General features: G+C 66.6%; 190 protein-coding genes, 9 tRNA genes, 2 pseudogenes and 1 riboswitch (1 of these 202 cut by a window edge). Of the genes and pseudogenes, 106 read left to right on the forward strand and 95 right to left on the reverse strand.

Annotation, left to right across the window (positions count from 1 at the left end):
* The 6 genes from ABE571_RS07210 to ABE571_RS07235 all read right to left on the reverse strand — a co-directional run.
* Positions 1–178 carry the start of a hypothetical protein gene (locus ABE571_RS07210; protein WP_346493465.1) on the reverse strand. The gene continues 185 nt to the left of window position 1, outside the view, so 178 of the gene's 363 nt are visible here — the first part of the coding sequence; it begins with the start codon at positions 176–178; its stop codon lies off the left edge, out of view.
* A gap of 54 nt (positions 179–232) precedes the next feature.
* On the reverse strand, positions 233–358 hold the full coding sequence (locus ABE571_RS07215; RefSeq protein WP_256774474.1) for a hypothetical protein: 126 nt from the start codon (positions 356–358) through the stop codon (positions 233–235).
* Positions 355–1,485 (reverse strand): PepSY-associated TM helix domain-containing protein, encoded by a 1,131-nt coding sequence (locus tag ABE571_RS07220; RefSeq protein WP_346493466.1) that lies wholly within the window; start codon positions 1,483–1,485, stop codon positions 355–357. The genes ABE571_RS07215 and ABE571_RS07220 overlap by 4 nt, the downstream gene beginning before the upstream one ends.
* Positions 1,486–1,493: 8 nt before the next feature.
* On the reverse strand, positions 1,494–3,641 hold the full coding sequence (locus tag ABE571_RS07225) for a TonB-dependent siderophore receptor (protein ID WP_346493467.1): 2,148 nt from the start codon (positions 3,639–3,641) through the stop codon (positions 1,494–1,496).
* 95 nt (positions 3,642–3,736) lie between these two features.
* Complete coding sequence (locus tag ABE571_RS07230; protein WP_313212506.1) at positions 3,737–4,663, reverse strand: DUF6624 domain-containing protein; 927 nt, start codon at positions 4,661–4,663, stop codon at positions 3,737–3,739.
* Positions 4,664–4,743: 80 nt separating this feature from the next.
* Positions 4,744–5,292 (reverse strand): DUF805 domain-containing protein, encoded by a 549-nt coding sequence (locus ABE571_RS07235; protein WP_346465934.1) that lies wholly within the window; start codon positions 5,290–5,292, stop codon positions 4,744–4,746.
* Positions 5,293–5,458: 166 nt separating this feature from the next.
* Here ABE571_RS07235 and ABE571_RS07240 point away from each other — a divergent pair, with 166 nt between their 5' ends.
* On the forward strand, positions 5,459–6,370 hold the full coding sequence (locus ABE571_RS07240; RefSeq protein WP_346493468.1) for an NAD(P)/FAD-dependent oxidoreductase: 912 nt from the start codon (positions 5,459–5,461) through the stop codon (positions 6,368–6,370).
* A gap of 60 nt (positions 6,371–6,430) precedes the next feature.
* Positions 6,431–7,117 (forward strand): class I SAM-dependent methyltransferase, encoded by a 687-nt coding sequence (locus ABE571_RS07245; protein WP_346482484.1) that lies wholly within the window; start codon positions 6,431–6,433, stop codon positions 7,115–7,117.
* Positions 7,118–7,168: 51 nt separating this feature from the next.
* On the opposite strand, the gene ABE571_RS07250 is transcribed toward ABE571_RS07245, so the two are convergent.
* The 3 genes from ABE571_RS07250 to ABE571_RS07260 all read right to left on the reverse strand — a co-directional run bounded on the left by ABE571_RS07250 (position 7,169) and on the right by ABE571_RS07260 (position 9,265).
* Entirely contained in the window at positions 7,169–7,339 is a 171-nt protein-coding gene (locus ABE571_RS07250) for a CsbD family protein (RefSeq protein WP_019184192.1), read from the reverse strand.
* 147 nt (positions 7,340–7,486) lie between these two features.
* Positions 7,487–8,230 carry an SOS response-associated peptidase family protein gene (locus tag ABE571_RS07255; RefSeq protein WP_346493469.1) on the reverse strand — a complete coding sequence of 248 codons (744 nt, stop codon included), beginning with the start codon at positions 8,228–8,230 and terminating at the stop codon, positions 7,487–7,489.
* Positions 8,231–8,305: 75 nt separating this feature from the next.
* Positions 8,306–9,265, reverse strand: coding sequence for a cation diffusion facilitator family transporter (locus ABE571_RS07260; RefSeq protein WP_346493470.1), 960 nt, complete (start codon positions 9,263–9,265; stop codon positions 8,306–8,308).
* Between the two features lie 283 nt (positions 9,266–9,548).
* Here ABE571_RS07260 and ABE571_RS07265 point away from each other — a divergent pair, with 283 nt between their 5' ends.
* On the forward strand, positions 9,549–12,428 hold the full coding sequence (locus ABE571_RS07265; protein WP_346493471.1) for a PAS domain-containing protein: 2,880 nt from the start codon (positions 9,549–9,551) through the stop codon (positions 12,426–12,428).
* Between the two features lie 15 nt (positions 12,429–12,443).
* On the opposite strand, the gene ABE571_RS07270 is transcribed toward ABE571_RS07265, so the two are convergent.
* The 11 genes from ABE571_RS07270 to ABE571_RS07320 all read right to left on the reverse strand — a co-directional run bounded on the left by ABE571_RS07270 (position 12,444) and on the right by ABE571_RS07320 (position 25,303).
* Positions 12,444–12,824, reverse strand: a complete 381-nt coding sequence (locus tag ABE571_RS07270; protein ID WP_313212663.1) for a response regulator — start codon at positions 12,822–12,824, stop codon at positions 12,444–12,446.
* 144 nt (positions 12,825–12,968) lie between these two features.
* Positions 12,969–15,392 carry a PAS domain-containing protein gene (locus tag ABE571_RS07275; RefSeq protein WP_346493472.1) on the reverse strand — a complete coding sequence of 808 codons (2,424 nt, stop codon included), beginning with the start codon at positions 15,390–15,392 and terminating at the stop codon, positions 12,969–12,971.
* Positions 15,385–15,858, reverse strand: coding sequence for a response regulator (locus tag ABE571_RS07280; RefSeq protein WP_313212661.1), 474 nt, complete (start codon positions 15,856–15,858; stop codon positions 15,385–15,387). Before ABE571_RS07280 ends, ABE571_RS07275 begins: the two co-directional genes overlap by 8 nt.
* On the reverse strand, positions 15,855–18,092 hold the full coding sequence (locus ABE571_RS07285) for an ATP-binding protein (protein WP_346462633.1): 2,238 nt from the start codon (positions 18,090–18,092) through the stop codon (positions 15,855–15,857). The genes ABE571_RS07280 and ABE571_RS07285 overlap by 4 nt, the downstream gene beginning before the upstream one ends.
* Before the next feature lie 176 nt (positions 18,093–18,268).
* Positions 18,269–20,833, reverse strand: a complete 2,565-nt coding sequence (locus ABE571_RS07290; protein WP_346480807.1) for a TonB-dependent receptor — start codon at positions 20,831–20,833, stop codon at positions 18,269–18,271.
* Between the two features lie 144 nt (positions 20,834–20,977).
* A complete protein-coding gene (locus ABE571_RS07295) occupies positions 20,978–21,514 on the reverse strand; it encodes a TlpA disulfide reductase family protein (protein ID WP_313212658.1) in 537 nt (178 codons plus the stop codon).
* Positions 21,511–22,512 carry a cytochrome c peroxidase gene (locus ABE571_RS07300; RefSeq protein ID WP_346462630.1) on the reverse strand — a complete coding sequence of 334 codons (1,002 nt, stop codon included), beginning with the start codon at positions 22,510–22,512 and terminating at the stop codon, positions 21,511–21,513. The genes ABE571_RS07295 and ABE571_RS07300 overlap by 4 nt, the downstream gene beginning before the upstream one ends.
* A 13-nt stretch (positions 22,513–22,525) precedes the next feature.
* The gene (locus tag ABE571_RS07305; protein WP_346462629.1) at positions 22,526–22,975 is read right to left on the reverse strand and encodes a protein-disulfide reductase DsbD domain-containing protein; all 450 of its coding nucleotides are present in this window, start codon (positions 22,973–22,975) and stop codon (positions 22,526–22,528) included.
* Positions 22,972–23,553, reverse strand: coding sequence for a YceI family protein (locus ABE571_RS07310; protein WP_346462628.1), 582 nt, complete (start codon positions 23,551–23,553; stop codon positions 22,972–22,974). The genes ABE571_RS07305 and ABE571_RS07310 overlap by 4 nt, the downstream gene beginning before the upstream one ends.
* Positions 23,554–23,669: 116 nt before the next feature.
* Complete coding sequence (locus tag ABE571_RS07315; RefSeq protein WP_313212654.1) at positions 23,670–25,019, reverse strand: TlpA disulfide reductase family protein; 1,350 nt, start codon at positions 25,017–25,019, stop codon at positions 23,670–23,672.
* Positions 25,016–25,303, reverse strand: a complete 288-nt coding sequence (locus tag ABE571_RS07320) for a hypothetical protein (RefSeq protein WP_313212653.1) — start codon at positions 25,301–25,303, stop codon at positions 25,016–25,018. The genes ABE571_RS07315 and ABE571_RS07320 overlap by 4 nt, the downstream gene beginning before the upstream one ends.
* A gap of 182 nt (positions 25,304–25,485) precedes the next feature.
* Here ABE571_RS07320 and ABE571_RS07325 point away from each other — a divergent pair, with 182 nt between their 5' ends.
* The 9 genes from ABE571_RS07325 to ABE571_RS07365 all read left to right on the forward strand — a co-directional run bounded on the left by ABE571_RS07325 (position 25,486) and on the right by ABE571_RS07365 (position 33,780).
* Positions 25,486–26,001, forward strand: a complete 516-nt coding sequence (locus tag ABE571_RS07325; protein ID WP_346493473.1) for a hypothetical protein — start codon at positions 25,486–25,488, stop codon at positions 25,999–26,001.
* 116 nt (positions 26,002–26,117) lie between these two features.
* On the forward strand, positions 26,118–27,155 hold the full coding sequence (locus ABE571_RS07330) for a hypothetical protein (protein WP_346480811.1): 1,038 nt from the start codon (positions 26,118–26,120) through the stop codon (positions 27,153–27,155).
* Between the two features lie 355 nt (positions 27,156–27,510).
* On the forward strand, positions 27,511–28,371 hold the full coding sequence (locus ABE571_RS07335; protein WP_313212650.1) for an STAS domain-containing protein: 861 nt from the start codon (positions 27,511–27,513) through the stop codon (positions 28,369–28,371).
* 1 nt (position 28,372) lies between these two features.
* Positions 28,373–28,744: an STAS domain-containing protein gene (locus tag ABE571_RS07340; RefSeq protein WP_019184175.1), complete on the forward strand. Its 372-nt coding sequence runs from the start codon at positions 28,373–28,375 to the stop codon at positions 28,742–28,744.
* Complete coding sequence (locus ABE571_RS07345; RefSeq protein WP_121037420.1) at positions 28,741–29,142, forward strand: anti-sigma regulatory factor; 402 nt, start codon at positions 28,741–28,743, stop codon at positions 29,140–29,142. The genes ABE571_RS07340 and ABE571_RS07345 overlap by 4 nt, the downstream gene beginning before the upstream one ends.
* On the forward strand, positions 29,133–30,149 hold the full coding sequence (locus ABE571_RS07350; protein ID WP_346465943.1) for an ATP-binding protein: 1,017 nt from the start codon (positions 29,133–29,135) through the stop codon (positions 30,147–30,149). The genes ABE571_RS07345 and ABE571_RS07350 overlap by 10 nt, the downstream gene beginning before the upstream one ends.
* The gene (locus tag ABE571_RS07355; protein WP_313218699.1) at positions 30,146–31,006 is read left to right on the forward strand and encodes an ATP-binding protein; all 861 of its coding nucleotides are present in this window, start codon (positions 30,146–30,148) and stop codon (positions 31,004–31,006) included. The genes ABE571_RS07350 and ABE571_RS07355 overlap by 4 nt, the downstream gene beginning before the upstream one ends.
* The gene (locus tag ABE571_RS07360; protein ID WP_346480812.1) at positions 30,993–32,936 is read left to right on the forward strand and encodes a response regulator; all 1,944 of its coding nucleotides are present in this window, start codon (positions 30,993–30,995) and stop codon (positions 32,934–32,936) included. Before ABE571_RS07355 ends, ABE571_RS07360 begins: the two co-directional genes overlap by 14 nt.
* A gap of 55 nt (positions 32,937–32,991) precedes the next feature.
* On the forward strand, positions 32,992–33,780 hold the full coding sequence (locus ABE571_RS07365; protein ID WP_346493474.1) for a CHAD domain-containing protein: 789 nt from the start codon (positions 32,992–32,994) through the stop codon (positions 33,778–33,780).
* An 18-nt stretch (positions 33,781–33,798) separates the two neighbouring features.
* Here ABE571_RS07365 and ABE571_RS07370 read toward each other — a convergent pair whose 3' ends face one another.
* The 3 genes from ABE571_RS07370 to ABE571_RS07380 all read right to left on the reverse strand — a co-directional run bounded on the left by ABE571_RS07370 (position 33,799) and on the right by ABE571_RS07380 (position 38,286).
* Entirely contained in the window at positions 33,799–36,543 is a 2,745-nt protein-coding gene (locus ABE571_RS07370) for a UvrD-helicase domain-containing protein (protein ID WP_346493475.1), read from the reverse strand.
* A gap of 146 nt (positions 36,544–36,689) precedes the next feature.
* Positions 36,690–37,904: an MFS transporter gene (locus ABE571_RS07375; protein WP_313211126.1), complete on the reverse strand. Its 1,215-nt coding sequence runs from the start codon at positions 37,902–37,904 to the stop codon at positions 36,690–36,692.
* Between the two features lie 163 nt (positions 37,905–38,067).
* A complete protein-coding gene (locus ABE571_RS07380; protein ID WP_313211127.1) occupies positions 38,068–38,286 on the reverse strand; it encodes a hypothetical protein in 219 nt (72 codons plus the stop codon).
* A 160-nt stretch (positions 38,287–38,446) separates the two neighbouring features.
* Between ABE571_RS07380 and ABE571_RS07385 the strand changes: the two genes are divergently transcribed.
* Positions 38,447–39,442: a GAF domain-containing protein gene (locus ABE571_RS07385; RefSeq protein ID WP_346493476.1), complete on the forward strand. Its 996-nt coding sequence runs from the start codon at positions 38,447–38,449 to the stop codon at positions 39,440–39,442.
* 38 nt (positions 39,443–39,480) lie between these two features.
* Here ABE571_RS07385 and ABE571_RS07390 read toward each other — a convergent pair whose 3' ends face one another.
* The 4 genes from ABE571_RS07390 to ABE571_RS07405 form a co-directional block, all read right to left on the reverse strand.
* A complete protein-coding gene (locus tag ABE571_RS07390; RefSeq protein WP_313211129.1) occupies positions 39,481–39,720 on the reverse strand; it encodes a DUF1653 domain-containing protein in 240 nt (79 codons plus the stop codon).
* A gap of 64 nt (positions 39,721–39,784) precedes the next feature.
* Positions 39,785–41,539: an EAL domain-containing protein gene (locus ABE571_RS07395; protein WP_313211130.1), complete on the reverse strand. Its 1,755-nt coding sequence runs from the start codon at positions 41,537–41,539 to the stop codon at positions 39,785–39,787.
* A 140-nt stretch (positions 41,540–41,679) separates the two neighbouring features.
* Positions 41,680–42,048: a response regulator gene (locus ABE571_RS07400; RefSeq protein WP_121037386.1), complete on the reverse strand. Its 369-nt coding sequence runs from the start codon at positions 42,046–42,048 to the stop codon at positions 41,680–41,682.
* A complete protein-coding gene (locus ABE571_RS07405; protein WP_346493477.1) occupies positions 42,041–43,198 on the reverse strand; it encodes an ATP-binding protein in 1,158 nt (385 codons plus the stop codon). The genes ABE571_RS07400 and ABE571_RS07405 overlap by 8 nt, the downstream gene beginning before the upstream one ends.
* Positions 43,199–43,352: 154 nt before the next feature.
* On the opposite strand from ABE571_RS07405, the gene ABE571_RS07410 reads away from it, so the two are divergent.
* From ABE571_RS07410 to ABE571_RS07425, 4 genes are read left to right on the forward strand one after another with little or no spacing between them, the layout of a single operon-like run.
* Complete coding sequence (locus ABE571_RS07410; protein ID WP_313211132.1) at positions 43,353–46,463, forward strand: response regulator; 3,111 nt, start codon at positions 43,353–43,355, stop codon at positions 46,461–46,463.
* Positions 46,436–47,284, forward strand: a complete 849-nt coding sequence (locus tag ABE571_RS07415; protein WP_346462618.1) for a CheR family methyltransferase — start codon at positions 46,436–46,438, stop codon at positions 47,282–47,284. Before ABE571_RS07410 ends, ABE571_RS07415 begins: the two co-directional genes overlap by 28 nt.
* The gene (locus tag ABE571_RS07420; protein WP_282257514.1) at positions 47,284–47,868 is read left to right on the forward strand and encodes a chemotaxis protein CheB; all 585 of its coding nucleotides are present in this window, start codon (positions 47,284–47,286) and stop codon (positions 47,866–47,868) included. The genes ABE571_RS07415 and ABE571_RS07420 overlap by 1 nt, the downstream gene beginning before the upstream one ends.
* The gene (locus ABE571_RS07425) at positions 47,865–48,983 is read left to right on the forward strand and encodes a hybrid sensor histidine kinase/response regulator (RefSeq protein WP_313211133.1); all 1,119 of its coding nucleotides are present in this window, start codon (positions 47,865–47,867) and stop codon (positions 48,981–48,983) included. The genes ABE571_RS07420 and ABE571_RS07425 overlap by 4 nt, the downstream gene beginning before the upstream one ends.
* Before the next feature lie 45 nt (positions 48,984–49,028).
* Here ABE571_RS07425 and ABE571_RS07430 read toward each other — a convergent pair whose 3' ends face one another.
* The 3 genes from ABE571_RS07430 to ABE571_RS07440 form a co-directional block, all read right to left on the reverse strand.
* Positions 49,029–49,211 (reverse strand): hypothetical protein, encoded by a 183-nt coding sequence (locus tag ABE571_RS07430; RefSeq protein WP_313218681.1) that lies wholly within the window; start codon positions 49,209–49,211, stop codon positions 49,029–49,031.
* A 61-nt stretch (positions 49,212–49,272) separates the two neighbouring features.
* Positions 49,273–49,452, reverse strand: coding sequence for a hypothetical protein (locus ABE571_RS07435; protein ID WP_313211135.1), 180 nt, complete (start codon positions 49,450–49,452; stop codon positions 49,273–49,275).
* Positions 49,453–49,627: 175 nt separating this feature from the next.
* Complete coding sequence (locus tag ABE571_RS07440; protein ID WP_346462617.1) at positions 49,628–50,242, reverse strand: TlpA disulfide reductase family protein; 615 nt, start codon at positions 50,240–50,242, stop codon at positions 49,628–49,630.
* Between the two features lie 241 nt (positions 50,243–50,483).
* On the opposite strand from ABE571_RS07440, the gene mntR reads away from it, so the two are divergent.
* From mntR to ABE571_RS07465, 5 genes are all read left to right on the forward strand, one after another.
* On the forward strand, positions 50,484–50,942 hold the full coding sequence (gene mntR / locus ABE571_RS07445; RefSeq protein ID WP_313211137.1) for a manganese-binding transcriptional regulator MntR: 459 nt from the start codon (positions 50,484–50,486) through the stop codon (positions 50,940–50,942).
* Positions 50,935–51,459 carry a tRNA adenosine(34) deaminase TadA gene (gene tadA / locus ABE571_RS07450; RefSeq protein WP_313218679.1) on the forward strand — a complete coding sequence of 175 codons (525 nt, stop codon included), beginning with the start codon at positions 50,935–50,937 and terminating at the stop codon, positions 51,457–51,459. The genes mntR and tadA overlap by 8 nt, the downstream gene beginning before the upstream one ends.
* A gap of 100 nt (positions 51,460–51,559) precedes the next feature.
* Positions 51,560–52,129, forward strand: a complete 570-nt coding sequence (orn, locus tag ABE571_RS07455) for an oligoribonuclease (protein WP_313211139.1) — start codon at positions 51,560–51,562, stop codon at positions 52,127–52,129.
* 114 nt (positions 52,130–52,243) lie between these two features.
* Positions 52,244–53,104 carry an EcsC family protein gene (locus ABE571_RS07460; protein WP_345784559.1) on the forward strand — a complete coding sequence of 287 codons (861 nt, stop codon included), beginning with the start codon at positions 52,244–52,246 and terminating at the stop codon, positions 53,102–53,104.
* Between the two features lie 118 nt (positions 53,105–53,222).
* A complete protein-coding gene (locus ABE571_RS07465; protein WP_313211141.1) occupies positions 53,223–54,335 on the forward strand; it encodes an alkene reductase in 1,113 nt (370 codons plus the stop codon).
* A gap of 570 nt (positions 54,336–54,905) precedes the next feature.
* On the opposite strand, the gene ABE571_RS07470 is transcribed toward ABE571_RS07465, so the two are convergent.
* Both ABE571_RS07470 and ppsA read right to left on the reverse strand, forming a co-directional pair.
* Entirely contained in the window at positions 54,906–55,649 is a 744-nt protein-coding gene (locus ABE571_RS07470) for a transposase (protein WP_346493478.1), read from the reverse strand.
* Positions 55,650–55,665: 16 nt separating this feature from the next.
* Positions 55,666–58,044, reverse strand: coding sequence for a phosphoenolpyruvate synthase (ppsA, locus tag ABE571_RS07475; RefSeq protein WP_346493479.1), 2,379 nt, complete (start codon positions 58,042–58,044; stop codon positions 55,666–55,668).
* Positions 58,045–58,187: 143 nt separating this feature from the next.
* Between ppsA and ABE571_RS07480 the strand changes: the two genes are divergently transcribed.
* From ABE571_RS07480 to ABE571_RS07490, 3 genes are all read left to right on the forward strand, one after another.
* Complete coding sequence (locus tag ABE571_RS07480; RefSeq protein ID WP_019184148.1) at positions 58,188–59,009, forward strand: pyruvate, water dikinase regulatory protein; 822 nt, start codon at positions 58,188–58,190, stop codon at positions 59,007–59,009.
* 83 nt (positions 59,010–59,092) lie between these two features.
* Positions 59,093–59,602 carry a DUF1249 domain-containing protein gene (locus ABE571_RS07485; RefSeq protein ID WP_313211143.1) on the forward strand — a complete coding sequence of 170 codons (510 nt, stop codon included), beginning with the start codon at positions 59,093–59,095 and terminating at the stop codon, positions 59,600–59,602.
* 57 nt (positions 59,603–59,659) lie between these two features.
* Complete coding sequence (locus ABE571_RS07490) at positions 59,660–60,148, forward strand: 8-oxo-dGTP diphosphatase (RefSeq protein WP_313211144.1); 489 nt, start codon at positions 59,660–59,662, stop codon at positions 60,146–60,148.
* An 18-nt stretch (positions 60,149–60,166) separates the two neighbouring features.
* On the opposite strand, the gene ABE571_RS07495 is transcribed toward ABE571_RS07490, so the two are convergent.
* Positions 60,167–60,817, reverse strand: a complete 651-nt coding sequence (locus tag ABE571_RS07495) for a methyltransferase domain-containing protein (RefSeq protein ID WP_346493480.1) — start codon at positions 60,815–60,817, stop codon at positions 60,167–60,169.
* Positions 60,818–61,192: 375 nt separating this feature from the next.
* Here ABE571_RS07495 and ABE571_RS07500 point away from each other — a divergent pair, with 375 nt between their 5' ends.
* The 10 genes from ABE571_RS07500 to ABE571_RS07545 all read left to right on the forward strand — a co-directional run bounded on the left by ABE571_RS07500 (position 61,193) and on the right by ABE571_RS07545 (position 72,690).
* On the forward strand, positions 61,193–61,807 hold the full coding sequence (locus ABE571_RS07500; protein ID WP_070474651.1) for a CDP-alcohol phosphatidyltransferase family protein: 615 nt from the start codon (positions 61,193–61,195) through the stop codon (positions 61,805–61,807).
* Positions 61,808–61,859: 52 nt separating this feature from the next.
* Positions 61,860–62,996 carry a class III poly(R)-hydroxyalkanoic acid synthase subunit PhaE gene (phaE, locus tag ABE571_RS07505; RefSeq protein WP_346493481.1) on the forward strand — a complete coding sequence of 379 codons (1,137 nt, stop codon included), beginning with the start codon at positions 61,860–61,862 and terminating at the stop codon, positions 62,994–62,996.
* Entirely contained in the window at positions 62,993–64,063 is a 1,071-nt protein-coding gene (phaC, locus tag ABE571_RS07510; protein ID WP_313211147.1) for a class III poly(R)-hydroxyalkanoic acid synthase subunit PhaC, read from the forward strand. Before phaE ends, phaC begins: the two co-directional genes overlap by 4 nt.
* Positions 64,060–64,431 carry a YfeK family protein gene (locus ABE571_RS07515; protein WP_346493482.1) on the forward strand — a complete coding sequence of 124 codons (372 nt, stop codon included), beginning with the start codon at positions 64,060–64,062 and terminating at the stop codon, positions 64,429–64,431. Before phaC ends, ABE571_RS07515 begins: the two co-directional genes overlap by 4 nt.
* 47 nt (positions 64,432–64,478) lie before the next feature.
* Positions 64,479–64,682 (forward strand): PspC domain-containing protein, encoded by a 204-nt coding sequence (locus tag ABE571_RS07520; protein WP_123729552.1) that lies wholly within the window; start codon positions 64,479–64,481, stop codon positions 64,680–64,682.
* Positions 64,679–65,137 carry a hypothetical protein gene (locus tag ABE571_RS07525; protein ID WP_313218668.1) on the forward strand — a complete coding sequence of 153 codons (459 nt, stop codon included), beginning with the start codon at positions 64,679–64,681 and terminating at the stop codon, positions 65,135–65,137. The genes ABE571_RS07520 and ABE571_RS07525 overlap by 4 nt, the downstream gene beginning before the upstream one ends.
* Before the next feature lie 159 nt (positions 65,138–65,296).
* Positions 65,297–65,512, forward strand: coding sequence for a hypothetical protein (locus tag ABE571_RS07530; RefSeq protein ID WP_313211150.1), 216 nt, complete (start codon positions 65,297–65,299; stop codon positions 65,510–65,512).
* Between the two features lie 207 nt (positions 65,513–65,719).
* Positions 65,720–68,095: a Tex family protein gene (locus ABE571_RS07535; RefSeq protein ID WP_313211151.1), complete on the forward strand. Its 2,376-nt coding sequence runs from the start codon at positions 65,720–65,722 to the stop codon at positions 68,093–68,095.
* 251 nt (positions 68,096–68,346) lie between these two features.
* Positions 68,347–70,545, forward strand: a complete 2,199-nt coding sequence (locus ABE571_RS07540) for a PAS domain S-box protein (protein ID WP_346493483.1) — start codon at positions 68,347–68,349, stop codon at positions 70,543–70,545.
* A gap of 282 nt (positions 70,546–70,827) precedes the next feature.
* On the forward strand, positions 70,828–72,690 hold the full coding sequence (locus ABE571_RS07545) for a methyl-accepting chemotaxis protein (RefSeq protein ID WP_346493484.1): 1,863 nt from the start codon (positions 70,828–70,830) through the stop codon (positions 72,688–72,690).
* Between the two features lie 53 nt (positions 72,691–72,743).
* Here the strand turns inward: ABE571_RS07545 and ABE571_RS07550 are convergent.
* A tRNA-Leu gene (locus ABE571_RS07550) sits at positions 72,744–72,830 on the reverse strand.
* Between the two features lie 124 nt (positions 72,831–72,954).
* On the opposite strand from ABE571_RS07550, the gene ABE571_RS07555 reads away from it, so the two are divergent.
* On the forward strand, positions 72,955–73,335 hold the full coding sequence (locus ABE571_RS07555; RefSeq protein ID WP_346493485.1) for a response regulator: 381 nt from the start codon (positions 72,955–72,957) through the stop codon (positions 73,333–73,335).
* A 7-nt stretch (positions 73,336–73,342) separates the two neighbouring features.
* On the opposite strand, the gene ABE571_RS07560 is transcribed toward ABE571_RS07555, so the two are convergent.
* Positions 73,343–74,299, reverse strand: a complete 957-nt coding sequence (locus ABE571_RS07560; RefSeq protein WP_313218660.1) for an SOS response-associated peptidase family protein — start codon at positions 74,297–74,299, stop codon at positions 73,343–73,345.
* A gap of 105 nt (positions 74,300–74,404) precedes the next feature.
* Between ABE571_RS07560 and ABE571_RS07565 the strand changes: the two genes are divergently transcribed.
* The gene (locus ABE571_RS07565; protein ID WP_102789523.1) at positions 74,405–74,821 is read left to right on the forward strand and encodes a GNAT family N-acetyltransferase; all 417 of its coding nucleotides are present in this window, start codon (positions 74,405–74,407) and stop codon (positions 74,819–74,821) included.
* 50 nt (positions 74,822–74,871) lie between these two features.
* On the opposite strand, the gene ABE571_RS07570 is transcribed toward ABE571_RS07565, so the two are convergent.
* The 10 genes from ABE571_RS07570 to ABE571_RS07615 all read right to left on the reverse strand — a co-directional run bounded on the left by ABE571_RS07570 (position 74,872) and on the right by ABE571_RS07615 (position 78,992).
* A tRNA-Glu gene (locus ABE571_RS07570) sits at positions 74,872–74,947 on the reverse strand.
* Between the two features lie 49 nt (positions 74,948–74,996).
* Positions 74,997–75,072, reverse strand: a tRNA-Ala gene (locus ABE571_RS07575).
* A 104-nt stretch (positions 75,073–75,176) separates the two neighbouring features.
* Positions 75,177–75,252, reverse strand: a tRNA-Glu gene (locus ABE571_RS07580).
* A 49-nt stretch (positions 75,253–75,301) separates the two neighbouring features.
* A tRNA-Ala gene (locus tag ABE571_RS07585) sits at positions 75,302–75,377 on the reverse strand.
* A 134-nt stretch (positions 75,378–75,511) separates the two neighbouring features.
* A tRNA-Glu gene (locus tag ABE571_RS07590) sits at positions 75,512–75,587 on the reverse strand.
* A 50-nt stretch (positions 75,588–75,637) separates the two neighbouring features.
* Positions 75,638–75,713, reverse strand: a tRNA-Ala gene (locus ABE571_RS07595).
* A 224-nt stretch (positions 75,714–75,937) separates the two neighbouring features.
* Positions 75,938–76,013: transfer RNA gene (locus ABE571_RS07600), tRNA-Glu, on the reverse strand.
* A 53-nt stretch (positions 76,014–76,066) separates the two neighbouring features.
* Positions 76,067–76,142: transfer RNA gene (locus ABE571_RS07605), tRNA-Ala, on the reverse strand.
* Between the two features lie 82 nt (positions 76,143–76,224).
* A complete protein-coding gene (locus tag ABE571_RS07610; protein WP_346493537.1) occupies positions 76,225–78,510 on the reverse strand; it encodes a heavy metal translocating P-type ATPase in 2,286 nt (761 codons plus the stop codon).
* Between the two features lie 83 nt (positions 78,511–78,593).
* On the reverse strand, positions 78,594–78,992 hold the full coding sequence (locus ABE571_RS07615; protein WP_313218658.1) for a heavy metal-responsive transcriptional regulator: 399 nt from the start codon (positions 78,990–78,992) through the stop codon (positions 78,594–78,596).
* A 210-nt stretch (positions 78,993–79,202) separates the two neighbouring features.
* Between ABE571_RS07615 and ABE571_RS07620 the strand changes: the two genes are divergently transcribed.
* The 10 genes from ABE571_RS07620 to map all read left to right on the forward strand — a co-directional run bounded on the left by ABE571_RS07620 (position 79,203) and on the right by map (position 90,194).
* Complete coding sequence (locus tag ABE571_RS07620) at positions 79,203–80,267, forward strand: helix-turn-helix domain-containing protein (protein ID WP_313218656.1); 1,065 nt, start codon at positions 79,203–79,205, stop codon at positions 80,265–80,267.
* A 114-nt stretch (positions 80,268–80,381) separates the two neighbouring features.
* Positions 80,382–81,182, forward strand: coding sequence for a TlpA disulfide reductase family protein (locus ABE571_RS07625; protein WP_313211158.1), 801 nt, complete (start codon positions 80,382–80,384; stop codon positions 81,180–81,182).
* Positions 81,183–81,221: 39 nt separating this feature from the next.
* The gene (gene dsbG, locus ABE571_RS07630) at positions 81,222–82,034 is read left to right on the forward strand and encodes a thiol:disulfide interchange protein DsbG (RefSeq protein ID WP_313211159.1); all 813 of its coding nucleotides are present in this window, start codon (positions 81,222–81,224) and stop codon (positions 82,032–82,034) included.
* A gap of 486 nt (positions 82,035–82,520) precedes the next feature.
* Positions 82,521–83,954: a DcaP family trimeric outer membrane transporter gene (locus ABE571_RS07635; RefSeq protein WP_313211160.1), complete on the forward strand. Its 1,434-nt coding sequence runs from the start codon at positions 82,521–82,523 to the stop codon at positions 83,952–83,954.
* 51 nt (positions 83,955–84,005) lie between these two features.
* Positions 84,006–85,355: an arginine/agmatine antiporter gene (gene adiC / locus ABE571_RS07640; protein ID WP_121037144.1), complete on the forward strand. Its 1,350-nt coding sequence runs from the start codon at positions 84,006–84,008 to the stop codon at positions 85,353–85,355.
* A 21-nt stretch (positions 85,356–85,376) separates the two neighbouring features.
* Entirely contained in the window at positions 85,377–87,665 is a 2,289-nt protein-coding gene (locus tag ABE571_RS07645; RefSeq protein ID WP_346462606.1) for an Orn/Lys/Arg decarboxylase N-terminal domain-containing protein, read from the forward strand.
* Between the two features lie 28 nt (positions 87,666–87,693).
* Positions 87,694–88,596 (forward strand): cation diffusion facilitator family transporter, encoded by a 903-nt coding sequence (locus ABE571_RS07650; protein ID WP_313211162.1) that lies wholly within the window; start codon positions 87,694–87,696, stop codon positions 88,594–88,596.
* Positions 88,597–88,709: 113 nt separating this feature from the next.
* Positions 88,710–89,141: a RidA family protein gene (locus ABE571_RS07655; protein WP_346480841.1), complete on the forward strand. Its 432-nt coding sequence runs from the start codon at positions 88,710–88,712 to the stop codon at positions 89,139–89,141.
* Between the two features lie 76 nt (positions 89,142–89,217).
* Entirely contained in the window at positions 89,218–89,430 is a 213-nt protein-coding gene (locus ABE571_RS07660) for a ParD-like family protein (protein WP_346462602.1), read from the forward strand.
* Complete coding sequence (map, locus tag ABE571_RS07665) at positions 89,427–90,194, forward strand: type I methionyl aminopeptidase (protein ID WP_346493486.1); 768 nt, start codon at positions 89,427–89,429, stop codon at positions 90,192–90,194. Before ABE571_RS07660 ends, map begins: the two co-directional genes overlap by 4 nt.
* A 6-nt stretch (positions 90,195–90,200) precedes the next feature.
* Here the strand turns inward: map and ABE571_RS07670 are convergent, their stop codons facing one another.
* A complete protein-coding gene (locus ABE571_RS07670) occupies positions 90,201–90,977 on the reverse strand; it encodes a response regulator (protein ID WP_346493487.1) in 777 nt (258 codons plus the stop codon).
* Positions 90,974–92,098: a histidine kinase gene (locus ABE571_RS07675; protein ID WP_346493488.1), complete on the reverse strand. Its 1,125-nt coding sequence runs from the start codon at positions 92,096–92,098 to the stop codon at positions 90,974–90,976. The genes ABE571_RS07670 and ABE571_RS07675 overlap by 4 nt, the downstream gene beginning before the upstream one ends.
* A 183-nt stretch (positions 92,099–92,281) precedes the next feature.
* Here ABE571_RS07675 and ABE571_RS07680 point away from each other — a divergent pair, with 183 nt between their 5' ends.
* Entirely contained in the window at positions 92,282–92,659 is a 378-nt protein-coding gene (locus ABE571_RS07680; RefSeq protein WP_346493489.1) for a hypothetical protein, read from the forward strand.
* Between the two features lie 35 nt (positions 92,660–92,694).
* On the opposite strand, the gene ABE571_RS07685 is transcribed toward ABE571_RS07680, so the two are convergent.
* Positions 92,695–93,612, reverse strand: a complete 918-nt coding sequence (locus ABE571_RS07685) for a LysR family transcriptional regulator (RefSeq protein WP_346493490.1) — start codon at positions 93,610–93,612, stop codon at positions 92,695–92,697.
* 140 nt (positions 93,613–93,752) lie between these two features.
* Here ABE571_RS07685 and ABE571_RS07690 point away from each other — a divergent pair, with 140 nt between their 5' ends.
* The 5 genes and pseudogenes from ABE571_RS07690 to pnuC form a co-directional block, all read left to right on the forward strand.
* A complete protein-coding gene (locus tag ABE571_RS07690) occupies positions 93,753–94,142 on the forward strand; it encodes a RidA family protein (protein ID WP_313211170.1) in 390 nt (129 codons plus the stop codon).
* 72 nt (positions 94,143–94,214) lie between these two features.
* The gene (locus ABE571_RS07695; RefSeq protein ID WP_346493491.1) at positions 94,215–96,413 is read left to right on the forward strand and encodes a hypothetical protein; all 2,199 of its coding nucleotides are present in this window, start codon (positions 94,215–94,217) and stop codon (positions 96,411–96,413) included.
* A 103-nt stretch (positions 96,414–96,516) separates the two neighbouring features.
* Positions 96,517–97,653 carry a phosphotransferase gene (locus tag ABE571_RS07700; RefSeq protein ID WP_346493492.1) on the forward strand — a complete coding sequence of 379 codons (1,137 nt, stop codon included), beginning with the start codon at positions 96,517–96,519 and terminating at the stop codon, positions 97,651–97,653.
* A 39-nt stretch (positions 97,654–97,692) separates the two neighbouring features.
* Positions 97,693–97,788, forward strand: a riboswitch (TPP riboswitch).
* 67 nt (positions 97,789–97,855) lie between these two features.
* A complete protein-coding gene (locus tag ABE571_RS07705) occupies positions 97,856–100,021 on the forward strand; it encodes a TonB-dependent siderophore receptor (protein WP_346493493.1) in 2,166 nt (721 codons plus the stop codon).
* Positions 100,018–100,569: pseudogene (gene pnuC / locus ABE571_RS07710) on the forward strand (nicotinamide riboside transporter PnuC); the annotation flags it as partial. The gene ABE571_RS07705 and the pseudogene pnuC, both read left to right, overlap by 4 nt.
* A 93-nt stretch (positions 100,570–100,662) precedes the next feature.
* Here pnuC and ABE571_RS07715 read toward each other — a convergent pair.
* The 4 genes from ABE571_RS07715 to ABE571_RS07730 form a co-directional block, all read right to left on the reverse strand.
* A complete protein-coding gene (locus ABE571_RS07715) occupies positions 100,663–102,717 on the reverse strand; it encodes a TonB-dependent receptor (protein ID WP_346493494.1) in 2,055 nt (684 codons plus the stop codon).
* A gap of 191 nt (positions 102,718–102,908) precedes the next feature.
* Complete coding sequence (locus ABE571_RS07720; protein WP_313212803.1) at positions 102,909–103,838, reverse strand: hypothetical protein; 930 nt, start codon at positions 103,836–103,838, stop codon at positions 102,909–102,911.
* 80 nt (positions 103,839–103,918) lie between these two features.
* Positions 103,919–104,335 carry an H-NS family nucleoid-associated regulatory protein gene (locus ABE571_RS07725; RefSeq protein WP_313212804.1) on the reverse strand — a complete coding sequence of 139 codons (417 nt, stop codon included), beginning with the start codon at positions 104,333–104,335 and terminating at the stop codon, positions 103,919–103,921.
* Positions 104,336–104,410: 75 nt separating this feature from the next.
* Entirely contained in the window at positions 104,411–105,652 is a 1,242-nt protein-coding gene (locus tag ABE571_RS07730; protein ID WP_313212806.1) for a VCBS repeat-containing protein, read from the reverse strand.
* Positions 105,653–105,870: 218 nt separating this feature from the next.
* On the opposite strand from ABE571_RS07730, the gene ABE571_RS07735 reads away from it, so the two are divergent.
* A complete protein-coding gene (locus ABE571_RS07735) occupies positions 105,871–106,248 on the forward strand; it encodes a hypothetical protein (RefSeq protein WP_259259764.1) in 378 nt (125 codons plus the stop codon).
* Between the two features lie 160 nt (positions 106,249–106,408).
* On the opposite strand, the gene ABE571_RS07740 is transcribed toward ABE571_RS07735, so the two are convergent.
* Together ABE571_RS07740 and ABE571_RS07745 are read right to left on the reverse strand one after the other, a co-directional pair.
* On the reverse strand, positions 106,409–106,654 hold the full coding sequence (locus ABE571_RS07740; RefSeq protein ID WP_346493495.1) for a hypothetical protein: 246 nt from the start codon (positions 106,652–106,654) through the stop codon (positions 106,409–106,411).
* Positions 106,655–106,699: 45 nt separating this feature from the next.
* A complete protein-coding gene (locus ABE571_RS07745; protein WP_313212809.1) occupies positions 106,700–107,614 on the reverse strand; it encodes a LysR family transcriptional regulator in 915 nt (304 codons plus the stop codon).
* 139 nt (positions 107,615–107,753) lie between these two features.
* On the opposite strand from ABE571_RS07745, the gene ABE571_RS07750 reads away from it, so the two are divergent.
* From ABE571_RS07750 to ABE571_RS07780, 7 genes are all read left to right on the forward strand, one after another.
* Positions 107,754–108,968 (forward strand): FAD-dependent monooxygenase, encoded by a 1,215-nt coding sequence (locus ABE571_RS07750; protein ID WP_346493496.1) that lies wholly within the window; start codon positions 107,754–107,756, stop codon positions 108,966–108,968.
* 236 nt (positions 108,969–109,204) lie between these two features.
* The gene (locus ABE571_RS07755) at positions 109,205–109,834 is read left to right on the forward strand and encodes a TetR/AcrR family transcriptional regulator (RefSeq protein WP_313212813.1); all 630 of its coding nucleotides are present in this window, start codon (positions 109,205–109,207) and stop codon (positions 109,832–109,834) included.
* Between the two features lie 62 nt (positions 109,835–109,896).
* Positions 109,897–111,009 carry an efflux RND transporter periplasmic adaptor subunit gene (locus ABE571_RS07760; RefSeq protein ID WP_346493497.1) on the forward strand — a complete coding sequence of 371 codons (1,113 nt, stop codon included), beginning with the start codon at positions 109,897–109,899 and terminating at the stop codon, positions 111,007–111,009.
* Positions 111,006–114,071 carry an efflux RND transporter permease subunit gene (locus ABE571_RS07765; protein ID WP_346493498.1) on the forward strand — a complete coding sequence of 1,022 codons (3,066 nt, stop codon included), beginning with the start codon at positions 111,006–111,008 and terminating at the stop codon, positions 114,069–114,071. Before ABE571_RS07760 ends, ABE571_RS07765 begins: the two co-directional genes overlap by 4 nt.
* A 35-nt stretch (positions 114,072–114,106) precedes the next feature.
* Positions 114,107–115,384, forward strand: a complete 1,278-nt coding sequence (fabF, locus tag ABE571_RS07770) for a beta-ketoacyl-ACP synthase II (protein WP_346462583.1) — start codon at positions 114,107–114,109, stop codon at positions 115,382–115,384.
* Positions 115,381–115,992: a helix-turn-helix domain-containing protein gene (locus ABE571_RS07775; RefSeq protein WP_313218626.1), complete on the forward strand. Its 612-nt coding sequence runs from the start codon at positions 115,381–115,383 to the stop codon at positions 115,990–115,992. The genes fabF and ABE571_RS07775 overlap by 4 nt, the downstream gene beginning before the upstream one ends.
* Before the next feature lie 76 nt (positions 115,993–116,068).
* Positions 116,069–117,376: a hypothetical protein gene (locus ABE571_RS07780; RefSeq protein WP_346493499.1), complete on the forward strand. Its 1,308-nt coding sequence runs from the start codon at positions 116,069–116,071 to the stop codon at positions 117,374–117,376.
* A 24-nt stretch (positions 117,377–117,400) separates the two neighbouring features.
* On the opposite strand, the gene ABE571_RS07785 is transcribed toward ABE571_RS07780, so the two are convergent.
* The 4 genes from ABE571_RS07785 to ABE571_RS07800 all read right to left on the reverse strand — a co-directional run bounded on the left by ABE571_RS07785 (position 117,401) and on the right by ABE571_RS07800 (position 121,301).
* On the reverse strand, positions 117,401–118,402 hold the full coding sequence (locus tag ABE571_RS07785) for an NADP-dependent oxidoreductase (protein ID WP_346493500.1): 1,002 nt from the start codon (positions 118,400–118,402) through the stop codon (positions 117,401–117,403).
* Between the two features lie 63 nt (positions 118,403–118,465).
* The gene (locus ABE571_RS07790; RefSeq protein ID WP_346493501.1) at positions 118,466–119,329 is read right to left on the reverse strand and encodes an alpha/beta hydrolase; all 864 of its coding nucleotides are present in this window, start codon (positions 119,327–119,329) and stop codon (positions 118,466–118,468) included.
* A 26-nt stretch (positions 119,330–119,355) separates the two neighbouring features.
* Complete coding sequence (locus tag ABE571_RS07795; protein ID WP_346493502.1) at positions 119,356–120,144, reverse strand: SDR family oxidoreductase; 789 nt, start codon at positions 120,142–120,144, stop codon at positions 119,356–119,358.
* 59 nt (positions 120,145–120,203) lie between these two features.
* Positions 120,204–121,301 (reverse strand): alkene reductase, encoded by a 1,098-nt coding sequence (locus ABE571_RS07800; RefSeq protein WP_346493503.1) that lies wholly within the window; start codon positions 121,299–121,301, stop codon positions 120,204–120,206.
* A gap of 178 nt (positions 121,302–121,479) precedes the next feature.
* Between ABE571_RS07800 and ABE571_RS07805 the strand changes: the two genes are divergently transcribed.
* From ABE571_RS07805 to ABE571_RS07815, 3 genes are all read left to right on the forward strand, one after another.
* Positions 121,480–122,061, forward strand: coding sequence for a TetR family transcriptional regulator (locus ABE571_RS07805; protein ID WP_346482441.1), 582 nt, complete (start codon positions 121,480–121,482; stop codon positions 122,059–122,061).
* A gap of 313 nt (positions 122,062–122,374) precedes the next feature.
* Positions 122,375–122,644, forward strand: coding sequence for a hypothetical protein (locus tag ABE571_RS07810; RefSeq protein WP_121037094.1), 270 nt, complete (start codon positions 122,375–122,377; stop codon positions 122,642–122,644).
* A 156-nt stretch (positions 122,645–122,800) separates the two neighbouring features.
* On the forward strand, positions 122,801–123,481 hold the full coding sequence (locus tag ABE571_RS07815) for a hypothetical protein (protein WP_313212376.1): 681 nt from the start codon (positions 122,801–122,803) through the stop codon (positions 123,479–123,481).
* Positions 123,482–123,494: 13 nt separating this feature from the next.
* Here ABE571_RS07815 and ABE571_RS07820 read toward each other — a convergent pair whose 3' ends face one another.
* Positions 123,495–124,979, reverse strand: coding sequence for an FAD-dependent oxidoreductase (locus tag ABE571_RS07820; protein WP_346493504.1), 1,485 nt, complete (start codon positions 124,977–124,979; stop codon positions 123,495–123,497).
* Positions 124,980–125,027: 48 nt separating this feature from the next.
* Here ABE571_RS07820 and ABE571_RS07825 point away from each other — a divergent pair, with 48 nt between their 5' ends.
* The 3 genes from ABE571_RS07825 (at position 125,028) to ABE571_RS07835 (ending at position 127,094) form a co-directional block, all read left to right on the forward strand.
* Positions 125,028–125,513, forward strand: a complete 486-nt coding sequence (locus tag ABE571_RS07825) for a MarR family winged helix-turn-helix transcriptional regulator (protein WP_313218618.1) — start codon at positions 125,028–125,030, stop codon at positions 125,511–125,513.
* A gap of 84 nt (positions 125,514–125,597) precedes the next feature.
* On the forward strand, positions 125,598–126,398 hold the full coding sequence (locus tag ABE571_RS07830) for a trypsin-like serine protease (RefSeq protein WP_346466194.1): 801 nt from the start codon (positions 125,598–125,600) through the stop codon (positions 126,396–126,398).
* A 108-nt stretch (positions 126,399–126,506) separates the two neighbouring features.
* Positions 126,507–127,094 carry a hypothetical protein gene (locus tag ABE571_RS07835; RefSeq protein ID WP_346466193.1) on the forward strand — a complete coding sequence of 196 codons (588 nt, stop codon included), beginning with the start codon at positions 126,507–126,509 and terminating at the stop codon, positions 127,092–127,094.
* A gap of 7 nt (positions 127,095–127,101) precedes the next feature.
* On the opposite strand, the gene ABE571_RS07840 is transcribed toward ABE571_RS07835, so the two are convergent.
* Positions 127,102–128,598 (reverse strand): MFS transporter, encoded by a 1,497-nt coding sequence (locus ABE571_RS07840; protein WP_313212381.1) that lies wholly within the window; start codon positions 128,596–128,598, stop codon positions 127,102–127,104.
* A gap of 130 nt (positions 128,599–128,728) precedes the next feature.
* On the opposite strand from ABE571_RS07840, the gene ABE571_RS07845 reads away from it, so the two are divergent.
* The 3 genes from ABE571_RS07845 (at position 128,729) to ABE571_RS07855 (ending at position 131,235) form a co-directional block, all read left to right on the forward strand.
* Positions 128,729–129,358, forward strand: coding sequence for a TetR/AcrR family transcriptional regulator (locus ABE571_RS07845; protein ID WP_313212382.1), 630 nt, complete (start codon positions 128,729–128,731; stop codon positions 129,356–129,358).
* A gap of 333 nt (positions 129,359–129,691) precedes the next feature.
* A complete protein-coding gene (locus ABE571_RS07850; RefSeq protein WP_346482437.1) occupies positions 129,692–130,162 on the forward strand; it encodes a lysozyme inhibitor LprI family protein in 471 nt (156 codons plus the stop codon).
* 86 nt (positions 130,163–130,248) lie between these two features.
* Entirely contained in the window at positions 130,249–131,235 is a 987-nt protein-coding gene (locus ABE571_RS07855; protein ID WP_313212384.1) for an MDR family oxidoreductase, read from the forward strand.
* A gap of 13 nt (positions 131,236–131,248) precedes the next feature.
* Here ABE571_RS07855 and ABE571_RS07860 read toward each other — a convergent pair whose 3' ends face one another.
* From ABE571_RS07860 to ABE571_RS07905, 10 genes are all read right to left on the reverse strand, one after another.
* Positions 131,249–132,556, reverse strand: coding sequence for a chloride channel protein (locus ABE571_RS07860; RefSeq protein WP_070470811.1), 1,308 nt, complete (start codon positions 132,554–132,556; stop codon positions 131,249–131,251).
* Between the two features lie 358 nt (positions 132,557–132,914).
* Positions 132,915–133,070 (reverse strand): hypothetical protein, encoded by a 156-nt coding sequence (locus ABE571_RS07865; protein ID WP_167390404.1) that lies wholly within the window; start codon positions 133,068–133,070, stop codon positions 132,915–132,917.
* A 70-nt stretch (positions 133,071–133,140) separates the two neighbouring features.
* Positions 133,141–133,263: a hypothetical protein gene (locus ABE571_RS07870; RefSeq protein WP_302476400.1), complete on the reverse strand. Its 123-nt coding sequence runs from the start codon at positions 133,261–133,263 to the stop codon at positions 133,141–133,143.
* Positions 133,260–134,027: a YggS family pyridoxal phosphate-dependent enzyme gene (locus tag ABE571_RS07875; protein WP_070470808.1), complete on the reverse strand. Its 768-nt coding sequence runs from the start codon at positions 134,025–134,027 to the stop codon at positions 133,260–133,262. The genes ABE571_RS07870 and ABE571_RS07875 overlap by 4 nt, the downstream gene beginning before the upstream one ends.
* 111 nt (positions 134,028–134,138) lie before the next feature.
* Positions 134,139–134,645 carry a hypothetical protein gene (locus tag ABE571_RS07880; protein WP_070470806.1) on the reverse strand — a complete coding sequence of 169 codons (507 nt, stop codon included), beginning with the start codon at positions 134,643–134,645 and terminating at the stop codon, positions 134,139–134,141.
* A 111-nt stretch (positions 134,646–134,756) separates the two neighbouring features.
* Complete coding sequence (locus ABE571_RS07885) at positions 134,757–137,858, reverse strand: error-prone DNA polymerase (RefSeq protein WP_346493505.1); 3,102 nt, start codon at positions 137,856–137,858, stop codon at positions 134,757–134,759.
* Positions 137,855–139,270, reverse strand: coding sequence for a DNA polymerase Y family protein (locus ABE571_RS07890; protein WP_313212387.1), 1,416 nt, complete (start codon positions 139,268–139,270; stop codon positions 137,855–137,857). The genes ABE571_RS07885 and ABE571_RS07890 overlap by 4 nt, the downstream gene beginning before the upstream one ends.
* Before the next feature lie 9 nt (positions 139,271–139,279).
* Positions 139,280–139,897 (reverse strand): translesion DNA synthesis-associated protein ImuA, encoded by a 618-nt coding sequence (imuA, locus tag ABE571_RS07895; RefSeq protein WP_088433373.1) that lies wholly within the window; start codon positions 139,895–139,897, stop codon positions 139,280–139,282.
* A 256-nt stretch (positions 139,898–140,153) separates the two neighbouring features.
* A complete protein-coding gene (locus tag ABE571_RS07900) occupies positions 140,154–140,588 on the reverse strand; it encodes a VOC family protein (protein WP_346493506.1) in 435 nt (144 codons plus the stop codon).
* Positions 140,510–141,856, reverse strand: coding sequence for an MFS transporter (locus ABE571_RS07905; RefSeq protein WP_346493507.1), 1,347 nt, complete (start codon positions 141,854–141,856; stop codon positions 140,510–140,512). Before ABE571_RS07905 ends, ABE571_RS07900 begins: the two co-directional genes overlap by 79 nt.
* Before the next feature lie 75 nt (positions 141,857–141,931).
* Here ABE571_RS07905 and ABE571_RS07910 point away from each other — a divergent pair, with 75 nt between their 5' ends.
* Both ABE571_RS07910 and ABE571_RS07915 read left to right on the forward strand, forming a co-directional pair.
* A complete protein-coding gene (locus ABE571_RS07910) occupies positions 141,932–142,375 on the forward strand; it encodes a helix-turn-helix domain-containing protein (protein ID WP_313212390.1) in 444 nt (147 codons plus the stop codon).
* A 267-nt stretch (positions 142,376–142,642) separates the two neighbouring features.
* Complete coding sequence (locus ABE571_RS07915; RefSeq protein ID WP_346462549.1) at positions 142,643–145,462, forward strand: glycoside hydrolase family 3 C-terminal domain-containing protein; 2,820 nt, start codon at positions 142,643–142,645, stop codon at positions 145,460–145,462.
* A 100-nt stretch (positions 145,463–145,562) separates the two neighbouring features.
* On the opposite strand, the gene ABE571_RS07920 is transcribed toward ABE571_RS07915, so the two are convergent.
* Positions 145,563–146,459 (reverse strand): LysR family transcriptional regulator, encoded by an 897-nt coding sequence (locus ABE571_RS07920; RefSeq protein ID WP_313218599.1) that lies wholly within the window; start codon positions 146,457–146,459, stop codon positions 145,563–145,565.
* Positions 146,460–146,565: 106 nt separating this feature from the next.
* On the opposite strand from ABE571_RS07920, the gene ABE571_RS07925 reads away from it, so the two are divergent.
* The 4 genes from ABE571_RS07925 (at position 146,566) to ABE571_RS07940 (ending at position 152,301) form a co-directional block, all read left to right on the forward strand.
* Positions 146,566–147,921, forward strand: a complete 1,356-nt coding sequence (locus ABE571_RS07925) for an MFS transporter (RefSeq protein WP_346493508.1) — start codon at positions 146,566–146,568, stop codon at positions 147,919–147,921.
* Positions 147,918–148,313: a hypothetical protein gene (locus ABE571_RS07930; RefSeq protein WP_313212394.1), complete on the forward strand. Its 396-nt coding sequence runs from the start codon at positions 147,918–147,920 to the stop codon at positions 148,311–148,313. The genes ABE571_RS07925 and ABE571_RS07930 overlap by 4 nt, the downstream gene beginning before the upstream one ends.
* Positions 148,314–148,411: 98 nt before the next feature.
* Positions 148,412–150,307 (forward strand): CocE/NonD family hydrolase, encoded by a 1,896-nt coding sequence (locus ABE571_RS07935; protein WP_346462548.1) that lies wholly within the window; start codon positions 148,412–148,414, stop codon positions 150,305–150,307.
* Positions 150,308–150,429: 122 nt separating this feature from the next.
* Positions 150,430–152,301, forward strand: coding sequence for a hypothetical protein (locus tag ABE571_RS07940; protein WP_346493509.1), 1,872 nt, complete (start codon positions 150,430–150,432; stop codon positions 152,299–152,301).
* Between the two features lie 11 nt (positions 152,302–152,312).
* Here the strand turns inward: ABE571_RS07940 and ABE571_RS07945 are convergent, their stop codons facing one another.
* The gene (locus ABE571_RS07945) at positions 152,313–153,407 is read right to left on the reverse strand and encodes an alkene reductase (protein ID WP_346493510.1); all 1,095 of its coding nucleotides are present in this window, start codon (positions 153,405–153,407) and stop codon (positions 152,313–152,315) included.
* 208 nt (positions 153,408–153,615) lie between these two features.
* Between ABE571_RS07945 and ABE571_RS07950 the strand changes: the two genes are divergently transcribed.
* From ABE571_RS07950 to dld, 7 genes are all read left to right on the forward strand, one after another.
* Positions 153,616–154,374 (forward strand): SDR family NAD(P)-dependent oxidoreductase, encoded by a 759-nt coding sequence (locus ABE571_RS07950; protein WP_346493511.1) that lies wholly within the window; start codon positions 153,616–153,618, stop codon positions 154,372–154,374.
* 99 nt (positions 154,375–154,473) lie between these two features.
* Positions 154,474–154,932, forward strand: a complete 459-nt coding sequence (locus tag ABE571_RS07955) for an MgtC/SapB family protein (RefSeq protein WP_313211440.1) — start codon at positions 154,474–154,476, stop codon at positions 154,930–154,932.
* Positions 154,929–155,363, forward strand: coding sequence for a VOC family protein (locus ABE571_RS07960; protein ID WP_313211439.1), 435 nt, complete (start codon positions 154,929–154,931; stop codon positions 155,361–155,363). Before ABE571_RS07955 ends, ABE571_RS07960 begins: the two co-directional genes overlap by 4 nt.
* A gap of 185 nt (positions 155,364–155,548) precedes the next feature.
* Positions 155,549–157,207, forward strand: coding sequence for an L-lactate permease (gene lldP / locus ABE571_RS07965; RefSeq protein WP_313211438.1), 1,659 nt, complete (start codon positions 155,549–155,551; stop codon positions 157,205–157,207).
* Between the two features lie 67 nt (positions 157,208–157,274).
* Positions 157,275–158,039 (forward strand): transcriptional regulator LldR, encoded by a 765-nt coding sequence (gene lldR / locus ABE571_RS07970; protein ID WP_313211437.1) that lies wholly within the window; start codon positions 157,275–157,277, stop codon positions 158,037–158,039.
* Positions 158,040–158,042: 3 nt separating this feature from the next.
* Positions 158,043–159,203: an FMN-dependent L-lactate dehydrogenase LldD gene (lldD, locus tag ABE571_RS07975; RefSeq protein ID WP_313218585.1), complete on the forward strand. Its 1,161-nt coding sequence runs from the start codon at positions 158,043–158,045 to the stop codon at positions 159,201–159,203.
* Positions 159,200–160,921 carry a D-lactate dehydrogenase gene (dld, locus tag ABE571_RS07980; RefSeq protein ID WP_346493512.1) on the forward strand — a complete coding sequence of 574 codons (1,722 nt, stop codon included), beginning with the start codon at positions 159,200–159,202 and terminating at the stop codon, positions 160,919–160,921. The genes lldD and dld overlap by 4 nt, the downstream gene beginning before the upstream one ends.
* Positions 160,922–161,000: 79 nt before the next feature.
* Here dld and ABE571_RS07985 read toward each other — a convergent pair whose 3' ends face one another.
* The gene (locus tag ABE571_RS07985) at positions 161,001–161,306 is read right to left on the reverse strand and encodes a hypothetical protein (protein ID WP_313211434.1); all 306 of its coding nucleotides are present in this window, start codon (positions 161,304–161,306) and stop codon (positions 161,001–161,003) included.
* 170 nt (positions 161,307–161,476) lie between these two features.
* Between ABE571_RS07985 and ABE571_RS07990 the strand changes: the two genes are divergently transcribed.
* The 4 genes from ABE571_RS07990 (at position 161,477) to ABE571_RS08005 (ending at position 164,643) form a co-directional block, all read left to right on the forward strand.
* Positions 161,477–161,971 carry a DUF1543 domain-containing protein gene (locus tag ABE571_RS07990; protein WP_313211433.1) on the forward strand — a complete coding sequence of 165 codons (495 nt, stop codon included), beginning with the start codon at positions 161,477–161,479 and terminating at the stop codon, positions 161,969–161,971.
* Between the two features lie 100 nt (positions 161,972–162,071).
* Positions 162,072–162,701: a decarboxylase gene (locus ABE571_RS07995; RefSeq protein ID WP_346462534.1), complete on the forward strand. Its 630-nt coding sequence runs from the start codon at positions 162,072–162,074 to the stop codon at positions 162,699–162,701.
* A gap of 86 nt (positions 162,702–162,787) precedes the next feature.
* Entirely contained in the window at positions 162,788–163,576 is a 789-nt protein-coding gene (locus ABE571_RS08000; protein WP_346493513.1) for a CDP-diacylglycerol diphosphatase, read from the forward strand.
* Positions 163,577–163,875: 299 nt separating this feature from the next.
* Positions 163,876–164,643: a SapC family protein gene (locus ABE571_RS08005; protein ID WP_313211429.1), complete on the forward strand. Its 768-nt coding sequence runs from the start codon at positions 163,876–163,878 to the stop codon at positions 164,641–164,643.
* Positions 164,644–164,718: 75 nt separating this feature from the next.
* Here ABE571_RS08005 and ABE571_RS08010 read toward each other — a convergent pair whose 3' ends face one another.
* A complete protein-coding gene (locus ABE571_RS08010) occupies positions 164,719–165,435 on the reverse strand; it encodes an MgtC/SapB family protein (protein ID WP_346493514.1) in 717 nt (238 codons plus the stop codon).
* Between the two features lie 164 nt (positions 165,436–165,599).
* Between ABE571_RS08010 and ABE571_RS08015 the strand changes: the two genes are divergently transcribed.
* Positions 165,600–168,323 carry a TonB-dependent receptor gene (locus tag ABE571_RS08015; protein ID WP_346493515.1) on the forward strand — a complete coding sequence of 908 codons (2,724 nt, stop codon included), beginning with the start codon at positions 165,600–165,602 and terminating at the stop codon, positions 168,321–168,323.
* 61 nt (positions 168,324–168,384) lie between these two features.
* Here the strand turns inward: ABE571_RS08015 and ABE571_RS08020 are convergent, their stop codons facing one another.
* Together ABE571_RS08020 and ABE571_RS08025 are read right to left on the reverse strand one after the other, a co-directional pair.
* Positions 168,385–169,023 carry a LysE family translocator gene (locus ABE571_RS08020; RefSeq protein WP_313211426.1) on the reverse strand — a complete coding sequence of 213 codons (639 nt, stop codon included), beginning with the start codon at positions 169,021–169,023 and terminating at the stop codon, positions 168,385–168,387.
* Between the two features lie 79 nt (positions 169,024–169,102).
* Positions 169,103–169,975 (reverse strand): AraC family transcriptional regulator, encoded by an 873-nt coding sequence (locus tag ABE571_RS08025; RefSeq protein WP_346462527.1) that lies wholly within the window; start codon positions 169,973–169,975, stop codon positions 169,103–169,105.
* A gap of 5 nt (positions 169,976–169,980) precedes the next feature.
* Between ABE571_RS08025 and ABE571_RS08030 the strand changes: the two genes are divergently transcribed.
* Both ABE571_RS08030 and ABE571_RS08035 read left to right on the forward strand, forming a co-directional pair.
* Entirely contained in the window at positions 169,981–170,448 is a 468-nt protein-coding gene (locus ABE571_RS08030; protein WP_346493516.1) for a GNAT family N-acetyltransferase, read from the forward strand.
* A gap of 127 nt (positions 170,449–170,575) precedes the next feature.
* Positions 170,576–171,010: a hypothetical protein gene (locus tag ABE571_RS08035; RefSeq protein ID WP_346493517.1), complete on the forward strand. Its 435-nt coding sequence runs from the start codon at positions 170,576–170,578 to the stop codon at positions 171,008–171,010.
* Positions 171,011–171,039: 29 nt separating this feature from the next.
* On the opposite strand, the gene ABE571_RS08040 is transcribed toward ABE571_RS08035, so the two are convergent.
* The 14 genes from ABE571_RS08040 to ABE571_RS08105 form a co-directional block, all read right to left on the reverse strand.
* Positions 171,040–172,428, reverse strand: a complete 1,389-nt coding sequence (locus ABE571_RS08040) for a serine hydrolase (RefSeq protein WP_346493518.1) — start codon at positions 172,426–172,428, stop codon at positions 171,040–171,042.
* A 118-nt stretch (positions 172,429–172,546) separates the two neighbouring features.
* The gene (locus ABE571_RS08045) at positions 172,547–173,266 is read right to left on the reverse strand and encodes a DUF2968 domain-containing protein (protein WP_313211420.1); all 720 of its coding nucleotides are present in this window, start codon (positions 173,264–173,266) and stop codon (positions 172,547–172,549) included.
* 92 nt (positions 173,267–173,358) lie between these two features.
* A complete protein-coding gene (locus tag ABE571_RS08050) occupies positions 173,359–175,530 on the reverse strand; it encodes a TadG family pilus assembly protein (protein ID WP_346493519.1) in 2,172 nt (723 codons plus the stop codon).
* A 13-nt stretch (positions 175,531–175,543) separates the two neighbouring features.
* Complete coding sequence (locus ABE571_RS08055) at positions 175,544–175,987, reverse strand: DUF3613 domain-containing protein (RefSeq protein WP_346493520.1); 444 nt, start codon at positions 175,985–175,987, stop codon at positions 175,544–175,546.
* Positions 175,988–176,001: 14 nt separating this feature from the next.
* Positions 176,002–176,928: a tetratricopeptide repeat protein gene (locus ABE571_RS08060; protein ID WP_346493521.1), complete on the reverse strand. Its 927-nt coding sequence runs from the start codon at positions 176,926–176,928 to the stop codon at positions 176,002–176,004.
* Positions 176,929–176,933: 5 nt separating this feature from the next.
* Positions 176,934–177,884 (reverse strand): type II secretion system F family protein, encoded by a 951-nt coding sequence (locus tag ABE571_RS08065; protein ID WP_346493522.1) that lies wholly within the window; start codon positions 177,882–177,884, stop codon positions 176,934–176,936.
* A gap of 33 nt (positions 177,885–177,917) precedes the next feature.
* Positions 177,918–178,856: a type II secretion system F family protein gene (locus ABE571_RS08070; RefSeq protein ID WP_313211415.1), complete on the reverse strand. Its 939-nt coding sequence runs from the start codon at positions 178,854–178,856 to the stop codon at positions 177,918–177,920.
* A gap of 2 nt (positions 178,857–178,858) precedes the next feature.
* The gene (locus tag ABE571_RS08075; RefSeq protein WP_313211414.1) at positions 178,859–180,211 is read right to left on the reverse strand and encodes a CpaF family protein; all 1,353 of its coding nucleotides are present in this window, start codon (positions 180,209–180,211) and stop codon (positions 178,859–178,861) included.
* Positions 180,196–181,473 (reverse strand): fimbrial protein, encoded by a 1,278-nt coding sequence (locus ABE571_RS08080; RefSeq protein ID WP_346493523.1) that lies wholly within the window; start codon positions 181,471–181,473, stop codon positions 180,196–180,198. Before ABE571_RS08080 ends, ABE571_RS08075 begins: the two co-directional genes overlap by 16 nt.
* A gap of 25 nt (positions 181,474–181,498) precedes the next feature.
* On the reverse strand, positions 181,499–182,866 hold the full coding sequence (locus ABE571_RS08085; RefSeq protein ID WP_346493524.1) for a type II and III secretion system protein family protein: 1,368 nt from the start codon (positions 182,864–182,866) through the stop codon (positions 181,499–181,501).
* Positions 182,867–182,885: 19 nt separating this feature from the next.
* The gene (cpaB, locus tag ABE571_RS08090) at positions 182,886–183,923 is read right to left on the reverse strand and encodes a Flp pilus assembly protein CpaB (RefSeq protein ID WP_346493525.1); all 1,038 of its coding nucleotides are present in this window, start codon (positions 183,921–183,923) and stop codon (positions 182,886–182,888) included.
* Positions 183,924–183,942: 19 nt separating this feature from the next.
* Positions 183,943–184,431 (reverse strand): pilus assembly protein, encoded by a 489-nt coding sequence (locus ABE571_RS08095; protein WP_313211410.1) that lies wholly within the window; start codon positions 184,429–184,431, stop codon positions 183,943–183,945.
* A complete protein-coding gene (locus ABE571_RS08100; RefSeq protein WP_313218557.1) occupies positions 184,428–184,973 on the reverse strand; it encodes an A24 family peptidase in 546 nt (181 codons plus the stop codon). The genes ABE571_RS08095 and ABE571_RS08100 overlap by 4 nt, the downstream gene beginning before the upstream one ends.
* A 100-nt stretch (positions 184,974–185,073) precedes the next feature.
* Entirely contained in the window at positions 185,074–185,262 is a 189-nt protein-coding gene (locus ABE571_RS08105; protein ID WP_019184693.1) for a Flp family type IVb pilin, read from the reverse strand.
* 835 nt (positions 185,263–186,097) lie between these two features.
* Here ABE571_RS08105 and ABE571_RS08110 point away from each other — a divergent pair.
* The 3 genes from ABE571_RS08110 (at position 186,098) to ABE571_RS08120 (ending at position 192,812) form a co-directional block, all read left to right on the forward strand.
* Positions 186,098–187,087 carry a helix-turn-helix domain-containing protein gene (locus ABE571_RS08110; protein ID WP_346493526.1) on the forward strand — a complete coding sequence of 330 codons (990 nt, stop codon included), beginning with the start codon at positions 186,098–186,100 and terminating at the stop codon, positions 187,085–187,087.
* 215 nt (positions 187,088–187,302) lie between these two features.
* Positions 187,303–191,880 carry a YadA-like family protein gene (locus ABE571_RS08115; RefSeq protein WP_346493527.1) on the forward strand — a complete coding sequence of 1,526 codons (4,578 nt, stop codon included), beginning with the start codon at positions 187,303–187,305 and terminating at the stop codon, positions 191,878–191,880.
* Between the two features lie 77 nt (positions 191,881–191,957).
* Positions 191,958–192,812 carry an OmpA family protein gene (locus ABE571_RS08120; protein ID WP_313211447.1) on the forward strand — a complete coding sequence of 285 codons (855 nt, stop codon included), beginning with the start codon at positions 191,958–191,960 and terminating at the stop codon, positions 192,810–192,812.
* A 198-nt stretch (positions 192,813–193,010) separates the two neighbouring features.
* Here ABE571_RS08120 and ABE571_RS08125 read toward each other — a convergent pair.
* The 4 genes and pseudogenes from ABE571_RS08125 to ABE571_RS08140 all read right to left on the reverse strand — a co-directional run.
* Positions 193,011–193,490 (reverse strand): annotated as a pseudogene (locus tag ABE571_RS08125) (fasciclin domain-containing protein); the annotation flags it as partial.
* Between the two features lie 194 nt (positions 193,491–193,684).
* Complete coding sequence (locus ABE571_RS08130) at positions 193,685–193,825, reverse strand: hypothetical protein (RefSeq protein WP_313211406.1); 141 nt, start codon at positions 193,823–193,825, stop codon at positions 193,685–193,687.
* A gap of 65 nt (positions 193,826–193,890) precedes the next feature.
* The gene (locus ABE571_RS08135; RefSeq protein WP_346493528.1) at positions 193,891–194,778 is read right to left on the reverse strand and encodes a phosphatase PAP2 family protein; all 888 of its coding nucleotides are present in this window, start codon (positions 194,776–194,778) and stop codon (positions 193,891–193,893) included.
* Between the two features lie 88 nt (positions 194,779–194,866).
* On the reverse strand, positions 194,867–196,561 hold the full coding sequence (locus tag ABE571_RS08140; protein ID WP_346493529.1) for a sensor histidine kinase: 1,695 nt from the start codon (positions 196,559–196,561) through the stop codon (positions 194,867–194,869).
* Positions 196,562–196,778: 217 nt separating this feature from the next.
* Between ABE571_RS08140 and ABE571_RS08145 the strand changes: the two genes are divergently transcribed.
* From ABE571_RS08145 to ABE571_RS08155, 3 genes are all read left to right on the forward strand, one after another.
* Positions 196,779–197,750 carry a helix-turn-helix domain-containing protein gene (locus tag ABE571_RS08145; RefSeq protein WP_346493530.1) on the forward strand — a complete coding sequence of 324 codons (972 nt, stop codon included), beginning with the start codon at positions 196,779–196,781 and terminating at the stop codon, positions 197,748–197,750.
* A gap of 204 nt (positions 197,751–197,954) precedes the next feature.
* Positions 197,955–198,605: a response regulator transcription factor gene (locus ABE571_RS08150; protein ID WP_346466180.1), complete on the forward strand. Its 651-nt coding sequence runs from the start codon at positions 197,955–197,957 to the stop codon at positions 198,603–198,605.
* A 116-nt stretch (positions 198,606–198,721) separates the two neighbouring features.
* Positions 198,722–199,129 carry a response regulator transcription factor gene (locus ABE571_RS08155; RefSeq protein ID WP_070470723.1) on the forward strand — a complete coding sequence of 136 codons (408 nt, stop codon included), beginning with the start codon at positions 198,722–198,724 and terminating at the stop codon, positions 199,127–199,129.
* Positions 199,130–199,150: 21 nt separating this feature from the next.
* On the opposite strand, the gene ABE571_RS08160 is transcribed toward ABE571_RS08155, so the two are convergent.
* Positions 199,151–200,323 (reverse strand): hypothetical protein, encoded by a 1,173-nt coding sequence (locus ABE571_RS08160; RefSeq protein WP_346493531.1) that lies wholly within the window; start codon positions 200,321–200,323, stop codon positions 199,151–199,153.
* Between the two features lie 186 nt (positions 200,324–200,509).
* On the opposite strand from ABE571_RS08160, the gene ABE571_RS08165 reads away from it, so the two are divergent.
* The 10 genes from ABE571_RS08165 (at position 200,510) to ABE571_RS08210 (ending at position 209,510) form a co-directional block, all read left to right on the forward strand.
* Entirely contained in the window at positions 200,510–200,914 is a 405-nt protein-coding gene (locus ABE571_RS08165) for a hypothetical protein (protein WP_083298698.1), read from the forward strand.
* The gene (locus ABE571_RS08170; RefSeq protein ID WP_346493532.1) at positions 200,911–201,450 is read left to right on the forward strand and encodes a DUF202 domain-containing protein; all 540 of its coding nucleotides are present in this window, start codon (positions 200,911–200,913) and stop codon (positions 201,448–201,450) included. The genes ABE571_RS08165 and ABE571_RS08170 overlap by 4 nt, the downstream gene beginning before the upstream one ends.
* Complete coding sequence (locus tag ABE571_RS08175) at positions 201,447–202,373, forward strand: formylglycine-generating enzyme family protein (RefSeq protein ID WP_346493533.1); 927 nt, start codon at positions 201,447–201,449, stop codon at positions 202,371–202,373. Before ABE571_RS08170 ends, ABE571_RS08175 begins: the two co-directional genes overlap by 4 nt.
* A 42-nt stretch (positions 202,374–202,415) precedes the next feature.
* Positions 202,416–202,799 carry a DUF1622 domain-containing protein gene (locus tag ABE571_RS08180; protein WP_121036991.1) on the forward strand — a complete coding sequence of 128 codons (384 nt, stop codon included), beginning with the start codon at positions 202,416–202,418 and terminating at the stop codon, positions 202,797–202,799.
* 43 nt (positions 202,800–202,842) lie between these two features.
* Complete coding sequence (locus ABE571_RS08185) at positions 202,843–203,820, forward strand: transporter (protein WP_346466177.1); 978 nt, start codon at positions 202,843–202,845, stop codon at positions 203,818–203,820.
* A gap of 52 nt (positions 203,821–203,872) precedes the next feature.
* Positions 203,873–204,691, forward strand: a complete 819-nt coding sequence (locus tag ABE571_RS08190) for a DUF2092 domain-containing protein (RefSeq protein WP_346493534.1) — start codon at positions 203,873–203,875, stop codon at positions 204,689–204,691.
* Between the two features lies 1 nt (position 204,692).
* Positions 204,693–205,214: a hypothetical protein gene (locus ABE571_RS08195; RefSeq protein WP_346480891.1), complete on the forward strand. Its 522-nt coding sequence runs from the start codon at positions 204,693–204,695 to the stop codon at positions 205,212–205,214.
* Between the two features lie 156 nt (positions 205,215–205,370).
* Positions 205,371–205,919: a DUF4136 domain-containing protein gene (locus ABE571_RS08200; protein WP_070470735.1), complete on the forward strand. Its 549-nt coding sequence runs from the start codon at positions 205,371–205,373 to the stop codon at positions 205,917–205,919.
* Positions 205,920–206,028: 109 nt separating this feature from the next.
* Positions 206,029–207,222 carry a BamA/TamA family outer membrane protein gene (locus tag ABE571_RS08205; RefSeq protein WP_346480892.1) on the forward strand — a complete coding sequence of 398 codons (1,194 nt, stop codon included), beginning with the start codon at positions 206,029–206,031 and terminating at the stop codon, positions 207,220–207,222.
* Positions 207,213–209,510 (forward strand): patatin-like phospholipase family protein, encoded by a 2,298-nt coding sequence (locus tag ABE571_RS08210; RefSeq protein ID WP_346493535.1) that lies wholly within the window; start codon positions 207,213–207,215, stop codon positions 209,508–209,510. Before ABE571_RS08205 ends, ABE571_RS08210 begins: the two co-directional genes overlap by 10 nt.
* Positions 209,511–209,598 lie beyond the last annotated feature (88 nt).

A 209,598-nucleotide genomic window follows, 5' to 3' on the forward strand; every position in this document is an offset into this window, starting at 1 on the left:
GGAAACAGGCGCCTAGCACTGCAGCGATGCCCAGTGCGATGGGATAGATGACGGTCCAGAACGCAGGCGCGTCCCAAGGCTCACCGCCGGGCGTCCGCCAGGCTACCAGCACCCAGAACACCACGCCGACCTTCAGCGTGACAGCACTGGCTGCAAGAAGATTTCCCGTCATCCGCATCGTTGCTCTCCTGCACGAACATCCAGCATGCCATTGTTCGACGGGCGAGCGCGTCTACTTCATTGCCTCAAGCGGCACCAGCGACGCCCACACCAGCAGCAGGGCCAGCCACAGCCAGCGCCAGCGACCCATGCCGTGCCACGCCGCGCGCCAGGGGCCGGGCAGCTTTTCATGACTCATGTCTGCCGCCTTTTGGCTGCTGATCGCAGCGAATCCACTGTGCGAAGTCCGTAGAGATACACGCCGGTGAAGCACAGGCCGGTCAACAGCGTGCCGGCCAGCAACCACAGCAGTCGGATGGACCAACCGCCGAAGCTGCCGAAGTGCAGGGGGTCAGCCATTTCGGCGATGCGCTGGTGGATCCCCAGCGCACGGCCGTCATGCATGCCGATCACGTGCCCGGTGCGCAGGTCCACGGCGATATTGTTCGCCCGTTCCCGCACCAGCCAGGCGTCGGCCTCCCCCATGAACAGGATGCTCCCGCCATCGCGTGCGGGGATGGCGCCGAGGATGTCGAGGCGGGGCCATTGCTGGCGGACGGTCTGCACAGCGGCGTCGACGGCGGCCGGGTCGACCGCGGCAGCGCGGTCATCGCCCTTGGCCAGCCGCATGGTCGGCGCGGCCGGTGCATCGCCGCCGAGGGATTCGATCAGATACCACGCCCCGGTCAGCCCGATCAGCAGCAGAAACCAGAGCGACCACACCCCGGCCAAGCGATGGACATCGCCCCACAGGCGGCGCGGTCGTGAGGGATCGGGTCGCTTGAAGAAACCGCGCCACCATTTCTTGTAGATGTAGAGGCTGCTCAACAGCGACAGCAGCAACGGGATGGACAGCGCCGCCACCAGTGGCACGCCCCAGGCCACCGGCAGCATCAGGTGGCGGTGGGTGTTGCGCAGCAGCCGTTGGGTATTGAACCAACCGGTGTCGCCGGTCACCTGCGCCGTGTAGGGGTTGATCCAGACAAAGCGCCGTTTGCCATCGGGCAGGCGCATCTGCGCGCGCGCCGCGAACAGGCGCGTGTGGCCGGCGGAGATGCCTTCCAGCTCCCAGTCCGGATGTGCCGCCTGCGCGGCATGGATGACCGGCCCCCAGCCGGCGTGCTCACCACCATCGGCCACGCGCATGGGGGCGTGCAGCAGCCAGTCGATCTCCTGCGAGAACACCGCCAGCGTGCCGGTGAGGCAGACAAAGCCCATGAACAGGCAGAGCTTGAGGCCCAGCCAGCTGTGCAGGTCGAACCACAGTCGGCGCCCACTCCCGCTGCGCGCAGGGCGGTTGGGGTGCGCTGGCGTAGGCTGGCGCATGGGCAGGCTCAGAAGACGTACGCCGATTGCACGTATACGCGGCGTGGCTCACCCGGGAAGTGGCCGGTGCGCTCGGTGAAGCCACTGGCGGCATAGACCTTGTCGAACAGGTTTTTGACGTTGGCCTGGAACTGCCACTGCTGCCACTGCGTCTTCCAGCTCATGTCGAACACGGTGTACGGCTTTACCCGTTGGCCATCCAGGCTGACGCGCTCATCCACGTAATCCGCGCCGAAGCCGATGGCGGAGTTGATCGCCGGCAGATCGTAGCGCGTCCACAGGCCGAGCTTGTTCTGCGGCGCATTGGCGAAGCGATCACCCGAAGCATTGGTGATGCCGTTGCTGCCGGCATCCTTCACCCGCGCATCGTTGTAGGCGTAGGTCAGGTTGAGCACCCAGCGGTCGGTGACATCGGCCAGCAGATCCAGCTCCATGCCCGTACTGCGCACCAGGCCCAGGGCGGCCAGCTGGTTGACGCCGTCCACGATCTCGCCGGTGGCCTGCACGATATTGCTGCGGTCGATCCGGTACGCGGCCAGGTTCAGGGTGACGCGCTCGGCCAGCAGGGATTTCAACCCGACTTCCCATTGTTTGCTGCGCTCTGCATCGAACGGGCCGCCCGCTTCGGCGCTCTGGTTGGCCGCGCTCTGGGGCATGAAGCCGCTGGCGATGTTGGCGTAGACATTGACGCCTTCCCGCACGGTGTACGTGCTGCCCAGCCGCCAGCTGATGTCGTTGCCATCCACGGCGGTGCCGGCAATGCGGTCATCGTCCTTGAAGCCATCCCAACGCAGTCCGGCCAGCACATGCCAGCGCGGGGTCAGCGTCAGTTCGTCCTGCAGGTAGCCGCCATAGCGCTTGCTGCGCGTGCCCGTGCTGCGCCAGGGCAGGGCGGCCAGGGTGTAGTCGCGCCACGAACTTGCGCCATACACCGGGTTGAACAGGTCGATGCCCGGCACTGGGCCGGCACCCCGCGCCAGGTCCGCGCTGTTGGCCGTCTGCGCGGTGAAGTCGGCATCCTGCTGGTACACATCGGCGCCAAACAGCACCTTGTGCTCGATGCGGCCGGTGCTGACACGCCACACTGCGTTGGCGTTGGCGGTGAAGGCATCGTTGTCGCGGATCTGGTTGCGCAGCTGGCGGGTCATCCATTCAGGCACGCCGTCGCGGTTGCGGTCGATCAGCCCCATCGGCTCGTGGTAGATCTGGTGCTCGTTGTTCTCGAACCAGCGCGCACCCACATCCACGTCCAGGTTGGTGCTGGGCGAGAAGCGGTACTGCGCCAGCGCCACCTTGGCGCGCATGTCGAGGAAGTCGGTGGCTTCGTTGTGGTTCCAGCGCCGGTCGGTGAGAAAGCTGCCGTTGTCGTCCACCGGCACGCCGCGCAGGCGGTTGCCGCCCAGGTTCTGGGTGATGTCGGTGAACTGCAGGGTCAACTCGCCGGTGTCGCCCACGTCGAAGGCCAGCGACGCATCACCGATCACGCTTTCGCTGTCCGCGTTCCAGCGCACACCCTGTTCGGTGTCGCCATACAGCCCGGCGCGGTAACGCACGCTGCCCGCGGTGTTCAGCGGCCCGGTGGCCTCGATCGATGCCGCCCGGAAATCCTTGTTGCCGGCCTGCAGTTCGATACGGCGCTCGGGTGTGGCTTTGGGCTTGCGCGTCACGTAGTTGATGACGCCGCCAGCGTCACCGCCGCCGTAGAGGGCGCCGGCCGGTCCCTTCAGGACCTCCACGCGCTCGATGTTGAACAGCTGCGGGACCGAAAAACCGGCATAGGGGTCGCCGCGCAGGCCGTCATACAGCACGTTTTCCTGGCGGAAGCCGCGCAGGGTCACGCCGGCGTAGCTGAAGAAGCTGATGCCGCTGATGCTGCGATACAGGTCGGTGATCTGGCGGGCCGCCTGGTCTTCGATCAGCTCACGCGGCACCACCTGGATGGACTGCGGCACCAGCGCCAGCGGCGTATCCGTCCGCGTGCCCACCGCGGCGTCGTCGACCCGGTAGAGGGTCTGGGCGCGACCGAGCACCTGCACGGCGTCCAGCTGGCGCACATCGGGCGAGGAGGGGGAGGAGGGCGGGGCCGCATGGGCCGACGCGCAGGCCAAGGTCAGGGCCAGGCCCAGGGCAGAGAGACGAAGCGATGGGCGGGTCATCGGGCGCGGGGAGGGGGTAGGTGCGAATGAGAAATATTAACATGTAGGGAGGTGTAGGGACGGTTGCTCGTCACCGCCGCTGATCCTGCGGCAGCCTACCTGACCTGCTTGCCGTACATCTCCGACAGCATCGCCTTGTACGCGTCCAACGGCTGCAACCCAACCGCCCTCCGCCGTGCATCCAAGGTTGTCAGATCCTCAGTAGGCCGAAGCTCCATGACCCCATGCCCGGCGTCCGCGAACTGGGTCCCGTAGCGCTGCGGCTTCCCCTGCGCCAGCAACACCCGATCGGTCAGCAGTGCCATGTCCGCAGGGTCGGCATCACCCGCCTCGCTGGCCTTCTGCATCAACGCCAACGCGTGCGCCTGGAACGCAGGGTCATGGTCGGCATGCTGCACGATCAGCCACGCCGCCTTGGCGCCATCGCGGCCGACGCGCGCCATGCCGGGCCAGCCCTTCTCGGCGATCACGGCTTTCAGCCAAGTTGCATTGGCTTCGCTCACCGGAGTTGTTTGCCGCCATGCATCGCCGCCGCCTGCCGCGATGGCGGCATGTTGCGCCGCCTGATCCTTCGCCTCGCGTGCGAGCAACGCCTGCCGCAGTGGCGCATCGCGCAGCGCATCGTGTTTTTTCTCTTCGGCCATCACCCGCTTCAGCACCGCCGGCCACGCGGGATCGGCACGCAGCGCATCCAGGCCGGGGCGTTCTTTCATGCGCAGATCGTCCAGCGGCAGGCGACCGCTGGCGAGCAGCGCATCGATGTACGCGAAAGCCGCTGCATGATCGCCCGCGGCCGCCGTGCACTCGACCAGCAACAGTTCGCCGCCCTCGGGGAACGGGATACCTTGCCGGTGCAGGTCACTCAAGGTGCTGCTGCACGCGGCATAGTCGTTGTTTCCATACTGGTCCAGCGCCGTGAAGAAGCTGGGCGGCTCAGCTGCGACGGTGGTCGCTGCAAGGATGGCGAAGGTGAGCGTCGCCGCGCGGGTCGCAGGGTAAGAGCGTATCGACCTTGAACGCATCGCAGTTCTTCCATGAAGGGCGTACAGGAAACGTAGCCGCTACCTGACAGAGAATTCAAGCCCTCGTCCCGCCGCTTGGGTCATGCGTCCGGTTGCATGAGGTCTGGTTCACGCGAGCCAAAGCGGTTCGATCCCGGCGTAGGGGGAAGCAGCATCAACGGGAAGAACACGAACACGCCCAACGGCACGAGGACGAGGAGCGCCAGCCAACCAGACTCGTCGATATCGTGAAGCCGCCGGATCGTGACGGCGATCAGGGGAATCACGAGCACAGGGGCCAGCAGCGCCGCCAGCACCATGCCCGTGATGACCCATCCGGCACTGTAGGTCCACATCATCATGGCGTAGCAACCGCCAAGCACGCCGAAGGCAAGCAGCGCGAACGCCCAGAATTCCCTGCGGCTGGCGCGGCCGGAGAACGTGCTGTAGCGCCTCATCGGGAGAAGTGCCAGTGCGATGCCGCGGGTTACGCCCGGCCAGCGGAGAGGTGTCGTGGAAAAGATCGATGTCATGCGGGCTTCATCCAAATGGCCTGTTGGCGACACGGCATTGCGCAGATACGTGCTGTCGCTTGCCTTCGGCACGGGTTGTGCGACGCCCGAGGCGGTGCTTGTTCGGTTGTATAGCATGGCGAATTCCAGTGCCTGCTGAACTGCCCTGCGGCGATAGAGGCACCTCGGTGTCCGGCTCGATAGCGCGCTGTGATGCAGGGGCTCACACGCTGTACGCGCGGCGTTGATCCCGCCTCACGCACTCTGGCGCATTCGTCACTCTGCGAGCTCGCAGGACAGCGCCATGGCCGATCTGCGTCCTGATCGTTTTGATGTGATCATCATCGGCGGCAGCTACGCCGGCATGTCCGCAGCGCTGCAGCTGGTCCGCGCCAGGCGCAAGGTGTTGATCATCGACGGGGGAAAGCCGCGCAACCGGAATGCGCGCGTCGCCCATGGGTTCCTCGGCAGGGAAGGCCTGCCGCCGGCAGACATCGCCTCCCAGGCCCGCGACGAGCTGCTGCGCTATCCCACCCTGAGGTGGCTCACCGGTACTGCGGTGTCGGCGCAGGCGATCGATGACGGCGGAAGGTTCCAGGTCACGGTCGAAGACCGCCAGACACTCGTGGCGGATCGAGTGATCCTGGCCCACGGGGTGACCGACGACCTGCCCGACATCGACGGCATCGGCGAACGCTGGGGCCGGAGCGTTTTTCATTGCCCGTACTGCCACGGCTACGAGGTGTTCGAAGGGCGCATCGGGGTGATTGGCTGTGCGAAGGATGGCGGCGCGGCCCAGGCCCTGTTGCTCTGCGACTGGGGTCGGATCACGCTGTTTTGCAGCCAGGCATCCGCCAGGATCGATGCGGAGCAGCATGCACGGCTGGAGGCGTGCGGCGTCGTGATCGAGTCGGCCCAGGTGCAGCGCGTGGAGGACACCGCCACCGTGGTGCTCGCCGATGGGCGGCGGGTGGAGGTGGATGCGCTGTTCATCTCGCCGCACTCGCGGCTGTCTACGGATCTCGCCGAGCAGTTGGGCTGCGAATTGAAGGATGGCGGCTGCATCACCACCGATTCGGCCAAACAGACCACGGTGCCGGGCGTGTTTGCCTGCGGCGATGCGGCCCGGATGGCGGGCAGCATCGCGTTGGCAGTGGGCGAGGGCGCGCTGGCAGGTGTGGCGGTGCACCACTCGCTGATGGGGCTGCTGGAGTGACGCAGTCTTAATGTAACTAAGTGTGTTACATTAAGGTTCGCTGCAACCAAGGTGGTCCGGATGTCCTTCTCTGATCCTGATGCCGTCGCCCAGTACGCCGACAACCTGGTCCGTCAGGTGCCCGGCGTCCACGCGCTGCACCAGATGACCCACGTCCTGCTGGCCGAACACGTGCCACCGCAGGGGCGCGTATTGGTCCTGGGGGCGGGCGGTGGCATGGAGCTGAAGGCATTCGCGGAAGCGAGTCCCAGCTGGCGCTTCACCGGCGTGGATCCGTCCGCCGAGATGCTTGGATTGGCGAAGCGCGTCTTGGGAGTCGAACTGTCTGCCCGCGTGGAGATGATCGAAGGCTATATCGACAGCACGCCGGATACCGCGTTCGATGGTGCCACCTGCTTGCTGACGCTGCATTTCCTGTCAGCGGAAGACCGTCTCGAGACGCTGTGCGCACTAAGGCGTCGCCTCAAGCCAGGTGCACCGTTGATCATCGCGCACCACAGCGTGCCGAGCGGACCGTTGGAGAAACACAGGTGCTTCCAGCGCTGGGCTGCGTTCGTAGCGGCGCGCGGTCTGGCGGGAGAGACGGCAGCTGCACGTGCCGATAGCATCGCCAACCGGCTGCCCACGTTGTCGCCGGAGCAAGAGGTCGCGATGCTGGAGGAGGCGGGATTCGAGCGGCCGGATCTGTTCTATGCCGCGCTGTCATTCAGAGGTTGGGTGGCGTACGCCGGCGATGCACACGGCTAACCTCCCACTGCTCTCTGCCCGAGGTGGGTCAGAGAGCGGTGGGGTCAAGACTCAGCGGCGAGCGTCGTCGCGCGCCTTGCCCACGTCGCTTTGGACTTCGCCAACACCCTTCTGGATCTTGCCTTCCACTTCTTTCGTCTTGTCGCCGGTGACCTTGCCCACGACTTCCTTTACGGTGCCCTTGACCTGGTTCTTGGCGCCTTCAGTGCGATTCTTGTCCATGGTTGACTCCACGATTGGTTAGAGAGAGGGCCCGTGTTGCTGGGCATCTCCACCCTGACGGCAGAGCGGTGGCGCGAAGGTGAAATTCGCCGCGGGGGCGGAATCCATTCAAGCGCCGGAAAGGTTGATGCTCACGTGCGCTGCACGTCACTCCTCCGCATCGCGTTCATCCCATCCATCGCCATCCCATGGCTGCGGTTCGGTGCTGGCTACGGTGGTATCCGGATCGACAGGCTCCAACAGGGTGTAATCGTCACGCGAAGGATCACGAAACGCGCGGCTGACCGGATAGGCTTCCAACGCCGGGGTGGAGGCGTGGGTACGCAATGCCGCAGGCGTCTGGAAGGCGCCAATCAACCAGTCCAGGGCGGTGGCCGGCGCGATGAAGATCGGCCCGTCCGGTGTGAGTGGGGAGGGGATCGCGCTGTTGGGGCCGGTCAATACGGTGAAGCTGTCCAGCTGCTGGCCGTCGTCGCTTTCCCAGTGCTCCCACAAGCCCGCTGCGAGCAGGGCGCGGCCATCCTTGCGCTGCACGAACAGAGGCCAGGGGGGGCGGCGCTCGCGATCCCATTTGTAGTAGCCGGTCATGGGCAGCACGCACGGGCGCTGCGCCCAGGCCTGCGCGTAGATGCGGCTGCGTGGCGCGCGGTCAAGCCGTGCGGTCACCGTGGTATACGGCGTGGCCGGCTCCTTGGACCAACGCGGCACCAAGCCCCACACCATGTCGGCCACGGCGATGGAGCCGTCATGGTCGCGCGCGAGCACCGTGGCCACGCCCCCCTTGGCGATGTTGTAGTGGTCCGGCGCGGCCGCCAGCGTCCGCGCCAGCGCAGCAGGAAGGCCAGCGGGAAGTGACTCGCTATCAGCGATGGCTTGTGCGAAACGGCGCATGGCAGGTGAGCATCCAACGGCATCCGTGACGGTGTCGTGCGCACCGCCTGCGATGTTCCACCCGTTGCACAGGCGTCACGGGTCGGGATGGGGTTCCCCCAACGCTGCCCGCCGCGCCTGGAACACTTCCGGCGTCTGCGGCTTCACGAACAGCGCGACCAGCTCGGGGTACTCGGCTTTCACCGTCTTTTCAATCCGCGTGATGCAGGCCTCGATCTGCGGGGTGGTGCGATCGTCCTCGAACTCCGCACTCAGCATCGCGACCACCTGGTCCGGGCCCATCTGCATCGTGGTCACGCCATTGGCGCGGCGCAGGTCCGCATCGTGGGTGGCGACGGCAAGAATGCGTTTGGCGACGCTCGGGTGCGCGGGCTCACCGACCAGCAGGCCCTTGGTCTCGCGGGCAAGCAGGAAGGCGGTGACCGCCAGCACGCCGGCGATGCACAGCGACGCCACGCCATCCAGGATCGGCATGTCCAGCAACTGCGCGGCAAGCAGGCCGACCAGCGCAAAAGCCAGGCCGAGCAGGGCGGCGCTGTCTTCCAGCAGCACGGTGAAGGTGGAGGGATCCTTGCTGCGGCGGAACGCCTCGAAGTAACCCATCGCCCCCTTGGTGGCGCGGAACTCGCGCAGCGCGATCCACCATGAGGTGCCTTCGAAGACAAAGGAGATGCCCAGCACCACGTAACTGATCAGGTGGTTGGTGGCCGGCTCGGGGTGGCGGATGTGCTGGATGCCTTCATAGGCCGATACACCGGCACCGGCTGCGAACACCAGCAGCGCCACGATGAAACTCCAGAAGTACAGCTCGCGCCCGTAGCCGAAGGGATGGAGCGTATCCGGCTTCTGCTCGGCACGGCGCAGGCCGTACAACAGCAGCAGCTCGTTGATGGTGTCCACCAGCGAGTGGACGCCCTCGCTGAGCATCGCCGAGCTGCCGGAGATGCCGGCGGCGACAAACTTGGCGATGGCGATGGCCAGGTTGCCGGCAAGGGCGGCATAGATGACGAGACGGGAGCCGGTTGGCTTGGCCATGGCAGTCGTGGGGTGGGGAGGGTGCGCGCATCATCGCCAACGGTGCGTCCCGGGCGCGTGCACATCCCGCCAAACGCTGGCACCGGCTCCCGGCCTTGACATGGATTTGCCCCGCTTGGCTTACATTGCTTTCCGCCTTCCGGCTGGCCCCCGCTGCCTGCCGTTCCCCCAGCTCCTGCAATGCCTTCAGTTCAAGGTTCGGTGCCCCGATGATGTCCATCCTTCCCTGGTCTGCCGCGCAGCTGCGCGGCACGCGCGCCCCGGTGGTGCTGGAGCGGTGCGCATGAGCGCAGTGGCGGGGCGCTTTCCCGGCAGCACCGGGCCGATGGCCGAGCAGGTCCGTGCACTGGCGTGGCAGGCGACACCGGTGGGGCCGATCGAGACCTGGCCGGGCGCGTTGCGCAATGCGGTCAATCTGATCCTGGCCTCGCCCGAAAGCATGTACGTGGTCTGGGGCGATGACCTGACATTCTTCTTCAACGATGCCTACAGCCCGATTCTGGGGCCCCGCCTGGAGGGCGCGCTGGGCGCACCGTTGAGGGAGCTGTGGGCCGATGCCTGGGACGCTGTACGCGCGCCGATCGAGAACGCCTTCGCCGGTGAATCCTCCCGTTACGAGAACCTGCCGGTGTCAATGAGCCGCCAGGGCGTGCCTGAAGAGACCTGGTGGACGTTCTCGTTTTCGCCGATCTTCCTCGACGATGGCAGGGTCGGCGGCGCGTTCTGCGTGACCAACGAGGTGACCAGCATCATCGTGGCCCAGCAGCGCCTGGCCCAGGAGAACGAGCGGCTCATCGCGCTGTTCGACAAGTCGCCGATGTTCATGGCCTTCCTCAGTGGGCCCGAGCATCGGGTCGAGTTGGCCAATCCGGGTTACCAACGGCTGGTTGGCAATCGCCATGTGCTCGGCAAGTCGATCCGGGACGCGCTGCCGGAAATCGTCGAGCAGGGCTTCCTGCCGCTGCTGGACGAGGTGTACCGCACCGGCAAGCCGTATATCGGCAGCGAGGTGGTGTACGAGGCGCCGTTCCCGAGCGATCCGTCCTCGGCCCGGCGCATGCTGGATATCGTCTTCCAGCCGGTGGCGGGTGAGGATGGCAATACGGCAGGCGTCTTCGTGCAGGGCCTGGACGTCACCTCCCACATCGAGCTGCAGCGCACGATGCGGCAGGTGGAGGCGCGCAATCGCCAGATCATCGACAGTGCCAGCGATTACGCGATCGTCGCCTCGGACCTGCAGGGCAGGGTGACCCTGTGGAATGCCGGGGCCGAGCACATCTTCGGCTGGACCGAGGCGGAGATGCTGGGTCAGAACGTGGAGGTGATCTACACCGCTGACGATATCCAGGCCCAGCGCTTGCGGCACAACCAGGGCGTCTCGATCGCATCGGGTGGGGTCAGTGGTGAGCGCTGGCTGGCGCGCAGGTCCGGCGAGCGCTTCTGGGCCAGCGGGGCGATGACCGTGCTGCGCGATGAAGATGGCGCCGTGCTGGGCTTCGTCAAGGTACTGGGCGACCGCACCCAGGAGCGCCGCGCCAGCGATGCACTGGCCCACAGCGAGCGCCGCCTCGGCGCGCTGGTGAGCGCCTCCTCGCAGTCACTGTATGCGGTCACCGCGGACTGGCGCGAGATGCGTCAGATTCTGGCGACCGGGCCGGTGGCACAGGACGAGAGCCTGCCTGCGGTCACCGACTGGCGAGAACGCTACGTACACCCCGATGATCTCGCCCTGCTCGAGCAGGCCATTGCGCGTGCGATGGCGCAGCGGCTGCCGCTGGAACTGGAGCACCGCACCCTGCTCGCCGATGGCAGTGTGCGTTGGGTGCAGATGCGTGCGGTGCCCTTGCTGGACAGCGCCGGCGAGATCACCGAGTGGTTCGGTACCGCCTCGGATGTGACCGAGCGGCGCCAGGCCGAAGAGCAGCTGCGCGAATTGACCTTGACCCTGGAAGAGCGCGTGCAGACCCGCAGCGCCGCGTTGCAGGTGGCCGAGGAGCGGCTGCGGCAAAGTCAGAAGATGGAGGCCGTGGGTCAGTTGACCGGTGGCCTGGCGCATGACTTCAACAACCTGCTGACCGCCATCTCGGTGGGGCTGGAGCTGCTGGAGCTGCGCATCGATCAGCGGCGCTATGACGACATCGGCCGCTACCTGGAGATGGCGCAGTCCAGCGCGTCGCGTGCCACGGCGCTCACCCAGCGCCTGCTGGCGTTCTCCCGCCGGCAGACGCTCGCACCCACGCCGGTAGTGGCCGATGCAATGGTGCGCGGCATGCTGGATATCATCTCGCGCACGCTGGGGCCTTCGATCGCGATCTCCACGCAGTTGGCGTCCGATCCCTGGGCGGTACTGGTGGATGTGCCGCAGATGGAAAATGCGCTGCTGAATCTGTGCATCAATGCCCGCGACGCAATGCCCGAGGGGGGCCCGCTATGGATCAGCGCGGCCAACGTGAGCCTGCGTGGCGAGAGTGCGGCGGCGCTGGATACGCCGCCCGGCGATTACGTCCGGCTGGCCGTCAAGGACGCAGGAACCGGCATGGACGCGGCGGTGATCGAAAAGGTGTTCGAGCCGTTCTTCACCACCAAGCCGATCGGGCAGGGCACAGGTCTCGGGCTGTCGATGATCTATGGGTTCACCCGCCAATCCGGCGGACAGGTGCGGATTGATTCCCAGGTTGGCCACGGCACCACGGTGGAACTCTATCTGCCGCGCTTCATCGGCGAGAGCCCCGCGGACGCCGCCGAAGAAACCTTACAGGACCTGCCGGCGTGTTCAGCGCCCAGCGTCGGCACGATTCTGGTGGTGGAAGACGAGGAAGCGATCCGCGCGCTGTTGACCGAGGTGCTTGGCGGCGCGGGTTACAGGGTGTTGCAGGCACCGGAAGGCGGCCAGGCCATCGACCTGCTGCGCTCTGACGAAACGATCGACCTGTTGATCACCGATGTGGGGCTGACCGGTGGGCTCAATGGTCGTCAGGTCGCTGATGCCGGCCGCCAGGTGCGCCCTGCGTTGCCGGTGTTGTTCATCACCGGCTACGCGGCGTCGGCAGCGGTGGGCGCGGGCCAGCTGGAGGACGGCATGGAAGTGCTGACCAAGCCCTTTACGGCTGCGGAACTGGAGCGACGCGCCCGCGCGCTGCTGGCGATCAGGAACCCGTCGTGACCAGGTCAGCAGCTGTCAGAGCAGCGACCTGACCGAGGTCACCAGCTGCTTGAGCGTGAAGGGCTTGCGCAGCAGCTTGATGTCCTCGCCGCGGAAGTCGGGCCGGGCTCCGGCGGGGCCCGCGTAGCCGGTGACCAGCAGGATCGGCATGGCCGGATGCAGGGTCGTGGCGATCGTGGCCAGATCGCGGCCGTCCATGCCGGGCAGGCCGACATCGGAGACCAGCAGGTCGAACGGGCCGTCGTGCCTAAGGCATCCCAGCGCGGCCTCGGCATCGCCGACGTCGAGGACATCGAAGCCATCGTCGCTGAGGATGTCCTTGGTCATCTCCCGGATGGGCGCATCGTCTTCGACGAGAAGCACGCGGCATCGTGGGTGGGTTCGTGCAGCAGTCATTGCGGGCGGAGATCCTCGTGGCGTGCAGCCACCTGTGCGGATCTCCACCTTAGCGCCCGTGCGTGTTAGCCGGCCGTGCATCGCGCGCCAGCCCCATGTCATGACCGGGGGCGGGTGCCCGTCACGGCACCGCTGGCGATGGCCTCAATTCAAGGCGGTGCCGCTCTGGGTGGGGCTTTCATCCAACAGGGCGGTGCGGATGGACCGCGCCAGATCGCTGCGGGTGAAGGGCTTGGCCAACAGGGCGATGGTGCGGCCAACGGTGCCGCTTGCGTCGATATCGCGCGGATAGCCCGAGGTGAACAGCACTCGCAGGCCGGGCTTGTGGGCCAGTGCCTGCTTGGCCAGGGCCCAGCCGGACATGCCCGGCATCACGATGTCGGAGAACAGCAGATCCACGCTGACGTCGGTGCGATCCAGCAACCGCAGCGCCGAGGGGCCGTCATGCGCTTCGAGCACGCGATAGCCCAGCTGGCGCAGGGTATCCACGGTGTAGGCGCGCACATCGTCGTTGTCCTCGGCGACCAGTACGGTCGTTTCCGCCTCGACCTCGAAGGCGTCCAGCGTCTGTGCATCGGCCGGGCGCACGCTCGGCAGGGCGGCGGCCGAGCGCGGGAACAACAGCGTGATCGTGGTGCCGCTGCCCTCGGTGGAATCGAGCAGAACGTGCCCGCCGGACTGCTTGGCGAAGCCATACACCATCGACAGGCCCAGCCCGGTGCCACGGCCAACCTCCTTGGTGGTGAAGAACGGCTCGAACACCCGCGCCATGACCTCCGGCGGCATGCCCTGGCCGCTGTCACGGACGCGCACCATGGCGTACTGGCCGGGCGGGACATCCGGGTGCTGCGCCGCGTAATCCTTGTCCAGGTGGATGTTGTCCATCTCGATGGTCAGGCGGCCGCCGTCGGGCATGGCATCGCGTGCATTCACCGCCAGGTTGAGGATCGAGGCTTCCAGCTGGCTCGGATCGATCTCCACGCACCAGATATCCGGGCTGTGCACCATGTCGATCTGCACCAGCTCGCCCAGCGAACGTTTGAGCATGTCCTGCATGCCGCGCATCTCTTCGTTCAGATCCACCGGCATGTTCTTCAGCGGCTGCCGGCGCGAGAAGGCGAGCAGGCGCTGGGTGACGTTGGCCGCACGCATGACGCCTTTCATCGCGTTGTCGAGCGCGCGTGAGGAATTGCCTGCCGTGTCGCCGAGCCGGTCGGTCAGCATCTTGGCGTACTCGATATTGCCGGCGATGACGGTCAGGATGTTGTTGAAATCATGCGCGATGCCACCGGTCAGCTGGCCCACCGCCTCGATTTTCTGGCTGTGCCGCAGCGCTTCTTCGGCCTGCCGCCGCGCGGTGGTTTCCACGGCCTCGGAGACGACGGCGGTGATCCGTGCCTGATGATCGAACAGGGGGCGGAAGGAGAAATCGAACGTGCGCTTGCCGGTCGGCAGGCGCAGTTCCAGTTCGTGGCGCGACGCCGTGCCCGCCGCAGCCTCCAGGATGGCGGTGCAGACCACGCCGGGAACGCCGGGCGTGTCGGCGAACCACGCCGATTCGCAGTACAGGTTGCCGCGCACGTCCTGCTTGTCCGCCAGGATGGCGGCCAGCGAGGCCGAATTGGTGTCGATGATGTGGCCATCCAGGGTCAGCAGGTTCTGGTGCTGGAAACTGGATTCGAACAGGGCCTGCAGCCGGCTTTCGCTCCGGTGCAGTGCCGAGGTCCGCTCATCCACCTGGCGCTCCAGGGACTCGTTGCTGGCCTTCAGCAACGACTGCGCTTGCTTGAGGTCGCTGATATCGCGCGCCATGGCGTAGTAGCCCAGCACCGACCCATCCGGTGCCAGTTCGGGTACGCAGTCCACCTGGGCATGGCGGGCGGCACCGTTGCTGCGCAGGGAGAGCATGTCGAAGCTGACTTTCTCTCCCAGCAGCACCCGGTCGAGATGCTGCTGGATGCTGTTGAAGGTGTCCTCGCCGACGACCTCGCGGGTGTGCCGGCCGATCAGGCTGTCGGGCGTGCGGCCGTGCCACTCGACATAGGCATTGTTGGCGAAGCGGTAGCGATGGTCGTGACCGAAGTAGGCGATCAGCGCGGGCAGCGAATCGGTGATCAGCTTCAGCCGCTGGTGGCTGTCGTGCAGTTCGGCCTCGATACGCAGCAGCCGGCGGCGCTCCTGGGCTTCATGGATGGCCCGGACAACGGCATCGGGCAGGCGCTGCAGGCGCGACTTGACCACATAGTCGCGCGCGCCGCGCTTGAGCGCCTGCACGGCGAGCTCTTCGGTGAGCGTGCCGGAAACGAAGAGGAAGGGAATCTGGGGGGCGATCTCGCTGGCCAGGGCAAGGGCAGCGTCGCCATCGAAGCCTGGCAGCACGTGGTCGGCCAGGATCACATCGAACGAGGCGGTGGTCAGGGCATCGAGCATGCCCTGGTGCGACCAGGTGCGTTGGGCCGTGAACGGGATCCCGGCGCGGCGCAGCTGCGCGGTGATCAGCTCTGCATCCAGTGCACTGTCTTCGACCATCAGGATCCTGATGGTCTTGGTTGTGGCGGCCTCAGCCATCGTTTCTACTCTTCCCGCCGAACAATGTGCCGTGGGGTGGCGGCTGGTTGGTGATGCCCCAGAACATGCCCAGGCCCTGGATCGCCTCGAGGAATTCCTTGAAGTCCACCGGCTTGACCACGAAGGCGTTGACGCCCAGCTCGTAGCTGCGGATCAGGTCCTGCTCCTCGCGCGAGGAGGTCAGCATCACCACCGGGGTGCTGCTCAGGGCGCGGTCGCTGCGGATTTCCTTGAGCACTTCCAGGCCATTGAGCTTGGGCAGTTTCAAATCCAGCAGCACCACCACCGGGCCACCGTGCATGGCGCCTTCATAGGGACCCTGGCAGCGGAGATACTCCAGCGCTTCCACGCCGTCGCGCACATGGGTCACGTCGTTGAGCAGCTGGCAGCGCGCAAGCGCCGCCATGGTCAGCTCAGCGTCTTTCGGGTTGTCTTCTACGAGCAGGATCGGTCGCAGATCTCTCATAGGTGGTCTCCAGTAACAAAGGGGATGGTGAAATAGAAGGTGGCGCCGGCGCCTACCTGGCCTTCGGCCCAGGTGCGGCCGCCATGGCGGGTGATGATGCGGTGCACGTTGGCCAGGCCGATGCCGGTGCCTTCGTACTCATCGACGTGATGCAGCCGCTGGAACACGCCGAACAGCTTGTCCACATAGCGCATGTCGAAACCGCAGCCATTGTCTTTCACGAAGAAGATGTCTTCCGTGTCATTGCGCTCGTGTCCGATCTCGATGCGTGGCTCGGGCGTGTCGCGGGTGAACTTGATCGCATTGGACAGCAGGTTCTGCCAGACCAGCCGCAGCATGCCGGGGTCGGCCAGCACCTTGGGCAGGGCGGCGATCCTCCAGTCGATGGCGCGCCCGGTGTACTCCATATCGAGCTTGCGGCGCACGTCGTCGGCCAGGGCGGTCATGTCCATCGCGATCTGGCCCATGGTCGAGCGGCCCATCTGCGAGAAGCTGAGCAGGTCATCCACCAGCGTCCCTGCCGATTTTGCCGACTCCACGATGGTCTCGAGGAATCTCTTTTCTGAATCGTTCAATCGCTCGCCGGCCGAGGACCACAGCAGTTCCGAGTAACCGACGATGTGGCGGAACGGCGCCCGCAGGTCATGGCTGACCGAATAGGAGAACGCTTCGAGCTCCTTGTTGCTGCGGAGCAGTTGTTCATTCAACGCCGCCATCTCCTCGGCCTTGCGCAGCACGATGTCCACGATCGCGGTGCGCAGCTCCAGCGCGGCATCACGGTCCACCTCGTTCCAGGGCAGCGACTGCTCGCGCACCGTCTGCTTCCAGCCTTCGAAGGAGGTGCGTGGCGACAGTGGCTGATCGGTCTCTACCTTGCGTGGGTCACCGCCCCAGCGAACGGTGCGGACGACCTCCGGCCGGAACCAGATCACGAAGCTGTCGTGGATCTGCGAGATGGAGATGGCCAGCACGCCACTGGCGACGCCGGCGAAGGCTTCGGCGTGCTGCCATTGCTGCGCGAGCGTGTCGGTGCAGAAAATGTCGCCATCGATCGGCTGGGCGGTCAACCACTGGACCAGCTGCATCACCTGGGGCTGGCTCGGGCAGTCGCCGTGCAGGATGCATTCGCCACGGTGCACGATCGCCGCACCGGCCGATTGGGTCAGTGCGAGCAGGCTGCGTTGATCGCGGCCGAGCGCGGCCATGAAGTCGGTATCGCCGGCCATCCGGCCGAGCAGCCGCACCTGGATGGCGCGGCGTGCAATGCGTTCTTCGACCAGCACCGCGCGCTGTTTCAGCGAAATCTGCAGCGACAGGATCTGGCCGATGAACTCGCAGGCCGTGCGCACGTGGTACGGCACGCGGCGCGCGAGCTGGTTGTGGCAGGAGATCAGGCCCCACAGTTCGCCCTCGCACAGCACCGAGACCGACATCGATGCACCGGTGCCCATGTTGCGCATGTACTGCAGGTGCACCGGGGAGACGCTGCGCAGCATGGCCGGGCCGAGGTCGGTGGGCGGCGCCTCGGCGATCGCGGGCACGCGCACCAGCGGCACCGGGGTGTAGTGGCTGTCAGCGATCAGCCGGATCCGGTTCTGCCGATACAGCTCACGCGCCTGTGCGGGAATGTCCGATTCCGGGAAGCGCAGATCGAGGTAGGAGGGCAACACGCTGTTGCGGTCCTCGGCCACGACCGCACCGTTCCAGTCCGGGTCGAACTGGTAGATCATCGTGCGGTCGAAGCCGGTCAGCTCGCGGATATGCACGGCGGCGATCTCACACAGGGCCTGCGTGGTGGGCGCCCGCTCGATCGCAGCCATGAAGCGGCGGATCGAGGGATAGAGGTCTTCCAGCGAGCCTGGCTCGCCCGGCACCGGGGCCTCCAGCTCGATGATGACGTCATCCCCGATGCGGTGCGCCACCGTAGGGTGGTGGCCGGCCGTGCCGACCGGATGCGCGCCAAGGAATTGCGAGGCACCTTGCTCCAGCGCTACCAGCAGCGGCCTGCAGTGGGCCAGCGTACCGCCGAGCACTGCCTCCAGGGGCTGGCCCAGCGGATCGCCCAGCACCTCGATGAGCTCCGGTCGCGCGACGGCGCGGGCCTTGACGGTCAAGGTGAAGTGATCGAGGACCAGGATCAATCCGTAGGGCTGGATCGCGCCAGGGGTGCGGATCGGCTCACGCGCGCAGCTGGACAGATCCAAGGCGCTTGCGCCGGAATTCCTCGAGGACATTCATTGACTCCTGCTCGTTGCCAGTGGTGACCACCGCGCGAATGGCACGGCGTCGCCTGGTCGTCAGGAGCTCACACCGTCCACTGCGACGCGGTGTGCCACAGTTCCCTCATTTTTGCATAGGCGATCATCCTGGTCCGTGAGGATGAGACGGGGTTCCTTGCGTTGCTGGAATGCTAGTCCCAACGGTAACGCACCGTCGCCGACCACAGCCCGCCCGAGCCATCGACCGGGCCGCCATTGGCGTACCGGTAGTATTCGTTCGCGGCGAGCAGCGGCTCAGGCAGTTTCGTGACCTTGCGGTCGAAGACGTTGTTGGCGTTCAAGGCCACGTCCCAGCCACCGGGCAGGGTGGCGCCCAGCTGCAGATCGGTGATCCACAGGCCGCCGATGTCATACGCGATCTCGGCCTGGCCGGCATACGGCCCGCTGGTGGCCACCGTGGTGGGGGAGCCATAGCGCTGGATATCGCCATAACGGCTCTGGCGCAGGCCGACCCGGTAGCGGCCGAGCGACCAGTCCAGGCCAAGCACCTGGCGGGACTTCGGCGCCTTGTACAGCAGTTCGTTCTGCGAGCCGGTGCTGAAGACCGGCACATTGAAGGCCGCCAACACCGCGGGCGTGGGGGCCAGGCCGGTGATCTTCGCGCGGGTATGGCTGCTGGCCAGGGTCCAGCGCAGGGCACCGGCGCGGCCAAGATCCCAGCGCCCTTCCAGCGTCGCCTCCACGCCTTCGGTGCGGGTGTCGGCGGCATTGATGAAGTAGCGCACACCGTCCTGGGCACCGAGCCCGACCGAGGTCACCAGCGCACCGGAGCCGGGATACAGGCCCTCGCGGAAGGTGGTGGACAGGGCAATGCGATCGTCCACATCGATGCGGTAGGCATCCACGGTCAGTGATGCGCCCTGCCACGGCTCGGCCACGATCCCCAGGCTGAGGCTGCGCGAGGTTTCCGGGCGCAGTGGCTGCGCGCCCAGGGCGATGGCCTGCGGCGAGCCGGCCTGCAGGATGTGGTCGGTGTAGAAATTGCCATTGGAGGTGTTGCGGTAGGCCTGCGCGGCCAAGGAGGGAGCCTGGAAGCCGTTGCTGATCGTGCCGCGCAGGGCAAGCCGGGGGTGCAGGGCAAAGCGGGTCGAAAGGCGGCCGGTGCTCTCGCTGCCGAAATCGGAGTAGCGCTCGTGCCGGCCGGCAAGGTCCACGCGCCAGCGTGTGCCCAGATCGGCAGCGACGCCCACGTACACCGCGCCGCTGTCGCGGCTGACATCCACCGCATCTTCCGGCCGATAGCCGGGCAGGGCCTGCGAGCCGCCCAGGCCGATGCCCAGTACGGTGCCGGCATACGGACCATCCAGCACCCGCTGCCCGCCATGGGTATAGGACTGTACGTCGCCGGCGCCGATCCGGTAGCGCTCGTCGCGGTACTCCGCACCCGCGCTGAGCTCCAGTGGCGCGGCCAGCCACGCGGTCTGCAGCTGGCGGCGCACATCCAGATTGTGGGTCCAGGCGCTGTAGCGCAGGTCGCCGATATAGAAGTCGGTCTGGCTGTCCAGCCCATAAGTGGGGTTGATGCTGTTGTGCAGGTTGATGTCCATCGCATCGCGCCCGTAGCCGCTGCTGAGGTCCCAATCCCACTCGCCGAACTGGCCGCGCACGCCCAGCGTCAGCGCGCCATCGTTCTCGTCGATGTGCTCGGTGGGGGCGAAGCCATCCGGATCGATGGCCCGGACCACTTCGTTGCGCAGTGGCTGGCGGAAGTTCTGCGGTGCCCATGCATCGCGCTGGGCGAGCGTCAGCAGCCCGTAGGCCTCTACCGTCGCCGCCAGAGGCAGGCTGGCATTGGCGGTGGCGGTCTTGGTGCGGAACGCGCGGATGCCACGATTGCGCCAGGCATTGTTGTCGCGGGTCGCTTCGCGCGGATCGGGCGTGGCACCGGCGGGCAGCGTCGGGTTGCTGGCCTGGTTGCCCCCCGGGCGGATCGCATTGCCGGCGGCGTCCCTGGGGAAGTAGTACAGGAAGGTGTCGCGGGCGGGGCTGGTGTAGTTGGTGGCGTGCTGGTCGTCCAGCTGGGCGGCCAGGTGCAGATAGCCGCCGTCGCCGATGCCGAAACCGGCATCGGCCTGCACCACGCGGGAGCGACCCTCGCCGGCGAAGTAGGTGCCATCGCGGTAGGAGACGTTGCCGCCACGCGCCGCCTTGTTGGTGACGATATTGATCACCCCGGCGATGGCGTCCGAGCCATAGATCGCCGAGGCGCCATCGCGCAGCACTTCGATGCGTTCGATCGCCCCGGTGGGGATCAGGGCGAGATCGGCCGGTGCGGCGCCGCCGAAACCACCGGCGCCCAGCAGTGCGGTGGCGTGGCGGCGTTTGCCATCCACCAGCACCAGCACGTGGCTGGCGTTGAGGCCGCGCAGCTGTCCGGCGCGCACCATGCTGTTCAGATCGCCGGTTTCCAGCGGCAGGTTGAAGCTGGGCACGGTGGTGTTGAGCACATCCAGCAGGCTCGTCGCGTTGGCCGCGCGGATGTCGTCGGCCGACAGCACGTCGATCGGTGACGCGCTTTCGCGCACGGTGCGGCCTTGCGCGCGGGTGCCGGTCACGGTGACGGTATCGAGCGTGGCGGTGCTGGTAGCGGTGATGGCACTGGCATTCGTCTCCGGCGCTGCGTGGGCGGCAAGCGGCAGGGAGAGCGCGGAAACGATGGCGAGGGCCAACGGCAGGCGATGGTGCGTGGACAGCATGGAAGATCCCCAGGGAGAAGAAAGGCCGATGCGCAGGGACATGCGGCGGGCAGGCTACGGCGGTAGTGCCGGATCAGCAGGTGCGGTGACGCAGCGCACCCGGACAACAGCGTTCGGCCGCGGCGGCGATGCGCCGGGCGTGGATCACGGCGCGCCCCTCGCGGCAGCGGCCCAGCGCTCGAGATCGGCCGGATGCAGCGGTCCGTTGTGGACCTGCAGCACCGTGCCCTGCGCATCGATCAACACCGAGAAGGGCAGCGTGCCGATGCGGTTGCCGAACGAGGCGGCGGTACCGGGGGGGCCGTCGCTCTCCACCAGTTGCGGATAGGTGAGCTGAAGCTGGTCGCGCAGGGCGTTGGCAGCCTCGATGTCGTCCAGTGCGATGCCGACCACCTGCACGCCGTTCGGCAGCGGTGCCTGCGCCTGCGAGAAATGCTGCAGGTCCGGCAGCTCCTTCAGGCAGGGCCCGCACCAGCTGGCCCAGTAATTGAGCAGCACCGGGCGGCCGCGCCATTGCGCCAGCGCCGCCGGGGCGCCGTCCAGATCGGTCCAGTGCAGGGCAGGTGCCGCCTGGCCGGCAGGGGCGGGGGGTGTTGGCGGGGCGGCGTGCGATGCCAGGGGCAGCGCGAGCATCAGTGCGGTGGCCAGCAGCGCCGGCAGATGCGAAGCAGGAGAAGTCATGGAGGGGAGGCCGTCGAAGACGTCGCACGCGACGCGAAGCGGTCATCGGTCAGGGTGTGCAGGAACTGCTCGATATCGTCGATCTCCGCTTCGGTCAGGTGCAGCGGATCGCGCAGCTGTGCATCACGGCCGATCGAATCGGGGATCACCTTGCCGGGGTCGTCGTAGTACACGATCACCTCGCGCAGGGTCTTGAACATGCCGTTGTGCATGTACGGCGCGGTCAGTGCGACGTTGCGCAGGCCGGGTACCTTGAACTCGCCCTTCTGCGTGGGATCGCCGGTGATGCCGCCGCGGCCTTCGTCATTGAACTCGCGGCCGTTGTAGATGCCGATGTTCTTGAAACGGTCCGAGGTGAAATCCTCGCCGGCGTGGCAGCTCACGCACTGGGCCTTGGTGATGAACAGCAGGCGGCCGCGCTTGGCCGCGTCGCTGATCGCGTCTTCCTGGCCGAGCGCATAGCGGTCGTAGGGACTGTCCACGGTATTGAGGGTCTTCTGGTAGGCGCCCAGCGCCCGGCCCAGCGTCCGCGGGCTGGGTGCGGCGTTGTAGGTCGCCTGGAAGCGCGCGACCCACGCCGGGTCTGCAAGCAGCCGGGCCACTGCCTGATCCACAGGCAGATCCATTTCCAGCGGATTGGCGATCGGCGCCAGGGCCTGCTCTTCCAGGGTTTCGCTGCGGCCATCCCAGAAGAAGCGGGTCCGCCCGGCACTGTTCATCACGCTGGGGGTATTGCGGGTGCCCACACGGCCTTCCACGCCCAGGCTGAGCGCACGGTCATCGGCGAATGCGCGGGCGGGCTGGTGGCAGCTGGCACACGACACCGTGCGGTCGCGCGACAGGATGGGATCGAAGAACAACTGGCGGCCCAGCTGGGCGCGTGGGTTGTCGGAGAGATCGCCGTCGTAGGTCGGGGCATCGGCGGAGAACACCGGCGCCAGTACCGCAACGCCGATCAGCGCGGCCAGCAGGGCAAGGGAGCGGACAGGGCGGGGCATGGTGGCGCCGCGCTCAACGCGCGGCGATCTCCTGCTGGACCAGCTCGCACAGCCCACTCTCTTCGAAGCACACCTGGGCACGCAGGGTGCCGTTTACCGGTCCGGTGCCGGCGGCGACCGGCAGGCGCAGCTGACCGCGTTCGCTGAAGTAGGTATAGCGATACTCGCCGGCGAAACTGCGGCCGTGCCCTTCGCGCGGCGCGACCGAGTGCAGCGGTCCCTGCGCCTGTTCGCCACCGGCCAGGGTCACCCGCGCCGCCCGCGGGCCGATCTGCGGTTGCTCGAAATCGGAGGCATACAGAATCCAACCCGGTTCGATGCGGGCGTCGATCACCAGCTCACGGGTGCCGTCGGGGCGCGCTTCCACGCGCGGATCGAGTGCGACTTTCGGGGTGTCGGCGGCGGCCGCGCCGAACGGGATGAGCAGCAACGCGGCAACCCACGGGGAAAGGCTGCGACTCACTCCTTCGCCCCCTGGCCCTCGGTGGTGATGCGCAGCTGCACCTCGTCGGCGATATTGGGCAGGAACCCGGTCAGGCCGAACTCGCTGCGGCGGATGACGGCGGTGGCGTTGAAGCCGATCGTGGGCACCTTGCGGCTGGGATGCTCACCCACCTTGTTGAGGGTGGCGTCGAGTACGACCGGACGGGTCACCCCATGCAGCGTCAGATCACCGGTGATTTTCAGGCGGCCGGTGCCTTGCGGCACGACCGAGGTACTGCGGAAGCTGGCCTGCGGGTGCTTGGCGACATCGAACAGCTTGTCGCCCTTGACGATCTCGTCCAGTTTCGGAACGTGGGTGGCCAGCTCGGCCAGCGGCAGCTCCACCTGCACCTGCGACGCAGCGGGCTTGGCCGCATCGTAGATGAGCGTGCCGCTGCTGATCGCCGCGCGGCCGGTCGGGAAGGAGAAGCCGTTGTGGTTCCAGGTGAACAGCACATCGGTGTGGGTGGGGTCGAGCTGATAGGTCACCGGTGCGGCGGTCGCCACGGCGGGCACGGCGGCCGCGGTGAACAGGGCCAACAGGAGGGCAGTACGCATGTGAGGTTCTCTGGGCAGTGGCGCGCGGCCGCCCGCGGCATCACGAAGAGACCGTGCCGGGCAGGCAGCGCAGGAGCGGGTGAGCAACGGCCAGACGCGCTGGCCGCTGCAGCGGGTTACGGGGCGATCGCCAGTGATGTGGTCGTCGCCGGGGCGGCGGGAGCAGCGGCGCTGGCCGCGTACGGATCCGGTTCGGCGATCAGCCCATCAAGCAGGCTGTTGAAGCGGGTCACGTAGTCCTGGTGATACTCACCGGTGACCGTGCCGGTGTAGCCGGTATAGATCTCGCGGACCTTGCCGTCGCGGCCGATGATGATCGTGGTCGGGAAGGCGGCCATGTAATTGAGCCCCTTGAGTTTCTCGGTGGCGACTTTCTTGTCGGCGATACCGCCGAACACGATGTCGTAACGGATGTCGAAATAATCCTTGAAGGTGGTCAGGGTCTTCTGGAAATAATCGAAGTTGTCTTCCTGCTCGAAGGCGACGGCCACCGCTTCCACCCCACGGTGCTGGTTCTGCTTGAACCACGGCGCCAGGAAGTAGGTCTGGTCGGTGCAGTTGGGGCACCAGGTGCCGATCACTTCAACGATCACCACCTTGCCGCGGTACTTGTCGTCCTGAAGCGTGACCGGCTTGCCCTGCAGATCGGGGAAGCTGAAATCAATGCGATCCTGGCCATCCTTGAGGAAGGTGAGCTTGTACGGATCGGGCAGCTCCACCTTGTCGCTCTTCTCGGCCTCGAACTTGACCACGTTGTAAATGCCGCTGCCGAACGCGCCCTGGATGTTGCCGTCCTCATCGATCGTGCCGCGGATCAGCAACGGGCTCGGCCCGCTGAAGCCGGACAGATAGAAGCGGTTGCCCTGTACGGTGCCTTCCAGCTCGCGGGTGTCGCCAACGACGGTCATGAACACGCCGGAGAGGCGGTTTCCTTCCTGCTTGAGCAGGGCCACCTGGTTGCGCTTGTCCTGGCGGGCCGCCTTGTCGATGGTCTGCACGGCCCACTTGCCGCTGAGGTCCGCCGCGGGCGCCTCGTCCTGGCCTGGCTTGACGAAGCGCCATGCCGCGCCCTGTTCGGCGGTGAAGGCAAGGTTGCGCGCCCCGTTGCGGCTGGGCACCAGGTCCTTGTACTGGCCAACGAGGTGCCTGCCATCCTCGGAGACCTTGCCTTCCAGGACGGCATCGTAGGTGTTCATCCGCACCGAAAATGTCCCGTCATCGCGCGGGGTGACCTTGAATTTGTCCGTGCGCGTGCCGTTGAGCAGGGTGAAGGTCGCGTCCTGCGCGCGCTTGCCCTTTACTTCGAAGTTGAAGGGGATGGGGTCGCCATCGATGGTGAATTCGCCACGCCACACGCCTTCGGCAGGAAACGGTGCTTTGGCGGCGGCCGCGGCAGGCAGGGCGAAGGCCAGGCTTGTAGCGAACAACAGGGTCGCGACGACGCGACCGGATAATGCCAGTGTCATGAGAGTGCTTCCAGATAATCCCCTTGGTCGCGCCAAGTCGCCGGCGATGCAGCCCCCGTTCCACTGCATCCGCTGAAAGGCCATCCCTGGCCGGTCACGTGCCATCCCTGGCGTGACTGGATTATTGCCACGTGAATGTCGTAAAAGTTCATCGCCGCTTGGTACGCATGTTCATCAGCATATTCAGCGGCGCGACGATGGCAGGCTGATAACCGTTTTGATATCAGCACGCGCCGGTGCTGCCGGGTTGCGTATTTGCCGCCGCCCGCCACATCGAAGACCATGGCGGCCTGAAGCGCCCACTGGCCGGGCGCAATGCCGCAGGCAGGCCGAGTAGCACCGCCGCCGCGTGCCGATAGAGGAGCAAGTCATCGTGAAGCCCAGGGAAGGTATCCAGGTGTCGGTCTACACCCGTTGGCACCAGTTGGCGGTGCCGCTGGCATTCGTACTTGCTGCCAGCAGTTTCATGTTCATCGTGCTCAATCGTGGGCCGGTAGGCGTCGCGATCGTGGTCGCCATGGCGTGCCTGGTGATTCCGCCGTTGCTGGCCTTCCAGGGATTCCCTACCCGCAACGAGGTCATGATCATGCCCGACGGCCTGATGTTCTCGCGCCGCGACGCGGTGCCATTCGATGCGCTCTCCAGCTGGGGCACCGATGATTATCTGAAGCTGGTGCGTCCCCGCCGGGCGACGCTGATGGTCAGCGCTGCCGATCTGCAGAGCCGGGAGCGCTTGCTGCGCGAGTTCCAGCAGGCGTTGGATGCCTGGCAGCGGAAACAGCCGGCACTGAGTAAGCCGATCCGCCGCACACACTTCTACGGCTCCGCGCGTGCCGCTGCCATCGGTGCGGTGATCATGGCGCTGGGAGCGGTGTGCATTGTCATGGCGCTGCGCTTGCGTGAGCCATCCATCGAGCTGGCGATCGTTGGCGCGCTCGGTGGGCTGTTCGGGATGTTCATGCTGCTCGGCCGACGGGTCTGAGCCGGGCAACGCGTCCACACGGTCTTGTTTTCAGCGTCTCGCGTATTTCACGAGCTCAAGCGCAGCCTGCCGATGCGAGCTGCATCCGCAGCGCATGAAAAGGAGTGCCATACGCTATGAATACCCGAGGCGATTACGCCCACCCCGAACCCGTCGCTGCGGCGACCGTCGCCGTGGTCACCCCACCGCCCGTGGTGGACCTGCCGCGCGATAGCGCGGTGTCATGGGGCGCGATTCTGGCCGGTGCCATTGCCGCCGCTGCGCTGTCACTGATTCTGGTGATTCTCGGCGTGGGCCTGGGCCTGTCGTCGGTGTCGCCGTGGTCGTTTGAAGGCGTGACGGCAGAAACGTTTGGCTGGTCCAGCATCGCGTGGCTGACCTTTACCGCCATCGCCGCGTCCGGTCTGGGTGGCTATCTGGCTGGCCGCCTGCGCACGAAGTGGAGCAACATCCACGGGGATGAGACCTACTTCCGCGACACCGCGCATGGGTTCGTCTCCTGGGCGGTGGCCACGTTGCTCACTGCCGCACTGCTGACCTCGGCCATCGGCGGCATCCTGGGCGCCGGTGCCAAGGTTGCCGGCGCCACTGCCGGTGCCGCCGCCTCGACGGCAGGCGGTATCGCTGCCGCCGGTGCAGGCTCGGCTGCGATGGGCAGCGACCAGGGTGACGTGCAGTACTGGGTGGATTCACTCTTCCGTGCCAACCCGACCGCTGCGCAGCCCGCGCCGCCGGCCGGCCCGGCCGACGCGTCGGCACCGGCACCGGTCGCCAACGGTGCACCGCCGCCGCCGCGCCCGATGCCGGGTGCCGACCGTCGTCCGGACAGCGGTGAAGTGCGTACCGAGGTCAACCGCATCATCCTCAACAGCCTGAAGTCCGACACCATGGACCCGGCCGACACCCAGTATCTGGGGCAGCTGGTGGCGGCGCAGACTGGCATGAGCCAGGCCGAAGCACAGGCCCGCGTCACCGATGTGCAGACCCGCCTGCGTGCGGCGCTGGACAACGCCAAGGTGCAGGCCAAGCAGGCGGCTGACGATGCCCGCAAGGCAACCGCCTACGCCGCGTTGTGGCTGTTCATCACGCTGCTCATCGGTGCGTTCATCGCCAGCCTGAGCGCCACCTGGGGCGGCCGTCGCCGCGACCTGTGATCCTGACCACCTCAAGGGAGGAAACACCATGAAGTACATTCTGCTGTGGATGCTCGGGATTCCGATTCCGCTGCTGCTGTTGTTCGCGCTGCTGCGCTGACCGCTCACCCATCAGGCCGCCTTCGGGCGGCCTGATGGGTTGTAGGGACCCGATGGTGTAGAGGCGCTGGGCGCTCGCTGCGGCGTGGCTGTCTGAACGAGTCAGGGAGGTGGAGAAAACCTTCACGTTGCGGGCATCGGCCTTCGTGCCCAATCTTCCTGAATTCATTTAAGCTTTCACCATTGCGGCCCCCATTCATATCGGAGATGGGTCGCGCGTCACCCCCGTATCTCCCCTTTTTCCAGGACCCTCTCCATGGCGGCTTTGCAGCAGCGCACGATCGATCTCATCCGCAGCCACCAGGAGCCTGTGCTCGCCGCATGGGCCGGCAATCTGGCCGGTACCAGCCAGGCGCAGGACGGCCGCCTTTCCTCCCGCGAGCTGGATGTCCAGGTCCGCGAGTTCTGGCGCCTGTTCCTGGATGCGCTGTCGGCCACCGACGTGAGTGCCGTCGCGCGGGCAGAGTGGCAGGATATCCGGCGTTTCCTGGAGGAACTGTCGCGCGAGCGCGTCCTGAAGGGATTCAATTCCGCGGAGACCGCCAGCTTCATCTTCTCGCTGAAGCGACCGCTGTTCGACGTGATCCAGCAGGGGTATGCCAATGACCCGGCGCACCTGGGCGACCAGCTGTGGGCGATCTCCGAGCTGATCGATCAGCTGGGGCTGCACACGGTCAGCGTGTTCCAGAAAACCCGCGAAGACGTGATCCAGCGCCAGCAGGAAGAAATGCTTGAGCTGTCCACGCCCGTGGTGAAGCTGTGGGACGGTGTGCTGGCGCTGCCGATGATCGGCACGTTGGATTCGCAGCGCACCCAGGTGGTGATGGAGTCGCTGCTGCAGCGCATCGTGGATACCGGTTCTGAAATCGCCATCATCGATATCACCGGCGTGCCGACCGTGGATACGCTGGTGGCCCAGCATCTGCTGAAGACTGTCACCGCCATCCGCCTGATGGGCGCCGATGCGATCATCAGCGGCGTGCGGCCGCAGATCGCCCAGACCATCGTGCACCTCGGGCTGGACCTGCAGGGCATCGTGACCAAGGCCAATCTGGCCGACGCACTGGCGCTGGCGCTCAAGCGCACCGGCCAGACCGTCACCCGGACCGCCCGCTGAGATGGAGCGCATCCCGATCCTGCAGATGGGCGATCTGCTGCTGGTGACGATCCAGGTGGACATGCATGACCAGCTCGCGCTGACGCTGCAGGACGACCTCACCGAGAAGATCCGCAGCACCTCCGCGCGCGGTGTGCTGATCGACATTTCCGCACTGGATATCGTCGATTCGTTCATCGGCCGCATGATCGCCACCATTTCGTCGCTGGCCCGGATCATGGATGCCACCACCGTGGTGGTGGGCATGCAGCCGGCCGTGGCAATCACGCTGGTGGAGCTGGGGCTTACGCTCAGTGGCGTGCGCACCGCGCTCAATGTGGAGCGTGGCATGAAGCTGCTGCAGCGTACCGACGAAGACGAAGCTGCCTCATGAGTGCGTCCAGTGGTTCGCTGCCGATCCGCATCGAGCAGGACGTCGTGCTGGCCCGCCAGGCCGCACGCCAGATCTGCGTGGCATGCAAGCTGCGTCTGATCGACCAGACCAAGCTGGTCACGGCCGCCAGCGAGTTGGCCCGCAACGCCGTGATCTACGGCGGCGGCGGGACCATGGACTGGGAGGTCGTGGAGAAAGGGCTGCGCAAAGGCGTCCGGCTGGTCTTCGCCGATAACGGGCCCGGCATCCCCGATGTCGCGCAGGCCCTGACCGATGGCTGGTCATCCGGCTCGGGCATGGGCCTGGGGCTGTCCGGTTCGCGTCGCCTGGTGGATGAATTCGAACTGGAGAGTGCGCCGGGGCAGGGCACCCGCATCACGATCACCAAATGGAGCTGAACTTCGCCGGCCAGGTAACGCGGGTCGTGCTGGTCGAAGAAACCTCCCAGGTCGGACAGGCCCGGCGCGAAGCGCTGGCGCTGGCCGATCATGTCGGCCTGGATGAAATGGACGCCGGCCGCGCGGCGTTGGTGGCCACGGAGATGGCGACCAACGTGCTCAAGCATGGGCGCGGCGGACGCATGTACCTGTCCGTGGTCTGTGGCCGCGGCGGTAACGGCGTGGAGCTGTGCACCGTGGACACCGGTCCGGGCTTTTCCCTGGCGGAGTGTCTTCCAGACGGCTACTCGACCGGGGGCACCCAGGGGTTGGGGCTGGGTGCGATCCAGCGCCAGGCCACCGTGCTGGATGCCTGGTCCGATGCCAAGGGAGCGGTGGTGGTGGCGCGGATCTACGCCAGTCGTGCGCCACGCGATATCGATGTGGCCTACGGTGCGCTGCGCATTCCGATGCGGCACGAGCTGGCCTGCGGCGATGCCTGGCATATCCGCGCCGACGGACAGACCGTGGCGGTGACCGTGATCGATGGACTCGGCCATGGACTTCCCGCCGCCGATGCCTCGCGGGCCGGCGTGGAGGCGGTCGCGCACACGGCCGCGGGCGGCGCACCGGCGTTGATCGGCGTCCTGCACGCGGGCATGTCCGGCACCCGGGGCGGTGCAGCGGCCGTTGCCTGCGTGGACGTGGCCACCCTGCAGGTGGAGTTTGCCGGTATCGGCAATATCGCCGCGAGCCTGTGCGAGCCCACCGGTTCGCGTGGGTTGGCGTCACACCCGGGTATCGTGGGCGTGCAGTACCGCAAGGCACAACCATTCCATTTTCACGCGGCCGCAGGCACGCTGCTGGTCATGCATAGTGATGGCCTGCAGGCACGCTGGAGCCTGCGTGACTACCCCGGTCTGCTGCACCGCCACCCGGCATTGATCGTGGCGGTGCTGCAGCGTGATTTCGATCGTGGCCGGGATGACGCCGGCATTGTTGCCCTGCGTCTTGGAGATCTGCATTGAGCGCTTCACCCGATGATCAGGAGCTGCAACGGCTGCGCCTGGAAGCCGATGCGCTGCGCGCTGAGTTGGATGAAACCAATCAGGGGGTGCTCGCCTTGTATGCCGAGCTGGACGAGCAGGCCGAGCAGCTGCGCGAGGTGTCCGAGCTGAAGAGTCGGTTCCTGTCCTACATGAGCCATGAGTTCCGCACGCCACTGGGCTCGATCCTGAGCATGACGCGGCTGTTGGAGGACGGCATGGATGGCCCGCTGACCGAGGAGCAGCGCCGGCAGGTGCGTTTCATCAGCGCCTCGACCAGTGAACTGCGCGAGATGGTGGACGACCTGTTGGATCTGGCCAAGATCGAGGCGGGGCGCATCACCATTTCACCGGCCTGGTTCGACCTGATGGACCTGTTCTCTGCGCTGCGTGGCATGTTCCGCCCGCTGGTGGAGGGCAACCAGGTGGACCTGGTATTCGAAGACCCGCCGGTCATGCCGCTGCTCTATACCGACGACAAGAAGCTGGCGCAGATCCTGCGCAATTTCATTTCCAACGCATTGAAGTTCACGCCCAATGGCCAGGTGGTGGTATCAACCCGGCTGGAAGGTGAGAACGCCGTGCGCTTCAGCGTGCGCGATACCGGCATCGGTATCCCCGCCGAACTCCAGTCGACCCTGTTCGAGGATTTCGTGCAGGTGGACACCCCGCTTCAGAAGCGCCTGCGCGGAACCGGTCTTGGTTTGTCCCTGTGCAAGCGATTTGCCGAGCTGCTGGGTGGGCATGTCGGGGTCGAGAGTGACGTCGGCAAAGGCTCGGACTTTTATGTCGTACTGCCGCTGACACTGGCCACGGAGGCCACGCATGCCCAGCCCTGATCGCATCCTGGTGGTGGATGACAATGTGGCGACCCGCTACGCGGTGCGCCGCGTACTCGAGCACCACGGGTTCCATGTCGAGGAAGCGGGCACCGGCGGTGAGGGGCTCGCGCGCCTGGCCGAGCATGATTTCGGCGCGCTGGTGCTGGATGTGAATCTGCCGGACATGAGCGGCTTCGATGTGGTGCGCCAGTTGCGTGAGGACGCGCGGCTGCAGTTGCTTCCCGTGGTGCACGTCTCGGCCGCATCCATCGCGACCGGTGACATGATCACTGGCCTCAACGCCGGCGCCGATGCCTATCTGATCCATCCGGTCGATCCGGATGTGTTGTTGGCGACGCTGCGCAGCCTGCTGCGCGCCCGTCGTGCCGAGGAAGCCCTGCGCGATACCGAGGCGCGGTTCCGCGAAATCTTCCGTCACATCAATGCCCCGATCGCGGTATTGGATGCGTCGCTCAACGCCCATGATGCCAACGATGCCTTTACCCGTCTGCTGGGTCAGCAGGCAGGACCAGGCCAACTCGATCAGCTGCTGCAGGATCAGCTCGCCCCGCTCAGTGCATTGAAAGTGGCGTTGGCCGAAGGCGAGCGCTGGCAGGGTACCTTCAGCCTTCGGGTCGGCGGGGTCCTGCGCATGACCGAATGGCGGGTGACCCCGTACCAGGCCGCCGGGCAGGGCCTGGTGCTGATCGAAGACACCACCGAACACCATGCGCGCGCCAACGAGCAGCGCCAGGAACTGGAAAGCGCCACGTCCGAACTGGCGTTCCAGATCGCCGAGCGCGAGCGCACCGAGATCGAGTTGATGCAGGCGCAGAAGATGGACGCGCTGGGCCAGCTCACCGGCGGCATCGCGCACGATTTCAACAACCTGCTGACCACGATCATCTCCGGGCTGGACATGATCGAGATCGCCGCCTCCAGCGGTAAATGGGACAAAGCTTCGCGCTACGTCGAGATCGCCACGGGCTCGGCACACCGTGCCGCTGCGCTGACCCAGCGCATGCTGGCGTTTGCCCGCAAGCAGCCGCTCGATCCGCAGACCTTCGATGTGGTCGCGCGGGTGCGCTCGCTGGAAGACATGCTGCAGCGATCGATCGGTGAGAACATCGAACTCGAGCTGGAACTGGGCGTTGAACCCCTGATCGCGGTCGCCGACCCGAACCAGTTCGAGAACGTGATCCTCAACCTGGTCATCAACGCCCGCGATGCACTGGCGGGCCAGGGGCTGATCCGCATCCGCGCCGGGCGTGCCCGGATCGAGCGCGACCATGAGCTGGCGCCTGGCCACTACATCACCGTGACGGTGCTCGACAATGGCGTCGGCATACCCGCGGAGCTGTTGACCAAGGTATTCGAGCCCTTCTTCACCACCAAGCCGCAGGGCGAGGGCACCGGGCTGGGGTTGTCGATGACCTACGGGTTCGCGCGGCAGTCCGGTGGCAGTGCGCGCATTGCCAGCGAACGCGGCGAGGGCACCGAGATCGAGCTGCTGCTGCCCGAGGGGCAGCTCCAGTCTGCGGCCCACGACACATTGGCACCCGCACAGCTGACCCGTGGCAGCGCCGAGCGGATTCTGCTGGTCGACGATACCGATTCGGTACGCATGATGGTCCGGGAGATGCTGGTCGAGGCCGGTTACCAGGTCGTGGAAGCCATCAACGCACAGCAGGCCCTGTTGGAACTGCATTCGGACCGTGACCTGGACCTGCTGCTGTCCGATGTGGGTCTGCCGGGCATGAACGGCCGTGAGCTTGCCGATGCGGCTCGGGTGTTGCGCCCGCATTTGCCGGTGCTGTTCGTCACCGGTTACACGGAGAGTGCAGCCGTCCGCAATGAATTCCTGGGGCAGGGCATGTCATTGCTGCCCAAGCCGTTCAGCGTGAACGAGCTGCTTCGGGGCGTGCGGCAGATGTTCAACCCGGGCTGAGCTGGCGGACCGCCGGCATGGGTACAATCCCCCGACGCCTCCGGGGGAAACCGCCATGTCGCCACCCGCCATCGGCCCTGCCGCCCGCGCACTGGCAGACCGTGAGTGCAGGGCCATCGCCGCTGCGCTGGCGCTCCAGCCCGATGTCCACGATGCCGTGCATCGGGCGCGCAAGACGATCCGCCGCCTTCGCGCGCTGCTCGCCGTGCTGGAGAGCAGCGACCTTGAGACCGCCCGGACCGACGCGAGCCTGCGCCGGCTCGGGCAAGGGTTGTCGGCCTTGCGCGATGCCCATGTGGTGGTGGAGACCTGCCAGCACCTCGCCGCGCAGCAGCCCGCCCCGCCGTGGACGGAGGTGTGCAGGCGGTTGATGGCGCGGCGCGACGTAGTGCTCGCCCGGGCGCTGGCGCGCGACCCGGCGTTTGCGCGTCGTCACGCGGCGCTGCTGCGTATCGCCGGCGAACTCCAGGCGCAGCCATGGGACGGGCTGAGCGGGCGCGATCTCCGCAGGGGTCTGGCCCGCAGTGAACGCCGTACTGCCAAGGCGGAGAAGCTCGCTGCCCGCACCGGAGATCCGCAGGACCTGCATCGCTGGCGGCGCAGAGTGCGTCGCCTGCGGATGCAGCTGGAGGCGATGCCCGCGCTGGACAGTGCGCTTGCGGCCTCGATCAAACGGAAAGGGCCGGGCCACCAGGCGCGCGCGCTGCATGCGCTGGGTGATCAGCTTGGCAGGCAACAGGACCTGCGGATGGTCCGCAACCTGGTGCGGGTGATGCCGGGCGTGCCGGAACGGCGTGGCTTGCTTGCGCAGATCGATGCCGCACTGGCCGCTGCGCTCGGCTGAGCAAGGCAGGCGTATCCCTCAGGCCCCCGCGACCGTACGCACGCCGGCATGGCCCCCTGCCTTCGGCGGCTTGTACTCGCAGCGGGGATACGCCGAGCATGACTGGAACGCGCCATACGGCCCGGTGCGCGGCACGATCACCCCCACCTTGCAGGCGGGACAGGCCTGCTCGTGGATCGTGTCTCCGGCCATCGAGGTCACGCGTACCGCGCCGTCGTTGACCAGTTCGGTCAGGAACGCCGAACGTCGGCCCTGCACGGTGAACATCGCCACCGAACGGCGCGCGCGCGTCAGCGCGACGTAAAACAACCGGCGTTCCTCACCGAGCGGGTACGCATCGCCGTCGGGCATCGCCAGCGCCAGTACGGGGTCATCCGCGCGCGCGTTGGGGAAGCGGCGATCCAGCATGCCGGGCAGGATCACGTAGTCCGCTTCCATGCCCTTGGACCGGTGTGCGGTGAGGAAGCTGACCTGCATGTGCTGCCCGTAACGCGCGTTCCAGCTGGCCGGAAGCATCGCGCGCTCGGCGTTGTAGCGGCCCAGCACGAAGACGGTGACCTTGCCGTCCCGGCCTGGCGGTACCTGGCCGGTCAGCAGCTGCTGGTGCAGTCGTTCGAGGTACTGCTCGACCGCGCCGGCCAGCCGGTCGCGCGAGGCCACCTGGAAGGCCTGCAGCACCGCGCCATACGCCGGGGTGAGCGAGTGGACCTGCTTGGGTATCTGCGTTGGATTGCGTGACACGAACGCACTGGAGACATCGCACAGCGCCTGCGGGCAGCGGAACGTCTGTTCAAGCTTGAGCACCTGGCCCGGGCCGAACCAATCCAGGAAGCCGGTCATCACCGAGACGTCCGCGCCGGCGAACCGGTTGATCGACTGCCAGTCGTCACCGACCGCGAACAGATGTTTGCCCGGTGCCTGCACGAGCGCGCGGCACAGACGCGCCCGGGCGCGCGAGGCATCCTGGAATTCGTCGGCCATCACCAGGTCGAACGGCGCGACACAGCGACCCTGTTCCAGGTGCTCGGCAGCCTGGTTGAGCATGTCCTCGAAGTCGATCCCACCTTCCGCGACCAGCGCATCGTCCCAGCCGTCCAGGATCGGAATGATGAGCTCGAGGAACAGGCGGTAACGGTGTTTGAAGTGATCGTCCGGCAGCCCGCGCAGCCGCTCGACCATGTCCTGCACGTGCAGGCCGTTGCTCTTGGCGTGGCTGATGAAGGTCCGGACCAGGCCGATCAGGTCGGTATCCGGCATCGGTGTCGCGCCGCCCTCGGGCAGTTCGCGGTCGGGATTCGGGTCGAGCTCGAGACCGCGCTGTGACAGTGCATCGCCCAGCCGCAGGAACAGTTCGCCCGTGCGCAGTTCGTGCGAGGAGGTCTCGATCCGCTCGGCGCCGTGGGAGCGCGGGTGGCCATCCGGCGGCGCCGGCGACGGGCCGTGTCCATCCGGGGCGAGGTGGTCGTGGTTCAGCCCGATGCCCGGGTAGCAGAAATCCGGCCGGTACTGGCGGTACTCGTCCGTGCCGGCATCGAAGGCGTGCCGCCGGGCGTACGCATAGTCCACGCCGTTGTAGAACAGCCAGTCCGCGATCACGCATTCTTCGATGCTGCGCACGCGCTCACCCTGCAGCGTACGCACGTAGCCCTGCCCATCCTTGTCCCATTCCTCGGCATCCAGCGGCCCGCCGGTGACGGGCAGATCACGACCGAACACCAGCCGGAACAGGTCCCACTGGGTACGGAAATGGAGAGAGCGGTCCTTGAGCTGGTCGATGATCTCGGCCAGCCGGTGAAAGCCCTGCGTGGCATCCACGGCCCACTCCGGCACCTGCGGCATCCGCCCCGTGGCCTGGGCGATGATGTGCCGGCCCAGCGCGTGGAAAGTACGCGCCTCCACCCGGACCTCGCCCAGGCCAATGCGATGGAACGCGCGATCGGCGCGTGCCTGCAGTTCCGTGGCGGCCTCCTTGTTGAAGGCGAGCATGACGATGCGCTCTGGCGCGACGAGGCCGCGTTCGATCGCGTACGCCGCCTTGGCCACCATCGTCGAGGTCTTGCCCGAACCCGCGGCGGCCACCACCTGGACGCGGTTGTCGAAGCAGATCACTGCCCGGGCCTGCTCATCGGTGAGCGGGCGGCTTTCCACGTGATCCAGCAACGCACGGCTGGCCATCCGCTCGCGCGCCTGATGGGCCTCATTGCGGCGTTCCCACATCGCTGGCCAGTCGGCCAGCCACAGCATCAAGGTTGCTTCGATCGCAGCGGGATCACCGCCGAGTTGGCTGCGCAGCGCGGCGTTGTCGAACACCGCCCACAGCGCCTCTTCCTCCAGTGGCAGGGCGGGGCGCGCCTGCAGCAGCGCCTGTTGTTGCTCGTGGGTCAGCCACAGCGCTTCCTCGTCGGCCCGTTCGGTGGCGGTCTGCACCTGGCCAAGCCAGCGCTCGATCGCGGCGTAGGCCTGCTGGAACAGGGCGACATGGTCGCGCTGGCGCTGTTCACCGCGCAGCTCGGCCAAGGTGGAGGCCAACTGTCGAGCCGAAGCGGCGTTCAGGCCGCCGAGCGTCAGCGGGGCCTGCCCGTCGCGGTGCAGGGTAAGCCGTGCCCACGGCAGGCGCGGGTGCACCTGCAGTGCCTCCAGCGGCGCGGGGCAGGGGCGGCCGTCCACGGTCAGCACAAGCTGGTCGCCTTCCAGGCGCAGGCGCCAGTGCGGTGATCGCGTGAGGCGTTGACCCCAGTCGCTCGGGGCCCATTCGTACGTCATCGGTGTATCCAGGTGCGGCCATCGTTGCGGCCGTGGCCGGAACAGCACGGGTGGCGCGGTTTGATCGGATGCCCATGATAGGGGAAACCAAAAAAAATCCCTGCCTGGGCAGGGAGTTGAATTGGCCGACGGGGCTGGCGGTGCGCTTACTGCTGCAGCACCGGCACGCTGCGCGAGCGGCGATCCACCAGCATCGCCACGCCCCAGAGCAGCAGGCCGCCCAGCGCGGTGGCGGCGCCCACGTAACCGGTCACCGCCGGGCTGAAGCCGGCGCCGATCGCCATGCCGCCGAACCACGGCCCCAGTGCGTTGGCGGTGTTGAACGCCGCGTGGTTGGAGGCGGCCGCCAGCGTCTGCGCTTCGCCCGCCACATCCATCAGGCGGGTCTGCAGCACGGCCGCCAGGGCGCCCATGGTGCCGACGGCAATGATCATCGGGAACACGCTCCACACCGACTGCGCGGCCAGCGGGAAGGCGAGCAGCACCAGGATCGACCAGACCAGCACCACGGCCGCGGCGCGGAACTGGAAGCGGTCCACCAGCCAGCCCCCGGCCACGTTGCCGATGATCGCGCCGATGCCGAAAATGCCCACCGCCAGCGGCATCCACGATTCGGCCAGGCCGGTGACCTGCACCAGGGTCGGGGCGAGGTAGGTGAACACGCAGAACATGCCGGCAAAACCGACCGAACCGATCGCCAGCGCCAGCCACACCTGGGTGCGGTTGAAGGCGCGCAGCTCGCGCATCGGCGAGGTGCGGACTTCATCCGGATCGGGCAGCAGGAAGCGCGCGATCATGGCCACGGTGGCAATCGCCAACACACTGACCACCGCGAAAGCAGTGCGCCAGCTGAGCTGCTGGCCGAGCCAGGTGGTCAGTGGGTTGCCGACCAGGATGGCAACGGACAGGCCGAGCAGCACCTTCGAGACCGCCGCGCCGCGCTGGGCCGGGGGACTGATCGCGGCGGCCACCAGCATTGCCACGCCGAAATACGCGCCATGCGGCAGACCGGCGACGAAGCGGGCCAGCAACATCGTGCCGTAGTTCGGCGCCAGCGCGCTGGCCAGGTTGCCGATGGCATAGAACCCCATCAGCGCCAGCAGCAGGTTGCGGCGAGCGAAGCCGGCACCGGCAAAGGCCAGTACAGGTGCGCCGACCACCACGCCGACGGCGTAGGCACTGATCAGGTGGCCGACCTGTGTTTCGCTGATGGACAGACCACGGCTGATCTCAAGCATCAGCCCCATGCTGGCGAACTCGCTGGTGCCGATGGCGAAGCCGCCCAGCGACAAGGCCAGCAGAATCAGAGTGCGCTCGCGCGGCGAGAGCCGGGCGGCCAGAGGGACGGAGGAGGAGCTCATGCAGGCGGCGGCGTCGATCGGGGGAGCGCGGCATTGTACTGCTGCGGCGCAACATTAATCAGGCCCTTGGGTAGAACGCTGGATCCGCGGGACACTGCGCACCTGCGGCAAGGGCATCCGGGTCAGCCCGGGACGCCCGTCCTGATGGGCTGTTGTCGAGTCTTCACGGATAGCGCTCGGGCCTGAACGGCAGTCCCTCCGGCGTGTCCAGCGGGGGGCTGACCCCATGCGCACGGCTGAGAATCTCGTTGGTCCGCTTCTGTTCGGCCAGGATCTCCCGCAGCAGCCCCTTGATGCCGAAGATGGCGAAGGGAACGAAGATCCACAGCAGCCCGAACAGCGCCCAGCCGAGGCCAATCAACAGCGAGAAACCGTCCAGCATGTGCATTCCTTTGTCAGTGGCAGAGATGTCCGTGCGCGCATGATGGCCGCTGCACCGTTCGGGCGGCTTCGGTCAAGGCCAGTCTCGCTCATTCGTGCGACAATTTGCCTTCAAAGCCACCACCTGTCGATGGCTGCGCCATGTGGCCATAGGGGTTGTGATGTCTATCAGTACGGGCTTTCCAGCGCTCATCGGCTTTGATCTGCCCGGTCTGCAGGATGGGGCTGGCGCGTCACGCGTGATCGTCACCGCGCTTGTGGATGGCACGCCCCCCAATGACTGGATGCGCATCCTGCACCGTCTGGCGTGGCCATCGCTGCGCCTGGATCACGGCGTCGAGCAGATCCGGCTGGTCGGGCAGGGCATCCATTTCGTGGGCGCCATCAAGGACCCGCGCGCGTTGTCCGCGTCGGTGCGCGGTCTCTTCAACGAGGTCAACGCGAAGGTGCTGGATCGCCGCTTGGCCGCGATGGAGAACCCGCTCGACGACGACGGTCCCGGCGCGGCGCCCTTGGCGGATCCTGCGATCTCGGCGGATCCACGTCTGGACGATGTCGCGGCGTTGCTGGCGATGCCTGCCGTGCCGGGCATGCTGGAACTGGCCAGTGCGATGACCGGCATGCGTTTCGTCGCCGTGGCACGCGTCACGGCGGATCGATGGACGGCATGCGCCGTCCATGACGGCCTCGATTTTGGTCTGCGGCCGGGCGAAGACCTGGTGCTGGAAACCACCATCTGCGATGAAATCCGTGAGCATCGCCATCTGGTGCAGTTCGATCAGGCCAGCACCCACCCGGTATTTTCCAGCCACCCCACGCCGGCGTTGTACGGGTTCGAGAGTTACATCTCGGTTCCGATGTTCCGCCGCGATGGCGGGTTCCACGGCACCTTGTGCGCGCTGGATCTGAATCCTTCCAGGCTCGATACCGCCACGGTGAAGGCATTCGAGATCCTGGCCGGCGTCATCGGCGCGCAGCTGGAGGTGCCGGAGGCATCCGCCGAGGCGGGCCAGAAGGTGGCCAGCATGAGTGATGCACTGTCGGTGCTGTCCGGTCAGGTCGACGCACTGGAGGCGGCGATGCTGCCGGAGCAGTTCCGCACGGTGACCGCGCGGTTGCGTGAGCTGGTGGACGCGCGAGGGGCAGTCCTGGGCTGATCGCGCCGCTGGGCAGCGCTGCGCAGGTCTTTGTCCCCTCAGCCGTCTACCTCGACCCGCGCAAAACGCGCACGCCACTGCCCGTCCACCTCCACCTGCGCGACGAACATCTCGAACGGACGCACCCACAGCCCGATCTCCGAATCCAGCGGCCGGTACAGCACCATCGGCGCCAGCGTTTCGCTGTGGCGGACAACGCCGATCACTTCGTAGTTGCCGCCTTTGAAATGGCGGTAATGGCCGAGCGGCAGGGCGGGCAGCGGGGTGAGATCGGTCATGGTCTGGCAGCGAGGCAGGCGGGCTGGCCATTATCGCCCGGGCTGCCGATGGCGTCGCGGGGTCTCAGCCGGCATCCGGCAACGGACCGGCGCGGCAGGCACTGACCAGCTGCAGCACCGCGTCAGGGTGCATGGGCCGCGCGAGGTGATAGCCCTGTGCTTCGTCGCAGCCCCACAGCCGCAACAGCGAGAGCTCGGCTTCGTTCTCCACGCCTTCGGCTACCGTGCGATACCCGAGCTGCCGCGCGAGCTTGATGATGGCCTCCACCTTGAGCCGCGCGGTGCGCGAGCGCGCCAGCCCGGTGACCAGCGTCTGGTCGATCTTGATGTGGCTGATCGGCACCTCGCTGAGGTAACCGAAATTGCTGTAGCCGCTGCCGAAGTCGTCAATCGCGATGCGCACGCCGGCAGCCGCCATGTCGCGCAACTGCGGCAACGCCGCAGGATGATGGTTGAGCCATTGGCCTTCGGTGATTTCGATTTCGATCACGCCGGGGGCGAGACCGTACGCGTGCAGTCGCTCCGACAGGACGCTCCATACACACTGATCATCGAAGTCGCGTGGCGAAAGATTGATGGAGAGGCTGAAGCCGGGCACGCGCTCCTGCCATTGCGCGGCCTGGGCCAGGGCGTGATCGATGACCCAGCGGCTGATCGCCGGCATCAGCGCGGTGCGCTCGAGCACCGGGATGAATTCGCCGGGGCTGACCGGACCCAGCATCGGGTGGGTCCAGCGCAGCAGTGCCTCGGCCGATACCGGCAGCCCGTCGAGCAGATCGAAGCGTGGTTGGTACACCAGGCTGAACTGGTGCTGGGCCAGCCCGCGCCCGGCGTCGGAGGCCAAGCGGTAACGCCGGCGAAGGGCATCGTCGCGTTCCTGCGAGTACCAGCACAGGCAGGCATCGGTCTGGATCGCGTGGTGCATGGCGACCAGGCATTTGCGGACCAGATCCGCGGTCTGGCCCGGGACGGGGCGGAAGTCGCATACACCGGCGTGGAACTGCGGCGACATCGGAATGCGGCCGGCCATCAGCGGCCGGCGCATACGGATGCGCAGGCGCTCAAGCAGTGCCTCGGTCTGGTGGTGCGAGTGGTCCGGCAGCAGGAAGGCGAAGCGGGTCACGCCCACGTGATAGACCTGTGCGATATCGCGCAGCACGTCCTGCACCCGCAGCGCCGCTTGGCGCAGCAAGGTTTCCACCGGCTTCATGCCCAGCGCCTGGCCGGCCTCGTTGGCACTTTGCAGATCGAATACATCCAGCAGCACTGCGGTGAATGCATGCGACTGGCCACGGCGGGACAGGGCATTGAGGTCGGCCTGGAACTGCTGCCGGTTGGGCAGGCCGCTGATCTGCTCGCGCCGGCCCAGCGACATCTTCAGCTCCATCTGCGCGACCACCACCCGTGACAGCGTCTGCAGCTGCAGCTGTTCTTCGGCCGACAACTGACGGGGCTCACGGCCCATGATGCACAGCGTGCCGAGTGCGATGCCGGCCTTGGTGATCAGCGGGGCACCAGCGTAGAAGCGCAGCTGCTGCGGGCCGGTCACCAGGGCATTGTCGGCAAAACGCGCATCCAGGCGCAGGTCCGTCACCTGCAGCACGGCGCTGGCGCCCAACGCCCATGCGCAGATCGATGCGTGCCGTTCGTTGCGGGTGAGCGTCAGCCCGACGCGCGAGATGATGTGCTGGTGCTCGGCATCGAAGATGGACACCAGCGCAATTGGAACGCCGAAGGTAAACGCCGCCAGTTCGGTGATCGGGTCCAGCGCAGTACCCAACGCAGGGTCCATCACGTTGAGCGCTTCGATCAACGCCATCCGATCTACATCATCACTTCTGTCCAGCATCTACCGCACCCTGTTCCGACTACACCACTACTATCCCCAGTGGAATGCAGAACCGATGTGAAGCACGAGTGGCGCGGATGAAGCGTTCACGCTGGCGGCTGTGCGCTCGCTCAGCAGGGCGCGACCGGTGACTGCAGTAACGTCACCAGCTGGCGCAGACGATACGGTTTGGGCAGGAATTCGACATGTTCGGGCAGCGGCGGCAGCTGCGAGCGGGCGTAACCGGAGGCCAGGATGATGCGCGCATTGGGCAGCACATCGGCCACATGCTCGCTCAACTCAACCCCACTCATGCCGTTGGGCATGCTGATATCGCTGAACACCACATCGAAACCGCCCGGGTCCTGCATCAGCCGCAGCGCGGCCGGGCCGTCGTCGGCGGTGTGGATTTCAATGCCGAAGTCCTGCAGCGCCTGGCCGATCAGTTCACGCAGGTCCTGCTGGTCTTCGACCATCAATACGCGTAGGGGCTCAGACATGCTCGACTTCCTCAATGACAGGTAACAACAGACGGACGGTGGTCCCGCGTCCGGGGGCGGTTTGTACGTCGACGAAGCCGTCGCACTGGGAAACGAAGCCGAACACCTGGCTCAGCCCCAGTCCGCTGCCTTTGCCGATTTCCTTGGTGGTGAAGAACGGCTCGCTGGCGCGCTCGGCGATGTCCGGGGGCATGCCATTGCCCTGATCGGTCACCGCGATGGCGACATAGTGGCGGCGCATGGGCTGGGACAGATCCGGCGCCAGCCGCTGTTCGACCTCGGCCGTGATCGTGACCGTGCCGCCTTGGGGCATCGCTTCGCCACTATTGAGCACCAGATTCAACACGGCGCTGTGCAACTGTACGCCATCGGTGACGATCGGGGGCAGATCCGAGGTCAGATCCAGCTGCACCTCGATGCCCGGCGGGCAGGCGCGGCGCAGTACGGGCAGGGCATCGAGCAGGAAATCCTGCACCAGGACCGGCTCGCGCACCAGCGTCTGATCAGCGGAGAACGCCAGTAGTTGGCGGGTCAGCAGCGAGCCGCGGTCGGCGGCGGCATGGGCCAGGTCCACCAGCGCCTGGGTGCGCCCGTCGGCGCCGGGGCGCAGGGCGATCAGGTCCAGGGCGTTGCCGATGGTGGTCAGCAGGTTGTTGAATTCATGGGCCAGACCGCGGGTCAGCCGGCCGACATTGTCCAGTTGGCGCTGCTGCACGTGCGCGCGCTGCGCATCCTGCAGCAGGCGCTGGGCCTGGTAGCGTTCGGTGACATCCTGGGTGACCTTGACGAAACCGAGCAGGCAGCCGTCTTCGCGGACAGGCTCGATCACCTCGCCGGCGCGGAACCGCTCGCCATTGCAGCGCACCCGCCACCCTTCACCGACGAAGCGGCCATGGTCCCGCGCGTGCGCCAGCGCCTGCTCCGGGACGCCCAGCTGCTGGTCTTCGGGGGTATAGAACAGGCTGACGTGCTTGCCGATGACGGCCTCGGCGGCATAGCCCTTGACCCGTTCGCAGCCACGGTTCCAGCTGCAGATACTGCCCTGCGTATCGAGCAGATAGATCGCGTGATCGCTCACGTTGTCGATCAACAGCTTCAGCTGCCGGCTTTCGTCGGCGAGCGGTGCAACGCTGGATACGGCCTGGACCACGACGGTTATCGACTCCCCCGATAAGGGACCGAACCGTAGGGGCGACGATGTGAAGAAAGTGTCAAGAACGTGCGGCAAACACGCTGACTTCCGGCGCTTAACACCCGTTTACCGCTTCGGGTACCATCAGGCCCCTTTTAAGCTGGAACACGGCATGAATTCTGCGCCTACCTCCCGTGACCGTTGGATCTGGCTTGCGTCGGCCGCCTTGATGGCCGCCACGCTGGGCACGGAGATGGTGGTGCCGCTGGGCTACGCGGTCTGGTTGACCTACTTCATGGCGGTCGGCATCACGCTGTTCCAGCGCCGGATGGAAGTACCTCTGCTGGTGGCGATCGGGTCCTGCATCCTGCTTGCGGTGGGCTACAACGTGGCGCCGTCCAGCAGCAACTCGGCGTTCTCCTTCGTCAACCGCAGCATCGGCGGCGTTGCTTTCCTGATGATGGCGCTGACCGTGATGAAGGCCATCGGTGCGCGCCGTGAAGCGGCCGATGCGCTGTGGCTGCAGGCCGGCGAAAACGTGGTGGGTACCAGCCTGCAGGGTGATCCCACCCCGCGTGAACTGGCCGATGCGGCCATGCGCGCGCTGTGCGCGCAGCTCAATGCGGATGTGGGGGCCATGTATCGCCTGCAGGGCGAGCGGCTGGTGCTGGTCGGTGGTGCGGCGCTGCCTTCGCAGCTGCCGGAGACGCTGCCCGCCCATACCGGGCAGTGGGGCGAGATCATCCGGGAGGGCCGCGCGCGTCGGCTGGAAGACAGCGACAGCCCGCTGGATATCGATACCCCCCTGGGCCGCACTACCGTGCACCAGCGCCTGCTCGGGCCGATCACCGCCGATGGCGTGGTGATCGGCGTGATCGAGCTGGGCCGGGCCGGCGTCTCGCCTGCGCGTGGCCTGGAGATGGCGCTGCTGCTGCAGTGCGCCGAGCCGATCGGCATCGCGCTGCGCGCGGCGCTGCTCAATGCGCAGCTGGTGGAACTGCTGGAGGAAACCCAGCGCCAGAGCGAAGAGCTGCAGACGCAGCAGGAAGAGCTGCGCGTGGCCAACGAGGAACTGGAAGAGCAGAGCCGCAGCCTGCTGCATTCCCAGGCCAACCTGGAGCAGCAGCAGGCCGAGCTGGAACAGACCAATGTGCAGCTCGAAGAGCGCACCCACGAGCTGGAGTCGCGCCAGCAGGCGCTGCTGCTGGCCCAGGCGCAGCTGGTCCAGAACAGCGCCGAACTGGAGGCCAGTTCGCGCTACAAATCCGAATTCCTGGCCAACATGTCCCACGAGCTGCGCACGCCGCTCAACAGCTCGCTGATCCTGGCCAAGCTGCTGGCCGACAACAAGGACGGCACGCTGACCGCCGAACAGGTCAAGTACGCCCAGGCGATCCATTCCTCCAACAACGACCTGCTGGCGCTGATCAACGACATTCTGGACCTGTCGCGGATCGAGGCTGGCCATGTCGAGCTGGTCGAAGAAAACCTCGCGGTTTCCAGCGTCCTGCAGCGCCTGAAGGAAACCTTCGAGCCGATGGCGGTGCAGAAGGGGTTGAGCCTGGAGATCAGCGCCGCGCCGGACGCGCCGGCCCAACTGCTGGCCGACAGCCAGCGCCTGCAGCAGATCCTGAAGAATCTGCTGGCCAATGCGGTCAAGTTCACCGAACACGGCGGCGTGTCGTTGAAGGTGCGCAGTGCCGGGGCAGGACGGATCCAGTTCGCCGTGTCCGATACCGGCATCGGCATTCCCGAAGAACAGACCGCGGTCATCTTTGAAGCTTTCCGCCAGGCCGATGGCAGCACCCGCCGCCGTTACGGTGGCACCGGGCTGGGGCTGTCGATCTCGCGCGATCTGGCGGCACGCATGGGCGGCAGCATCACCGTCTCCAGCGAGCCGGGCCGGGGCAGCTGCTTCACGCTGGAGCTGCCGCTGCTGGCCGGTGGTGGTACCGGCAGCCCTCACAACGTCGTGCACGACGTACGTCCCGCCGCCGTGGCAGCACCGGCCGTGCCTGCCGCTGCTTCGCTGGGCCGTGCCCACGCCGAATCCACCCCTGCACCCGCGCCCGCGGCCAGGGTGATGGATGACCGGGGCCGCCGCAGCCGCGCGGGCCGGATGATCCTGGTGGTGGAGGACGATACGGCGTTCGCCAGCGCGCTGGTCTCGATGGCGCACGAACTGGACTTTGATTGCGTGGTCGCCGGCACTGCCGAGGAAGCGCTGAGTCTGGCTGCCGAGTTGCGCCCCAATGGCATCCTGCTCGATATCGGCCTGCCCGATGTCTCCGGGCTGAGCGTGCTGGAGCGCCTCAAGCGCGACCCGGCCACGCGTCACATCCCGGTGCACGTGGTGTCCGGGCTGGAGCGTTCGCAGGTGGCGATGGAGCTGGGCGCGATCGGCTATGTGATCAAGCCGGCCACGCGCGAGCGCCTGCTCGGCGCGATCCAGCAGCTGGAGGCCACCAGCCAGCGCGACATGCGCCGCCTGCTGATCGTCGAGGACGACAGCGAGCTGCGCTCCAATCTGCAGTTGCTGCTCGGCCGCGACCAGCTCGAGATCACTGGGGTAGGCACCATCACCGAGGCGATGGCCGAACTGGCCGGCTCCACCTTCGATTGCATGGTCACCGACCTGGCGCTGCCCGACGGCACCGGCTATGACCTGCTCGAGCGCATGGCCGGCAATGATGCCGTCGCGTTCCCGCCGGTGATCGTCTATACCGGCCGCGCGCTGACCCGCGATGAAGAGCAGCGCCTGCGCCGCTATTCCAAGAGCATCATCATCAAGGGCGCGCGTTCGCCCGAGCGCCTGCTCGATGAGGTGACCCTGTTCCTGCACAGTGTCGAGGCCTCCCTGCCGACCGACCAGCAGCGCCTGCTGCGCGAGGCCCGCCGCCGCGATGCAGTGCTCGATGGTCGCACCGTGCTACTGGCCGAGGACGATGTGCGCAACATCTTCGCGCTGTCCAGCGTGCTCGAGCCGCTGGGCGTGACCCTGGATATCGCCCGCAACGGCCGCGAGGCGCTGGAGAAGCTGCGCCCCGAGATCGACCTGGTGCTGATGGACATCATGATGCCGGAGATGGACGGGCTGACCGCCATGCGCGAGATCCGTGCCGACAACCGCTGGCGCGACCTGCCGATCATCGCGCTGACCGCCAAGGCGATGCCGGACGACCGCGAGCACTGCCTGCAGGCCGGTGCCAATGACTACATCGCCAAGCCGATCGACGTGGACAAGCTGGTCTCGCTGTGCCGGGTGTGGTGCTCGCGCCGATGAATGAAACGGAACTGTTCGACCTGGAGTTGAAGCTGTTGCTGGAGGCGGTCTACCAGCGCTACCACTACGACTTCCGTGACTATGCGCTGGCATCGCTGCGGCGGCGCATGCGGCATGCCATGGCGCGCTTCGACTGCCCGACCATGGGGGCGCTGCAGCACCGGCTGCTGCACGAACCGGAGACCTTCGCCCAGGCGATGCAGTACTTCACCGTGCAGGTCTCGGAGATGTTCCGCGACCCGCCGTATTTCCGGATGCTGCGTGAGCACGCCGTGCCGGTGCTGCGCACCTATCCGTCGATCAAGCTGTGGATCGCCGGGTGCAGTACCGGCGAAGAGGTATGGTCGCTGGCGATCCTGCTGCATGAGGAAGGCCTGCTCGACCGCGCGATCATCTACGCCACCGACATCAATCCCGAAGCACTGCAGGCGGCCGAATCCGGGGCGTTCGCGCTGGACCGGCTGGCGCAGTTCAGCCGCAACTATCTGGCCGCCGGCGGCACCGGGTCGCTCTCGGATTACTACAGCAGCGGCTACGGCAGCGTGGTGTTTGATCGCCGCCTGAAGCGCAACATCGTGTTCGCCGACCACAGCCTGGCCACCGATACCGTGTTCTCCGAAGTCCACCTGGTGTCCTGCCGCAACGTGCTGATCTATTTCCAGCGGCCCCTGCAGGACCGCGCCATCGGCCTGTTCCACGAGGCGCTGGTCCATCGCGGCTTCCTGGGGCTGGGCAGCAAGGAATCGCTGCAGTTCGGCGCGCACGCCGATCTGTTCGAAGCCTGCGCGCGCGACCAGCGCCTGTATCGGAAGCTGGCCTGATGAGCGGCGCGTCGCAACGCAGCCGGTTCGATCTGGTGGTCATCGGCGCGTCGGCCGGGGGGGTCAGTGCGCTGCAGGCGCTGCTGTCATCGCTGCCGACGACACTGGCGCTGCCCGTGCTGGTGGTGCTGCATCTGCCACGTGATCGACCGAGCCGCATTGCCGGCCTGCTCGACGCCGGCTGCCCGCTGCCGGTGCGCGAGGCCGAGGACAAGCAGCCCCTGCAGCCGGGCACCGTCACCTTCGCGCCGCCGGATTACCATCTGCTGGTCGAGGACCGTGCCACGCTGGCGCTGTCGGTGGACCCGCCGGTGCTGTTCTCGCGTCCTGCCATCGATCCGCTGTTTGAAAGCGCCGCTGATGTGTTCGGCGATGGCGTGCTGGCGATCCTGCTGACCGGCGCCAGCGCCGATGGCAGTGATGGCGTCGCCGCTGTCCGCCAGGCCGGCGGCGAAGCCTGGATCCAATGCCCTGAGGAGGCGTATTCCTCGATGATGCCCGCATCCGCCCTGGCGCACGCCGGTGCCGATGCGGTGCTCCCGCTCACCTCCATCTGCACGCGTATGAAAGGTCTTACCCGATGAACCTGATCGAACCCGCCGGGTCGACTGCCACCACCGATTGCGTGAAGCTGCTGATTGTCGATGACATTCCGCAGAACCTGGTCGCGATGGAGGCGCTGCTGCGCCGCCCCGGCCTGGAGATCCTGTGCGCGTTGTCCGGTGCCGAAGCGCTCGAGCTGCTGCTGGAGCATGAAGTCGCGCTCGCGCTGCTGGATGTGCACATGCCGGAAATCGACGGGTTTTCGTTGGCCGAGCTGATGCGTGGCTCGCAGCGCAGCCGCGATGTACCCATCATCTTCCTGACCGCCTCACCGAACGACCCCGTGCGGGCCTTCAAGGGCTACGAATCCGGCGCCGTGGATTTCCTGCACAAGCCGATCGAGCCGCAGGTGATCATGAGCAAGGTCAATGTGTTCATCGAGCTTTACCAGCAGAAGCAGCTGCTGAAGACGCGCAACGAGGCGCTGGAGCATGCGCTCAAGCTCAATGAGACGATGATGGCTGTGTTGACGCACGATCTGCGCACGCCGCTGGCGTCGATCCTGCTGTGCGCCGATAAGCTGTCGCTGGATCTGCCCGACGATGGCGCGGTGCAGCGCACGCTTGGCCACCTTGAGAACAGTGCGCAGCGGATGGCGCGAATGGTGGATCAGCTGCTGGATTTCTCGAAGATCCGCACCGGTGGCCTGCGCCTGCACAGCACCGAATGCGATCTGGCGGACGTGGCCGCCTCGGTGGTGGCCGAGATCGGGCGTGCGCATCCGCAGGCGACGATCGAGCTGCAGGTCCAGGGCGATGCCCACCTGCAGGGCGATCCGGATCGCCTGGCGCAGCTGCTGTCCAACCTGATCGGCAACGCCGTGCTGCACGGTGGCGATGCGCCGGTGGTGGTGCGTCTGGAAGGCGAGCGCAGCGCGCCGCTGCGGTTGCAGGTGCGCAATGCCGGGCAGATTCCCGAGGCGTTGCTGCCGCGGTTGTTCGAACCGTTCAAGGCCAGTTTCCACGATAGCCGCGGGCTGGGGCTGGGCCTGTTCATCGCCAGCGAGTTCGCGCGTGCGCATGGCGGCACGCTGGTGGCGCAGAATCACGATGGCACGGTGCTGTTTGAGACTACGCTTCAGCGTCGACCACGCTGATGCCGATAGAACCATCCCGGCATTGTGCCGGGATGGTCGTGGTGCTTACAGCGGCTCGCAGCACAGATACAGGCCATGGCCGCCGTAGGTGCAGCCGGGCTGATCTTCGCAGCCTGCCAGGGGCTTGGGCTGGCTTGAGGTCGCCAGCGCCTGGCTCGATGCGAAGGCCAGTGCGCAGATCATCGTGACGGCGCTCAGGGACGACAACAACAGCTTCTTCGACTTCATGGTCTATCTTTCCCTTTGTGGATGATGTTGACGGTCGAACGTGCTCGCACGGAAGAGGGCGTTACACCGGCTGGCAGCACCGGATTTCGCTATGCCCGCCATAGGTGCAGCCTGGCTTGTAGGGACAGCCCTCCAGCTGTTTGGGTTGGCTGGAGGTTGCCACCGCCTGGCTCGAAGCAAACGCCAGGGCACAGACAACAGCGATACCGCCAAAGACCGAGACGAGTTTCTTGGACTTCATGGTGTTTCTCCTGTTGTGGATCATGCGGATGCAGCGGGTGGTGCGCGATGCGGTTTACCGGGCAGGCGGATCCGTCAGCGGGGAGGGGAAGGAAAACCGACGAACTGTCGATCCGCCCCATAAGCCGGCGCGGACAGACCTTGGGTACGCCGCCGGGGAGCGGCGTCAGGGGGAATCAGCCTGCCGGAGCGGGCACCGCACTGCGCGCAGCGTTCACCACGAAGGCGCCGGTGATGGCATTGACCGCGCTGTCCTTGAGTTGGCCGACGTGGCGATAGATCACTTTGCCGTCCTGGATCACCACCACCATCGGCACCATGGTTGCGGTGTAGCGTTGCCGGATCCGGTCATCGGTATCGTTCACCACCGGAAACGCGAAGCCATGCTGGCGTGCATAGTCCGCAGCGGTTTCATGCGGCGGCAGGCTGACGCCGATCATCTCGAAGGCACGGTGGCCGTTGTTCCGTCCGGCGGCGTCCAGCGCCTGGATCTGCGGCACGGAGGCCAGGCAGAACTTGCAGGCAGGAGAGAAGAAATACAGGACCTGGCGGCCGCTGGCCGGGCCGGCGAGGGTGACCGCCTGGCCGTCCAGTGCCGTGGTGCCGAGTGCTTCAGGCTGGGCGCCTTCCGGAAGGCCGTGAGCGGCCTTGGAGATCTGTTCGACCTTGCTCACCAGCAGCGCCTGCTGCTGGCGGAGCTGCCGGTTCTGCACGGCCAGCGCGGTCATCAGCGCGGCCAACACGATGATCAGAGCGAGGCTGCCGTACTTCCGTAGCGCGGATGCGTCCATGCTGCTCCTTGGCCTTCGGCCGGGTCCATGGCTGAGTAGGTGGGGTATATATCCGGCACCAAAAATCATTTGTCAAACGAAAGATCCTGTGAATGAGACGTCGGTTTGATTCTGGTCTCTATCTGTTGCCAGCCGGGGCGCTCCGACCACGCGAGGCCCGCCCGGATCAGTCGCAAACCCCCGTGAGGTAAACTGTCCGGGTGCCGCAGCCCTTCGCCACCGGCCTATTGCTGGAGCCACCATGCCGTCCCCGACCCGTAAAGCCACCTCGCCCCTGATCGACGCCCAGGTGCATGTCGAGGGCTTTGTGCAGGTGCGTGAAGCGCGCCGGTCCGAGCTGGTCGAGGATTACGTGGAGCTGATCGCGGACCTGATCGCCGATGGCCGCGAAGCCCGCCAGGTGGATATCGCCACCCGGCTCGGGGTTGCACAGCCCACGGTGGCCAAGGCGCTCAAGCGGCTGGTCAAGGAGGGTTGGGCGATCCAGCGGCCGTATCGCGGCGTGTTCCTGACCCCGGCCGGCGAGCAGCTGGCGGTGGAGATGCGCGCCCGCCACCAGATGGTGGAGCAGTTCCTGCTGGCGCTGGGCGTGGACGCCGATTCGGCGCGCCGCGACGCGGAAGGGATCGAGCACCACGTCAGCGAGGCCACCCTGGCCGCATTCGAGGCCTTCGTGCGCAAGGCCAACGGTCATGGTTGAGCGCCTCGCCCCGCCACCACCACTGGGCGTGCCGGTGCACGACCAGGATGAGCATTGGATGCGCCACGCGCTGGGCCTGGCGGAGCGTGCCGAGCGTGAATTCAATGAGATTCCGGTCGGCGCGGTGCTGGTCGGTGCCGATGGCAGCGTGCTCGGCGAAGGCTGGAACCTCAACATCGCCGACCATGATCCCAGCGCGCATGCCGAGATCGTGGCGATGCGGCAGGCGGGCAGGGCGATCACCAACCACCGGCTGATCGGCAGCACGCTGTACGTGACGCTGGAGCCGTGTGCGATGTGTGCCATGGCCATCGTGCACGCACGCGTGGCGCGGCTGGTGTATGCGGCCACAGACCCCAAGACCGGTGCCTGCGGCAGCGTGTTCGACCTGATCGGCGACGCGCGCCACAACCACCGCGTGGAGATCCACGGTGGCGTGCTCGCCAAGGACGCCAGCACCCGGCTGACCAACTACTTCCGCGCCAAGCGCGGCAAGCCGCCACTGCTGCTGGAATAAGGTCCCCGCAGCGACAGGGTCGTGACGGGTTGGCGGTATCATGGGCGCCTTATCCATTCCCGGTCGCGGCGCAAGCGGTGGCCCAGCACAAGGCGAACACATGGCGGACAACGGCGCAGAAGGCGAGCGACTGATCTGGATCGATCTGGAAATGACCGGTCTGGACACCGACAACGATGCGATCATCGAGATCGCCACCGTGGTGACCGATGCGCAGTTGAAGGTGCTGGCCGAAGGCCCGGAATTCGCGATCCATCATCCGGTCGAGCGGCTGGAAGCGATGGACGAGTGGAACCGCAACCAGCATCGTCGTTCCGGCCTGTGGCAGCGCGTGGTCGAGAGCACCATCACGCCCGGGCAGGCCGAAGCGCAGACGATCGCCTTCCTGCAGCAGTGGATCAAGGCGGGCGCCTCGCCGATGTGCGGCAACTCGATCTGCCAGGACCGTCGCTTCCTGCACCGTGAAATGCCGCGTCTGGAAAAGTACTTCCATTACCGGAATCTGGACGTTTCCACGATCAAGGAACTGGCCAGGCGCTGGGCCCCGGGCGTGGCCGCCGGCGTCGGCAAGACCGCCAGCCATACCGCGCTGAGCGACGTGCATGATTCCATCGAAGAGCTGCGCCATTACCGTCAATTCATGGGCGCGCTGTCGGGCCTGCCGGCCTGACCCGAACGCCGGGCGTCGCCCGGCAACGCGGCCTGTGCGCAGGCGTTCAGCCACCGGCAGGCGAGGCAACGAGCGGTATACATCGGCGGCGCTATGATCGCGGCCATGAACGCCATGACCTCGCCACAACCGCCGCCGTTGGAGTCCTCGATCCTGCCCACCTCGCAGGACTGGCGCGACCTGCAGCGTGCGGTGGACCTGCTGGAATCGCCCACGCTGACCGCCAAGATGGCCAATCTGATCGGTTCGCCGCTGGAGTTCGCGGTCAAACGCCTGCCCGATTCGGTGTCCCGCCGCATCCATGGCGCGGTCGAAGCGGCGCTGTTCAAATCGGCCCAGGCGGCGTTGTGGACGATGGACAACACGCCGGGCAAAGCGGCGTCCACCCGCTGGCACAAGCTGGCCGCGGCCACCTCCGGTGCGGTCGGCGGCGCGTTCGGTTTCACCACGCTGTTCATCGAGCTGCCGGTGTCCACGACGATCATGATGCGCTCGGTGGCTGACGTGGCCCGCAGCGAAGGCTTCGACCTGCGCGAGATGAGCACCCGGCATGCCTGCCTGGAAGTGTTTGCGCTGGGCGGCAACTCCGGCAAGGACGATGCCAGCGAGACCGGCTACTACATCACGCGTGGCTTCACTGCCGAGGTGATGCGTCACCTGTCGGCCGAGTTGGCCGGCCGCGCGGTCGGCGGCAGCCCGGTGATGATCGGGCTGACCCCGAAGGAAGCCGGCAAGTGGCTGGCCAAGCTCGTGGAGAAGGTCGCCGCGCGTTTCGGTGTGGTGGTCACCGAGAAGTTCGCCGCGCAGGCGGTGCCGATTGTCGGGGCGGTGGCCGGCGCGACGCTCAACACCATGTTCACCGACTACTACCAGGACGTGGCGCGCGGCCATTTCATCGTGCGCCGCCTGGAGCGGACCTACGGGTACGAGACCGTGCGGGCGGCCTACTCGATGCTGGCGGCCGAGCGTACCTGATCGATCGTTGCATCGGCGGCACAACTGTTTTGCCGTCGCAGGTCTGTTGAGCGGGCAGCCCTGTCCCCATCCTTGTCGGCATCCCCGCTGCGGCGGCGCTCCCGATCAAGGATTTCCCATGCTGTTCTCCCCCTATACCCGCGGCACCCTGACGCTGCCCAACCGTATCGTGATGCCGCCGATGACCCGCTCACGGGCCGGCGAGGGCAATGTCGCGACACCGTTGATGGCCGAGTACTACGCCCAGCGGGCCTCGGCCGGCCTGATCGTCAGCGAAGGCACCCAGATCAGCCAGCAGGGCCAGGGCTACGCCTGGACGCCGGGCATCCACGACGAGGCCCAGATTGCCGGCTGGCGCGGCGTCACCGATGCTGTGCACGCTGCCGGTGGCCGCATCGTCGCCCAGCTCTGGCACGTCGGTCGCGTCTCGCATGTGGCCCTGCAGCCGGGTGGCGCCGCCCCGGTGTCCTCGTCGGCGCTGCTGGCCGAGGGCGTCAAGGTGTTCGTCGATCCCGAGGGCCGTGGCCCATTGAGCGGCGTCGGTGAGATGGTGCAGCACTCGATGCCGCGGGCACTGGCCATCGACGAGATCGCCGGGATCGTGGGCGACTACGCGGCGGCCGCGCGCAACGCGATCGCGGCAGGATTCGATGGTATTGAGCTGCACGGTGCGAATGGCTATCTGATCAACCAGTTCATCGATTCCCAGGCCAACCAGCGCACCGATGCCTACGGTGGCTCGCTGCAGAACCGCCTGCGCTTCCTGCGCGAGGTGGCCGAAGCGGTGGCCGAGGAAATCGGTGCCGAGCGCGTCGGCGTGCGTCTGGCGCCGCTGACCACGCTGCAGGGCGCGGTGGACGACACGCCGCAGGCGACCTACCTGGCCGCCGCGCACCTGCTCGATCAGATCGGCGTGGGCTATCTGCATATCGCCGAAGCCGACTGGGAAGATGCCCCGGTGATGCCGGCCGCCTTCAAGGAAGCGCTGCGCATGATCTACCGTGGCACGCTGATCTACGCGGGCAAGTACACCGTGGAGCGCGCTGAGGAGGCGCTGGCGAAGGGCTGGGCCGACCTGATCGCCTTCGGCCGGCCGTTCATCGCCAACCCGGACCTGCCGGATCGGCTGCAGCAGGGCCTGCCGTTGAACCCGTCGGACAAAGCGACGTTCTTCGGGGGCGGGGCGGAAGGGTTCACCGACTACGCGGTGGCCGAGACCGCCGAGGCCTGAACGCGCACCGCGTAGAGCCGACCGTTGGTCGGCTGCTCTCCTCTCCGACGCCATGCATACGTGATCCGCCGCGCAATGCGCGGCAGCCGACCAACGGTCGGCTCTACCAGCCGACTAACAGTCGGCTCTACCGATGCGTAGGCCCCGATCCATGGTGGGTAGAGCTGACCGTTGGTCAGCTGCTCTCCCATCCGACGCCATGCATATGTGATCTGCCGTGCGATGCGCGGCAGCCGACCAACGGTCGGCTCTACCAGCCGACTAACAGTCGGCTCTACCGGTGCGTAGGCCCCCGATCCATGGTGGGTAGAGCTGACCGTTGGTCAGCTGCTCTCGCATCCGACGCCACGCATACGTGATCTGCCGCGCGATGCGCGGCAGCCGACCAACGGTCGGCTCTACCAGCCGACTAACAGTCGGCTCTACCGGTGCTTCGGCCCCCGATCCATGGTGGGTAGAGCTGACCGTTGGTCAGCTGCTCTCGCATCCGACGCCATGCATACGTGATCTGCCGCGCGATGCGCGGCAGCCGACCAACGGTCGGCTCTACCAGCCGACTAACAGTCGGCTCTACCCGGGCGGATGGTCTTCGGTGGGCCATCTGCACCACGAGAAGGGATACTCACCGATCGCTTCCGCCAGGCCGGCACGGACCGGGTTGGCGAGGATGTAGGTGGCTTGGCGTCGCAGGTCTTCGTCCTTGCGCAGTGCGTGGTCGTAATAGCCGGGTTGCCAGACAGGCCCGCTGCGGCCCAACTGCCGATTGATGAGCAGGCTGCTGCGTGATTTGAAGCGCTGCATGCATGTGCCCAGTGCGCCCTGCCGGAGCTGCATCAACCAGTGGACGTGATCTGGCATGACCACCCACGCAAGGTTGCAGACCCGATGCTCGTCTTCCATGGCATGCAGCACCTGCATGACGGGCCCGGCCAGGTCGGGCTGGTGGAAGTGGGGTACACGCGCATGCGTGATGGTCGTCAGCGCGTACACGATGCCGATGCACGAGTGGCGACCGTAATGAAGGCGTGGGCTGGGCATGCCTGCAGGGTGCCCGTCGGTGTGCAGGGCAGCCATCAGGCGATGTGCCGTTGGGGTGTGGGGGATGGGCGGGTACAGCCGACCGACGGCGCAGCCGACCAACGGTGCAGCCGACCAACGGCGCAGCCGACCGACGGCGCAGCCGACCAACGGTGCAGTCGACCAACGGCGCAGCCGACCAACGGCGCAGCCGACCAACGGCGCAGCCGACCAACGGTCGGCTCTACCGATGCCGCACAAAACAACACCCCGCTTGCGCGGGGTGTTGATTTTCATCGCGTTGCCGAGGGGATCAACCCTTGGCTTTGAGCTTGGCCAGACGCAGCCAGGTATCCACCACGGTGTCCGGATTCAGCGACACCGACTCGATCCCTTCCTGCATCAGCCATTCGGCCAGGTCCGGGTGATCGGACGGACCCTGCCCGCAGATGCCCACGTACTTGCCCTTGGCGCGTGCCGACTTGATTGCCATCGACAGCAGCTTCTTCACCGCCGGGTTCCGCTCGTCGAACAGGTGCGCGACGATCGACGAATCGCGGTCCAGGCCCAGGGTCAGCTGGGTCAGGTCGTTGGAGCCGATCGAGAAGCCGTCGAAGATCTCCAGGAACTCATCGGCGAGCAGTGCGTTGGACGGCACTTCGCACATCATGATGATCTTCAGGCCGTTCTCGCCCTGCTTGAGGCCGTTCTGTTCCAGCACCTCGACGACCTTGCGGCCTTCTTCCAGGGTGCGCACGAACGGGATCATGACCCACAGGTTGTCCAGGCCCATCTCGTTGCGCACGCGCAGCACCGCCTGGCATTCCAGGGCGAAGGCGGCCGAGAAGCTCGGATCGACGTAACGGCTGGCGCCGCGGAAGCCGATCATCGGGTTCTCTTCGTGCGGCTCGTAGTTGGTACCGCCGATCAGGTTGGCGTACTCGTTGGACTTGAAGTCCGACAGGCGCACGATCACCGGGTTCGGGGCGACCGACGCGGTCAGGGTGGCAATGCCTTCGGCCAGACGACCGACGTAGAAGCTGACCGGATCGGCGTAACCGGCGATCTTCTCGTCGATCTTCTTCTTGGTCGCCGCGTCCTGGCGGTCGTACTCCAGCAACGCGTTCGGGTGGATGCCGATGTGGCTGGCGATGATCATTTCCAGACGGGCCAGGCCGATGCCGGCGTTCGGCAGCTGGCCGAAATCGAAGGCACGTTCCGGGTTGGCCACGTTCATCATGATCTTCAGCGGCGCCGGCGGCATGTTGCCCAGGTCCGTGGTGGTGCGCTCGAACTCCAGGATCCCGTCGTAGATGAAGCCGGTGTCACCCTCGGCGCAGCTGACGGTGACCTGCTGGCCATCCTGGATCAGCTGGGTCGCGTTGCCCGAGCCGACCACGGCCGGCACGCCCAGCTCACGCGCGATGATCGCCGCGTGGCAGGTACGGCCGCCACGGTTGGTCACGATGGCCGAGGCACGCTTCATCACCGGCTCCCAATCGGGATCGGTCATGTCGGCGATCAGCACGTCGCCGGGCTGCACGCGGGCCATGTCGTCCAGGGTACGCACCACGCGGGCGGTACCGGCACCGATCTTGGCACCCACGGCGCGGCCTTCGGCCAGCACCTTGCCGTCCTTCTGGTTCAGCGCGAAGCGTTCGATCTGGGTGGCATGGCCACGCGACTTCACGGTCTCCGGGCGCGCCTGCACGATGAACAGCTTGCCGCTGACGCCGTCCTTGGCCCACTCGATGTCCATCGGGCGGCCGTAATGCTTTTCGATCACCAGCGCCTGCTTGGACAGTTCCTGCACGTCTTCATCGCTGATCGAGAAGGTGTTGCGCAGCTCGGCCGGGGTGTCTTCGATGCGCACGCGCTCACCGGGGACATCCGAATACACCATGCGGATCGCCTTGCTGCCGAGCGAGCGGCGCAGGATCGCCGGCTTGCCGGCGCTCAGGGTGGGCTTGTAGACGTAGAACTCGTCCGGGTTGACCGCACCCTGCACGACCATTTCGCCCAGGCCGAACGAGGAGGTGACGAATACCACGTCGCGGAAGCCGGACTCGGTGTCCAGGGTGAACAGCACGCCGGAGGAGCCCACGCCCGAGCGCACCATCAGCTGCACGCCGGCGGACAGGAACACGTCCTCGTGCTTGAAGCCGTGGTGGACGCGGTAGGCGATCGCGCGGTCGTTGTAGAGCGAGGCGAACACTTCCTTGACCTTGAGCACGACATCGTCGGCGCCGGTCACGTTGAGGAAGGTCTCCTGCTGGCCGGCGAAGGAGGCATCGGGCAGATCCTCGGCAGTCGCCGAGGAGCGCACCGCGACTGCCACGTCGCCGCCGCCGTTTTCGCTGCACAGTTTGGCGTAGGCGGTGCGGATGTCCTGGTCCAGCGCCGGATGCAGCGGGGCATCGATCACCCAGCCGCGGATTTCCTTGCCGGCCACGGTCAGGGCACCGACATCTTCCACGTCCAGCGTGGCCAGCTTGTCGAAGATGCGCTTGGACAGGTCGTTGTGGGCGATGAAGTCCTTGAAGGCTTCAGAGGTGGTTGCGTAACCGCCGGGGACAGACACCCCCAGACCGGCAAGATTGCCGATCATTTCGCCAAGCGACGAATTCTTGCCGCCTACGCGGGCCAGATCGGCCAGGCGCAGTTCGTGCAACCACAGGATGTTCTCGTTCAAGCGCGATGCTCCGTTTGGCCATCGCCCGAGGCGGGCTGGATGGCCACGTCCGTAGGAAGAAGCCGATATGATGCCGGGCAGACCGCTGTCGGCACAAGCTTGTATCGACGGCCTTTTTAAGCTTCGGAGGGGGTAAAAGCCGTATGTCGACGATCCGTCCGGTGTTCTACGTGTCCGATGGAACCGGTATCACCGCTGAAACCATTGGGCATAGCCTCCTGACCCAGTTCTCCGGGTTCAGCTTCATCACCGACCGAATGTCGTTCATCGATGATCCGGAAAAAGCGCGGGAAGCCTGTGAAAGGATCCGTGCAGCGGGGGAGCGGTACCAGGTTCGGCCGATCGTGGTCAGTTCCTGCGTGGACAGCGGACTGAGCATCATCCTGGCCGAAAGCGGCGGGTTGATGCTGGACGTGTTCGCCCCCTTCATCGAGCCCCTGGAGCGCGAACTGGCGGTCAACCGCCACTCCCGGGTGGGCCAGGCGCACGGCATGGTGGACTTCGAGACCTACCACCGGCGCATCAACGCGATGAACTTCGCGCTGACCCACGATGACGGCATTGCCATCAACTACGACGACGCCGACGTGATCCTGGTGGCGGTGTCGCGGGCCGGCAAGACCCCCACCTGCATCTATCTGGCCCTGCATTACGGGGTCCGCGCGGCCAATTACCCGCTCACCGATGAAGACCTGGAGCAGGACCGCCTGCCGCCGCGCCTGCGCCCGTACCGCAAGAAGCTGTTTGGGCTGACCATCGACCCGGACCGCCTGCAGCAGATCCGCCAGGAGCGCCGCCCGAACTCGCGCTACGCCAATCTGGAGACCTGCCGCCGCGAGGTCGCCGCCGCCGAGACGATGTTCCGGATGGAGCGGATCCCGACGTTGAGCACCACCCACACCTCGATCGAGGAGATCTCCAGCAAGGTGCTGGGCACGCTGGGGCTGCAGCGCGAGATGTATTGACCGGTGTGAACCGGTGGTGGGCCGCCCCTTTGGCCGGGCGGCTGCCGCCCCCACGTTGGGAGATCAACGTGTAGGATCGACCCATGGCCCAGGCATCGCCCCGTATCGAACGCATTCCCCGGCTCAGCCGCCTGAGCTGGCTGATGGGCCTGTACGCCGAGAACTACCAGCACCTGGTGCGCCTGTTCGCACCGGCCGAGCTCGTCCCTGGCAGCTACGTCTCATCGATCGGTGATGGGCTGGATGTGCGCCTGGACGTGATCGAATGCCACCGCTATACGGTCGAGCTGCGCCTGACCTACGACTTCGCCGATCCGGTCACCGGGCAGCCGGATCCTTCGGCCTATGTGCGCCTGTACCGTGACGCCCGCCAGGCCGAGACGACGCATTGCTACGTCGGTCGCCGCTGGCAGGACGTGATGGGCATGTACCCGCCGCCGGCCCAGCTGATCAGCCACCGCATGCGGATGAACACCTTCCTCGGCAAATGGCTGGAATACCTGGCCGAGCGCGGCCACGGCGTGGCCACGCTGCGCCGCGATGGCGCGGTGGCGGCACCGGCCGACGCGCGCCGCACCAGCGTGGTGCCCTGAGCCGGCCCCGGACGGATCGCGCATAATCGGGGGTCTGTGTTCCCGAGCCTGTGCGAAATGCCCTATACCCCCATCGTGGCCACCCTGGGCTACGTGCTGTCCGCCGACGGCAAGCAAGTGCTGATGATCCACCGCAACGCCCGGCCCGGTGACCTGCACCTGGGCAAGTACAACGGCCTGGGCGGCAAGATGGAGCGCGATGAAGACGCCGCTGCCTGCATGCGCCGCGAGATCCGCGAAGAGGCCGGCATCGAGTGCGGCACCATGCGACTGCGCGGCACGATCAGCTGGCCGGGCTTCGGCAAGAACGGCGAGGACTGGTTCGGCTTCGTGTTCGTCATCGATGACTTTACCGGCACGCCGCTGACCTCCAATCCGGAGGGCACGCTGGAGTGGGTGGACGTGGACAAGATCGACGGCCTTCCGCTATGGGAAGGCGACCGCAGCTTCCTGCCACTGGTCTTCGACGATGAGCCGCGCGCCTTTCATGGCGTGATGCCGTACCGCGATGGCGCCATGCAGTCCTGGAGTTACACCCGGCTGTAGTGCCGGCCAGCGCCGGTATTACCGGCGGGCCAGCAACAGGTGGAAGTGCTTGGTCACCTCGCGCCCATCGTTGCTGCGCCCGGTTTCGTGGTGGGCGCGCCAGCCTTGTACGGTCAACCCAGCGCTGCGCAGGGCCTGCTCGACCTCGGCCAGCTCATGCAGGCGGAACCCATGTGCTGTGAACGGCAGCGTGCGCATGAAAGCGGCATCGCCGAAGGCCAGGCAGAGCCGGCCGCCGGGGCGCAGCACGCGCGCCAACTCGGCGAACGGGAATTTCAGTTCGTCCCAGAAGTACAGCGTGTTCACTGCCAGCGCCGCATCGATGCAGGCCGACTCCAGGGGCAGGGCATGGGCATCGCCCAGGTGGACCTCGGCACGATCCAGCAGCCCATGCGTGGCCAGCACCGCAGTGCCGGCCGCGACCATCGCCGCTGAAACGTCAATGCCCACATAGCGGCTGTCCGGTGTACGCAGCAGATCGGGTGCGAAGGCTGCATTGCCCGGGCCGATCTCCAGGACCTGTTCACCGGGGGTGACTGACAGCAGGGCGATGGCGGCCCGGTTGAGGTCGCCGTTGCTGCGGTTCATCGATTCGGCCACGACGAGCGCGTGCTCACCGTGCGGGTGGCGCAACTGGGCGGCCAGATGGTCGGGGGAAAGCACGCGCAAGACTCCTGTCGGTGGGCGGCAGGACCTGGCGGCGGCGGAGTCCATCCACCAGCTTAGCCCACTGATGGCACCGATGGGCGCACGTGTGAAGGGATCGCGCCGCGGCAATGAGGATCGGTGATCAGGAAATCACCATCGTCGCCTCTGTTGAGACGGAGTTGTCCACAGGGGGTGTGGATGACTCGTGGGCAAGTTTGTGGATAAGCCGCGTCGGCCCCCGCCGGTGCTCGCTGTCAAGATGGGTGGCCAAAAATTCACCGCAGGTCGTGCCGGCGTGAACCGCGCGGCAAGGCTGGAGTACGGTGGCGTAGGGAACGCTGTCCCGGCGCGGGCCGCTCGCGGTACTCTCTTGCGATTGCCGCCACCTGATCCTTCATGAAACGTCACTTCTCGATGTTGCGCGAGTTCCACCTGGCCGACTGGTTCACCTTGGCCAACGCGTTCTGTGGCACCGGCGCGGTCTTTGCCGCCATGCGCTATCTGCAGGATGGCGAACGCAGCTATCTGCTGTTCGGCATGGCCCTGATCCCCTTGGCCTTCATTTTCGACGCGCTGGACGGGCGCATCGCACGCTGGCGCAAATCCAGCTCCACGCTGGGCCGTGAGCTGGATTCGCTGTCGGACATCATTTCCTTCGGTGTCGCCCCGGCCGCACTGGCCTACGCCTGCGGCATGCAGGGCGGCTGGGACTGGCTGGTGCTGAGCTACTTCGTCTGCTGCGGCGTCAGCCGCCTGGCCCGCTACAACGTGACCGCCGAAGCACTGGCCGGCGAGGGCGACAAGGTGCCGTACTTCGAAGGCACCCCGATCCCGACCAGCCTGGCGCTGGTGGTGGTGCTGGCCGTGGCGGCGAGCGTCGGGGCCACCGGCGCGGACCTGTGGCTGGGCCAGTGGCAGCTGGGCCCGTGGCAGTTGCACCCGCTGGTGCTGCTGTTCGCGCTGTCCGGCTCGCTGATGATCAGCAAGACCCTGCGCATCCCCAAGCCGTGAGGCAGGGCAGCGCGGCATTGCTATCATCGTTTCCCGAGACGGGAGGACGGTCATGACCACGGCGGGCAGCGGCAGCGGCGCAGGCGATGTAGAAGCCCTGGCGCGGCAGTATTTCAGTGCCTGGGGCGATGCCCTGCGGCACGCTGCGGCACCGCCCGGCCACACCGCCGGCCCCGAGGGGCAGGGCAACTGGCAGCAGGCGATCGACTGGTGGGCGCAGATGATGCCCAACGCGGCCAGCCGCCCGGCCGACGAGGCCGTGCACCGTTTCCGTGAACAGGCCGGTGGGTGGTACGGCACGATGCAGCAGGTGGCCGCGCAGTTTGCCGGCCGCGACACCACCAGCGCCGAGGTGGCGCAGGCGTGGCGCACGGCGGTGCTGGGGCAGGGTGACGGGCTGCTGCAGTGGATGCTGCAGGGCGCACGCGGACATACCCACACCGAGGGCCCGGACCTGCTGCAGCTGTTGGAAACCCTGCAGCGTCAGCTCGGACCATGGCTGCAGAGCCCGGCGTTTGGTCCCGGCCGTGAGCACCAGGCCCGCTGGCAGGCGCTGCTGCGGGCCCAGCAGGACTACCAGGCGCACTCGCGCGATTACGTGGATCAGATCAAGCAGGCGCTGGACGATGCGTTCACCCTGTTCGAGCAGCGCCTGGCCGAGCACGAGCAGCCGGGCAACCAGCTGACCAGCGCGCGGGCGATGTTCGATCTGTGGATCGATGCGGCCGAGGAGGCCTATGCGAAGGTTGCGCTGTCAGAGCCGTTCCAGGCGGTGTACGCCTCGCTGGGCAATGCCCAGATGCGGCTGCGCGCGGCCACCCAGCAGGAGATCGAACGGCTGACCGAGAGTTTTGGGCTGCCGACGCGCACCGAAATGGATGCAGCGCATCGCCGGATCGCCGAGCTGGAGCGGCTGGTGCGCCGCATGGCCGCTGGCGCAGCCGCGGGTGCGGCACCTGCCAGCACGGCCAAGGTGCGCAAGGCTGCAGTGAAGCCAGCCGCCGCGAGCAAGCGCACAACCCGCGCTTCCAGGCCAGCCAACCCCACCAAGGCCACCGCCAACCCCAACAAGGCCACCGCCAACCCCAACAAGGCCACCAAGGCCGCCAAGGCCGCCAAGGCCACCAAGGCCGCCAAGGCCACCAAGGCCGCCGGAAAACCCACCAAGCCAAGGAAACGCAGCGCATGAAGGGCCCCCTGGGCTTCAATGCCGAAGACCTCCTGCAGGAGACCCTGGCCATGCAGCGCAAGCTGATGGATGGCCTGAAGCTCCTGCCTGCGGTGGACGATGTCGATTACGGCGTGACCACCCGCGAGGAAGTCTGGCGCGACGGCAAGGTCACGCTGTACCGCTTTGTCGGCACCGAGCCGCCGGTGCACGCCACGCCGCTGCTGATCGTCTACGCGCTGGTCAACCGGCCGTACATGGTCGACCTGCAGACCGACCGCTCACTGGTCCAGAAGCTGCTGGCCCTGGGCCACGATGTGTATGTGCTGGACTGGGGCTACCCGGACCGCTCCGAGCGCTACCAGACGCTGGAGGATTACCTGCTGCGCTTCGTGGATGGCGCGGTGGATCACCTGCAGGCGCACAACGGCGGCGAGCCGATCAACATGCTCGGCATCTGCCAGGGCGGCGTGTTCGCGCTGTGCTATGCCGCGCTGCGCCAGGCCAAGCTGGCCAACCTGATCACGATGGTCACCCCGGTCGATTTCCACACGCCGGACAACATGCTCTCGCACTGGGCGCGCCAGGTGGACGTGGACCTGCTGGTGGACACGCTGGGCAACATCCCGGCCGATCTGATGAATGCCAGCTACCTGATGCTCAAGCCGTTCCGCCTCAACGTGCAGAAGTACGTGGGGCTGCTCGACATCCTGGACGACAAGGACGCGCTGGAAGATTTCCTGCGCATGGAGAAGTGGATCTTCGACTCGCCCGATCTCGCCGGCGAAGCGTTCCGTGACTTCATCAAGCAGTTCTACCAGGGCAATGGCCTGATGCACGACGGCGTGCGCATCGGCGACGCAACCGTCGACCTCCGGCAGGTGACGTTGCCGGTGTTGAACATCTATGCCGAGCAGGACCATCTGGTCCCGCCGGATGCGTCACGCGCGCTGCGCGGCCGGATCGGCAGCGCGGATTACACCGAGAGCAGTTTCCGCGGGGGCCATATCGGTATCTATGTCTCCGGGCGGGCCCAGCGCGAAGTGCCCGCGACCATCACCGGTTGGTTGAACGAGCGTTCGCAATGAAGCGTCCTCGCTTTCTCTGGCTGGCTGTGGGTCTGTTGGGCATTGGTGCCGCCCACGCCGCACCCGGTGAAACCGCCCGCCGCGAGATCGCCGGCCTGATCGGCGCGCTGGACGGCTCCCCTTGCCGGTTCCAGCGCAATGGCAGCTGGCACGATGCGCCCGAGGCGCGGGCCCATCTGCAGCGCAAGTACGACTACCTGCTCAAGAAGGACAAGGTCGACACGGCCGAGCAGTTCATCGAACGCGCCGCCAGCCAGAGCAGCCTGAGCGGCAAGCCCTACCGGATCGCCTGTCCGGGCCAGCCGGAACAGACCGCCGCGGTGTGGTTCGGCGCGCGGCTGAAGGCCCTGCGCCAACGCACCCCGTAGACACGGTTCGCGCTAGAGTCGGCGCATTCCGGAACGAGACCCCGTGCATGAACACACCGCCGCGCCCGCTGTCCCGTTCGCTCAACGACCGCATGATCGCCGGCGTCATGGGCGGTATCGCGCATCGCTACGGTTGGAACGTCACCCTGGTACGGGTGCTGTTCGTGCTGATCTCGATCGGCTCGGCGGCCTTCCCCGGCATCCTGGTCTACCTGATCCTGTGGCTGTTGATCCCCAACGAGGCCGATTGAGCCTGTCACCGGTGCTGCTGCGCGCGCTGCAGGGGCTTGGCGCACTGTGGACCTCACCCAACACCCTGATCGGCCTGGCCGCCGGCACCGCCGGGATGCTGGCCGGTGCGCGTCCGTCATGGAACGGGCGCGACTGCGCGATCGTGTTCCGTGAATTTCCGTGGGGCCCGGGCGGAGCGATCACGCTGGGCAACGTCATCCTGCACACGGGACCGGTGCTGGACGTGCCGTGCCGCACGTATGCGCACCAGGCCGGTTACGCCACCGAGCCGGTGATCGGGCTGCACGACCACGAGCGTGCGCACGTCTACCAGTATCTGGTGCTGGGGCCGCTCTACCTGCCGGTGTACCTGCTGTGCGGTGGGGTCAGTGCACGCAACCCGTTCGAGCGCGCGGCCGATGTGTATGCACTGCAGGGGCGGGGCTGGTGGCCATCACGTCGTGATGCGCAGTGAGGTTATCTCCGCGTTAAATCCATGTAAGAAAAACGTCGACAACGCGACGTCATCTGCATGCAAAAAAACGTTATTAGCCTGCATGACGAACCAGTCAGGTTTACCGGGGTAAGCTTGCAGCGCTGTATGAGCAACCGTTTTTCTGGAGGAACACATCACATGGCAATCGTTCTTTATGTCGGTGGTAGCAAGGATGGCGACAAGGGCCTAGTGCCCCATGGTTTCAGCAAGTCCCAGGCCGATACCGAGCTGGGTCCGGAGATCTACACCGAGCGTTTCATGGAACTGCAGGGTGTAGGCAAGGTGCGGGTGATGGCGTTGGAGTCGATGCAGGACGACATCGTCCACCAACGCGCGGCCGTGCATTACCGGTAAGCCAGCGATCCCGCGGAGGTGCCCGGTTGTCGCTGGCGCCCGCGCCGGCATCCCAGCCCCACGCAGGATGCCGGCGTGAACGGCAGGCCCCCTCGTGTGGTCATCGCCACGGGGCGACAGGTTCGGCCCGGCCTGTCAACGGCTTTCCCCCGCCGCCGCGCATCGCCAGAATGGGTTCTTTCCGCAAAGCGGCTCCGGCCGGAAGCAATGCCTGACATCAAGCTCGCACAGCAGATCGCCCAGACCATCGCCGATGAGATCGGTGCCCAGACCGCCCAGGCGCTCGCCGCCATCGCCCTGTTGGACGAAGGCGCCAGCGTTCCATTCATCGCCCGCTACCGCAAGGAAGTCACCGGCGGGCTGGACGACACCCAGCTGCGTAACCTCGAAACGCGCCTGACCTACCTGCGCGAGCTGGAAGACCGCCGCGCCGCGGTGCTGTCCAGCATCGACGAACAGGGCAAGCTCAGCGACGAGTTGCGCAACGAGATCCTCGGTGCGGACACCAAGTCGCGCCTGGAAGATCTGTACCTGCCGTACAAGCCCAAGCGCCGCACCCGCGCGCAGATCGCGCGCGAAGCCGGGCTGGAGCCGCTGGCCGATGGCCTGCTGGCCGATCCAAACCTGGACCCGCAGGTGTTCGGTGCCACCTTCGTCGATGCAGACAACGGCGTGGCCGACACCAAGGCCGCGCTGGAAGGTGCCCGCGCGATCCTGATGGAGCGTTGGGGCGAAGACGCCGCGCTGGTCGGCGAGCTGCGCACCTGGCTGGGCGAAAACGGCGTGATCCGCGCACGTGTCGCCGAGGGCAAGGAAGAGCAGGGCGCCAAGTACCGCGATTACTTCGAACACGCCGAGTCGCTGGCGAAGATTCCGTCCCACCGCTTGCTGGCACTGTTCCGCGCACGCCGCGAGGAAATCCTGTTCCTGGAACTGGACCCGGGCAACGATGCCGAGGCCGGCAATCTGTACGCCGAAGGCCGTGTCGCGCACAACGCGGGCATCCGCGACGCCGGCCGCCCCGGCGACCGCTGGCTGCTCGACGCCTGCCGCCTGACCTGGCGCGCCAAGCTGCACATGCACCTGCTGCTGGACCTGTTCAACCAGGCCCGCGAGAAGGCCGAAGCCGAGGCGATCGCGGTGTTCGGCGACAACCTCAAGGACCTGCTGCTGGCCGCCCCGGCCGGCCCCAAGAGCGTGCTCGGGCTGGACCCGGGCATCCGCACCGGCTGCAAGATCGCCGTGGTCGATGCCACCGGCAAGCTGGTGGCCACCGACACCATTTACCCGCACGAACCGCGCCGGCAGTGGGACCAGTCACTGCAGACGATCAAGCAGCTGTGCATGAAGCACAACGTGGAGCTGATCGCGATCGGCAACGGCACGGCCAGCCGCGAAACCGACAAGCTGGCCGGCGAGGTGATCAAGGCGTTGGGCGAGACCAGCCTGCAGAAGATCGTGGTCAGCGAGGCCGGTGCGTCGGTGTATTCGGCGTCCGAATTTGCCGCCAAGGAATTCCCGGACCTGGACGTGTCGATCCGCGGCGCGGTCTCCATTGCCCGTCGCCTGCAGGATCCGCTGGCCGAGCTGGTCAAGATCGAACCCAAGGCGATCGGCGTGGGCCAGTACCAGCACGACGTGGACCAGTACCGCCTGGCGCGTGCGCTGGATGCGCGCGTGGAGGACTGCGTCAACGCGGTCGGCGTGCACGTCAACACCGCCTCGGCGGCGCTGCTCTCGCGCGTGTCCGGGTTGTCGGCCACGGTGGCCGAAAACATCGTGCGCCACCGCGACGACAACGGTCCGTTCAAGCGCCGCAAGGACCTGCTCAAGGTGCCGCGCCTGGGCGACAAGACCTTTGAACAGTGCGCCGGCTTCCTGCGCATCGCCGATGGCGACCAGCCGCTGGACGCGTCCTCGGTGCACCCGGAAGCCTACCCGGTGGTGGAGCGCATCGTGGCCGCCACGGCACGCCCGATCAAGGCGCTGATCGGCGATGGCAGTTTCCTTCGTGGGCTCAAGGCCGAACAGTTCACCGACGCCACCTTCGGCGTGCCGACCGTGCGCGACATCCTGAAGGAACTGGAAAAGCCCGGCCGCGACCCGCGCCCGGAGTTCAAGGCGGCGCGTTTCGCCGAGGGCGTGGAAGAGCTCAAGCACCTGCAGCCGGGCATGATCCTGGAGGGCGTGGTCAGCAACGTGGCCGCGTTCGGTGCCTTCGTGGACATCGGTGTGCACCAGGACGGCCTGATCCACATCTCGGCGCTGTCGGACACCTACGTCAAAGACCCGCGTGATGTGGTCAAGGCCGGTGACATCGTCAAGGTGAAGGTGCTGGAGGTGGACGTGGCGCGCAAGCGCATCGCCCTGACCCGGCGCCTGGACGATACCCCGGCCCCGGCCAAGGCCCCGGGTGAGCGCGATGTGCGCCCGGCCGGTGGCGGCCGCCGTGACGGCGGGGCGGGCAATGGTCCGCGCGGTGGCGGTCGTGGCACCCCGTCCGGCCCGCGTCCGGGCGGCGCCGCACCGCCGGCCAACAATGCGCTGGCCGACGCCTTCGCCCGGGCCAAGCGCGGCGGCTGATCCCGCGGTGGGTGCCTGCCAGGGGCCGCCTTCGGGCGGCTTTTGGCGTTTTCCGGGGTCTCCAGGGGCAGGGGCACTTCTGGTTTGGCCCGGGTTTACGCACACTTCGCGTTGAATGCCCGTAGGGTGGGTGGACGGCGGGGAGCCCAGATGACAGACGACCAGGCAGGACCGGGCAACCGGGCGGGCTCCAGCGCCGATTACCGCGCTGGCGCAGGGCTGTGCGTGGCGTGTCGGACCGGAGCGCACACATGAGCCGGCAACCGGACGTCCCCCGAGATGCGGCCGCCGCGCTGCGCGACATGGCCGAGCAGCGCCACCGGCTGGAAATGATCATCGAAGGTACTGCGGCGGGCACCTGGGACTGGGACATCCCGGGCAACCAGATGCGGGTCAACGAGCGCTGGGCGGAGATCGTCGGCTATACGCGTGAGGAACTGGCACCCATCACGCCGGAGACGTTCTTCAAGCTGGTGCATCCCGACGATCTGGCCCAGTCCAATACGTTGCTCGAAGCGCATATGGAAGGTCGCTCGCCGCATTACGACAGCCTGTGCCGGATGCGCCACAAACAGGGCCACTGGATCTGGGTGCAGGACCGCGGTCGCGTGTATGAGCGCGATGGGCAGGGCCGGCCGCTGTGGATGGCCGGTGCGCATGCCGACGTTACCGAACTGCAGCAGGCCCGGCAGGAGGCGGCCAACATGCGCCAGCGCCTGCAGGCGGTGGTGGATGCCTCTGACGAGGTGGCGGTGATCGCCACCGATGTCGATGGGATGGTCAACCTGTTCAATACCGGTGCGCAGAAGCTGCTGGGTTACCGCCCCGATGAAGTGATCGGCCGGGTCAACCCGGGGCTGTTCCACGATCCGGAAGAGATGCGCGCCTACCTGCAGCCCCATATGCAGGCGGACGGACGCCTGCCGACCGTCTTCGAGGCGTTGAGCGCGCGGGCGGCACAGGGCACCTGGTCGCATCAGTGGACGTTCCTGCGCAAGGACGGCGAGCGCAGGCAGGTGCGCCTGTCGATCAGTCCGCTGGACTGCGCCGGCGGCAACCGAATCGGCTACGTGGGCATGGCGGTCGACCTGACCCCGCTGCTGCAGGTCCGCGAACAGGCATTCCTGGCCTCGGAAAAATTCGCCGGGGCGTTCTCGTCGGCCGCGCTTGGCATGGCCCTGGTGTCGCTGGAAGGGCGCTGGCTGGACGTCAACGATTCGCTGTGCGGCATCCTCGGCTACACCCGTGCCGAACTGCTGCAGATCGATTTCCAGACGCTCACGCATCCCGATGACCTGCACACCGACCTGGCCCTGCTCGGTGACCTGCTGGCCGGCCGCCGCGCGCATTACCACATGGAGAAGCGGTACCTGGGCAAGGCGGGCAACCTGGTCTGGGGGCGGCTGTCGGTCTCACTGGTCCGCACGGAAAATGGCGAGCCGCTGCACTTCGTCTCGCAGATCCAGGACGTGACCGCCCAACGGCTCAGTGGTCAGCAGTTGCGTGAATCCGAGCAGCGCACCCGCGTCACGTTGGATGCGGTGGCGGACATGGTGCTGACCCTGGACCTGCAGGGGGGGATCCAGTACGCCAACGCCGCGGCCACCCGCGCGCTGGCCGGGGAGGGCGCCGGGGTCCTGGCCGGCAGCCAGCTGCAGGAGGTGATGGAGCTCACGACCGAATACGCGCCGCGCTCCCCCTTGGATGTGGCCGTGCTGCTCGACCCGGACAGCAATGCAGTCGACCTGCATTCGGACCTGTTGCTGTCAGTGGGTGCGCATCTGCTGCCGGTCGACCTGACCCGTGCCTGGCTGCGCGATGAGGATGGCCTGACCAGCGGCGCGGTCTGGGTGATCCGTGACGTCACCCAGCAGCGTGCGCGCCAGCGCGAGGCGCGGCATCTGGCCGAGATCGATCCGCTGACAGAACTGAGCAACCGGCGCGGCTTCGAGGCGCATCTGCAGCAGGCCATCACCCGGGTCGCGCGGACCGGGCAGTCGGCCTCGTTGATGTATATCGACCTGGACCACTTCAAGCCGGTCAACGATACCCACGGCCATCTGGCTGGCGATGCCGTGCTGTGGGCGGTGGCCAGCGTGCTGCGGCATGGCGTGCGTGATTCGGACATCGTGGCGCGGCTGGGCGGCGACGAGTTCGCGGTGATCCTGGCCGGCTGTTCGCTCAAGCGCGCCCGCCGTATCGCCAGCGATCTACTCGAGGCGATGCGGGGGTTGTCGATCCCCTGGGACCAGCGGCGGTTGAGCGTGGGCGCCAGCATCGGCATCGCGCCATTGTTCGGGGGCATGAGCGTGGATGACGCCGTGGCCGCCGCCGACGCGCAGTGCTACCGGGCCAAAGCGATGGGGCGCGACAACGTGCAGGTGGAGGCCGACGCTCTGGGTGCCGTGGACCCCCTTGACGCCCTGGATGCGAGCGAAAGCGGCGAGTGACGGCCGGCCGGGCCAGGCCCCGGCCGCGGCCGTTGATGGCCCTAAAGCTTTCAGAATGTCCGCCGTTATATGACTCGCAGTTGCTGCCCGTCTGCTCACGTGGATATCTGGCCGTACACCTTTTTTACATGGTTCATGTTCGCCGGCCCGCCCGGTGTTTGAAGCCCATCGAAGTTGCGTCATCCCCACTGACGATCTTCGTGAGTCCCAGCCAACGGAATACCGCCACCGGGCCACCGCCCGGCGCTGACCTATTCGCTAACCGGACACCGAGGTCTAACGATGATTACTTCAGGCTTGCACACGCATGTGCCAGGTCGTGCCAGCGACGCCGACGCCGGGTCGTTGTGGCGAGCGCTCACGGCACGGTTCGTTTCCCGTCGCGCGGCCCATGGCGCCGCGGCATCGGCTGCGCTGCAACGGCAGGCCGAGCTCGAAGATCAGATCAAGGCGCTGCATAGAGTCCAGGCCGTCATCGAGTTCCACCTCGATGGCACCATCGTGCACGCCAACGACAATTTCCTGCAGACGCTGGGCTACACGCTGGAGGAGATCCAAGGCAGGCACCACGCCATGTTCGTCGATGCCGAGTATGCGAAGAGCGGGGAGTACCGCGACTTCTGGGCCAACCTGGGCCGCGGTGAGTTCGACGCCGGCCAGTACCGGCGGATCGGCAAGGGTGGACGCGAGATCTGGATCCAGGCGTCCTACAACCCGGTCTTCGACAGCCACGGACGGCCGTACAAAGTGGTCAAGTTCGCGACCGACATCACCGCGCAGAAATTCCAGGCGGCCGATTTTGCCGGCCAGCTCGCCGCGATCAACAAATCACAGGCGGTGATCGAGTTCGATCTCGAGGGCCGCATCCTGGCCGCCAACGAGAACTTCCTCGCTGCCATGGGCTATGCACTGGAGGAGGTGCGCGGGCAGCACCATTCGATGTTCGCCGAGCCCGAGCATCGCCAGAGCGGCGAGTACCGGGCGTTCTGGGCCAAACTCGGCCGTGGCGAATACGACGCCGGCCAGTACAAGCGCCTGGGAAAGGGCGGTCGCGAGGTCTGGATCCAGGCCTCGTACAACCCGATCTACGATATGAACGGACGGCCGTTCAAAGTGGTCAAGTACGCTACCGACATCACGGCCCAGGTGCGTGACTCGCTGGCGCTGCAGCAGGCCGTCGCGCAGACGCGTGAAGTGGTGGCGGCGGCGCAGGGGGGTGATCTGACCGGCCATATCGCCACCCAGGACAAGACCGGCCCGATCGCCGAGTTATGCGAGGGCATCAATGCGCTGGTCGAAGCGATGGCCGGCATCATCACCCAGATCAAGCTGGCGGCGGACACCATTGCCGTGGGTGCCAGCGAGATCGCCGAAGGCAACAGCGACCTGTCCGTGCGCACCGAGCAGCAGGCCGCTTCGCTGGAGGAGACCGCCGTCTCGATGAAGGGGCTGACCGCGACCGTGCGGCGCACCGCGGACAACGCCCGCCAGGCCAATGAGTTGGCCGGTGGTGCGGTCGAGGTGGCGGCGCAGGGTGGCCATGTGGTGCATGAGGTGGTCTCCACCATGTCGCTGATCAACGACTCCTCGCGGCGCATCGTCGATATCATCGGCGTGATCGACAGCATCGCGTTCCAGACGAATATCCTGGCCCTCAATGCCGCAGTGGAAGCGGCCCGTGCCGGCGAGCATGGGCGCGGCTTTGCGGTGGTCGCCTCGGAAATCCGCTCGCTGTCGCAGCGTTCGGCCGAAGCCGCCAAGGAGATCAAGCAGCTGATCGGCGACTCGGTGGAGAAGGTCGGGGCGGGTACGCGTCAGGTCGAAAGCGCGGGGCGCACCATGGACGAGATCGTGGTCAGCGTGAAACGCGTGAGCGATCTCATGGCCGACATCAGCGCGGCGGCCCAGCAGCAGAGCGAGGGCATCGAGCAGATCAACCAGGTGGTCGAGCACATCGACGAGAGCACCCAGCAGAATGCCGCGCTGGTCGAAGAGGCCTCTGCGGCGGCCCGCAGCATGGAAGAGCAGTCCACCCAGTTGCTGCAGACGGTGGCGGCATTCCGGGTGGCGGGGGCGACGGGAACGTCGCGACCGGCTGCGCCACCGGCGGCCAATGCCGCACATCCGACGCTTCGGCTGGTCTGAGCGGTAACGAAAAACGCCCCGGATCCGTCGATCCGGGGCGTTCTGGTTTTCCATGGTGCCGAAGGTGGGACTCGAACCCACACGCTTTTAAGGGCGGCGGATTTTGAGTCCGCTGCGTCTACCGATTCCGCCACTTCGGCTGGCTGGCCGCGTAGTGTATACAAGATGTCGACGTTTGTGCAGACCTGAATGCTTAAGTTCCTGTCAGGGTTTCACCTACGCAGGACGCTATACTCATCGCGCTGAACCATACAGGGAGTCGTCATGAGCGCGCTGCAGGATGTTCGGGTGCTGGTGGTCGAGAACGACGAAATGAGTGCCGCCCTGCTGCAGATGCAGTTGGTGCAGTCCGGCGCGGTGGTGGTGGGGCTGGCGGCCTCGGTATCCGAGGCGCTGCGTCTGCTCGGCGAGACCCAGCCACAGGTGGTGCTGCTGGATTACCGCCTGGCCAACAATGAAACCAGTGAAGCGGTTGCTGCGGCGTTGGCCGCGCGCCAGATTCCCTTCGTACTGGCCACCGGCATGGCGACCGAGCACCTCCCCGAAGCCTTCCGGGCAGGCATCATCCTGACCAAGCCCTACCTGACGGCCGAGTTGAATGCCGCGCTGGGGCGGGCACGGATAGGCGATTCGGTCGTCGGCTGAGCAGCTCTCACGCCGCTTCGGCGTGCGCCAGTGTGACCGGTTCGCGATCGTCCAGGATCCGGTACAGCGCAGCGAGGTCGTGCGGGTCCGGGTTCAACCAGGCATCCAGATGTTCGCGCCGAATCGGTACGATGCAGCGGTCGTGCCCGGTGCGTGCCACATCGGACGGTGGCTCGTCGGTGATCGCGGCAAACGACAACAGCCGGCCCTCCGGCCCTTCCCACGCCGACCACAGGCAGGCGATCAACAGATCGCGCGGTGGCTGCGGGCTGAATTCCAGCACCACGTTCTCGGCTTTCTCGCCCGGCGACAGCATCCGCTGCTCCAGGGCATGCCGCGGCACGTGCTCGTAGAACGACTGCACCACCACCACGCCATGCTGGTGGCCGAACGCGGATTTCCAGTACGCCTCCAGGCTGTCGCGGCGCGCGTTGTAGGTGCCGGGATACAACACGTCGTTGCGCGCGGGCTTGTCCGGCAGCCGGCATTGGTAGCGCATCGGCTTGATCACGCGCTGGCCCTGCTCGGACACGATCACCGGCGCATAGACGCCGGGGAAAATGCGGCTGTCGCGCGGCACCAGGCCGGCGCGCTGCAGATCGGACAGGCGCGTCTGCGCACGTTCAATCCGGTTGCCCGCCACGCGCAGTTCATTGCGCGCCTTCTGCGTGGGACGTGCGGCCAGGTGTTCTTCGGCCGCCTTCCGCCGGGCGCTCTGCAGGCGCACCTCCTCATCCAGCGCCTGCATCTCCTCGGCATGCCATTGCTGTATTCGCGCCACGATCTCCTGGCCCTGCGCGGTGCGCGCGCCGGCGAAGCCATCGTCCATCGCCTTGGGCGTTTTCGGGCGTTGCTTGCCGGCGTCGTGGGCATACAGCTGGGCGAACTCGTCCAGGGACAGCATGGCCCCGTACTCACGGACCAGCTTGGTGTAATCGGCGCGGATCTGGGCGGAATAGCACATGGCGACGGAACAGGGTGGGCAGGGGGACAGGATAGGCCGGTGGGTCGCACATGCTGCGAATACGTTCGGGCATGCTGAGCGTCCATTCATTGCCGGACCCGTCTCATGTCGCTGCCTGCTGGTGTTCATTGCATCCCCCTGGCGCCCAGCGTGGAGGAATACCGCGCGCTGCGGGTGCTGGCCGGCCTGAGCCCGAAAACGGCCGAGGCGGCGGCGCGTGGCCTGCCCAACACGGTCTTCGGTGTGAGCCTGCGCGAGGATGACCGGTTGCTGGCGATGGGCCGGCTCATCGGCGACGGCGGCTGCTTCCTGCAGGTGGTGGATATCGCCGTGGTCCCGGACCGCCAGGGGCAGGGCCTGGGCAAGGCGGTGATGGCCGAGCTCGATGCCTGGCTGCACGCGAATGCGCAAGGTGCGTATGTGAGCCTGATCGCCGATGGCCAGGCGCACCGGCTGTATGCGCAGTTCGGTTTCACCGTGACCGCGCCGCGCTCGGTGGGCATGGCGAAGGTGGTGGCGTAGGCCCCATAAACAAACAGCCCCGACCGAGGTCAGGGCTGTTTGTTTGAAGCTGGCGTCCCCACGGGGATTCGAACCCCGGTCGCCACCGTGAAAGGGTGATGTCCTAGGCCTCTAGACGATGGGGACGCGTTAAACCGAATTTTGGCTTCTATCGGACGGCCTGTGTCCGGAGAAGTGGTGGAGCCAGGCGGGATCGAACCGCCGACCTCCTGCATGCCATGCAGGCGCTCTCCCAGCTGAGCTATGGCCCCACAGTTGTGCTGCGAGCCGCCTATCATAGCGGCGGTCTTGCCGAATGGGAAGAGGGTCGTCAAACAAAAAGCCCCGACCGAGGTCAGGGCTGTTTGTTTGAAGCTGGCGTCCCCACGGGGATTCGAACCCCGGTCGCCACCGTGAAAGGGTGATGTCCTAGGCCTCTAGACGATGGGGACGCGTTAAACCGAATTTTGGCTTCTATCGGACGGCCTGTGTCCGGAGAAGTGGTGGAGCCAGGCGGGATCGAACCGCCGACCTCCTGCATGCCATGCAGGCGCTCTCCCAGCTGAGCTATGGCCCCACGTTGTACCGCAAGCCGCCTAGTATATCTGCCTGTTCACGTTTGTGGAAGCCTTTCGGGCATCCGCATCGCAACCGCAGTAGGCGGTGAACAAAAAGACCCGGCATGCCGGGTCTCGGTGTTCTTCTGATGATTGGCGTCCCCACGGGGATTCGAACCCCGGTCGCCACCGTGAAAGGGTGATGTCCTAGGCCTCTAGACGATGGGGACGCATAAACTCATCAAATTGTTCAGCACACCGAACGGCCTAAGGTCCGGAGTGGTGGAGCCAGGCGGGATCGAACCGCCGACCTCCTGCATGCCATGCAGGCGCTCTCCCAGCTGAGCTATGGCCCCACGATGCTGGAGGCGGAATTCTACGCGGCCGTGAAGCATTCGCCAAGTCTTTTTTCTGAAATACCGAAGAAAGAATGCATGCGGGCATCCATCTGCAGAGGCTGATCGTTGCCCGCGCGAGTGCACCAGCACGCACGCGATAAAACAGGCCGCCAATGCCGAGCGTTGCTCGATGCGGCACAAACAAAAAGCCCCGACCGAAGTCAGGGCTGTTTGTTTGAAACTGGCGTCCCCACGGGGATTCGAACCCCGGTCGCCACCGTGAAAGGGTGATGTCCTAGGCCTCTAGACGATGGGGACGCACGAAAACTTCAAATTTTGTCACTGCAATCTGATCGGCCTAATGATCGGATTGGTGGAGCCAGGCGGGATCGAACCGCCGACCTCCTGCATGCCATGCAGGCGCTCTCCCAGCTGAGCTATGGCCCCACGTCGTGAGGAGCGAAATCATAGCGACGACGTTTTGGATTGGCAAGAAAAAAGTGAAGAAATATCGTCATGCAATCCGCGGTCACTCGCCGGGCAGTCGTTGATGGCGCAGCCGCAGTGCATTGCTGATCACCGAGACCGAACTCAGACTCATCGCCACCGCCGCCAACATCGGCGACATTACGATGCCCAGCGGATACAGCACGCCGGCTGCAACAGGAATGCCGAGGCCGTTGTAGAGAAACGCAAAGCCCAGGTTCTGCCGCATGTTGCGCACGCTTGCAGTGGACAGCTGGCGCGCACGCAGGATGCCGCGCAGATCGCCCTTGACCAGCGTGACCTGTGCGCTCGACATCGCCACATCGGTGCCGTTGCCCATCGCGATGCCAACGTCCGCACTCGCCAGCGCCGGCGCGTCGTTGATGCCATCGCCGGCCATCGCCACCTTGCGGCCCTGCGCCTGCAGCGAACGGATCAACGCGGCCTTGTCGGCGGGACGCATCTCGCCGTGGACGTCATCCAGGCCGAGTTCCCGCGCGACGGCTTCCGCGGTGGCCGCGCCGTCGCCGGTGGCCATGACGATGCGCAGGCCATCGCGGTGCAGCTGCACGATCGCTTCGGCGGTGGAGGCCTTGATCGGGTCAGCCACCGCGAGCAGGCCGCCAAGCTGGCCATCGACGGCGAGGTACATCACGCTGGCCGCGGTGCTGCGCAAGTGCTCGGCACGTTCGCGCAGCGTGTCCAGCGCGATACCGTGTTCGTCCATCAACGCGGTATTGCCAAGCAGCAGCTGCCTGCCGTCCACCGCGCCCTGCACACCCATGCCGGTCAGGGAATCGAAATCGTCCACGCTGGCCAGCGGCATCCCGCGCGCGCGTGCTTCGGCCACGATCGCGGCCGCCAACGGATGCTCGCTGCCCTGGTCCAGGCTGGCCGCCCATTGCAGGATCTGATCGGCAGCGAAGGGCGCCACCGCCTGTACGTCACGGAACGCTGGCTTGCCCTCGGTCAAGGTACCGGTCTTGTCGACCACCAGCGTGTCGATCTGGCGCAGTGCCTCGATCGCCTCGGCATCGCGGAACAGCACCCCGTGCTGCGCGGCGCGACCCGTGGCGACCATAATCGTCATCGGTGTGGCCAGCCCCAACGCGCACGGGCAGGCGATGATCAGCACCGCTACCGCGCTCAGTACCGCATGCGTCCATGACGGCGCCGGACCGAATAGTCCCCAGCCGAGGAACGTCAGCACCGCGACCGACAGTACCGCCAGCACGAACCAGTACGCGACGGTGTCGGCCATGCGCTGCATCGGGGCGCGTGAGCGCTGCGCCTGCGCCACCAGCTGCACGATCTGCGCCAGCATGCTGTCATCGCCAAGGCGATCGGCACGGACGACCAGGCTGCCGGTGCCGTTGAGTGTCGCGCCGATCACCGCGTCGCCCACGGCCTTGGCCACTGGCACCGGCTCACCGGTGAGCATGGATTCATCGATGGAGGAGCGGCCTTCGACGACCGTGCCATCCACGGGCACCTTCTCACCCGGGCGCACGCGCACGCGGTCGCCGGGCTGCAGCGCGGTAATGTCGACGTCTTCCTCGCGGCCATCCGCGCGCAGCACGCGTGCGGTTTTCGGTGCCAGGCCGAGCAGCGCCTTGATCGCGGCGGATGTTTTTGCCCGTGCGCGCAGCTCCATCAACTGGCCGAGCAGCGTGAGCGAGATGATCATTGCTGCGGCCTCGTAATAGACGCCGACATGCCCGTGCTGCTGGAACGACGGCGGGAACAGACCGGGCGCGACGGTGGCGACCACGCTGTAGCCGTACGCAGCGAGCACACCCGTCCCGATCAGGGTCCACATGTTCGGGCTGCGGCTGCGGATCGACTGCGCCCAGCGCTGCAGGAACGGCCAACCGGCCCACAGCACCACCGGCGTCGCCAGGGCCAACTCGATCCACACCCGGAGATCGGGCGCCAGGCCATGCAGCACGGGGGTCATCGCCAGCATCGCCAGGGCCATCGTCGCCACACTCAGCGGCAGGCTCCACCAGAAGCGGCGGCGGAAGTCGGTCAACTCGGGGTTCTCGCCTTCCTCAAGGCTGGGCATCTTCGGCTCCAGCGCCATGCCGCACAGCGGGCAGGTGCCGGGGCCTTCCTGCACGATCTGCGGGTGCATGGGGCAGGTGTACAACGTGCCGGTGGGGCCTCGTTCGGCGATGTGCGATGCCGGATCCAGATAGCGCTGCGGGTCGGCCAGGAATGTTCGTCGGCAGCCATCGCTGCAGAAGGGGTAGTCGCTGCCGTCATGGTGGGCATGGTGGGCCGTGGCGGCCGGGTCGACTGCCATGCCGCAGACCGGGTCGGTGGTCATCCCGGCGCCGGGCGACGTCTTGCCACCGCAGCAGGTTGGGCCGTTGTCCGCACGGGAGGCCTTGCTGTGGCCGTGGGTGGCGTTCATTGGCGTGACTCGGTCAATGCCGTCAGGATCGGGCACTGTTCCTGATCGCCATGCCCGGGGCAGGCATCGACCAGCTGCTTGAGCGCGCCGTGCATCCGCTGCAGTTCGTTGATGCGCTGTTCGATGTCGGTGAGCTTGCTCACCGCACTGTGGCGGATCTGCGCCATGTCCTGGCCACGTTGATCGCTGAAGCCAAGGAGATCGGCGATTTCATCCAGGCTGAAACCCAGTGCCTTGGCGCGGCGGATGAACTGCAGGCGCGTCAGGTCGCTCTCGCTGAAGACCCGATAGCCGCCGGCGCTGCGCCGTGCGGTGGGCAACAGCTGCTGCCGTTCGTAGTAGCGCACCGTGTCGATGGGCACGCCGGCCTGGCGCGCGAGCTGTCCAATGTTCATGAGCACCTCGTGGATGACCGCGCCATTCTGAACCTTGGAGTCTGCTCCAGAGTCAAGCCTTGCTGGAACGCCACTGGAAATTCAGTTGGCGTGAAATTTACAACTAGTTGCATGGTCGCCCTCCCGGGACGGCCGTAGCCTCAGGCCATCTTATGTATCGATCTGTTCTGCCAGCCCCACGTTGGCAGACACTGTCCCAGGAGAATGGCCATGGACGCACCCCGCAACACGTTGCAGCCGGACCGCCGGCCGGACACGCCAACCCTGATGGAAGTCGCCGTGGTCGAATTCCCCGGCAGCCTGCGTGCAGCCGCCCCGATCCTCTCCGAGCTGGCCCAGCGGTGCAACCGCACGGTAGCCGCCGGCCGCCGCACCGGCGCACGGATGCTGGTCACCCGCTGGACGATGTCCGCCCGCGGCATGCAGCGGGTTGCCGGGGTGGAACTGTTCGGCGATGCGCTGCCTGCGATCATCGTGGTGCCGGGCAGTGAATCCAGCTGGACCATGGCGCCGCCGGATGAGCGCCTGCTGGCCTGGCTGCAGGAATGCCACGATGGCTGCAGCCTGCTCGCCGGCTGCGACGAAGGCGGGCTGCTGCTGGCCGCCGCCGGCGTGCTGGCCGGGCGCTCGGTCAGCGTTCCCGATCCCGCGCGCTGCCCGGCGCTGCGCACGATGGTGCCCAGTTGGCTGCCCAGCGAACGCACCCTGGTCGATGATGGTGACCTGCTGACCTCCTCGGGCCAGGATGCCTGGAAGTACCTCAGCCTGCGCCTGCTGGCACGGGTGTACGGGCAGAGCGTGATGAACACCGTCATCCAGCAGCTGCAGCTGGTGATCCCGCGCACCGAACTGCATGACCTGGAACGTTTCAGCCCGAATTTCGCCCACGGCGACCGCTGCATCCTCAAGGCACAGCGCTGGCTGCACGGCATCGCCGCACGCGGCGCGGGGCTGGACGACATCTGCGCACAGGCCGGCCTGGAGCCGCGGACCCTGCAGCGCCGGTTCCTCAAAGCGACCGGCATGCGTCCGATCGAGTACTGCCAACGCCTGCGCATCGCCAAGGCGCAGTTGCTGCTGCAGGCGGGCGGGCTGGTCGACCAGGTGGCGTGGGCGGTGGGCTACTCCGACCAGAGTGCGTTCCGGCGGCTGTTCCTGCGCATCGTCGGGCTGACGCCGACACGCTATCGGCGCCAGGTGGCCGCGCAGCAGCGTGAGCGTGCGGCGTCGCACCCCGGCACCCGGGCGGTCGAACCGCTCCGCTCGGCGGCCTGAATCGCGCAACACCGGCACGCTTGATCCATTGACGCCTTGCTGGGACCATGCCGGCGGGCCCGATGCAACAGCCGTCGCCGCGTGGCAGGTCCCGGGCGATCGCGGAGAGAAACAATGATCAGCAGTGTAGGCCCGGTACCGCTTGCGGTCGTGTGGGTGTTGGTGGGTCTCGGCATTGCGATGCTGGTGGCCAGTGTGGTGCGTGCTCCGGCAATCGAGGGCGCACCGCGTCCGCGATCGGTGGTGGTGGACATGCTGCTGCTGGGCCTGCTCGCCGGGCGGGCAGGTTTCGTGATCTGGCATGCAGGCGACTATGTGGCCGATCCCTGGTCGGTGCTGCGTGTCGGCGATGGCGGGTTCCTGCTGTGGCCGGCACTGCTGGTCGGGCTGGGGTGGGGCGGGTGGCGCCTGCGTCGCTGGCCCACCCTGCGCCGCCCCGTGGGTGCCGCTGCGCTGGCAGGCCTTGTCGGTTGGGCCGTGCTGTCCACGGGCGCCGGCTGGCTGCAGCAATCGCGGGTGTCATTGCCGGCGATCACGCTGACATCGTTGCAGGGCGCGCCCGTCGCGCTTGACGAGACCCGCGGCGAGCCCGTGGTGATCAACCTCTGGGCGAGCTGGTGCGGCCCGTGCCGCCGCGAAATGCCGGTACTGGCACGCGCGCAGCAGCGCCATCCTGATATCCGCTTCCTGTTCGTCAACCAGGGCGAGACGCGTGAGGAAGTGGATGCCTTCATGTCGGCCGAACACCTGTCGCTGCGCAATGTGCTGCTCGACGAAGAGGCGCGTGTTGCCGAACGGCTGCAGGTACATGCGTATCCGACTACCCTGTTCTTCGATGGGCAGGGCCGGCTGCGGCACCTGCACCTGGGCGAGCTGACAGCCGCCGGCCTGCAATCCAAGCTCGACGACCTGTAAGGGTCGCGGGTCGTTTGTTCCATGAATCCAGGAGTCTCCATGACGTTGAAATCCTCGCGCACGCTGATCACCGCGCTGTCCGCCGTGCTGCTGATCACACTGGCCGGCTGCAGCCAGGCGCAGACGCCGAAGGCCACGGCCGAGAAAGCCGGCGGTGAACGCCCGGCGGTGCTGAAGGGCATCGAGAAGCATGGGTTCGAAGTGATAGGCGAGTTCGACGCACCCGGCGGCCTGCGCGGTTTTGCCGGCGTGGTGGGTGGGCAACAACCAGCGGCGGCGTATGTGACGGCCGATGGGAAGAATGTCGTGGTGGGCAGTCTGTTCGATGCCAACGGTGAAGATGTGGGCGCCGCGCCGCTGGAGAAGCTGGTGGCCAAGCCGATGTCCGAGCGCTCGTGGAAGAAGCTCGAGGAGAGTGCGTGGGTGCGTGACGGCAAGGCTGACGCGCCGCGCGTCGTCTATACCTTCAGCGATGCGAACTGCCCGTACTGCCATCGGTTCTGGGAGGCCGCGCGGCCGTGGGTGGACGCGGGCAAGGTGCAGCTGCGCCACGTGATGGTCGGTGTGATCCGCGAAGACAGCCCCGCCAAGGCGGCCGCGATCCTCACCGCGCCCAACCCCAGCGCTGCGCTGCTGGAGAACGAGCGCCTGTTCGACAAGGGCGGCATCAAGCCGGCGGCATCGCTGACGGCGGAAGTCGCCAACAAGCTCGATGCCAATCAGGTGCTGATGATCGAGCTCGGTTTCCAGGGCACACCCGGCATTCTGTTCAAGGACGCCCAGGGAATGGTGCAGCGCCGTTCCGGCATGCCGCAGGGGGATGACATGACCGTGGTGCTCGGCCCGCGCTGAGCACTGGCGACCGTAGTGCCACAACGCGCCGGGCATTGCCCGGCGCGTTGCGTTTGGGCGGCCGGATATCCGCTGGGTAGTGGGGGGGCGACGCGCTGTCGCGTTCGACTTGATCTGGATCAAGGCTGAAAACGCCTGCGTCGCTACGCTTCCCTGCATGCGCTATCTCCTGGATTTCCCCGCCTGCAGCGGACACCTGGCCACCCAGTCAGAAAACTGCCTGAGAACGTTCACGGCGCTCTCACTTTGCGATTGTTACTCAGAGCGCTGGCGGCCGCGCGTCAACGCGGCGGTCATCAGGGATGAGGGGATCCCGTGCGAGCGTACCCATGCAGGCGATGTGTCCGATGGCGTGACCGCCACCGAACCACGCGTCGGCAGAGGTCGCGCGCATTGCAGTGCCGGGCTGCGTGCTCACCACCTGCGACGTTGTGAACGTCAGCCGGTGTTGACCCGCGGGACTGTGTACGGTTCAAGGAGGACGTGATGCGCTTGGCTGTGTTGACGGTCGCATGCGTGGCAGCGTTGGCTGCGGCGCCGGTCCATGCGCAGGATTCGGCTGCCGCGTTGCGGCAGGACATCCAGACGCTCCGGCAGACGCTGGAACAGATGGAAGAGCGCCTGCAGGCCATCGAATCCGGCAAACCTCCGCCCACGTCACCGAGGGTCACGGCGGCACCTGCGCCGAGCACGAGCGTCCCCGCCGCACCTTCGCCAGCGCCCCTGACCGCCCAGGCACAGGTGCCCGGCATGGGGCAGGCCATCCTTCCGCAACGCGACTCCGTTGCTGATCCGTCCACCGCCGCATCCCGCCCGGACAGTGCCGCCGGCCCGACCGATCCCGAGCTGAAAGGCTTCTTCGCGATCCCCAACACCGATACGCTGATCCGCATCGGCGGCTACGCCAAGCTCGATGCGATCGCCGATTCACGGGCGGCCGGCGACCAGGAGCAGTTCATTACCTCCTCGATCCCGGTCGGCAGTGCGCACCGGGATGTCTCCAACTTCACCCTGCATGCCAAGCAGACCCGCTTCAGCTTTGAAGCGCGGCGGCCGACCACCCATGGCAACCTGCGCTTCTACCTGGAGAACGACTTCTTCGGCAGCAGCGACAGCTATCAGTTCCGCCTACGCCATGCTTACGGACAGCTCGGCAATACCTACGCCGGCTATGGCTATTCGACCTTCATGGATGCCGACAGCCTGCCCGACACCCTGGATTTCGCCGGGCCAGGGGGGGCGGGCTACCTGCTGGTGGCCGGCATCCACCACAGCTTCGCGATGGGCAAGGGCAACACGCTGACCGTGGCTGCCGAAGATCCGGATACCCAGTTGAGCAACCCCGCCGAGGGGATCATGCCGGTCGATCAACTGCCGGATGTCACCGTTACCGCGCGCATGGAGCGCGACTGGGGCCATCTGCAGTTGGGCGCGGTCGCCCGCAGCCTGGGCTACGACGGCGATGCAGGCGACGGCCGTCGTTTCGCCGGCGGCCTGCAACTCAGTGGCTCGGCCGCGGTGGGCGAGCAGGACCTGCTGCTGTTCGGGATGCTCGGTGGCAAGGGCCTGGCCCGCTATACAGCCGACCTGACCGGTTCGGGCATGGATGCGGTGGTGACCGCAGACGGGCGCCTGCAGGCGTTGTCGCTGTACGGCGGTTTCGTCGGTTACACGCATTACTGGTCGCCGCTCTGGCGTTCCAACCTGATCTACGGCCAGCTCACCAGCGGGCGCAACGAGGCGCTGGCCGCCGATGCGTTCCGCCAGAGCCGCTATGGCGTCTTCAATCTGCTCTGGAGCCCGGCACCGTCGTGGACGATGGGCATGGAACTGCTCTACGGACAACTGGAACAGCAACGCGGGCAACGCGGCGACACGATGCGGCTGCAGGGCAGCCTGCAATACAACTTCATCAAGTAACTCCCACCGCCCGGCACGACCGGGTCCCTGCCTGGCAAAGGAGCAAACGTCATGGCACAAGCAAAGAAAATCGGGGTCGTCGGCGCCACCTTCCTGGTGGCCGGCAACATGATGGGGTCGGGGGTGTTCCTGCTGCCCTCCAGCCTGGCCAAGATCGGCACCGCCTCCATCTGGGGCTGGCTGATCACCACGGCCGGCGCGCTGCTGCTGGCGTTCGTGTTCGCCAAGCTCGGCAGGCTCGCGCCCAAGGCCGGTGGCCCGTATGCCTATGCACGCGATTGGTTCGGCCCCTACATGGGCTTCCAGACCAACACCATCTACTGGTTCGCCAACTGGATCGGCAACGTTGCCATTCCGATCGCGGCGGTCGGCTACTTCAGCTACTTCTTCCCGATCCTGTCCGAGCCGCTGCCGCGCTGCATCGCCGTGCTGGCGCTGGTGTGGGCGCTGAGCTTCGCCAACGTCATCGGCCCGTCGTTCGTCAGCAAGCTGCAGACGGTGACCACCAGCTTCGCCCTGGTACCGATCCTGGGCATCGCGATCTTCGGCTGGTTCTTCTTCGATCCGACCATTTTCAAGGGCGCCTACAACGTCTCCGGTGAATCCAACTTCGGCGCGATCTCCAGTGCGGCGGCGTTGACGCTATGGGCCTTCATCGGCGTGGAATCGGCGTCGGTGACCGCGGGTGTGGTCGAAAACCCCGAGAAGAACGTGGCCCGCGCGACGCTGGCCGGCGTGTTCCTGGCGGCGATCGCCTACATCGCCAGCTCCTCGGTGATCATGGGCATGGTGCCCAACGGCGACCTGCAGGTGTCCGATGCGCCGTTCGCACTGGCGGCTGCCAATGCGGTGGGCGGCTGGGGCGGGGCGCTGGTGAGCCTGTGTGCGTTCGTGGGTGCGGCCGGCTCGCTCGGCGGCTGGATCCTGCTGACCGCGCAGAGCGCCAAGGCCGCCTCCGATGACGGTCTGTTCCCCAGCATCTTCAGCAAGACCAACAAGGATGACGTGCCGGTAAAGGGCGTGCTGATCGTGGCGGTGCTGATGACCCTGGCGGTGCTGGTCACCTCCACCTCCAAGACCGCCTCGGCCCAGTTCGATGTGATCACCTCCGCGGCGGTCGTGCTGACGCTGCTGCCGTACATCTACTCCTGCGTGGCCTGCTATTTCGTGGTGGAGCGCTCGCACACGCTGGTCCATACCGGCGCGTTCTGGCTGCTGACCAGTGTCACCGTCGTGTACTGCCTGTGGGCGATCTTCGGCTCGGCCGGCAACATCGTGCAGTACGCCTTCCTGTTCGTGTTGTTCATCACGGTGTTCTATCCGTTCTTCAGCGAGGAGCGTCGCCGCCAGCGCGGCCAGCTGCCCGCGCTCGACGCCGCCGTCCGCACGACGCTTTCGTGATCTTCCCCCAGGAGAATCCCTGTGTACTTCAAGTCCCTTGATTACCCGATCATCGTCATCGACGATGACTACGAATCCCCGCGCATCGGCGGCATCCTGATCCGTGCACTGGTGGACGAGCTGCGCAAGAATGACCAGCGCGTGCTGTGCGGGTTGACCCTGGCCGATGCGCAGGCCGGTGCGCGCACCTATGTGGCGGCCTCGGCGGTGCTGATCTCCATCGATGGCACCGAGGAGAACCCGGAGCAGTTCCAGCGCCTGCTGGGCTTCCTGCGCGAGCAGACGGCCCGGCGCGCCAACCTGCCGGTCTTCCTGTACGGCGAACGACGCACGATCGAGAAGGTGCCGAGCAAGCTGCTGAAGTTCGTGCACGGCTACATCTTCCTGTTTGAAGACACCAAGAGCTTCATCTCGCGCCAGGTGATGCGTGCGGCCGAAGACTACATGGCCAATCTGCTGCCACCGTTCTTCAAGGCCCTGATCCACCACACCGCCGAATCCAACTACTCCTGGCATACGCCCGGGCATGCCGGCGGCGTGGCGTTCACCAAGTCGCCAGTGGGACGTGCGTTCCACCAGTTCTACGGGGAGAACACGCTGCGCAGCGATCTGTCGATCTCGGTGCCGGAGCTGGGCTCGCTGCTGGACCATACCGGCCCGATCAAGGAGGCCGAGAACGAGGCGGCGCGCAACTTCGGCGCCGACCATACCTTCTTTGTCACCAACGGCACCTCCACCGCCAACAAGATCGTCTGGCACGGAACCGTGGGGCGGGGCGATGTGGTGTTCGTCGACCGCAACTGCCACAAATCCCTGCTGCATTCGCTGATCATGACCGGCGGCATCCCGGTGTACTTCACCCCCAGCCGCAACGCGCACGGCATCATCGGCCCGATCAGCCTGGATCAGTTCACCCCCGAATCGCTGCAGCAGGCCATTGCTGCCAACCCGCTGGCGAGCAAGGCCTACAAGGCCGGGTCCAAGCCGCGCATCGCGGTGGTGACCAACTCGACCTACGACGGGCTCTGCTACAACGCCGAGAAGATCGCCGAGGAGATCGGCAGCGCGGTGGACTTCCTGCATTTCGACGAAGCCTGGTACGCCTACGCCGCCTTCCATCCGTTCTACGAGAACCATTACGGCATGGCCAAGGGCAAGCCGCGTGAGCAGGATGCGATCATCTTCACCACGCACTCGACGCACAAGCTGCTGGCCGCGTTCTCGCAGGCCTCGATGATCCACGTGCGCAACGCGGCTTCCCGTGAGCTGGACGCCGAGCGCTTCAACGAAGCCTTCATGATGCACACCACCACCAGCCCGCATTACGGGGTGATCGCGGCCTGCGATGTGGCCTCCAAGATGATGGAGGGCGCGGCCGGCGAATCGCTGGTGCAGGAGATGCATGACGAAGCGATCGCCTTCCGCCGCGCGATGCTGCATGTGCGCGAGGACCTGGGCCGGGACGACTGGTGGTTCAGCGTCTGGCAGCCGGACAAGCTGGAGCGCTCGCTGGCCAAGGGCGACGCACCGGCCCCGATGGTGGCCAAGCGCAGCGAGTGGTACCTGCAGCCGGATGCGCACTGGCACGGCTTCGATGGCCTGGTCGACGACTACGTGCTGATCGATCCGATCAAGGTGACCCTGCTCACGCCCGGGCTGTCGATGGACGGCGAAATGGGCCAGCGCGGCATTCCGGCCGCGGTCCTGAGCAAGTTCCTGTGGACCCGCGGCATCACGGTGGAGAAGACCAATCTCTATTCGGTGCTGTTCCTGTTCTCGATGGGCATCACCAAGGGCAAGTGGAGCACCCTGGTCACCGAGCTGATGGCCTTCAAGGAGCTTTACGACTGCAACGCGCCGTTGACCCGCGCGCTGCCGCAGCTGGCCGCCGAGTTCCCGATCGCCTACGCCGGCTGGGGCCTGCGCGATCTGTGCGATGCGCTGCATGCCTTCAACGCCGAGTTCGGCGTGGCCCAGGTGATGCGCGCGATGTACGTGGATCTGCCCGAGCCGGTGATGACGCCGGCCGAGGCCTACGACCACCTCGTGCGCGGCCAGATCGAGCGGGTCGACATCGAGCAGATCAGCGGCCGTATTGCCGGGACCATGCTGGTGCCGTACCCGCCGGGCATTCCGACCATCATGCCGGGTGAGCGCTTCGGCACCAGCGATGAGCCGATCATCCAGTCGCTGCGGATCGCCCGCGAGCAGAACGCGCGTTTCCCGGGCTTCGAGTCGGATGTGCACGGGCTTATCATCGATACCGACGGCGATGCGCCGAGCTACAAGGTGGAGGTGCTGAAGGTCTGACGCCTGCGCGCAGGACCCTCGGCCAGCGATGGATACAGCACGCGAGCAGCGGGTCCTCACGTTTTCCATCGGGGTGACGATGGCGGTCAGCGCCATCGGCTTCGTCGGTGGCCTGCTGGTAGGCTCGCAGGCCATCCTGTTCGACGGCGTCTACAGCCTGGTGGATGTGGCGCTGACCCTGGTGGCATTGTCGGTGCTGCGGCTGGTGGCGCGGGAAGAAAGCCCGCGCTTCCAGTATGGGTACTGGCACCTGGAGCCGATGGTGGAGGCCCTTGGCGGGGCGATCCTGTCGCTGGCCTGCATCTATGCGTTGGCCAACTCGGTGATCGGGCTGACCACCGGGGGTCATGAGGTCAAGGCTGGGCCTGCGCTGCTGTGGGCCGCCGTCCTGTGCGTGAGCAACCTGGCCATGGCGGCGTTCGTGCGTACCCGTGCGATGCAGCTGCATTCGGCCCTGCTGTGGCTGGACGTGCGCGCCTGGCTGCTCAGCGGGTTGATGAGCCTGGCCGTGGTGCTGGCCTTCGCGATCGCCTTGCTGCTGCGCGGTGGCGCGCATGCCCACTGGATTCCCTATCTGGATCCGCTGGTGCTGGCCGCGATCAGTGTCGCGGTGTTGCCGGTACCGCTGCGCAGCGCCTGGAAGGCCATGCGCGAAGTGCTGCAGGTGGCGCCGGATACGCTGGATGCGCGCGTGCAGGCGGTGATGAAGGACTTCGTCGTCGAGCACGGCTATCTGGATTTCACCAGCCACGTGGCCAAGATGGGCCGCATGCGCTTCGTCGAAATCCACATCCTGACCCACCCGGACACGGTCATCGGCACCATCGGGAACGTGGACCGGCTGCGTGATGAGATCGCCGAGCGACTGGATGCGCGCGGCAGTGAGTTCTGGCTGACGATTGATTTCACGGCCGATCCGGCCTGGACCTGAGGCGCGCAGGCGGAACCTTGATGTCTGCACCGCAGCATTCCAAGGCACTGCGTTGACCTCAACCGCAGTTGAGGCCGGACACTGCGCGCCAACCCCCTGAAGACGCCTGACCCATGTTGATCGATGCTCCTGTTGCGCCCGCCGGCCTGTTCGGCTTCATCAATCCGTCCGGCCTGTACGACCCGACCGGGAACGGCTATTCCCACGTGGCGGTGGTCCGGCTGCCGGCACGCGTGATCCACATCGCCGGGCAGGGCGGGGAAACCGCCGATGGCGCTCTGTCGCCGAGCTTCGAGGCGCAGGTTGCCCAGGCGCTGGACAACCTGAGCCTGGCGTTGGCCTCGGCCGGTGCAACCCTGGCCGACGTGGCCAAGCTGACCGTACTGGTGGTGGATCACGATCAGGATCGGCTCGGCATCCTGTCCGATCAGATCGGTCGCCGCTGGCCCTTGGGTCGTGCGCCGACCTGCACGCTGATCCCGGTGCCGCGCCTGGCGTTGGACGGCATGCTGTTCGAGATCGAGGCAACGGCTTACACCGCCTGAACACCTTGGGCGAACGCCCCACACATCAATATATGAAACATATATGATGCGTATATCAACATTCAGAGGGCTGCCCATGGGCATCGTCAACATCGACGACGAACTGCACGACAACCTGCGCCGCGCCAGCGGCGTCTCCGGCCGTTCGATCAATGCCCAGGCGGGCTTCTGGATCAAGATCGGCATGCTGTGCGAGATGAATCCCGGCTCGACCTACCAGGATATCGTCAACCGCGAGCTGCGGGCCGCGGGCGTCGAGCCTGGCGCGTTGCGGGTGGCCGAAGCATGATCAAGACCGCTGAAGAACAGGCACTGATGCGCGCATCGGGGCGCCTGCTGGCCCAGGTGTTCGAAGCCTTGGACCAGCTGCCGCTTGAGGGCATGAGCACGCTGCAGGTGAACGACTGGGTGGAACGTTTCATCATCGATGAACTGCACGCCCGTCCGGCGAGCAAAGGCCAGTATGGCTTCGCTTACGTGCTCAATTCCTCCATCGACAACGTGGTCTGCCATGGCGTGCCATCGTCGGATGACATCCTGCGCAGCGGCAGCATCGTCAATCTGGACATCACTCTGGAGAAAGGCGGCTACATCGCCGATTCCAGCAAGACCTATCTGATCGGCGAGGTGGACTACGCGGCCAAACGGTTGGTGCGGGTGACCCGCGAGGCGATGTGGAAGGGGATCGGGGTGGTGCGCCCGGGGACGACGCTGGGTGACATCGGTTTCGCGATCCAGCAGCATGCCAAGGCGCACGGCTACAGCGTGGTGCGGGAGTTCTGCGGCCACGGCATCGGCCAGGAGATGCACGAAGAGCCGCAGGTGCTGCATTACGGCCGTCGCGGTGATGGGCTGGAACTGGAGGAAGGCATGACCTTCACCATCGAGCCGATGATCAACCAGGGTCGCGCGGCCATCGACATGAGCGACGACGGTTGGACCGTCACCACCCGTGATGGAAAGCTCTCGGCGCAGGCCGAGCACACGGTGCTGGTGACTGCCGATGGCGTTGAGGTCTTGACCCTGCGCACGGGCGAGCGGCTGCCCGACTGAACCGCCTCATTCGCTACGTGTGGCCACCAGCTTGAGAAACGCCTCGTTCTGATACCGGCTCATGCGCAGCTGCTGGCCGGTATCCATGGTCACCACGTGGTGGCCGTTGAACCACGGGTGGATCGCTTTGACCCGGCGCACATTGACGATCGCCGAGCGGTGCACGCGCGCGAAATGCCGCGGGTCCAGGCGGGCGGCGAGGGTGGCCATGGTCTCGCGAAGCTCGTGCACGCGGTCGACCAGGTGGATCTCGACCGTGTTGCGCGCGGCCTTGATCCAGACGATGTCATCCACCGCCACCAGCACCACATGCTCGTCCACGCGCACCGGGATGCGCTGCAGGTAGTCGTCCCGCTGCCGCAGTGCATCCAGCGCCTGCAGGATCTGCATCGAGGCCTGTGAGCCCACGCCGCTGGCCGCCGACAGCCGCGCCTTCGCCCGCTGCAGCGTGGCGGCAAAGCGCTCCCGGCTGAACGGTTTGACCAGGTAGTCCACGGCATTGGCTTCGAAGGCTTTTACCGCGTACTGCTCGTAGGCGGTGACGAACACCGTGGCCGGCATCCGCTCCGCGCCGATGGTGGCGACCACGTCCATGCCGGTGATCGCCGGCATCTGGATGTCCAGGAACACCAGGTCCGGCGACTGGTTGCGGATGGCATTCACCGCCGATACGCCATCGCCGCATTCGCCTAGGATCTCGACATCCGCATCATCGCGCAGCAACCGGATGACCGCATGCCGCGCGATCGGCTCATCATCCACCACGAGCACGGTGAGGCTCATGCCGGTGCACTGCCCGGGAAGAACTCGGGTGCGTCGTCGGCGCTCTCCAGTTCCCGGAATGGCACGCGGATGCGGCACACCACCCCCTCCGGCCACATCATGTCCAGCCTCACCTCGGCCGCCTCGCCGTAGAGTTCCTTCAGGCGCAGGCGGGTATTGGACATGCCGATCCCGTGCCCGGCCGCTGCGGTTGGCTCGGCCGTCAGCGTGCTGTTGCGATTGCGTACCTCGATGCACAGTGCGTCACCGTCGCGGCGGGCCTCGATCTCGATGGTGTCGCTGCCCAGGCGTTGGCCGATGCCATGACGCAGGGCATTTTCCACCAGCGGCTGCAGGATCAGGCTGGGCACCGCGCAGTCCAGCGTGTCCGGGGCGATATACGTGCGGGTGGTCAGCCGATCCTTGAAGCGGATGCGCTGGATGCCCAGGTACAGCTCGATCAGGTCCAGCTCCTGGCGCAGGCGGATCTCCTGGCCGTCATAGTCTTCCAGGAAGGCACGCAGCAGATCGCTCAGGCGCAGCAGCATGTCCTCGGCCGAGACCTTGTCCTCGTCGAGCAGGGTAATGATCGCGTGCAGGGTGTTGAACAGGAAATGCGGCTGCAGCTGGGATTTGAGCGAGAGCAACCGCGATTGCGCCAGTTCGGTGGCCAACTGGCTGGCTTCCAGTTCGCGCCGGGCTTTCTCAGCGTGGAAGTGGATCGCCTGCTGGATGGCGAACAGCGTCCAGTAGGTCAGCAGTCCGATGGCGAAGTGCTGCTCCAGGAAGTAGCCCAGCTGCTGAAAGAAACCGCTGGGCTCGAACAGGGTGGAGACCATCGCACCCACGATCATCGCAATGAACGTCATGCACAGGCTGGCCACCACCTGGGCACCGAGCCCATGCAGGCGCCCGACGCCGCGCACCGGGAAGCGTTCGGCGAGGCGGAAGACGGTGGGGGCCAGCGCGGCCCACGTGTACCACTGGATCAGCGACCAGCGCATGAGGTCCCAGAGGGGCCATCGACTGTTCGGCAGGCCGGCGTTGATCGAGGTCTGGAGCGCAAACACCAGGGCCACCGTCGTCCACAGGGCGATATAGCGGGACAGGCGGATCCGGGTGCTGCCGAGGCGGATGTACATGGTCGATTCCGGGCCAGGCATCTCTGGCGACGCTCATCTTAGGCAGGCGGGGGGAGCGCGGGAAGCGCCATGACGGCCCATTACGATTGGCCACGTCGTGGCGACGATTCGTCCCGGATCGGTTGGCGGATCCGGCCAGCAGGCGCGTGATGCGGGCGTCCATCACCCGCCTGGAGCACCACCATGATCCTGATCCGACCCCTCCTGCTCGCCTCGTTGATGTGCGCCGGTACCGCCCACGGCGCAGAGGCGCGTTACCTGGGCCTGCTCAACCGGGCGCACGACAGCGTGGTGACTCTCGACGTCGTGCCTGCAGGCTCGGAAGCGTTCTCGCCCCGGTCGATCGATGTCCTGGCGGGTGGCGGCGGCAGCGCCATGGTCCGCCTGGCCGACGAAGGCTGCCGGTTCGATCTTCGTGTCGCGTTCCGCAACGGACGACGGGTGGTCTACCGCGATGTGGATGTCTGCAGGGGCGACACACTGGTCATCGCACCGCTGAAGAAGACACCCGGTGATCGTGCGGTCGCGCTGGAACCACGGACGCCAACGCGTGGCCGATAGCAGGGGTCGCGGCGAGTGCGGTCCGACGTCCGCGCTTAAGGACCCGTAGGTGGCATGTGCTGCTCCACCAGCCTCGCGACCCAGTCGATGAATACCCGCAGCTTGGCGCTGACATGCCGGTTTGGCGGGAACGCGAGATAGAGCGGCATCGCATCGATGTGCCACCCAGGGAACAGCCGGACCAATTCACCGGCGGCTACATGCGGGGCGGCCATGTAGTCGGGAAGCCATAGCGCGCCCAGGCCCGCCACGCCTGCGGCGAGGTACGCGTTGCCATCATCGACCGCAAGCAGCTGGCGTCCCCTCACGGTGACCTGTTCGTCGCCACGTTGCAGGGTGTAGGGCAGTACCGTGCCACTGCGCGAGCGAAGGTAGCCGACCACGCGATGCGGGGCCTGCTCCAGGTCCTGCGGATGGGCGGGTAGGCCTGCCTGCTGCAGGTAGGCCGGCGAGGCGTGGATGGCCGCCGGCAGATCGCCGATATGGCGGGCGACCAGAGATTGATCCGTAATCTGTCCACCCCGGATCACGCAGTCCACATTCTCGTCGATCAGGTCGACGTGGCGATCGCTGACGCCCAGATCGAGCTGGATCTCCGGATAGCGGGCCAGGAAGTCGCGCAGCGCAGGGACCAGCACCAGCCGCGCAAACGGGGCAGGCACATCCACCCGCAGCCGCCCGCGCGGGGCTGACGCCGCACTGGACAGACTGGTTTCTGCATCATCGATATCGGCCAGCAGCCGGATCACGCGCGCGTAGTAGGCCGCCCCATCGGCAGTGACATTCACCTGCCGGGTGGTTCTGTTGAGCAGGCGCACCCGCAGCCGCGCTTCCAGCTGCTGCACCAGTTGGGTGACTGTGGTGCGGCTCATGTGCAGCGTCTGGGCCGCCTTGGTGAAGCTGCCCGTGTCCACCACCCGGGCGAAGGCCTGCATTGCATCGAACCGGTCCATCTGCCTTCCACGGGGAGGATGATTGTTTGGATTCTACAAACAATGTGGGACAGCAGACCGCGTTTATCCGGTGCGCATGGCGGTCTACTGTGGCCTTTCATTCGTGATGGGCCGGTATCGGCGCAAGGCAGAGGTGGTTCATGGCAACACGTGACGTCGTTTTTCCGCCGGGCCGCCAGGCCCTGTACGAGCGCAACCGCTACTCGCCGGCAGTGCGGTCCAATGGCTTCCTGTTCGTGTCCGGCCAGGTCGGCAGCCGCGAAGATGGCTCGCCCGAACCCGAGCTGGAGGCGCAGGTGCGGCGTGCATTCGACAACCTCAGTGCGGTGCTCGGCGCGGCCGGCTGCACGTTCGATGATGTCGTCGACGTGACCGTGTTCCTGGTCAATCCCGAGCAGATCTTCGAGCGGGTGTGGGCCGTCGTTCCGGAGTACTGGGGTGAGGCGCCGTATCCCACGCTCACCGGTATCGGCGTGACCTGGCTGTATGGATTCGACGTGGAGATCAAGGTGATCGCCAAGCTGCCGTAGCACGCCTTCACGCCGTGACGGCTGCACCTTGCCGATAGTGGGCCGTCATCCTGCTTCCTGTTGCGGACCCACATGCCCCTGATTCCCGAGCGCGTGCGGCGCTGGCCCCGGCCGTGGCGCGTGGCGTTGCTCTCGCTGCTGGCGCTGTATGCGCTGTACCTGCTGGCGGGCAATGTATTCCTCAATACGCCGCTGTTCGATGCGGTGACCAACCGCAAACCTGAAAAATTCACCATGCAGACCGGGCCGGCACTGACCCTGATGCCTGGGCAGGCCGTGGTCTGGAACATCCGCATGCGCGGCCAGGCCAATCGAACGCAGTATGTGTTCCGTGCCGACCGCGCGAGTGCCTGGATCGATCTGCCGGCACTGTTGCGCAAGGAAGTGCGCATTCCGCGCATTGATGCGACAGGGGTGGAAGCCGAGGTCGAGCGGGTCGAAAAGGCGATCCCACCACCCCCGCGCGGTGACCGTGGCTGGACGCTGCGGTTCGATGCGATCCACAGCGACACCATCCGTAGCGGGCGCTTCGGCAAGCTGCTGATCGTGGGCCAGGGGCACGGTAACGTCGGTTTCCTCAAGCAGCTCAAGGGCGGCCCGTCGGAGCTGTTCGATTCCACGGCGGGCTTCGATGATGCCCAGGTCAGCTTCGACGGTGTCAACGTGCTGGACGATGCCCAAATCGCCGCGCGCTTCCACTTCCCGCGGCACTATCGTGATGACGCGCCGGGGTTGCAGAAACTCGGCATCACCTGGGCGCAGCTGCAGATCGATGCGCGCAGCCAGGGCCTGCGCATCGATACCGGCGGCCCACATGTCAAGGTGGGTAGTGCGGTCTCCAATGCACGCCTCACCGCGGACGTAACGCTGGAAGAGGGCGCCCTGCGACCGGGCAGCCGGTTGGTCTGGCGGCTTCCCCTGCACGCGGGCGTGAACGCCGATGACCGCGGCCTGCTGTCCCTGCAATTGGATGTGGCGCAGGACATGCGTGTCCAGGCCCGGCTCCCGCGTGACCCGGAAACGGGTAGCGAACTCAATGCCGATCTGCGCGTGACCGGCCGGAAGATTCCGTTCCAGGCGCCGGCCGAGCTGCTTCCGCGGCTGTCTGGCAAGGTGCAGGGCGCCTGGCAGTTCCAGTCGCTCAACTGGATCAGCGATCTGTTCGTGAAGAAACCCTGGTTCCACCTCGACGGCGGTGGGCTGCTCAAGGCAGACGTCGTCATCGCCGACGGTCAACTGGCGCCGGGCAGTACGGTGGATATCCCGCAGGTGGCCGCCGTAGCCGAGGTTGCAGGGGTCCGGATGCGCGGCGACGCCCACGCACAGGGTCGGATCGCGGAGGGCGAACCACCGCAGGCCGAGCTGAAGGTACAGATCCCGCGCTTCCAGGCTGCGCCAACCAACGCGCCGAAGGCGGTGTTGTTCGATGGCCGCCAACTGGCGCTGACCCTGCGCGGGGATGCGCGGTTGAAGCAGTTGAGCGACGGCATGCGCGCCCAGCTGCGCTTCACCGATGCGCGGGTGCCCGACCTCACCGCCTACAACCGTTATCTGGGCAACGACAACGTGCGCCTGCTCGGCGGTACCGGTCTGCTCAGCGGTGATGTGTCGCTGGATGCCTCCGGTCGGGTAGGCAAGGGCAGTGCCGATCTTCGTGGCACCGGCGCCCGGCTCAGTGTGGCCGGCATCGCGATGCGCGGCGATGCGCAGCTGCAGGCGCGTCTGCAGCGTGCGGATTTCGACAGCCGCCAGTTTGATCTCGGTGGCACCACGGTGGACCTGCGCAACATCCACGTAGGTGATGAAAAGAGTGACGGGCGTTGGTGGGGCAAGGTGGCGATCCGCAGTGGCCACATCGATGCGGCCGCGCCGTTCCAGGTGGATGGCCTGGCCGACCTGCGCCTGCGCGATGCCGGGCCGTTGCTCGGCGTGTTCGCCCAGCGCAGCGAATACCCGCGCTGGGTGCTCGGGATGCTGGATTCCGGAGAGGTGCAGGCCAGTGGGCAGCTGCGCTGGCGAAGTGGCGAGCTGATCGTGGAGGATCTGCAGGCCGAGAACGAGCGACTGTCCCTGCAGGCGCGGCTGGATCTGAGTCATGGCAAGCGCCGTGGCGATCTCTACCTGCGCTGGGGCGTGCTGGGGGCCGGCATCGAGCTGCAGGGCGAGCAGCGCAAGTGGCACCTTGCCGGGGCCCGCGACTGGTATGCGGAGCAGCCGCGGCTGCTGCCGGCCAAGCCCGCCGCAACGAAGCCGGGTGACGGCACGCGCTGACCGGACGCATCTGTTCCCCCCTGGCCGGGCGTGGCTTGGTATCCTCGCCGCGCCCACTGTCTGGTGACAGCGTGCCTTTTCGCCGTCATCGACCCGTCATCCCATGAGCAACAGCACCCACCGCGTCCAAGGCCTCAACAACGATGAGGTGGCCGCCGACTGGCCCGCCATCACCGACCGCGAGATCACCTGGCTCAGTGAGCGCTTCGCGCCGCTGGCGGGCGCGTGCCGGCTGCTGTGGCACAGCCCGCGACCGATGTCCGCCGCGGCCATTGTCGAGAGCGACGCGGGCCGGGTGTTCGTCAAGCGCCACCATGGCAGCGTCCGTACCGCGGCTGGCCTGGGCGAAGAGCATCGTTTCATCCGGCACCTGGCCGATCACGGCGTGCCCGTCGTCGAGGTACTGCGTGACCGCGATGGCGCCACTGCGGTGGAGCACGAAGGGTGGACCTACGAACTGCATGGCGTGGGCCATGGCCAGGATCTGTATCGCGATGCGCCCTCCTGGACGCTGTTGACCGATACCGCGCAGGCGCACGAAGCGGGGCGGATGCTGGCCAGACTGCATCTGGCATCGGCCAGCTACCACGCGCCCCAGCGCAGCACTCATCTGCTGGTTGCCCGCGATGACCTGATCCGTGCCGCTGATCCCATCGCCGCCCTGCAGGCCGGGCTGGACGATCGCCCCGGGTTGGTGGCCTATCTTGCGCGGCAGGACTGGCAGGCCGATCTGCAGCGGGCGGTGCTGCCATGGCATGACGGCCTGGCCGAGCGGCTGCAGGCCGAACCGCGCCTGTGGGCGCACAACGACTGGCACGTGTCCAATCTGCTATGGCGGCTGGACGGCAGGTCCACCGTGGTCGATACCGTGCTCGATCTTGGGTTGGCCTCACCGACCAGTGCCTTGTTCGATCTGGCCACCGCCATCGAACGCAACGCGATTGCCTGGCTGGCGCTGGAAAGCGGCGAGGCGGCGGTGCGCGTGGATATCGCGCTGGCGCTGCTGGCCGGCTACCGCGCGATCGTGCCGCTGTCTGCCGAGCGCGTCCACCTGCTGGCCGATCTGCTGCCGATCGTGCAGCTGGATTTCGCACTCTCTGAAGTCGAGTACTTCGAGGCCGTGACCCACTCGCCGGCCAATGCCGACGTGGCCTACCACACCTTCCTGCTGGGGCATGCTGACTGGTTCAGCAGCCTGGCAGGGCAGGGCCTGCTGAAGGCGCTGCACGCCGCCGCCTGAGCGCAGGCTCGCAAATCCGTACGGTTTGTAGTGAAATAGTCACAGAAGCGGGGGTGCCTGGCGAAACCAGGCTGAGAGAGTCCCTTGGAACCTGATCCGGTTTGCACCGGCGTAGGGAGCTTTGAGCAGCAGGCATACCGCCGTGATGGGTCGGTGCGCGTGCTCGCCTTCGCTTCGTCTCCCCCAGCTGATGACGAATCGAATGAACCGTTGCTTCCGCCCCACGCTGTTGTCCGCCGCCCTCTGTGCCGCGCTGCCTCTTCATGCCAACGATCTCGCGGACGCGCCCGAGCGCTCGCCGACCGAGCTCGCCGCCGTGCGCGTGCAGGCGCATCAGCCGGCGTCCACCGCCACGCAGACCAGCAGTTTCGGCGCGGGTGACTGGAAGAGCACGCCGGCATCGGTGAACGTGCTGGATCGTGACCTGCTGGACAGCCGCCAGGTGCGCACGCTGTCCGAGCTGGCCAGCAACGATGCCTCGCTGGGCGACAGCTATGCACCGGTCGGTTACTACCAGAACATCGCGATCCGCGGTTTCCCTCTGGATACCGGCACCGGGTATCGCTTCAATGGCTTGGCCATCACCGGCGAGCAACGCCTGGCGCTGGAGAACATCCAGTCGGTGGAGATCCTCAAGGGCGAAGCCGGCCTCGCCGCGGGCGTCATGGCGCCGGGTGGGATCATCAATTACGTGGGCAAGCGCCCGGCCGAGGTCCGCAACGTCACCCTCGGCACCGATTCGGAAGGCTCGCGCTATACCGCGGTGGATCTCGGCCATTGGCTGTCGCCGCGCTTCGGCGTGCGCTTCAATGCGGCCTGGGAAGACAGCGATTCCTATATCGACCATGCCGACGGCCGCCGCAACTTCTACTCGCTGGCCACCGACTGGCTGATCGGCGAACGCGGCAAGCTGGAAGTGGCTGCCAACTACCAGACCAGCGCGCAGCGCTCGGCCTCGGGCTATCAGCTGCTGGCCGCCACCGGGCTGCCGCGCGGCGTGGACCGCAAGCACCTGCTGGGGTACCAGGCCTGGCAGCGGCCGGTCGGCATCGACAGCACCAACCTGACCGCGCTGCATACCTACGATTTCAGCCCGAGCTGGCAGTCGCGGGTGTCGGCCAGCTACAGCCGCTCGGTGATCGACGACAACGTCGCCTTCGCCTACGGCTGCTACTACGCCGCCGGATGCGCCGATGGCAGCGTGCCGGGCAACTACTTCGCGCCCAACGGCGATTACGACATCTACGATTACCGCAGCCCGGACGATACCCGCCGCAACCTGGAATTCCGTGGCGAGCTGCGCGGCAGTTTCGCCACCGGCGATATCCGGCACGAGTTGAGCGTGGGTGCGGACCGTTTCGAGCGCACCGTGGACAAGCGCCGCAACGTCAACGAATACGTGGGCACTGCCAACATCCACGATGCACAGGTGCCGCAGTTCGACCCGTCGCCGCTGATGCCGGGCCCGTCCGCGCGGCGTCTGGACAGCGCGCAGACGGCGGTCTTCGCACTGGACCGGATGAGCTTCGGCGATTGGCAGTGGCTGGCCGGTGGGCGTTTCGTGCGCCTGGACGAGCGTGCCTACGACAAGCGTGGCAACCCGGAGCGGCACAGCCGCCTGTCGCGCTTCCTGCCGCAGACCGCGCTGGTCTGGAAGGCGACCGACGAGGTCAACGCCTATGTCAGCTACGTGCGGGGCATTTCGCTCGGCCAGGAAGCGCCGTTCTGGACCTCCAACGAAGGCACGTTCCTGCCCGCGGTGCTGTCGCGCCAGACCGAAGTGGGCGTCAAGTATGTGACCAGCGATGCGCTGACGTTGGGTGCCGCTCTGTTCCGCACTTCGCAGCCGTTCCAGTACGCCAAGCCGGACGGCAGTGATGCCGGCTACACCTTCGTCGAGGAAGGGCAGCAGACCCATACCGGGCTGGAGCTCACCGCACAGGGCCAGCTCACCGAGCGCCTGTCGCTGACCGCCAGTGCGAGCGTCCTGCGTGCCCGTGCACGCGATGTCGGCACGCCGGATTACGAAGGCCACCAGCTGATCAACGTGCCCAAGACGCGCGCGACCGTGCATGCGGAATACCAGCTGCCGTTCGTGACCGGCCTGGGGCTGACCGGTGGTTGGCGTTACGCGGCCTCCAACGTGGCCACTGCCGATGGTCGCGTGAGCGCACCGGCCTACAGCGTGTTCGACGCGGGCCTGCGCTTCAAACATCAGCTGGGCGAGCATCCGGTGACCTGGAACCTCTCGGTGGACAACCTGTTCAACCGCTTCTACTGGCGCGATACCGGCAGCAGCTCGGGTGACTACTACCTGTTCCCGGGCGCGCCGCGTCAGGCCCGTTTGTCGGTGACGTTCGCGCTATGAACCCGGCGATCCTGGAATGGTCGGCGGCCGGCGTCAGCATGCTCGGCGTGTGGCTGATGACGCGCCGGGTGCCCCTTGCCTGGCCGGTCGGTCTGATCTCGGTGGCCCTGTACGCGCTGGTGTTCGCCGAGGCCCGGCTCTACTCGGACACGCTGCTGCAGATCGTGTTCGGCGGCTTCCTGGTCTACGGCTGGGTGCGCTGGCGTGGCCAGGTCGAGGACGATGGGCGGGTCGCGATCGTGCCGCTGGCGCGGGTGGCCATGTGGCGTGACCTCGGCATCGGCGTCGCCTTCGGGATTGCGCTCGGCGCGGCGATGCACTTCCTCACCAATGCAGCGTTGCCGTGGCTGGATGCAATGCTGGCTGCGCTGAGTCTGGTCGCCCAGTGGTGGCAGGCGCGACGTCACACGGCCGCATGGTGGCTGTGGATCCTGGTCGACGTGGTCTACGTCGGCATGTACATGGTCAAGTCACTGCACGTGACCGCGGTGCTGTATCTGGTGTTCGTCGGCCTGGCCGTGATGGGGTTGCGGGCATGGACGGTGGCGCGCAACGACGCGCTGCTTCACAACGTAGAAGGGCGGCGCGTTTACGTCCGCGCCGCCCGTCGTTACGTCAGGTCTGCACTCGACCCGGCGCGGTCAGAACCGCGCCGTGGCACCCACGAAGAAGGTGCGTGCACCGCCGTCGTAGTTGTTGCCTTCCTCGATGGTGGAGACATCGCCGAGGTTGAGCACGCCCGCGCGCACCGTCAGGTGCTCGTTGACGTCGTAGCCGGTGACCAGGTCCCAGGTGGTATACGCCTTGGCGAACGTGGCGCTGGTGGAGGACACCAGCTGTTCGCCGATGTGCTGCGCGCTCAGGTTGAGCGACCAGTCATCGGTGACCTGCCAGTCCAGCGAGGTATTGGCGGTCAGCTTGGGCACCACCAGCAGGCTGGCGCCGGTGGTGCGGTTCTTCGATTCCAGCATGCGCGTGGCGTTGGTGATCCAGTTCAGTCGCTCATGCAGGGGCACGGTGACGCTGGCTTCGACGCCGCGGGTACGGGCCTTCTGGATGTTCTGCGCGACCGTCCACCAGAAACCGTTGACGAAGCTGGTCGTCTGGCCGGGGATGTCACGCAGCGGGACCTGCTGGATCTTGTCATCGAAGTCGGTCAGGAAGTACGTGGCCGAGGCCGACCAGCCGTTCTTGTCGTAGCCGACGCCCAGCTCGTAGTTGGTGCTGGTTTCCGGTTCCAGGTTCGGATTGCCGGCCATGTAGCAGCCGGTGGTCCCGTCGGCGCTGATCGAGCGGTTGGTCCAGCCTTCCACGGTCAACGCGGTGCAGCCGTTGCCACCGGACTGGGTCGCCGCGCCGGCGGTGCCCTGCTTCAGGGTGGGCGCGCGGAAGCCCTGCGAGACACCGCCGCGCACAGTCCAGTCATCGGACGGGTGCCAGACGCCGTAGACGCGCGGGCTCAGGTTGTCGTCGTAATTGTCGGTGTTGTCCCAGCGCAGGCCGACAGTGAGGATGAACCGCTCGTGCAGGGTGATGTGGTCTTCAGCGAACAGCGCCCAGGAATCGGCCTCACTGACCGGGCTGATCCGCCCGGTACCGGTCCAGGTGACCGGCACGGTGCCGATGGTGTCGCCGTTTTTCAGCTCTTCGCGCTTCCACTGGCCACCCACATTCAAGCTCTGCTCGACGCCCCAATGGAAGCTGCGGGTGAACGCGGTATCGAACACCGTCTCCTTGGAATGGTTGCCGACGGCGCTGCCCTTGTCTTCGTAATCGTTCTGTACCAGCGTCGTCTTGGACGTGGCGGCGTCGCCGTAGCGACCATCGTGCATGACCACGTAGCCGGTCTGCACCAGCTTGGACAGACCCCACGCACCGACCGCGCCCGCACCGCTGTTGCGCTGCTCGCCACGCGAGGCTTCAACGCCCACGGTGTGGTCATCGTTGACGCGCCAGTTGAGCAGGGCGTTGGCGTTCTCGGCCTTGTTGCCGGGCGTCTCCCGGCGGCCGGTATCCGATTCGCGGTTGGTGACATTGGCACCGATGCGCAGGCCCAGGTTCTCGGTCAGCGGACCACTGAACAGCGCGCCCATCTGGGTGGTATCGCCGCGGGTCGGGGAATCGGGCTTGCTGTAATTGAACGTGACCGAGCCGCCCCATTCGTTGGCGATCTTGCGGGTGATGATGTTGATCACCCCGCCCATCGCATCCGAGCCGTACAACGAGGACATCGGCCCGCGGACCACCTCGATGCGCTCGATCATGTCCGGCGAGAGCCAGTTCAGATCCTGCGGACCCAGGTCATCGCGGTAGTTCACGCCGGAGGAATTACCCTGGCGGCGGCCGTCGATGAGGATCAGGGTGTACTGCTCGGGCAGGCCGCGCAGGCGGATCTTGGACTGCGCACCCGACAGTGCATACCCGCCGGTCACGCCGGGCACGGTGCTCAGCAGCTGGCCGATGCTGCTGACCGGCTTGCGTTCGATCTCCTCGCGGGTGATCACGCTGATGCTGGCCGGGGCGTCCTTGATCCACTGCTGGGCGCCGGTGGCGGTGACCACCACGGTATCCATCTGGCGGGGTGAGGCGGCGGCATCCGCAGCGGCGTCGGCATGCGCCTGGGCGGTCAGTACCAGACCAATGGCGACGGCGAGGGTGGCGCCGGAACGACGGGAAGAAGGGGAGGGGTGCGACATCGCGAAAGTACTCCGTGGCTATGGGAGCCCGCTGGCGATGGCTGGGGACGTCCGTGTGGGGGTTTCAAGTAATCTTAACAATCGTATCACGAACCATTCGCATTTGAAATGTAGCGATACACAGCGATATCGACGGCTGCCGTTATCGCTGTGCGGGGTCGATCACGAGAAACCCTTCACAGCCGCGCGGCTCACTCCACAACACTCAACTGCCGGGTAAGGCTGGGCCGCAATGCCAGCTTGTGGGTGATGCTGGTGATGGTCCGGCGCGGGTCGGTCGGGTGCGGCCGGGAGGTGGTGCTGCTTCTTCCCTGGCGCCACAGCCCGAACATCACGATCTCCGCGCCCACCGGGTAGGCCTTCAGCCACGCCGCATCGGTGTGCCCGACGCTGACTTCGTAGAAATCCCGGCGGTCGGTCACGCCGGTCTGCTGATACTTCGGGGCACAGTTGAGGAAGGTAACGCCATGGGGGTCACCGGGCTGCGGCATGCGATGTGAGCGCACCGTCCCGAGCAGGGCCAGCGGCAGCTCGCTGGATGCCGAGCCAAGCCGTTCCCATGCTTCGTCATAGCGGTCCTGGCCGTAAAGGAAATTCGCCCAGTCGACCCGCTTCTTGCCCAGGCGCAGGGTCAGGTGCGCGGTCAGCAGCGTGTCGTCCTCGCACATCGCCTGCAGGATCAGCAGGTCGGTGAGGGTGCGCAGGTAACCGTCGAGTGGCGCGTCTGCCGGGAGAAGGGTCGGCCCGGCGCTGCCCCGCTTCAGGGCCTGCTGGAGGACCAACAAACGCAGCTCATGCCGGCCATCGCCCAGCGCAGGCAGGAACTCGGGATTGGTTCCGCTGGCGAGCAGGGTCTGCAGATGTGAGGGAGCGTTGTAACGGCACCCTGGCAGATGCTCAGCGCCCTTGTTCAACGCGATGTACGCAGGAACCGCGGCGGGAAGAGCACCGTCGGCACCGCTTCTGTCGTGCGCCGGGACGAATCGGACCGGCACGCTGCAGCCATCGCAGAGCAACGTGGGCAGGGTCTGCTGCGCGTCATGACGTTTCTGCAGGTCGGCCAACCGGTGCAGGGTGCCGTGCGTTCCCACGGCCTTGCGCATCTTGATTCCGCGACTCATCTGCAACCACTGCTTCGTTCAATGGCGACCATGATAGTCGTTTCGATCGATCGCCCTGCGTCGCGAACCGCAGCGCCTGCTCAGCCCGGGTAGGACGGGAAGCGCTGATCCGGGTGCGTCTTCTTCCATTCGGTGTGGGCCACGGTGCCCTCCCACGCAAGGAACGCAGCGGGGATGCGCCCGCGACCGGACCAGGTGGCACCGCTGTGCGGCAGCCAGAAGCGCGGCGGCAGTGCTTCGCGGGGAATCTTGGCCGGCTTGGCGCGCGGGGCGGGGCTGGCCGACCCCGCGCTGTCCACGACTGCCCGGATCCTGCGCTGCTGTTCCGGGCTGAAATCGGCATAGGAGGTCGTGAGCAGCACGAGTGCGCGCTCGAACGCCTCCTTCGTGGCGGCCCGCAGCAGCGCGCTTTCATCCATTCCCGATCGCGCGACCGCAGCGGCCAGGCTGGCCTTCATCGATGATGCGGAGGGGGCGGCGGAGGGCTTACGGGGCATGGGATTCCTGAGAAGGAGGGACGGACGGAGGGCACGATAGCAAATGCCAGCGTGAAGCCATCGGTTTGCGCAGGCCTACTCGTCGATCGTGTTGCCGGTCAGCAGCAGGCGGGCCTGCGACTGCCACCCGCCAATGAACAGATCGGGCTTGCCATCCCCATCCAGATCACCGCGCGCCATGCTCCAGCTGCGTCCGACCGCGGTGCCGGGAATCACCGAGGCAGTGACGTCGGTGAAGTTGCCCTTGCCATCGTTCTGCCAGGCGCGAACCTGCAGCGGCACGAAGCCGGGCACGTCGATGGCGCTGACCACCAGGTCCGGATGGCCATCCTCGTTGACATCCACCACCGTCCCGCCCCAGCTGGAGAAACGATGCGCGGGCAGACGTGCGGCGGTGTCATCCTTGAAACGGGCCTCGCCTTGATTGATCAGCAGGCGCGTCTGCGGATTCTTGTCCCAGGCCTGGTTGTTGCTGGTGAGGTTGAAGAAGACCAGGTCCAGACGCCCATCACCGTTCGCATCGAACGCATGGACTTCCCGCGTCTCGGTGGGAATCTGCGCTCCCAGGCGGTCGGTGGCATCGGTGAAGCGGCCGCGGCCATCGTTGATCAGCAGGCGGTTGATGGGATCCTGGCTGGCGATGGCCATATCCAGATCGCCATCGCCATCCAGATCGGCCAAGGTAATGCCCTGTGCCTGCACGTTGATCGAGGGCAGGTGGGTGGAGGTGGCATCGACGAAGTAGCCCGGGCGTGCGCGGTCATTGAGCCAGAGGAACGGTTGCGCCACACCGGCTTTGCCCTCCGTCGTGTTGCCCACCACGATGTCGGGCAGGCCATCGCCGTTGACATCACCGATGGCGACGCCGTTGGCCTGGCTCATCGCAGGAAGGCGCTCGCTGACCCGTACGAATCCACCCTGGCCGTCACCCAGGAACAGGTTGTGCTGCTCGGTGTCTTCAGCGATGAACAGCGCATCGATATGGCCGTCACCATCAACATCGGCCACGCGTACATGCTCGTTGTCGCCGGTGATCGTGCCGAACGCATCGGGCGCCTGTGTGAGCTTGCCGGTGCCATCGTTGAGGTAGAGCCGGTTGGCACCATTCTCCACCGCCACCGCGACATCCAGATCGCCATCGCCATCGGCATCCAGCAACGCGGCATCCAGTGCATGGAGCTCCGCGTCGGTGGGAACGTGAGTGGCGGTGACGTCGGTAAAAATGGTGCGCGACGGTTGCGACGGGGCAGCGCACGCCGTGACGGAGACGCCGAACAGGGAAGCGGCGAGGGCGAGGGAGGGGATCGTTGAGTGCATGCGGCTCGGGCTCCGAAGCGGTCGTTGAGTGCGTCCGTTGCGAGGGCACGCGTGCCACTGTAGGGGCGCTGGCGTCGGCTGGGTGCGAGGGCATGGCCCCACCAAGCTGTACTTTCGCCAAACTGAACAGGGGTCGGTTCATCCGCGGGTGCGCAATGTTCCGGCAATCTTCGGCCACCAGATTCGATTCCACACCGATACGTTTGGAGGATCCAACGATGCTCACCTCAACCGCTTTCAGCTTCCGTGGCCTGGCCATGGCATTGGCTCTGACCGCTGGCGTCATCGCCGCAGGCGATGCCTCCGCGCTGTCGCGCAAGGACAAGAACACACTGGTGGGTGCCGTGGTGGGTGGCGTCGCGGGGCACGTGCTGTCCAACGGCGACCCGATGATGACCGCAGGCGGTGCAGTGGCCGGCGGCGCGATCGGCAATGTGACCACCAAGGATCGCCGGGACAACCGCGACTATCGCCACGATCGCGATCGCCGCTATGACCGCGACCATCGTTACGAGCGCACCAGCCGCCACGACCGCCGTCACGACCAGCGTCGCTGGGACCATGACCGCCGTAACCACAACCGCGGCTGGCGCTGATCGGGGAAGAACGGACTCCTGCCGCGGCCACCGACGCGGATGCATGCCCCCGTTCCGTGTAAAAGCGCGCGCTTATGCCACCGGCGACAGGGTCTCTCCGGGGACCCGATTCCCCGCCGCCGCCAGCGGCACCGCAGTGATGCGGTGAGTGGCATGACGGTCATTCGCTGCGCGTTGCCTCAAAGCGGTAGGGATTGCCCTGATCGGCAAAGCGCAGCAAATAGCGCGAACTGCGTGTCTTGCCATCGGACAACACAGGGTCCACCTGCACGCCGGTCCGACGGTGTTCGTGGTCAGCGCCGAGGTAGGTGTTGCTCGGATGGCTGAAGCCGGCATGGGGCACTTCCCGTACGGCTGCACACGTGGCAACCAGCGGCGGCAGGGTGTGCAGGCGGCTACCCTGCAACAACAGCACCGCTGTGTAGCGGACGGCGGTCGAGGACCAGAGGCGTCAGGAACTATCTCCGACGCCTTGCAGCCGGGCCTGGATGAACTCCAGCAACGCCCGGACCCGCGCAGTCACCGAATGACGGTGACTGTAGGCGCCAAGCAATTGCAGCGGCGCAGGGCGTAGATCCAGCTGCACTTCCTGCAACCGGCCTACGGCAAGATCATCCTGGCAGGGGTAGGCCGCAACAATTGCGAAGCCAAGGCCCTCACGTGCTCCCGCCACGGCCAGTTCGCCGCTGTTGACGCGATAACGGCTGCGCACAGGCACCTTCACGATGTCGCCCGCGGTGTCGATAAACTGCCAAGGCTGACCCTTCAGTGCGCTTGCGGTGGTGATGCAAGGCAAGGATTTCAGTTCGCGCACGTGGCGCGGCATCCCGGTTCTGGCCAGCAGAGCGGGCGCGGCGACCACGATACTGGGCAATGTTGCGAGTTCGCGGGTGATGAACGCGCTGTCATCTTGGGGCCCCCGGTGGAAGAAGATGGAGAGGTCCATGTCTTCCCTCAGCACTTCCAGGCCGGTCAGGCGCGTGTCGCATTCCAGTTCAATGCCGGGATGGAGACTGCAGAATTCCGCGAGGATAGGAGCGAGCAGCCTTGGCGCTTCGTTTGGCATGCACATCCTCAGAGGGCCCCTCAATTCGCGTTGTACTGCGCCAAGCTCCTCCTCCGTGGAGAGCAAGGCGTCGAGCAGTGGTTTGGCGCGCGCGTAAAGCAGCCTTCCGGCTTCGGTCATGTGCAGATGGCGCGTGCTGCGTTCCAGCAAGCGAACGCCCAACCGGCGCTCCAGCGAGGCGACGTGACGGCTGACGTTGGACGATGGCAGGGCCAGCAGGCGCGCCGCGCCGGAAAAGCTCTGCTCGTCTACGACGGCCACGTAGACACGGACGGTATTCAGGTCGAGGGTACTGCGCATAATTATCCCGCTCAGGGTATGAACATATATCAATCCTGCATGCTAGTTGGCCAGATCGGCAGAGTCTAGGATTGCACTCCCGTCCAATGGATGCCCTGCAACGGCGTGTCCGGGCGAATTGAAAAAGGGGTGCATCGGAATGGACATCGGAATACTGGGTGGCGGGATCGCAGGCTTGAGCGCGGCACTTGCCCTGCACAAGCAGGGGCACACCCCGCGCGTGTATGAACGTCGGGCTGGGCCATCGACCATGGGGGCTGGCGTCACGCTCTGGCCCAACGCTGGCTTCGTACTGCAGGAACTCGGGTTGTCGGAGGATGTCGGGGCAGCGGGCGGGCGGCCATTGTCAGTGCACCGCAAAGACGCAGCGGGTGCTTCGCTGGGAGGCCTGGATATCACGCTGCTGGACCAGATCATGGGATATCCAACCCATACGATCCTGCGTCGGGACCTGCAGGCTGTACTGCTGGCTCATGTGGCACGAGCGGGCATCCAGGTGGAGTTCGGACATCGCGTGGTAGCGATTGACCTGGATGCCAGCGGCAAGGCCGTGGCACGGTTCGCGAATGGGCAGAGCATTTGTCCAGATCTGGTTGTTGGCGCGGATGGCCGCATGGACTCGGTGGCGCGCAGCTTCGTCGCAGGGGACAACACGCCCATCTACCAAGGCTTTGTGAACTGGATCGGGATTGCACAGGGAAATGGTGCACTGGTGAGCGACATCGCGATCCAGGACTATTGGGGTTCGGGCGATCGTTTCGGCTGCGTCGCGATCCGGACAGACCTGGTTTACTGGGCGGCCGCCCAGGCGCGGCCATTACCTGGGGCGACGCCCGCAGCGGACATGCACAACGAGGTGAGTGATCTGTTTGCAGGATGGCCTGAACCTGTCGGCCGCCTCATCGAGGCCACTCCGGCGCACTCCATACAACGGATTGCCGTGCACGACCTCGAACCGCTGCATACGTGGAGCCGAGCAAATGTGCTGCTCATCGGGGATGCAGCGCACGCGCCGCTACCGACCTCCGGCCAGGGGGCCTGCCAGGCACTGGAAGACGCCTGGCACCTGGCGCGATGCCTGGATGGGACCGGCGATTGCCTGGATGAAGCATTGCAGAGTTTCGTTGCAGTCCGCGGACCCAAGACCACAAAGCTGGCAGAGCAGGGCCGAATGTTCGCGCGCGGTCTTTTCGCCAAAGACCCCGAAACGTGCCGAATTCGCAATGAGCGCGCCAAGGCATCCGACGCAGTGCGTGATGCTCAAGCCATGGCGGCAGGATGGTCGCAGGGTTTGCCGATGGCCGACTGCATTGAAAGGGCGGCGAACGGCGTAGACAGCATGTATCGCCTGTGAAGGCGTCCTGCTGGGAGTTCTCCGCTTCTGGCCGAAATCGGACACCGTCGAGGTAGGTAATTGGGGATCTACATCTGCGATAGGGCGAATCTCAGGTTCCCGTCCACCAGTAGGCATTGTCGGATTCGTTGTGGAGTGATCAAGAAAGGCAATAGTCACATTGACGTGCTCTTTGTGAACCGATACCCGAATGGTCACCATTTGCCCGCATCTCTGCCCAGCGTTACTCTTGCCTCATGTCTACTTCAATCTCCGCAGCGCTCGATGCCGAGCGCGGCCCCGCTGAGCATGATGTGCGCACCCAGATCATCCAGGCTGCCACCGCCCATTTCAGCCACTACGGCTACGACAAGACCACGGTGTCCGACCTGGCCAAAGCCATCGGCTTTTCCAAGGCCTACATCTACAAGTTTTTCGCCTCCAAGCAGGCGATCGGGGAGGTGATCTGCGCCAATTGCCTCGCCCAGATCGAAAGCGACGTACATGCCGCCTTGGAAGGGGTTGAAGCGGCGCCGGATCGGCTTCGGGTCCTCTTCACCGCCATCGTGGAGGCCAGTCTTCGCTTGTTCCTCCAGGATCGCCGGCTCTATGAAATTGCCGTGGCGGCCGCGACGGATCAATGGCCGTCGACCCGGGCCTACCAAGGCCGCATCCGGCAGCTTGTCGAGGAAATTTTGAAAGATGGCCGCGCCTCCGGGGCGTTTGAGAACCAGACGGCGCTCGATCAGACCAGTCGCGCGGTGTACCAGATCCTTGTCCCGTATCTGAATCCGGTGACGCTTCCACACGTGTCGGTCATGCACGAAGAATCGCCCAATGCCCTGCAGGAGCTGGTTCTCAGGAGCCTTTCACCTCAACGGGTGTGACTATTGACGAAAACGGTCACTAGGAACAGAATGCGTCCGGATACCCCACTCCGGAAGGCCGTATGCGTCGCCGTTTTGTAGTCCTAGCCATCTCCTGCGTTGTTCCGTTGTTCCTTGTGGCCTGCGGAACGTCGGACGATATCGACCCCCGCACCGCGCCCCCCATCGTCCGGGTTGCCCAGGTCCAAACGGGCGCGGGGAACGCACGCACGTTTACGGGCACCATTGCCGCACGGGTGCAGAGCGACCTGGCGTTCCGAGTGGGAGGCAAGGTCACCGAACGCCTCGTCGAGACCGGGCAGACCGTCAAGCGTGGTGACGTGCTTTACCGGATCGATCCCATCGATCTGAATCTGGCAGCGGCGTCCCAGCAGCAAGCGGTGATTGCGGCCCGGGCGCAGAGCGTCCAAGCCATTGCCGACGAAGCGCGGTATCGCGATCTGGCCGCCAAGGGTGTCGTGTCCCGGTCGGCCTATGATCAGATCAAGGCGGCGGCAGAGGCGGCCTCAGCGCAGCTCAGAGCAGCCGAAGCGCAAGCCCGGGTAGCGCGTAATGCCAGTCAATACACCGCGCTCATTGCCGATGCTGATGGGGTGGTCATGACCATCTCCGCTGAGCCCGGTCAGGTTGTGGCGGCGGGGCAGATCGTCGCCCGGCTTGCCCGTGCAGGCAGCAGGGAGGCAGTGGTCCAACTGCCCGAGACGCTGCGTCCCCAGATCGGCTCCGTGGCCTCGGCGTCCTCGTTCGGGGGCAGCGGCAAGGTCCCCGCGCGGTTGCGCGTGCTCTCGGAGTCCGCAGACCCCGCAACCCGGACCTTTGAAGCCCGCTACACCCTGGAAGACGGCAATACGCCGCTGCCGTTGGGGTCGACAGTGGCCGTAGCGCTTGCTGGCGCAGAGCCTGCCGGCGTCTCGGCTGGCGTTGAGGTTCCGCTGGGCGCGCTGTTCGATCCCGGCACCGGAACCGGCGTATGGGTGATCAGCGGTGAGCCGCTCAAGGCTCGTTGGACGCCGGTCGCGGTCAAGCAGCTGGGCGACGACCAGGCCTTGGTGGAGGGCGCTTTGAAGGCCTCGGATCGCGTGGCGGCGCTAGGCGCACATCTGCTCCGCGAAGGGCAGGTGGTTCGCTTGGCTGACAGCGCCACGAGCACCGCTGCGAACGGAGCCCGTCAGTGAGTGGGTTCAATCTGTCGGCGCTTGCGGTGCGCGAGCGTGCCATCACGGTCTTCTTGATCTTCCTGATTTCCGTTGCCGGCATTGTTTCTTTCTTCCAGCTTGGCCGCGCGGAGGACCCCGCGTTTACCGTCAAGGTCATGACTATCGTGACGGCCTGGCCGGGCGCTACGCCCACGGAGATGCAGGACCAGGTCGCCGAGAAGCTGGAAAAGCGATTGCAGGAGCTTCGCTGGTATGACCGCAGCGAAACCTATACGCGGCCTGGGCTGTCCTTCACCACGTTGACATTGCAGGACGGCACGCCGCCTTCGGAAGTGCAGGAGGAGTTCTACCAGGCGCGCAAGAAGATGGCCGACGAAGCGGCGAACCTGCCCGCAGGCGTGATCGGTCCGATGGTCAACGACGAATACGCGGATGTGACCTTCGCTCTGTTCGCACTGAAAGCGAAGGGTGAGCCGTTCCGCCTGCTTGCGCGTGATGCCGAGACGCTGCGTCAGCGATTGCTGCACGTTCCTGGCGTGAAAAAGGTCAACATCATTGGTGAGCAATCCGAGCGCATCTATGTGGAGCTGTCCCACGAGCGGTTGGCGAACTTGGGTATCACGCCACAGGAGGTATTCGGAGCGCTGAACGGACAGAATGCCCTGACCCCCGCAGGCTCGGTAGAGGCCAAGGGCCCGCAGATCTTCATTCGCCTCGATGGCGCACTGGATCAGCTGGACAAGATTCGCGATACGCCCATTGTTGCACAGGGAAAGACCCTCAAATTGCAGGACATTGCCACCGTCAAGCGGGGCTATGAGGATCCGTCGACCTTCATGATCCGCAACGGCGGCGAGCCGGCGATGCTGCTTGGGATCGTCATGCGTGACGGCTGGAATGGCCTGGATCTTGGCACCTCACTCGATGCGGAGGTCAAGAAGATCAATGACGGGCTTCCTGTGGGCATGGCACTGGACAAGGTCACCGACCAGGCCGTGAACATCAGCGCGTCGGTCGACGAGTTCATGACGAAGTTCTTCGCCGCGCTGCTGGTGGTGATGCTGGTCTGCTTTGTCAGCATGGGCTGGCGGGTGGGTGTCGTGGTGGCGGCAGCCGTGCCGCTGACGCTGGCTGCTGTGTTCATGGTGATGGCCGCAACCGGCAAGAACTTTGATCGCATCACGCTCGGCTCGCTGATCCTGGCACTGGGCCTGCTGGTGGACGACGCGATCATTGCCATCGAAATGATGGTAGTGAAGATGGAAGAGGGTTACAGCCGGGTCAAGGCATCGGCCTACGCGTGGAGCCATACGGCAGCGCCGATGCTGGCGGGCACCTTGGTGACTGCGGTGGGCTTCATGCCCAATGGCTTTGCACGGTCCACCGCGGGCGAATACACCAGCAACATGTTCTGGATCGTGGGCATCGCGCTGATCGTGTCGTGGGTGGTCGCGGTGTTCTTTACGCCGTACCTGGGTGTGAAGCTTCTGCCTGAACTCAAGGTTGTGGAAGGCGGTCACAGCAGTCTTTACGACACGCCGCGCTACAACGGCTTCCGGTCGATCCTGGCGCGCGTGATTGCGCGCAAGTGGCTTGCCGCAGGCTCGGTGATTGGCCTGTTTGTGCTTGCTGTAGTGGGCATGGGGCTGGTGAAAAAGCAGTTCTTCCCCATTTCCGATCGGCCGGAAGTGCTGGTCGAAGTGCAGATGCCCTACGGCACGGCCATCGAACAGACCAACCTGGCCACCAGGAAGGTGGAGCAGTGGCTCGCTGGGCAGGAAGAAGCGAAGATCGTCACGGCCTACATCGGTCAGGGCGCGCCCCGGTTCTATCTCGCCATCTCGCCGGAACTGCCGGACCCGGCGTTTGCCAAGATCGTGGTGCGTACCGACAGCCAGGAACAGCGCGATGCCTTGAAAGCACGGCTGCGTCAGGCGGTGGCGGAGGGCTTGGCGCCCGAAGCGCGGGTGCGTGTGACCCAGCTGGTGTTTGGGCCTTACTCACCTTACCCGGTGGCGTATCGCGTCAGTGGTCCGGACCCGGACGTCATCCGTGGCATTGCGGCCAAGGTTGAGCAGACCCTGCACGCCAGCCCGATGATGCGCACGGTCAACAGCGATTGGGGCGTGCGCACGCCAACGCTGCACTTCACGCTGGATCAGGACCGCCTGCAAGCGATGGGAATGACGTCGGCCTCTGTCTCGCAGCAACTGCAGTTCTTCCTGAGCGGGGTGCCGGTCACTGCCGTGCGCGAGGACATCCGCACCGTCGAGGTTGTCGCCCGGTCAGGCGGGGACACACGCCTGGATCCTGCGCGGATTGCGGATTTCACGTTGGTCGGCGCTGCGGGCCAGCGCGTGCCGCTGTCCCAGATCGGCACGGTGCAGGTCCGGATGGAAGAGCCGGTGCTGCGCCGCCGTGACCGGGTGCCTACCATCACCGTGCGCGGTGACATTGACGATGCGTTGCAGCCACCGGACGTATCGGCAGCGATCAGCAAGCAGCTTGAGCCCCTCATTGCCTCGCTGCCCGAGGGCTACGCCATTGCCCAGGCCGGTTCCATTGAGGAATCGGGCAAGGCAATGAGCGCCATGCTGCCGCTGTTCCCGATCATGCTGGCGGTGACCCTGCTGATCATCATCCTGCAGGTGCGGTCCATCTCGGCAATGATCATGGTCTTCATGACCAGTCCGTTGGGGCTGATCGGCGTGGTCCCAACGCTGCTGCTGTTCCAGCAGCCGTTCGGCATCAACGCGCTGGTGGGGTTGATTGCGTTGTCAGGCATCTTGATGCGCAACACGCTCATCCTCATCGGCCAGATTCACGAGAACGAAGAAGCCGGGATGGAAACCTTCCACGCCATCATCGAGGCGACGGTTCACCGAGCGCGCCCGGTGATCCTGACGTCCCTGGCAGCGGTGCTTGCGTTCATTCCGCTGACCCATTCGGTGTTCTGGGGAACGCTTGCCTACACGTTGATTGGCGGCACCATCGCCGGCACCGTGATGACGCTGGTCTTCCTGCCGGCGATGTATGCCATCTGGTTCAAGGTCCGAGCGGAAAAGACCCCCGTTGCCTGACATTGGCCCGGACCGCTTTTATATGGGAGTGATTCATGAGCATTGCTGACAAAGACCGCATCGTGGTGACCGGAATGGGCGTAGTCAGCCCACTCGGCTGCGGGGTTGAAACCGTGTGGTCCCGTCTGTTGGCGGGGCGCTCCGGCATCGGATCGCTGGGTGCTGATCTTGCGGCCGGAACCGGCAGTGAAGTCGGCGGACGTGTGCCTGACCGCGTTCAAGACCCGGAGGCGGGCTTTGATTCCACCGGGATCATTGCGCCAAAAGATCTCAAGAAGATGGATCGGTTCGTTGAGTTTGCGCTGGTTGCCGCGCATGAAGCGCTTGAGCAGGCGGGCTGGCATGATGCCGATGAACGCGGGCTGCTGCGAACCGCCACCGTGATTGCCACCGGGATAGGCGGGTTTGGATCGATCGTCAATGCGGTCCACACCACTGACAGCCGCGGGCCTGGTCGATTGTCGCCGTTCACTGCGCCCACCTTCCTGGCCAACATGGCGTCTGGGCAGGCATCGATCCGCTACGGGTTCAAGGGACCGCAGGGCGCGCCCGTGACGGCGTGCGCAGCGGGCGTCCAGGCGATCGGCGACGCAGCGCGCCTCATCCGGGCCGGAGAGGCGGACATCGCGCTGTGCGGTGGGGCGGAGGCCGCGATGCACCGGGTCAGCCTGGGGGGCTTCGCGGCGGCCAAGGCGTTGAGTACCTCTTTCAATGACACCCCACAAGCAGCGTCTCGCCCCTTCGATGCGCAGCGGGACGGGTTCGTCATGTCGGAAGGGGCAGGGTTGCTGGTCATTGAGCGGCTGGACCACGCCCTGGCGCGTGGAGCCAAGCCGCTTGCCGAACTGGTTGGCTACGGCACAACCTCTGATGCCTACCATCTGACGGCCGGTCCCGACGACGGCAGTGGCGCGCGGCGGGCGATGGAGATTGCGCTGGCGCAGGCGGGCATCACGCCGGCGCAGGTGGATCACATCAATGCGCATGCGACCTCTACGCAGGTCGGTGATCGGGCAGAGCTCGCGTCGATGCGGGCGCTGTTTGGTTCCCGCTCCGATCTGCTGATCTCTGCCACCAAGTCCAGCACGGGCCACCTGCTCGGAGCGGCTGGCGGCATTGAGGCCATCTTCACCGTTCTTGCCCTGCGTGATCAGGTTGCGCCCGCGACCCTCAATCTCGAACATCCTGACGCGCTGGCAGAAGGGCTCTCAATCGTCGCCGGTCAGCCACAGAAGGCAGATATCGAATTTGCCCTGAGCAACGGGTTTGGGTTTGGCGGCGTCAATGCCAGTGTGCTGTTCCGACGCCTATGAACGCGGCTGCCTCAAGCTCCTTCGCAAGCAAAACCACGCTGCGCTGGGAGAATGCCAGGGCGCAGAGCCGACGGTGCATCCTGGACGCGGCCGCTACCGTGTTCGCAGAGGAAGGGTTTGAGGGCGCAACGATGAGGCGCATCGCTGCTGTCTGTGGCGTCACCAAGGTCACGATCTACGCGCATTATCGTGACAAAGAGCGCCTCTACAAGGCGGTCATGGACAGCCATCTCGCAGCGATGGCGTCGGGTAAGCCCGACATGCAGGGAACGGCAGGCCTGGGCGACGCGCTGATGCGCATCAGTAGTGGTATCGGACGACTGGCGGCAGATGCTTCCTGTCGGGCATTCTGCGCCTCGTTGTCGCGCTCCATTTACGCCAGTGAGGTCTACATCGAACATTGGAACGCGATGCTGGAGCCGTATCTCACGTGTGCGGAGCAAGCGTTTGCGAAGGCTTCAGTCCGCGCGAGCAATGCCGGTGACGGCGAGAAGTTCCTCACGCTCCTCCTTGCAGGGCATGGCCTGCCTGGTGGGGCAAGGCCCATGGCCGAGTGCGGTGCAACCGTCGCGCTTTTTGTGCGGGCCTATGACGCCTTCGGGCAGTGACCCGTATGGCTTAGAATCGGCCTGAAACCTGCCATCGGATCGTCAAGGAGACGTGCCTGCAATGATAAGGATATCCATGCCCACTTTCCTCGCCGCTGCGTTTTCCGCTGTCGGCTTGACGACGTTTGCAGCAGCGACCGAGGCGCTGCCCAGCGGATTGGAGGTGGCGCTCCACCGCGTAGCGGCCGTCGCGCAGGCGCCCGCCTCGACGCAGGCAGCAGAGACATTGTGGGGAACGCCGTTGGATGCGCCCGTGGTGCTGCATGACCGCACCACCGGAACACGTTGGCGTTTGAATGCCGTCACTGGCGGTGTGGAGTCTGTTGCGCTGCGCAAGGATCAACCGCCCGCGAACACCTGCATCGACATCGACGGCACCTCCAACGTGCTGTTGGTGCTGCCTCTGCCCGTGGACAACGACGGACTCGCGACCCTGTTCTGGCATGAACAATGGCACTGCGTGCAGACAGCGCTTGGACTCTCGGCGTCTGAAGGCGATACAGCGCATCTGGATGACGAGAGTGGCCGAACGGCAGTGCGATTGGAGCTGCGTGCGCTCGGGCAGGCGCTGTCCGCGACCGATGATGGCGATCGCCGAAGGCATATCGCGGCCGCGTTGCGGTTCCGGGCGCTTCGATCTGGCGAGGTGGCGTCGGGCGCCCGCGCGCTCGCCGAAGAGGCGAAGGTTGAACGCAACGAGGGCCTTGCCGAGTACACAGGCCGCAAGGTGGCGGCCGCTGCCAACGGAGAGAGTGTGCTGCCCGCGTTGGTGAGGTCGCTGGCTGCGGCAGATGCCTCGGCAAGCTATGTCCGCTCGGCGGCGTACGTGACCGGGCCGGCGTACGGCGTTCTGCTGGATCGTTGGTCCCCGGGCTGGCGCAGCGGACTGTCGACCACGTCCGACCTGCCCGGGCTGCTGGCCGATCAACTCGGTATGCCGCCCAGCGCGTCCGATCTCGAGGATATCGGGCGCGGTTATGGGATGGACGAGGTGCGTGCGCAGGAGCAGGAGCGCGCAGCGATCCGGGCGCAACGCAGTGCTGTGTATCGCGAACGGTTCCTCGGAAGCGATGCCGTTCGGCTACCACTGAGCAAGCCCTCCGCGTCGTTCGATCCGCGCACGCTCTTTCCGCTGGGCGAGGTGGGAACGGTCTATACGCCGCTGACGGTGCGCGACGAATGGGGCGAGCTGACGGCGGAATCTGGTGCGTTGCTGTCGAAAGACTGGAGGCTCGTGACCCTGGGCGGCGGCGCGCTTGCTGGTGGTGCCTCGAACTGGACAGGACCAGGCTGGAGCCTCGCTCTCAGCGAGGGCTGGCAACTGGAGAGGGACTCTGACGGGTGGCGTCTGACGCGCCGGAAGGAAGACGGTAACCGCAGGTAAAAGAGGTGCTGGATCGTCTGCGACCTACCGCATCTCCACCACCACCTTGCCCTTGGCCCGGCTGCTCTCAACGTGGGCCAGGGCGCCTTGGGTCTGCTGGAACGGGAAGACCCGGTCGATGACCGGACGGATCGCACCAGCCTCCACCAGCGAGGTGATCTCGCTCAACTGCTGGCCGCTGGCCCGCATGAACACGAAGGTGTACGTCACGCCCTTCTGCTTGGCCTTGCTGCGGATGCCATGGCTGAGCAGGCGCATGACCTGCTTGAGCGGCCAGGCCAGCGCGCGCGCACTGGCAAACGCGGGCGTGGGTGGCCCCGAGATCGAAATGAGATGCCCGCCCGGCCTGAGGATCTGCAGCGAGCGGGTCAGTTCATCCTTGCCGAGGCTGTTGAGCACCACATCGTAGTCGCGCAGTTCCGTCGCGAAATCCTGCTGTTTGTAATCAATGACGACGTCTGCGCCGAGATCCTTCACCCACGCGACGTTGGCGGTACTGGTGGTGGTGGCCACGAAGGCGCCCAGATGCTTGGCCAGCTGGATCGCCACCGTCCCGACGCCGCCGGAGCCGGCCTGGATGAAGACCTTCTGCCCAGCTTTGAGCTGGGCGGTTTCGACCAGTGCCTGCCATGCGGTCAGCGCGACCAGGGGCAGCGAGGCGGCCTCCACCATGGTGAGGTTGCCGGGTTTGAGCGCCACCGAGGCAGCATTGACCGCAATGAATTCGGCGAACGTGCCGATGCGATCATCGTCGGGACGCGCATACACCTCATCGCCGGGGTTGAAGTGGTGCACCCCGGCACCGACACTTACCACCGTGCCGGCCATATCGTTGCCAAGAATCAGCGGCAGGCGATAAGGCAGGATCAGCTTGAACTCCCCGGTGCGTATCTTGGTGTCCAGCGCATTGACGCTGGCCGCGTGCACGCGGATGAGCACATCGTCATCGCGCAGCGGAGGCTGTGGGGCGTCGCCGATGCGGCCGGTCTCTTTTTTGCCATAACGGTCGACGAGGAAGGCTTTCATGGGCGGTGTGTCTCTGGTGGAGGGTTGCCGTCAGGCTGCGGGGCAGGGAACGTGGTGGGCGCATCAGTTATCGAGGAACGCTAGCGCGTCCCGAACGAACTCGTCGTGATACTGGAATATCCCGCCATGACCGGCGTCGTCGTAGAGGACCAGCGTTGCATCGGGAATGCGGTGGGCCAGATCGCCACTGTTGGGTGTGGGGACCATGATGTCGCTGTCCCCATTCGCGATGAGCACCGGGATACGGATGTCGCCCAGGTCCTGGGGCGATTGCCTGCCCCACGCGGTGATCGCCTTCAGTTGCCGCAGGAACGCCCCGGGTGAGGCTGGCCTGTCGCGATCATTCGTGCGTTCCTTCAACCGTTGCAGGAACGCGGTGGCCGCCTGTCGGCTGCGGGCGCTGGCGGTGAAGAACAGGTAGTACTTGGGATCGCGCCGCGTCAGCAGGCCCTTGAGGATCAAGGGCCAGGACACGCGGCCCACCCGGTCGATACCGCGGCCACCCGCTGGCCCGGTACCGGTCAGGATGAGCCGACGCACCAGGTCGGGCGCGTCCAGCACCACCTGCTGCGCAACGAAACCGCCGAGCGAGAAGCCGAGCAGATCGACGCTGCCCAAGCCCATCGTGCGAATCAGCGCGATCGTGTCCTGCGCCATTTCCGCGACGGTTACCGGTGCTTTGCCACCTGATCCTCCAATGCCACGGTAGTCGATGGCGATGACGCGATGCCTGCTGGCCAGGCCATCCACGATGTGCGGGTCGAAGTTGTCGAGCACCGCGCCCCAGTGGTTGAGCATGACCAGCGGGGAGCCGTGCTGCGGCCCCAGTTCGCGGTACGCGAAACGGGTGCCATCGACCTCCAGCGAGCGGGTCGGTGCATTCTCGAACGAACGTCTGGAGGCGGGGGGCGTGCTGGGAAGCGTCACGGTCGCGTACCTGTGGGGTCAGGGCTTCACTCGGTGGGGCGATAGCGTTCCGCCGCCTGCGCCTGCCGGATGTCCGAGAGCAGGCCCTGACGCGATGCGTCCAGCGTGTCCCAGCGTTCGGCCACATGCAGCGGTGGAATCGTGACGGTCTCGCGGCGATCAAAGCCGACCAGCGCCGCATCAACCAGCTCGCCGACATCCATCACCTCCGGCAACGTGTTGATGTCGATACCGGCCCGCTGCCAGATCTCGGTGCGCGTCGTCGCCGGCAGCACAGCCTGAACGTAGACCCCCTTGGGCGTCAGCTCCAGGCTGAGCCCCTGCGACAGGAACAGCACGAAGGCTTTGGTCGCACCGTAGACGGACATGCCGAACTCCGGCGCCAGCCCAACCACCGAGCCGATGTTGATGATCGCGCCTTCACCGGCGTTGGCCAGTCGCGGTGCAACCGCAGCGGCCAAGCGGGTCAGGGCGAGGGTGTTCAGCGTGATCAGTTGTTCGATGCTGTCGGCCGACTGCTCGGTGAAGCCACCGGATTGGGCGATGCCGGCGTTGTTGATCAGGATGCCGATGCGCGCATCCTCGTGGAGGCGGGCTTCAACGGTGGCCAGGTCGCTGCGCAGGGTGAGGTCGGCCGGAAGTACATCGATGGCAACGCCGGTGTCGTGGCGCAGGCGCACGGCCAGTGCGTCCAGCCGCGCCGTGTCGCGCGCGACCAGTACCAGATCGTGGCCGCGGCGAGCAAATCGTTCGGCGTAAACGGTGCCGATGCCGCTGGAGGCGCCGGTGATGAGGACAGCAGGAAGCAGGCTCATGGTGTGTCTCTTGACATGTAATGGGGGAACGGGGATGCAGCGCGGCGATGGCGACGGGGTTACTGCGCGAACGTGTCGGTCAGGGCGGGGTAGTCGGTGTAGCCTTCCGCGCCGCCGCCATACAACGTGGCCGGGTTAAGGGCGTTCAAGGGCGCGCCGGTTTCCAGGCGTTCGACCAGATCCGGATTGCTGATGAAGGCACGGCCAAAGGCGAACAGGTCGGCCTTGCCACCGGCGAGATGCGCGTTGGCCAGCTCCAGGTCATAGCCGTTGTTGGCCAGGTAGGTGCCGGTGAAACGGCGGCGCAGGCCGTCGAAGTCGAACGGGGCGACATCGCGCGGGCCGCCCGTCGCGCCTTCGACCACATGCAGGTAGACGACGCCCAGCGCGCTGAGCTGATCGACGATGTAGTCGTACTGCGGCTGCGGATCGCTGATGGTCGCGATGGCGTTGGCCGGCGAGACCGGCGAGAGGCGCACGCCGGTGCGATCGGCGCCGATCTCAGCGGCTACGGCCGCAGTGACCTCCAGCAGCAGGCGTGCACGGTTTTCGATCGAGCCGCCGTAGGCATCGGTGCGCTGGTTGGCGCCGTCCTTGATGAACTGCTCGAGCAGGTAGCCGTTGGCACCGTGGATTTCGACACCATCGAACCCGGCGGCGATCGCATTGGCGGCGGCCTGACGGAAGTCGTTGACGATGGCCGGCAGTTCGTCGATCTCCAGTGCACGCGGCTCGGACACATCGACAAAGCCGTTGTGGACGAAGGTCTTGGTGTGCGCCCGGATGGCCGAGGCGGACACGGGCGCGGCGTTGCCGGGCTGCAGATCCACGTGGGAGATGCGGCCCACGTGCCACAGCTGCACGAAGATGCGCCCGCCGCGCGCGTGCACGGCATCGGTGACCTTGCGCCAGCCATCGATCTGATCCTGCGTGTAAAGCCCCGGCGTGTCCTGGTAACCCTGGGCCTGCGCCGAGATCTGGGTGGCCTCGGTGATGATCAGGCCGGCCGAAGCGCGCTGGGCGCAGTAGGTGGCGGCGAACGGACCGGGCACAAGACCGGCCCCGGCGCGGTTGCGCGTCAACGGTGCCATCACGATGCGGTTGGCCAGGGACAGCGGGCCAAGGGGGTAGGACTGGAAGAGCGTCGAGGTCGTCATGGTGGGTGCGGGGTCGTGAGCGGTGAGGGATGGCGCAGGCGGGCCGGCAGTGGCGTCGCCTGGAAGTGACTCAATGATGATGACCGTAATCTTAGATGTCAATGGTTTGATGATGGTGATCATCTATCCGTGGTAAAGTGCGCGTCTATCGAGGCAGAACGGCAAGAGACCACCCGTCATGAAGGTCACCAAGGCACAGGCGCAGGCCAACCGGGCGCACATCGTCGACACCGCTTCCACGCTTTTCAGGGAGCGGGGCTACGACGGTGTGGGCGTCGCAGACCTCATGGCGGCCGCCGGCTTTACCCATGGCGGCTTCTACAAGCACTTCGGCTCCAAGGCCGACCTGATGGCGGAGGCAGCAAGCTGCGGCCTGGCGAGATCGGCCGATGCCGCCGCCGACATGGACCTGGCGAGCTTCATGCGCTACTACCTGTCCCGGCAGCATCGTGACGCGCCAGGCCAGGGCTGCACCATGTCGGCGCTGTGCACCGACGCGGCGCGTCAGCCGGATCCGGTCAAGGCGGCCTTCGCTGCAGGTATCGAGGCGCAGCTGGCCGTCTCTCCCTACGCGGAAGGGCAGGCCGACGGCCCCACGTCGGAACAGGCGCGTGCTCGGCGCATCGCGTTGATGGCCCAGGCGGTCGGCGCGATGGTGTTGTCCAGGTCCTGCCCGGACGACTCGCCGCTGGCGGACGAGATTCTGGATGTGTGCCGGGAAGACGTGCTGGCGCGGTTGGGTGGTGTGCCCAACGGCTGACGCGTGCTGGCCCAGATCCGCAACGCGCAGTACGTGGCGCGCAACGCGTGTCCTGCCACTCGCCCGGTCGCCTCATGTCGTCGTGCGCGCGCCTCGTGCGCTAGCGATGGAAAAGCGTGCACGTCGCCTCTAGCTGGCTCACCGCTTGGTTCGCCTGACCGGGCCTGAAAATCGGAGGCTGCGTCTTGTACCACGCCGGTGGCAGCCCATCATCACGCTCCCTCTACGTCTCCCAGCTTCAACTGAATGCCGGTCATGGCGCTGGTGAAAAGGCCGCTATAGTCCGAACACCCCAGACAAAGGAGGCACTGCAATGTTTCTGACCACAAAACAAATGACGACGGCGCGTACGCTGGCTGTGGCAATCATCGCTACCGTAGGCCTCAGTTCCTGCGCCACGTACAAGGACGAGTTCGCAACGATCAACTCACGCCTTGATCAACTCGACACGAAAGTGCAGGGCGCGGCCCAGAGCGCCGAATCGGCCAATCAATCCGCGCAGCAGGCCAACCAGCGTCTGGATCAGATCGAAGGCCGTGTGCAGCAGCTCGAACAGGCGCCCCGCCGCAAGCCACGCGGTTGATCGCTCGTGCTCCGTGTGTGAGCAACGTTTGAATCGACAACGGGTGGCCTACGCAGGCCACCCGTTGTCGATGATCGTGCAATCGTCATTGCAAGGAAGTGTCCCATCCGTACGCACTCTTACCCCGTAGTCCTGGCCCTTCGCGGCGCACTGACCATGGCGCTGGCGCTGGCAAGCATCGGCGTGGCAAACGCCGAGGATGCGGCTGCGCAGCCGACAGCCGCTGTCGATGAACTCCCGCCAGGCCAGGAAGTATCCAACACCGTGATCGAACTCGCGGGCTGGGTGGTTGCCACCAAGGACAGCCAGGGCTATCCGTTCGCCATCATGGACAAGGCCGCTGCCCAGGTGCTGGTCTTCGATGGCGAGGGCCGGCTTCGCGGCGCGGCGTCCGGGCTGTTCGGCTCGGCCACCGGTGACCATACGGCCCCCGGTATTGCCGGTCTTGCGCTTCGCGAGATTCCGGGTCGGGACCGTACGACGCCTGCAGGTCGCTTCGTGGGCGGGTACGGCCCGTCGATCGATGCCGGTCGCGTGCTGTGGGTGGATTACGAGTCCGCCGTCTCCATCCATCCGACGGCGATGGGCGTCCCGGCCGAAAGGCGCGTGGAACGTCTGGCATCTCCCTCGCCGGACGACAACCGCGTTACCCATGGCTGCATCAATGTGTCGCCAGGGTTCTACGAGAAGGTCATCCAGGCGACGTTCGAGCGGGGCGGGGTGTTCTACGTCCTGCCGGACAAAGCGTCGATAGCGGAGACCTTCCCGGAGTTCGCGAAGAGCCGTGCGGCGACGCAGGGCGACGAGGGAACCCGGGCTGGCCCTGCCGGCAAGTGAGGAGCGCATCGCATCACGGTGCATGCCGTTCGAAGTGTGCTTCAAGCACGTTGATGTCTGCCTCAACAACGACAGCAGCCACGTAGCCATCCGGCCGGATCAGCAGCCACTCACCCGGCTCCAGACCGTAGGCCTCGGCGAAGTGTCCGGCCGCATCACGCAGATCGCCGCCCTGGCCGATGACATGCATGCGCAGACCCTTCCGCGCAGGTGCGGCGGCGCGGCGGGTTTCGTAACCCAGCAACGTCCAATGGGTCCCGCGAAAAACCTCGAACAGGCGTACTGGCTGACCCCCCGCACCCTGCAAAAGGGCGTCAGGGGCGCGGCAACCCGGCGTGATACGCCCACTTCGGAGCTCGGCAGGTAGCGAGAGCGAGGCGTCGGCGTACCCGAGGTCGAGCTGCTGGACCTCGCGCCCACGTCGATTGTCGCCGCGTTGTGCGTGGTCAAGCAGCGTGGTTGCAAGCCCGAGCATGGAGGCCGCAATGGGGCGTCGCTCTTGTTCGTACGTACCGAGAAGCGCGTCCGGTGCACCCTGCAGCACTGCAGCCAGTTTCCATCCAAGGTTGTACGCATCCTGCACGCTGGTGTTCAGGCCCTGGCCGCCGGTGGGTGGATGCGTATGGGCAGCATCGCCTGCCAGGAAGACGCGGCCGTCGCGGTAACGCTCTGCCAGCCGGGCGCTCATCTGGTAGGCCGAGGCCCATTGCACGTCGAGAACGGTGAGATCATGGCGACCGGTCCGCGCACGCACCATGGCACCGAGGCCGTCGGCCGAGAGGTCCACCTCACCCTCCAGCGGGACCGGCGCCTGCAGTTGGAACAGGCGTGTTCCCATGAGTGGACACAGAGAGATCCGTTGCGCCATGTCGTCCTGGTTGAACGTATGCCAGGCGTCGCGTGGCAGCCCTTGCAGCACGATGTCGGCCACCACCGCGCGCACGCCCAGCGTTTTGCCGGGGAAGCCGATACCCAGCGCCTGGCGCACGAAGCTGCGCCCGCCGTCGGTGCCGATCAGGTAGCGCGTGCGCACGGTCTGCTCGCCCGTTGGCGTGGCAAGACGGACGCTTACCCCGGTGTCGTCCTGCTCGACGCCGATCACTCCGTGTCCGAAGTCGACCCGGTGCCCCAGCTCCGCCAAGCGGTCGCGCATCACGGACTCGGTCAGGAACTGCGGCACCATCAGCGGCTGTCGATACGGTTCGGCCGGGGAAGCCGGCGCCGCTTCGATGACGGCGGCGTCCGTGTGGGTGCCATCAGCATGATGCGAGCGCGAGACCGGGTAGAGGCCGCCGGCCGCGAACAGCTGATCGACGATGCCCATTTCTTCGAAGACTTCCTGGCTACGCGGCTGGATACCTTTGCCACGCGACCCATGGAACGGGTTTTCCCGCTGCTCCACCAGGCGGAATGCCACGCCACGGCGGGCCAATTCGATGGCCAGGGTGAGGCCGGCTGCGCCGGCGCCACAGATCACTACGTCAGGGGTGTTGCCCATTGCATCGCTCCAGGTATGTGTAATATGCACTTACTTGGAGGGGATGCTATGCCGGTGAAAAAGAAGGTGCAAGATACACATAATTCGGCCGAGTTGAGGTCGCTTCACCTGTCGATGGTCAGCCTCGCCAGTGTGATGAACCGCCCGCGCAACGATGAACGGCTGATCCAGGAGGCGGGCGTGACGCTGGACCAGGCGTTGTTCCGGCTGCTGGTGGTGATCGAACGGGTAGGGCCGATCGGGGTGGTTGAGCTGGCCGATCGCCTGGGCCGGGATTACACGACCATCAGCCGTCAGGTGGCCAAGCTGGCTGCGATGGAACTGGTCACGCGTCGCGGTAACCCCCAGGACCGCCGCATCCGTGAGGCGACCATTGCGCCGAAGGGCAAGGACATGACGGACCGGTTGGATGCCGCACGTGAGCGGATCGGCCGGGAGATCTTCGCCTCCTGGCCTGCGCAGGATGTATCGGAGCTGGTGCGTTTGATGGCAAAGTTCGCCAGCGCGCTGGAAGCGCGGGAGCGCGAGCCGTAACGACGCACCGCGGACGTTTCAGCCCACCTGTTCGTCGCTTGGCCCAGTCACAACCTCAAGGCATTACACGTGAAAGGATTCCCGTTGCTTCCGCTGCTGCTTGCAGTGTCGTTACCCGCCAGTGCCATCGTCATTCGCCACGATGTGGAGGATGCCGCGTACCGCGTTCCCGCCACCGAGTTTCCCGCCCTCGTGGACATGCCCGGCGAGGGCCACGGCGCGCTGATCGCACCGCAGTGGGTGCTGACTGCCGCGCACACGCTGCCGATGCAGGCCGATCTCAAGCAGGTGATGATCAACGGTACTGCGCGGGAGGTTGAGCGCGTCATCACCCATCCCGGCTACAGGACGCTGCCCCAGACGTTGATCGATCAGGCCATGGCCAGCGGCGAGGCGATGCTGATCGTGGTGTTTCTCGCCTCGGGCGATGATGTTGCGCTGATCCGGTTGAAGGCGCCGGTCACCGACGTGGCGCCGGTGGCCCTTTACGGCGACAGCGACGAGGCCGGTCAGATCGCGAAGATTTTAGGAAAGGGTGCAACGGGTACCGGCGCCACCGGGCATTCTCCCAACGGCCCCAATCGCACCGAGCTCCGGCGTGCGTTCAACCGGATCACCAGTGCCTACGACCGCTGGCTCTGCTACGTGTTCGACGAACCGCCGGAAGCGTTGCCCCTCGAGGGCGTGCTGGGCAACGGCGACAGCGGTGGTCCGGTGCTCATCGAGCGCGATGGCCAATGGCTGCTGGCCGGGCAGGGCGCCTGGAAGGTCGTGCAGGGTAATGTGCTGACGGCTCGACCCGGGCGCTATGGTCAGGTGACCTGCAATGTGCGGATGAGCCACTACGCGGATTGGATTGAGCGCGTGATGACCGAGCAGCCGTAGGCAGTGCTGGAGGGCAGGATCTGGCGGACTGGCGTCGCCGCCAGCACGACGTCAGCTCCGATGCCTGGGCTATGATCCAGACGCCAGTAGCAAGGGAGCATCACTCACATGGATGTCGTGGAACCGCTGGATGTGCTTCGCACTTCCGTACGCCGCCTCACTTGGTTGACTGTCGCGCTTGCAGTGCTTGTCGTGGGCCTGACGGTGGCGGTCATCGCACTGTCGATGGCGCCGCGAGGTGCTCTCACCGTTGATGAAGTCCGCGCCCGTCGCATCGTTGTGCTGGATGACCAAGGCGTCATGCGCGTTGAGATGGGCCAGGATTCACATGATGCCGGCCGACGATCGCGCACAGCCGGCGTCTGGCTGTACGACGCCAAAGGCGACGAACGCGGTGGGATGGCAACCCACGAAGATGGCCTGGTAGGTCTTGCCTTCGATGCTCCGGTGGGGAAGGGCGAGGATCACCTGCGTGATCGCCTGAGCCTGCGCGTGGATGCCGATGGTGCGGCCCAGGTGCTGCTCACGGACAACCTGACCCGTGGCATCGTGGGCCTGCTGTCCGACGGTGCAGGCAACGGCGGGGTGGAGACGTATCGCTGGGACATGGGGGCAAAGCTCATCCATCGCCGTTACATCACGTTCGATCTGGACGAGCGGCAGGAACGCCCGTTGGGCGAGCCGCAGATGCAGTAGTCCGGCCTCAAGGGCTGTCGTCTGGAGGGCAGCCTGTGCGCGTCGGCGTACGCCGGTGAAGTGCGAAAGCGGTAGCCAGCATGCAGATGCCGGCGATGCCCATCACCCAGGCGAAGCCACCGGCCATCGCGCTGCGGTAAATCACTGCTGGCAAGGACCCCGTAACGGCAGCCGGGTGCTGGATCATGCTGTGCGCGTGCTGTGCGAGCACGAACTGCCCGGTTGCCGTCGCAGTGGTACGGAACTGCTGTACGGCCCACAGGCTCATCAGGCTGCCAAGCAATGCGATGCCCAGGCTCATCCCGGCTTGGCGCAGGGCATTCATGGTGGCTGAGGCGATACCTGCGCGTTCCGGTGGGGTGCGCGCCATGACCGCCATGCCCGTAGCTGGCACCGCCAGACCCATGCCTGCTCCCAGCGCCATGAGGCACATAGTGGCAAAGCCTCCGGCGGTGTCCGTAGTGAAACGGGCCATCGCACACAGCGCCAGCCCTGCCAATGCATAGCCCCACGCCAGCGCCGCGTGCAGCCCGAGGCGCACGGCAATGCGGCCGAACATCAACGACACCACGCCCATCACCAGGAATTGAGGGGCCAGCTGCCATCCGGCCTGTGCCGCGGTCTTTCCCTGTACCTGCTGGAAGAACAATGAAAGGAAGAACAGGCTGGCATAGGCAGTGAAGCCGAGCACGAACGAGGCGAGATTGAGCAGGGCGAAGCGACGGTCGGCGAAAAGATCCAGCGGCAGCAGCGGGCGCGTGACCCGACGTTGTACCAGCGAGAACGCCAACAATGCCACCAGCGCCGTGATCAACGAGAACCAGGTAGCGGGTGCGGACCACCCGCGCCCGCCGATACCGATCAGCCCGTAGGAGAGGGCTGCCAAGGCCAGCGTGCTGAGGATCTGCCCAGCGGGATCCATGGCCGCGTGCTGAGGATGACGTCGCTCGGGAATGCTCCAGGCGCCCAGCGCCAGTGCCACCGCCCCCAACGGAAGGTTGATCAGGAAGATGCTCTGCCATCCGGTCCACTGTACGAGCAGGCCGCCCAGCAACGGCCCAAGCACCAGCGCCAGCGCGCTGAAGGCGGACCATCCTCCGATGGCGCGCGCCCGTTGGCCGGGGTCCGGAAACGCATGGGTGAGGAGGGGCATCGCACTGGGGATCAGCAGCGCTCCCGCCACGCCCTGGATCGTGCGGCCGATCACCAGGACCGGCAGATCGGTGGCGCACGCGCAGACCAGTGATCCGGCAATGAACGTTGCCACGCTCGCCAGCCACATCCGGCGATGGCCATGGCGGTCACTGAGAGGGCCGGCCGAGAGCATGAAAGCGGACAGCGCGATGGCATAGGCATTGATGACCCACTGCAGCCCGGCGAGGTCGGTCTGCAACGCCCGTTGCAGCGTCGGCAGCGCGACGTTGACGATGCTGATGTCCAGCGAGGCAAGGAAGGTACCGAGGTATGCGGCCAGCACCAACGCTGGCTTTTTGAAGTGCTGCATGGGACGGAGCCTGTAGAGCGACCGCGCTTATCCTAGATAATGACTGACCGTCGGTCAATGACCGACGGTCAGTCATCTGTCTCGGCGGATTACACTACCGACACCCATCGCTCCCCTTTCAATACCCACGATGCAGACCCCAGCCCCGGCCAGGCCACGCACCAAACCCGCCTCCATCCGTCTCGAAGAACTGATGGATGCGGCCGAGACGCTGTTCCTGTCGCGCGGGGTGGAACAGACGACGATCAGCGAGATCGTCGCTGCCGCCGATGTGGCCAAGGGCACGTTCTATACCTACTTCGCTTCAAAAACGGATGTACTGAGAGCCCTGGCGGAGCGCTACACGCAGCGCTTCGTGGACGCACTGGAGCAGGCGATGCAAGAGCATCCGGCGGATGATGGAGAGGCTCGCCTGCGCGCCTGGATCGAAGCGAGCATCGCCCTCTATGCCCGGACCCATGCCGTGCACGACGTGGTGTACGCCAACCATCATCATCTTGATCGAGCCAACCGCGAGCGGAATGCGCTCCTTCAGCAGTTGCAGGGCATCCTGGAAGTGGGGGTGGCATCCGGGCTATGGCAGCTGCCCAGTCCCAGGGTGACGGCCTCGTTGATCTATGCCGGTGTGCATGGCGCAACCGATGACTTGATCGCGACACCGGAGCAGGATGCGGCGGCATTCAGTGCGGCTGTGGTGGAGGATTGTCTGGCGATGGTCGGCGCTCGAAGACCATCCGTGCGCCCGAAGAAGCGCGGCTGAGCCGGTGGACAACTTCACCGTGGCAATGCCATCGCCAATGTCGCGCTGTATGCGGAGATCACCGCCGAAGCGCATCGCGATCCGGTGATTGCCCAGGTGCTGCGCCGGCACGACAGGCAGACCCGTGCGGCGATCACCGCGTGGTTGCGGCAGCACGACATCGCGCGCGGCCGCACGCCCGAAGACGCCGACACACGTAGCGGGCGCTGCTGGCAGCCACGATTGCAACCGTGCTGGGGAAGCAAGCGCAGTCACGTGGATTTCACGGATCGGCGCGGTTAATCCGCCTGTGGCGGCCTCCCCGCTGTCCCGTGTGGAGCGGATCCAATGCGCATGCTTCCTTCGCTTCTCCTTGTCTGCGCGCTGGCCCCGGTGGGGGCGACATACGCCCAGGCACCCAAGGCAGCTGTCGGGGCCGTGGCGTCACCGCATACCTCCGATGGCATGGCCTGCGACAGCCCGAACCAGTCGCAGGCCGGGCTCAACCAATGTGCCAGCAACAGCGCGCAGCGCGCCGATGCCGAGCTCAATCGGATCTATGCCAAGGTGCTGGCGCTCAATGCCCAGGACACGGTGTTCCTGGAACGGTTCAAGGCAGCCCAGCGCGCCTGGCTGGTGTTCCGCGATGCCCAGATCGCGGCGCGGTATCCGTCTCCAGACGACTATGGGAGCGTGCTGCCGATGTGCCAGAGCGTTGAATACGAGCAGCTGACCCTGGATCGGATCAAGCAGCTCAAGGCCTGGGTTGGCGGGGTCGAGGAGGGTGACGTGTGCGCCGGGTCCTATCCCATGAGCGGGCGCTAGCCGGGGCCGTTTAACGCGTCGGTACGGCCAGGTGCGCACACTGGTCCTGTCTGCACTGTCCCTCATGCACAGGAACCGGAGATCCCATGTCCTTCAACGCCCTCCTTGCGACCAAGACCGGCGATACCATCGCGGCCGGTGTCGTCCCGCTGACCGAGCAGGATCTGATGCCCGGCGACGTCACCGTTGCCGTGGAGTACTCCACGGTGAATTACAAGGACGCCCTCGCGCTGAGCGGGCGCTCGCCGGTGATCCGCACGTTTCCGCTGATTCCCGGTATCGATCTGGCCGGTGTGGTTGAAACGTCGACCCACCCCGGGTTTGCCCCGGGCGATCGCGTGCTGGTCAACGGCTGGGGTTTGAGCCAGACCCACCACGGAGGCTATGCGCAGAAGGCGCGCGTGCCCGGCGAGTGGCTGGTGAAGATTCCCGCGGCATTTTCCAGCCGCGATGCGATGGCGGTCGGTACCGCCGGCTACACCGCGATGCTCTCGGTACTGGCACTCGAGCACGGCGGGGTGAGTCCCGATCACGGCGATATCCTGGTCACCGGGGCCAACGGCGGCGCCGGCTCCATCGCGATCGCACTGCTGTCCACGCTGGGCTATCGGGTGGTTGCATCGACGGGTCGGCTGGAGGAGTCCGCGTATCTCAAGGCGCTGGGTGCGGCCGAGATCATCGATCGGGCGACCTTGTCCGCGCCAGGTGCACCGATCGCCAAGGAACGCTGGGCCGGTGCGATCGACGCGGTGGGCAGCCACACGTTGGCCAATGTGCTGGCGCAGACGCGCTATCGTGGCGTGGTGGCGGCCTTCGGATTGGCCCAAGGCGCGGATCTGCCGGGTTCGGTGCTGCCTTTCATCCTGCGCAACGTGACGCTCGCCGGCATCGACTCGGTCAACGCGCCTTACGCCGCGCGCGAGCAGGCCTGGACGCGCCTGGCTACCGATCTGGACCTGGGCAAGCTGGCGCGCACCACGCAGATGATCGGGCTGGCCGAGGTGCCGGCGCTGGCCGACCAGGTGCTGCAGGGGCGTGTACAGGGCCGCACTGTGGTCGACGTCAACGCGTGATCCTGTCGCGGCACTAAGCCGGGTGGGGGCCAGGCAGCTGCTTGACCAGCTGTTCGGCCATGGCCTTGTAGATCGGCACGCGGCACACCAGGCCGGAGACGCCGCGCGCGATCAGCACGGTGGCCAGAATGGGCAGCAGCATATCGCTGCTGTCGGTCAGCTCCAGCGAGATGACCGCCGAGGTCAACGGTGCCTGGGTGACGCCGGTCAGGTAGGCACACATCCCCAGCAGCACGAAGATGCGTTCATCGACCGAAGGCATGAGGGCGGCGAGGTTGTGGCCGAGCCCGGCGCCGACGGCCAGGGCGGGCGAGAACAGGCCGCCGGGAATACCGGCGACGTAAGAGACCAGATTGGCGACCAGCTTCATCAGGCCGAACTCGTGACCCACCGAGGGCGCTCCCTGCACCAGTCCCTTGGCCTGCTCGTAGCCGGTGCCGAAGGCCCCTGCGCCAAAGGCGGCGCCCAGCAGCACCAGGGCGAGCCCGCACAGCGCCGCCAGCAGGACCGGATGGCGCTGGCGCAGCGTGCCCAGCCAGCGTGGCCTGCCTTCCATGGTCAGCAGCACGGCTTTGGCGAACAGGCCGCCAAGCAGTCCCGCGACGGTGCCGCACAGCACGATCGCCAGCCAGGCCTGCCCCAGCGGCAACGTGGCAGTCACCTTGCCGAAGTACGTGTAGTTGCCGAGCAGGCCCAGCGACACCACGCCACCCACGATGACCGCGGTGAGCAGCGTGCCGGAGAAGCGGTGCTCGAAGCGGCCGCTGAGTTCTTCGATGGCAAACACGATGCCCGCCAGCGGGGTATTGAAGGCCGCCGCGATGCCGGCTGCGCCACCGGCGAGCAGAAAGTGGGACAGCTCTTTCGGATCGCGGAACCCGAACCATCGCCCGAACATGTACATCACGCTGGCACCGACGTGCACGGTAGGGCCCTCACGGCCGACCGAGGCGCCCCCGAGCAACGACAGCGTGGTCAAGGCGAGTTTGCCGGCCGATACGCCCAGCGAGAGATTGTCACGCCGGAACGTGGGCGTCGGGATCTCCAGGGCCGCGATCACCTGCGGAATGCCGCTGCCGCGGGTGGGCTTGAGCGCACCACTGGTCAGCCACGCCAACAGCGCGAACACGGTTGGGGTGAGCAGCAGCGCCCACCAGATCGACTGGGCGATGATCGACTGGAAGACCCGGAAGGCCGCATCGCTGGCCTTGGCAAACACGATCGCGACCAGGGCGACAGCCACGGCACCGCCCCACAGGGCCGCACGGCGCTTCCACGCATCCCTGGACAGGAGAGGGCGTTGAGGGTCTGGCGAGGTCATGGGGCGAATTATCCCACGGTGATTCGCCGGTCCTCTTCACCGAATCTGTCGGTTTGCGCTTTCAAGCGCGGGTGCCCGCGCGGTGCCCGGGCAGGCACGCTGCGGGTTTACGTGCCGCGAGTGTCCGCGCGATCGTGTGGATCCGGGCGAATTTCAGCGGTGTCTGGCGTACCGATGAGGTGGCGCGCGTTGCGTGCATGAGTCGCTCGAGCTTCCATGCCCATTTCAGGGCGGTCACGGCGATGAGCCCGCTGGACTTCCGCCCGGTGGTTGCGCGATGACATCGGGAGGAGCTGCGGGACACCGTGGTGTGGCCGCACTCCCATGATGCCCGCGATGTAAGCGGAGGTGCCGCCGGTCAGACCGGGGCGAAACCGCGGGTGGTCTTCTTTTCGTTCTTTTCCGCCTTCTTTTCCTTGGCGGTCTTGGCAGGTTTCTTCTTCTGCTCTTTCTGTTTGTTCAGGCCTTTGGCCATGGCGACGCTCTCCAGGTGGGTTGCAACGGAGGCGAGCATGGCACATCCGGTGTCGGCCGGCGCATCGGCGTGCGATGGGTGCGCTGAAGTGAATCCGGGGTGCGCCCGTTCATGGCGCAGGGATATCCCGATAAACCGCCTCGCTGCTCAGCACCTTCAGTCCATCCGGACCACTGTGCAGCCGCCGCTGCTCACCGACCGCCTGCTGCGATTGCAGGCGATAGCCGCTCATGTCGGGGTCGGCCAGTAAACACTGTCCGGCGTCGAACGCGCGCCGAAGATGGCCTGGCCCACGCGCACCACGGTCGCGCCTTCTTCGATGGCGATCTCGACATCACCTGACATGCCCATGGAGAGCTCCTCCAGGCTGATGCCCGTCGGCAGGGTGGGGCGCAGCCGGTCGCGCAGTTCGCGCAGGCGCGCAAAGCACGGGCGCACCTGTTCCGGATCCGGGGAGAACACCGCCAGGGTCATCAACCCGCGCACATGCAGATTCGGAAACGCTGGCAACTGCTGCACGAAGTCGGCGACCTCGATCGGGTCCAGGCCGTACTTGCTGTCTTCGCCCGAGGTGTTGACCTGCACGAACACATCCAGCGTGCGCTGCTCCAGTTCCAGCCGCTGATCCAGCGCCTGTGCCACGCGCAGGCTGTCCAGCGCCTGGAACTCGCTGGCGAAGCGTGCGACGTCACGTGCCTTGTTGGTCTGCAGGTGGCCGATCACCGACCAGCGCAGGCCGGGCAGGTCGGCCATCGCCGCCGCCTTGCGCTGGGCTTCCTGCACCTTGTTCTCGCCCAGCTCATGGCAGCCGGCCTCCCACGCCAGGCGCAGGCGGGCCTCATCGACGGTCTTGCTGACCGGCAGCAGGCGCACGCCGGCCGGGTCGCGGCCGGCCAGTGCGCAGGCGCGGGCGATGCGTTCGCGGACCATCGCCAGGTTGTGGCGGATCTCGTCGACAGTGGTGGCCTGGGGCCAGGTGGGGGCAGCGATGGGCATGGGGAGCTCCGGAAGCGGGGACGGCTGCGGCGCGTCGGCGCGCCAGCAGGGCGGTCCCGTAACAACGGACAGGTTGTCATAGCGCTACCCGAAAATCACCGCCCGCCGATGTCAGGGCGCGGCGGCGGCGTTCGGGCTGACGTAGTGCGTCTGTTCGTCGTCGTTGAGGAAGATCAGTTCCGGTTTGCCCTGCCAGGAGGTCAGCATCGCGCCGGTGCTGTTCTGGTGTTTGACGACCAGGGTGGCGCCGCGATCCGGGTTGGCGGTGACCTTGAATACCTCGGTGGTGCCGGTGGCATCGTCCAAGGTGAGGATGGCCTCGTCGCCGACATCGGCGGTGCCGTAGCCGCCACGCTCGGAGCCATCGGCGCCCAGCAGGATCAGGCCTGACAGCGGTGACGCACGCGGCCCCTGGGTGATGCCCTTGGTGAGCGGATCGGGGACGGGGGCGCCGAGAATCACCCGCGCCTGGCCACTGGCATCGCGGATCACCACGCCACGGGCGGTGATGACACGCTCCTCGGACTGGCTCTGGTGCAGGCGCAGCGCGGTCCAACCGGAAACGATCAGGGCGAGGCTGGAAACGACCAGCGTGGTGACGGTCAGCGCGCGCGACATGGGGTTCTCCGGATCCTTGGAAGGCTGCGACCATACCGGATACGCCCTTCACGGCACCAGTCGGAAAAGTCTGGGATTACATTCAGAGCGTGAGGTTGGTCACGGGATGGCTCAGCGGAAATCGCGGCTGTGGGTACGCACGCCGTCGATCAGGGTGTCGATGTTGTGCATCTGGCGGACGATCAGGTGCTGCACGCCGTCCACGCGCTCGAGCCGGCCGTCGATCTGCATCAGTTGCGCTTCAACCAGCACGCGATGCTGGCGGTCGGCGATTTTGCGCCAGACCACTGCATTGACCATGCCGCATTCGTCTTCCAGGGTGAGGAAGGTGACCCCGCTGGCAGTCTGCGGGCGCTGGCGCATGCGTACCAGCCCGGCAAACCGCACGCTGCGCCCGTGCGGCAGGGCGGCCAGTTCGTCGGAGCGGTGGCAGCGGCGCTGGCGCAGCTGGCTGCGGATGAAGGAGACCATGTGCCGGCCCAGCGTGGTGCCGGTGGTGTTGTAATCGGCCTGCATGTCCTCGAACGCGCTGGGCAGCGGCAGCGCGACGGCGGCTTCGGCGGTGGCGCGGGCCATGTCGAACAGCGGCAGCGGCTTTTCCACGCCGGAGACGTCCCAGCGCGCGCGATGGCGATGGCCGCTCAGGCCCTTGAGTGCACCGGCATCGGCCAGCAGGCCCTGGTGGCGACGGTCCAGCTGTGCGCGCTGGCTCAGGTCGGCCACGCTCTCAAAGGGCGAACGGTGGCGCGCCTGCACCACGCCGGTGGCGACCGCCTCGCTGAAGCCATCGACCAGGCGCAGCCCCAGCCGGATGCCAAATGGCCGGCCTGGCGAGGTGGGCGGCACCAGCGTGCAGTCCCAGTCGCTATAGCGCACATCCACCGGCAGCACTGGCACGCCATGACGGCGCGCGTCCTGCAGGATCTGGTCCGGGGTATAGAACCCCAGCGGCTGGCTGTTGATCAGGCTGGCGGCGAATGCGGAGGGGTGATGGCACTTGAGCCAGCAGCTGACATAGGTGATCAGCGCGAAGCTGGCCGCGTGGCTTTCCGGGAAGCCATAACTGCCGAAGCCCTTGATCTGCTCGAACAGGCGCTCACCGTATTCGCGGCTGTAGCCGTTGGCGGCCATGCCGGCGAGCAGTTTGTCGCGGTGCGGCTCCAGCCCACCGTGGCGCTTCCAGGCGGCCATCGAGCGGCGCAGTGCGTCAGCCTGGCCGGGGCTGAAGCCGGCGGCGGCGACCGCCAGCTGCATCACCTGTTCCTGGAACAGCGGCACGCCCAGGGTGCGTTTGAAGACCTTCTCCAGCGCGGGTGGGTAGTCGATCTCTTCGATGCCTTCTTCCTTGAGCTTCTTCCGTCGGTTCAGATACGGGTGGACCATGTCGCCCTGGATCGGGCCGGGGCGCACGATCGCCACTTCGATCACCAGGTCGTAGAAACAGCGCGGCTGCATGCGCGGCAGCATCGCCATCTGGGCGCGGGACTCGATCTGGAACACGCCCAGGGTGTCGGCGCGGCAGATCATGTCGTAGGTGGGCTCATCGCCCTGCGGAATCTTCGCCATGGTCATCGTCGGTCCGCCATGCGCTTCCAGCATCGCCAGGCATTTGCGTACCGCGGTGAGCATGCCCAGCGCCAGGCAGTCGACCTTCATCAGGCCGGTGACATCCAGGTCGTCCTTGTCCCACTGGATCACCGTGCGGTTGGCCATGGCCGCGTTTTCCACCGGCACCATCGTGGACAGGGGGTGTTCGGAGATCACGAAGCCGCCGGGGTGCTGGGACAGGTGGCGTGGAAAATCGACCAGTTCACTGGTCAGCGCCACCACCCGCCGCATCAGCGGGGTCTCCGGATCGAAACCGCGCTCACGCAAGGCCTCCGGCAGCGGCTCATGGCTGCTCCAGCGGTCCAGGCAGGCGGCCAGTTCGTTGACCTGGTCCGGCGGCAGGCCAAGCACCCGCGCCACATCGCGTACCGCGCTGCGGCCCCGGTAGCTGATCGCCACGGCAGTCAAGGCGGCGCGTTCGCGGCCGTAGCGGTTGAACACGTACTGCAGCACTTCCTCGCGGCGTTCGTGTTCGAAGTCGATGTCGATATCCGGCGGCTCGTCGCGTTCGGCGGAAATGAAGCGCTCGAACAGCAGCTCCATCTCGCTGGGGTCGATCTCGGTCACGCCCAGTACGTAGCACACCGAGGAATTGGCGGCCGAGCCACGGCCCTGGCAGAGGATCTGCTGCCGGCGCGCGAAGCGCACGATGTCGTGCACGGTCAGGAAGTACGACTCGTACTGCTTGGTGTGGATCAGCGCCAGTTCGTGTTCGATCTGGTGGCGCTGCTGGGGCGTCTCGCCCGCGGGCCAACGCCATTGCATGCCTTCTTCCACCAGCACCCGCAGCCAGCTGGCCGGGTCGTGGCCGGCCGGTACCAGTTCGCGCGGGTAGGTGTACTTCAGTTGCTTGAGATCGAAGTGGCAGCGCTCGGCGATGCGCAGGGTCTCGGCCAGCAGCTCGGGCGGGTACAGCGTGGCCAGGGCCTGGCGGGTGCGCAGGTGACGCTCGCCGTTGGGGAACAACCGCCAGCCTGCCTCGCCGAGCGTGCAGTGGTGGCGGATTGCGGTGAGGGTGTCCTGCAGCGCGCGGCGGCGGCGCACGTGCATGTGCACATCGCCGCTGGCCACCAGTGGAATGCCCTGGTCGCGGCCGAAACGACGCAGGCGCTGCAGGCGCGCGCGATCATCGGCCTCGCGGTGCAGTTCAACGGCCAGCCACAGCCGCTGCGGAAAGCAGGCTTGCAGCCACTGCGCATCCTCGATGCCCGGGGCAGGGTCTGCCCACAGGCACAGCAGGCCGGCGTGCAGCGGTTCGATGTCGCTGCGCAGGCAGCGGTACTCGCCCTTGGGCGCGCGCCGGCGGCAGGTCGTGATCAACTGGCACAGCGCGGCGTAGCTGCCCTGGTCGGTGCACAGCAGCACCAGTTTCGGGCCGTCCTCCAGCCGGAATTCGGCACCGGTGATCAGGGGCAGTGCGTGCTTCTTCGCAGCCTGCCAGGCGCGCACGATACCGGCCAGCGAGCACTCATCGGTGATCGCCAGCGCGTGGTAGCCCTGGCCCTTGGCACGCGCGAACAACTCCTCGGCGATGGACGCGCCGCGCTGGAAACTGAAGGCCGACAGGCAATGCAGCTCGGCGTATCCGGGCAGCGGTGCGCTCATGCGAACCAGCCGTGCAGCATGAACGGTCCGCTGCGTGCATCGGCGGCGGTATACGCCCAGCCGCGCTGGCCTTGCGGCGTTTCGATGACGTAATAGTCGCGGCGGATGTCGCCGGCATCCCACCAGCCCGATTCGATCCGCTCCGGCCCAGACAGGATGCGCAGGTGCGGATCCTGCAGCGCCTGCGGCTGGGCCAGCAGCCAGCCCGGGCGCATCGGCAGCACCGGGGGCGGGGGCTTGGGCGCGCCCTGGGCGTCACCGGTCGCGCGTTCGGGCCGATGGTCGGCACGCAGCCCCAGCCCCTGCACAGCGTCATCGCCGAGCCGGGCGCGAAGACGCTCGCGCAGCTGCTCCCACGGCATCGCCTGCTGCGGGCGCGGGTCGAACAGATCGCGTGCGGCCGGGACGAACGGCGGCAGTTGCTCGGCCTGCAGGCGCAGGCCGCGGCTGCCCGCTGGCAACTGCAGATGATCCACACGGTTGCGGGCCAGTTCGAACAGCATCGCCGGTTCGCGCTCGGGCGCGAGCAGGCCGATCGAGAGGCGCGTATCGGGGTGGTGTTCGTGCTCGAACCACAGATCGAACTGCAGCACGCCGCCATCGCGCGAGCACAGGAATGCGGCCAGATCGGCGGTCAGGCGCCGCAACGGGAACAGCATGGCCTGGGTGGACTCGACCTCGTACTCGAACTCGATGCGCGCATCGAAGCGGTCCGGCGGCTGGAAATAGCGCAGCGGCGGCGTGCTGATCCCGCGCAGCGCATCCAGGTGCGCCAGCACCTGCGGCGGGAAGCGCCGGGCCAGGCTCTCGCGCGGCAGGCCGAACGCCGCGCCCAGCGTGCGCAACCCCGAGCGCGCCAGCACCGTGACCGCCTCGGCCGGCAACCCGCTGCGTTCGATCGGCACCTGGGCCAGCGCCGCCTCCACCTGGTGCGCACCCACGCCGAGCCGGCCATGCACGCGGGCCAGCACGCTGGCGGCATGCGGATTCGGTGCGGCCACCAGCCGGTGGCGGAAACCCAGTTCGGTCAGGCCACGGGTCAACCGCTGCTCGACCTTCGGCCAATCACCAAACAGCGCGCGGCTGGCCCGGATTTCCAGTGCCAGCGCGTGCGGGAAATCCAGGCTGACCTGCGAGCTGATGCCGTACAGCCAACTGGCCAACAGCTGGCGGGTGGCCTGTTCGGCGCGCGGGTCGTACTCCACGGTGAGCATGTCGCGGGTGAGCACCTGCGCAGCTGAGAGCAGCATGCCGCGGCGCAGCCCGAGCTGCCGGGCCGAGGGACTGACCGCATGCAGCACGCGTCGCTGCGCCGGGCCGGTGACCAGCACCAGCGGCGCAGCCGGGTCCGGTTGCTGGCGCAGGGCGGCATCCAGCGCCAGGTGCGGCAGCAGCAGGCAGGCCCAGTCCACGGCGGCGGCTCAATGAGCCACGGCCAGCGGCAGCGGCTGCGCCGGTGCCAGCCCGCCGCGGCACTTGAGCACCCGCACCTGGCCATCGTCGAGCTGCAGGCGCAGCGCGGCCGGGGAGGGGTTGCGCGCATGCCGGGCATCCCGGAAGGAAAACCCCAGGCACTGGCCGGTTTCGGCCGCCACCTGCAGCCGGCGCAGCGCGCGGTCATCGGCCTGCTGCGGCCAGCACAGCACCGCCGCACATGCGGCCGAGCGCAGGCATTGCTCGGCGGCCCACAAGGCATCGCGCGGGCTGGCCTGGACCACCTGCACCTGGTTCAGTGCCAGCCCGGCGCGGGCCCAGGCCGGGGCATGCGGCAGGTGCGGCGGGGCGATCAGCACCACGGTCTGCTGTTGCTGGCTCAGCCGCGCCAGCGTCGGCCAGACCAAGGCCAGCTCACCGACCCCGGGCGAGGCCAGCAGCACCTCCGACAGCGCCGAGGGCGGCCAGCCACCGCCGGGCAGTCGGGCATCCAGCGCCGGGTGGCCGGTCGGGTGCGGGGCCACCTCGGGGAAGGCCGCACGCGGCTGCCCCCGCCAGACCCGGCGGGTTTCCAGCAGCCGGTCCAGGGCCAGCACGGCGCCCATCAGCGGGCCTCCCGGCAGGGCTGGAGCAGGCGGAAACGGGCAGGAAACAAGGGCATGGCGGCGAGTATCGGCAGCACGCGTGTCAAAGGCTGAGACCGACAATCCTACCCGCAATTAGTAAAAATGCTAACGAATTCGGCGGCCGGATTCCGAACCGGTTGAGGGTGATGAATGCTTCAGGAGAGCGGAATGGCAGCGCGCCAGATGGGATGGCCACGCGCGTGATGGAGGGCATCCACGCATGGCGAGGATCTACTCAGCGCCCCTGCGGATCGGGCCGGTGGTGCACGTACTCGACCACGGTGCCGTCCGGATGCACGGCGTTGAAGGCCGCGCCGGTGGGCACGACCTGCAGTGGAAAGATGATCTGCGCCCCGGCCGCCACCAGCCGGTCGTAATAGGGCTGCACGTCATCCACCAGCAGCGTGCCGGTGGTGGTGGTGAACGGAGCCAGCTTGTCCGGCGCGCCCTCGATCAGCAGGAATGCCCCGACCATCGCCAGGCGCAGGCCGGCCTCGGGGAACGGAAAGCCCGCATCGGCGACCACGCCCTGCAACTGCTCGTAGAACGCCACCCGTGCTTCCAGTTCGCCCGGGCCGACGAACACCCGGATCAGCACCCGCGGGCTGCGTTGCCGGGAGGTGTCGTTGCGGTCGCGCCAGAGTTGATCGAAGTGGCGGTGTGGGGGCATGCGGCGGCTCCGGGACGTGAGCGGTCATTATCGAGCCGCGATCCGCCCGGAACCGGGCAGGGCTCATGACCACCGGTGATGGCGTGATAACCCGGCATCGCCCACCACACCACCAGCGCGAGCAGCGACACACTGGTACCCGCCATGCAGACCCCGGGCCAGCCGAACGCGGCATACAACGCACTGCCGGCCAGCGCCCCCAGCCCACTGCCGGCAGCGTAGAACAGCATGTAGGCGGCGATCACCTGCGCCTGCGCGTGCGGGGCTGCGGCCAGAATCCGACTCTGGTTGGTCACGTGCAGCGCCTGCACCGCCAGATCCAGCAGCAGCACGCCGAGCACCAGCCAGCCCAGGTGGTGGGACATCGCGGCGGTCGGCAGCCAGCTCAGCAGCATCAGCCACAGGGCGCCGGTGGTGACCCGCCCGGCATGGCCCCGGTCACTCCAGTGCCCACTGCGTGCCGCCGCCAACGCACCCAGCAGCCCGACCAGCGCGAAGGCGCCGATGGCGGTGTGGCTGAGGGCATACGGCGGCGCGCCCAGCGGCAGGCTCATGCTGCTCCAGAACAGGCCGAACACGGTGAACAGCAGCAGGCCCAGCACGCCGCGCTGGCGCAGCACGGGCTGTTGCCGCAGCAAGGCGATCAACCCGGTGCGTGCGGTGGATGCAGTCGAGGCCGGCAGCCGTGGCAGACGCGCCCACAACAGCGCGCCCGTCACCACCATCAGCGCCGCCGAGAGCAGGTACACCGCCCGCCATCCGCCCAGATCGGCGACTGCGCCGGCCACGACGCGTGCCAACAACAACCCGACCACCACGCCCGCCTGTGCGGCACCAACCACGCGGCCGCGCTCGTGCACGCCTGCAGCGGCGGCGGCATAGGCGATCAACCCCTGGGTCATCGCGGTGCCGAGCAGGCCCACCGCCAGCATGCCCAGCAGCAGGCTCCAGGCCTGTGCCGCCAGCGCGACGGCCAGCAGGGCCAGCACCAGGCCAATGGTCTGGATCGCGATCAGGCGGCGGCGGTCCACGCGGTCACCCAGTGGCACCACCCAGAGCAGCGCCGCCACCGACCCCAGCTGGGTGGCGGCGATCACCGCGCCGATGCGGGACGTGCTGATCTGGAGATCGGCGGCCAAGGCATCCAGCAAGGGCTGGGCGTAATAGACATTGGCCACGCTCAAACCGGCGGCGCAGGCGAACAGCATCAGCAGGGCGGAGGGGAGCGGGGAGGTGGACGCACGCGAGGCGGAGGCAGGGAGCGGCATGATGCAGTCTCAAAACAGAACCAGTTGATTCTGGAGTATGTGGTTCTAAAATGAAACCTCGAAAGGAGGCCGCACATGACAACCGATGCCACTACCCCCTGCCCGGTGGGGCGCGCGCTGGATCTGGTCGGTGACCGTTGGTCGCTGCTGATCGTGCGCGAGGCCTTCGACGGGGTGCGCCGCTTCAGCGATTTCCAGCGCCGCCTGGGGATGTCGCGCAGCATGCTCAGCCAGCGCCTGCAGGCCTTGCTGGAGGCGGACGTGCTGACGCAGCAGCCGCTGGGCGAAGGCCGCAGCTATCAGGAATATGTGCTCACCGAGCGCGGTCGCGCGCTGTTCCCGCTGGTGGTGGCGCTGCGCCAATGGGGCGAGGCCTTCCTGTTCGCGCCCGGCGAGCCACGCTCGGTGCTGCAAGCCGACAGCGATGGGCTGCCGTTGGCGCCGATGCAGCCGCGCGACCAGCGTGGGCAGGTGGTTGAGGGCGCCGACACCCGGGTGATGAAGCCCCTGTCACCCTGATTTCGCGCGGGTTGCGGTGTCTCAAATGTAAGCATCCTGTTGACAGGCATGAACACGCTCGCCCACTCTTCCGGGTGGGGCGCCGGTCACGGGCTCCCGGGTGGTGCGGCTGTCACGACGGGCGGAGGGGCCTGGACGTAGCCGTCATCGCCTTGCGTTGTAAACGGTTCCGCGCGCCCGCGCGTGGTTCCCGCCGACATGGCGCTGCACCCTTCTGCGGCAAGACTCCCTGGATTTATTGCGCAAGCAAAGGTGTTTCGTCCGCTCATGAAAACGATTTCAAAGCCCCTGGCCCTGACGGCCGCCATCGCGCTCTCGCTGAGCGCTTCCGCCTGGGCTGCTGCCCCGGCCGCCACCACCGACGCGTTCACCGTGCTGACCCTGGAACAGACCCCGGGTGACCTGGACGCCGCCGTGGTCGCCGCGCAGCTGGAGCAGCTGCAGGTCGATGCAGTGACCGTGCGCAACGTGGAGCGCCGCGCGGACCGCGTGGACCCACTGCAGGGCCTGGCCGATGCGCTGGGTTATCACTATCGTTTCGTGACCGCCGATCCGGCCGCCGCGCAGCAGACCGGCAGTGTCGTGCTCACCCGCCTGCCGATCGAGGCCGAATCGGGCACCGAGCAGCCGTCGCTGAACTACCTGCGCCTCAACGATGGCCGCCACGTGGTCGCGCTGTACACCAGCGCCGCCGATGCCGCGGCACTGCCGCCGCTGGTCACCGGTTCGCGCCTGGGCGCGCCGGCCGTGCTGCTGGGCGCGGTCAGCGCCGATGCGGCCACCACCGCGGGCTTCGATCCTTCGCGTGTCGCGCTGGAAGCCAATGAAAGCTACTTCAGCGATGGCTTCCAGTCGGCCACGTCGGCGGCGATCAAGCTGCGCACCCATGACGGCAAGAAGGGCACCACCGCCGCCACGCTGCTGACCCTGGGCTATGCCGCGCCGGTCGGTGGCGACACGCCGTGGATGGACACCGGCCTGAACGCCGATGCTCGCGCCAAGGCCCTGGTTGCGCAGATGACCGTGGATGAGAAGTTCCAGATGCTGCACAGCTACTTCGGGCTGGGCAAGGATGGCGGTCCGCTGCCGGAGGGCGCGGTGGGTTCGGCCGGTTTCGTGCCGGGCGTCCCGCGTCTGGGCATTCCGGCGCAGCAGTCGGCCGATGCCGGTGTTGGCGTGACCAATCCGGGCGGCCTGCGCAAGGGCGACCACGCCACCGCGATGCCGTCCGGCCCGTCCACGGCCTCCAGCTGGAACCCGGATATCGCCTTCGCTGGCGGTGCCACCATGGGTCGCGAAGCCTGGCAGCAGCGCTTCAACATCCTGTTGGCCGGCAGCGTCAACCTGCAGCGCGATCCGCGCAATGGCCGCAATTTCGAATACGCCGGTGAAGATCCCCTGCTGGCCGGTGTGCTGGTCGGTGAGTCGATCCGCGGCGTGCAGAGCCAGCACGTCATCTCCACGATGAAGCACTTCGCGCTCAACGACATGGAGACCTCGCGCAATTTCCACAGTGCCGAGATCGGCGAGCAGGCGATGCGCGAATCGGACCTGCTGGCGTTCGAGATCGCCATGGACATCGGCAAGCCCGGTTCGGCGATGTGCTCGTACAACCGCATCAACGGCACCTACGGCTGCGAACACGATTACCTCATGAACGAGGTGCTCAAGCAGGAATGGAAGTTCCCCGGTTTCGTGATGTCCGACTGGGGTGGCGTGCACAGCGGCTCCAAGGCGGCGCTGGCCGGCCTGGACCAGCAGTCGGCCGGTGAAGTGTTCGACAAGGCGGTCTATTTCGACGAACCGCTGCGCCTGGCCGTGGCCGGTGGCGTGGTGCCGCAGGCGCGCCTGGACGACATGGTCGGCCGCATCCTGCGCACCATGTTCGCGCACGGCAATTTCGATCTGCCGCCGGTGCATGAGCCGATCGACGATGAGGCCGGCTTCCACGCCGCGCAGCGTACCGTTGAAGAAGGCAGCGTGCTGCTGCGCAATGCCGATGATCTGCTGCCGCTGGGCAAGGACGTGCAGCGCATCGTCATCATCGGTGGCCATGCCGACAAGGGCGTGATCGGCGGCGGCGGTTCTTCGATGGTGGGTTGGACCGCGCGGGGCACCAATGCGGTGCCGGGCGTGATGCCGACCACCTGGCCGGGCCCGGTGATCTTCCACCCGTCCTCGCCGCTGGAAGCGCTGCGCGCCGAGCGTCCGGATGCCCGCATCGATTACGTGGATGGCCGCGATGTGGCCGCCGCCGCGCGCGCTGCCGCAGCCGCCGATGTGGCCATCGTGTTCGCCACGCAGTGGTCGGCCGAATCGGTCGATCTGCCGCACATGCAGCTGCCGGACAACCAGGACAAGCTGATCGCCGGTGTGGCCAAGGCCAACCCGAAGACCGTGGTGGTGCTGGAAACCAATGGTCCGGTCGAGCTGCCGTGGCTGCAGCAGGTGCCGGCCATCCTGCAGGCCTGGTACCCGGGCATCCGGGGCGGTGAAGGCATCGCCGCGCTGCTGACCGGCAAGGTCAATCCGTCCGGTCGCCTGCCGGTGACCTGGCCGACCGATGTCAGCCAGCTGCCGCGCCCGCACGTCAATGGCCTGGGCTTCAACCCGAAGAACAAGCCGGATGACACCATCGATTACGACATCGAAGGCGCCAACGTCGGCTACAAGTGGTTCGCCGCCAAGGGCCTGACCCCGCAGTACGCGTTCGGCCATGGCCTGTCCTACACCAGCTTCGGCTACGACAACCTGCAGGTGGTCGTGGAAGGCCAGCGTGTGGTCGCCAGCGTGGACGTGCGCAACACCGGCAAGGTCGCCGGTGCGGATGTGCCGCAGCTGTACCTGCAGCTGCCGCAGGGCAGCACCACCCCGATCCGCCTGATCGGCTTCCAGAAGGTGACGCTGCAGCCGGGCGAAAGCCGCCGGATCCGCATCGAAGCCGAGCCGAAGACGCTGGCCAGCTTCGATACCGCCGCCAAGCAGTGGAAGATCGCCGGTGGGCAGTACGAAGTGCAGCTCTCGCGCGCGGCCAATGCACCGGTGCAGCGCGTGCCGCTGGAGCTGGCCGAGCAGGTCGTCCGCTGAGCTGACGAACGCGCCGGTACCGACCCACGGGCGGTACCGGCCGCGGATCGGACGCAACGCGCGTTACGGGGTAGGGCACGACCGGTGGTCGTGCCACCGCTCACCCCGGCAGGTGCTCGCGCAGGTGCGCCAGCAGCAGCCGGACCCGGCGCGAGGGCTGGGCGGTGTTCGGAAACACCGCATATACGCCCTGGCGCGGGAAGCGATGACGGCGCAGGATCGGCAGCAGCCGGCCCTGCGCCAGATCGTCATCGATCAACCACTGCGGCAACACGGTCGCGCCGGCCCCGGCCAGCGCGAAGGCGCGCAGCGTGGATGCGTTGTCGACCGTGACCACCGCATGGGCGGGGTTGCAGGCAAACACCTGGTCGCTGCCATCGGGCGCCACCAGCGGTAGATCCGCCAGGCGCGGATACCCCAATCGTGGCAGCGTGCGGATCCAGTCCGGGTCATCGCGCGCGGCATCATCGGGCAGCGTGGACAACAACGACGGCGCGGCGACCGCGCACAGCGCGTGTTCGTCCAGCAGGGTCGCGCGCAGCTGCGAGTCCTGCAGGCGCCCCAACCGGATCGCCAGATCGAACCGCTCGGGAATCAGGTCCGCCGGCGCCGGTGAGGTGGACAGGTGCAGGCGCAGCTCCGGATGCAGGGCGCGGAATGATTCCAGCACCGGCACGACCCGGGCGATCGCATACTCCGGCGTGGTGGTCAGCCGCAGCGTGCCACGCAGCTGCAGCTGTTCGCTGCGTGCCTCCTCGATCGCCAGCTCGGCAGTCGTCAACAGGGCAGTGCAGTGCTGGTAAAAGCGTTCGCCGGCCTCGGTCAGCGCCAGACTGCGCGTATTGCGCACCAGCAGCGTCACGCCCAGTTCCTGTTCCAGTCGCTTGAGGTTGAAGCTCACCACGGCGCGGCTCTGGCCGAGGCGCTGCGCGGCAGCGGTCAGGCTGCCGGCGTCGACAATCGCCTTGAAGGTCTCGAAGCGGTCCAGGCTGACCATGGCGGCGCTCTAACTGTCAAAAAAGGTTTGACAGTCTTGCATCCGGTTGCCTGTATATCCAGCCGCCGCCAACGCGCATGCTGCCGCCTCGCAATCGGAGCGCCGCATGACATACCGGGCCAGGGTGGAAACGTTGTACCTGCTGGGATTCTCGCTGGACCTGGTGAACATGTTCATCGGTACCGTCGCGTATCCGGCCATCGCCACCGAGCTGCACGCGTCCGTGCCCCAGCTGGCGTGGATCGGCAATGCCTACATGCTTGGTCTGACCCTGGTCATTCCGCTGGGCAGCTGGCTGGCGGCGCGTCTTGGCGAACGCCGGGTGCTGTGCGTCTCGCTGGCGTTGTTCACGGTGGGCGCGGTACTGGCGGGCACCGCGGCCAGCATCGAGGGGTTGATCGGCTGGCGGCTGCTGCAGGGGCTGGGCGGCGGACTGCTGATTCCGGTCGGGCAGGCGATGGCCTACCGCGAATGCCCACCGGCCGACCGCGCGCGCCTGACCGCCCGCATCATGGCGGTGGCGCTGCTGGTGCCGGCGCTGTCGCCCACACTGGGCGGTGTGCTGGTGGAGTGGGGCTCATGGCGCGGCGTGCTGCTGGTCAGTGTGCCGCTGGCCATGGTGGCCTTCGCGCTGGCGGCCGCGTGGGTACGCCAGCGTGCGCCGGTGGCCGTACCTGCGCTGGACCGTCGCGGGCTGTTGCTCGGCTCACTGGGCCTGAGCGTGTTGCTGGTCGCGCTGAGCCTGCTGGCAGAGCCGGGGCAGTGGATGCTGGGCGCGGGCCTGCTCGTGGTCGCCACCCTGGTGCTGGCGTTGTATGCCCGCAGTGCACGCCGTACGGATCATCCGGTCCTGCAGTGGTCGCTGCTGCGGCATGCCTCGCTGCGGCTGGCGATGCTGGTCTATCTGCTGGTGCCCGGTACGTTCATCGGCACCCAGCTGGTGGCCACGCTGCTGCTGCATCGCCAGGGCTACGGCGCCGCGGCCATCGGCGGCTTCATGCTGCCGTGGGCGATCGCCTCGGCCTGCGCCATCGCCACCACACGACACTGGCTGCCACGCATCGGGGCGCGCCCGCTGTTGACGGCCGGCATGGGATGCCAGGCGGTCGGCATCGCGCTGTTGATCGGCATACAGGCCAGCCAGCCGTGGCTGCCGGTGCTGGCCTTCGCACTGATGGGCCTGGGCGGGAGCCTGTGCAGCAGCAGCGCACAGACGCTCGCGTTCCAGAGGCTGGCGGACGCGGAGCTGCTGCCGGGCAGTGCGCTGTGGAATCTCAACCGTCAACTCAGTTTCTGTCTGGCCGCCGCGCTGCTGGCCTGTGTGCTGGCAGTGCTGTCGTCCGTGCTGCCAGCGCACGCGTTCCCGCTCACCCTGATGCTGGCGGCGGCCATGAGCCTGCTGCCGATGCTTCTGCTATGGCGCCTGCCGGCGTCTTCCCTTGCCTTGAGAACCTCCCCATGAATGACACGCTTGCCTTCAACGAGATCCATGACCTGCATGTGCTGATCGAAGACTGGTTCACCGGGCGCTCGCCGGTGGCTGCGTTGCACACACTGCTGGCCCACTTCAGCGAGGACTTCAGCATGGTCGGGATCCGTGGCGTCCGCCTGGACACGCCCGCGCTGGCCGGCTTCTTCGCCGCCGCCCATGGCAGCCGGCCCGGGTTGCGGATCACGGTCGATGCACTGCAGTACCTGCCGCTCGCGCCAGCCGCCTGCGCGGTGCGCTATCGCGAGGATCAGATCGGTGCGGATGGCACCGGCCATCGACGTGAGGCCTTGGCTGTCCTCGTGAGCCGCCCGGACGGCACGCTGCGCTGGCAGGCTTTGCACGAAACGGTGGTTGGCAGCTGAATGCGCGAAACGGCCACGGAACAGGCCGATCGGCATCTACCGGGGCCGCGCCTGCGGCGCTAGGCTGCGGGAGTTGCCATCACTGCCGGGAGAGCCCCATGCGTGTGCGTGTATTGCCAGTTGCGTTGTTGAGTCTGATGGTTGCGGCCAGTGTGTCGGCGCAGACCTCGCCGATGACCCCGGACATTCCCGCCAAGGGCTTCGTGACGCCCACGGCGCAGGACAACTACGACAAGCGCGTGGTGATGGTGCCGATGCGTGACGGAACGAAACTCTACACGGTGATCGTGGTGCCCAAGGGCGCCAGGAACGCGCCGATCCTGCTGACCCGTACCCCGTACGATGCCGCCAACCGTGCCAAGCGCATGGATTCGCCGAACATGCGCGACATCCTGCCGCAGGGGGATGAGGTGTTCGTTGATGGCGGTTACATCCGGGTGTTCCAGGACATCCGCGGCAAGTACGGCTCCGAGGGCGATTATGTGATGACCCGGCCGCTGCGCGGGCCGCTCAACACCACGAAGGTGGACCACGCGACCGACGCATGGGACACCATCGATTGGCTGGTCAAGCATGTGCCCGAAAGCAACGGCAAGGTCGGCATGCTGGGCTCGTCCTATGAGGGTTTCACCGTGGTGATGGCGCTGACCAACCCGCACCCGGCATTGAAGGTGGCCGCGCCGCAGAGCCCGATGATCGATGGCTGGATGGGCGATGACTGGCTCAACTACGGTGCGTTCCGGCAGGTCAATTTCGGCTATTTCACCGGTCAGCTGGCCAAGCGCGGCAAGGGGCCGTCGATTCCCAGCGTGGGCTACGACGACTACACGACCTTCCTGCGCGCCGGCTCGGCCGGGGACTACGCCAAGGCCAATGGCCTGGATCAGTTGCCGTGGTGGCACAAGCTGATCGAACACCCCAGCTACGACGCGTTCTGGCAGGAGCAGGCGCTGGACGCGCGCATGGCCAAGACCGAGTTGAAGGTACCCACCATGTGGCTGCAGGGGCTGTGGGACCAGGAAGACATGTGGGGCGCGGTGCACAGCTATGCGGCGATGGAGCCGCGTGACACCGGCAACACACTGAACTATCTGGTGATGGGGCCGTGGCGGCACAGCCAGGTCAACTACGACGGCAGCAGCCTGGGCGCCTTGAAGTTCGACGGCGACACCGCGCTGCAGTTCCGCCGCGATGTGCTCAAGCCGTTCTTCGATCAGTACCTCGTGGATGGCGCGCCCAAGGCGCAGACGCCGCCGGTACTGATCTACAACACCGGCGAAAACCAGTGGGACAAGCTGCAGCAGTGGCCGCGCAGCGTGGCCCAATCCAGGCCGCTGTATCTGCGCGCGGGCGGCAAGCTGTCCTTCGAAGCACCGCAGGCGGGAGAGGCGACGTTCGAGGCGTATGTGTCCGATCCAGCCAAGCCGGTGCCGTTCGTGCCGCGCCCGGTGCGGTTCGCTGACCGCGATATGTGGACGAGCTGGTTGGTGAAGGATCAGCGCTTCGTGGACGGCCGGCCGGACGTGCTGACCTTCGTCAGTGAGCCCTTGACCGAGCCGCTGCGGATCGGTGGTGCGCCGCAGGTCAATCTGCAGGCGGCGACGAGTGGCAGCGACAGCGACTGGGTGGTGAAGCTGATCGATGTGTATCCCGACCAGACGCCGTCGACGCCCGAGATGGGCGGGTACGAGCTGTCGGTCTCGATGGCGATCTTCCGTGGCCGGTACCGCGAGAGCTTCAGCGACCCGAAGGCGATCGCGGGCAACCAGGTGCTGGACTATAGATTCGGTCTGCCAACGGCGAACCATGTGTTCCAGCCGGGCCATCGGGTGATGGTGCAGGTGCAGTCGAGCCTGTTCCCGCTGTATGACCGCAATCCGCAGACGTTCGTGCCGAATATCTACCTGGCCAAGCCGGGCGATTACCAGAAGGCGACGCAGCAGATCTGGCACGCACCGCAGCAGGCCAGTTTCATTTCATTGCCGGTGTACTGAGCGGACACAGCCTGCTTTCCCACGCGGCTGCGCTGGCACGCCGCATGCGGGGCCGCTCCGGTTGCATTGCATCGTCCGTGGACAGGCGGTAGCGTGCAGCTCCGCTTTCCCTGATGTGACCGATGAAAAGGATGTTCGTGGTCGGCGCGCTGATGTCGCTGGCAGGCGGCGCGCCCGCGCAGTCGTTCACCGTGCTGGGCAACAGTTTCGGCGCCGAGGCGCTGGTGTCCGTCGATGGCCGTCTGCTGGTGCCCCCCAATGGTGCGCGCATGCATCGGCTGTCCGCCGACCGCTGGATGCGCGCGCAGGGCCCCACTACGCCGCAGCAGTGGTACGACGATGCAGGACGCCTGCTGCGCGAGGACCGCGGCTACACCGAGTATCACGAACGGTTCGTGCTGCGGCAGGCCCCACCCGGTGATCCTGTGTGGGAGGCGTTCATCCAGACGGATGGTGAGGCGGTCGGTGGCCGGGGTGTGGTGGATGCGCTGGGGCAGGTGCGCCTGCCGGCACTGAAGGATGGCGAATGGCTGCCGTTGGCGGTACCCGATCGCGTGCTGTGGAACGCGCGCAGTGGTCCGCTGCGCTTCCATGACCTGCAGGGGCGCCCGGTCATGGAACTGGACGAGCGACAGGTCCAGTGGGTGGCCGGGCCCTTCGCCGGCCGCCACGTGTATGTTGCGTGCAGTGTCCAGGTGCCTGAGCACTGCGAGGTGCGGGATGAAAACGGCACGACGGTGTTTTCCGATGACATCGACGCGCTGTTGCCGGTTAGCGACGGTGGCTGGTGGCTGCGTCAGGGCGAGCTGTGGCGGCGGGTGGATGCACAGGGCAGGACGACGGACATCGCCCGCTATCGGCAGGATGGCCTGTATCCCCGCTACCGACAGTACGGCGGTACCGCAGGCCGGCGCGACTGGCCCGAGCAGGTCTATCGGCACGCTACCGGCAGCGCCGACGACACGCCTGAGCCCGGCTGGCTGATGGCCGACGGACACTTTGCCGCGCAGCGTGGCACCGTCCGCCTGGACTACTGCGGTGGCCGCTGGCAGGTGCTGGACAAGGAGGGCGCCCACCCGCCCACCGCCGCCCCGGCCGCGCTGGCAGCGGTGCTCGACGAACCCGATGCCGAACAGCGGCAGGCACCGCCGTGGCGCGTGCGCCATCCCACCCAGACCGAGACCGCAGCGGTGCTGGACTGCCATGGCGAGGTCGTGTTCGCGCCTTCAGACGTGACCCGGTTCGACGCCGTCGGCACTGGATTGCTCGGCAGGTTTGGCAGCGAATCCTCACCGCGCCTGTGGTGGGATGGACGCACGGCCTACACGGTGCCTGCCGACATGGCCATCGACGAAAACCACGTCACCCCGCCGTTGCTGTTGCTCCGGGAGCAGGCCGCCGGCGTCAAGCACCTGTACAACCTCGAGCGTGGCCGTATCGTGGGTCGTCCCGTCGACGATGTGGTGCGCATGGACGGTAGCCGGGTGGTATTCCGCCGGGACGGAAAGCTGGGCATGATGCTGGCCGATGGCAGCGAACCGGCGCCGCCGGAGAGCTTCGATATCCTGCCCTGGGGCGCGGACCGCACCTGGACGCGCCGCTATCTGGACGGGGGCGATGAGGAACTGGTCCTGCTGGATGCCAACCATCAGGTGCTGCTGCGACGACGCCTGCTGTTCAGCGGCGTGGAACTGCAGTCCACCTGGCAAGGGGACGTGGAGAGTCAGCCGCTGACGCTGTTGAATCTCGGCACCATGCGCTTTGCCGAGGGTGAGTACTTCGTCCAGCAATGGCTGGATCGCGACGGACAGGTGCTGCTCAGTGACATCAGCTGTCCGGCACCCGGCAATGGCCCGCCCTCGAAGGGGAAGGGCATCCTGCTCGGGCGCGGGTGGCGCGTGGACAGTGTGCCCACGCGCCCCTGCACGCTGCCCCGGGCGCTGCTGCCGGTGCTTGCCGGCGGCGATGTGACCGATGCGATGCGCGACCGGTGACCGCGCGCGGATCAGCCTGAAACGCTGGGGTAGTCGGTATAGCCGTGCGCACCGCCGCCGTACAGCGTGTCCTGGTCCAGGTCGGACAGCGCTACGCCGAGACGGAAGCGCTCGACCAGATCCGGGTTGGCGATGAAGGGGCGGCCGAACGCGATCATGTCGGCATAGCCCGACGCCACGGCCGCTTCCGCGCGTGCCTGGTCATAGCCGTTGTTGGCGATCCAGGCCCCCTTGAACTTGGCGCGCAGGGCGGCATAGTCGAAGGCGATGTTGTCACGCGGGCCACCGGTCGCCCCTTCGATCACATGGATGAAGGCCAGCGGGCCGATGGCATCCAGGCGTTCGACGGCGCGTTCGAACAGCGGTTGCGGGTTGGAATCGGCAGCGTCGTTGGCCGGTGTCACCGGCGACAGGCGCACACCGGTGCGGTCGGCGCCGATTTCCGAGACGATCGCGCCGACCACTTCCTCCAGCAGACGGGTGCGGTTCTCGATGCTGCCACCGTAGTCGTCGGTGCGCTGGTTACTGCCATCGCGCAGGAACTGATCGATCAGGTAGCCGTTGGCGGCATGCACTTCCACGCCGTCGAAACCGGCGGTGATCGCGTTGCGCGCGGCCTGGCGGAAGTCCTGGATCAGGCCGGGAATCTCGTCCAGGCGCAGGGCACGTGGTTCGGAGACCGCTTCAAAGCCCTTGGCCGTGAACGTTTTGGTGTTGGCACGCAGGGCACTCGGTGCCACCGGGACCTCGCCCTCGGGCAGCAGGCTGATATGCGAGATGCGGCCGACGTGCCACAGCTGCAGCACGATCTTGCCGCCGCGTGCATGCACCGCATCGGTGACCTTCTTCCAGGCGTCGATCTGGGCCTGGCTGTAGATGCCGGGCGTGTCGAGATAGCCCTGGCCCATCGGGCTGATCTGGGTGGCCTCGGCGATGATCAGGCCGGCGCTGGCGCGCTGCTCGTAGTACTGGATGGCGAGCGGATTGGGGATGCGGTCGTGGATCGCGCGGTTGCGTGTCAGCGGTGCCATCGCGACGCGGTTGGCGACGTCGATGGCCCCCAGACGGGTGGGGGAGAACAACTGGCCGTCATTGGAGTCTGTCATGGGTTTACCTTGGGGGAGGGCGACCGCCATCGGCCGCTGAAAGAAGGGAGGCAGGCGTACGACCCCGAGCATAGGCGCAGGTGCGTTGCAGCGATGGGAAGGATTGTTGCGGAGCACGCTGTGCACGTTCTGTAACGTTTTCGCGGCGTATGGTCGACGCATGGGCAGGCACTGCCCGCAGCCTTATTCCAACCCGAGGAACAACGCGATGATTGATTATCAACTCAAGGGAAAGGTCGCCATTGTCACCGGCGGCGTCTCCGGCATCGGCCTGGCCGTGGCCGAACTGCTGGCCGATTCCGGCGCGGCGGTGGCGGTCTGGGATCTCAAGGCCGATGCCGTCGAGAAGACTGCCGAGGCGCTGCGCAGGAAAGGCGTGAAGTCGATCGGCATCGCCTTGAACGTCACCGACGAGAGCGCCGTTGAAGCGGCCGTGAAGCAGACCGTCGAGGAACTCGGCGGGTTGGATATCGCAGTGAACAACGCGGGTATCGGCGGGCCGTCGGCGACCAGCGGCGACTACCCGGTGGACGGCTGGAAGAACGTCATCGACGTCAATCTCAACAGCGTGTTCCTGTGCCAGCGGGCGCAGATCCAGGCGATGCGCAGCGCGGGCAACGGCGGCAGCATCATCAACATGGCCTCGATTCTGGGCCAGGTGGGGTTCGGCAACTCCTCCGCCTACGCGGCTGCCAAGCACGGTGTGGTCGGGCTGACCCAGACGGCCGCGTGGGAACACGCCGCAGACAAGATCCGCATCAACGCCGTGGGCCCCGGGTTCATCGCCACGCCGTTGCTCGACAAGATGGACCCGAAGGTGAAGCAGGCGCTGGAGAGCAAGCACGCGCTCGGCCGGCTCGGCACGCCGGAGGAAGTCGCTGCGCTGGTGGCCTGGCTGGCCAGTGCGGACGCCAGCTTTGCGACCGGCACGTACTACGCCATCGATGGCGGGTACCTGGCGCAGTAAGCCCCGCGACGGCAGGCTCACCGGGGCCTGCCGTTGGCTTCACGGTCCTCAGACGCCCTTGTCTGCGACGCTCCGTCCATTGCCGGATGAGAGGTGCAGATGGGACTGGAACAAGATCTATCAATCCTGCTGCGGATCGCCGTGGCAATGCTGCTCGGCGCCACGCTTGGGATCGAGCGGGAGATGGGCAAGCATGCGGCCGGGCTGCGCACGCACATGCTGATCGCCGGTGCTGCCGCCCTCATTGTCGGGCTGGGTGACAGCATTGCCGAGCACTTCCAGGAAGAGCGCTACCGCGACCTGCTGCAGGTCGATCCGGTCCGTCTCATCGAAGCCGTGGTGGCCTGCGTCGGCTTTGTCGCCGCCGGTACGATCCTGCGCGGTTCGCGCGACGATCAGGTCAGCGGCCTGACCACCGCCAGCTCACTGATCATGGCCGCGGCGATCGGTATCGCGGTCGGCATCGGTGAGTACGTGATCGCTATCGGGGTGAGTGTGTTGTGCCTGATCGTGCTGGTGGTGTTCAGCCGTATCGCTAAAAAACTGGAGTCGTCATGAGCAGTGAACGTCCCTTCGAGATCCAGCGCATCGACCATGTGGTGCTGCGCGTGCAGGATCTCCCACGCGCGGTGCGCTTTTACTGCGACGTCCTGGGCTGCACGGTCGCCCGCGAGCGGCCCTCGTTGGGCATGGTGCATCTGCATGCCGGCGAATCGCTGATCGATCTGATCAGTGTCGACGGCCCGCTGGGGCGCGAAGGTGGCGCAGCACCTGGGCGGGAAGGGCGCAATGTCGAGCATGTCTGCCTGCGCGTGGAGCCGTTCGACGCCGAACAGGTGCGCGCGCATCTGCAGGGGCTGAACGTGGTCCTGAGTGGACCGGCCGAGCGCAACTACGGCGCGGAGGGTGACGGTCTGTCGCTGCGCCTGCGCGATCCGGATGGCAACTCGGTCGAGCTCAAAGGCCGCTCGAACGACTGCGGCTGCTAAGTGGTACTACCAATAGGCGGGCCTAGACCTATGGTCTAATAGGCTCGCCTTGCGTTTGGCGTTTCAATGCGGGCAGTTTCAACGACTGACATGCATGTTGGTAATACCAATTGTCGTCGTTGAGCGTTCTTGGTTCGCGCGGTGCTGACCGCGCGGACCCCTGTCCGTCTTGATGAGATCCGCCGATGCAGGCCTGGCAACAACTGTATGACCCCGCTGGCAACCTCTGGCTGTCGAGCCTGATCGCGCTGCTGCCGATCGCCTTCTTCTTCGTCGCGCTGGCCGTACTGCGCATGAAGGGGTGGCTGGCCGGCACGATCACCGTGGCGATCGCGTTGGCGGTCGCCCTGCTGTTCTACCGGATGCCGCTGTCGCAGGCATTCGCGGCGGCCGGGTATGGCTTCGTCTATGGCCTGTGGCCGATTGCCTGGATCATTCTGGGCGCGGTGTTCCTGTACAAGGTCTCGGTCAAGACCGGCCAGTTCGACATCATCCGCGCCTCGATCCTCTCGGTTACCGAAGACCAGCGCCTGCAGATGCTGATGGTCGGCTTCGCGTTCGGCGCGTTCCTGGAAGGGGCGGCCGGCTTCGGTGCGCCGGTGGCGATCACCGCCGCGCTGCTGGTCGGGTTGGGCTTCAAGCCGCTGTATGCGGCCGGCCTGTGCCTGATCGTCAACACCGCGCCGGTGGCGTTCGGCGCGATGGGCATTCCGATCATCGTGGCCGGGCAGGTGACCGGACTGGACGCCTTCGAGATCGGCCAGATGGCCGGGCGCCAGCTGCCGTTCCTGACCCTCATCGTGCTGTTCTGGATCATGGCGATCATGGATGGCTGGCGCGGTGTCAAGGAAACCTGGCCGGCGGTGCTGGTGGCCGGCGGTTCGTTCGCAATCGCCCAGTACCTGACCTCCAACTTCATCGGCCCCGAGCTGCCGGACATCACCGCCTCGCTGACCTCGCTGGTGTGCCTGACCCTGTTCCTGCGCAGGTGGAAGCCGGTGCGGATCTTCCGCTTCGATACCCAAACCAGCGCCGAAGCCGCGGCCCAGGCCCTGGAAGCGCCGCGGCATTCCACCGGCCAGATCGTCAAGGCGTGGTCGCCGTTCCTGATCCTGACCGCCATGGTCACGATCTGGAGCATCCCGCCATTCAAAGCGCTGTTCGCCGCCGGTGGCGCGCTGGAGCACTGGGTGCTGAAGATTCCGGTGCCGTCGCTGGATCAGCTGGTACAGAAGATGCCGCCGATCGTGCCGGTGCCGACCGGGTACGAGGCGATCTACAGGTTCGATGCGGTTTCGGCGACCGGCACGGCGATCATGCTGGGCGCGGTCATCGCGATCGTGCTGCTGAAGATGCGCCCGGCCGCGGCGCTGCGCACCTTCGCTGAAACCGCCAATGAACTCAAGGTCCCGATCTACTCCATCGGCATGGTGCTGGCGTTCGCCTTCATCGCCAACTACTCCGGGCTGTCGGCGACGCTGGCACTGGCCCTGGCGCACACCGGCAAGGCGTTCACCTTCTTCTCGCCGTTCCTGGGCTGGCTGGGCGTGTTCCTGACCGGGTCGGACACCTCGTCCAATGCGCTGTTCTCGGCGCTGCAGGCGACCACGGCCCAGCAGATCGGCGTGTCCGAAGTGCTGCTGGTCGCGGCCAACACCACCGGCGGGGTCACCGGCAAGATGATCTCGCCGCAGTCGATCGCGATTGCCTGCGCGGCGGTCGGCCTGGCCGGCAGGGAATCGGACCTGTTCCGCTTCACGGTCAAGCACAGCCTGATCTTCACCGTGATGGTCGGCATCCTCACCACGGTGCAGGCCTACTGGCTGACCTGGATGATTCCCTGAGCCCATGCGCGGCAGTCCGGCTACTGGCATCGACCCCATCGCCCGCCACGCGGGCGACAATGGCGGCATGAAGAACGAACGCCTGTCCGACAAGGTGGCCGCGCAGCTGCGTGGCCTGATCCGTGAGCAGAACCTGCAGCCGGGCGACCGGTTGCCGGCCGAGCGGCCACTGGCGGTGCAGCTGGGGGTCTCGCGCACCGCGCTGCGCGAAGCGATCGCGCAGCTGGCCAGCCAGGGCCTGCTGAGTGCACGGGTCGGCGGCGGTACCTACGTGAGCGAGCCGGCGGCCCGCGCCCGCCAGACCATCGATGAGCCGTTGATGCCGTACCTGCCGCTGTTCCAGGGTGACCCGGAATACCGCTTCGATGTGCTGGAGATCCGCCATGCACTGGAAGGGGCGACCGCCTGGCATGCGGCCTTGCGCGCCACCGACGAGGACCGCGCGAAGATCCGCCAGGCCTTCGACACCATGATGGCCGCGCACGGCAAGGACGACCCCGCCGGTGAGGCACGGGCCGATGCAGCCTTCCACCTGGCCATCGCCGAGGCCTCGCACAACCTGGTGCTGCTGCAGGTCATGCGCGGCCTGTTCGAACTGCTGCAGACCAACATCTCGCAGAGCCGCGAGAAGCTCTATACCTCGGCCCGCACCTTTGAGCCGCTGTCGGTCCAGCACCGCGAGATGATGGAGGGGGTGCTCTCCGGCGACCCCGAACGCGCGCGTGCCGCCGCGCACGCGCACCTGGAATTCGTGCACACGTCCCTGCGCACGCTCGACGACAACGAAGCCCGGCGCGCCCGCGCGTCGCGGCTTCCTTCTTCCCACGGTTGACCCATGATCATCTCCGCCTCCACCGATTACCGCGCAGCGGCGCAACGCCGCCTGCCGCCGTTCCTGTTCCACTACATCGATGGCGGCGCGTATGCCGAGCACACCCTGAAACGCAATGTCGCGGATCTGTCGGACATCGCGCTGCGCCAGCGCATCCTGCGCAACATGTCCGATCTGAGCCTGGAAACGACGCTGTTCGGCGAACGCCTGGCGATGCCGGTGGCGTTGGCGCCGGTCGGGCTGACCGGCATGTACGCGCGCCGCGGTGAAGTGCAGGCGGCGCGGGCGGCGGCGAGCCGGGGGATTCCGTTCACGCTGTCCACCGTCTCGGTCTGCCCGATCGAGGAAGTGGCGCCAGCGATCGACCGGCCGATGTGGTTCCAGCTGTATGTGCTCAAGGACCGCGGCTTCATGCGCAATGCGCTGGAGCGGGCCAAGGCGGCCGGCGTGACCACGCTGGTGTTCACCGTGGACATGCCGACGCCGGGCGCACGTTACCGCGATGCGCATTCGGGCATGAGTGGCCCGAACGCGCCGGCGCGGCGCATGCTGCAGGCGATGACCCACCCGCGCTGGGCGTGGGACGTCGGCCTGTTCGGCCGCCCGCATGACCTGGGCAACATCTCCACCTACCGTGGCAGCCCGACCGGCTTGGCCGATTACATCGGCTGGCTGGGCAACAACTTCGATCCGTCCATTTCGTGGAAGGACCTGGAATGGATCCGCGAGTTCTGGACCGGCCCGATGGTGATCAAGGGCATCCTCGATCCGGACGATGCGCGCGATGCGGTGCGGTTCGGCGCCGACGGCATCGTGGTCTCCAACCACGGCGGTCGCCAGCTGGACGGGGTGCTGTCCACCGCGCGGGCGCTGCCAGCGATCGCCGATGCGGTCAAGGGAGAGCTGAAGATCCTGGCTGACTCCGGCATCCGCAACGGTCTGGACGTGGTCCGCATGATTGCCCTCGGCGCAGACAGCGTGCTGCTTGGCCGGGCGTTCGTGTACGCGCTCGCGGCGCAGGGCGAGGCCGGCGTGGCCAACCTGTTGGACCTGATGGCCAAGGAAATGCGCGTGGCGATGACGCTCACCGGCGCCAGGACCATCGCCGATATCAGTGCCGATTCGCTGGTGGACGCCACGCGTCGCCTCGCGGCCGCCCCATGAACGCCGCATCCCAGGGCACGGCAGCGCTGCTGGCGCAGCTGCGCGCGATCGTCGGCGATGCACACGTGCTGTGCGGCGACAAGCCGACCCGGCGCTTCCGCAAGGGCTACCGTTTCGGCGATGGCCCCGTGCTGGCGGTGGTCCGCCCGGGCACGCTGCTGGAACAGTGGCGCGCCCTGCAGGCCATCGTGGCGGCCAACGCGATCGTGATCATGCAGGCGGCCAACACCGGCCTCACCGGCGGTTCCACGCCGGATGGTGCCGACTATGACCGTCCGGTGGTCATCCTCAACACGCTGCGCCTGACCGGCGTGCAGCTGATCAACGCGGGCCGCCAGGTGGTCTGCCTGCCCGGGGCGACGTTGGACCGGCTGGAGAAGGAACTGACGCCGCTGGGCCGCGAACCGCACTCGGTGATCGGCTCGTCGTGCATCGGTGCCTCGGTGCTGGGCGGGGTCTGCAACAACTCCGGCGGCTCGCTGGTGCGGCGCGGCCCGGCTTATACCGAGATGGCGTTGTTCGCCCAGGTCGATGCGCACGGCCAGCTGCAGCTGGTCAATCATCTCGGCATCGCGCTGGGCGACACCCCCGAGCAGATCCTGGAGCGGCTGCAGCGCGGCGACTACGTGCCGGCCGACGTGGACAACGGCAACGACCGCGCCGCCTCCGACCCGCGGTATGCCGAGCAGGTGCGCCAGGTCGATGCGGCCACGCCGGCCCGCTACAACGCCGATCCTTCCCGCCACTACGAGGCCTCCGGCTCGGCCGGCAAGCTGGCGGTGTTCGCGGTGCGGCTGGATACCTTCGCGCGCGAGCCGGCTGAGGTGTTCTACATCGGCAGCAACGCGATGGAGGATCTGACCGCGATCCGCCGCCATCTGCTGACCGCGTTCGAACGCCTGCCGATCTCCGGCGAGTACCTGCACCGCGAGGCGTATGACATCGGCGAGCGCTATGGCAAGGACACCTTCCTGCTCATCGATCGCTTCGGTACGGCCCGGGTGCCGGCCGCGTTCGCGCTGAAAAGCCGCGTCGATGGCTGGTTCGAAAGCCTGGGCCTGCGCGGGGTCACCGACCGGGTGATCCAGTGGGCGATGCGCTGCCTGCCACGCCATCTGCCCACGCGCATGGGCCAGTTCCGTGACCGTTACGAGCACCATCTGCTGCTCAAGGTCTCGGCGGAGGATGCCGCCGCAACCGGAACCTTCCTGCGCACTCACTTCGCTGATGGCGAGGGCGACTTCTTCCAGTGCACGGCCGAGGAGGGGCGCAAGGCGTTCCTGCATCGCTTCGCCGTGGCCGGCGCGGCCGTGCGTTATCGCGAAGTGCACCGCGGCGAGGTCGCAGACATCGTGGCCCTGGACGTGGCACTGCGACGCGACGACCGCCAGTGGGTGGAACACCTGCCGGCGGAACTCGACGCACGCCTGGCTGGCAAACTGTATTACGGGCACTTCCTGTGCCATGTGTTCCATCAGGACTACATCGTGCGCAAGGGCGAGGATCCGCTAGCCATCGAGCACGCGATGTGGACGCTGCTGGATGCACGCGGTGCCGAGTATCCAGCCGAACACAACGTCGGCCATCTATATCCGGCCAAGCCGCCGCTGGCGGCGTTCTATCAGCAGCTGGATCCGAGCAATACGTTCAATCCGGGCATCGGCCAGACCGCGAAGACGCGCGGATGGGGCAGCTGCGACTGCACCACCCACGGGTAGAGCCACCCCATGGGTGGCTGTGCCGGCGTATCGCGGGTTTGACGGCAGCCACCCATGGGGTGGCGCTACCCGCGGGGCATCATTCGCAACGGACGGCGGTGATCACGTTGTCCTTGTCGATGAACACGCGCAGGCGATCCTTGCGCAGGTCGCGCGACGTGATCGTGGCCGGGCCGATCGGGTTGATCAGGCCGGCGCCGCTCTGCAGCAGCAGCTTGCGCATGTTCGCCTGGTCGGCCGGCTGGCCGATGGCCCAGCCCAGGGCATCGGCCTTGCACAGGCCCGGCCCCTTGATCTCCGGGCCCGGCGTGCTGACGCAGGCGGCCAGCGAGAGGGTGCCGGCGAGCATGATCGCGGCGAGGGGATAACGGGAAAGGGATGACATCGGGTCGCTCCTGCGGGGTCAGGCGCCGACCATACCACCGCCGTGTGCATCGCCGCGTGGTGGGGACCCCGCGACCGTTGGACGCAGCCTGCGCGGCTGATGGGGCAGGGCGCAACGGCCGCCGGCGCTACACTGGCGGCCCCTCAGATCGGCCATGCCGGGAGTCGCAGGTGCTGCACGTGTTCATGCTTGGCGGGCGCCATGCCCGGGCCAGGATCGAGGTCCACGATGTGGCCTTCGCCAATGTCGATGTCATCGAAGAGGCTTACCCGCAGTTGCGCCAGGAGTGGTTCGGCGAACGCAAAGGGCTGCATGTCGATGGCTGGCTCGCAGTGGATGGGGTGGAGGCGTACCGGGTGCGCTTCGGCGAGGTGGCCCCGGCCGCGGGCGCGCCGCGGCTCTACTTCCTCAATCTCGGCGGGTATGCCGCCGGCGCGCTGGGCGAGGCCCATGACTACCGGCTGCTGGTCGCCACCAGTGTCGAAGAGGCCAAGCACAAGGCCAAGGTGCTGCGCGATGCCAGCTGGTTCAAGCCGCATACCGATGCCCTGCTGGAGGTCGATGACTGTATCGCCATCGACCAGGTCGGCGGCCGGTATGTGCAGCTTGAGCGCGGGGAGCACCAGGGCATCGCGCTGGTCAGTGACTACATCGTGATCGGTTGAACGGCCCCGATTGCCCGCGGCCGTCCCGCTGGCGCATAGTGTCGCGGTCTTGTGAGGTCCGGCGATGTCGCCGCGACAGGTCAACCAACGGAAGTAGCGCATGCAGAGCAGGAAGATCACCGCAGCAGTGATCGTGACGCTGGGAATGATGATGGCCGGCAACGCCGTGGCGGCCGAGCCGGACGCACCCGTGTTCGGTGGCTGGCGCAACCTGCATTCGGCCAGTGGCGCCGAGCCGGTGCTGAGGAACCAGCCGTTTGCGATCCTGCCGGGCGAGGTTGCCAAGGGCGAGCGGTTCGCGATCCTGGACCGCGAGAACAAGCAGGCAGTGTGCTGCCTGGTGGTGGACAGCGACCGTCTCGATGCGATCGCGCTGGAAACCCGCTACCGGCTGCCCGGGGTATGGATCGCCGATCTGCTCGGCAACGAGGACTACAACCGCCGGCACGGCGACCCGCATGTGTTCGCGATGGCGCGCGAGGGCGAGCTGGTCGACCATGTCTTCTCGCAGGAAGGCGGCGGCTACAGCGACCTCGGCGGCCTGCTGCTGCCGGCCGGGGCCGCGCTGGATGCCAGTGGTGGCAGCATCAAGTTCGGTACCACCACGTACCGCCTGCAGGTGCAGTCGCAGCGCTTCGCCGATGACAATGGCGCGCTGGACCGCTACACCCTGCTGCCGCCGGCACCGGCCGCGCCGGTGGTGGTCGAGGTGCCGTACAGCACCTACTGACACAGAAGCGACAGAACCGGCACGGTACAATCGCGCCCGCCCACCGGCACTGCCGGCCGGGCCCGCATCCTTGTCCGAGCCTGTCCGTGATCGCCCGATTCTTCCTGTCCTGCGCGCTGCTGTTGTTGGCAGCCTGCGCCACGCCGGCCCGGCCGCCGGCCAAGCCGCCCGCCAATCCGGACGCCCTGTGGGGCATCATCCAGCGCGACTGCGCCGACGCAGCCGCCCCCCGTGGCAGCTGCCTGGCGGTGGCCGTCGAGGCGCAGCGCCGCGATGTGCTGCTCAAGGATTCGCACGGCCACTACCAGTTCCTGGTGTTGCCGCTGGACCGGGTCTCGGGGATCGAAAGCCCCGCGCTGCTGCGGGCCGGAGCGCCGAACTACTTCGCCGCGGCCTGGGCCGCCCGCAGCCACACCGAGCAGGCGCTGGGCCGGTCACTGCCGCGCGACGTGGCCAGCCTGGCCTTGAACTCGCCGCATGGGCGTTCCCAGCACCAGTTGCACATCCACGTGGATTGCCTGCGGGCCGATGTCCTGACCCAGCTGCGCCGGCTGCAGCCCTCCATCGGCGCGGATTGGCAGCCACTGCCGGAGCCGCTGCGCGGGCATGCCTATCTCGCCCGCCAGCTGCCGGGTGCCGCGCTCACCGCGAATCCGGTCCGTCTGCTGGCCGCTCATCTGGCCGAGCCCGCCGATATCGGCAACTGGTCGCTGGTGGTGGTCGGGCAGACGGACCCCGCCGGTGCGCCCGGATTCGTGCTGTTGGCCACCCGGCTGGACCTGGCAGCGGGCAACAAAGCCAGTGGTGAGGAGCTGCAGGATCACGCCTGCGCCGTATTGACCGGTGCCGCCGGCCCGCTGGACGGTGTGCTGTGAGGCGTTGCCGGGGCAGGGCGCGCAGCATTGGCTTGCGCACGGCCGGGTAAACACGTCGGACCTGCGCACCGTGTCGGATCCGGCCCGCTCGTAGCGGCGTGTATCTCGCTTCCGGGACGGCGCCTGTATCGCCGATCAGGCAGTGCCGGACTGACGTGGACTCACCGGACACTCGCGCGGCGCGGGGAATCCAGCGTGATTGAAATAAAAACCACGGACGTGGCACGTTATAGTGGCCGTTCAATGCGGTTCCCGCTTTCGCGCCCGGGCTGACTGGCGCGACGTATCCGACTTAATCCATGACTGCTGAAACCACGACTCCGCCCGCCGCTGCGCCGTCCCAGGCCACCGGTCCGCTGTTCTACCAGACGCCCGTGCCGCTGCGCTCGGATCTGCATGCCGCCTGGCGCCTGGTGCCCGACACCGCGCATTTTGCTGCCGACACCAATGCGATCCCCGCCGTGATCGGCGAGTTCGGCTCGCTGGCCCAGCATTACCCGATCATTTTCACCGGGAAGGACGCGATGCCGCTGGTGGCCGTCGGCCTGGCCCAGCGCAACCTGTTTGTTGCCGATGGTGTATGGGACGAGCAGAGCTACGTGCCGGCGTACGTGCGCCGCTACCCGTTCGTGTTCATGCAGGCGGGTGAGCAGGACGAATACGTGCTCGCGCTCGACTCGGCCGCCAAGCAGGTCAACCAGGGCCAGAGCGAGGACGGCGTGCCGCTGTTCCAGGATGGCAAGGCGACCGAGATTGTCGACAACGCGATGCGCTTCTGCGGCGATTACACGCGCGAGCATGACCAGACCCGTCGCTTCACCGCCGCGCTGATCGAGAACGAACTGCTGATCGACCGCAACATCGACGTCACCCTGGCCGATGGCCGGCAGATGTCGATCAACGGCTTCCAGGTCGTGGACGTGGAGAAGTTCGCCGCGTTGCCGGACGCCACCGTCGTGGCCTGGCACCGCAGCGGCTGGCTGGCGCTGGTGCATCACCACCTGAGCTCGCTGGCCCGTTTCAGCGCGCTGGTGAGCCGTCAGAGCGCGCTGCCTGCCGACGCCTGATTCAAGGCGCGTGGGCGATCACGGAAACGGCGGCCGCAGGGCCGCCGTTTTTCGTTGTGCCGGGCAGGGCGCGGATCAATCGCGGGTGCTGACTTCCCAGTTGGCATGCACCACGCCGGGCTGACGCTGCAGCCGCGCGACCACGGCATCGAGCTCATCGGCACTGACGGCGGTGCTGACCAGGATCGCGACCAGCTCCACCGGGCCGTCTGCGTGTTCGATCACCTGCACGTCGCTGACCGGGTACTGCGCGGCCTCCAGTGCGTCCACCAGGCGTTCGCGTGCCAGGGGCGTGGCCGCAGGGTCCACGCTCAGGCGCACCTCGTAGGTCGCTTCGGAGGCGGCCTCATTGATCGGGATGCGGTTGATCGCGTTGACCAACGGGCGCAACAGCGTGTTGCCAGCGATGATCAGCACGGTCAGCAGCGCGCCTTCGGCCAGCATGTCCGCACCGGTGCACGCACCGACCGCCGCCGAGCACCACAGCGTCGCGGCGGTGTTCAGGCCACGCACGTTCATGCCTTCCTTCATGATCACGCCGGCGCCGAGGAAACCGACCCCGGACACCACGTAGGAGATCACCCGCACGGCTTCAGCGTTGCCGGCGATGCGCATGCCCAGATCCACGAAGGCCGCTGCGCCGACCGCGACCAGCACATTGGTGCGCAGTCCGGCGGTGCGCTGGCGGTACTGCCGTTCCGCGCCGATCAAGGTGCCGAGCACGAACGCGGCGACCAGGCTGACCACGGTGTCCAGGAAGGGATACAGCTCGAAGGTCTGGATGAAGCGCATGCGGAATCCTTGCAGGGCAGGGCTTAGGCAAAATCCCGATAAGCATATCCCGGGCGGTCATTTCCTCCTTTTCCGCCTGTTCAGCAGAATCACGGCCCCTCCCTCACTACGCTCTGGCACGGGCTTGTCCGCGCCGGGACGTAGCTCTTTTACCGGAAATCTGCATGTCTGTGCTGTATCGCCCGCTGCGTCGGCGGGTCTTGGTTATGTCGTTGTTGCCCCTGCTCGGCGCAGGTTCCGTGGTCCACGCGGCCGATGCGCCGACCCAGCTCGATGCGGTCACGGTCACCGGCTCGCGCATCCCCCGCGCCAGCGTGGAAGGGCCCTCGCCGGTCACCGTGATCACCCAGGAGCAGATCGAGGCGCAGGGCTACCGCAGCGCCTTCGAAGCGCTCAGCGCGCTGACCGAGAACACCGGCAACGTGCAGGGTGAGGATTTCGGCAACACCTTCACGCCGGCTGCCAACACCATCAACCTGCGTGGCCTCGGCCCCAACCGCACGCTGGTGCTGGTCAACGGTCGCCGCCAGTCGGATTACCCGCTGGCCTACGAAGGCTCGGTCAATGTGGTCAACCTGGCCAACATCCCGAGTGCGCTGATCGACCGGATCGAAGTGCTGGCGGGGGGCGCGTCGGCGGTCTATGGGTCGGATGCGATCGCCGGTGTGGTCAACATCATCCTCAAGAAGACCTACGACGGCGTCGGCATCAATGTGCGCGCCGGCACCACCGAACAGGGCGGGGGCGACAACCAGCGCCTGCAGGCGGTTGGCGGCGGCTCGGGTGAGAACTGGGACGCGATCTTCGGGCTGGAGATCGCCAACCGCAAGGCGATCTACGGCTCGCAGCGCGATTTCATGGATTCGCTGACCGATGATCCACGTGGCGTGGCACCGCTGGCGACGGCGGTGGCGTATCGCCGCAACGCCTCCACCAACAACTACATCGATCCCGGTACCGACGGCTGCGATGCCGCCAGCACGCTGTATGGCGGCAGCGTGTTCCGCGCGCAGAATCCGCGCCAGGGCGGATACTGCGGCAGCAATGAGGCCGCGCCGACGTTCTGGACCGTGCAGACCGAGAAGCGCAACATCGATGCTTACAGCGCGGTGACGTGGCGCTTGAACGATCGCCAGGAACTGTTCGCCGATGCGGCCATCGGCACCGCGCGTATCTACAACAACACCCGTGCACCGAGCTGGACCTCCTCGCGCAATTACTTCTACAACCAGAACAGCGGTCAGCTGGAAAGCTGGTACCGGCGTTTCGCACCGGAAGAGATCGGCGGCGTGCAGCGCAATGCCAACCGGTTCCTGGAGCAGTCCTGGTCATTCAACGTGGGCGCGCGTGGCAGTATCGGCGGCTCGGACTGGGATTACGAAGCGGCCTACAGCCGCTCGCGCTATGAGAACAAGACGCAGCGCCCGGGCCTGCTGATCGACATCAATACGTACATGCTCGGCCCGCAGCTGGGCACCCGTAATGGCGTGGAGGTGTATGCACCGGATCCATCACGCCTGTATCAGCCGCTGACCCCGGGCGAGTATGAAGGCCTGTCGGGCCGCTACGAGAGCCGCAACGCCGCGTGGCTGCAGACAGCCAGCGTCAGCGTCAACGGCCAGCTGTTCGATCTGCCCGGTGGCCGCGCCGCGCTGGCAGCCGTCGTCGAAGCGGGCAGCCAGGGCTACAGCAACCGCCCGGACCCGGCACTGGCGCAGGGCGTGTTCTGGAATCTCAACGCAGGCATCCCCGCCGGTGGCGAACGTGATCGCTACGCAGCCGGCGTGGAACTGCAGCTGCCGTTGCTGGAGCGCCTGACCGCCACCGTGGCGGGACGCTACGACCAGTACCGCGCGGCCGGTGACCACCTGGGCAAGGCGACCTGGAGCACCGGCTTGGAGTTCCGTCCGTTCGATACGCTGCTGCTGCGTGCCAGTGCGGCGACCAGCTTCCGCGCGCCGGACATGAACTACGTGTTCGCGACCGAAACGCGTGGCTACAACCCCGGCATGACCGACTACTGGCGCTGCCGCAGTGCCGGCCAGGCGTATGACGACTGTGACTTCAGCGGGCTGGCGATCGACTACACCAGCGGCGCCAACCCGCAGCTGCAGCCGGAAACCGCCAAATCGTATGGCCTGGGCTTCGTGTGGTCGCCCTCGGCCAACCTGGACTTCACGGCGGACTACTACGACATCCGCATCGACGATGAGGTCACCAATCTCGATGCGACCCGCATCCTGAAGGACGAAGCGGACTGCCGCCTCGGCCAGACCGTGGGCGGTGACGCACGCGATATCGGCTCGGCACAGTGCCAGGATGCACTGCGCCGGGTGATCCGCAACCCGGCCGATGCCGCAGTGCAGCCGAACCAGGTCGTGCGCGTGCTGATCAACCCGATCAACGCCGCCTCCGAAACCGTGCGCGGCATCGACCTGAAGTCGAATCTGCGCTGGGATGCAGGCCGTTATGGTCGCTTCTCGGCCCGCGTGGCGTACTCGCTGGTGATCGATCACAGCTACCGCCAGTTCGCTGGCGATGACGTGCAGGATCAGCGCAATTCGCTGGATTCCTACCAGTGGCGCAGCAAGGTCAACGGCAGCGTCACCTGGGCGATCAATGACTGGACCGCCACCCTGTATGGCATGCGCTACGGCTCGTTGCCCAAGACCGATGGCAGTGGCCGCATCGCCCCGTACATGACCTACAACGCCAGTCTGTACCGCAAGCTCAATGACAACGCCACGCTCGGCCTGATCGTCAACAACCTGCGCGACAGCCGCCCACCGGCGGACAAGAACGGCGGTGGCTGGCCGTTCTACCCGGTCGGCAACTACGACCCCTACGGTCGCCAGCTGTGGCTGGAGTTCGACTACCGCTTCCTGTAATCCGCTCGCGGGCCCGGCAATGCCGGGCCCGCTGCGTTTGGGTCACAGGCGCCGAAGCTGCTCAGATCACCATCGCGCCCAATACCGCCAGTGCCAGGATGATCAGCAGCACGCCAGACAGGCGCTCGATCCACGGCAGCGCTGCGTTGAATCGGTCCATCGCTGCCGCGCGCCCAACCATACCGGCCATCAACAGGTCCCAGCCGAGCACCACCGCGAACATCCACACCGCGTAGAACAGCCGTGTTCCGGCGGTATTGTCCGGCCCACTCAACATGGCCGCCAGGCTGGCGTAGAACAGGGCGTTCTTGGGGTTGAGCAGGGCGGAGACGGCGCCCAGTCCGAGGGCTCGAATCCACGCGGAACGCTGAGCCGGGCGGGACAGCTCCGCCGGTTGCTCGCCAGGCAGACGCAGTGAGGCGGTCCCGGCATGGCGCAGGAACAGCAGGCCGATGTACAGCAGGAAGGCGCAGCCCGCTATCTGGATCACCCGAAAGAGCGCGCTGCCGGATTGCAGCCCCGCGACGCCGGAGAACGCCAGCGCAATATAGGCACCGTTGGCCAATGCAACCCCGATGCATGCGCCGCTTGCAACACGCCAGCCCTGATGGATTGCGGTGCGGGTGATCAGAAAGAAGTCCGGCCCGGGCGACAGCAGCGCCAGAAAGTGCACGGCAGCAACGAGCAGAAACTGTTCCATGGGGGGCGGGCAGGCTTCAATGGGGCGCCTGACTGTGCCGATGTTGCGCGGCGATGTATTGCACGATATTGCGCAGTACTCAGCGGCGATAACGGCCTGGCGTAATACCGGCGTGAGCTTTGAACAGGCGCTGGAAATGGCTCTGGTCTGCAAAGCCGAGCGCGTGTGCGACCTCGGCCAGCGGTTGCCCTCGACCAAGGCGCTCGCGGGCGAGATTGATCCGCCGATTGAGCTGCCAGGCATGTGGCGTCAGTCCAGTGGCATTGCGAAACGCCCGGATCATCGCGTAGCGGTCCATCCCCGTGCATGTGGCCAGATCGGCCAGCGACACGCTCGACATCGGCGCGGCGTCCAGCAGGGCGAATGCTGGCTGCAGTCGCCGGTGTTGCGCTGCACTTGCGTGCGGGGCGGGAACCGGCGCCCCGGCAAGGACGTCGAGATCGTCGATGAAAGCGACGACAGCTGCTTCCTTTTCACCGGGATCGACACTGGAGAACAGCAGGGCATTCATGTCGCAGAACAGCCGGTAGCGCACCGGGCTGCGGTCGATCCGGATCAGCGGCGCCGCTGGGGCGTCTTTGTCGATGGGGTGCCTGTCTTCCGTGACTGCCGCCACCCATGCTGCATCCAGATGCAGCATCTGGTAGCTCCAGGCGGTGTTGGGCGCTGGATTGCAGGCGTGTACACGGTGCGCCGGCACGATGACCAAGGTGCCGGGTTGAAGGCGGTGCTGTCCGCCAGGCGCGCCGCTGAACATGCTCTCACCCGCGTCCACGGCGCCGATCGACCAGGTGGGATGACTGTGCGGGCGGTAACAGGCCCGGCTGTTGCACGCGCGACGTGACTCAACCCACGGCAGCTGGGGGTCCCGCCAGAAGTCGTTCTCCGAGGCAATGCGGCCGGAAGCGGGGCGCTCGCGTATGCTTGCCGCCTGAAACTCACTGCAATCCATGCGCCATGATAAATCACCTTCACTACCGCCGTGCGCTGCCCGACGATGCCGCTGCCTGCATCGATCTGCGCGGACGCACCCGCGAGAACGCCTTCTCCGCCGCACAGCTGGCCGAACTGGGCATCACCGAAGACAGCTGGGCGGCCGGTATCCGTGACGATGCATTGCCGGGCCATATCGCACTCGAACACGGGCGGATGGTCGGGTATTGCTTTGGCGATCGCGAAGGCGGGGAGATCGTGGTCCTGGCGTTGCTGCCGGCCCATGAAGGGCGGGGCATCGGTCGGCACTTGCTGGATCTGGCCATCGCCGATCTGGTCGAGGCAGGCCATACGCGGCTGATCCTGGGGTGTGCAGCGGATCCGGCGGTGCGCTCGCACGGCTTCTATCGTTACCTCGGCTGGCGGCCCACCGGTGAGATCGATGCGCTGGGCGATGAGCTGCTTGAGCTGCATGTGGGCGCCACGCCGTAGGATCGGGGTAGGGCGTAGTACTGACGTCGTGTCGGGATCATGCGCGTCGCGCGTCCAGCGTGCGGCAGGTCACGGCCGGGGATAAGGGGCTATGGACATGCTGCAGCCTCGTGGAGGGAGCTGAGCCGTGTCTGTATGGATGTTGGCCATCATGATGAGCGCTGCAGTGAGCGAGGTTTTTCCGCAGCAGGTGCACACCTGTGTCGTGCATGGCAGCCGTCAGTACCAGTCCACGCCGTGCACCGGCCGGACCGAGCGCATCCGTGACATGCCGCCGCCTGCGGAGACGCGCGCCAATACGTTGTACATCGAATCGCTTCGCCAGGAGCTCAAGGCCAAACGGCGCGCAGAGACTGCACCGGCGCGCCCGCGCCGGTCGCCGCGCCGCAACGTGCAGCCGGCAGCCGCCTTCCGGGGCGCAGTGATCTCGGTGCATGCCGATCCGGTCCGGTGCGATGCCGCGCGCCGCCAGCGCGAGACAACCTACGCGAAGGCGGGTGACCGCCCGAGCCTGGCACTGAGCCGGCGGATGGATGACCTGGTGCACGATGCCTGCCGGTGAGATGCAGGCATCGTCGGCACTCACTGCCGTCAGTGGCGGTCCATCAGATAGCGCGCCACGGCATCGAACGCCGGCAGGGTGGTCGGGTCATTGGCGCTGTTGCCGGCCACCGGGTGCGAGCCGAACCGCGCGATCACCACGCGTGCGGTGGGATCGATGTACAGCGCCTGGCCGTGCACGCCGCGCGCCATGTAGGCGCCATGGTCGTTGTGCGATATCCACCACATGCCGCGATAGCTCCAGCCCGGCAGCTGGGGATAGCCGGCCTTGGCGAAGGCCTGCTTGTTGCCACCCGCGCGGATCCGGGCGATCGCGGCGGCGGGCACGATGGGCTGGCCGTTGACCGTGCCGTCGTCGAGCAGCAGCTGGCCGACGCGGACCAGATCCCGCAGGCCGGCATTGAAGCCGCCACCCGCAAACGGCGTGCCGCTGGAGTCAACGGTGTAATAGGCATCCTGCTCGGCACCAAGCCGTTGCCAGATCCGCGATTGCAGCAACTGTGCAACCGACTGCCCCGTACGCCGGGCGATGATCCAGCCCAGCGCGTCCGTATTGATCGTTTTGTAGCCAAAAGCCTCGCCGTGGCGGCCCTGCTTCTGTACTGTCTGCAGGTAATCGTAATAGCTGCGCGGCCCGGTGTAGCCGGCAGGCGGGGGCAGAGTGCTGCCCGCCGCGGAGAACGCCCAGACCTCGGCGTTGGGGTCGGCGTAGTCTTCGCTGTAGCGCAGTGCCGTGGTCATCTCCAGTACCTGCTTGACCGTGGCATCGCCGAACGCACTGTCCTTCAGCTCGGGAACAATCGCGCTGACGCGCTGGGTTTCATCGATCACCCCCTCGGCGACCAGCATCTCGCCGAGCAGACCGGTCATCGACTTGCTGACGGACATCGCACCGTGCTGGCCGTGCTCGTCCAGGCAGCCGCTGTAACGTTCGTAGACCACCACCCCGTCGTGCAGCACCACGATGCCGTCGGTGTAGTTGGCCGACAGCGACTGTGCCCAGGTCATCTGACTGTTGGTGCCGGTGGGCGTGAACGACAGCGCGTCGATCGCGGCATCCAGCCGACGCGGCAGGTCATGCGCGGCACCCGGTCCCCGGCTGACGCCCACGGTGGGCATCAACTGGCGGAAATGGCAGGCCGTCCAGCGCAGCTTGGGGAAGCTGAAATAGTCGTCATCCGTGTAACGGATGCGCTTGTCTTCCGGCGGCGGCGCGCCCTGCATCCAGCCCAGCAGCCTGGGATCGGATGCTTCGGCCGACAGTGGCGGCAATGTAGGCGATGGAGGCGAGGGCGGGGCGGCAGGGGCGGCGACCGGCAGGGCGAGCGCGGCAACCAGGGCCGCGGCCAGCCGTGTGCGGGAGGACACCAGGGCGGCGCGCGCGCGGGACAGGGCGCTACGGGGGCGTGGAACGGGCATGGTGCACTCCTTGCTGATGCGCAGTACGTCTGCGCCATCAAGGGTACTGCACCGGAAAGAAAGACGGCGCCATCGGCGCCGTCTGTCACGTGCCCCGCAACTACAGGGCCGGATGCCGTTACGGGTTGGCGGGGTTGCCCTGCGGGGCAGGGTCCGGCGTGGCCGTTTCGGCCGAGGGCAGCGACAGTGCCGGGTTCAGCTGCTGGGCCTGCAATGTCTGGATGCGCTGGTTGAGCGCGTCCAGTTCGCTGTGGCTGCTGCGCAGGTCCGTGCTCAGGCTGACCGCCTGCTGCTTGGCCTGTTCCAGCGAGGCGCTGACCTGCAGCGACTGCTGGCGCTGGAGATCCGCTTCCTGCTGCAGGCTGCGCAGCCGCTCTTCGTTGTAGGCGACCAGGTTTTCGGTATAGCGCTTGCCGGCCTGCAGGCGGGTGGTGTCGATATACACCTGCGCCAGCTGCTCGGTCTGCTCGACGAACGTGCGGTAGACCTTCTCGGCGTTGTCGACCGAATCGGTCTTGATCACGCGCCAGAAATCCTTCTCGTGGAACAGCGCCACGTAATAGTTCAGCGTGCTGGTATTGAACAGCAGGCTGGCACCATAACTGCCGTTATAGGTGGTGCGCAGCTCGGTGAGCTGCTTGGAATCCACCAGCTGGCGCAGTTCATCCACGGTATTGCGGACTACCGGCGCCGGGCGCGTGGCGGTATCCACGGCCGGCTCGGCACGCGGTGCGCGCGCGGCCAGGGCCTGCGGGACGACGCTCAATGTCAGCAGCAACACAATCCCACCGGTCAGCGCGTGCGCGACGATGGAACCAACCCCTTTTCTCTCTCGCATATTCAGGCCATCCACGAGTGGATTATCAGTGAAGTAAAGTCCCCGCCGAAGTCTAGCACGCACAATCGCGTGGTCTGCACTTCGCCGCAGCGTCAATAAACCAACTGCGCCGGGCTGCACTGGATGGACTGCATGTGCACGTCGGTCCGGCCCAGCTCCAGCCCGAGTATCTGGGCCAGGGTCTGCGAGAGCAGGGTGCCGACGCCGTTGAGCAGCGGCTTGAGGGTCTCCAGCACCGGGGTCAGTGCCAGGCACAGCAGGCCGCTGCAGCGGAACTGGTCGGTGCCCGGGTCGATCACCCCGGTGCCGTCGCCGAGATCCTGCAGACCGCCGGGCCGGGTCTGCATGTAAGCGGCCAGGTTGGATTTGACGCAGTTGTTGTAGTTGAGCAGCGTGCTGAGCAGGCTGTTGCAGCGGTTGATCACCAGACCACCGAGGATGGGGCCCAGCACGCCACTTAGTCCGCCCATGCCTTCACCCGTGACCGTGGCGTTGTATCCGACCCAGACCGAGCCCGGCTTGAAGCAGGTCTCGAGGTTCAGGAGGCCACATGGGTAGGGCACGGCGTTGGGTAGTTCCCAGTCACCCAGCGCACCGATGCCGCGGGACGGATCACCCATGCGCAGGAGCTCGATGGTCTTTTTGGCATCGTAGAACCCGTTCCCCGGATTGGCCGCCTTGAGATACTGATCTGCCAGGCGGGCGGCCGTTGTGGCATCACTACTGCCCTGCTTGCCCGGGGTGAGCACGTTGCTCAGCACGCGCAGCAGTTCGCTGACCAGGCCGGAGACGGCTGTGCCGACCTGGGCCTGGTTGAAGGAAGTGGACGCGGTCTCCCCGGCGGCCAGGGTAATGCTCTCATCGCGGGTCAGCGCATTGAGGGAAATCTTGTCGGTGACCAGTGGTGCCCCCAGCAGGGTCAGCAGCTGCTCGTTCTGCAGCCCCGTATCGCACACGTTGCGCTGCGAAAACTGATTGGCCGCATCCACACGGCCTACGCAGGCGCGCAGCAGCGACGACTGCACCCGCACCGTCGCCGTTGGCGGGGTCGCGCCGCAGTTCAACGCCTCCAGTGTGCCCATCGCGTTGGTCACGTCGGCATAGATCGGCAGGTTCAGGCGGATGCCCAGCGAGTTGAGTACGGGGCCGAGCAGCGCCAGGCCGCCAGTATCGATGTTGATCTTCAGCCGGACCTGCGCGTTGTAGGCGCGCGTGCCGACACCGCCGATGGCGATGGACGGCGGTTCAATGATCGCCGCCTGCGTTTTGACCATGCCAAGGATGTCGAGATTGTTGACAGCGACCCCGTTGCCGCCGCTGGCGATGCTGATGCTGGTGGTGATCAGGTCCAGCGCGTTGACGTCGGCCTGCAATGCCGGAGATGCAGGGCCTTCGGGAGCCACGATGTGTGCAAACAGGCCGCCCGCGGCATCGGTGCTGCCAAGCTGGACATTGAGTTGATTGAGATCGAGCTTCGCCGCGAGCGCATTGCGCAGCGCGCGCAGATCCACGTTGGCGACCCCACTGTTGGTCAGTACCGTAGCGGTGGCATCCAGCAGCTGGCCGAGCGAGACCCGGTTGGCGGCCAGCAGTGCGTTGAACTCGGCGACGCCGATATTGGCTTTGACCGGAATCCCCAGCGCCTGCAGCAGGCCGCCCGGCGTGACGTTCGCCTGGGCCAATCCGTCATAGCCAAGCAGGGTGGTCCGGTCCAGATTGACACCCACCAGGTTGAGCACATTGCCCAGCGGCGTATTGCCATTGACCCGCAGCAACTGCGAGCCCACCGAGAACACCGCGATTGGCGGTGCACGGGTGGCCACGGCCTCCGCACGCAGCGTGGGCAGGCGCGTGTTCTGGCCGAAGAACGGCACGACCGAGCGCGTCGCGACCACTTTGACCGCATTGAGCGGGCCGGCCGCGTCCAGGGTCATGCTGAAATGATCGTCCGCGCCGCGGCCCGGGTTCCAGTTGCCGCACTGGATTGCCAGCGTGCCGGTGAAGCCGTTGTCTTTCTGCGCGTTGCCGCGGGCGGCGCTGTTGTCACGGCGGTCGGCACTGCACAGGTCCAACCGCTGCGCGCCGGCCATCGAGGCCAGGTCGACCACCTTCTGCGCATCCCGCTTGGCCCAGTACAGATAGCCCACTTCGACCAGGCCGAGCATGCCGACCAGGCCAAGCAGCACCAGCATCATGGTGACCGACATCCCGCCGCGCAGCCGCCGTCGGGACGGCCGGGGTGCGTAGGCGCTGGAGTGGTACATGGCCTTGCCCTCCTTAGTTGGTGTCAGCGCCGTCCTTCTTGACGCTGGTCTTGAGGAACTCGGGAATCTCGTGCTCGAAGCTCTTGAGGTAGCGCGCGTAGCTGGCGGCGGCCTGGTCACCCAGGATCGGCAGTCGCGCCCCGGCATGGGTGCCCTGGGCCTGCATGCGCAGCAGGTCGCGGGTGGTCTGGCCGATCTCGCCGCGCGGTGGCGGTGCGGGCGGCGTGTAGCGCTCGGCAGGTGTGGCGGCTGCGTAAGCAGGGGCACGTTCCACGTAAGCCGGTACGGGCTCAACGCGCTCAACGGGTGCGGGCGGGGGCAGCGGCGTGGTGACGGCCGTGGGGCCATCCTGCCCGCCCAGCATCTGCCCGGTGAGCGGTGCCTGCTGCGCGATCACGGGCGCCGCCCAGGTCACCAGCATCAGCAGCAGGCCAGTGTGCAGGAGGGGAACAGGCATGCGACGCAGCTGGCTCATGGCGTGGTCTCGCTGGCAGGAGAGGGCGTGCTGAAGCGTTCGAGCATCGATGGCGCAAGGCGGGCATCGGCACTGGTGCGGCGATCGGTGTCCACCGCCACGTGGCGCGAGGCGGACCGCGGGGCAGCCGGCTGCGGCGCAGGCAGCGCGACGGGCCGGGGCCCGGGCGCGGGCGCGGCGGCCGCTGCCGCTGCCGCGACACTGGCAGGCGCGCGTTGCACGGAGGGTGCGGGGGTCGCCTGCTGGCGCAGTTGCTCGGCCAGGCGGCGCACCTCTGCCTGCGCACCGTCGGTCAGCCGCGCATTGCGCATGATCGTCTCGGCCATCGCTGTCTGGCCACGCAGCAGTGCCCACACCGCCAGATTGGCATTCGCCTTGGCGCTGCCCGGCGAAAGCTCGGCGGCCTTGGCCAGCGGTTCCTGCGCGCGGGTCCAGTCACCTGCGCGCAGCCGGGCGAAGCCGAGATCGCCCAGGTAGCCCGTGTTCAACGGTTGCAGCTGCACCGCCTTCGCCAGTGCCTGCTCGGCCCGTGCCGGGTCGCCATCGCGGGCGGCGATCAGGCCCAGGCCGTGCCATGCCGCGGCGGCTTGTGGCCCGTTGGTGAGGCTGCCGTACATGGCCAGCGCGGCCTCGCGCTGGCCGGTTTCGCGCAGCGCATCGGCATTCAACAGCCGCAGCTGAGGGCTGTCGCCATACCGTTGCCGATAGGCATCCACGTGCGCGAGCGAGGCGTAGTACGCACCTTGCTGCTGCATCTTCGAAATCAGCTCGGCGTAGAGCTGCTTGTCGTCCTGGGGCGCTACCTCCGGCGACGCCAGCGCCATCGGGTCCTGGCGGTAACCGTTGCGCACGTTCGAACAGGCCGCGCAGAGCGCCGTCGCGGCGAGCAGCAGGCAGAGGCGGGGAAGCACGGCGTGGCGCATGGCGTTCAATCCAGTTTGGTCAGGGCGGAGGCGAGGGCGATGATGGCCGGACCGGCCAGCACCAGCATCAACGCCGGCAACAACGTCAACATCATCACTACGGTCATCTTCACCGAGAGCTTGCCGACCTTCTCCTTGAGCGTGGAACGGCGCTGCTCGCGCAGGCGGAGGCTGAATTGACGCAGCGGTTCCTGCACCGCGCCGCCATGTGCATGGACCTGCAGGATCAGTTGCACCAGGCTGCGCAGGTCTTCGTCATCGAATGATTCGCCGAGGCGACGCAGTGACTGCTCCCGGCTGCGACCATGCATGTAGGCGATGTTGGCCTGGTGGATCTCCCGGCCCAGCACCGGGACCGCGTTGCGCAGTTTGTCGCCGAGGGTCTGCAGGCTCTGGTCCATGCTGAAGCCCACGCCCTGCAGCAGCCGCAACAGGTCGATCAGCAGCGGCAGCTCGGCGGTCACCTGTCTGCGCAGGCGCATCGCCCAGGCACGCAGGGCGAATTTCGGCAGCAGTATGCCGAACGCCAGCGCGCCGAAGATCACCATCGCGCGGCTGAAGCCGGTGCTGTGGTTGAAGGCCAGCACCAGGGCCAGCGTGGTGACCGCGATCAACAGGCGCAGGCCGAGGAAGATCGCGGTGCCGGCGTGGGTGTTCCATCCGGCTTGATCGAGCAGCAGCCGATCTTCCGGAGCCAGCAGTGCCGCTTCGATACGCCCGCCGTTGAAGCGCTGGCCGAACGCGGCGACACCCTTGAGCCAGCGCTGGCGCAGGCTCACCGCCGGCTGGGGTGGGGCGGCCGGTGTGCCCGCCACATCGCGCGGCCGCAATGCGGCCTGCAACGCATCCTGGTGGCGTTGTTCGCGTCCGCTCAGCACCCAGCCACGCACCCCCAACAGGGCCACGCCGGCGGCGAGCACCAACAACGTGGCGATCCACCAGCTGCTACTGGTCATGCGGGCCTCCGATCTGGACGTGCAGGCAGGTACTCATATGGATTTGGCCAGCCGGTACAGCAGGAAGCCGCCGATCAGCTCCAGTCCCAATGCCCACAGCAGCAGCTTGTGGCCGAGCGGCTCGTGCAGGATCGGCTGGAAAAAATCCGGGCTGGTGATCGCCATCAGTACGGCACTGATCGGTGGCAGCAGGCCGAGCACCCAGGCCGACATCCGGGTCTCGGAGGTGGTGGCCATCAGTTCCTGCTGGGCCTGATCCAGATCGCGCATGAAATCGGCCATGCGCTGCAGGATCTGATCGGCGCGGCCGCCGATGCGCACGCTGACGCCCAACACCACCGAGAGCACATTCAAGGCTTCCAGCCGATAGGGCTGGGCGGCCTGCGCCAGCGCGCGGTCCAGGTCCAGGCCGCTGCGGGTGTAGGACAGGGTGGCATCGAGCAGGCCCCGCAGCGGCATCGGCATCTGCGCGGCCGATGTCTGGAAGGCCATCTGCAGGCTGTTGCCCAGACCGGCCAGGCGCACAAGGTTGTCGAGGAAATCCGGCAACTGGCGCAGCAGCTTGGCCTGCAGACGGTTGATCCGCCGCGACACCCAGAACCAGGCCGCCAGAGCGCTCAGTACCAGGACAATCGGCGCAGCCCACACCGTGCCGAGGCGTGCACTGGCGATCCAGGCCAGCAGCGACGCGGCGGCGAGGATGAGCAGCGGTACCCGCCAACCGGTCGGCAGTGCAGCGCGCTGCATCAACGCGTCCCAAGGCAGCCCCGCCGGCGCCGTGCTCACCGGCATCGGCGCCTGGCTGTCACCCATGCCTGCCAGGCGCGGCGAGGTGTCCGGACGCGCCAGCCGCTGCTCGGCGTGCTGCAGCGACAACCTGCGTTGCTCGCGTGCGGCAGCGCCGCCCCACAGCTCCACGGCCAGGGCGATCAGCACCAGTGCCGCACTGCACAGGAGCAGGACGAAGGCCATGCTCAGAAGCCTCCGCCCAGTGCTTCGCGCAGCTGCCGGCGGAACGGTTCGAGCTTGTGCGAGTGCGGCTGGAAGCCGAGCCCGACCCAACGGTCGTACTCGTTGCCATCGGCGTCGATCTGCACTTCGTGACGGAACATCTCCTGGGTGGCGATCATGTTGTCGGTGACCCCGGTGATTTCCGTGATCGAGATGAGCACGCGGCGGCCGCTGCCCAGTCGCGAGATCTGCACGATGAAATCAATGGCGCTGGCGATCTGTCGGCGCAGACTGTCCTCGCTGCCCTGGAAGCCGGCAAACCCGGCCAGCATCTCGATCCGGTACAGGCAATCGCGCGGTGAGTTGGCGTGGATGGTGGCCATCGAGCCGTCATGGCCGGTGTTCATCGCCTGCAGCATTTCCAGCACTTCGGCGCCACGCACTTCGCCGACCACGATCCGGTCCGGGCGCATGCGCAGGCTGTTGCGGACCAGATCGCGGATGCTGATCGCGCCATTGCCGTCCGCGCCGCCGATACGGCTTTCCAGGCGCACCACGTGTGGATGGTTGAGCGAGAGCTCGGCAGTGTCTTCAACGGTGATCACGCGTTCGTTGGCTGGAATGTAATTGGCCAGTGCATTGAGCAGCGAGGTCTTGCCCGAACTGGTGCCGCCGGACACCAGGATGTTGCAGCGCCCCAGTACCATCGCATGCAGCAGCGCCTGCATCGGGCGGTCGAACGTGCCCATGCGCAGCAGTTCATCGGGGGTGAACGGGTCCTTGCGGAACTTGCGGATCGAGACCATCGGCCCATCCACGGCCAACGGCGAGATGATGGCATTGAGGCGGCCGCCGTTGGGCAGGCGCGCATCCACCATCGGGTTGGACTCGTCCAGGCGGCGCCCGAGCGGGGCCAGGATCCGGCGCAGGATCCGCAGCAGGTGGCTGTCATCGCTGAAACGCTGCGGCGCCCGCTTGAGCATGCCGCCCTGGGAAACGTGGATGTCCTTGTAGCCGTTGATCAGGATGTCCTCGATCTCCGGGTCATGCAGCAGGTCATCCAGCGGGCCGAAGCCGGTCAGCTCCTTGACCAGCGCAGTGGCGACGATGTCCTTCTCGGCTTCGTTGATCGGGATCCGCCATTCGTGGACGAAGCCGGCGGTCTGCGCGTGCACGTAGCGCGACACGGTGTCCGGCGCCCACGCATCGATATCGATGCGCTCGTCCTCGATGCTGTTGAGAAGATGCTCATGTGCGGCGATCAGCACCTTCTGGTACTGCTCGGACTGCTCGAACGGCTGCACGCCGTGCTCGGCCTCGGTGCCGGCGTCGGCGCGGGCGGTGGCAGTCGGGAACGGGGTCACTTTGTCTTCCATGGGGAACCACTCAGGCGGAGGGCGAGGTGTTCCCGCCAGCCCCTGGCCGGCGCGGGGGCCGTCGGATCCAGGTGCGACAACAGCGGGGCAAGGGCACGCACATACGGGTCGCGTGGCGCATCCTGCAGCAGCAGGCGGCCATGGCTGGCACTGGAGCGCAGTGTGGGCCGATCCGGCAGCACTGCCAACAGGGGCAGCTCGAAGCGGGCGGCGATCTGCGCCGGGCTCAGTCCACTGGCATCGTCGTGGCGGTTGATGATCAGCTGCACGCGGGCATCGCGCGCCCCCACCTGGGTAAGATGACGGAGAATCTGGTCGAGCGAGACCAGGGTGCCGATCGACTGGTCGGCGATCAGCCAGATCTCATCGGCGCTGTTGAGCAGCGATACCGGCAACTGGCGCAGCGGGACACCGCCGAGATCGCACAGCACGGTGTGGAAGACACTGCGCAGGCGCTGCATCAGCATGCCCGGGTCCGCAAGCGTGGCGCCTTCCATGCCGGGCGGCTGGCCGAGCAGGGTGACGCCGCTGGGATGATGGGCCAGCGCGGTGCGCACCAGCGTCGCATCGATACGCCCGGCATTACGCAGCGCGTCGTCGAAATGGAAGGTGGGGTCCACATTGAGGTACAGCGTCAGATCGCCGGTGGGCTGGCCCAGATCCAGCAGCAGGGTCTGCGCACCGGCGGGCACCGTCGCGGCCGGGGCACCCTGATGGGCCGTGTCGGTCTGCTGGGCGAGCACCCCCAGGTGCGCCGCCAGGGTGCTGCTGCCCACGCCAGGCCGCACGCCCAGCAGCAGAACCATGCGTGCACGTGCCGGTGATGTGGCCGGAACGCTGCTGCGGCCCTGCGCGGCGAGTGAGGCAGCACGGCGCAGCACCGCCTCCATTTCCTGCGGCGCGCTGTCCAGATCGAGCAGATCTCGCAACCCGGCGCGCAGCGCAGCCACGACGCCATCCATGTGGTCGGCATGGGTGGAGCCGATCGCCACCAGCGGCAGCTCCGGCGCCTGCGCCTGCAATTGCCGGGTCAACGCGGCGGAAAATGCCGCCTGCTCATGCCGATAGTCCAGCAGCACCACACAGCCGGTGTCGCGCAGCGGCTCCAGCGCCGAGGCCGGTGCGGCGCTGTCCAGCCACTGCACCATGCCCAGCGACGGCAGCAACGCCGAGAGCAGGGTGGCGAGTTCGCGGTCCGGTGCAAACAGCACGAGCTTCATCGAAGCATCCCGTGGTTGGACCAGCTGCAGAGTGGCGGACATGAGGGGCGGGTTCCTGACATTGGGCTCAGCGCGAGAAGCCGGGCAGCTGGTCCGAGGAGGCCGGGCTCAGCAGCCAGGCGCCCCATACCGGCAGGTTCGGCGATGCCTCGCGCTGGCCCGGCAGCGGCACTTCGGTGCCCTGGGCCAGCGGCTGCACCAGGCGTGGCGTGACGATGATGACCAGCTCCTTCTCTTCCTTCTTGTAGTTGAGGGTGCGGAAGAAGGAGCCGATGATCGGCAGATCGCCGAGCAGCGGCACCTTGTCCACGTTGGAGCTGACGTTGTTGCTGACCAGCCCGCCGATCACGAAGGTTTCGCCGTCGCCGAGCTCGACCGTGGTGTCCGCGCGGCGCGTGGTGATCGAGGGCACCTGCACGTCGTTGTAGGTGATGCCGGCGGCATAGTTGAGATCGCTGGCTTCCGGGGCGACCTTCAGCGCGATGCGGTTCGGCCCGAGTACGGTCGGCGTCACGGTCAGGCCGATGCCGAAGGGCTTGAACGTCACCGTGGTGGTGCCCAGGCCCTGCGGCTCGAGGATCGGCAGCTCGCCACCGGCCAGGAAGCTCGCGCTCTGCCCGGACAAAGCGACCAGGGTCGGCTCGGCCAGCACCCGGGCCATGCCGTTGCTCTGCAGCAGGTCGATGTTCGCGTCCCAGCCGTGGGTGAGGGATTTGAACACCAGCCCGAACGCCGAGGAAAGCGGGTTGGTGATGATGACGTCGTCCGGGCCTGCCGATTCGCCTGCCGGCAACACGCCGGGCAGGGTCGCGCCCGGCCGGGTGATGCCGTAGTAGAAGCCGTTGTTGCGGTTGAAGTTCTTGTTGCCGAAGCTCATGCCGATCTGGCGCAGCACCGACTTGTTGAACTCGACGATCTTCACCTCGACCTGGACCACGCCGCCACTGGCGATGGTGGAGACATCGGCCAGCTGCCCGTCTTTGCCGACCGCCATGGCGGCTGCCTTGACGCTGTTCTGGTGGTCCAGCAGCGAGGGGCTCAGGCCCTGCAGCAGGCCTTGACCGTCCTGCACGATCAGCTCGGTGCCACCGCCCTGCGCGCTCAGTGCGCCTTGGATGGCGCTGCGCACCTCCACCTGCAGCCGTTCCGGCTCGCGGTTGCCATTACGCCACAGCAGCAGGGTGGTGCTGCCGGGCGCCTTGCCAACCAGCAGCGCCTCGCGGCCACGCAGCATCACCACGTCGGCCACGCTGGGGTCGGCAATGGCCACCCGCTCCAGGTTGGCAGGCAGTGACCACGGGCGCTGCTCGCGGGTCTGCAGCACCAGCTCCGCCTCGGCGCTGGCCAGCAGCGGGCTGCTGATCAACACGCCGGCCAGCAGGCAGCGCGGCAGGGCGTGGGAGAGGCGGCGCGCGAGGGTGGGGCGTTCGGTCATGGGCTGTCTCGGCATGGGCTTAACGCGACCCGCTATGGGAGGAAATGTCACCACGGATGATTTCGATGCCCCGGTCCGCGCGCGGTGCAGCGCGGCGCGGGACGCTGCTGGGAACGGGCAGTGCCGCGGTGGAACTGCGCCCGCGTCCGGCCAGGGCGTCGGTGTCGATGCCGGCGTAGGCATCATTTTCCGGGCGCTGCAGGGCAAGGCGTTCGTCGGCGGAAAGCTCGCGGCGCGGGCTGAGCACGCGGCCGGGGGTCGGGAACAAGGCCTGGTCCGGCAGCGCGATGTCAGCCGGGTTGCGCAGCGCCAGGAACAGCTTCCCCTGTTGGGCGCCGAGCAGCAGCCGGTTCGCCTCGGCGACCGGCACCGCCAGCACCGCGCTGCGTGCCGGTGGCGTGGTTCCATCATTGCGTGATGCGCCGGCCGAGGAGTCTGCGCCAGTGATGTCCTGTGCGCGGCTGTCGGCGGGTGCAGCCGCGCTGCCATCGGCGGGCATGCTGGCCACGCTCTGCAGATCATCCGCGCCATAGCTGAGCACGCGCAGCCGCGACAACAGCAGCCGCGTCTGCGCGTCACCGTCGTCGCGCAACCCGCCCGACGCGCGCAGGTTGAGGAACACATCGACAAAATCGCCCGGCTGGATGCGATTGCCTGCGGCCACCAGTTCGTCCACTGGCACCGCGAGTGCGCGCTCGCCGGGATTCAGGCGCAGCGAAAAGCCCTGTGCGATCTGCGCGGTCTGGATCTGGGTGCCGGCCGGGATGTCCTGGGTCGGTACCGCGCCGACCAGGGCGTTGATCGAGGTGTAGGCGCCCACCGGGCGTTGAGGATGGCCGGCGATGCGCAGGTCCTCGGCTGTGATCGGTCGCCCGGCCGGCAAGGCGCCGGCCGCCTCGACCACCGGCCAGGTGGCAGGTTGTGCAGGAGCAGTGGCGGTCGCCGGCGTGCCGGGCGGCGCCTCGCTGGCGCGGCGGCTCACCCCGAAGGCGACAATGGCCAGGATCACCGCCAGGCCGATCAACAGGATTGCGGCGATGCGGGTCAACTTGAGCATGCGGTTCTCCGGAAGGTCATCAGTTGCCGCCGAGGTCGAGTTGGGCGACAGCGGTGCTGCGCAGCGCCCGTGGCATTACCCAGCCGTACACGCGCCCGGTACCGGGCAGGAAGGGGTGGGCGCGGTAGTCGTAGCTCACCTCCACGCGGATGCATTGCGCGGCCGGCAGGTCGGCGCAGGGCGCGGGCGTGGAAACGGTGATCGGTGGCGCGCCAGCCGCGGCGCAATCGGGGGTCTGCTTGGCGTAAGTGAGCAGCCACTGCATGGAGCGTCGTGCCGCCAGGCAGGCGGCGGTGCGGCGTTCGGTCGGCGTGGCATGGCGGAACGCAGCACGTGCGCCTTCCGCCGACGCCGCCGACAGCGTCTGCTGCACGGCCATGATCATCACGCCTGAATAGGTGACCAGCAGCAGTGGCAACAGGCCGAACAACAGCATGAGCGCGAACTCAAGGGTCGCGATGCCGCGTTGCCGCGTCGGGCGGCGGAGGGGGCTGGCGGTGATGCTCATGCGGCACCGCCGGATGGCTGCTGCAGGACCCACCAGATACTGGCGAAGGCCAGGTACGCCGCATAGGGAATGCCGACCCGGCCCTGGCGCGCCTGCCGCCACTGCGCGATCACCGGCTGCAGGCGGCGCGAGGCCGCATTGTCCGTCTCGGGACGCGGACCGGAATGGGACAACGCAGGCGCGATGCGCCGCGCGACGATCACGCACGTCGCATGCGCACCGGCGAGCAGGCTGGCGATGATCCAGATTGGAAGCAATGGCGCCGCGCCGAGCAGCAGGCCGAGCACGGCGAAATACTTCACATCACCGGCACCCATCCAGCCGATGGCATAGAACGGCAGCAGCGACAGCAATCCCAGTACGAAGCCGAGCAGGTGCGTGCCCGGAAATCCGCGGCCAGCCATCCACCACTGCCACGCCAGCGCGACCAGCGCGACGCCGGTGGCCAACAGCAACCCGCGATTGGACACCCGTCGGGCGTACAGGTCATGGATGGCGACCTGTACGCCCAGCAGCAGTGCCACCAGGGGAAGGAGTTCCATATGCGTTATGTCCCCCGAATCGGTCGTACGACGCACTTGCGTGCCATGCCGTCGCCGCGGGGAGAGCCGGGCGACAGCGCAGGCAGTCAACGACAGTCGATCAGGCCGCGGCCGCGGTTGCGTCGTCGACCACTTCACCCAGCTTGGTGAACAGATTTTCGAAGAATCCGGTGATCTGGTCTTTACCCACCGCCACCAGGATGCCCGCGATCACGGCGGCCAGCAGGCCGTACTCGAGCGCGGTCACGCCATCTTCTTCAACGAGGAACTTGCGAACGGATGCATTCATGACGGTTTCTCCATTTCCCAATCAGAGCCCGAACGGGCGGATACAGCCCCTGGTACCGATGGTGTTGCCTGGCTCCGCCAGGACCGCCATCACGACCGCGCATCCTGCGCGGTGCGGCCCTTACAGGCCTGCGCTATCGACCGGGCGGAGCCCGGGCGACGTCATTGGAGGCGGATCGCGCTGGACAGTGCGGTCATTGCTGCCGAAACGCGGCGTCGGCAATGAGGGCAGTGCGTACGAAGATTGCTGTCCATGGCGTTCCCCTTGTTTCTCGATCACCGCGTCGGTATCGCCGCGCGTCCTGAATTCGATGCTCGACGAATCACGTGGGATCCAATACACAAAATCGGCAGGCGTGGGGTCAACTTTAGAAACTTCGCGCCGCGTGTGCGTCGTGCATGAGCCCTGATGTAATGGCGGCAAAGTGAAGCCCGGGTAGAGATTATGTGATGACGGTGTGATGTCAACTATTTGACGCCATGCGAGCGCGCTTTAACGTTGGGTTTCAACGGTTTCGGACACAGTTGTGACGATGATTGTGATTCTGTTTACCTGGCGTCCAGTTCGGGCATAATTGCCAAAAATGCGCATCGAAGGCTTCGCCGACAATCGCTATCGCATCGGCTGAAGGGTTTAGCTGCAATCAGTGAATGATTTAGCTGCGATCAGTGAATGATTTAGCTGCGGTCACGAACGAGTTACATGGGCGGGCTGGCGGGCATCGTCGCGGCGGGTTGGCCGCAACAGAATGCGCAGCAGGAAAACGCAGGAGTGCGCACCCGGTGGCCATGCGGCGCAGGCATCGGGTTTCCAGGCCAAAGGGGGCATCACTGTCATGGTAGATGGTGTGGTGGAAGACCAGATCGACAGCGGGCTGCGGGCATTCGACCTGACCTCGCTCAGCGGTGTCCTGCGCGTGTGCGATCTGGAGATGGTCCTGCTCGATGGCAACGGCCCGCGTGCCGCGATCGAATCGCAGGTGCATGACGAAGCGCTGTTCTGCACCGCGGTGAGCGGGTTTCATTTCCGTGGTCGTTTCATGCTGCCCCAGGACTGGTGCCTGCTTGGCTTGATCCACGCCACCAATGAGAACGTCAGCTGGTGCCATGGCGTGCCGCTGGCCGCCGGGATGGCGTTGACCGTGCTGCCGGAGGGCATCAGCGAGTTCACGCTCAGCGCCGGCACCCACCTGACGTTGCTGCTCGCGCCGATGCAGCGCGTTCAGCGCAAGCTGACCGAGCTGAGCCTGCGCAGCACCTTGCCCTCAGGGCAGGCCCTCTCCCTCTTCCAGGCCGGCACAGGCAGCAACGCAGCGCGACTGGTGCAACGCTACGGTGATGTCCAGCAAGCGCTGCTCGGGCAGGGCGGGACGTTGCCGGCCGACGCCGTGGACGCCCTTCTGCATGACCACATCCAGGCGCTGCTCGGCGCGGGCAGCGATGACCACCCCACCTGCAGCCGTGGCCGGCGCACGCATTATCTGATCGCGCAGCGCGCCGAGAACTTCATGCGGCTCAATCTGCGTCGTTATATCTATATGAATGAAATCTGTGATGCCGCCGGTGTAAGCGAGCGCGCATTACGGTATGCCTTCGAAGATCTGTTCGGTACCTCGCCGAACCGGTATCTGTCGATGTTGCGGTTGTGCGCGGCGTGCCGTGGGTTGTCGATGGCCGATTCCAGCCGAAAATCGGTGAAAGCCATCGCACTCAGCTGCGGGCTGTGGGACCTTTCGCGATTCGCCGACAACTATCGCCGCGTGTTCGGCGAGCTGCCGCGCGACACGCTGATGCGTGCGCCGGCCCAGATGGGCAGCCCGGCCTGAGGGTTTACGTGGGCAGCTGCGCGCCCGCCGTGCACATATTCGGCAACCTGCCGAAATTGCCCATAGGCCTGCCGGTTTTACCCCTCGTCTTGCCGGAACGCACGTTTGCGCTGCCGGAATGAAGTGCTCACGGTTTGACCCCTCGACTGTAATGACATCCACGTGCCGTCAGGCACCGGTGATGTTCAACGCATTCGTAAACGGGGGAATACCTGATGAACCGTATCTTTCGATTGGTGTGGAGCCACCGGCTGAACGCCCTGGTGGTCGTCTCCGAAATCGCCACCGCGCGCGGCAGCCTGGCGGCTGGTCCGGTGGTGGTGCATCTGAAGGTGCCGATGTCGGTGCTGTCGCTGGGCCTCTCGCTGGCCCTGTGCACGGGCAGTGCATGGGCGGGTGAGAACCAGACCCTCACCGACCTGCAGGCACTGACCGCCAAGTACACCGCACCGCTGCCGGTGAAGCTCGATGCCGACGTGGCGCTGGCAGCCGCGGCACGTGATCGTGGCACGGCCCCCCTGCTGAGCGTGGATGCCAAGGTCAATCTCAACCTCGGTACAGCGACGGCCCACCGGGCGGCGCTGCAGGTGCCTGCCGCTGCGCAGGCCAACGCGGACCTGCCCAGGCGCGTTGCCGCACCCGGGGGCCAGGTGGCAGCCTTGGCCGATCTGGGCATCGCGGCAGGTACCAGCAACGGTGCCGGGTTGAATGCCCATGCCGATACCAACGCGGTCGCCTCGATTGCGCCGACCGCAGCGACGGTGCACGTGCCGGTCAAGGCCGATGCGCGACTCACCGCGGCAGCGGATACGGCACGGGCAGTGAACGCCGAGGCGAAGGCGGCGGCGAACGTGGCCGTCGCGACGCCGTCGCCGCGGAAGGCCGCACCGGAGGCCAACGTCGATGCGGCAGTACAGGCACGGCTGGCGGCGGCCGAGGTGGAGGCCAAGGCGACGCTGATCGCCGAGGCCACGGTCACGCCCGATGCCCCGGACGCGGTCCAGGCATCGCTGGCGAGCAATGTCGCTGGCGGCGTGCGCGTGGATGCGCTCGGCCACGTGGTCGATGCGGCCGACCGCAATCCCAAGCTCGTCGATGCCGGCGTCAGCGCCGTGCAGACCAGCTCGATGGCGCTGGCGCCGAACGGATTGGGCAACGCGCTCGGTGGGTTGTTGAACGGTGTGGGCGGTGCGGTCGGCGGCCTGCTTGATGGCGTCGGCACGACGGTGGGTGCGATCACGACTCCCGTGCTCGGCGCGGTCGGCGCGGTCACCACGCCGATACTGGGTACCGTGTTCCCGGCACCGACGTCGCTGCCGCCGGGCAGCCCGAAGGGACCTGCCCCGGCCGATCCGAACGCCGGCCTGATCATCGGTACCGGTGGCCTGGTCGGCTCGCTCTCGCAGCTGGTCGGACCCACCGCGCAGGGTCTGCTGGGTGGCGACGGCTACGTGCGCAATGGCAACCTGGCAGTCAGCAGCGCCAACGTGATGCAGACCTACTCGGTCACCAACGTGCTGGGCCTGCCGGTGGTCAACCTGAGCCCGGTCGGCACGCTGCTCGATGGACTGGGAAACGCCAGCACCGGTGGCAGCTCGCACCTGACCCTGATCGGCGGCGTCACTTCCGACAGCTACATCTACAACATCAACAACGGCGATCCCAACGGCCTGCTCGGCCTGGTGTTGCCGGACGGGTCGCCGGCATGGTCGAACAAGTGCCTCAACCTGCTGGTGGCCAGCGTGGACTGCTGGGCGGTCAATGCCGCGCAGGATTACCAGGTGCTGGTCGGCGATGGGGCGTTTGCCAACGGCTCCAAGGAAGTGGTGATCGGCGCCAACGCACGTCATGAGCTGCCGCGGCAGGACGCCAGCATCGCGTTCCCCGGCGCCGGGCTCAACGATCCGACCGACCCCACCGGCGTCCCGACCGCCGACTACGCCGCGCGCATGGGCCACTCGGTGGTCGTCGGCGATAGTGCGACGGGCACCGCCAACGGCCAGACCATCCTCGGTGCGGAAGCCACCTCCAACCAGGCCAACAGCGTGGCGCTGGGGTACCGATCGGCCGCCAACCGCGGCGCGCAGGCCGGCTACAGTGCTTACGGGTTGAACGGGCAGCAGGTGTCGGCCGGTGAAGTCTCGGTCGGCTTCGCCGGTGGTGAGCGCCAGATCAGCAACGTGGCTGCCGGCAGCGCCGCCACCGACGCGGTCAACGTGGCCCAGCTGCAGGGCGCGATCTCGCAGATCGATGCGGTCGGCACGCTCGCGGTGACCTATGACGACGATGGCGCGGGCGGCGCCGACTTCCGCCGGGTCACCCTCGGCGGCGGCACCGGCACCACCACGATCGCCAACCTCGCCAACGGCGCGGTCAACGCAACCAGCACCGAGGCCATCAACGGCGCCCAGCTGTTCGACACCAACAGTGCGATTGTCGACTACTTCGGCGGCGTCACTGCCTACGATCCGGTCACCGGCGCGTGGACCGCACCGAGCTTCCAGATCTCCACGATCTCCACCGGCGGGGCAGTCGCGCAGGGGGTGTACGACAACGCCAGCGATGCCTTCTCCGCGGTGGATGGTTCGCTGGTCAACCTCAACACGCAGATCACCGATATCCGCAACGGTGTTGGCAGCCGCTATCTGAAGATCAACTCGACCGGGGCAGAAGCCGCCGCCGCGGGCCTGGACAGCATCGCGGTCGGCACGGGTGCCTCGGCCACGGCCGCCAACAGCGTCGCGGTGGGTGCCGGTGCACTGGCCGACCGCGAGAACACAGTGTCCGTCGGTGCGGTCGGTGCAGAACGCCAGGTGGCGAACGTGGCCGCGGGCACCGAGGCCACCGATGCAGTCAACCTGGGCCAGCTGGAGGCGTCCGAACAGGGCGCGCTGCGCTACGACCTCAATCCCGATGGCAGCGTGAACTACGCCAGTGCCACACTGGGCAACGGTGGCGGTGCTACCACGCTCAGCAACCTGGCCGCTGGCAGTGTCACCGCCAGCAGCAGCGAAGCGATCAACGGGGCCCAGCTGTTCGCTGCCAACCAGGCCGTGGCCACCCACCTCGGTGGCGGCGCTGCGCTGGATACCAACGGCATGGTCACCGCGCCGAGCTACACCATCAACAACGTCGCCAGCGATGGCCAGGTCACCGCCGGCAGCTATGACAACGTCGGCAGTGCCTTCGATGCGGTCAGCACCTCGCTGGCCAACGTCGCCGACCAGACCGACACCGTGGACCGCCTGGCGGTGAAGTACGACGCCGATGCCAGCGGCAATGCCACCAACACCATCACCCTGGCCGGTGATGCCAGTGGCGCGGCGGTCGCACTGACCAACCTGGCCGAGGGCCGCGTGCAGGCCGGCAGCCTGGATGCGGTCAATGGCAGCCAGCTGTTCCAGACCAACAATGCGCTGGTGGGGTACTTCGGCGGCACCACCAACTTCGACGGCAACACCGGGATCTGGACGGCGCCGACCTTCCGCATCTCCTCGATCGCCACCGACGGCAGTGTCATCGCCAACGATTACAGCGACGTCACCGTGGCCTTCTCGGCGGTGGATGCCTCGCTGACCAACCTCAATACCCGCATCGACCAGATCCAGCCGGGTGGCAACAGCCAGTACGTGCAGGTGAACTCGACCAAGGGCGCGGCCACTGCGGGCGGTGCCGACAGCATCGCGATCGGGCCGCTGGCCAGCGCCGCCGGAAGCGGCAGTGCGGCCATCGGTGACGGCGCCAGCGCCAGTGCGGACAACAGCGTTGCGCTCGGCGCCGGCTCGGTTGCCAGCGTGGGGGCACAGACGGGGTACACCGGTGCCTACGGCCAGACCGGGGCGAGCAGTTCGGTGGGCGAAGTGGCCGTCGGCAGTACCGGGGCCGAGCGCAAGGTCACCCATGTGGCCGATGGTTCCGAGCGCTACGACGCGGTCAATGTCGGCCAGCTGCAGAACGGCGTGAACTACGCGATCAACGAGTCCAAGGCCTACACGGATACGCAGATCAACAACATCAACAACGGTACCTCCGGCATGTTCCAGGTCAACAACACGCAGAACCTGGCTGCGCCCTCGGCCTCCGGCGACAACGCCGTGGCCGGTGGTGCCGGCGCCGCCGCCGCGGGCAACAACGCCACGGCGCTGGGCAACGGAGCCAGCGCACAGGGCAGCAACAGCGTCGCGCTGGGCGCCGGTTCGGTGGCCAATCGGGCCAACACGGTCTCGGTAGGCAGCAGTGGTGCGGAGCGGCAGATCGCCAACGTGGCTGATGGCAGCGACGCCACCGACGCGGTCAACGTCCGCCAGCTGCAGGCCTCCCAGCAGGGCACGATCCGTTACGACACCAACGTCAACGGCACCACCAACCTCAACAGCGTGACCCTGGGCAGCACGGCTACCGGGCCGACCACGGTGCGCAACGTCGCCCCGGGTACCGCCGGGACCGATGCCGTCAACGTGGACCAGCTGCGCAGCGGCATGGCCCAGACCCTGGACTGGTCCAAGGCCTACACCGACGAGCGCATGGACTCGTTCGACCGCAACCTGCAGAAGACCGACAACCGTGCCTCGGCCGGTGTCGCCTCGGCGATGGCGGTGGCCGCCCTGCCGCAGCCCTATGAGGCCGGCCGCAGCATGGCCTCGCTCGCCGCCGGCAGCTTCAACGGTGAATCCGGCGTGGCGGTGGGCATCTCGGGGGTCTCCGAAGGCGGGCGCTGGATCTACAAGTTCAGCGGTTCGACCAACAGCCGCGGCGATGGTGGTGTCGCGGTAGGTGCCGGCATCCAGTGGTGACCGCCTCCGGTGCCGGCGCGCTGCCGGCACCGGACCTGCGGTCCGCATTCAACGCATACAGGGGGAACACCATGTCCATGCAGTCCACATCCACCACCCAGGTGCCGCTGTTGCGGTCACTGGGCCTGAGCCTGGCGGCCCTGCTGCTGGGCGCCTGCGCCAGCCACGGCGAACAACGCACCACACCGTCCACTGCGACCGCCGACACCGCCGACACCGATGCGGCGAACTTCCCGGATCCCCGCAAAGCCACGTTGAAGGAGGGCCTGTTCGTGGATGTCGACACTCTGCGCCTGTTCGCCCGTGGCATGAGCAAGCGCCAACTGTACGCCCTGCTGGGCACCCCGCATTTCGGCGAGGGCATGTGGGGCGTGCGCGAATGGAACTACCTGTTCAACTTCCGCAGCAGCCCGGGCGGGGACTATTTCACCTGCCAGTTCAAGGTCGACTTCGATGGAAAGGGGATCGCCCAGGCGGCGCACTGGAAGCCGCAGGCCTGTGCGGCCGTGCTTGATCCGCCGCGCCCCCCGACGCCCCCCGCACCCGCGCCGATGCCGAGCGAGCCGCTGCGGCTTGCAGCCGACGCGATGTTTGCCTTCGACAGCGCCGTGCTCACCCCCGAGGGGCGCCGGAACGTGGACGCCCTGCTGCAGCAGGTCCGGGATGCCAGCCGGGTGCAGACCATCCAGGTGATCGGCTATACGGACCGGATCGGCAGCGACCGCTACAACCTGGTGCTGTCGCAGCGGCGCGCTGAAGCCGTGCGCGATGCGCTGGTGGCCGGCGGAGTGCCGACGGCGGCCATCATCGCCGAAGGGCGCGGCAAGGCCGATCCGCTGGTGCAGTGCGAGCAGGCGCAGCGCAAGGCCCTGATCGTCTGTCTGGCACCGAACCGGCGCGTCGAACTGTCGGGCAAGGCACTGCCGCGCTGAAGCCGCACGGGGCCGCCTGCTCACCTCTCTGCCCATACCCCGTCGGCGCACCCGTGCGCCGGCGAGGGACCGTCTTGACCTGGCGCGTCGTCCGCACAGCGTGATGTCTCCCCCGTCATCGTTCTGAAGACGGCGCGCCAGGTCATCTCTTCCTCCCACCCGGGGCGGCCGCAGGCGATCTGCGGCCGCCTTTTCCGGTTACGGCATCAGGACCTTATCGATCACATGGATCACGCCGTTGCTCTGTTTCACATCGGCAATGGTCACCTGCGCGACCTGGCCCTTGCTGTCCGTCAGGGTGATGCCCTTGCCGGCGACACGGGCGGTCAGCGCTTCACCTTCCACCGTCGTCAGGCTCGCCTTGCCACCGCCCTGCTTGATCTTGGCCATCAGATCGGTGCTGGTGACCGCGCCGGGGACGACGTGGTAGGTCAGGATCCTGGTCAGGTCGGCCTTCTTTTCCGGCTTCAGCAGTCCCTCCACGGTGCCCTTGGGCAGCGCGGAGAAGGCCGCATTGGTCGGCGCGAACACGGTGAACGGGCCGGGGCCCTTCAGCGTATCGACCAGGCCGGCCGCTTTGACCGCCGCGACCAGCGTGGTGTGATCCTTGGAATTGACGGCGTTGTCGATGATGTCCTTGTTGGCATACATCGCCGCGCCGCCCACCTTCGGATTGCTGTGCTGCGCGCCCATCATGGGGGCAGGGGCCTGCGCGAAGACGAGCGGGGAAGCGGCGGCGGCGAGACAGCCGATCAGTACAAGGCCTGCGAACTGGATCTTCATGACCAAACTCCCAAATGGATGCGCCGGTATGACGCACCCTTAGCTACGGCGGGAGTGGCGGGGTGGATGCACGCGGAGCACACTATTTTTCAACTGTCAGGCGCAGGTGAGGATGGTGTCTGCACGGTGCGATGGCGGCTGACGGGCTCGTCGGCCAACAGGACGTGCTCGCCACTGCGGATCTGATGACGGTAGTTCACGCCATCGGAAACAATCTGGACCTGTGCCATGCGCTGCGCCTTGGGGGAGATCGGCGCAGGATGGCACGGGTCGGCGGGTCACGCACGGCCGTGCGCTAGAGGACCCCGGGAATCGGGATGGCCAGCGCTGCTTTCTCCGCCTCGCAGTTGCTGGGCTGCACACTGTTGCTGCCCAGCGACTGGATCTCCGCCCGCGCCAGCGCCATGTCGCGGTTGAAATCAGCATTGGCATGCAGGGCCGCCACCGCGCCGGCAGCGACCGCACGCCCTTCGAGCACGTCGCTCTGCCAGTGCGCGTTGCAGATCAGGCGGTTTTCACCGAACGCGCGGCCACGTGCGAGCAAGGCGTCGGCGCGGTCCGGGCTCAGCTCGGTCAGCAGCAGGGCCCAGCTCCAGCTGATGGCGGTGTGCCCGGATGGATAGGAGCCGTCGGTCCGCAGGGAGGCCTCATCGGCGGGCGCACAGGTGCCTTCCTTGTAGAACACGAAGGGGCGCGTGCGCTTGTAATGATCCTTGGCAGCGTAGGTGGCAAGCCCGGCATCGACCAGCGTGCGCTGCAGCAGCAGGTACAGCGCCGGCGATGTCTGCTGGCTGATCGGCACCCCGAGCGCGCAGGAGAACGTGTTGGCCACCTGCGGGAAGTGCAGGTCCGAATCCGTGGTCGCCAGCGCGTACCGGGGCGTGCCTCGCAGCTGCTGCGCCGTCCGATGGATGGCCTGATCGTTGGCGAATGCCGCCGAGCCCTTGGCCGGGGGCGCCGGCAGCAGGGCCAGACTGTCCGGCAGTGCGCGCCCGAGGTAGCCGGCCGGAATGCCGGGGCGCAGCTCCGGCACCGGGGCGGGGGCAGGCACGGCGGCGGGTGCAGCGGTCGGCGGTGCCGCGGTCGACCGGGGCGGAGACGACGTGCACGCCGTCAATGCGCAGGTCAGCGCGAGCAGGGCCGCGCCATGGCGGCAGCGGGAGGGCAGGGCATTCCAGTGCATGGGGCGCTCCACGGGCAAGTGTCGGTTCACTGTGTCCGGCCGATGCGGCACGTACAACCGCCTTTCTACGCGTCCGGCCTCAGTATCTTTACGGGTGCGCGACCACGCGCACCGGCGGCAGCCCGGTCGCCGCATCACCCAACGGAAAGCGCACTTCGACACGGGTGCCGCCCAGCGGGCTGGAACCGATCTGCAGGCTGCCACCCAGCAGCCGTGCGCGCTCTTCCATGCTGATCATGCCCAGCCCCGGCGCCGCCGGCGTGCTGCCCGCTACCGGCATGCCGATGCCATCGTCGTCGACCCGCAGCAGCAGTTGCTCGCCGCGCACCGTCACCAGCACATGGGCGGTACTGGCATGCGCGTGTTTGTCCACGTTGTTCACCGCTTCCTGCACGATCCGGAACAGACTCAGCTCGCGGTCGTCACCGAGCCGGGGCGGGTTTTCGATCCGGCATCGCACGCGCAGCGCGCCACGTGCATTGCGCTTGATGCAGAACGCATCGAGGGCACTGGCCAGGCCGGTGAAACGCAGGATGCTCGGATGCAGTTCGTGGGAGATCGACCGGATGTCATTGGACACCGTCAACAGCTGGTCCTGGAGCTCGACCACGCTGTGGCGTTCGGCGTCGGGAATCTGGTTGCGCAGCGTACTCAGGCAGATCGAGATTGCCGCCAGCGACTGGTTGACGTCGTCATGCAGGTCGCGCGCGATGCGTGTGCGCTCTTCTTCCTGCACCACCAGCATCCGCCCGGTCACCTCCCCCAGCCGACGATAGGCCTGCTGCAGCTTCAGGTGATTGGACAGCTTCTGTTCGGACAGCGCGCCAAGGAACAGCAGGGCGCAGCTGGTGCCCAAGGTCCACACCTGGGCGGTGATCAGGTTGCGCTCGGGTGTCCAGAAGGCAAACGGTCCTATACCGGCCATGCTCAACTGCATCGCCAGCACCGCCACGACCAGCATGCACACCGCCGCGCCGCTGACCCCGAACACGATCAACGCCCAGATCAGCAGCGGAATGGGGGCCAGCACCAGCAGCGGGGTCATGACCCCTTCGGGCCAGTCCATGCCCCAGATCACGCCGAGCACGCCCAACAGCAGCACGGCGACGGCGACGGTACGCCAACGCCAGCCGGCCCGACGTTCCGGTGTCTGCAGCACCCGCGCGATGTTGACCACCGCCGGCACGATCAGCAGGTAGCTCACGCTGCTGCAGAGCAGCCGTGTGAGCAGCACGCCCGGTGCCGCCAGCCCGCGGGGCGCATCGGGAACGACGAGCATCTGCCACCACGCCACGCATACGGGAAGCGCGATGCCCCCGAGCACGACGAACAACGCGATATCGCGATATCCCTCCAGCGGCGAACCCGTGCCGCGCCAGCGCAGCAGCAGCCAGGCCGCGGCGGCCACGAGGACGAGTTCACCGGCACTGGCCACCAGCCCACTCAGTCCGACGAATGGCACCAGCACGGACGCCAGCACGGTACCGGCCGCGGCCGCCAGCAGGCAGGTGCGCCACTGAGGGCGCGGGGTGAACAGCAACCAGCCCATCAAGAGCGGTCCTGGAATCCACAGCACGTGCAGGCGAAACCCGGGCATCTGCGCCAGCGTTGGCAACAACTGGCCGAGCAGGCAGCCGACCAGCAGCGGCAGGACGTGCGTGAATGCGATGCGAAGCGCGGGTGATGGGTGTGTGGAGGTGGTGGGGCTGACCGAATCGTCCGATGCTGCTGCACGGGTGCTGTCGACATGAGCGATGTGCGTAACAGACGCGTTGACGCGCACGTGGACCTCGGTGGGTGCGTGAGGAAGCTTCGGATCGAGGCCCGTCCCCGAGGCGCGCAACGCCTCCCCCGGACAGGTCTTAATGTGATGCGTTTCACGCTTGCGGGGCAGCGTGTCACCGCTTGTAGCGATGTCGTTTCCGCCCCACAATCGCGCCGATGTAAACAGCTTGTGCTCCGTCGCGCTATCCGATTTCCGACCTGTTCGAGGAACTGGCATGGACGAACCGATGGCCCCGTACAGCCGCTTCGTCGTCGATGGCTTCGACGCCGATGCGTTGCTGGGGGTAGTGCGCGACACCCGCTTCGAACAGCGTCTGCTCGCCGCCGGACACTTTCGCGCGTGCCTGCAGCGGCTGGTCTTTCCGGAGTTCAGCCTGGACAGTGGTGCCTATACGCTGCCGATTTTCGCCAGCGGCAGTTTCGGCGAAGGATTGATCGCACTGGCAATGGCCGTGTCCTGCCAGCAGCCGATGTGGGCCAACGGACGCTGGGTGCCCGCGGGCCAGGTGATGGTGTTCGCCGAGGACAGCGAGCTTAATGTGCGTCCGCAGCCCGGGGGCTGGCAGTGGGCCGTGCTGCTGATTCCACGCGAGGTCCTGCAGCGCGAGGCCGTGGCGCGGGTAGGCCGCGAATTGCGCCTGCCACGCCGTGGCTGGTGCAGCCGACCGGCCACCCCTGCGCACGCGCAGGCACTGCGTTACGGCGTCTTTTCCGCACTGGACACGGCCGCCCGTTGGCAGGGCCTGATCACGCCGGAGCAGCTGGCGGCGCAGTCGGCGGTGCTGCTGGGCGTGTTCGTGGATGCCGTCAGTGCCGCCGATGCCGGGTCGCAACGACGTGCCGATGGCAGCTGGATCGAACGCCACCGCGCTGCCGTGGTGCAGCGGGCCGAGGGCTATCTGAAAGCCCATCTGGACCGGCCCTTCGACAGTGCCGCCTTCTCGCTCGCGCTGGGCGTGGGCGAACGCCAACTCGAACGTCTGTTTCGTGATGCCTACGGACATGGGCCCTGCCATTGGCACCAGCTGGCCCGCTTGAACCGCGCGCGCAGCGCATTGCTGCAGGGGGACACGCACGACAGCGTGACCGACATCGCCCTGCGGCTGGGCTTCGGGCATCTCGGACGCTTCTCGGTGACGTACCGGAATGTCTTCGGGGAATGTCCACGAGACACGCTGAGACGCTGAATGCCGGCCTGAACACGCTGCGGGTCGAGCGCCGTGATGGCGTGCATCGCATCACGATCCCATCACGGCGCGGATCGCATGTTCGGCTGGCTGCAGATGCACCGGGACGACAGAACGGGATGCCATCACGCCCGGCGTAGTGGGCGATGGCGGTCGCACCTGCAGGTCAATCAGGGGAAGATTGAAACCAATGGAGACAATGCAATGGGCGTTTCGTGCGCGCAGTCGATGTCCGTACCGTTCCGCAAGGTGGTCGTCGCCGATGACCACATGCTGGTGGCGCAGGGTATCGAGAGATTGCTGATGGACTGTTTCGAATCGATCGTACTGGTGTCCTCCGGCGAGGAACTGCTGGACTCGCTACGCCGCGAATCGCCGGACGTGGTGGTCTCTGACATCAGCATGCCCGGTATCAGCGGCATCGACGTGATGCGTCAGGCCCGCAGCGAGGGCTGCCTGACGCCCTTCGTGTTCCTCACCATGCACGACGAATCGAGCATGGCGGCCGAGGCCATCCGGGCCGGTGCGCGGGGCTACATCCTCAAAAGCGCGGCCGGCGATGAACTGGTCCGCGCGATCAATGGGGTGATGGACGGCCAGACCTATGTGACCCCGACACTGGCGGCCAACGCGATCGTGGCATCGGGTCGCTGCCAGTATGTACTGACCGACAAGCAGCTGCGCATCCTGGAATACGTGGCGCGCGGCCTGCGCTCCAAGCAGATCGCTTACGAGCTTGGGGTATCGGTGCGGACGATCGAATCGCACAAGTACGCGATCATGCAGGAGCTGGGCGTGCACGGCACGCTGGAGCTGGTGCGCAAGGCCGAGTTGGAAGGTCTGATCCGTCACTAGGCCGCCCGCCTGCGGATGGGCAAGTAGATTTACTTGCCCGCCACCGGTTGTTTTTCCCTTGTTACCGTACTGTGTCTGGCCACACCATCGTGGCAGGCATCGAGCGGGCGAGTGCGATGAATGCTGTCCGTGTGTTGCTGGCCGAAGATGGATGCGCGATGGGGCGGCAGCTGCGTGGCTTGCTGTCCCAGCAGTTCCAGGTGATTGGCCTGGTCCAGGATGGCGCCTCGCTGGTGCAGGCGGCGCAGAGCATGTTGCCGGATGTGGTGGTCACCGATATCGCGATGCCGGAAATGAACGGATTGGAAGCCGCACGTCGGCTGCGCCTGCAACGCCCCGTGCTGGGCGTGGTGTTCATCACGGTGCATGCCGAGCCCCAGATGGTGTCGCAGGCGATGGCCCTGGGTGCGTGCAGTTATGTGCTCAAATCCGACGCAGGCGATGACCTGCTGCCGGCGGTGGCGGCCGCCCTGAAGGGTGAATCGTTCGTGTCGCGCTCGCTGCGCGGCCTGCGCAAGGGCTGATCCCGCTAATGGCGAGGGCCGTCAGACCAGGATGCCGAGCAGCTTGCGGGCCAGCTCATCCACCGACATTGCCAGCAGCACCAGCGGCAGCAGAGGCACGACGGCGTGCAGGGCGATCCAGAGCAGATTCCAGCGGTTCAACGGCAGCACCGACATGCTGGCCAGGCCGTTGTAGACGCCGCTGAAATCAGCGAACGCGGATGCATCACCATGGTCCAGCAGGGAGTCCTTGTCGGCCTCCTGTCGTGACCCTGATCGCCAGCGCTGGTCGAACAGCGCCGCGGCGCGATTGCCCAGCGCATCGAAGCGGTACAGCGCATGGCGCTTGGCCCGCATCATGCTCGGCATCATGACCAGCAGCGGCGCCACCAGCAGGAGCGTGGCACCGATGACATAGCCGGCCAGCAGGTGGCGCAGGTCATACAGACTCTCGCCCAGATAGTGAACATGGTTGACACACGCACCGGCGACCAGGATGCCGCCGGCCAGGGCGAGCACCGCGAAGCGTTCCTGCGCCATGCCCAGGAAGGCCAGACCGCCAGCGCCATCCGGGTGCTCTGCGTGCAGTGCCAGCCCTACACGCGGCAGCCGCCAGAGCAGGCCGGTCCACAGCACGAAGCGCCATAGCCAGAGCAACGCCACCAGCCGGAACAGCGGCACGGCGACCCATTCGTACCAGCGTCCGGCGGCCGTCAATGCACCGTGCTCCAGGCGCCAGTCGGCGACGCCCGGCAGCAGGCTCACGCTGTCCGTGCCGAACAACAGCGGCAGCCATGCGATCACCACACAGAGCGCTTCAGGCAGCCAGCCATCGCGCCAGCGGCGCACCTTCGCCAGCAGCGCGGTCAATCTGCCCTGTCGCTGCGGTGGCACCAGGCCGGCGCGGGTCAGTTGGCGAAACGCATTGCGCAGCAAGGTGTCCGAGCGCGGTGCGGCAATCACCAGCAGAGGCATCGCCAGCAGTACGCGGGCGAGGGTGGCGTAGTCCCCCAGCAACGGCATGCCCGGGGGGAGCGTCCACAGGGTGCCCGCGCGCGCGGTCAGCACCACCAACGGCGCCAGCGAGATCACCACCAATGCCGCGGCCATCCACAGCGAGAGGCGGGCGGTGCCGCGCAGCATGCCGGCGGCCTGCAGCAGCCGATGCAGCAGTCCGCCGCGCATCAGGGAGTAGTGGTGCTGGTCCAAGTGCATGGAGGGCCCGTGGCGAAGAAAGAGAAGGCGCGGCTGCAGCGGGCAGCGGACGCGATATCGCTGAGCATAGCGCTGCCTTTCCACGCGTTGGACGCAGTAAAAATACTGGAGAGGTTGCAGTAACAACTCGATTGTGTGGCTACCGGGCGGCGCCCAAGCTGGAGGCCTGACGCAAGGATCCCGCCCATGCTCCTGGTGATCGATATTCTGACGCGCTTCTGGACCGACATGATCGATCGCGCGGATGGCCCCATGACCTTCCGCTTCTTCCTGCAGCCGACGATGGCGCTGATCGCGGCGTTGATCGATGGCATCAAGGATGCCAAGGCGGGCAAGGCGCCCTATGCCTGGTTGATGGCGCACAGCTCTGCTGGTGACCGGCTGGTCGCCTGGCGCGAAGGGGTCACCGCAACCGCCCGCATTCTTCTGCTGGGGGTCGGCATGGATGTGATCTACCAGTTCCGCATGTTCGGCGCGTTCAAGTATCCGGTGGAAGCCTTCGTCATCGCGGTCGTGCTCGGCTTCCTACCGTATCTGATCCTGCGCGGACCGATTACCCGCATCGCCAGCTACTTCCTGCACCGCAAATGATCCCCTCACGAGACGACCAGCCGATGAGTGCCCAGGACCCCCGCGAGCAGCTGACCGAGCGTGCGCTCACCATCGAGCAGGCCAAAACGCTGCTGGGGGGTGCCGATGCCACCTCGATGGAGCTCTCCTCGCGGCGCACCGGGATGTCATTCCAGCGCACGCGCATGAGCGCGGACCGCACGCTGATGTCGATCATCCGCACGGCGCTGTCGCTGATCGGTTTCGGTTTCACCATCTATCAGTTCTTCGGCCACATGCTGGAGGTGCCCGGCGTCGGCCTGCGTCCGCATGCGCCACGCAACTTCGGCATTGCGCTGGTCGGCCTCGGCATGGTGCTGCTGACCCTCGGCATCCTCTATCACATCCGCTACATGCAGGGCCTGCGTGCCGAGCGCGAGGAGATGATCCGCGAAGGCCTGATCCACGGGGAGAGTCACTACCCGATCTCGCTGACCCTGATCACCGCCGGCCTGCTGTGGCTGCTTGGCCTGCTGGCGATCGTCAGCATGACCTTCAACGTGGCGCCGTTCGCATGAGTGTCGTGGCCGATAGCATGATCGAGCTGGCTGGCGGGGTCTTCAGCATGGGATCCAACGATCACTATCCTGAAGAGCGTCCGGCGCACAGGGCGCGGGTAGGGCGGTTCCGGATCGATCGCTACCCGGTGACCAACCGGGAGTTCGCCCGCTTCATCCAGGCCACTGGCCACGTCACCGCAGCCGAGCAGTCAGCCGATCCGCGCGACTATCCCGGCGCGGACCCGGCGCTGCTGCAGCCGGCCTCGGTGGTGTTCGTGCAGCCTCCGCACCCGGTGGACATGGGCAACACACACAACTGGTGGCACTACATTCCCGGGGCAGACTGGCGGCATCCGCGGGGTCCGCTGTCCAGCCTGCAAGGCCTGGAGGATCACCCGGTGGTCCACGTCACCTTCGCCGATGCGCTGGCCTATGCCCGGTGGATGGAGAAGGACCTGCCGACCGAGGCCGAGTGGGAATTCGCAGCGCGTGGCGGCCAGGAGAGGGGTGAGTTCGCCTGGGGCGACACCCTCATTCCCGGCGGCCGCCACCAGGCCAATACCTGGCAGGGCGAATTTCCCTGGCAGAGCCTGGATGAGGACGGCCACCGCTGGACGTCACCGGTCGGCAGCTATCCGCCCAACGGATACGGGCTGTACGACATGATCGGCAACGTCTGGGAATGGACCCGCGACTGGTATCAGCAGCATGACCAGCTGCAGGGCAAGCCGTGCTGCGCGATCGACAATCCGCGTGGCGGGCTGCGTGAGCGCAGCCACGACCCGCGCGATCGAAGCGCGGTTCCGCGCCGGGTGATGAAGGGCGGCTCACACCTGTGTGCGCCGAACTACTGCAGGCGCTACCGGCCTGCGGCGCGCATGGCGCAGCCCATCGATACCTCCACCTGCCACCTCGGCTTCCGTTGCGTGGAGCGCGGATGAACCCGAACGCCCCGCAATGCGATGCCTACCGGAGCCCCGACGATGCTTCCTCTCAAGGCGTGGCTGATCGCCATCACCGAACCGGTGGTGGTGATCATCGATGCGATGGCCCTGGTGCTGATCGCGATGGCCACCGTGGTGGTGTTCGTGAGGGCCGTGCGGCTGGCGCTGCGCGGCCACCTGACCAACGTCGAGCGCCGCGACCTGTGGTTGGGCTACGGGCGTTGGCTGGTGGCCGGGCTGACCATGCAGCTCTCGGCGGACATCATCGAATCGTCGATCTACACCAGCTGGGACGCGATCGGTCAGTTGGCCGCGATCGCGGTGATCCGCACGTTCCTGAACTATTTCCTGGAGCGCGACATCGCCGATGTCCGCGAACGTCAGCGTGCCACGCGGCCGGCGCCGGAGCCGGAGCCGCTGTGAGGTGCGTATCCATGAACCTGCACCCGTGCCGGAGGGCCACCGCATGACCATGTCCTTTCTCCGCCTGCCGCGTCGCTGGCCACTGGCCCTCGCGCTGGGCTCGCTGGCTGCACTGTCCGCCGCGCCGGCATGGGCGACCGAGGGCGCGCTCGGGCGCTCGATCACCGGCATGCAGATCACCTCGTACGCCGGTGTGATTCCGCCGGAGCCGGGCATGCAGTGGTCGCTGAGCTACATCCGCTACAACGGCAAGATCAGCGGCGACCGCCCCGCGCCCATCGCCGGGCAGATCTCGCTGGGCCTGGAGGCCGACGTGAACCTGACCGCTGCCACCGGGGTGTACGTATGGCCGACCCAGGCCGGGCGTTGGAATTTCGCCTCGATGCTGACCGTGCCGTACATCGATGCCGAGGTCACCGCCAACCTGGCAGGCCCACTGGGCAACCGTTTCCAGACCAAGGACCATGCCTCCAATCTGTTCGACGTGTACTTCGCCCCGGTGATCGCCGGGTTCCACATCAGCGAGGTGCAGCACCTTTCCTTCGGCGTATACGTATATGCGCCCACCGCCAAGTACGACCCGAACCGGCTGGCCAATCCAGGCATGAACATCTGGACGTTCTCGCCCAGCGTGGGCTACACGCACCTGTTCCAGAAGGGCACGCTGGAATTCAGTGTGCTGGGCGCCACCGACTGGTACACCCGCAACGACGATACCGACTACAAGAACGGCGTGGTCGCACGGGCCGATGCGCTGCTGGTCAAGCGCACCGCCAGTGGCTGGGGGTTCGGGGCGGCCGGTGGCTGGATCCAGCAGTTGCAGGACGACAAGGGCGACACCGCCGACCGCCTGGGGGGCTTCAAAGGCCGCTCGTTTGGTATCGGCCCGGTGCTGACCTACGGCAAGAAATGGTCCGGCGGCGAGCATGTGGATGTGTCGTTCCGCTATGTCGGCGAATTCAGCGTCAAGAACCGCTTCGAAGGCGACCCGTGGAGTCTGTCGATCAGCGGCGGCTTCTGATCCCGGTCGCCTGACGGCGGCCACCTGTTTACCGTGCCATGGAGTAACGGTCATGTCCTCTGCCATTCCCCCGGTTGCGTGGTCGGCCTGCCTGATGCTGGCGGCGCTGGCGCCCGTCGCGCACGGCGCCACCCGTGTTGCCACTCCCGTCTCCCCCCCGGCTGCACCGGCCGACGCGCCCGAGCGCGATCCCGAGGCGTTGGCCGCTCTGGACCGCATGGGCGCTGCGCTGCGTGCGCTCAAGCAGTTCTCGCTGACCTCCGATGCCAGCACCGAGATCGTGCTGGAGGACGGCCAGAAGGTGGAGCTGGATGGTGTGGTGACCTACAAGGTGCGCCCCCCGAACCAGCTGTTCCTGGAGCTGCGAAGCGATCGCCAGCTGCGCCAGCTGTTCTACGACGGCAAGGCGTTGTCGCTGTATTCGCCGCGCCTGAAGTACTACGCCCAGGTGGACGGGCTGAACAGTACGCTGGGCGAACTGGTGGACGATGCCGCCGCCCGCTATGGCATCGACATGCCGCTGGCCGACATGTTCCTGTGGGGCACCGACAAGGCGCCCAAAACCGCCATCCGTGGCGCGCTGCACATCGGCGGTGGCACGGTGGACGGCGAGGCGATCGAGCAGTACGCGTTCAAGCAGGATGGCGTGGACTGGCAGCTGTGGGTCAGCAAGGCCACCGCATTGCCGAAGAAGCTGGTGATCACCTCACTGGATGATCCGGCGCTGCCGCAGTATCGCGCCCACCTGCGCTGGGACACGCGCAGCGCCGTGCCCGCGACCGCCTTCCAGTTCACGCCGCCGGCCGATGCGGCCCGCATCAAGCTGGTGCCGGTCGCGGTGGTCGTCACCGATGCTGGGCAGGAGAACTGACATGCGTATCGTGATCAACCGCTTTTTCGTGGCCTCCTCCCTGGCGGCGGGCATGCTGCTGGTGGTGTTGCTGGCCGTGTCCGCACCGGCGAGCGCGCAGCGCAGCGGCTTCCATGGCGGTGGCGCGCGCGCCAGTGCGCATACCAGCATCAACCGCCCGGTGCAGCGCCCGCAGGGCGGCAACGTGAACCGCGGGGCCAACATCAACCGCAACATCGACAGCAACCGCACCGTCAATCGCAACGTGAACCGCAACGTGAACCGCAACGTCAATGTGGATGTGAACTACCACGACGACCACTGGAACCACTGGGACGATCATCCCTTCGCCACCGCTGCAGCGGTGACGGCGGGCGTGGCCGTGACCTCGGCGGTGATCGGTTCGATCGTCAATTCGGTTCCGCCCAGCTGCGTGACCACGGTGATCAACGGCATGGCCTACCAGCAGTGCGGCAATGTCTGGTATGAGCCGCGCTATGCCGGGACCACCGTGCAATACGTGGTGATCAATCCGCCGCGTTGACTCGGTAGTTTTTCCCGCCTCTCTACCGTAGTTATGCGCATTACGCGTGGCCGGCAGTGCACTACCGTGGGGCTGGAACCACTGGCCACCACGGCCCGCCCCAGGACGGCTGCGACCGCAGCGCGTCTTTCCATCCCGCCTTTGGAGACTCGCGTCATGAAAGCCTTTGCCATCGCCGTCCTGGCGACTTCTCTGGTCGCCTGTGCATCCACTCCGACCGTCAAGACCGACTTCGATCCGTCAGCCAGTTTCGCCTCCTACAAGACCTACACCTGGGCGATGAAACCCCAGGCGAGCTCGCCGCTGGTGCAGCAACGCATCATCGACGGCATCAACGCGCGCCTGCAGGCCAAGGGCCTGCGCGAAGCGCCCAACGGCGACATCGCCCTGGCGGCGCATATCGCCACCGGCCAGAAGCAGACCCTGGATACGTTCTACTCCGGGACGGGCATGGGCGGCTGGGGCTGGCGTGGCGGCGGCTGGGGTGGCGGGATGGCCATGGGTAATGCCACCACCACGGTGCACACCTATGACGTCGGCACGCTGGTCGTGGATATGTTCGACGCCAAGACCAAGCAGGCGGTCTGGCGCGGCACCGCCAGCGGCACCGTGCCGACCTCGCCGGACAAGGTCAACGCGGCGGTGGAAGCCGGCCTGGACAAGCTGTTTGCTGCGTTCCCGCCGGGCACGACCGCCGCACGCTGATCACTGCGGCACGGCCTGAGATGCGTTCAACCGCGTGGGCCCGCGCCGGGCTGTTCCCTCCCACCGGCACGGGCCCGCGCACTTGGCTTCCCATCCCCGAGGTGCCCCCGTGTCGATCGGCCATGCCGTACGCCTGCTCTCGCTGTTGGGCGTGCTCACGCCCTGCGCCGCGATTGCCCAGCAGCCCGCCGCTCCATCGCCTGCGCCGGCGCCCGCGGCCGCTCCGGCGCCACGGGCGTCCCTGTTCCGTGACGCCGAAGACGGCCGGTTCGACATGTCGCGCTGGTTGCTGGAGCACCGCGGCTTTCTGCCGGTTCCGATCATCGTCACCGATCCGGCCGTCGGCAACGGCGGTGGCGTGGCGCTGGCGTTCTTCCACCGCCCACCGTCCTCGGGGGCGACGGGCGAGGACGGTGCCCCGAAGATGGTTACGCCGGACATCTACGGCGGTGGGGCCATGCGCACCTCCAACGGCAGCGAAGCGTATGGCGTGGGCGCCTCGCTGCACTTCGACGATGACCGTTGGCGCTACCGCGGCGGCGTGGCCAAAGCGTCGTTCAACCTGGGCTTCTATACGCCCGGCACGGTGCTGCCCGCGCAGAAGATCGACTACAACATGGACGGCCTGATGTCCTTCCAGCAGGGCTTCCGGCGCCTGGGTGACCGCAATCTCTATGTCGGCCTGGCCTGGATCTACATGGATCTGGATATCGGCTTCGATGTCGCCTCCGACCGCGATCGTTTCCAGCCACACGAACTGTCCAAGCGCAGCTCCGGGCTGGGCCTGTCGCTGGAGTACGATTCGCGCGACAACCCGTTCACTCCTTCCAGCGGCTGGCTTGGCATGATCGAAGGCAACGCGTATCTGCCGGGGATCGGCAGCGATGCCAGTTTCCAGAGCTATCGCGGGCATGCCTACGGTTACTGGCCGATGGGCAGGCATTTCGTGCTCGGCGCGCGCGCGGATGCCCGCTGGGCCAACGGTGACATTCCGTTCTATCGACTGCCCTACATCGACCTGCGCGGCATCGGCTCGGCGCGTTACCAGGACACGCGGGCTGCGGTACTGGAGAGCGAGCTGCGCTGGAACATGACCCAGCGCTGGGCGCTGATCGGCTTCGTTGGTGCGGGGCGCACCTGGGGCCGGCACAACAGTTTCAGCGACGGCGCCAGCCAGGTGTCGAAAGGCGCTGGCGTGCGCTATCTGATCGCCCGCCAGCTGGGCATGCATGTCGGCGTGGACTATGCGTGGGGCCCGGAAGACGACACGTTCTACATCCAGGTCGGCAGCGCGTGGCGCTGAAACGCCCCGGGCACCCGGCGTCGCGCGCCTCGGCGCTCGCAGTGGCGTGGCTGTGCGCCAGTGGCGCCGTGTCGCCGCTGCAGGCTGCCGAACCGGTGGTCGCTGCCGCGCCCGCAGGCCAGGCAGACCACTGCGGCGTGCGCGGCCCGGGTGACACCCGGCCACGGATCGGGCTGGCGCTGGGCGGCGGCGGCGCACGCGGTATCGCACACGTGCGCATCCTCAAGCAGCTGGAGGCGCTGCATATTCCGGTGGACTGCATCGCCGGTACCAGTGCTGGCGCGCTGGTAGGTGCCTTGTACGCGTCCGGCTCCACGCCCGAGCAGATCGAGCAGCTGGTGCTGAGCACCGAATGGCTGAGCCTGTTCACCGACACCCTGCCACGCCGTGAGCGCTCGCTGCGGCGCAAGGCCGACGATTACGCACAGCTGGCACCGATCGGCATCGGGCTCGGCGGCGAGGGCAAGGCGGTGGCACTGGCCGGGGGGGTCTCCGAGGGCGAAAAGCTGATCGCCCTGTTCGAGCGCGCCACCGGCGGCGGCCGGGTCAATGGCCGCTTCGATGACCTGCCGATCCCGTTCCGGGCGGTCGCCACCGACATCAATACCGGCATGCCGGTGGTGCTGGCCGAAGGCAGCCTGCCGATGGCGATGCGCGCGAGCATGTCCTTGCCGGGCATCTTCCGGCCGGTGGTGATCGACGGGCACGTGCTGCTTGATGGCGGCCTGTCCAACCAGGTGCCGATCGACGTGGTGCGCGCGATGGGGGCCGACCGGGTCATCGCGGTGGACGTCGGCACGCCCTTGAGCGCGCTGGATCGCGACGCCAGCCTGGTGGATGTGATCAGCCAGCTGAGCGGCTTCCTGACCACCCGCAGCGCGCAGGCACAACTGGACAGTCTGGGCGCGCAGGATCTGCTGATCTCGCCCGATCTGACCGGCAAGGTGGCCACCGGCGATTTCGACAAGGCGCCCGAGGCGTTGCGGATCGGCCAGCTCGCCGCCGACCAGGCCGCGCCGGCGCTGCAGGCGTTCGCGCAGGCGCCGCAGGAGTACACCCGACTGGCCGCCCAGCGTGCCGGTCGCACGCATCCGGTGGCACCGGCCACCATCGACTTTGTCGAGGTCGACAACCACACCGGCTATGCCGATGCGCTGCTGCTGTCCTATCTCCCGGTCCAGGTCGGCGCGCCGCTGGATATCGAGGCGATGCAGGCCGGTGTACTGCGCGCCTACGGCATGGGAACGCTGGCCAGCATCAACTATGAGGTCAAGGAGCGTGACGGACGCACCGGCGTGGTGGTGTCCGCGTATGCCAAGCCCAACGGACCGGTGTACCTGGAAGCCGGGCTCAGCCTGAGCAACGATCTGGAAGGCAACCACGAAAGCAACCTGCGCGCCGGCCTGCTGTTCTCGCCGCTGTCGCCCTACGGTGCCGAAGCGCGTATCGCCCTGCAGATCGGCAGCGAGCCGGGTCTGACCGGCCAGTACTATCATCCGTTCGATCTGCACGATCGTTACGCCTTCCAGGCGGGCGGCGGGTTCCAGACCCGCAGCTTCAATCTCTACGACGATGCCGGCGACAAGATCGCGCGCTATCGCGTGCGTCGTACCGGTGCGACGCTGGCCGTGTTCCGCAATGTGTCCAATGTGCTGGCGCTGTCGGTCGGCGTGCAGCGGTATACCGGCAATGCGGAGGTGGAAGTGGGCGACCCCACCATTCCGCGGGTGAACTTCGACGAGGGCGCGTGGATCGCGCAGGCGACCCTGGACGATATCGACAGCGTGTACTTCCCGCGCGATGGCTATCTCGTCACGGCGGGGACGTATCAGTCCAGCCCGAGCCTCGGCGCAGATGCCCGCTTCGGGCAGATCGATCTGGATGCCGTGGCCGCCAGATCGTTTGGCAAGCATGCGCTGCAGCTGGGGCTGCGCTATCACGTGACCGCGTCGGGCACGGCGCCGGTGCAGAACCTCTACCGCCTCGGTGGGCGCTGGCGGCTGGCCGGGTTCCAGCACAACCAGTTGACTGGCCAGGACTATGCGCTCGGGTTCGCCGGCTATACCTATGAGCTGGGCAAGCTGTTGGGCCGCTCGGCGCAGGTCGGGGGCACGGTGGAGTACGGCAATGCCTGGCAGCGGCGCAGCGACATGTCACTGAGCGACGGCATCTGGAACGGCAGTGTATTCCTCGGCTTCGATTCGTGGGTCGGCCCGTTGATCTTCGGCATGGGATTCCGCGAAGGCGGCGAGAACGTGCTCTTCATCGAGCTGGGGCAATCGCTGTGATGCCGGCCAGGGGGCGGCACAAACCGGGAGTGGTAGCCAGACCGGGGAGTGGGCGCCGCAGGGCGGCCGCGCGCGCACGACGAACACC

Origin of the sequence: Stenotrophomonas sp. TWI273, assembly GCF_039674765.1 — a bacterium.
Classification (GTDB): Bacteria; Pseudomonadota; Gammaproteobacteria; order Xanthomonadales; family Xanthomonadaceae; genus Stenotrophomonas.

What these genes read in the sequence shown, in the direction of transcription:
- ABE571_RS07935 (WP_346462548.1), top strand. Translation starts at nt 148,412, where the DNA reads ATGCGTGTGCGTGTATTGCCAGTTGCGTTGTTGAGTCTGATGGTTGCG.
- ABE571_RS08165 (WP_083298698.1), top strand. Translation starts at nt 200,510, where the DNA reads ATGCTCCTGGTGATCGATATTCTGACGCGCTTCTGGACCGACATGATC.
- ABE571_RS08060 (WP_346493521.1), bottom strand. Translation starts at nt 176,928, where the DNA reads ATGCGCCACGCCGTGCTTCCCCGCCTCTGCCTGCTGCTCGCCGCGACG.
- ABE571_RS07775 (WP_313218626.1), top strand. Translation starts at nt 115,381, where the DNA reads ATGAACGCGGCTGCCTCAAGCTCCTTCGCAAGCAAAACCACGCTGCGC.
- ABE571_RS07810 (WP_121037094.1), top strand. Translation starts at nt 122,375, where the DNA reads ATGTTTCTGACCACAAAACAAATGACGACGGCGCGTACGCTGGCTGTG.
- ABE571_RS07265 (WP_346493471.1), top strand. Translation starts at nt 9,549, where the DNA reads ATGAGCGCAGTGGCGGGGCGCTTTCCCGGCAGCACCGGGCCGATGGCC.
- ABE571_RS07750 (WP_346493496.1), top strand. Translation starts at nt 107,754, where the DNA reads ATGGACATCGGAATACTGGGTGGCGGGATCGCAGGCTTGAGCGCGGCA.
- ABE571_RS07615 (WP_313218658.1), bottom strand. Translation starts at nt 78,992, where the DNA reads ATGAACATTGGACAGCTCGCGCGCCAGGCCGGCGTGCCCATCGACACG.
- ABE571_RS07375 (WP_313211126.1), bottom strand. Translation starts at nt 37,904, where the DNA reads ATGAGCTCCTCCTCCGTCCCTCTGGCCGCCCGGCTCTCGCCGCGCGAG.
- ABE571_RS08150 (WP_346466180.1), top strand. Translation starts at nt 197,955, where the DNA reads ATGGGCGTTTCGTGCGCGCAGTCGATGTCCGTACCGTTCCGCAAGGTG.
- ABE571_RS07675 (WP_346493488.1), bottom strand. Translation starts at nt 92,098, where the DNA reads ATGTACATCCGCCTCGGCAGCACCCGGATCCGCCTGTCCCGCTATATC.
- cpaB (WP_346493525.1), bottom strand. Translation starts at nt 183,923, where the DNA reads ATGCTCAAGTTGACCCGCATCGCCGCAATCCTGTTGATCGGCCTGGCG.
- ABE571_RS07725 (WP_313212804.1), bottom strand. Translation starts at nt 104,335, where the DNA reads ATGCCCCGTAAGCCCTCCGCCGCCCCCTCCGCATCATCGATGAAGGCC.
- ABE571_RS08050 (WP_346493519.1), bottom strand. Translation starts at nt 175,530, where the DNA reads ATGTACCACTCCAGCGCCTACGCACCCCGGCCGTCCCGACGGCGGCTG.
- ABE571_RS07260 (WP_346493470.1), bottom strand. Translation starts at nt 9,265, where the DNA reads ATGGCCAAGCCAACCGGCTCCCGTCTCGTCATCTATGCCGCCCTTGCC.
- ABE571_RS07685 (WP_346493490.1), bottom strand. Translation starts at nt 93,612, where the DNA reads ATGGACCGGTTCGATGCAATGCAGGCCTTCGCCCGGGTGGTGGACACG.
- ABE571_RS07880 (WP_070470806.1), bottom strand. Translation starts at nt 134,645, where the DNA reads ATGTCGCGCGCGCTGACCGTCACCACGCTGGTCGTTTCCAGCCTCGCC.
- ABE571_RS07255 (WP_346493469.1), bottom strand. Translation starts at nt 8,230, where the DNA reads ATGCGCCGTTTCGCACAAGCCATCGCTGATAGCGAGTCACTTCCCGCT.
- ABE571_RS07860 (WP_070470811.1), bottom strand. Translation starts at nt 132,556, where the DNA reads ATGACCTCGCCAGACCCTCAACGCCCTCTCCTGTCCAGGGATGCGTGG.
- ABE571_RS07660 (WP_346462602.1), top strand. Translation starts at nt 89,218, where the DNA reads ATGGGCATCGTCAACATCGACGACGAACTGCACGACAACCTGCGCCGC.
- ABE571_RS08160 (WP_346493531.1), bottom strand. Translation starts at nt 200,323, where the DNA reads ATGCACTTGGACCAGCACCACTACTCCCTGATGCGCGGCGGACTGCTG.
- ABE571_RS07320 (WP_313212653.1), bottom strand. Translation starts at nt 25,303, where the DNA reads ATGGTCTTCGATGTGGCGGGCGGCGGCAAATACGCAACCCGGCAGCAC.
- ABE571_RS08020 (WP_313211426.1), bottom strand. Translation starts at nt 169,023, where the DNA reads ATGGAACAGTTTCTGCTCGTTGCTGCCGTGCACTTTCTGGCGCTGCTG.
- ABE571_RS07905 (WP_346493507.1), bottom strand. Translation starts at nt 141,856, where the DNA reads ATGCCGCTCCCTGCCTCCGCCTCGCGTGCGTCCACCTCCCCGCTCCCC.
- imuA (WP_088433373.1), bottom strand. Translation starts at nt 139,897, where the DNA reads ATGGGCGCCGTGCTGGCCCTGGACCGGCTGCTGGAAACCCGCCGGGTC.
- ABE571_RS08180 (WP_121036991.1), top strand. Translation starts at nt 202,416, where the DNA reads ATGCTTCCTCTCAAGGCGTGGCTGATCGCCATCACCGAACCGGTGGTG.
- adiC (WP_121037144.1), top strand. Translation starts at nt 84,006, where the DNA reads ATGGCACAAGCAAAGAAAATCGGGGTCGTCGGCGCCACCTTCCTGGTG.
- ABE571_RS07230 (WP_313212506.1), bottom strand. Translation starts at nt 4,663, where the DNA reads ATGCGTTCAAGGTCGATACGCTCTTACCCTGCGACCCGCGCGGCGACG.
- ABE571_RS07855 (WP_313212384.1), top strand. Translation starts at nt 130,249, where the DNA reads ATGTCCTTCAACGCCCTCCTTGCGACCAAGACCGGCGATACCATCGCG.
- ABE571_RS07730 (WP_313212806.1), bottom strand. Translation starts at nt 105,652, where the DNA reads ATGCACTCAACGATCCCCTCCCTCGCCCTCGCCGCTTCCCTGTTCGGC.
- ABE571_RS07325 (WP_346493473.1), top strand. Translation starts at nt 25,486, where the DNA reads ATGTTCATCGTGCTCAATCGTGGGCCGGTAGGCGTCGCGATCGTGGTC.
- lldD (WP_313218585.1), top strand. Translation starts at nt 158,043, where the DNA reads ATGATCATCTCCGCCTCCACCGATTACCGCGCAGCGGCGCAACGCCGC.
- ABE571_RS08005 (WP_313211429.1), top strand. Translation starts at nt 163,876, where the DNA reads ATGACTGCTGAAACCACGACTCCGCCCGCCGCTGCGCCGTCCCAGGCC.
- ABE571_RS08170 (WP_346493532.1), top strand. Translation starts at nt 200,911, where the DNA reads ATGATCCCCTCACGAGACGACCAGCCGATGAGTGCCCAGGACCCCCGC.
- ABE571_RS08080 (WP_346493523.1), bottom strand. Translation starts at nt 181,473, where the DNA reads ATGTCCGCCACTCTGCAGCTGGTCCAACCACGGGATGCTTCGATGAAG.
- ABE571_RS07295 (WP_313212658.1), bottom strand. Translation starts at nt 21,514, where the DNA reads ATGACTTCTCCTGCTTCGCATCTGCCGGCGCTGCTGGCCACCGCACTG.
- ABE571_RS07845 (WP_313212382.1), top strand. Translation starts at nt 128,729, where the DNA reads ATGCAGACCCCAGCCCCGGCCAGGCCACGCACCAAACCCGCCTCCATC.
- ABE571_RS07985 (WP_313211434.1), bottom strand. Translation starts at nt 161,306, where the DNA reads ATGTCATCCCTTTCCCGTTATCCCCTCGCCGCGATCATGCTCGCCGGC.
- ABE571_RS07490 (WP_313211144.1), top strand. Translation starts at nt 59,660, where the DNA reads ATGCCCTATACCCCCATCGTGGCCACCCTGGGCTACGTGCTGTCCGCC.
- ABE571_RS08070 (WP_313211415.1), bottom strand. Translation starts at nt 178,856, where the DNA reads ATGGCCTTCGTCCTGCTCCTGTGCAGTGCGGCACTGGTGCTGATCGCC.
- ABE571_RS08145 (WP_346493530.1), top strand. Translation starts at nt 196,779, where the DNA reads ATGGACGAACCGATGGCCCCGTACAGCCGCTTCGTCGTCGATGGCTTC.
- ABE571_RS08075 (WP_313211414.1), bottom strand. Translation starts at nt 180,211, where the DNA reads ATGGAAGACAAAGTGACCCCGTTCCCGACTGCCACCGCCCGCGCCGAC.
- ABE571_RS07820 (WP_346493504.1), bottom strand. Translation starts at nt 124,979, where the DNA reads ATGGGCAACACCCCTGACGTAGTGATCTGTGGCGCCGGCGCAGCCGGC.
- ABE571_RS07235 (WP_346465934.1), bottom strand. Translation starts at nt 5,292, where the DNA reads ATGCTATACAACCGAACAAGCACCGCCTCGGGCGTCGCACAACCCGTG.
- ABE571_RS07650 (WP_313211162.1), top strand. Translation starts at nt 87,694, where the DNA reads ATGGATACAGCACGCGAGCAGCGGGTCCTCACGTTTTCCATCGGGGTG.
- ABE571_RS08095 (WP_313211410.1), bottom strand. Translation starts at nt 184,431, where the DNA reads ATGAGCATCACCGCCAGCCCCCTCCGCCGCCCGACGCGGCAACGCGGC.
- phaE (WP_346493481.1), top strand. Translation starts at nt 61,860, where the DNA reads ATGACCACGGCGGGCAGCGGCAGCGGCGCAGGCGATGTAGAAGCCCTG.
- dld (WP_346493512.1), top strand. Translation starts at nt 159,200, where the DNA reads ATGAACGCCGCATCCCAGGGCACGGCAGCGCTGCTGGCGCAGCTGCGC.
- ABE571_RS07825 (WP_313218618.1), top strand. Translation starts at nt 125,028, where the DNA reads ATGCCGGTGAAAAAGAAGGTGCAAGATACACATAATTCGGCCGAGTTG.
- ABE571_RS07910 (WP_313212390.1), top strand. Translation starts at nt 141,932, where the DNA reads ATGACAACCGATGCCACTACCCCCTGCCCGGTGGGGCGCGCGCTGGAT.
- ABE571_RS07285 (WP_346462633.1), bottom strand. Translation starts at nt 18,092, where the DNA reads ATGTCCTCGAGGAATTCCGGCGCAAGCGCCTTGGATCTGTCCAGCTGC.
- ABE571_RS08040 (WP_346493518.1), bottom strand. Translation starts at nt 172,428, where the DNA reads ATGCCCGTTCCACGCCCCCGTAGCGCCCTGTCCCGCGCGCGCGCCGCC.
- ABE571_RS08100 (WP_313218557.1), bottom strand. Translation starts at nt 184,973, where the DNA reads ATGGAACTCCTTCCCCTGGTGGCACTGCTGCTGGGCGTACAGGTCGCC.
- ABE571_RS07705 (WP_346493493.1), top strand. Translation starts at nt 97,856, where the DNA reads ATGAACCGTTGCTTCCGCCCCACGCTGTTGTCCGCCGCCCTCTGTGCC.
- ABE571_RS07760 (WP_346493497.1), top strand. Translation starts at nt 109,897, where the DNA reads ATGCGTCGCCGTTTTGTAGTCCTAGCCATCTCCTGCGTTGTTCCGTTG.
- ABE571_RS07460 (WP_345784559.1), top strand. Translation starts at nt 52,244, where the DNA reads ATGACCTCGCCACAACCGCCGCCGTTGGAGTCCTCGATCCTGCCCACC.
- ABE571_RS07900 (WP_346493506.1), bottom strand. Translation starts at nt 140,588, where the DNA reads ATGCCCCCACACCGCCACTTCGATCAACTCTGGCGCGACCGCAACGAC.
- ABE571_RS07865 (WP_167390404.1), bottom strand. Translation starts at nt 133,070, where the DNA reads ATGCTCGCCTCCGTTGCAACCCACCTGGAGAGCGTCGCCATGGCCAAA.
- ABE571_RS07565 (WP_102789523.1), top strand. Translation starts at nt 74,405, where the DNA reads ATGTCGCTGCCTGCTGGTGTTCATTGCATCCCCCTGGCGCCCAGCGTG.
- ABE571_RS08175 (WP_346493533.1), top strand. Translation starts at nt 201,447, where the DNA reads ATGAGTGTCGTGGCCGATAGCATGATCGAGCTGGCTGGCGGGGTCTTC.
- ABE571_RS07340 (WP_019184175.1), top strand. Translation starts at nt 28,373, where the DNA reads ATGGAGCGCATCCCGATCCTGCAGATGGGCGATCTGCTGCTGGTGACG.
- ABE571_RS07330 (WP_346480811.1), top strand. Translation starts at nt 26,118, where the DNA reads ATGAATACCCGAGGCGATTACGCCCACCCCGAACCCGTCGCTGCGGCG.
- ABE571_RS07875 (WP_070470808.1), bottom strand. Translation starts at nt 134,027, where the DNA reads ATGCCCATCGCTGCCCCCACCTGGCCCCAGGCCACCACTGTCGACGAG.
- lldP (WP_313211438.1), top strand. Translation starts at nt 155,549, where the DNA reads ATGCAGGCCTGGCAACAACTGTATGACCCCGCTGGCAACCTCTGGCTG.
- ABE571_RS08025 (WP_346462527.1), bottom strand. Translation starts at nt 169,975, where the DNA reads ATGGATTGCAGTGAGTTTCAGGCGGCAAGCATACGCGAGCGCCCCGCT.
- ABE571_RS07360 (WP_346480812.1), top strand. Translation starts at nt 30,993, where the DNA reads ATGCCCAGCCCTGATCGCATCCTGGTGGTGGATGACAATGTGGCGACC.
- ABE571_RS07940 (WP_346493509.1), top strand. Translation starts at nt 150,430, where the DNA reads ATGAAAAGGATGTTCGTGGTCGGCGCGCTGATGTCGCTGGCAGGCGGC.
- mntR (WP_313211137.1), top strand. Translation starts at nt 50,484, where the DNA reads ATGCCGTCCCCGACCCGTAAAGCCACCTCGCCCCTGATCGACGCCCAG.
- ABE571_RS08155 (WP_070470723.1), top strand. Translation starts at nt 198,722, where the DNA reads ATGAATGCTGTCCGTGTGTTGCTGGCCGAAGATGGATGCGCGATGGGG.
- ABE571_RS07275 (WP_346493472.1), bottom strand. Translation starts at nt 15,392, where the DNA reads ATGGCTGAGGCCGCCACAACCAAGACCATCAGGATCCTGATGGTCGAA.
- map (WP_346493486.1), top strand. Translation starts at nt 89,427, where the DNA reads ATGATCAAGACCGCTGAAGAACAGGCACTGATGCGCGCATCGGGGCGC.
- ABE571_RS08115 (WP_346493527.1), top strand. Translation starts at nt 187,303, where the DNA reads ATGAACCGTATCTTTCGATTGGTGTGGAGCCACCGGCTGAACGCCCTG.
- ABE571_RS07250 (WP_019184192.1), bottom strand. Translation starts at nt 7,339, where the DNA reads ATGGACAAGAATCGCACTGAAGGCGCCAAGAACCAGGTCAAGGGCACC.
- ABE571_RS07215 (WP_256774474.1), bottom strand. Translation starts at nt 358, where the DNA reads ATGAGTCATGAAAAGCTGCCCGGCCCCTGGCGCGCGGCGTGGCACGGC.
- ABE571_RS08085 (WP_346493524.1), bottom strand. Translation starts at nt 182,866, where the DNA reads ATGACCGAACGCCCCACCCTCGCGCGCCGCCTCTCCCACGCCCTGCCG.
- ABE571_RS07690 (WP_313211170.1), top strand. Translation starts at nt 93,753, where the DNA reads ATGGCAACACGTGACGTCGTTTTTCCGCCGGGCCGCCAGGCCCTGTAC.
- ABE571_RS07435 (WP_313211135.1), bottom strand. Translation starts at nt 49,452, where the DNA reads ATGAAGTCCAAGAAACTCGTCTCGGTCTTTGGCGGTATCGCTGTTGTC.
- ABE571_RS08065 (WP_346493522.1), bottom strand. Translation starts at nt 177,884, where the DNA reads ATGACCAGTAGCAGCTGGTGGATCGCCACGTTGTTGGTGCTCGCCGCC.
- ABE571_RS07800 (WP_346493503.1), bottom strand. Translation starts at nt 121,301, where the DNA reads ATGACGACCTCGACGCTCTTCCAGTCCTACCCCCTTGGCCCGCTGTCC.
- ABE571_RS07385 (WP_346493476.1), top strand. Translation starts at nt 38,447, where the DNA reads ATGTCTATCAGTACGGGCTTTCCAGCGCTCATCGGCTTTGATCTGCCC.
- ABE571_RS08120 (WP_313211447.1), top strand. Translation starts at nt 191,958, where the DNA reads ATGCAGTCCACATCCACCACCCAGGTGCCGCTGTTGCGGTCACTGGGC.
- ABE571_RS08195 (WP_346480891.1), top strand. Translation starts at nt 204,693, where the DNA reads ATGCGTATCGTGATCAACCGCTTTTTCGTGGCCTCCTCCCTGGCGGCG.
- ABE571_RS07370 (WP_346493475.1), bottom strand. Translation starts at nt 36,543, where the DNA reads ATGACGTACGAATGGGCCCCGAGCGACTGGGGTCAACGCCTCACGCGA.
- ABE571_RS08185 (WP_346466177.1), top strand. Translation starts at nt 202,843, where the DNA reads ATGACCATGTCCTTTCTCCGCCTGCCGCGTCGCTGGCCACTGGCCCTC.
- ABE571_RS08135 (WP_346493528.1), bottom strand. Translation starts at nt 194,778, where the DNA reads ATGCACTGGAATGCCCTGCCCTCCCGCTGCCGCCATGGCGCGGCCCTG.
- ABE571_RS07380 (WP_313211127.1), bottom strand. Translation starts at nt 38,286, where the DNA reads ATGCTGGACGGTTTCTCGCTGTTGATTGGCCTCGGCTGGGCGCTGTTC.
- ABE571_RS08045 (WP_313211420.1), bottom strand. Translation starts at nt 173,266, where the DNA reads ATGCGAGAGAGAAAAGGGGTTGGTTCCATCGTCGCGCACGCGCTGACC.
- ABE571_RS07300 (WP_346462630.1), bottom strand. Translation starts at nt 22,512, where the DNA reads ATGCCCCGCCCTGTCCGCTCCCTTGCCCTGCTGGCCGCGCTGATCGGC.
- ABE571_RS07400 (WP_121037386.1), bottom strand. Translation starts at nt 42,048, where the DNA reads ATGTCTGAGCCCCTACGCGTATTGATGGTCGAAGACCAGCAGGACCTG.
- ABE571_RS08055 (WP_346493520.1), bottom strand. Translation starts at nt 175,987, where the DNA reads ATGCCTGTTCCCCTCCTGCACACTGGCCTGCTGCTGATGCTGGTGACC.
- ABE571_RS07805 (WP_346482441.1), top strand. Translation starts at nt 121,480, where the DNA reads ATGAAGGTCACCAAGGCACAGGCGCAGGCCAACCGGGCGCACATCGTC.
- ABE571_RS07410 (WP_313211132.1), top strand. Translation starts at nt 43,353, where the DNA reads ATGAATTCTGCGCCTACCTCCCGTGACCGTTGGATCTGGCTTGCGTCG.
- ABE571_RS07485 (WP_313211143.1), top strand. Translation starts at nt 59,093, where the DNA reads ATGGCCCAGGCATCGCCCCGTATCGAACGCATTCCCCGGCTCAGCCGC.
- ABE571_RS07335 (WP_313212650.1), top strand. Translation starts at nt 27,511, where the DNA reads ATGGCGGCTTTGCAGCAGCGCACGATCGATCTCATCCGCAGCCACCAG.
- ABE571_RS07390 (WP_313211129.1), bottom strand. Translation starts at nt 39,720, where the DNA reads ATGACCGATCTCACCCCGCTGCCCGCCCTGCCGCTCGGCCATTACCGC.
- ABE571_RS07515 (WP_346493482.1), top strand. Translation starts at nt 64,060, where the DNA reads ATGAAGCGTCCTCGCTTTCTCTGGCTGGCTGTGGGTCTGTTGGGCATT.
- ABE571_RS07925 (WP_346493508.1), top strand. Translation starts at nt 146,566, where the DNA reads ATGACATACCGGGCCAGGGTGGAAACGTTGTACCTGCTGGGATTCTCG.
- ABE571_RS08015 (WP_346493515.1), top strand. Translation starts at nt 165,600, where the DNA reads ATGTCTGTGCTGTATCGCCCGCTGCGTCGGCGGGTCTTGGTTATGTCG.
- ABE571_RS07290 (WP_346480807.1), bottom strand. Translation starts at nt 20,833, where the DNA reads ATGCTGTCCACGCACCATCGCCTGCCGTTGGCCCTCGCCATCGTTTCC.
- ABE571_RS07560 (WP_313218660.1), bottom strand. Translation starts at nt 74,299, where the DNA reads ATGTGCTATTCCGCCCAGATCCGCGCCGATTACACCAAGCTGGTCCGT.
- ABE571_RS07840 (WP_313212381.1), bottom strand. Translation starts at nt 128,598, where the DNA reads ATGCAGCACTTCAAAAAGCCAGCGTTGGTGCTGGCCGCATACCTCGGT.
- ABE571_RS07345 (WP_121037420.1), top strand. Translation starts at nt 28,741, where the DNA reads ATGAGTGCGTCCAGTGGTTCGCTGCCGATCCGCATCGAGCAGGACGTC.
- ABE571_RS07530 (WP_313211150.1), top strand. Translation starts at nt 65,297, where the DNA reads ATGGCAATCGTTCTTTATGTCGGTGGTAGCAAGGATGGCGACAAGGGC.
- ABE571_RS07850 (WP_346482437.1), top strand. Translation starts at nt 129,692, where the DNA reads ATGCTTCCTTCGCTTCTCCTTGTCTGCGCGCTGGCCCCGGTGGGGGCG.
- ABE571_RS07870 (WP_302476400.1), bottom strand. Translation starts at nt 133,263, where the DNA reads ATGAGCGGCTATCGCCTGCAATCGCAGCAGGCGGTCGGTGAGCAGCGG.
- ABE571_RS07310 (WP_346462628.1), bottom strand. Translation starts at nt 23,553, where the DNA reads ATGCGTACTGCCCTCCTGTTGGCCCTGTTCACCGCGGCCGCCGTGCCC.
- ABE571_RS07780 (WP_346493499.1), top strand. Translation starts at nt 116,069, where the DNA reads ATGCCCACTTTCCTCGCCGCTGCGTTTTCCGCTGTCGGCTTGACGACG.
- ABE571_RS07785 (WP_346493500.1), bottom strand. Translation starts at nt 118,402, where the DNA reads ATGAAAGCCTTCCTCGTCGACCGTTATGGCAAAAAAGAGACCGGCCGC.
- ABE571_RS07720 (WP_313212803.1), bottom strand. Translation starts at nt 103,838, where the DNA reads ATGAGTCGCGGAATCAAGATGCGCAAGGCCGTGGGAACGCACGGCACC.
- ABE571_RS07715 (WP_346493494.1), bottom strand. Translation starts at nt 102,717, where the DNA reads ATGTCGCACCCCTCCCCTTCTTCCCGTCGTTCCGGCGCCACCCTCGCC.
- ABE571_RS08200 (WP_070470735.1), top strand. Translation starts at nt 205,371, where the DNA reads ATGAAAGCCTTTGCCATCGCCGTCCTGGCGACTTCTCTGGTCGCCTGT.
- ABE571_RS07420 (WP_282257514.1), top strand. Translation starts at nt 47,284, where the DNA reads ATGAGCGGCGCGTCGCAACGCAGCCGGTTCGATCTGGTGGTCATCGGC.
- ABE571_RS07430 (WP_313218681.1), bottom strand. Translation starts at nt 49,211, where the DNA reads ATGAAGTCGAAGAAGCTGTTGTTGTCGTCCCTGAGCGCCGTCACGATG.
- ABE571_RS08190 (WP_346493534.1), top strand. Translation starts at nt 203,873, where the DNA reads ATGTCCTCTGCCATTCCCCCGGTTGCGTGGTCGGCCTGCCTGATGCTG.
- ABE571_RS08130 (WP_313211406.1), bottom strand. Translation starts at nt 193,825, where the DNA reads ATGGCACAGGTCCAGATTGTTTCCGATGGCGTGAACTACCGTCATCAG.
- ABE571_RS07700 (WP_346493492.1), top strand. Translation starts at nt 96,517, where the DNA reads ATGAGCAACAGCACCCACCGCGTCCAAGGCCTCAACAACGATGAGGTG.
- ABE571_RS07950 (WP_346493511.1), top strand. Translation starts at nt 153,616, where the DNA reads ATGATTGATTATCAACTCAAGGGAAAGGTCGCCATTGTCACCGGCGGC.
- ABE571_RS07240 (WP_346493468.1), top strand. Translation starts at nt 5,459, where the DNA reads ATGGCCGATCTGCGTCCTGATCGTTTTGATGTGATCATCATCGGCGGC.
- ABE571_RS07470 (WP_346493478.1), bottom strand. Translation starts at nt 55,649, where the DNA reads ATGAAAATCAACACCCCGCGCAAGCGGGGTGTTGTTTTGTGCGGCATC.
- dsbG (WP_313211159.1), top strand. Translation starts at nt 81,222, where the DNA reads ATGACGTTGAAATCCTCGCGCACGCTGATCACCGCGCTGTCCGCCGTG.
- ABE571_RS07315 (WP_313212654.1), bottom strand. Translation starts at nt 25,019, where the DNA reads ATGACACTGGCATTATCCGGTCGCGTCGTCGCGACCCTGTTGTTCGCT.
- ABE571_RS07995 (WP_346462534.1), top strand. Translation starts at nt 162,072, where the DNA reads ATGCAGAGCAGGAAGATCACCGCAGCAGTGATCGTGACGCTGGGAATG.
- ABE571_RS07745 (WP_313212809.1), bottom strand. Translation starts at nt 107,614, where the DNA reads ATGCGCAGTACCCTCGACCTGAATACCGTCCGTGTCTACGTGGCCGTC.
- phaC (WP_313211147.1), top strand. Translation starts at nt 62,993, where the DNA reads ATGAAGGGCCCCCTGGGCTTCAATGCCGAAGACCTCCTGCAGGAGACC.
- ABE571_RS07755 (WP_313212813.1), top strand. Translation starts at nt 109,205, where the DNA reads ATGTCTACTTCAATCTCCGCAGCGCTCGATGCCGAGCGCGGCCCCGCT.
- ABE571_RS07555 (WP_346493485.1), top strand. Translation starts at nt 72,955, where the DNA reads ATGAGCGCGCTGCAGGATGTTCGGGTGCTGGTGGTCGAGAACGACGAA.
- ABE571_RS07885 (WP_346493505.1), bottom strand. Translation starts at nt 137,858, where the DNA reads ATGAGCGCACCGCTGCCCGGATACGCCGAGCTGCATTGCCTGTCGGCC.
- tadA (WP_313218679.1), top strand. Translation starts at nt 50,935, where the DNA reads ATGGTTGAGCGCCTCGCCCCGCCACCACCACTGGGCGTGCCGGTGCAC.
- ABE571_RS07670 (WP_346493487.1), bottom strand. Translation starts at nt 90,977, where the DNA reads ATGAGCCTCACCGTGCTCGTGGTGGATGATGAGCCGATCGCGCGGCAT.
- ABE571_RS08105 (WP_019184693.1), bottom strand. Translation starts at nt 185,262, where the DNA reads ATGAATGCATCCGTTCGCAAGTTCCTCGTTGAAGAAGATGGCGTGACC.
- ABE571_RS07635 (WP_313211160.1), top strand. Translation starts at nt 82,521, where the DNA reads ATGCGCTTGGCTGTGTTGACGGTCGCATGCGTGGCAGCGTTGGCTGCG.
- ABE571_RS07960 (WP_313211439.1), top strand. Translation starts at nt 154,929, where the DNA reads ATGAGCAGTGAACGTCCCTTCGAGATCCAGCGCATCGACCATGTGGTG.
- ABE571_RS07365 (WP_346493474.1), top strand. Translation starts at nt 32,992, where the DNA reads ATGTCGCCACCCGCCATCGGCCCTGCCGCCCGCGCACTGGCAGACCGT.
- ABE571_RS08110 (WP_346493526.1), top strand. Translation starts at nt 186,098, where the DNA reads ATGGTAGATGGTGTGGTGGAAGACCAGATCGACAGCGGGCTGCGGGCA.
- ABE571_RS07500 (WP_070474651.1), top strand. Translation starts at nt 61,193, where the DNA reads ATGAAACGTCACTTCTCGATGTTGCGCGAGTTCCACCTGGCCGACTGG.
- ABE571_RS07270 (WP_313212663.1), bottom strand. Translation starts at nt 12,824, where the DNA reads ATGACTGCTGCACGAACCCACCCACGATGCCGCGTGCTTCTCGTCGAA.
- ABE571_RS07220 (WP_346493466.1), bottom strand. Translation starts at nt 1,485, where the DNA reads ATGCGCCAGCCTACGCCAGCGCACCCCAACCGCCCTGCGCGCAGCGGG.
- ABE571_RS07695 (WP_346493491.1), top strand. Translation starts at nt 94,215, where the DNA reads ATGCCCCTGATTCCCGAGCGCGTGCGGCGCTGGCCCCGGCCGTGGCGC.
- ABE571_RS07930 (WP_313212394.1), top strand. Translation starts at nt 147,918, where the DNA reads ATGAATGACACGCTTGCCTTCAACGAGATCCATGACCTGCATGTGCTG.
- ABE571_RS07545 (WP_346493484.1), top strand. Translation starts at nt 70,828, where the DNA reads ATGATTACTTCAGGCTTGCACACGCATGTGCCAGGTCGTGCCAGCGAC.
- ABE571_RS07620 (WP_313218656.1), top strand. Translation starts at nt 79,203, where the DNA reads ATGGACGCACCCCGCAACACGTTGCAGCCGGACCGCCGGCCGGACACG.
- ABE571_RS07915 (WP_346462549.1), top strand. Translation starts at nt 142,643, where the DNA reads ATGAAAACGATTTCAAAGCCCCTGGCCCTGACGGCCGCCATCGCGCTC.
- ABE571_RS07425 (WP_313211133.1), top strand. Translation starts at nt 47,865, where the DNA reads ATGAACCTGATCGAACCCGCCGGGTCGACTGCCACCACCGATTGCGTG.
- ABE571_RS07540 (WP_346493483.1), top strand. Translation starts at nt 68,347, where the DNA reads ATGAGCCGGCAACCGGACGTCCCCCGAGATGCGGCCGCCGCGCTGCGC.
- ABE571_RS07520 (WP_123729552.1), top strand. Translation starts at nt 64,479, where the DNA reads ATGAACACACCGCCGCGCCCGCTGTCCCGTTCGCTCAACGACCGCATG.
- ABE571_RS07350 (WP_346465943.1), top strand. Translation starts at nt 29,133, where the DNA reads ATGGAGCTGAACTTCGCCGGCCAGGTAACGCGGGTCGTGCTGGTCGAA.
- ABE571_RS08010 (WP_346493514.1), bottom strand. Translation starts at nt 165,435, where the DNA reads ATGCGCTTCATCCAGACCTTCGAGCTGTATCCCTTCCTGGACACCGTG.
- ABE571_RS07795 (WP_346493502.1), bottom strand. Translation starts at nt 120,144, where the DNA reads ATGAGCCTGCTTCCTGCTGTCCTCATCACCGGCGCCTCCAGCGGCATC.
- ABE571_RS07655 (WP_346480841.1), top strand. Translation starts at nt 88,710, where the DNA reads ATGTTGATCGATGCTCCTGTTGCGCCCGCCGGCCTGTTCGGCTTCATC.
- ABE571_RS07280 (WP_313212661.1), bottom strand. Translation starts at nt 15,858, where the DNA reads ATGAGAGATCTGCGACCGATCCTGCTCGTAGAAGACAACCCGAAAGAC.
- ABE571_RS07735 (WP_259259764.1), top strand. Translation starts at nt 105,871, where the DNA reads ATGCTCACCTCAACCGCTTTCAGCTTCCGTGGCCTGGCCATGGCATTG.
- ABE571_RS07245 (WP_346482484.1), top strand. Translation starts at nt 6,431, where the DNA reads ATGTCCTTCTCTGATCCTGATGCCGTCGCCCAGTACGCCGACAACCTG.
- ABE571_RS07465 (WP_313211141.1), top strand. Translation starts at nt 53,223, where the DNA reads ATGCTGTTCTCCCCCTATACCCGCGGCACCCTGACGCTGCCCAACCGT.
- fabF (WP_346462583.1), top strand. Translation starts at nt 114,107, where the DNA reads ATGAGCATTGCTGACAAAGACCGCATCGTGGTGACCGGAATGGGCGTA.
- ABE571_RS07480 (WP_019184148.1), top strand. Translation starts at nt 58,188, where the DNA reads ATGTCGACGATCCGTCCGGTGTTCTACGTGTCCGATGGAACCGGTATC.
- ABE571_RS07440 (WP_346462617.1), bottom strand. Translation starts at nt 50,242, where the DNA reads ATGGACGCATCCGCGCTACGGAAGTACGGCAGCCTCGCTCTGATCATC.
- lldR (WP_313211437.1), top strand. Translation starts at nt 157,275, where the DNA reads ATGAAGAACGAACGCCTGTCCGACAAGGTGGCCGCGCAGCTGCGTGGC.
- ABE571_RS07625 (WP_313211158.1), top strand. Translation starts at nt 80,382, where the DNA reads ATGATCAGCAGTGTAGGCCCGGTACCGCTTGCGGTCGTGTGGGTGTTG.
- ABE571_RS08030 (WP_346493516.1), top strand. Translation starts at nt 169,981, where the DNA reads ATGATAAATCACCTTCACTACCGCCGTGCGCTGCCCGACGATGCCGCT.
- ABE571_RS07920 (WP_313218599.1), bottom strand. Translation starts at nt 146,459, where the DNA reads ATGGTCAGCCTGGACCGCTTCGAGACCTTCAAGGCGATTGTCGACGCC.
- ABE571_RS07395 (WP_313211130.1), bottom strand. Translation starts at nt 41,539, where the DNA reads ATGGCGTTGATCGAAGCGCTCAACGTGATGGACCCTGCGTTGGGTACT.
- ABE571_RS07945 (WP_346493510.1), bottom strand. Translation starts at nt 153,407, where the DNA reads ATGACAGACTCCAATGACGGCCAGTTGTTCTCCCCCACCCGTCTGGGG.
- orn (WP_313211139.1), top strand. Translation starts at nt 51,560, where the DNA reads ATGGCGGACAACGGCGCAGAAGGCGAGCGACTGATCTGGATCGATCTG.
- ABE571_RS07225 (WP_346493467.1), bottom strand. Translation starts at nt 3,641, where the DNA reads ATGACCCGCCCATCGCTTCGTCTCTCTGCCCTGGGCCTGGCCCTGACC.
- ABE571_RS07535 (WP_313211151.1), top strand. Translation starts at nt 65,720, where the DNA reads ATGCCTGACATCAAGCTCGCACAGCAGATCGCCCAGACCATCGCCGAT.
- ABE571_RS07835 (WP_346466193.1), top strand. Translation starts at nt 126,507, where the DNA reads ATGGATGTCGTGGAACCGCTGGATGTGCTTCGCACTTCCGTACGCCGC.
- ABE571_RS07815 (WP_313212376.1), top strand. Translation starts at nt 122,801, where the DNA reads ATGGCGCTGGCGCTGGCAAGCATCGGCGTGGCAAACGCCGAGGATGCG.
- ABE571_RS07610 (WP_346493537.1), bottom strand. Translation starts at nt 78,510, where the DNA reads ATGACCACCGACCCGGTCTGCGGCATGGCAGTCGACCCGGCCGCCACG.
- ABE571_RS07680 (WP_346493489.1), top strand. Translation starts at nt 92,282, where the DNA reads ATGATCCTGATCCGACCCCTCCTGCTCGCCTCGTTGATGTGCGCCGGT.
- ABE571_RS07955 (WP_313211440.1), top strand. Translation starts at nt 154,474, where the DNA reads ATGGGACTGGAACAAGATCTATCAATCCTGCTGCGGATCGCCGTGGCA.